This is a genomic window from Cellulomonas sp. GTC20042 (assembly GCF_055389595.1).
Map to the genome: position 1 here is coordinate 3753704 of NZ_AP043678.1, position 226409 is coordinate 3980112.

Below are 226409 nucleotides of genomic sequence, written 5' to 3' on the forward strand. Positions count from 1 at the left end.
GCACCGGCGGTGCGGGCGGAGATCCTGCGGATCCACGCCGGGCGACGCGGGGTGCTGCTCGACCCGGCCCTCGTGCCGGACGTCGTGCTCGCCACCGACGGGTTCTCCGGCGCCGAGATCGAGCAGGCGGTCGTCTCCGCCACCTACGCCGCGCACGACGGCGACCGGCCGCCCGGGCTGGTGGACGTGCTCGCGGAGGTCCGCGCGACCCGGCCGCTGTCGGCGGTGATGGCCGAGCCGGTCGCCCGGCTGCGCGCCTGGGCCTCGACCCGCACGGTCCCCGCGGACTGAGCGCTCAGTCCGCGCCCAACCGGACCAGCAGGCCGTCGCGGACGCGGGGCCACTCGTCGGCCAGCACCGAGAAGTACGCGGTGTCGCCCCGGCTGCCGTCGGGGGCGACCCGGTGGCTGCGCAGCACGCCCTCGGCGGTGGCACCCAGCCGCAGGATCGCGCCGATCGACCGGGTGTTGCGCGCGTCGGCCCGCAGCGCGACCCGCTGCATGCCCCACTCCTCGAAGGCGTGCCGCAGCAGCAGGTGCTTGCAGGCCGGGTTCACGTGCGTGCCCCACACCCGCCGGTCGGTGAACGTGAAGCCGATCTCGACGCGCTGCTGCCGGGGCTCGTGGTCGTAGAAGGACGTGCTGCCGACCACCGCGCCCTCGGCGTCCAGCACCGCGAAGGCGTACCGTCCCGGCGCGGCGTGCGCGGCGGCCACCACCTCGCGCATCCCCGCCTCGCCCTGCGGCGTCGGCTGGCTCATCCCCCGCCACAGCGCGTCGTCGGTGAAGGCCGCGAGCGCCGCCGCGTGCTCCTCCGCCAGCGGGACCAGCCGGACTCCGTGACCGCTCAGGGTGATGTCGTGCTGCACCCGCCGATGGTGGCACGTCGGCGTCGGTGGCGGGTGGCAGGCTGACCGGCATGAGCACCACACCCCCCGAGGACGCCCTGGACCGCTGGACCGGACGGCTGGAGCCCGAGGGCGACTACGACCGCCTGCTGCTCGACGGTCTGGACCTGACCGGCGACGACGCCGGGTCCGCGCGGCTGATCGAGTGCCTGCTGCGCGGCTGCGACCTGGACGGCACCGGCCTCGACCACGCGCACGTCGTGGACACCACCGTCGCCGACTGCCGCGCCGGGGTGCTGCGCGCCCGCTCCGCCCGCTGGCAGGACGTCACCCTGCGCGACGACCGGCTCGGCGCCGTCGAGGCCTACGGCTCCACCTGGGACCGCGTGACGATCGAGGGCGGCAAGATCGACTACCTCAACCTGCGCGACACCCGCCTGCACGAGGTCCGGATGATCGGCGTGACGATCGGCGACCTCGACCTCGCCGGCGCCCGGGCGGCGCGCGTCACGCTCACCGACTGCCGGGTCGGCCGCCTCGACGTCACCCGTGCCCAGCTGCGCGACGTCGACCTGCGCGGGGCGGACCTGCGCGGGATCGACGGCACCGCCGGGCTGAAGGGCGCCACGATCAGCGAGCAGCAGCTGCTGGACCTGGCCGGGGCGCTGGCCGAGCACCTGGGGCTGACCGTGCGGTGAGGCCGGTCAGGGCCGTGCCCGGTGCGGCCCGGGGTGGTCGGCACGCCGGATGCAGATCGCCAGGGCGCGGGGCAGCAGCACCTCGCACCGGGGGTCGGCGCGGGACAGCACGATCCCGCGGGCCTGCGCCCCCTCGGCCCGTTCGGTCCACGCGGCGGAGTCGAAGCCGCCGCCCCCGCGCGCCCGGTGCATCGCGGCGCGCAGGGCCCGGTCCGGGTCGGCGCCCTCCGGCCCCCAGCCGTGCTCCAGCGCGGCGGTGATCTCGTCCGAGGCGAGCAGGGCGGCGAGCGTCTCCTCGAGCAGGCCGGCGGCGACGGCGGCGCGCCGCATGCCCTCGGGGGCAGGCTCCGGTCGGTAGTCCCAGCCGTCGAGGCCGAGATCCTCGGCCAGCACCTCGAAGAACGCGAGGGCGTCCCACACCTGGGTCACCTGCTCCTCGGTGAGCAGGCCGGACCAGATCAGCGCGACCGCGGTGTCGTACACCTCGCCGTCCCGGCGCGGCCCGAGGCAGAGGACGGCGATGCTCGCCCCGGCCTCGTCGACGCGGTAGACCACCCGCTGCTCGCGCCGCAGCACCGCGAGGGTGTTCCAGCCGACCAGCGCGCGTGATCCCGACCGGGTGCCGAGCGCGTGCGTGCCCGCCGGCTCGGCGCAGAGCGCGACGGTCGCCGCCAGCACCTCGACCCGGTCCTGCTCCGGCAGCGCGGCGAGCTGCTCCACGAACACGTCGGAGTAGACGATCTCCGCCTGGTCACCGGGCAACCGGCCGCCTGCTCTCATGCGGCGGGCCCGTGCGACGCCCCGGCGGCGAGGGCCTCGGCACGCGCCCGCACCGCGTCCGGGTCGAGGCCGAGCCGGGCGCAGACGTCGGCGAGCGAGCGAGTCGGCCCGGCGACCAGCGCGGCGGTGGCGAAGCCGTCGATCACCTCACGCTCCATCTCGCGGAGCAGCCGCGCGGTCTCGTCGGTGCGCGCCGCAGAGTCCACCACGGCCACCGGGCGACCGAGGCTGGTGAGGACCACCCGGCGGTCGGCAGCTGCCGCCGCGACCGCAGACACCCCCTTGCGGGCGGCCACGGAGACGGGCATGCGGACGGTCTGCTCGATCACCATCCTGCAACACTACACACGGCTGTGCAGTGTTGCAGGACCGATCGGTCGGCCGATCGTCCCACCGCGCCCCGCCCCACCTGTGGCAGGGTGGCGAGCGAGCCGTGGCACCGCAGCCGGCGGCCGCACCCGAGGAGGTCAGGCCACCGTGAGCGACACCACCGGCACCGCGCCCGAGCAGATCCGGCGCACCCCGCGCCCGGGGGCACGGCAGGTCACCGCCGTCTGGCTGGTGCTCTCGGCGCTGCTGGTGGTCGTGGCGATCTCGCTGCTCGCCGAGCACGAGTCGGTGCCGGCGGCAGTGCTGTGCGCAGCCGCGAGCGTGGTCGGCTTCACGCTGGCGCGCCGGGCCTGGCGCTCCCGCTCCTGACCCGACCCGGCCGACGCACGCCCGGGCACGTGCGGGGTCAGTCCACCGCCGGCCCGCAGGCCGCCGCCGCGGTGGCCGCGATGGTGTCGATCCCGGCGACCGTCGGCAGCGGGCGGGTGTCGTCGGCCACCGCCCAGCAGCCGTCCACCACCTCGTAGCGCGCCCGGGGGCCGTCCGCGACGAAGGCGGTGAGGGCGTCGACCAGGCGGTCCACCTGCTCCGCGTCGGTGCCGACGCCGATCGAGGCGCGGACCGCCCCGCCGGTGACGCCGAGGTGCGCGAGCAGCGGGTGCGCGCAGAACCGGCCGTCCCGCACGCCGATGCCGTGCTCGGCGGACAGCACCGCGGCGACCAGGCCGGGGTCGTGCTCGCCGACGGTGAAGGAGACGACGCCCACCGGGTCCGCGGAGTCGGGCCACAGCCGCAGCACGCGCACACCGGGCACGGTCGCCAGGCCGTCGAGCAGCCGGTCGCGCAGGGTCTGCTCGTGGGCCTCCAGCGCTCCGGCGGGCAGGGCGGCCAGCGCGTCGCACGCCTCGGCGAGGGCGACGGCGCCGAGCACGTTCGGGGAGCCGGCCTCGTGGCGCGCGGGCGCGGGCTGCCAGAGCGTGCGGTCGGTGCGGACGTCGCGCACGGCGCCGCCACCGGCCAGGTACGGGGTGCCGGCGTCCAGCCAGTCCCGCCGGCCGACCAGGGCGCCCGCACCGAACGGGGCGTAGGCCTTGTGCCCGGAGAACGCGACGTAGTCGGCGTCGGTCGCCGCGAGCGAGAAGCCGCGGTGCGGGACCAGCTGCGCGCCGTCGACCAGCACCCGGCAGCCCGCGGCGTGCGCGATCCGCACCACGGCGTCGACCGGCAGCGCCTCACCGGTGACGTTGGAGGCGCCGGTGATCGCGAGCAGCGCGTACGGGGTGCGGGCGAGCTCGGTGCGCAGCGCGTCCAGGGTGCCGGCGACGGTCGGCGCGGCGGCGAGCACGGTGGCCCGGCGATCGGTGCCCTCGGTCGAGCGCACCCAGGGCAGCAGGTTGGCGTGGTGCTCGACGTCCAGCACCAGCACCCGTCCGCCCGCGGGCACGCAGCCGGCCAGCAGGTTCACCGCGTCGGTGGTGTTCCGGACGATCACGGCGACGTCGTCCTCACGGGCACCGACGAAGGCGGCCACCGTGCGGCGGGAGGCCTCGTAGAGCGCGGTGGACACCTGCGACAGGTACCCGGCGCCGCGGTGCACGGAGGCGTAGAGCGGCAGCACCTCGGTCACCCGGTCGGCCACCCGGCGCAGGGCGGGCGCGGAGGCGGCGACGTCGAGGTTGGCGTAGGTGCGGCTGCTGCCGTCGACCAGCGGCACGGTGGTGTCGGCGCCGACCACCGGCAGCAGGGCGACGGGACCGGCCGGGCGGGTGGCGGTGCGGACGGCGGCCTGCGGGACGCAGGCGGGGGCGAGCGTGGACATGATGGATCCCCTGTGCTGACAAGGGGTGCCCGATGGACCGGGCGACCCCGCGCTTGCCGGCCACCGAACGGCGGACGGCCAGGTCGTCACCCGGGGCACCCCGCCGCGGAGGGAGGGTTGCCGACCAGCAAGCCGGGGCTACGCGCTGGCACTCATGACCTGCCCCCACGATGCGACGACCCCGCGCGGGGTGTCAACACCCGTCCGCGAGCCGGGACGCCCGTCGATCCACCAGCGGGGATGTCGTAGCATCGCCGCACCATCCAGAGCGGCCGAGAGATCTGGCTCGTCGACGCCGCAGCAACCCGCGGGACCCGCGCTCCTCACCGAGCACGGCCCGGCGCCGGGTGCTTCCGCCAGATCCGATGGAGGAGAGGACGACATGACCAGCACCCCCACCGACGAGCGGCTGCGCTACCGGCTGCTCACCGGACCGGACGACCACGCCTTCTGCGCCCGCGTCAGCGCCGCGCTGGACGAGGGCTACGAGCTGTACGGCGGACCGGCGGCGACCTTCGACGGCGAGCGCGTGATCGTCGCGCAGGCCGTGGTCCTGCCCGCGTCCGCCACCGGCACCGTGAGGCCGCTGTGAGCGCCGGGTACGCGGGCGACCTGACCCCGCAGGAGGCGTGGGACCTGCTGGCCGAGGACCCGACCGCGCTGCTGGTCGACGTCCGGACCGAGGGCGAGTGGCAGACGATCGGCGTGCCGGACGCGGGTGACCTGCCCGGCGACGACCGTGCCGCGTTCGTGGAGTGGGTGGACGGCTTCGGCCGCCGCAACCCGGCCTTCCTGGACGCGCTCGCCGCGCTGGGCGCCGGCCCCGGCAGCGACCGGCCGGTGGTGTTCCTCTGCCGCTCGGGCGTGCGCTCGGTGGCGGCGGCGACCACGGCGACCGCCGCGGGGATCGGCCCCTCGTACAACGTGCTCACCGGTTTCGAGGGTGACGTCGGCCCGGACGGTCGACGTGGTCACGTGGGCTGGCGCGCGGACGGCCTGCCCTGGCGGGAGGCGTGAGCGGCGCGGACGCCCGGGTCGCCGGTCCGGCCGACTGGGACGACCACCGGCTGCCGGGCGGCCTGCGCCCGGACACCCTCGCCGTGCGCGGCGGGCAGGTCCGCACGCCGTTCCAGGAGACCTCCGAGGCGCTGTTCCTCACCCAGGGCTACGTCTACGACCACGCGGCGGAGGCCGAGGCGGCGTTCGCGGGCGAGGCCGACAGGTTCCTGTACTCCCGCTACGGGAACCCGACGGTGTCCACCTTCGAGGAGCGGCTCCGCCTGCTGGAGGGCGCCGAGGCCTGCTACGCCACCGCCTCCGGCATGTCCGCGGTGTTCACCGCCCTCGCCGCGCTGGTGGGTCAGGGCTCACGCGTGGTCGCGGCGCGGGCGCTGTTCGGCTCGTCGATCGTGATCTTCGACGAGATCCTCGCGCGCTGGGGCGTCCGCACCGACCACGTGGACGGCCATGTGCCGTCGCAGTGGGAGGAGGCCCTGTCGACCCCGGCCGACGTGGTCTTCTTCGAGACGCCGTCCAACCCCATGCAGGACCTGGTCGACATCGCCACGGTCAGCCGGCTCGCGCACGCCGCCGGGGCCGTCGTCGTGGTGGACAACGTCTTCGCGACCCCGGTGCTCTCCCGTCCGCTGGAGCACGGCGCCGACGTGGTCGTGTACTCCGCGACCAAGCACATCGACGGGCAGGGCCGTGTGCTCGGCGGGGCGATCCTCGGCACCGACGCCTTCGTGCACGGGCCGGTGCAGACCCTGATCCGCAACACCGGCCCCTCGCTGTCGGCGTTCAACGCCTGGGTGCTGCTCAAGGGCCTGGAGACGCTGTCGCTGCGCGTCCGGCACCAGACCGCCTCGGCGCTGGCCGTCGCGACCCGCCTCGAGCAGCACCCCGCGGTGGCGGCGGTCCGCTACCCGTACCTGCCCTCGCACCCGCAGCACGCGCTCGCGCTCGCGCAGCAGACCGGCGGCGGCACCGTCGTCACCCTCACGCTCGCCACGCCGGAGGGCTCCACCCCCGAGGAGGACAAGCGCCGCACGTTCGCCGTGCTCGACGCGCTGCGGGTGATCGACATCTCGAACAACCTCGGCGACGCGAAGTCCCTGGTCACGCACCCCGCCACCACCACGCACCGCAAGCTCGGGCCAGCCGGGCGCGCGGCGGTGGGGATCGCGGAGTCCACGGTGCGGCTGTCGGTCGGCCTGGAGGACCCGGCGGACCTGCTGGAGGACCTGGACCGGGCGTTCGCGGCGGGGGCCGCCGCGGCGGGCTGACGCGTCCGACCGGTGCGCGGCGCCCGTCCCCCGGCGGGCCGCCGCGCACCGGCAGCTCTCAGGCCACCAGCGCCCGCACCCGCGCGTCGGCCTCGTCCCCGCCGGCGAGCGGGTGCAGCACCACCCCGTCGACCCCGGTGCGCTCGGCGAGCTCGTGCACCTCCGCGGCCAGCCGGTCGGGGGTGGTGACCACCCGCGTCGCGGCCGGCGACCAGGACAGGCCCGCGAGGGCGTCCAGGTACTCGAGGTGCGAGCGCTTGCGGCGGGCGGTGCGCTCGTCGGCGGCGAGCACCACGTCCACGTCGAGCAGCACCCGCACCTCGGCGCGATCACGGCCGGCGGCGAGGATCTCCTCCTCGACCAGGGCGACCACGCGGGCCAGCGCGCCGACCGAGGGCACCACCACGGAGAAGCCCAGCCGGATCACGTCGGCGCGGGCGGCGGCGAGCGTGACGGCCGACTCGGAGCCGGGGCGGAACTCGACGGTGCGCACGCCGTAGTCGGGGGTGCGCACGTGGACGGTGGCGGTGCGGGCGACCGGCAGGTCGGCGGCGGGCACCGGACGCGCGGTGGACGGTGCGGACGGGGCCTCGGCGACCGGCGCGACCGGGCGCGGCACGGGGGCGGGGCGGACGACGGCAGCGCGCACGACGCGGTGCGGGGCGGCGGGGACGTGACGGGTGGCGACCGCGGGCACGCGGTCCAGCACGGGCTGAGCCATGGCAGGAGTTCCTCGGAGGTGGAGCGGGTGCGCGGCGAGGGCCGTCCGGCCGCAGGCGCGCGAGGTCGTCAGCTCAGCGACAACAGACCCGGCTCAGGAACACGCGAGCACCCTAGCCGCCGGCGCGCGGCCGCCACCAGCGACCGTCCACCAGGTGAGAGACACGCACCCCGGTACCCGGCGCACCAGGTCAGCGGTCCTCGGTGCGGACCACGCGGGCGGCGTGCCGGGGCAGGTCGTCGTGCCCCAGGTCGGTGACCCAGTGGCCCTCGACGCGCAGCCCGACCAGATCGAGGTGCAGCCGCACGATCTCGCCCAGCGGCGTGGGGAAGTCCGGCACGGTGACGTGCTCGCGCCCGAGGGCGGTGCCCTGGATGTCGGTCAGGGTGACCGCCCACATCGACGCCCGCTCGCCCGGTCCGGCGTCGGAGGGCGGCAGCTCGACGGTCCGCGGCGAGTGCATCACGACGATCCGCACCCGCGCCAGCGTGACCCCGTCGAGCGCGTTGATCCGCGGCAGATCCCCGTACGGCACTCTTCCTCCCCTCGTCCTGGGTGCCCGTGGTGCGGGCATCGGGGCGGGTTCGTCACCAGAGTGGCGCGCGGACGTCCCCCGCACGGGCGACTCGTGGGTGAAATCCGTCTCAGCGGACGGCGAGGTCCCGGCCGAGGTAGAGGCCCAGCGGGTCGCCGCGCCAGTCGCCGAAGGGCAGGACCGGGCGGTAGCCGAGGGACCGGTACAGGGCGACGGCGGCGGGCTGCCGGATGCCGGTCTCCAGCACGACGGTGTCCAGCCCGAGCGTGACGGCGTGGTCCTCCAACGCGCGGACCAGCGCGGACGCCACCCCCAGGCGGCGCACCTCGCCGGCGGCGTAGACGCGGCGCAGCTCGCCGGTGCGGGCCGGGTCGCCGGTGCTCAGCCCGTGCGGGCGGCCCAGGCTCGCGCAGCCCACCGCACGACCGTCGACCCGGGCGAGCGCCGTGGCGAGCATCCCCGGGCCGAGGGCCGCGTCCACCACCGCGAAGCCGCCACGGGTCTCGACGGCCGCGTGCACCTCGGGGTACAGGTCGAGCGCCTCGGTGTACATCCGGGTCCGCAGCGCGGCCGCCTCGGGATCGGCGAAGGGCACGAGGGCGATCTCGACCGGCCGCGGGTCACGCGCGGGCGCGGGCGCGGCGGGTGCCGGCGCCGTCACGAGGTCGAGCGCGAAGCAGCGGGAGTCGGTGACGCCCGCCCACTCGCCGTAGTTCGGCACCGAGGCGTAGCCGAGCGACAGGTACAGCCCGATCGCCTCCGGCTGCTGCAACCCGGTCTCCAGCACCAGCCGGCGCAGCCCTCGCGTGCGGGCGCCCTCGTGCAGGGCGTGCATGACCGTGCGCGCCAGGCCGGTGCCGCGGTGGCCGGGGGCGACGAACACCCGCTTGACCTCCGCGACGCCCGCGCCCTGCTCGGCGGCGACGTCCCGCAGCGACCCGCAGGCGACCGGAACGCCGTCCACCCGCACCAGCAGCGTGGTCAGCACCTGCGCGAGCGGCGGCTCGGGGGTGCCGTCGTCGCCGTAGCGGGCGCGCAGCTCGACCTGCTGGGCCTCGCGGAGCATCCGGGCGTCCGGGTGCTCCCACGCGACCTCGACGAGGTCGGCGGCGCCGGTCAGGACACCAGCGCGCGCATCACCGAGGTGAAGAAGCGCAGCCCGTCCGTGCCGGTCCGCGGGCCCTGCGCGCCGTCCGGGCCGAAGCCCGCCTCGACGGCGTGCTCGGGGTGCGGCATGAGGCCGACCACGTTGCCCGCGGCGTTGGTGATCCCGGCGATCCCGCGGCGCGAGCCGTTCGGGTTCCAGCCCTGGTAGCGGAAGACCACCCGGCCCTCGCCCTCCAGCTCGTCCAGCGTGCGCTCGTCGGCGACGTACTGGCCGTCCTGGTTCTTCAGCGGGATCGTGATGCTCTCGCCCACGGTGTAGTCGCGGGTCCAGGCGGTGCCGGCGTTCTCCACCCGCAGCTCCTGCTCGCGGCAGACGAAGTGCAGGTGGTCGTTCTTGATCATCGACCCGGGCAGCAGGTGCGCCTCGGTGAGGATCTGGAAGCCGTTGCAGATGCCGAGCACCGGCAGACCCTTGCCCGCGGCCTCGACGACCTCGCCCATCACGGGCGCGAACCGGCTGATCGCCCCGGCGCGCAGGTAGTCGCCGTAGGAGAAGCCGCCCGGCAGCACGACGGCGTCCACCCCGTGCAGGTCGGCGTCGGCGTGCCACAGCGCGACCGGCTCGGCACCGGCCAGGCGCACCGCGCGCGCGGCGTCCCGGTCGTCCAGCGTGCCGGGGAAGGTGACGACCCCGATGCGCGTCATCAGGCGGGGTCCGCGACGGCGGTGTCCTCGGCGACGCGCACGACGTCCTCGATCACCGGGTTCGAGAGCACCTGCACGGCGGCCTCGGCGGCGGCGGCCAGCACCTCGGCGGTCACCGGCCCGTCGACCTCGAGCTCGAAGCGCTTGCCCTGGCGGACGGAGGTGAACTGCCCGAACCCGAGACGGGGCAGCGCCCCGGCCACGGCCTTGCCCTGCGGATCGAGGATCTCCGGCTTGGGCATCACATCGACGACGACTCGTCCCACGGGGGTGCTCCCTGGTTCGCGGCGGTGGGGATGGGCTCAGCCTACCGACAAGTCCGGCCCCCTCCGACGCCCGGCCCGGACCGCTCTCAGGGGACCCGCACGATGCCGACGTGCGCCGACCGGCCGCTGGTGAGGTAGCCCTCGATCGTGGAGTTGTCCGCCTCCGCCAGGCGCGTCGAGTAGCCGACGACCACCATCGCCCAGCCCCGGGCGAGCAGCGCCGCGAGCCAGTGGTCGTCGTGCGGGGAGACCACCTCGGTCTCGTCCTCGACCCAGAGGGTCGCCCAGCCGCCGGCGGCGGTGACGGTGGCCCGGTAGGGCGCGACGTCGGTGAGGGTCGCAGCGGTGTGCTGCGCGAGCCCGAGGGCGGCGGTGAACCGGTCGAGGCGCGCGCGGGCGCCGGGACCGTGCGCGGTGGGGTGGACGATCCAGCACGCGACGGGGCGTCCGTCGCGGGGGTGGTAGCCGAGGGTGGTGTGCCCGGCGATGCCGCGCTCCACGCGGACGGCGAGGTCATCAGTCATAGATGACGGGACGGTACGAGCGTCAGGGCTGGTCGGGGGGTGTTCGCTGGGTGGTACCACCCAGGACCAGCCCGTGGACACCCGGACGGGTCGCGACCGCCGCCGCTCGGGCGCCTCCGGACGGGTGACCTGCACGTCCACCCCTCGGACACCGGTCAGCAGGGCGGGACCGCCAGTGTGGTCCCGGGCGCGGATCGGTCAGGGCCGCCAGGGTTCGCCGGGACGGGCACGGCTCACGAGGTCGGTGGTTCGTGCGCGTTCATGCGGCGCAGCACCACCGACCTCGTGCAGAACCACCGACCTCGCGGGGAAGGGGGAAGCGGGGAGGGAGGGAGGGGTCAGTTCTGGGGTCAGATGGTTCGGTGGGTCCAGCGGGCGGCGAGGAGGGTGGCGGCCACGGGCATCTCGCGCAGGGGGGCCGTGGTGGTGAGGGGGTCGGCGTCGAGGACGGCGAGGTCGGCGGGGGCGCCCACGGCGAGGGTGAGCGGCTGGCCGTCGGTGGAGGCGCGCAGGGCGGTGAGCAGGTCGAGGCGCTGCTCGGGGTGCCAGGCCTCGCGCCCGTCGCGCACGCGGGTCACGCCGGCGTCGATCGCCACCCAGGGGTCCAGCGGTGCCACCGGGGCGTCCGAGCCGAGCACCAGGCGCACCCCGGCGGCGGCCAGGGACGCGTAGGGGAAGGCGCGGTCGGTGCGGCCGGCCCAGTGCCGGTCGGCCACGTCGCGGTCGTCCATGGCGTGCTCGGGCTGCACGGAGGCGGTGACGCCGAGGGCGGCGAAGCGGGCGACGTCCTGGTCGGTGAGCAGCTGGGCGTGCTCGATGGTGCCCTGCGCGCCGCTGGCCTCGAAGGCGTCGAGCGCGAGGGTGTTGGCGTGGTCGCCGATCGCGTGGATCGCGCAGCGCAGGCCCTTGCGGTGGGCGTGGGTCATCAGCGGGACCAGGTGCTCCGGCGGTACGGAGAGCACGCCGTGCGCTCCGGAGCCGGTCATGCCGGGGTACGGGTCGTGGCAGTAGGCGGTGCGGGTGTTGAGCGAGCCGTCGGTCACCACCTTGAGCGGCCCCTGCTCCAGCAGCCCGTGCGTGCCGACCAGCACGTCGCCGGTGCGCAGGTCCTCGGCGAAGACCTTGTCCAGGTACGGCTCCCAGACCCCCGCGCGGATGCGCAGCGCGTCGAAGCCGGCGGCGATCCGGCGGCGCCACGGGGTGAGGTTCTCGGTGATCTCCAGGTCGAGCACGCCGACCACCCCGCGTGCGGCGGCGGCCTGCGCGGCCTCGGCGACCCACCCGTCGGCGACCTCGTCGGCCACGTGGTCCACCACGGCGGTCAGCGGCAGCCACTCGGCCTCGCGCAGCAGCCCGGTCGGGTGTGCGGGCACCCCGGCGTACCGCAGGCCGGCGGTGCTGAACCAGGCGCAGTGCAGGTCGCCGGACACCAGGATCACCGGGGTGTCGCCGACGGCGGCGTCCAGCAGGGCGGCGGTGGGCACGTCGGGCCACAGGCCGTCGCGGAATCCGTAGCCGACCAGGGCGGCACCGGGGGCGAGCGGGCGGGCGGCCAGCCGGTCGAGCACCAGGCGCACCGCCTCGGCGGCCGATCCCGCAGACGACACGTCGAGCCGCTGCCGGGCGAGCGCCCACTGCGTGAGGTGCACGTGCGCGTCCCACAGCCCGGGGATCACGGTGCGCCCCTCGAGGTCGACCTGCTCGACGCCGGCACCGGCGGTCCGCGCGACCCCCGGTCCCACCGCGTGCACCCGGCCGTCGCGCAGCAGCACGTCCACGGTGCGGGCGGCCCCGACCAGGCGGGCTCGGGTCAGGACGAGGGGCGCGGTGCGCACGGCGGCTCCGTTCATGAGGTGACGATGCAGGTCAGGGTGGCCCTCGCCCGGCCCGGGCGTCCAGACCCGGGCGCCGGTCAGGCCCAGTCGGGCCGACGGTCCAGCTCGGCGCGCATCTCGGCGGCGAGCGCGGGCTGGGCGTAGTGGGGGTCGTCGTCCAGCGCGCGGGCGACCCGCTCGGCGACCGCGCGGGGCTTGTCCTGGCTGAGCTTGGCCTTGCCCTGCCAGCGGTCCACCCGGAACCGCAGGCCGACCGCGCCGGGGGCGATCCGGCGGGCGTACCCGGCGACCTCGGGGTCGGGCATCCGCACCGGGTCGGGCATCGGCGCCTCGTAGTGGTCGACCGTGGCGGCCATCACCGCGTAGGACTCCTCGGGGTCCATCGCCTCGACGGTGCCGTACAGGTGCACGGCGACGTAGTTCCAGGTCGGCACGGCAGGCGCGTAGCCGTACCAGCCGGGCGAGACGTAGCCGTAGGGGCCCTCGACCACCAGCAGCGCCTCGCGGCCGGAGCCGATCTGGTGCAGCAGGTCGTCCGGGCGGCCCAGGTGGGTGAGCACCTCGAAGGGGGCGGCGGGGACGGTGAACCGGTCGGGCAGGCCGTGCCGGTCGCGCCGGGGCCGCGGCTCCCGATCCGTCGGCACCTCTTCCCCTGCGGTGGTCTCGTCGAGCAGGATCGGCACGTGCGAGACGACGGGACCGTCGTCGGTCACCGAGACGAGGGTGGCCCAGCCGTGCTCCCGCACCAGGGCGCGCACCCGTGACTCGTCGGTCAGCACGTAGTCGGTCGTGTGGATCACCGGCCCATCGAACCACCGGGCACCGTCGCCGCAGCACCCCGGACGTGTGACCGTCAGGTAAAAGATTCATTTCCTGCTGAACTTTCAGCAGTCAGGCTATTGACCTGGCCGGGCGCCGGGTCGTCCTATGGGTGCACGCCGGGCCGACCGGTCGCCGCTCCCCCGGGCGCCGACCTGCCGAGCACCGCACGCCCCGGGCACCACCCCCGCCCGCAGCCTGCCGAGCACACCCGTCGTCGCACCTCCCCCTTGCGCACCGTTGCGGCCCCGCCCGCGAGCCGCGGCCCGGCCACGACCGCGCCGTCCCGCCAGCGACACCCCGCCGTCGGCCCGTCCCGGCCCCGGCACGCCCGGCACTCCCGACCTGCACCACCCCCTGAGTGGAGGACCCATGACCTCGACGCGACTCCGGCTCGCCGCCGGCGCGCTCGTGCTGACCCTCGCCCTGTCCGCGTGCGGCAGCGGCGGCAGCGACGACGACGCGACCACCTCCGACGGCGGCGGCCTCGCCGCGATCAGCGTCGCGGTGACCGACCCGCAGATCCTGATCCCCGGCCGGCAGACCGTGGCCTACGACCTCAACATGGCCGTGTGGTCCTCCCTGACCTGGGTGGACGACGCCGGCGAGGTCACGATGCTCGCCGCCGAGTCGGTCGAGTCCGACGACGCGACCACCTGGACGATCACCCTCAAGGACGGCTGGACCTTCCAGGACGGCACCCCCGTGACCGCGCAGTCCTACGTGGACTCGTGGAACGCGGTGGCCTACGGCCCGAACGCCTTCGAGAACACCGGTCAGCTGGCGAACGTCGTCGGCTACGGCGACCTCAACCCCGCCGAGGGCGAGCCGACCACCACCGAGATGTCCGGCCTCGCCGTGGTCGACGACCTGACCTTCACGGTCGAGCTGTCCGGCCCCGACGGGCAGTTCCCGATGCAGCTCAGCCAGGGCCAGACGGCGATGTACCCGATGCCCGAGTCCGCCTTCGCCGACTTCGACGCCTACAACACGCACCCGATCGGCAACGGCGCGTTCCAGGTGGTCGGCGACTACGTCGAGAACGAGACCCTGGTGGTCGAGGCCTACCCGGACTACGCCGGCCCCGCGCCGACGGTGGACCAGATCAGCTTCGTGCCGTACACCGACCAGACCACCGCCTACACCGACGTGCAGGCCGGCAACATCGACATCGCCGGGGTGCCCGCCGCGCGTCTGCCGCAGGCCGCCACGGACTTCCCGGACACGCTGTACTCCTTCGAGGCGCCGGGCATCTCCTACCTCGGCCTGCCGCTGTCCGACCCGCGCTACCAGGACATCCGCGTCCGGCAGGCGATCTCGATGGCGATCGACCGGGAGACCATCTCCGACGTCGTCTACGGCGGCACCTACACCCCGGCCACGGCGCTGACCCCGGCGGTCGAGGCGGGCACGCCGGAGGGCATCTGCGGCGACCTGTGCGAGTACGACCCCACCGCCGCCAAGGCGCTGCTGGACGAGGCCGGCGGCTTCGACGGCACGATCGACATCTACTACCCCGGCGGCATCGGCCTGGACGAGCTGTACACGGCCATCGCCAACCAGCTGCGGCAGAACCTGGGTGTCGAGGCCGTCGCCACCCCGTCCGCCGACTGGTCGGAGTTCTACGAGACGCGTCTCGCCGGCGACGTCACCGGACCGTTCTTCTCCCGCTGGGGTGCGCTGTACCCGAGCCAGCAGAACACCCTGCGCGCGTTCTACGTGGACGGCGGCGGCTGCGCCAACTGCATCCCGTACTACGAGCCGGAGGTCGCCGCGCTGATCGCGACCGCCGACGCGCAGGTGGACTCCGACGACGCCGCTGCGGCCTACGCCGCGGTGCAGGAGCGGATCATGCAGGACTTCCCGGCCCCGCCGCTGTTCTTCGAGACCTACTCCTACGTCACCTCGTCCCGGATCGCCGATCTGCCCACCTCGGCTGTCGGCAACCCGACCTACGGCGCGGTCGTCCTGGCGGAGGGCGCGTGAGCCAGCAGCACCTCACCCCGACGGGTCCGGCCCTCGACGTCACCGACGTCCTGGACCGGGCCCGCCGGGTCCCCCCGGTGGACGGCTTCCCGACGGTCGACGAGCTGGTCGCCTGGTTCGACGATCTCGCCGCCGCCCACCCCGACCTGGTCCGCGCCCGACGGATCGGCACCTCCCGCCTGGGCGAGCCGATCGGCATGGTGTCGATCGGCGACGGCCCCCGGCAGCACCTGCTGTTCGCGGGCGTGCACCCCAACGAGCCGATCGGCTTCCGGACCCTCCAGCACCTGGCGAGCGAGCTGGTCCGGGACCCGGCGCTGCGCGCGGAGTCCAACGCCACCTGGCACCTGGTGCCGTGCATCGACCCCGACGGCACCCGGCTGAACGAGGACTGGTTCGCCGACCCCGCCGACCGGATCGCCTACGCCCGCCGGTTCTACCGCCCCGCCGGCATCGAGCAGGTGGAGTGGACCTTCCCCTTCGCGCACAAGGACGCCTACTTCGACGCGGTGATCCCGGAGACGCAGGCGCTGATGCGGGTGATCGACGAGGTGCAGCCCGATCTGATGGTCTCGCTGCACAACGCCGAGCTGGGCGGCGTCTACTACTACCTCTCCGAGGACGTGCCCGGGGCGGTCGAGGCGCTGCACGCGGTGCCGCCGGCCGTGGGCCTGCCGCTGGACACCGGCGAGCCGGAGGCCCCGCACCTGGTGCGCCTGGCGCCGGCGGTGTTCCGCGCCGGGTCCACCCGCGACGACTACGACTACCTGGACGGCCTGGGGCTGGACGCCGCGTCGATGGTCGGCGGCGAGGGCTCCGCGGAGTACGCCCGCCGGCACGGCACGGTGTCGCTGATCGCCGAGCTGCCGTACTGGTCGCACCCGGCCGCCGAGGACCAGTCGCCGTCGGGCACCCCCTACGCGCAGGTGGTCCGCGAGCGCGGCGCCGGGGTGATCGCGATGGCCGAGGCGCTGTCCGGCCTGCTGGACGAGGCCCGCCCGGACCTGACGATCCGCAGCCCGTTCCTGCGCGCCACCGAGGCCTTCGTGCCGTCGATGGCGGGCCACGGCGAGGCCGAGGTGCTGCGCGCCGGGCAGATCGCCGGCACCCCGGAGGGCGACCGGATCGCCACGGTGGCCGAGGTGTTCAGCAACCAGGACGTCGTGCGCTGCTTCCGGCTGCGCTACGGCGGGATGCTGCTGCGCGCGCTGGACGCCGAGGTCGTGGCCGGCATCGCCACCGCGCGGGTCCGCCGGGTGCACCGCCGGGCCGCCGCCCTCTACGCGGAGTGGGCCGCTGAGGCCCGCGCCGGCGCCGAGGGGCTCCAGGTGCTCGACGTGCACCGGCTGGTCGGCGTGCAGTATGGCGCGACGCTGGCGATGTCCCGGCTGATCGGCCTGCGCGACGGCACGCTGGGACCGGCGGTCGAGAGATGAGCCGCTACCTGATCCGCCGCGGCGCCGAGCTGGCGCTGGTCTTCGTCGGCGTCACGCTGATCATCTACCTGATGGTCTTCGCGCTGCCCGGCGACCCGATCGCGGCGCTCGGCGGCGACCGCCCGCTGCCCGCCAACGTGGTGGCCGAGCTGCGCTCGCGCTACCACCTGGACGAGCCGGTGATCCAGCAGTACCTGCGCTACCTGGGCGGGCTGTTCACCGGGGACCTCGGCAGCACGTTCCAGGGGCAGTCGGTGGCCGACCGGATGGCCTCGCGCTGGCCGATCACGATCACCCTGGCGCTCACCGCCTGGGGCATCGAGGTCGTGCTCGGCGTGCTGCTCGGCCTGTGGGCGGGTCTGCGCAGCGGGAAGGCCGCCGACAAGCTCGTGCTGGCGGGCACGATCCTCGCCACCAGCATCCCGGTGTTCGTGGTGGCCGTCTCCGCACAGCTCGTGCTCGGCGTGCGGCTCGGCTGGTTCCCGGTCGCCGGCACCACCGACGGCTGGCCCACCTCGTACCTGCTGCCCGCCACGGTGGTCGCGATCTTCGGCCTGGCCTCGGTGACCCGGCTGATGCGCGGCAGCGTGGTCGACACCCTGCGCTCCGACGCGGTCCGCGCCCTGCGCGCCAAGGGTCTGCGGGAGCGCCAGGTGGTCGGCGTGCACGTGCTGCGCAACTCGGCGATCCCGGTGCTGACCTTCCTCGCGATCGACCTGGGCTACCTGCTCGGCGGGACCGTCGTGGTCGAGGGCGTGTTCAACCTGCCCGGCGTCGGCCAGCTGCTGTTCCAGGCGATCCGCACCCACGAGGGCCCGACCGTGGTCGGCGTCTCCACGGCGCTGATCATCATCTTCCTGCTGAGCAACCTGCTGGTGGACCTGCTCTCGTCCGCGCTCGACCCGAGGATCCGCCATGAGTGAGACGATCGCCGCGACCCTGGTCGAGGACGCACCCGCCACCACCGGGGCGGCACCGCGCGGGGTGTGGCGCACGCTGCGCCGCCGGGCGCTGTTCTGGGTGTGCGCCGCCGTGCTGGCGCTGCTCGCGCTGATCGCCCTGGTGCCGTCCTGGTTCGCCGGCTGGTTCGGCCAGCCCGACCCGCGCGCCTGCGACCTGACCGCGAGCGCGCTGCCCCCGGGCGGGGACCACGTGTTCGGCACCGACGTGCAGGGCTGCGACGTCTACGCGAACGTCGTCTACGGCACCCGCGCCTCGCTGACCGTCGGCCTGCTGTGCACCGCCATCGCCCTGGTGGTGGCGCTGCTGCTCGGCACCATGGCCGGCTTCTACGGCGGCATCGCGGACCGGCTGATCGCCCGGCTGACCGACGTGTTCCTCGGCTTCCCGTTCCTGCTCGGCGCCGTGGTGGTGCTCACCTCGATCGGCACCCGCTCCGCCGTCACGGTGGCCCTGGTGCTGGCGCTGTTCTCCTGGCCGACCATGGCCCGGCTGGTGCGCGGGTCGGTGCGCGCGGTGCGCGACGCCCCCTACGTGGAGGCCGCCCGCTCGATGGGCCTGCGCGACCGGCGGATCATCGCGCGGTACGTGCTGCCGAACGCGATCGGCCCGGTGCTGGCGGTGGCGACGACGATGGTCGGCGGGGTGATCGTCTCGGAGTCCACGCTGACCTTCCTCGGCCTCGGGCTGCGGGCGCCGTCGATCTCGTGGGGCCTGCAGCTGTCCAGCGCGCAGACGTACTTCCAGACCAGCCCGCACATGCTGCTGTTCCCGAGCATCTTCCTCACCGTGACGGTGCTCGCCATGATCACCCTGGGCGACGTCCTGCGCGACGTGCTCGATCCGAAGTCCCGCTGAACCCGTTCGACCTGCGAGGAGCCCCGCTCGTGACCGACCGCACCACCGCCACCATCCGCTCGATCGCGCCGTACCTGGCGTCCTGGGTGGACTTCCAGGCCGCCCACCGCCGCGCCACCGGCGTGCAGGTGGCGATCCGCTCCGGCGACGAGGTGGTGCTCGACCACGCCTGGGGCACCGCCGACGTCACCACCGGCGAGCCGCTGCGCACCGATCACCTGTTCCGGATCGCCTCGCACTCCAAGACGTTCACGGCGACCGCGGTGCTCCAGCTGGTCGAGGCGGGACGGCTGCGGCTGGACGACCCGGTGGGCTCTTTCGTGCCGGAGATCGCGGACCACCCGCTGGCCTCACGGACGATCCGTGAGCTGCTGGGCCACCAGGCCGGCGTGATCCGCGACGGCGTGCACGCCGACTTCTGGCAGCTGGACGGCCCGTTCCCGGACCGGGAGGCGCTGCTGGCCGACGTGCTGCGCGACGGCGAGGTCTACGGGGCGAACGAGCACTTCAAGTACTCGAACGTCGGCTACTCGCTGCTCGGGCTGGTGATCGAGCAGGTCACCGGCACCTCCTACGCCGAGCACCTGCACGCCGCCGTGGTCGAGCCGCTGGGCCTGACCCGCACCGGCGCCGAGTACGTGCCCGCCCGGGCCGCCGAGTACGCGGCAGGGCACACCGGCCTGCTGGACGGCGAGGACCGCCGCGAGCGCATCGAGCACGTGGACACCGCCGCGATGGCCAGCGCCACCGGCTTCTTCTCCACCGCGCGCGAGATGACCACCTACGGCTCCGCGCACTTCCACGGCGACACCCGCCTGCTGTCCGACGCGTCCAAGCGGCTGATCCAGCGGCAGGAGTCGGTGGTCACCGCCTACGGCACCGAGATCGGCCGCTACGGCGTCGGCATGGACCTGCACACCTTCGGGGAGCGGGACGTGGTCGGCCACTCCGGCGGCTACCCGGGGCACATCACCCGCACCTACGTCGACCCGGTGGGCAAGCTGGTGGTCAGCGTGCTCACCAACGCGATCGACGGGCCGGCCGACCCGATCGCGGTGGGGCTGATCAAGCTGATCGACCTGGCGCTTCGTGCTCCGGAGGCCGCCGAGGCCCCCGCGGACGCGCTGCCGATCGACGCCTACACCGGGCGCTTCGCGAACCTGTGGGGCGTCACCGACCTGGTCGACCTCGGCGGCCGGCTCGTCATGCTGCGCCCCGCCGCGCCGGACCCGGTCGCCGCCTACGAGGAGCTGACCATCGCCGGACGCGACGCCCTCCAGGTGCACGCCGGGCCCGGCTTCGGCCCCTCCGGCGAGCTGATCCGGATCGCGCGCACCGCCGACGGGTCGATCCGCTCGATCGGTGCGCCGATGACCTCCTGGCCGATCGCCGAGTTCCGCCGCACCCGCTCGGCCCTGACCCGTCACCGCGCCGCCGGCGCCTCCCTAGGGTGAGCGCATGAGCGACGACGCCACCTCCCCCGCCCCCGACCTGAGCCCCGCCGCGGCCCAGTTCGTCGAGGAGTTCGCCCTCACCTGGGAGGCCTCGCACAGCCCCCGGATGGAAGGGCGGATCGTCGGGCTGCTGATGATCGTGGACCGGCCGTACCTGTCCTCCCAGCAGATCGCCGTGCTGCTCAAGGCGAGCGCCGGGGCGGTGTCCGGGGCGACCCGCCGGCTGGTCGAGGTCGGGTTCATCAAGCGGCACGTCGTGCCCGGCGACCGGAACCACTACTTCCGCGCCGAGGACGACGTGTGGGGGTCGTTCCTGGCCGGCGAGCGGTTCTACCTCTCGCGGCTGGGCCGGGTGATCGAGGACGGCGTCGCCGCCACCGCCCCGGACGCCACCGGGCCCCGCCGCCGCCTCGCCAATGCCCAGCACTACATGGAGTGGCTGTCCGGCTACCACCGCAAGATGCTCGCGGACTGGCAGGTCTACCGCGACGCCCACGACGCCGAGGCGCAGGCCGAGGCGCCCACCGACAGGAGTGACCCGTGACCTCTGCCCCCGCTCCGGTGCTGCGCGTCCGCGACCTGACCGTCACGTTCCAGGTCGATCGCGGACGGGCCCCCGACGTGCCCGCGGTGCGCGGGATCTCCTTCGACCTGCTGCCCGGCGAGGTGCTGGCCGTGGTCGGCGAGTCCGGCTCCGGCAAGAGCGTGTCCTCGCTGGCGGTCATGGGCCTGCTGCCCGGCAACGCCGGCGTCTCCGGCAGCGCCGTGCTGGCACCCCGACCGGGTGCCGCATCCGGCCCGGACGCCACCGCGACGGACCTGGTCGGCCTGTCCGACCGCGCGCTGTCCGACGTGCGCGGCCGCCGGGTCGCGATGATCTTCCAGGACCCCTCCGGCTCGCTCGACCCGGTGTTCACCATCGGCTACCAGCTGCGCGAGATGCTGCGCCGGCACCTGCCCGACCTGTCCCGCGCCGAGCGCCGCGAGCGGGCGGTCGAGCTGCTCCGGATGGTCGAGCTGCCCGACCCGGAGGAGCGCCTCGGCTTCTACCCGCACCAGCTGTCCGGCGGGCAGGCGCAGCGCGTGATGATCGCGATGGCGCTGGCGTGCGACCCCGAGGTGCTGATCGCCGACGAGCCCACCACCGCGCTGGACGTGACGGTGCAGCAGGAGGTGCTGGACGTGCTGCGGCGGCTGCGAGAGCGCACCCGGGCGTCGATCGTGCTGATCACGCACGACATGGGCGTGGTCGCCGACCTGGCCGACCGGGTGGTGGTCATGCGCGACGGCGTGGTGGTCGAGACCGCCGAGGTCTCCGCCCTGTTCGGCGCCCCCGAGGCCGACTACACCCGCACCCTGCTCGCCGCCGTGCCGCGGATCGGCGCCCCCGAGCGCCCCTCGGCCGCCGACGTCCGCGAGCGCCCCGCCCTGAACGTCGAGGACCTGGTGGTCGAGTACCGGGGCCGGCGCGGCCGCGTGGTGCGGGCCGTCGACGGCGTCACCCTGCGCGTGCAGCCGGGCGAGATGGTCGCGCTGGTCGGCGAGTCCGGCTCCGGCAAGTCGACGCTCGGCCGGTGCGCGCTCGGGCTGGCCCCGCTGACCTCCGGCACAGTCGAGGTGGTCGGCACCCGCCTCGGCACCGACACCCCGCGCGCCGTGCGGGCCGCCCGCACCCGGATCGGCGTCGTCTTCCAGAACCCCGCCGCCTCGCTCAACCCGCGCTACACGATCGGCGAGTCGGTGGCCGAGCCGCTGCGGGTGCACGCCGGGCTGCGCGGCGAGGCCCTGGCCCGACGCACCGCCGAGCTGCTGGACAGCGTCGAGCTGCCGGCCGCCTGGGCGTCCCGCTACCCGCACGAGCTGTCCGGCGGGCAGCGCCAGCGAGTGTCGATCGCCCGCGCGATCAGCCTGGACCCCGAGCTGCTGATCGCCGACGAGCCCACCTCCGCCCTCGACGTGTCCGTGCAGGCCACCGTGCTCGAGGTGTTCCGGGAGATCCAGCAGCGCCTGCGATTCGCCTGCCTGTTCATCAGCCACGATCTCGCCGTGGTGGACGAGCTCGCCGACCGGGTGGCCGTGATGCACCAGGGCCGGCTGGTCGAGCTCGGCGAGCGCTCGCAGGTGCTGTCCATGCCGACCGACGACTACACGCGGCGGCTGCTGGCGGCGGCCCCGGTGCCGGACCCGGCGGAGCAGGCGGCACGACGCGAGGCACGGCTGGCGTCCTGATCCGCGGGGTACGATCCGGGGCGAATCCGACCACGCGGACGGTTTTCACCCGGTTCCTGGGCCCTCGGGCGCAGGGTCGGCGCAGTTCTGCGTGGCATCGTCCGATGAGGACCGCACCACGCCGGCGCGACGGGCAGCGCACCGGCACCGCACCACCGCGGCGTCTGCCCCGCTCCCCCGAGCGACCGGCGGCACCGCGGTCCGAGGAGGTACCCGCCATGCCCACCCGCACCGCGCCCGTCCCCTGCGTCGCCCGCCCGAACGCCGGGCTCGTGCACCGCGACGGCCCGTGCCGCTGCTTCGTCGGCGGCCCCGCCCCCGAGCGTGAGCTCGACGCGCAGGTCGCACGCCTGGCGCAGGCCCGCACCCGCTGATCCCGCCGCCGGACCCATCCGGCCGCGCCCCCGCTCCGAACCTGCGGTGACAAGCTCACCGAGGCACCTGGAGCGATCATGCGACGCACCACCCGCACCTACGCCGTGGCCCTGATGGCCACGGGCCTGACCCTGAGCCTGACCCTGGCCGCGTGCAGCAGCAGCGACGACACCGCGACCTCCACCCCCTCGTCCTCGATGTCGATGGACCACGACATGGGCTCCGAGCCCGTCTCCGTGGCACCCGTCAGCACGGGCGACCCGTTCGCCGACGCGCGCACCGCCGCCGCTCACATGCCCGAGACCGCCCTCACGTTGGCCACCGGCCTGGCCGAGGCCACCGGCACCGCCGGCGAGGTCGACTCCCCCGCCGCCGACCTGCGCGCGACGCTGACCGCCCTGCTCCAGGAGCACGTGTACCTGGCCGGCATCGGCGTGGCCACCGCCTACGTCGCCGGCGCCGACTCCGCCGAGTTCACCGCCGCCGCCGCTCAGCTCGACGCCAACACCTCCGACCTGGCCGACGTGATCGGCTCGATCGCCGGCGACGAGCAGCGCACCGCGTTCGCCGCGCTGTGGAGCGCCCACATCGGCAACTTCGTCGACTACGCCGTGGCGGTCAAGGGCGGCGACACCGCCGGCGCCATGGCCGCGCAGGCGGCGCTGGCGCAGTACACGGTCGACGCCGGTGCGTTCTTCGAGCAGATCAGCGACGGCAACCTGCCCGCCGACGCGGTGACGCAGGCGCTCACCATGCACGTCAGCACGCTCTCCGCCGCGATCGACGCCCTGTCTGCCGGTGACCCCACCGCCTCCGACGCGCTGAAGACCGCCGCCGACCACGCGGGTGAGGACGCCGCCACCATCGCGGGCGGGCTCGCCACCGCCGCCGGCCTGGAGGGCGACCCGTCCGACGACGCGTCCACGCTGCGCTCCGGGCTGACCGCGCTGCTCCAGGAGCACGTCTACCTGGCCTCCTACGCGGTGTTCGCCGCGTACACCTCCGAGGGCGGTGTCGAGTCCCCGGCCTTCACCGCGGCGGCCGCCACCCTCGACGCCAACTCCGTCGGCCTGTCCGACGCGGTGGCCTCCCTGGCCGGTGCCGACAACGGTGCGGCCTTCCTCGACCTGTGGCGCGAGCACATCGGCTTCTTCGTCGACTACGCGGTGGCGGACGCCACCGGCGACGAGGCGGCCAAGGAGCAGGCGATCGTCGACCTCGACGGCTACTGCCCGCAGGCCGGTGCGTTCTTCGACGAGGTGAGCGGCGGCGCCCTGCCGGCCGACGACATCGCCGCCGGGCTCGCCATGCACATCTCCACCCTCGCCGGGGCGATCGACTCGCTCGCCGCGGCCCTCGTCCGCTGAGCGCTCCCCGGCGCCCAGCCACGCGCCGGTCCCGTCCCCCGCCGGGACCGGCGCCACCCTCTCGGCCGTCGTGCAGGCCCCTGCACGACGGCCGCAGGAGAGGCCGGGGGAGGTCGCCTGCGGCACACTGTCGCAGGTGACCTCCCCTGACCACCGCACGTCACCGGCCCTGCCGGCGGCCGACGACGCCCTCGCCCGTGTGGCGCAGGGCGACCAGGAGGCCTTCGCCGAGCTGTACGACGCGCTGTCCCCCGCCGTGCACGGCACGGCGCTCCGCGTGCTCCGCGACCCGGACCACGCAGCCGAGGTCACCCAGGAGGTCATGGTGGAGGTCTGGCGCACCGCACCCCAGTTCGACCCGCGCCGCGGCACCGCGCGCGCCTGGGTCGTCACCATGGCGCACCGCCGTGCGATCGACCGCGTCCGCGCCGTGCAGGCGCAGCGCGACCGCGACCAGCGCGTGCTGGACACCGACTTCGCCCGCCCGTTCGACGAGGTCGCCGAGCAGGTCGAGCAGACCCTCGAGGCCGAGCGCGTCCGGCACTGCCTGGACGGGCTCACCGACACCCAGCGCGAGTCCGTGACGCTCGCCTACTACGACGGCCGCTCTTACCGCGAGGTCGCCGACCACCTCGACGCCCCGCTGCCCACCGTCAAGAGCCGCATCCGCGACGGGCTGACCCGGCTGCGCGACTGCCTGGGGGTTGCGGCATGAGCCCGCGACCCGGCGAGCGGCACGCCGACGACGGCGCCACCCGCGAGCTGCTCGGCGCCTGGGCGCTGGACGCCGTGGACGACACCGAGCGCGCCGCCGTCGAGGACCTGATCGTCCGCGACCCCGACGCCGACCGCGAGGCCCGCGGGCTGCGCGAGACCGCCGGGCTGCTCGGCGCCGCGGTGGCGGTGGACGCGCCCGAGGAGGTGCGTGCCGCGACGCTGGCCGCCGTGGCGCGCACGGCGCAGGCCGACGCGGGTGCCGTGCCCGCGACCCCCGCGAGCACGCACGTCCCCCCGACCCGTCCCGCCGACCCCGGCACCACCCGCACCCGGCCGCCCGCCGGCCCGCGCTCCGCCACCGGCCCCGGCCGGTCCACCGGTGCCCGCCGCCCCGGACGCGCCCGCCTGGTGCTCACCGCCCTGGTCGCCGTCGTCGCCATCGCCCTGCCGTCCACGGTCGCCTGGCAGCAGGGCCGCCGCGCCGCCGAGGCCGAGGCCCGCACCGACCGCATCGCCACCCTGCTCGCCTCCCCGGGCGCGCAGGTCGCCACCGGCACCCTCACCAGCGGCGGCGAGGCCGTCGCCGTGGTCACCGCCGACGCCGGCCTGGTCACCGTCACCGGTGCCGCCGACCCCGGCGCGGACCGCGTCTACCAGCTCTGGGTCATGCGCGACGGCGAGCCGCTGGCCGGCCCCACCTCCGACGTCACCGGTGGGGTGGTGCAGATCAGCACCGACGAGTTCCGCACCGGCGACGCGCTGGCGCTGACCGTCGAGCCGGAGGGCGGGTCGGAGCAGCCGACGTCCGAGCCCGTGGTGGTGCTCGCGCCGGCGTGAGGCGGGGCGTCGTCGGGCCGTCTGATCAGGCCGCACGCGCGGGGAATACGAGCTATTCCACGAATATTCATGCTGTCGAGCGCGTGCCAACTATAGAATCGTCCGCCGATGATCCGTGGTGCATTCGTTCCCTTCGCGACATCCGCGCACGCAGCCCATCCAGATGAGTGGTCGCGACTTCGTCGCTCGAAACACGCTCAGCCTCCGCCATCGAAGACGGCGTGCCGAATCACTCGGCACAATTCCTCATAGTCAACATAAGGGAATCCTTCAAACGGTGAGTACATGCTGAGTGCGTCGATGAGATTCGCGTCGACCTCTTCGCTGGACTCAATGATGGCACCTTCAAGAACACCTGCGGCAGTCATGGACTGATCGCCGTCAAGGATTACCCTCGCGGCTCGCCTGATCCTATCCATGGCTACCGCACCACCATGGCCGTGACCACGTGCCCTCGGCTATTGGCGACCATCACGACAAGATCCTCGCTTGCCACATTTTGACTCCCCTTCGCGGCCTTACATGCGATTCCCGTTGGACGGTCCAGGATGTCTTCAACACGAGAGAGCGCCATGGGCGACCTCTCGGCGCACCAAAGACAACCCGACTGGCGACCCCGCACGCGGCACGAGCTCTACTCACCCGCGCTCGGGAAGTAGTTGACGAAGCGCAACAGCGCTTCGTCGGGCGCACCGACAGCAGCACCCTCCAGAGAAGACTGGGCTCTCCACATGACCGTCCACTGGTGGACATACCCGTTCTGGTGGACATAGTGGCCAACGGCAGGGCGCTGAAAGTTGACGTATCGACGCGACCCTCGACCCAACTCCCAGCCCAACGACGCGTGCCGGCGAATTATCGCCTCTCCGAGGAGCAGACCAAAATCCCATGCGAGAGATAGGGACGTCGGATCGAGCAGGATCGGTTCGGTGTTCAGCTCCGGCGGACCGGTGGTCGCCGCCGCGAGATCCACACTCTTGTCGAGGGTCACGACCCCAGAAAGCCATTCACGCATTTGTTCGATATCAGCATCATCATAGCCCAACTTCACACCGAACGCGCCAGCGTAGCTCGCGAGGACCGACAGCCGATGTTCTTTGGACTCCAAATCACCCGCAAAGGCCCGGCGCGCTCGCGCAGGAGTCAGACTATGGCGAACCAAACCAAACTCCGGCTCGTACATCTCGTACTCCGGAAAGTGCAGCCCGCCACTCACGCACTTCACCTCTTCTCACGGTTCACGCACTTCGAGCACTTCCACGCACGACGACGCCGATGCCACTACTCCGGAGCAGATTCTGCAGCGGTGCCGTCGGTCCAATCTTACCGGTCTGCGCACTGCGAAAGAAGACCCACGTCACCGACTGCACCTGACCGGTCCTGATAGAAAATGCGTCCTTCATGACTTGCTGCCTGATGCTCGAACTCAGCGAAATACGCCCGGTCTTGATCTCGAACGCCTGACCTGAGCGCATGATGTCGTAAAACCGGCCACCGAGCGAGGTGGCCTGGTATTGCTCGATTCGCCCGCCCATCATCGCGTGGGCACGATCCCGCGCAGCATTCCCTTGGACGCGGTTGTTCTGGATCGCCGATGGCGCCACCTGCTGAAGGTTCGTGGCCGCCGGGCGCGTCGCGTGCGCCACCGTGATCCGGTTGCCGATCGACCGCAGCCCCTGCGTGATGCCGAACCCGACGCCGCTGGTCGCACCCCCGGCGAGCGTTCCCCCCGCGACGCTGCGGTACCCGCCGTTCCACGAGTAGTGCCCCTGCCCGTCGTCGCCGGTGAAGGCGTAATTCGCCGCTGCCGCTCCGCCGCCCGCGACGGCACCGACGGTGACCGTGGTCAGCGCAGCCGACCCGCCCATCGCGGTCGCGAGTCCCGCAGCAGCGGCCCCGCACACGCCGGCTGTGGCCGCCGCGCACGCGACGACCCCCGCGACGACGACGACCGCAGCGGCGGCCCCGGCGACGGTGCGCCAGTTGTCCTTGGTCCAGTCGACGGCGTCATCCAGCCAGCCCGGCCAGTACCCGAGCACGTCGACGGTGCTCAGCGGGTCGGCGAGCACGTAGGCGTACGCGTTGAGAGTGCCGGGCCGGGTCAGCAGGCCGTCCCACGCGTCCTGGGTGGTGAAGACCCCGGTGGCCGGGTCGTAGGTGCGGGCGTGGAACAGCACCGCGCCGAGCCCGAGGTCGGTCGCCTGGGACGTGTAGCCGTGATCGGCGTCCCACCCGGCGGTGGCGACGTCGGCGACGCCCCAGGGGTCGTACGAGGCGACCTGGGTGATCGTGTCGCCCGAGGCCTGGGCGATCACGGAGCCCAGCGCGTCGGTGAGCTGCCAGACCGCGCCGGAGGTGACACCGCCCGGCAGCACCGTGGGGTCGTTGTTGCCGACCCCGCTCGTGGCTGCGATGGTCGCGGTGCGGGCGGAGGACTGCACAGCCACCGCACCGGTCGCGTCCCGGGCGTATGTCGTGGTCCCGAAGACGTCGTCGGAGGTCGCGACCTCGGTCAGGCCGTCCCAGGTGGCGGTCGCCGTGTGCGAGACGAACTGGGTCGTCGTGGTCGTGGTCGCGGTCCGACCGAGCCCGTCACGGGTGAGCGCGACGGTCCGCTCGGGGTCGGTGATCGTCGCCAGCCTGCCGTCGGCGCCGTAGGTGTACTCGCGCACGGTCGCCCCGGCACCGCTCGCCTGGGTGGTGCTCTGCGCGGTCCGGTTGCCGGCGTCGTCGTACCGGTACTCGGTCACCGTCCGGGTCGCACCCACCTCGCCGAGCCCGGGTACGGCGAGCGTCGAGGCGGCGATCCCGGTGTCGGTCGTCGTGCCCGCGGTGGTGCGGGTCAGCCGGTTCGCGGCGTCGAAGTCCGCGGTCGTGCTGCGCACCGTCCCGTCGGGCTCGGTGAGCGTCGCGGACGTGCGGCTGCCCGAGGCGTCGTACGTGTACGCGAGCCGCGAGAGCGGCTCATCGCGGTCGGCGTCGGCCGAGGCGGGAGCGGGCGCAGGCTCGGCGGACGTGCCGCCGGACAACCGTCCGAGCGGGTCGTAGGTGAACTCCTCGACCAGGCTCCGCCCGCCGGTGTCCGAGCGGGTGCGTGAGGCGACCTGCCCGGTCGGCGTGTACGTCTGGTCGATGGCGATGTCCCACACGCCCGACCCGTCGGTGCCTGCACCCGGCAGCGTCCGCCCGGCGAGGTAGTCCGCCCCCGGCAGGCAGGTGCCGCAGGTGAGCGCGACGTCACCCGCGACCGGCGCCGCGACCGCGGGGACCTCGGTGACCCGATGCCGGACCGCGGTGGTGCGCCCAGCGGGGTCGTACACGAGCTCGCTCAGCGGTCCGGGGGTGCCGTCGGCGTTCACCCGCGTGATCGCCGTGACCTGGTCTGCGTCGTCGTAGGAGTAGGTCATCACCCCGGCGTCGGTGCCCTGCTCCACGACGCGCCCGGCGGCATCGTAGGCCCAGGTGCTGACCGTCCGGTCCGCAGCGGTCTGGCCGGTCCGGCGTCCGGCCGCGCTGTACGCGGTGGTCAGGGTTCCGGCGACGGTGCGCTGCGCGGTCTGGCGCCCCTCGGCGTCGTAGGTCCAGCCCGTCGCCCCCGACGGGTCGGTCATCGTGATCAGGTTCCCGGTCGCGTCGTAGGTCAGCTCGATGGTCACCGGCTCGGCGGCGGGCTGGGCATAGCCGACCGTCTGCAGCCGCCCCGCGTCGTCGTAGGTGTACGACGTGGTCCGCGCATCGGGATCACGCTCGCCGGCGAGCCGACCGGCGTCGTCGTAGCCATACGTCCAGACGCTGCCCAGCGGGTCGGTCTCGGAGGCGACGCGCCCGCCGGCCGTGTACGTGTACTCGGTGACGGCACCGGTCGGTCCGGTGACCCGGGCCAGGTGCCCGACCGCCGTGTACTCGTACTCCGTCGCGACGTTCTCATCGACCCCGGCCGTCCCGGAGTCCGTGGCGTTCTGCACGACCCGGACCAGCTGACCCGCCGCGTCGTAGTCATACGCCGTGACCACCCCGATCGGGTCGGTCGCGGAGGTCTGCCGTCCCGCGGAGTCATACCCGAACCCGGTCACCGCGCCGGTCGGGTCGGTGATCTGCACGACGTGCCCGGCCGCGTCGTAGGCGTAGGTGGTCGCGCCGCCGATCCGGTCGGTCTCGGTCAGCACCCGTCCCGCGCCGTCGTAGGTGTATGCCCAGGCCGCGCCGCTCTCGACGCCGACGGCGGTGACCTGCCCGGCCGCGTCCACGGTCCAGGTCTCGCGCACGCCGTCGGCGTCGACCTGCGCGGTCTGGTTGCCGTCGACGTCGTACTCGAACGTCGTCGTCGCACCCGTGCGGTCGGTCTCGGAGACCAGCTGCCCCGCCGCGTCGTACTCCGCCGTGGTGGTGCCGCCGGCCTGGTCCGTGACCGTCACGATCCGCCCGAGCGCGTCGTACGCGTACCCCAGCGTCCCGCCCGGTCCGGCCTCGGTGCTGAGCCGGCCGGCGTCGTCGTAGGTGAACGTCGTGGTCCCACCCGCCGAGTCGCGGGTCTCGAGCAGGTGGCCGCCCGGTCCGTACGCGTACCCCGTCACCACGCCGTCCGGATCGGTCTCGGTGATCACCCGGCCCGCCTGGTCGTACTCCCAGGTGCTGACTCCGCCGGCAGGGTCGGTCTGGGCGACCACCCGGCCCTCGGCATCCAGCGTCCGCTGCCAGAGTCCGCCGTTCGGATCGGTGATCGCCGTGGTGCGGTGCGCGGCGTCCAGCGTGGACGTCGTGACGGCCCCGGTCGCGTCGGACTGGGAGACCTGGGCGTCCTCGCCGTTGTAGGCGTAGCGGGTGACCTCGCCGTTCGGATCCGTGACCGCGGTCAGGCGTCGAGCGGAGTCCCACTCCTGGCGGATCACCGCTCCGGTCGGATCGGTGATCGAGGTGAGATTGTCGTTCGCGTCGTAGGTCCACGAGGTCACCCCACCGTTCGGGTCCGTCTCCGAGACCAGACGCCCCGCGGTGTCGTAGTCGAATGTCGACGTCGCGCCGGACGGCCGGGTCCGGGACGTCAGGCGGTTGCCGGAGTCGTACGCGAACGCGGTGACCCGCCCGAGCGGATCCGTGGCCGAGACCTGATTGCCGTGCCCGTCGAACTCCGCGGTCCACCGCTCGCCCACGGCGTCGACGACCACCACCGGGTTACCGGCTGCGTCGTACTCGGTGACCTCCACGGCCCCGCCGGGTTGCTGTACCCGGGTCGGCCGGCCGGCGGCATCCCGCTCGACGCTCGTCGTCAGCGTGGTGCCGAAGCCGGCACCCGCCTCGACGACCTCCACGATCCGTCCGAGATCGTCCAGCACGAGGTCGGTCCGACCCCCGCCCGGAGCGTCGATCGACGTGGTGCGTCCACGGGCGTCGAGGGTGTACCCGGTGCGTGCCCCGCCGGCGGTGACCACGGCCGTCGGGGTGTCCAGCTCGTCGTACTCGGACCGGGTGACCTGCCCGAGCGGGTCGGTGACGGCGGTGACCCGGGACCGGGCGTCGACCTCGTAGGTCCACACCGACCCCGCGGCATCGGTGTAGTCCACCCCGCCGGTCCGGTAGGCGAACGTGCGCGTCCCCCCGACGCCGTCGCCCTGGGTCACGACCCGGCCGGCGTCGTCGTAGACGTTGGTCAGGAACACGGCCCCGGTTGCGTCGCGTGCGGTGGTGAGCCGGTGCGCGCCGTCGTAGTCGAAGGCCCGTACTCGTCCGTCGGGCAGGGTGAGCGTGCGCAGGTCGAGCGCTTCGTCGTACCCGAGGTGCCAGGTCCGGCCGTCGGGGGCGGTCAGCGCGGTGACGATCCCGCGCGCGTCGGAGGTGACGGCGATGCGCTGCTCACCAGGGAGCACGACGCCGATCAGAGGCCGGAACATCGGGTCGCCGTCGAGGGTCCCGTACTCGTACCGGGTGACCGCTCCGGTCGCGTCCACCCGCTCGATCACGTCACCGACGCCCTCGGGGTGCGAGGCGTCGAACCGCCAGCGGGTCCCGTCGTCCACCGTGACGAGCAGCTGCCCGCCGCCGGCCTCGGCCAGCGTGGCACCGGCACTGGCGTCGGCCGTGTACCCACCCACCCCGTCCGGCGCGAACGCGAACGAGGCGCCGTCACCCCGCACCACCATCACCGAGCCGTCGGCGAACCGCTGCGCCCGGGTGGTCAGATCCGAGGTCCACCCGGCACCGAACCGGCTCGCCCGACCGTCCTGCGAGTTGTAGACCAGCGCGACCTGCGTGTCCGAACCGCCCGGGCCGGTCACCTGGAACAGGTCCTCCAGCTCGACGAGGTTCCCGGTCGCGAGGTTCACCGGGTCGCCGCCGTAGGAGGCGTAGTTCCGGAACCCGAGCTGCATCCACGCGGCCACCTGTGCAGCCGACGGTGGGGACGGCCAGCCGCCACCACGGTCCGGGTCCGAGCAGTCGAAGCCCTGGGCCTCCAGCTGGAGCCCCAGCGAGGTGAAGACACCGTCGACGACGAAGGAGAACCCGTGGTCGATCACCGGGCGGTCGAAGTTGTGGTCCAGGAACAGCGTCTCGAGGTGGATCACCGCTCCCGGCAGGCCCGCGTACTCCGGGTAGGTCAGGTTCGCCCGTGACTTCGGGTTCGCCGGACGACCGGTGTACACGGGGAGGACGTCCAGCACGCCGGCGCGCGCCTGCTCGTCCAGCGCCCCGCCTCGGGAGTAGACCTCGGAGCCACCGTTGCCGATGTTCCCCCACGCGGCGCCGTCGTTGGCGTTGAATCCGAAGGTCACGGTGAGGTCCGGGGCGTGCGCGGACGCCATGCCCGCGCGGACATCCCGCCCGAGCTCCTGGATCGGGGTCGTCCGGGTGACGACGACATCGGCATTGCAGACCTGAGTGAGCCGGGCGGCGACCTGGTTCGCCAGGTCCACGTTGTAGCCGACCTCGGTGACCCGGGGGCCGGGGCTGTTCGCGAACGCGCGGTCGTTGTCCGGGTCCAGCACGACCCGGGGACGCGGATCGCCGGTGTCCTTGCCGCCGATCACCACGAACTGCGACAGGTGGTCCAGGACTCCGACCACCACCGAGCGGTCCGCATCCAGGTACGACGGGACGACCGACCAGGCATCGGCGTCCGTCTCCCGAGTCACCAACCGCACCGACCCCGCGCGGATCCCCTCCAGCGCGGCCGGGTCGACCTGGACCTCGATCCGCACGCCCGGGACCACCCCCACCTCCTCGTCTCCGGCCATCGACTCGCCGAGCTCGGCGTCGAGGTCAACGGCCTCGGGGTGGGCGGCCTGCCCGACCGGCAGGCCGCCGATCAGCATCGACCCGTCGTCCGCCTGCGCCACCTCGAGGTGCGAGGGATCGGCCGGTTCTGCCGCCGAGGTCTGACGACTCGGCTCGGGCCCCCCGGTGTCGTCCGGGAACGACGTCACCTTCTCCCCGTCGGCCGTGCGCGCGGAGACGTCGAAGCCCGGTGCCAGCACCACCGTGCTCTGCCCGTCGACCGCCGTCGCGGCAGAGCGCACCTCCAGGCCGGTCACGGTGACCTCGACCGGCTCGTCCAGGTCGTGTCCCGAGAACTCCACCGAGACGGCATCGCCGGACACGTGGCCACCCTGCTCCGGGGCGACGGCACCGGTGGCCCAGACCGGGGCCTCGACCTGCTCCTCCGCCTCAGCATCGGTCGACGCCGCAGGTGCGGGATCTGCGGGGTCCACGGCCGCCGCCGCGTTCGCCCGAGCCCACGCGAGCACCTGCGACGCGACGTCGGCCGGCTCGTGCGCCGACGACGGCTCCGCGGGAACGAGCATCACGGCCACCAGCGCGCTCGCCACACCTGCCGCGACCAGTCCACGACCCGCCCACCGCGAGACCGCCCACCTGGCCGCGCCGGACAGCACCCCACCACGACCCGCGTTCACGCCGCCGCTCCCGTCGCCGTCGCCACGCGCCCCGTGCGCAGAGCACGCCACCCGAGCAGCACCAGACCGGTCCCGCCGAGCGCGCAGGCTGCGACCAGCAGCCACCGCGACTCGGCACCGGTGGTCGCCAGTCGGCCCACGAGCCGCAGGCATTCCATGAGCGCGGCGACGTCCGCGATGCCATCGCCGTCCAGGTCCTCGCGCCCGGTCGCGTCCACGGCGTTCCCGACGATCAGCGCCTCGACCCAGTTCTCCACGCCGTCGCCGTCGACGTCCGCGCGCAGCGTCCCGCCCGGGCAGCCGTCGCCGCCGCACAGCAGCACGCCGACGAAGTCAGGGATCCGGTCGGCGTCGGCATCCCGGCGCGTGTCCACGCACCCGGCCTGACCGCAGACCAGGACGTCTGTCGCGTCGGGCACCCCGTCGCCATCGATGTCGGCCCAGGGGACCGCACAGGTCGCCGCCCCGCAGAGAGCCTCCTCGACCCGGTCGGCGATACCGTCGCCGTCCACGTCCGCCCACCCGCCGCGATCCACCAGACCGGTGCCCGCGAGCGACACGACCTGTCCGCCGGCCGCCGACGGGGTCCGGGCTCCTCCGGCCATCCGCGCGAGGGCACCCGCAGCACGATCCGCACCGGTGCCGCCGTCCGCGGGAGCCGCTGCCACCGTCCCCGCGGCGATGGTCAGCAGGACGACGCCCGCGCAGATCGCCGCCCGTGCTCGCGCCCGGCGAGCGGAGCGGGCAGACCGCGCGGGCGCGGCAGCCGTGGGTGTCAGCATCGGGGCACCTCGAGGGATCGTCAGGTCTCTCGATCAGCGCACGGTCGACGATTCGTCGTCACACGGACGGGCGAACGAGCGGGCAGACATCGAGGATCGATGCCGCCATTCGGGTGAACCAGGGCGAAGGTCCCTGGCCAGGTCCGCATCGGTGACGTTCACCGGGGACGACTCCCGGCGAACGCCCGACCTCAGTCCCCGTCGCTCCCGTGCCGCACGTGCGCCCCGCGCCGGGTCGGCACCACCATCGGCGTCCCGGTCTCCGGGTCGGGCACGACGCGGCAGGCCAGCCCGAACACCTCGCGCACCAGGTCGGCGGTGACCACCTCGGCCGGCGTGCCCTGGGCGACCACCCGCCCCTCGCGCATCGCGACCAGGTGGGTGCCGTAGCGGGCCGCCTGGTTGAGGTCGTGCAGCACGGCGACCAGGGTGCGGCCGTCCTCGTGCAGCCGGGCGCACAGGTCCATCACCTCGAACTGGTGGGCGATGTCGAGGAAGGTCGTCGGCTCGTCCAGCAGCAGCAGGTCGGTCTGCTGCGCCAGGGCCATCGCGAGCCAGACGCGCTGCCGCTGGCCGCCGGACAGCTCGGAGACGTAGCGGTCGCGCAGGTCGGCGACCTCGGTGGCGTCCATCGCCTCGGCGACGGCGCGGGCGTCGGCCGCGGTCCACTGCCGCAGCACGCCCTGGTGCGGGAAGCGTCCGCGGGCCACCAGGTCGCCGACGGTGATCGCCTCGGGCGTGATCGGGCTCTGCGGCAGCAGCGCGAGCCGGCGGGCGATGGCACGGGTGCGCAGCCGGTCCATCGGCTCGCCGTCCAGCAGCACACGACCCGCCCGGGGCTTGAGGGTGCGGGCCAGCGCGCGCAGCAGCGTCGACTTGCCGCAGCCGTTGGGCCCGATGATCACGGTGAACGACCCGCGCGGCACCGCGACGCTGAGGTCCTCGGCGACGACCAGGTGGTCGTAGGCCAGGGTCAGCCCCTCGGCCGCGAGCGGCGATCCGGTCATGCCTTCCTCCATTCGCGCAGCAGCAGCACCGCGAGGTAGACGCCTCCGAGAGCGGCGGTCAGCACGCCGACCGGGTACTGCACGCCCCAGGGCGCGTGCTGCGCCAGCAGGTCGGCGCCGACCAGCACCACCGCGCCGGTGCACGCGGCGGCGACCATCCCGGGGCCGGTGGACCGGGTGAGCCGGCGGGCGATCTGCGGGGCGGTCAACGCGACGAACGCCACCGGCCCGGCCACCGAGACCGCGGCGGCGGTGAGCGCGACGCCGACCAGGATCGCCCAGCGGCGGGTGGCGGCGGGGGCGACGCCGAGGCCGGTCGCCGCGTCGTCGCCCATCTCGACCACCTGCAGCCGCCCGGACAGCGCGAGCGCGGCGGGCAGCAGCACCAGCAGGGCCACCGCGATCGTCACGACGTCGCTCCATCGGCGGGACTGGAGGCTGCCGTTGATCCACACCGCGAGCTGCTGCGCCTCCTGCTCGTTGGTCTTCGTGAGCACCAGCTGCACCACGGCCAGCGCCATCGCGCCGACGGCGATGCCCACCACCACCATCCGGAACGGCGCCCGCGTGCCCCGCCCGGCGCCGAGCAGCACCGCCGAGACCGCGATCCCGCAGCCGATCAGCGCGCCGACCGGCACCGGCACGACCCCGGGCCACACCAGCGCGGCCAGGGCGGCACCGGCGGCGGCACCGCTGCCGAGACCGATCACGTCCGGGCTGCCCAGCGGGTTGCGGGTGACGCTCTGGAAGATCGATCCGGGGACCGCGAACGCCGCCCCCGCGCCGACCGCCACCAGCAGCCGGGGCAGCCGGTTGGTCATCAGGATCCACTCCTGCACCCGCGAGCCCTCGCCGGCGATCACGGCGGGCAGGTCGGCGAGCGGGATGCCGCCCTTGCCCGCGACGATCGTGAGCACGCCGAGCACCAGCACGGCCAGCAGCATGGCGACGCAGACCAGCACCGCCCGACGATTCACGTGGAACAACGACCCGGTCGGGGCGGCCACGGCCCGGGTCACGTCGGCGCTCACAGCCCCGCCCTCCCCCGCCGCACGGCCGCGATGAGGAACGGCGCCCCGACGAACGCGGTCACCACGCCGACCATCAGCTCGCCCGGTCGCGCGATCACCCGGCCGACCACGTCGGCGCCGAGCAGCAGCACCGGGCCGAGCACGGCGCAGTACGGCAGCAGCCAGCGGTGATCGGATCCGGTGAACGCCCGCACCACGTGCGGCACCGCCAGCCCGACGAAGGCCACCGGCCCCACCGCCGCCACGGCCGCCGCCGCCAGCAGCGTGGACGCGCCGATCCCGAGCACCCGCACCCGGCCCGAGCGCAGGCCGAGCGCCGTCGCGGTCTCCTCGCCGAGCGCCAGCGCGTTCAGGCTGCGGGCCAGCAGCAGCGCCACCAGCAGCCCGACCAGCACGAAGGGCCACACCCGCTCGACGGTGCCCTCGGGGCGACCGGCCAGCGAGCCGACCACCCAGAACCGGTAGGTGGTGAACACCTGCGGCTGCCCGAGCGCCACCGCCTGCACCAGCGCGGCCAGCACCGCGGACATCGCCGCCCCGGCGAGCACCAGGCGCACCGGCGTCGCCCGCCGGCCCGAGCCGCCGGCGCCGATCAGGTACACCGCCACCGCCGCCAGCAGCGCACCGGGCACCGCCGCCCACACCGAGCGCCCCGCACCGGCCCCGACCGTCGCCGTGATGATCACGACCGACGCCGACGCTCCGGCGTTCACGCCGAGCAGACCGGGATCGCCCAGCGGGTTGCGGGTCAGCCCCTGGATCACCGCGCCGGACACCGCGAGCGCCGAGCCCGCGAGCAGGCCGAGCCCGGTGCGCCCGAGCCGGGACTGCACCACGGCGGACACGTAGGAGTCGTCCGGGTGCAACCACGCCGACCAGACCTCGTCCAGCGGCACCGACTTCACGCCGATCGCCACGCTCAGCCCGCAGGCCAGCACCAGCAGCGCGAGGGCGACCAGCAGCCCGGCCGCCAGCAGCCAGGCGCGCGACCGCGAGCCCCGCAGGCCGGTGGGGGCGTGCGGGGCTCGCGGGTCGGTCACGGTGACGATGGTGCCGCCTGTCGTGCAGCGGGTCGAGCCGTCAGGAGACCTTGGCCACCACGTCGGCGATCTGCGGGACGTAGGCGTCCAGCGCCCACGGGATGCTCAGCGGGTCGGCGACGGTCACGGCCATGCCGAGCTGGCGGTCGATCATCGGCAGGTAGGCGCCCGACGCGAAGGCCGGCATCTGCTGCCACAGCGGCTGCGCCTCGGTGGCGGCCTGCTCGTCGGTGTCGTTGAACCAGGTGAACAGCACGTCCACGTCGTTCAGCTGGTCGGCGTTCTCCAGTCCGAGCGTGGTGAGGAACTGGCCGTCGTCCGGCTGCATCGAGGCGACCGAGGGCGCGAGCTCCAGGCCCAGGCCGGTCAGCAGCGCCACGCGGGTGTCGCCCGGCTGGTACACCGCGAGGGTGCCCGGCTCGGTGCCGCCGTACACGTAGGCGAAGGTGACGCCCGCGAACTCGGGGTGCTCGGCGGCGGCGGCGTCGATCGCGGCCTGCTGCTCGGTGATCAGCTCCTCGCCCTTGTCCGGCACGCCCAGCGCCTGCGCGGCGATGGTGATCTGGTCCTCGACCGAGGTGGCCCACGGCTGGCCCGGGTACGCCACGACCGGCGCGAACTCGGACAGCTGGTCGTAGACGTCCTGCTCCAGGCCGGACTGCGGCGCCAGGATCAGGTCGGGCTCCAGGGCGACGATCGCCTCGACGTCGAGCTCCGGGTACATGGTGATGACCTCGGGCAGCTCCTCGCCGGCGGCCTCGACGGCCTCGCGGAACCAGGGCTGGTAGCCGTCCTCGTCACCGGCCCAGGCGTCGGTCTCGATGCCGACCGGCGTGGTGCCGAGCGAGAACGCGATGTCCGAGGCGCCCCAGCCGAGCGTCACGACGCGCTCCGGCTTCGCCTCGATGGTCGCCTCGCCCAGCGCGGACTCGATCGTGACCGGGAAGGCCGCGTCGGCGGCGGTGGTCTCGTCGGTGCTGCCGGCATCGGCGGAGTCGTCACCGCTGCTGCTGCACGCGGCGAGCGGGAGGGCGACGGCGACCACGGCGGCGGCCGCGGTCAGCCGGCGCCGGGAGAGGGACGTGCGTGCGTGCACGGGTGCTCCGTTCGAGGGGATCCTGGGCGGCAGGCCGACAGGGGCGCCGCCTCGATGAGGCAAGGCTAACCTAGCCTCGCACCGCAGGATCACCCCGGAAGGTCACAGGTCGAGCACGGTTCCGGTCAGCCGCTGGTAGGCCTCCAGGTAGCGGGTGCGGGTGCGCTGCACGACCTCGTCCGGGAGCGCCGGCGGCGGGGCGTCGGACGCCCGGTCCCAGCCGGATCCCACCGAGGTCAGCCAGTCCCGCACGAACTGCTTGTCGAAGCTCGGCTGCGCCCGCCCCGGCTGCCACTGGTCCGCCGGCCAGAACCGCGAGGAGTCCGGCGTCAGCACCTCGTCGCCCAGGGTGACCGCGCCGGTCGTCGGGTCGACCCCGAACTCGAGCTTGGTGTCCGCGAGGATCACGCCCCGCTCCCGCGCGATCTGCTCGGCACGCGCGTAGACCGCCAGCGTCAGGTCGCGCAGCTCCTCGGCGCGCTCCCGGCCGAGCGTGGCCGCGACCACGTCGATGCTCACGTTCTCGTCGTGCTCGCCGACCTCCGCCTTGGTCGCGGGCGTGAAGATCGGCTCCGGCAGCCGCGATCCGTCCTCCAGCCCCGCTGGCAGCGGGATCCCGGTGACCTCGCCGCCGGCCCGGTACTCCGCCAGCCCCGAGCCGGTCAGGTATCCGCGCGCCACGCACTCCACCGGGAACATCTCGAGCCGCCGGCACACCATCGCGCGACCCAGCACCTGCGCCGGGACCTCCGGCGCCTCCGCGCTCACCACGTGGTTCGGCACCAGGTCGGCCAGCTGGTCGAACCACCACAGGCTCAGCCGGGTCAGCACCACGCCCTTGTCCGGGATCCCCGGGCTGAGCACGTGGTCGTAGGCCGACACCCGGTCGCTCGCCACCACCAGCACCACGTCGCCGTGCGCCCGGGTGACCGCCTCGCCCTCGGACGTCGTCGTGTCCGGCACGTACAGGTCGCGGACCTTGCCGGAGTAGGTGTGCGTCCAGCCGGTCAGCGCGGGGGCGTGCGTCATGGCGCCCATCCTGCCGCAGGTGGACGGGCGGCCGGTCCGGGCGTCCGGTCGCGGCGGCGCGCAGGGATCCGTGGGCACCGGCACCCTCGCGCGGGGCGCTCGGTGATACTGCTCGCCATGGAGCTCTCCCCCGCGATGTCCGTGCTGCTGCTGATCGCCGGTGTCTGGAACCTCGCCATCTGGCCGCCGTTCCTGCGTCGCATCGCCCGCGACCCCCGCGCGAAGGACGCCGACGGCCGGGCCACGCGGTTCCTCACCGTGCACATCGTGCTGGTCGCGGTCTCGATGACCCTCGGCCTCGCCGTCCTCCTGGTCGGCCTCAGCACCCTGCTCTGACCCACGCGCCCGCGCGCACCCGGACCCACTCGCCTCGCCGAGTTGTCATCTTTCGTCGCTTCACGAGCCTCGGATGCGACAAGAGATGACAACTCGGCGCAGGTCCCGCCCGTGCGCAGGGCGCGCGCGGCGCACGGGCTCAGCGGGCGGCGCGCGGGCTCAGCGGGCGGCGCGGGCGGCGATGTCGGTGCGGTGGTGGGACCCGGGCAGGTCGATCGCGGCCACCCCGGCGTAGGCGCGCTCGCGGGCGGCGGCCAGATCGACCCCGGTGCCGACCACGGACAGCACGCGGCCCCCGGCGGAGACCACCCCGCCGTCGGCGCCGGCCGCCGTGCCGGCGTGCAGCACGTGCACCCGGTCCAGCGCCCCCGCGGCGTCCAGCCCGGTGATCGCGTCGCCGGTGACCGGCTGCTCCGGGTACCCCGCGGACGCGATGACGACGGTCACCGCCGCCTCGTCGCGCCAGTCCAGCGGCGGCAGGTCGGCGATCCCGCCGGTGGCCGCCGCGAGCAGCACCCCGGCCAGCGGCGTCGCCAGCCGCGCCAGCACCACCTGCGTCTCCGGGTCGCCGAAGCGCGCGTTGAACTCGACGACGCGCAGCCCGGCGGAGGTCAGCGCGAGCCCGCAGTAGAGCACCCCGACGAAGGGCGTTCCCCGGCGGCGCATCTCGTCCACGGTGGGCTGCGCGACGCGCGCGACGACGTCCTCGACCAGCCCCTCCGGCGCCCAGGGCAGCGGCGTGTACGCGCCCATCCCGCCGGTGTTCGGGCCGGTGTCGTCGTCGCCGACCCGCTTGAAGTCCTGCGCGGGCACCAGCGGGACCACGTGCGTCCCGTCGCTCAGCACGAACAGCGAGACCTCGGGCCCGTCCAGGTAGTCCTCGACCACCACGCGTCCGCCGTCCTTGGCCAGGCAGCCCAGCGCGTGCGCGAGCGCGACGTCCCGGTCCTCGGTGACGACGACGCCCTTGCCGGCGGCGAGCCCGTCGTCCTTCACCACGTAGGGCGCGCCGAACGCGTCGAGCGCGGCACCGGCCTCGGCGGGGTCGGTGACCACGCGCGGCTCGGCGGTCGGCACGCCGGCGGCGGCCATCACCTCCTTGGCGAAGGCCTTCGACCCCTCCAGCCGGGCGGCCTCCGCGCTGGGCCCGAACACCGGGATCCCCACGGCGCGCACCGCGTCCGACACCCCGGCGACCAGCGGCGCCTCGGGGCCGACGACCACCAGGTCCGCGCCGAGGTCCTGCGCGAGGGCCGCGACCGCCGCGCCGTCGAGCTGGTCCACCGCGTGCAGCGTGGCCAGGGCGCCGATGCCGGGGTTGCCCGGTGCGGCGTGCAGCTCGGTGACGGCCGGGTCCTGGGAGAGGGCGAGGGTGAGGGCGTGCTCGCGGGCGCCGGTCCCGACGACGAGGATCTTCACGGGGCCGACCCTACCGAGCGTCCGGCGCCGCGTCCGGGGGCGCCGAGGCGTGGACCGGCGCGTCCGGCAGCGGCAGCACGTCCACGTACACCCGCACTGTCCGCCTCCCGTCGGTGCCCCCGCCCAGCCGACGCTCCTTGGCCCGGCCGAGGTGCTCGTGCACCAGGGTCTCCAACGCCTCGATCAGCTCGCGCGCCTCGTCCGGCGTCAGCTCCTCGGTGCCTCGCGAGATCGTGCTGGCGCGCCGCCAGGCGGGATCGGTGCCGGGGTTCTGCGACCACTCGGTGAGCACCCGGGCGCGATCGGCGAGCAGCCCCTGCACCACGGCGACCGCGGTGGCGGTGCCGTCCGGCCCGTCGAACATGTCCTCGGCCTCGAAGCGTACGGACACCGGCCGCCACCAGCGCTCGCGCCCTCCGGTGTGCGTGGGGTCGTCCTCGACGATCCCGTGCTTGGCGAGCTGGCGCAGGTGGTACGAGGTCTGGCCGCTGCTCTCGCCGAGGTGCCGTCCGACCTGGGTGGCCGTCGCCGACCCCTCGGCGGTCAGGTAGTCGTAGATCGCCATCCGCAGCGGGTGCGCGAAGGCCTTGAGGGCCGCCGGACCACGGGGCAGCGACGCGGGCTCGTTGACGTCATCCATGTGCAGAGATACCTTTGCAGAGTCTTCTTTGCATAACTTCCTCTTCAACCAGGACGAGGTTACCCGTGCCCGCCACCGCCACCACCGAGGACCCCGCCGCGCCCGCGCCCGACCAGCCGCGCGAGCCGCTCGGACCCCGCTTCCGCCACCTGCTCACCTCCACCACCCTCGCCAACCTCGCCGACGGCGTCGTGCAGGCCGCCGTGCCGCTCTACGCGCTCAGCCTCACCCGCTCCCCCGGCCAGATCTCGCTGCTGTCCGCCGCCGCCTGGCTGCCCTGCCTCGTGCTCGGCCTGGCCGCCGGGGTGCTGGTCGACCGCGCCGACCGGCGCCGCACCCAGATCGTCGCGCTCGCCGCCCGCGCCGTGCTGCTCGTCGGCGCCGCCGCGCTGGTGCTGACCGACCGGATGTCCATGACAACGCTGCTCGTGGTCGTGCTCGTCTACGGGGTGACCGACGTGATCGCCGACCTCGCCGAGAGCGCCCTGGTGCCCGACCTCGTCCCCCGCTCGCGCCTGCACACCGCCAACGGCCGGGTGATGGCCGCCCAGCACGTCGCGGGCTCCTTCCTCGGTGGCCCGATCGGCGGCGTGGTGGTCGGCATCGGCGCCGCCTGGGCGTTCGGGGTGCCCGCCGGGCTCGCGGTCGCGGCGGCGCTGGTGCTGGTCGTCGGCGTCCCCGGCCGCTACCGCCACGCCGCTGCCGTCGGCACCGCACCCGCCGACGCCCCGGCGGCCCCCGCGCGCACCGGGCTCCCGGCCGCCGCCGCCCACGAGGTCCGGCGCACGCTCGCCGAGGTGCGCGAGGGCGTGTCCTTCCTGGCCCGCAGCCCCGTGCTCCGCCCGCTGCTGATCACCGGCAGCGTGTCCAACATGTGCTTCACCGGCTACACCGCGGTCTTCGTGCTGTGGGCGGTGGGCGAGGGATCGGCGATCGGCCTCACGCCGACCCAGTACCCGCTGATCGGCGTGGCCATGGCCGTCGGCGCGGTGCTCGGCTCGGTGGTGGTGGAGCCGCTGCACCGGGTGGTCGGCGAGGTCCGGCTCATGCTCGGGTCCTGGCTGACGATGTCCGTGCTGCTGGTGGTGCCGGTGCTCTGGCCCACCGCCCTGGCCACCGGCATCGCGTTCTTCCTGGTCGGCCTGCTGACCACCCTGGGCAACGTGCTCTCCCAGTCCATGCGTCAGCGGCTGGTCGCGCCCGGGATGCTCGGACGGGTCGGCGGCGCAGGCCGCACCCTGTCGTACGGCCTCATGCCGGTCGGTGCGCTGCTCGCCGGCGTCGCCGCGGAGGCCTGGGGGCTGCGCGTCACGCTGTGGGGCGCGGCGGCGGTCGCGGTGGTCGCGATGATCTACCCGCTGCTCGTCGTCCGGCAGCGCCACGTCACCGCCGCCGAGGCGTCCGTACCCGGGTAGAGCCCCCCTCACCGCACCGAGGTTGCACGAAAGCCGCCTTCCCACGCCGGGAAGGCGGCTTTCGTGCAAGGTCGACGACCCGCGCGGGCTCAGCCCAGCAGGTCGTGCTTGACGACCGTGGCCTCGCGCCCGGGGCCGACGCCGATCGCGGAGATCTGCGTGCCGGACAGCTCCTCCAGGCGCTCGAGGTACCGCTGCGCGGCGACCGGCAGGTCGTCGAACTCGCGCGCACCGGAGATGTCCTCGGTCCAGCCGTCCAGGTACTCGTAGATCGGCTTCGCGTGGTGGAAGTCGCTCTGGTCGTCCGGCATCTCGTCGAAGCGCCGGCCGTCCACGTCGTAGGCCACCGCCACGGGGATCTTGTCGCGGCCGGTGAGCACGTCGAGCTTGGTCAGCACGATGTCGGTCAGCCCGTTGATCCGGGTCGAGTACCGCGCGACCACCGAGTCGTACCAGCCGGTGCGGCGCGGGCGTCCGGTCGTCGTGCCGAACTCGCCACCGGTCTGCCGCAGCCACTCGCCGTCGGCGTCGAACAGCTCGGTCGGGTACGGCCCCTCGCCGACGCGGGTGGTGTACGCCTTGGCGACGCCCACCACACGGTCGATCCGGGTCGGGCCGACGCCGGAGCCGGTGCACGCGCCGCCCGCGGTCGCCGAGGAGGAGGTGACGAACGGGTAGGTGCCGTGGTCGATGTCCAGCATGGTCGCCTGACCGGCCTCGAACACCAGGGTCTTGCCCTCGTCCAGCGCGCGGTTGAGCACCAGCGGGGTGTCCGCGACGTAGGGGCGCACCCGGTCGGCGAAGCCCAGCAGGTCCTCGATCGTCTCGTCGACCGTGATCGCGCGGCGGTTGTAGACCTTCACCAGCAGGTGGTTCTTCTGGTCGAGGGAGCCCTCGACCTTCTGCCGCAGGATCTTCTCGTCGAACAGGTCCTGGATCCGGATGCCGACCCGGTTGATCTTGTCGGCGTAGGCGGGGCCGATGCCGCGACCGGTGGTGCCGATCTTCCGCTTGCCGAGGAACCGCTCGGTGACCTTGTCGATCGTGCGGTGGTACGGGGCGATCACGTGGGCGGCGGAGGACACCAGCAGCCGCTCGGCGCTCAGCCCACGGGCCTCCAGCGCGTCGATCTCCTGGAACAGCACCTCGAGGTCGACGACCACGCCGTTGCCGATCACCGGGACCACGCCCGGCGACAGGATGCCCGAGGGCAGCAGGTGCAGCGCGTACTTCTCGCCGTTGATGACGACGGTGTGGCCCGCGTTGTTGCCGCCGTTGAACTTCACGACGTAGTCGATCCGCGACCCGAGCTGGTCGGTCGCCTTGCCCTTGCCCTCGTCGCCCCACTGGGTCCCGAGCACCACCACGGCCGGCATGTGATCACCACTTCCACCCTGCCGGCGGGCGACCTCCGCGGCAGCGGACAGGCACGTCGTGCACGTCCGCAGCGGGGTCGGATGCCGGCGGCAGGTCCTCCAGCACCTCCGGAAGGTTACCGGAGCCGCGCGATCACGCCCCTCCTCGGCCGCTCAGCGGAGCGCGGCGACCTGCACGGCCGAGGTGCCGGAGTCGACCAGGAACTGCGCGCAGCGCTCCGCCTCCTCGTCCTCCTCGATCGCCTCGGCGGCCTCCGCCAGCGCCAGCAGCGCGCGCAGGAAGCCCTGGTTCGGCCCGTGGTCCACCGGGATCGGGCCCCGCCCGCGCCAGCCCGCGCGGCGCAGCGCGTCCAGCCCACGGTGGTAGCCGGTCCGCGCGTAGGCGTAGGCGGCGACGGGGTCGCCCTCGTCCGCCAGCGCCCGCTCGGCCAGCAGCGCCCAGGCCAGCGAGGACGTCGGCACCTGACGGGCGGCGTCGCGCGGGTCGCCGCCCGCGTCCAGCACCGCGCGCGCGTCGGCGTCGGCCCCCTCGGGCAGCAGGGTCGGCTCGGGCTCCAGCAGGTTCGCTCCGGTCATGGGGACGAGTCTCGCACCGTCCCCCGACCGGCGGAGCCCCGCGCCGTTGCGCATGCGGGTCGGCGGAGCCGTGGTTACAGTCGGTCCGGCCGTGCCGCCGCATCCCCCCTCGTGCCGCCGGAGGACATCCATGATCGAGATCGCCACCTCTGCCGCCACCACCACGCTCGCGATCACCGGTGACCTCGACCTCGCCGAGCGCGACCAGTTCCCGGAGATCGCCGCCCGCGTGGTGGGTCTGCGGCGGCAGCTGCTGGTGATCGACATGTGCGGCGTGACGTTCATGGACTCCACCGGCGCGGCGTTCCTGATCTCGCTGGCCGATGCCAGCCGCAAGCGCGCCGGCGCGACAGTGCTGCGCGGCGCCGACCCCCGCGACCTGTTCGTGCTGGAGGTCTGCGGCGCGCTCGAGCTGTTCCGGATCGACACCGAGCACCGCTGCGCCGAGGACGAGATCTCCGCGATCGGCGCGGGCACCGCCGGCACCCCGGCCTGACGCGGGGCGCGGCCGGGCGCCCGCGATCAGGCCGGCGTCGCCCCGTCCTCCTCCGCGGGCCGCAGCCGCGCCCACACCACCTTGCCGGTGCGCGAGGGCCGCCAGCCCCAGTCGGCGAGCCGCTCCACGATCCGCATGCCGAAGCCGCCGATCCGCCCGGGGTGCCCCTCGGTGGCCACCGGCGGCGTGGGGTTGGAGTCCTCGACCTCGATCCGCAGCCCCTCGCCGGTGTCGTGCAGCCGCAGGGTCACCCGTCCCCAGCCGTGCAGCACCGCGTTCGCGACCAGCTCGGAGACCACCAGCTCGGCGTTCGCGGCGTCGTCCATCTCCCACGCGTGGCAGGTGCGCAGCACCGCGTGCCGGGCGCGACCGATCGACGCGGGCTCGCCCGGCAGCTGCCAGCGCCGGCTGCGCACCCCGCCGCCGTGGCCCGAGGTGTCCGCCTGGTCCGGCACACGGACCACCACCACCGCCACGTCGTCCTCCGGGCTGTCGGCCAGGCGCGCCAGCAGCTCCTCGCCGATCCCGGCGGCGTCCATCGCGCTCGCCGCCGCGGCGACCCGTTCCAGCGCGGCCGCCCCGTCCGGCAGCGCACGGTCCCGGCGCTCGATCAGGCCGTCGGTGTAGAACACCAGCACGTCACCGGGCTCCAGATCCTCGTGCGCGGTCTGCCGGTGCGCCGAGCCGAAGCCGATCAGCGCCCCGCCCGCGTCGTTCAGCAGCCGCACCACGCCGTCCCGCACCAGCAGCGCCGGCAGGTGGCCCGCCCGGGAGTACGCCAGCCGCCAGCGCGGCCCGTCCTCGCCGTGCTCCCGGGTCAGCGTCGTCAGCACCAGGCCCGCCGACCGGGGGATCCGCATCCCGCCGATCAGCTGGTCCACCCGTTCCAGCACCCGCCCGGGCTCGGTCACCTCGAAGGTGTAGGCGCGCACCACCGACCGCAGCTGCCCCATCGCCGCGGCGGCCTCCACGTCGTGACCGACCACGTCGCCGATCACCACGCCCACCACGTCCGGCGCGATCTGCACCACGTCGTACCAGTCCCCGCCGACCTGCGCGTAGACCACGTTCGGCGCGTAGTACGACCACACGTCCAGCCCGTCGACCTCCGCCTGCTCCGGCAGCATCGCCCGTTGCAGCGTCTCGGCCACCCGGTGCTCCCGCGCGTACAGCCGCACGTTCTCCATCGCGAGGCCCACCCGGCGCGCGGTCAGCTGGAGCACCGTGCGGGTCTCCTCGTCCAGTCCGGTCCGGGCGTCGCGCGGCACCACCACCAGCACCCCGAGCACCTGGTGCCGACCGGGCACCGGGAGCACCTGCACCTGGTCGACGCCCGGCAGCACCTCGCCGATCCGTTCCGCGACCTCGGCGGCCAGCCAGCCCGAGGCGGTGTGCACCGGCAGCCCGTCGTCCAGCGCGAGCCCCCGCGCACCGGTCGCCGCGCCGTCCAGCAGCTCGCGCACCGGGTCCGGCCGGTCGGGGTCGGGGCGGCGGGCGCGACGGCTGAGGAACACCGGCGGCACCGTCGACCCCGGGCGGCGGCTGCGCGGGCTGCGCGACCCGTCCACCCCGTCGGCGGCGTGCAGCCCGTCGTCCTCCACGTAGAACCCGGCCCAGGCGACCACCTCACGGCTCAACAGCTCGGAGATCGCCCGCAGCGTCGTGGGGTCGTCCAGGTCCATGATCAGGTCGGACACCGCGGCGATCAGCGCCAGCGCGGCGGACTTCCGGCGCACCACCTCCACCTCGGCGGCCCGCGCCGCGTCCTGGTGCACCTCCGCCGACACGTCCACCATCGCGCCGATCCAGTGCGTCACGTCGCCGTCGTCGGTCAGCAGCGGCACCACGATCGTCCGCGCCCAGAACCAGTCGTCGCCGGTCCGCCGCACCCGCAGCAGCGCCGAGGTGGCGCGCTGGGCCTCCACCGCGTCGCTGAGCAGCCGCAGACCGGAGGCGTCGTCGGAGGCCAGCGCGACCAGCCCCGCGGCGGGACCGACCACGTCCTCCGCCGTCAGACCCGTGACCTCGGTGAACGCCCGGTTCACCCACACGACGGGCCAGTCCGGGAGGCCGGCGTCCGCGATCACCACCGGCATCCCGCCCACATGGGCGGCCACCTGACGCACGACCTCCAGCGTCTCCTCGGCACGGTCGTCGGCCGGAGAGTTGACCACCACCACCTCCGATCGTCTAGCGTTCCCAGCAGGTCCGGCGAAGCCACCACCGGGACATGCCGATCACCCGGCGACGGTCATCAGCCGTCGGCGGACGGAAGGAGCATCGTGCGCGACGGTAACAGCACGCCGCCGGGCGGGCTCGCCGGGGGCGGGAACCCGCAGGACCCACCGGTGACGACCGTGCCCGCGCCCCTCGACGCGCCCGGCGAGCCGGGCTCGGTGCACGTGATCCTCTCCCCGGACCGGACCCGCATCGTCCTGTCCGGCGAGATCGACGCCGACCTGGGCGCGGACCTGGCCGAGGCCACCGCCGACGCCGAGCAGGCCGGCGCGCCGATCGAGGTCGACGTCCACCACGTCACCTTCATGGACTCCTCCGGCGTCGCGTTCCTCGCCCGCCTGGCGACCCGCACCCCGCACCGCGTCCGGCTGCTGCACGTGCCGCCGACCGTGCGGTTCCTGCTCGACGTCACCCGGATCGGCGAGCTGCTGGACGTCGTGGACGACGCTCCCGCCTGATCCCGATCGCCACGCAGACGCACGGAGGCCCGGCCACCCGCGAAGGGTGACCGGGCCTCCGTCGCTTCCGTGACCCTCAGGTCAGGAGAGCTTGTTGCCCGCCGAGCGCAGCTGCTGCGCGGCCTCGACAATGCGGGCGGCCATGCCGGCCTCGGCCAGCTTGCCCCAGGCGCGCGGGTCGTAGGCCTTCTTGTTGCCGACCTCGCCGTCGACCTTCAGGACGCCGTCGTAGTTGGCGAACATGTGGCCGACCACGGGACGCGTGAACGCGTACTGGGTGTCGGTGTCGATGTTCATCTTGATGACGCCGTTGTCGACCGCCTCGGCGATCTCGGCGGCGGTGGAGCCGGAGCCACCGTGGAAGACCAGGTCGAACGGGTCGGTCTTGCCGATCTCGGCGCCGACGGCCTTCTGGATCTCCGCGAGGATCGACGGACGCAGCTTGACCGCACCCGGCTTGTACACGCCGTGCACGTTGCCGAAGGTGAGGGCCGTCAGGTAGCGGCCCTTCTCGCCGGCGCCCAGGGCCTTGATGGTGGCCAGGCCGTCCTCGGCGGTGGTGTACAGCTTGTCGTTGATCGCGGCCTCGTGGCCGTCCTCCTCGCCACCGACGACGCCGACCTCGATCTCGAGGATCGTGCGGGCCGCCTGCGAGAGCTCCAGGAGCTCCGCCGCGATGACCAGGTTCTCGTCCAGCGGGATGTCCGAGCCGTCGAACATGTGCGACTGGAAGGTCGGGTTCTTGCCGGCCTTGACCTCCTCGGCCTCCAGGGCCAGGAGCGGACGGACCCAGGAGTCCAGGTTCTTCTTCACGCAGTGGTCGGTGTGCAGGGCCACGGTGATGCCGTAGCTCTTCGCGACCTCGGCGGCGTACGCGGCGAGGGCGCGGGTGCCGGCGACGCGGTCCTTGATCGTCGAGCCGGACGCGTACTCCGCGCCACCGACCGACACCTGGAGGATGCCGTCCGACTCCGCCTCGGCGAAGCCCTGCAGCGCGGCGGTGATGGTCTGGGAGGAGGTGATGTTCACGGCCGGGTAGGCGAACTTGCCCGCCTTCGCCCGGTCGATCATCTCGGCGTACACCTCGGGGGTCGCGATGGGCATCGCAGCAGCTCCTGTGTCAGAGGGGGGTTCGCTATCGCACCAAGTCTGGCACGTCGGCGGGAGTGGGTGGTCGGGACGTTCGTGCCCGGGAGTGCGGGACGGTGCCGGCGCGGGCGAGATCAGACGCCCGGCGTCGGCCCGTCCAGCACGTGCGGGTCGCCCTCGAACGGGCGCAGCGAGTCGGGCGCAGGGAACGGCAGCACCCAGCGCGGCGCCGTCGGGTCGACCGCACCGAGCCGGTCGGCGACCACGACCACGCGCTCCGCGCTCACCTCGGCGAACCGCACCCGGTGCACCGTCCCGTGCACGTCGGTGAGCTGCCACAGGTCCGCGAGCCAGCGCAGGCCGCGCTCCTCCAGCGCCTCCTCCGCCGCCGGCCAGTCCACCGGGCCGGTGACGTCCCGCCCCAGCCGGTCCACCGCGACGACCTCGTCGCCGTCGGGGCGGATCCAGCCCAACAGCTCGCGGTCCTCGGGCCGGCGGTGCTCGGTCCAGCCGGCGGGCGGCACGGTGGGGTCGCTCACCCGCGTGCGGCGGTCGACGTGGCGGCACGCGCGGCCCTGACCTCGCGGACCAGCGCCGCCAGCTCGGGCACGACACGGGCCTCCCGGTCGAGGGCCTCGTCGACCTGCTCGACCTCGCGGGCGCTGAGCAGCATGACGCGCTCCTCCATCAGCACGAGCCGCGCACGCTCCAGCGCCGCCCCGAGCACGAACGAGGTCACGTCCTGCTGCTGCGCGCGCGCTGCGGAACGGATGAGATCGAGCGCGTCGGGCGCGAGACGCATGTTGAGGCGCGCCGAGCGGTCTGCTGCTGCGGTCGCGGCGGTCTGGGCGGTCATGACATCCCCTCTGGGCGGCGGTGGGAGACGGTCCCCCACGCTTGTTTCGGACCGATCGTACGCACACCGTATGTACAGATCAAGCCGATTCGGCGGAGAACGTCGCCTGGAGGTCCTTGGTGGTGAGGAACAGCCGGAGGTCGTGGTGCGCGAACCGCCGGAACCCGTACTTGAGGTAGAAGCACGCCGCGTCCTCGTGCAACGCATCCACGACGACCACCTCGAACCCGATGTCACGCGACGCACGGTCGAACCGTTGCAGCGCATCCACCAGCAGCAGGCGTCCGAGCCCCTGGCCCTGGTATCGCCTGTCGACTGCCAGCCGAGCCAGCAGCACCGCGGGCACGGGATATCGATGCGCCCTCCCGTCGACGGCGACCGCCTCGTCCGGCTGCAGCTCGTAGGCCAGGCTCGTGAAGTAGCCGGCCACCCTGACCTCGGCCTCGTCGGCGGCGATCATGGTCCGGGCGTTGTTCCGCCGGTGCTGCTGGGACGCCTGCGAGGTGAGCCAGCCGTCGAGCAGCGGCTCGCCGCAGTCGAACTCGCTGTGCTTCACCAGCAGGCTGCTGAACTCCCGGACGATGATCACCGCACCACCCCCTCCGCGAGCAGCATCTCCCGCCCGGGGGAAGCCGCACCAACGGCTCTCAGCGGCCTCTCAGGTGGGCGGCGGGGCCCTCGCCCTCGGGGACGAGACCCGCGCGATCCGGCAAGAACCACCCGTTGGCGGGATGCATCCGGCTCAGGCCGACGCACCGGACGGCGCCGGAGATCGCACTGATCTCGCGGACGTCTCCACCGTGGCGCCGGCGCGGGAGCGGCCACGTCTCAGGACGAGAGGAACAGGCCGGCCGCGACACCGGCGAGGACCGCGTAGGCCCAGGCGAACCGGCCCGCTCGCCCGCCGCCGAGCGCCTCGACGGTCATCGCGACGACTGCCGCGATGACGATCGGGGCCAGGGCGCGCCAGTCGACGTCACCCAGGTTCCGCAGGAGGGACGTCACGGCGAAGACCCCGAGGACCAGCGCGAAGGCCGCCGGCCAGCGGTCCGTCGATCCCCCGCTCGATCCGCTGCCGACTGCACGCTCCGGCGCGGACTCGTCGCGTCGCCGCGCTCCCACGAGCCGCGCCAGCGGGGCTACGAGGGCGACGAAGCCGACCACGGAGAAGACGGCCCAGCCCGGCTCGCTCATGCGACGTCACCGCGGGTCGTCCGGGGCCAGGTGGGCATCTCTCGTCCTCTCGCAGTGATCTCGGGCGACGGCGGTCCAGCCGCGCACCGGATCATCGGCCCCGCTGGTCGCCTCGATCTGCCGTCGTGCGTGGTTCCACGCAGACGCGCGTGCGTACCAGCACGCAGGTCTCGGCCCCGACAGGTCGAGAGCCACCCTCAGCAGCAGGTCAGCCCGCGTGCTGCGTCATCCACGCGTGCATCGCGATCGCCGCCGCGGCCCCCGCGTTGATCGACCGGGTCGACCCGTGCTGGGTGATGTGCAGGACGACGTCCGACCCCGCCCGCGCCTCGTCGGACAGCCCCGCGGACTCCTGCCCGAACAGCAGCACGCAGGCGCGCGGCAGCGCCCGCCCCTCGATCGGCACCGAGCCGGGCACGTTGTCGATCCCGAGCACCGGCAGCCCCTCGGCGGCCGCCCAGGCGAGCAGGTGGTCGACGTCGGGGTGGTGGTGCACGTGCAGGTAGCGGTCGGTGACCATCGCCCCGCGGCGGTTCCACCGGCGGCGGCCGACCACGTGCACGCCGGCGGCGTTGAAGGCGTTGGCGGTGCGGACCACCGAGCCGATGTTGAGGTCGTGCGACCAGTTCTCGATCGCGACGTGGAACGGGTGCCGGTGGGTGTCGAGGTCGGCGACGATCGCCTCGACGGTCCAGTACCGGTAGGCGTCGACGACGTTGCGCCGGTCGCCGTGGGCGAGCAGGTCGGGGTCGTAGCGCGGATCGGTCGGCCAGGCGTCGGGGCCGCCGGGCCAGGGGCCGACGCCGACCTCCTCGGGGTCGCGCGGGTCGTCGGCGTCCACCAGGGGCCTCAGTCCAGCGTGACGGTCAGCGCGTCTGCGGCAGCACGCGCCCGGTCCAGGGCCTCGGCCACGTCGCCGCCGCGCGCCACGGTCACCGCGACCCGGCGCCGGCCGGCCACCGACGGCTTGCCGAACAGCCGGACCTGCGCGGTCGGCACCGCGAGCGCCGCGTCCACCCCGGCGAACCGCGGCACGCCGGTGCCCTCGGCGAGCACCGCCACCGACGCGGCGGGGCCGAGCACGGCGATCTCCGGCACCGGCAGCCCGAGGACGGCGCGGGCGTGCAGGGCGAACTCCGACAGGTCCTGCGAGGCCAGCGTGACCAGGCCGGTGTCGTGCGGGCGTGGGGAGACCTCGGAGAACAGCACGTGCTCCCCGACCACGAACAGCTCGACGCCGAACACGCCCCAGCCGCCGAGGGCCTCGGTGACGGTCGCGGCGACGTGCTGCGCCTCGGCGAGCGCGGCGGCGGGCAGGGCGGCGGGCTGCCAGGACTCGCGGTAGTCGCCGTCCACCTGCACGTGGCCGACGGGCTCGCAGAACGTGGTGCCGCCGGCGTGACGGACGGTCAGCAGCGTGATCTCGGAGTCGAACCGCACGAAGCCCTCGACGATCACCCGCACCGCGGCGCCGTCCTCGGCGGTGGCCCGTCCGCCGGTCTGCGCGGCCGTCCACGCCGTCTCGACGTCGGCGTCGGTCCGGATCACCGACTGCCCCTTGCCGGAGGAGGACATCACCGGCTTCACCACGCACGGCAGCCCGACCTCGACGATCGCGGCGCGCAGGTCGGCCAGCGAGTCGACGAAGCGGTACGGCGAGGTCGGCAGGCCCAGGTCCTCGGCGGCCAGCCGGCGGATCCCCTCGCGGTCCATCGTGAGCCGGGTCGCCCGCGCCGTCGGGACCACGCGCACCCCGGTCTCCTCCACGTCGGCCAGCACCTGCGTGGCGATCGCCTCGATCTCCGGCACCACCACGTGCGGCTGCTCGGCGTCCAGCACCGCGCGCAGCGCCACCGGGTCGAGCATGTCCACCACGTGCGAGCGGTGCGCCACCTGCATCGCCGGGGCGTCCGGGTACCGGTCCACCGCCACCACCTCGACGCCGAGGCGCTGGAGCTCGATCGCGACCTCCTTGCCGAGCTCGCCGGATCCGAGCAGCAGGGCGCGGGTGGCGCCGGGGGTCAGGGGCGTGCCGATCGTGCCGTCCGTCGTCTGGGTCACGGGGTTCATCCTGGCAGGCCGGAACTCGCACAGTGTCTGCACACCGGGCGGCACGGGCCGCCCCACCCGCCGCCGTACGCTGGGAACCATGCTTCTGTCGACCGCGTTGGCGGCCACCCTGCACGCCGCCGGTCCGATGCCCGCGCTCGGCCCCGACTGGCTCAACGCCGACCACCTGATCCAGTCCTTCGGCACGTACGCGCTGATCGGCATCGTGGTGGTCGTCTTCATCGAGACCGGTCTGCTGTTCCCGCTGCTGCCCGGCGACTCGCTGCTGTTCACCGCCGGTGCGCTGGTCGCGCAGCAGAAGCTGGACTTCCCGCTCTGGCTGCTGTGCGTGCTGATCTTCGCGGCGGCGTTCCTCGGCGACCAGCTGGCGTACCTGATCGGCGCCAAGGGCGGGCGCAAGCTGTTCGCGCGGCCGGACTCGCGGATCTTCAAGCAGAAGTACATCGACGAGACGTACAAGTACTTCGACAAGTACGGCGGCCGCACGATCATCATCGCCCGCTTCGTGCCGATCGTGCGCACCTACGCCCCGGTCGCCGCGGGCGTCGGCAAGATGAGCTACCGGCACTTCGTGTCCTTCAACGTGATCGGTGCCGCGCTCTGGGGCGTCGGCGTCACGCTGCTCGGTTACGCGCTGGGCAACATCTCCTTCGTCAAGGAGAACATCGAGGCGCTGCTGGTCCTGATCGTGCTGATCTCCGTGGTGCCGATGGCGATCGAGGTGCTGCGCGCCCGCCGCGACGCCAAGCGCGGGGTCGCGCCGGAGGAAGCCACCGAGCGCGCCGAGGTCGAGCGCAAGGCCTTCGAGCAGTGACCGCCCGACCGATCAGCTCCTGGCTGTCCGACATGGACGGCGTCCTGGTGCACGAGGGCGTGGCCGTGCCCGGCGCCCCCGAGTTCGTCCGGGCGCTGCGCGACGGCGGCCACCCGTTCCTGATCCTCACGAACAACTCGATCTTCACGCCGCGCGACCTGCGTGCCCGCCTCGCCGGCTCGGGGATCGACGTGGACGAGGCGTCCCTGTGGACGTCGGCGCTGGCCACCGCGCAGTTCCTCACCGACCAGGAGCCGAACGGCTCCGCCTACGTGATCGGCGAGGCCGGGCTGACCACCGCCCTGTACGAGGCCGGCTACACGCTGACCTCGGCGGACCCCGACTTCGTGGTGCTCGGCGAGACCCGCACGTACTCCTTCGAGGCGATCACCCGCGCGATCCGGCTGATCCAGGGCGGTGCGCGCTTCATCGCCACCAACCCCGACGTCACCGGCCCCAGCCAGGAGGGCGACCTGCCCGCCACCGGCGCCGTCGCCGCGATGATCACCGCCGCCACCGGCCGGCAGCCCTACTTCGTCGGCAAGCCCAACCCGATGATGATCCGCTCCGCGCTCAACCGGATCGACGCGCACTCCGAGACCACCGCCATGATCGGCGACCGGATGGACACCGACGTGGTCGCCGGCATCGAGGCGGGCCTGCGCACGTTCCTCGTGCTCACCGGCTCCACCCGGCCGGACGACATCGGGCGCTTCCCGTTCCGGCCCACGCACGTGGTGGACTCGGTGGCGGACCTGATCGAGCGCGTGGGGACTGCCGGGCCCGAGGCGGGCTGACTCAGCCGACGAGCCCGACCGTCCGGGCGACGGCAAGGGCCAGGAGGACCCAGCCGAGAACGACCAGCTCGACACGCTGACCTGCGGAGAAGCCGCGCGCTGTGGTGGTCGACGTCGACCCGTGCCGGTCGATCGACCCGACCCGGAGGGCTGCCTGGAGGTGTGCCGCGAGCGCAGCGATCGGCGTGGTGCTGACGCCGTGCACGGCCCGAGCCCGATCGTCCAGGAGGCGGAAGCGGAGGCGGGCACCCCCGCGCGTCGTGACGACGAGGTGTGTGACGGTGTGATCGAACGACTCGATCACCGACCACGGGATGTCGGTGCGCACGCGACCTCGCCGCAGGTGCACTCCGCTCGCGTCGGCACGGACCGAACGGTCGTCGGCGAACGCTGCGAGGTAGGTCCCCCACCACCCCACGGCGAGGACCCACACCAAGGGCACCTGGATCCGCGATGTCGGATAGCCGAGCACGACCAGGCTCTGCGTCGCGAGCATCCAGGTGCTCATGAGCATCCCCGACCAGAAGAACAGCCGCAGGACGAGGGCGGTCCGCAGGGTCGGGCGGCGGATCGGCAGACGACCTGGCGGCGACGCAGCAGCTCCCACGTCGCGCCCGGTCATCCGAGCAGCCCCGTCATCCCGGCGAGGACGACCCCGACGACCGGGAACCAGATCGCGCCGCCGACGCCGGCGGCGATCAACGGACCACGACGTCGGAACCACGGCGTCGGCGTCGAGGACGACAACCCCCGCTGCGCGACGACGCCGGGGGTCGGCCTCGGGATGTCCAGCAGCCGCATCCGTCGGATGCGCACCCGATTGACCAGCGGCAGCATCCAGATCGCGATCGCCCCGAACCCCCACCATCCCCAGGCCATCGTCCGGGCGTCCGCATCGGCACGCGCGACCTCGGCGCAGGATCGGCACATCCACCCACTGCAGGTACGGATCGTGAAGAAGACCAGGACGCTGGACATGCTCTGCATGTCGACCTGAGCGGCCGGCACGCAGCCGCAGAAGCGACACTCACCGGCGTCGGGTTCGCGTCCGAGCACACCGTCCCGAGGATCAGGAACGGGCTTCCACACCTTGGGGACCTGGCTGCTGGTCGAGCCGGAGAGGCCCCACCCGACGACCTGCTCGGGACGTGCCGGGTCGCGGTCCGCCATCGTGCATCTCCTTCGCCGACGAGAGCGCCGTGCTGCCGCGTGCGCGCGACCGGCTGCCCGCCGGTCACCAGGACCGACCCGGGCACGCTAAGGGCTCGGACGACCCGGCCGACGCGATCTGCGTGATTTCCGCACGGACCACCGGCCACCGCGCAGGTCCGACCCGCCAGGATGGGGGTCGTGACCCTCGACGCCCGCCCCGCCGCACGCCGTCGCCGGATCCCCCGGGGCTGGGTGCCGAACCAGCACGGCGCCTGGGCGATGGTCCTCGCGCCCACCGTCGTCGGTGCGCTCGTCGCCGGGCCGCAGCCGTGGCACCTGCTGCTCCTGCTCGCGTGGACCGCGGCGTACTGCACCTACTTCGCCACGACACAGTGGCTCCGCTCCGGCCGCAAGCCCCGCTACCGCCCGCCGGTGATCGGCCACGCCGTCGCCACCGCCGTGCTCGGGCTCCCGCTGCTGGCCACCCACCCCGCGCTGCTGCGCTGGGCCCCGGTCTTCGCCGTGCTGCTCGCGGTGAGCCTCCGGTACGCCGCCCGACGGCAGGACCGGTCCTGGGGCAACGACCTGGTGACGATCGCGGCGGCCTGCCTGATGACGGTGGTCGCCGCGGGCCTCACCGCACCGGCGCCCGCCGGGATCGTGCCGCCCGGCGCCGACGAGCCCGCCGCGTGGGCGGCGACCCTGGTGCTCGGCGCGTACCTGGTCGGCACGGTGCCCTACGTGAAGTCGATGATCCGCGAGCGCGGCGAGCGCCGGACGCTGGCGGTGTCCGTCGGGTACCACGCGGTGCTGCTGCTCGCGGCGGTGGCGGCAGCCGTGGGCGGGTGGGAGCGGCCGGTCGGCGGTGCCGTGCTCGTGGTCGTCGCGGCCGGGCTGCTCGCCCGGGCGGTGCTGCTGCCGAGGCGCGGGCGGGTGCGGCCGGCGGTGATCGGTGCCGGGGAGGTGGTGGCGACCGTGGCCGTCACCGTGGGGACGCTGCTGGCGGTCTGACCCGCCGCCCGCTCAGCTGCCGAAGTCGACCCGCGGCGCCGCGCGCACGGCCGGGTCCTCGGCCTCGAAGTACTCGGCGCGGGTGAAGCTGAACATCGACGCGATCACGTTGGCCGGGAACGACTCGACCTTGGTGTTCAGCTCGCGCACGTTCGCGTTGTAGAACCGGCGCCCGGCGGCGATCCGGTCCTCGGTGTTGGTGAGCTCGGCCTGGAGCTGCTGGAAGTTCTCCGAGGCACGCAGCGCCGGGTACGCCTCGGCGACGGCGAACAGCCGGCCGAGCGCCTGGGTGAGCACGTTCTCCTGCTCGGCCTGCTGCGCGGGGCCCGTGCTGGGTCCGGCTGCGGCGGAGCGGGCCGCGGTGACGGCCTCGAACACGCCACGCTCGTGCGCCGCGTAGCCCTTGACGGTCTCGATCAGGTTCGGGATCAGGTCGTGCCGGCGGTGCAGCTCGACGTCGATCTGCCGCCAGGACTCCTGCACCAGGTTCCGCAGCCGGACGAAGCCGTTGTACTGCGCCACCGCCCACAGCAGGACGATGACGACGACCGCCGCGACGACGATGACGGCGATGATCAATCCGCTCACAGCTGCTCCTCGGTCGGTCCGGCGGTCATCGGATCGTATCGGTCGGCGGGCACCGGCCGGCGGCTGATCGGGTCCCAGCCCTGGTCCTGCCAGACGTGACGCGGGATCCGTCGTGCCAGGTCGAGCACCGCGGCGACCCGCTGCGCGACCAGGTCGGGGTCGGTCGGCCCGGGCCACCACACCAGCAGCCAGTCGCCCTCGGTGCGCAGGTTCGCGCCGCGCAGGTCGTCCGCCATCAGCCGTTCCAGGGTGGCGGGGTGCAGCACGCCGTGCACCGCGCGCAGGTCCGATCCCTGCACCCGCCACTCCGCGTTGAACTCCGGCGACTCGGTGACGACGTCCTGCGCGCGCAGGTCGCGCGTCGCGTCCTCCGCGTGCGGGCGCAGCCGGAGGTCCGGCAGCCGTGCCGGGGTCTGGAGCGCGACCAGGTGCATGAAGGTCCGGGTCGGCCGGGTGACGCCCTCCAGGCTCCGACGCACGGTGCACGAGCAGGTCAGGCGCCCGTCGGCCTCGTGGGAGAGCACGTCGATCGCGCGGTACGCACCTCCGGCGTCGAACGGCGCCCCGTGCCAGCGGGTCGTCAGCGCCGGGTCCTGCCCCGCGTAGCGCCAGCCCTCGGCCTGCGCCCACGCCGTCAGCGCGCGGTACGTCCGGCTGCTGCGCCCCCGCTGACCCGTGCGCCGCGGCACGAGCAGCATCCCGGCGGCCAGCATGACCAGTCCGGCCAGGAGCACCGCGAGCACCCCGCAGAGCGCCCCGAGCACGAGCGACCCGTAACCGAGCACGATCAGCGCGACGCCGAGGACGCGCCGGACGCGCCGGCCCTCGCCCTCGTCGCCCGCCCGGGAACGTGTCCTCACCGGCTCTCCGCGGTCAGGGCCGTCAGCATCACCGCCAGCGGGAACACCTCCTGGCCGCGGGAGAACAGGGAGCCGACACCGACGGCGGAGAGCACGGCGGCGACCTTCCGCCAGCGAGGCACGGCACGCTCCACCCCAACCGTCTCGGCGTGCCCGCCCCAGCGGTCCCGGCGGCTCCGGGTCCGCAGCGGGGGCGCGCTGCTCACGACCGCACCCAGGCGGCGGTGTCCTGCTCCGGCCCCGGACGTCGGCCGTGGTCGGCGAGCACGTGCCCGGGGATCGATCCGGCCAGGGCCGTCAGGGCGTCGACGAGCGGGATCACCTGGTCGACATCGGTCGGTCCGGGGCTCCACGTGAGCACGGCGGAGCCCTCGATCCGCACCGGGCGGTCGCGGAGCGGGCCGGTGAGCAGCAGGTCCATGGTGCGCGGGCCGAGCACGGCGTGCGCGTAGCGGGGGTCGTCGGACACGATGCGGCGGGCCCGGTCGAAGGCGGCGGACTCGACCTGGAGGTCCCGCACGCCCACCGCGTCCGCCACGCCCGAGGCGGTCGTCTCCAGCAGCAGGCCGAGATCGGGCAGCGCCGCCGGCAGGTCGACCGCGACGACGTGGTGCAGCAGGGGCTGCGTGCCCGGGCCCTCCGCGGCGTAGACGAACGAGACCACCGCCCGCCCGTCGATGCGCCCGTGCAGCGCCTCCGTGACGTGCCGACGCCCGGCGAGGTCGAAGGGCGGTCCGTACCACCGGTTCTCCAGCCGTGGGTCGACCTGACGCAGTGTCCAGCCGTGCGCCATCGCCCAGGCCGCGAGCAGGTCGAGACGACGACGCCGGGCGGCCGCGACCCGTCGGTCATGCCGCACCAGCGCGACCATGGCCGCGACGAGGACCGCCCACGACGGCAGGGCGATCGGCCGCTCCCCCGCGATCGACGCCCCGATCGCGACCAGCAGGACCAGGCATGCGACCACCACGCCGAGGATCGTCAGCAGCTCCGGCCAGGTCGGTCGCTGCCACCGCCGGAGTCGCCGACCGGGCTCGGCGGGTCCCGTCGCCGTGTGCCGCCCCCTGCCCGCCTCGCTCACCGCACCACCGGCTCCTCGGGGTCCCAGCCGTGGTCCTGCCAGACGTGCCGCGGGATCGCGTCGACCACCGTGCACAGCACCGCCGCCCGCTCGATCACCTGCGTCAGGTCGGTGCGCCCGTAGGACCAGGAGAGCACCGACGCCCCGCCGACCCGCATCGACGTGCCGCGGGCGGGGTGGCGCATCAGCGCCTCCATCAGGCGGGGGTGCACGACGCCGTGGGCGAACCGCAGGTCGGTGGCCTCCACCCGCCACTCGGCGTTGAACTCCTCGTGCTCGAACCGGATGTCCTGGCCGCCGAAGAACCGGGCGACGGCGGTGCCGAGGTGCTCCGGGGTGAGCTGGAGCGTGGGCAGCGACGCCGGCAGGTCGAGCGCGACGACGTGCCGGGTGTGGGTGGTGCGGTTCTTGCCGGAGCCGGTGGTCCACCGGTAGGTGAAGGACGTGACGGGGTGACCGCGGAGAACCCCGCGCAGCACCTCGGTCGCGTTCCGGGAACGACCCTCCCCGAAGGGCTCGCCGTTCCAGCGGTGGGCGAGCGTGGCGTCGGCGGCCTGGTAGGTCCAGCCCTGCGATGCCGCCCAGGCACGGTTGCGCTCGTGCCGCCGACGGGTCGCGTACGTCTCCGCGACCAGGCCGCCGACCAGCAGCAGCGGGACGAGCACCCACGGCAGCAGCGAGCCGCCGCTGCCGTCCCCGCGGCCGCCGACCATGACGGCGCCGATCACGACGACGAGCACGACCCCGCCGCCCACCGCGAGCACGCCGGGGTTCAGCGGAGGACGCGGCGGACCGCCGGGGGTGGTCATCGGAGGCCGTCGGCGCTCAGGCGAGACCGAGGTCGGACAGGCCGAACAGGAAGTGGTACGGCACGCCGAGCGCCTCGATCCTCTCGCGGGCGCCGGTGTCGCGGTCCACGATCACGGCGACACCACGCACGTCGGCACCGGCCTCGCGGGCGGCCTGCACCGCCTGGATCGGCGAGCCGCCGGTGGTGGAGGTGTCCTCCAGCACGACGACCGGGCGACCGGCGATGTCCGGGCCCTCGATCCGGCGCTGCATGCCGTGCGCCTTCGCCTCCTTGCGGACCACGAACGCGTCGAGGTCCTGGCCGCGGGACGCGGCGGCGTGCAGCAGCGCGGTGGCGACCGGGTCGGCGCCGAGGGTGAGCCCGCCGACGGCCTCGATCTCGGCGGTGCCGAGCCCGACCTCCTCCAGCCGGTCCAGCAGCACGTGCCCGATCAGCGGGGCCGCGCGGTGGTGCAGGGTGACGCGGCGCAGGTCCACGTAGTAGTCGGCCTGCCGCCCGGAGGACAGCGTCACGGCGCCGCGGACCACGGCGAGCTCGACGATCAGGTCACGCAGCTGCTCGCGCGGGGTGGGGGACATCGGGGTGCTCATCACGCCAGCCAGGGTAGCGAGCGCGCCAGTGCCCCGGGCGTCAGTCGTCGAGCGAGGGGCGGCCGGTGGCACGGCTCGCCGCGATCCCCCGCACCGCCGCACGCGGCAGCACGCGCAGCAGACCGGAGGCCGCCTGGTAGCGCAGGCTCGGCGTGGACAGCACCGCCCCGCGCCGCACGTCCGCGAGCGCCTGCGCGACCACCCGGTCGGCGCTCAGCCAGACGATCTCGGGCAGGCCCTGCTCCCCGGTCAGGCCGGCGCGCTCGTGGAACTCGGTGTGGGTCAGCCCGGGGTTGAGGGCGGTCGCGGTGACGCCGGTGCCGTGCAGCTCGACCGCGAGCCCCTCGGTGAAGGACCGCACCCACGCCTTGTGCGCGGAGTAGGTGCCCGAGGCCATGAGCGCGGCCACCGAGGCGACGTTGAGGATCGCGCCGCGACCCCGCTCGACCATGGCGCCGGCGGCGGCGTGCGACAGCACGAGCACGGTGCGGACCATCAGGTCGAGGGCGGCCTCCTCGCGGGCCAGGTCGCCGCCGACGAAGCGCTGCCCGAGGCCGAGGCCGGCGTTGTTCACCAGCAGGCCCACCGGACGCCCGGTGGCGCGCAGCCGCTCGGCCACCCGCTCGGTGTCGGCGCGGTCGGTCAGGTCGGCGGCGATCACCTCGGCGTGCACGCCCGCGGCGGCGCGCAGCTGCGCGGCGAGGCGTTCCAGGCGCTCACCGTCCCGGGCGACCAGGACGACGTCGTGCCGTGCGGTGGCGAGCTGCCAGGCGAACTCCAGCCCCAGACCGGCGCTGGCCCCCGTGACGAGTGCGGTTCCCATGCCGCCACCCTACGGAGCCCGCCACACTCTGTCCCGCTCCCCCTGCGTCGAGGTCGGTGGTTCGTGCAGGACACGCCTGCACGACACGCCGCGCGGGCCGCAGAACCACCGACCTCGCGGGATGGAGGGGTGGGTGGGGAGGGGTGGGTGCGGACAGGTGCGGGGCGGGGAGGTGGGTGGGGGCGGGTAGCGTGCCGGGCATGCGCCTCGCCACGTGGAACGTCAACTCGATCCGGGCCCGCGTCGACCGGGTGGTCGACTTCCTCCAGCGGTCCGGCACCGACGTGCTCGCCATGCAGGAGACCAAGTGCAAGGACGAGCAGTTCCCGCGCGAGGCCTTCGAGGCGGCGGGCTACGAGGTCGTCACCAGCGGGTTCAGCCAGTGGAACGGGGTGGCCATCGCCTCGCGGGTGGGGATCACCGACGTCGAGCACGCGTTCGCCGGGCAGCCGGGGTGGGGCGAGGAGCCGGTGACCGAGGCCCGCGCGCTGGGCGCGTCCTGCGGCGGCGTGCGGGTCTGGAGCCTGTACGTGCCGAACGGCCGGGAGATCGGCGACCCGCACCTCGACTACAAGCTGCGCTGGCTGGAGGCGCTGCGCACCGAGGCGGCCGGCTGGATCGCGGACGGCACCGGCGACCCGGCGCTGCCGCTGGCGCTGGTCGGCGACTGGAACGTCGCGCCCCTGGACACCGACGTGTGGGACATCGACTTCTTCGCCGGGCGCACGCACGTGACCCCCGCCGAGCGGGACGCGTTCACCGCCTTCGCCGCCGCCGGGTACACCGAGGTCTCCCGCGCGCACCTGCCCGCCGAGCACACCTACACGTACTGGGACTACCAGCAGCTGCGCTTCCCGAAGAACCAGGGCATGCGGATCGACTTCACCTACGCCTCCCCCGCGCTGGCGGCCCGGGTGACCGGCGCGGCGATCGTGCGGGACGAGCGCAAGGGCAAGGGCGCCTCCGACCACGTGCCGGTGGTGCTGGAGATCGCGGACGCCGCCTGAGCACCACCCGACCGGAGGGACGACCGGCACGGCCACGCTGGGCTAGGTTCTGCGCATGAGCACGCCGATCTGGGGTCCCGGCCCCGGCCAGGACGACGACCGGCCCGACCCGTACGCCGCACCGAGCGGTGCCGACGCCCGGGGTGCCGACGGCCGGGGTGCCGGCGACCCGGGGACCGGCGAGCGGTTCGGCGGCAGCTGGGGCGCGGGCTCGGCGACCGGGTACCCGCAGGCGCCCGCGCCCTCCGGGTACGAGGCGCGCCCGTCCTGGGAGCAGGGCACGGCGGCGCCCGCCTCGGGATCGCCGTACGGTCCTCCGCCCGGCGGTGCCGCCCCGGCCACGCCGTTCGGCGCCACGCCCCCGTCGCCCTACGGCGCGCCGACCGAGGTCTCGCCCTCCGGCACGGCACCCGCCTCGCCCTACGGTGCACCCGTCGGCGCAGCGTCCACAGGCCTGCCGACCGCGAACCCCTACGGCGCCCCGCCGGCCACCCCCTACGGCGCTCCCCCGGTCGGCGCGGGCTACCCCGGCGGCGGCTACCCGGCAGGCGGCTACCCCGGCGCCCCCGCCTGCTACCCCGGCGCCCCGGCGGGCTACGGCGGCCCGTGGGGTCAGCAGCCGCCGCGCACCGAGCCGCTGGCCACCGCCTCGCTGGTCACCAGCCTCGCCTCCTTCCTGGTGACGCTGGCGGCGCCGGTGGGCCTCGGGCTGGGGATCGCGGCGCTGCGCCGGATCCGCCGCTCGGGCGACCAGGGTCGTGGCATGGCGATCGCCGGTGTCGTGGTCGGTGGCGTGATCACCGCGTTCATGGTGCTGATGGTGGTGTTCGCGGTGGTGATCCCGCTGTCGCTGAACGCGCAGGGGTCCCGCGACCAGGGCAGCACCAGCACCGAGACCTGGGCGCCGAGCGACGACACCGACGCCGCCGACGGCAGCACGTCGGACACCGTGCTCCCGCCCTACGCGCTGACGATCGCGCTGACTCCCGGCCAGTGCCTCGCGGACGTGCCGTGGGAGTACGACATGTCGGACGCCGAGGTGATCGACTGCGCCGCGACGCACGGCGCCGAGGTGCTGTCCACGGTCGAGCTGACCGCGCCGGTGTCCGTCGACCTGACCGTGACCGACCCGGCGTTCGACGCGGCGTACTACGCCTGCGAGGACCAGGCTGTCGCCCTGCTCGGCGGTCCGGTCGAGGAGACCGGCTACCTGACCGTGTTCACCCCGCACCCGGACCAGTGGGACGCCGGCGGGCGCACCGCGTACTGCCTGCTGGTGACGTCGGAGTGGGTCACCGGGTCGGTGGTCGGCGGGAACATGACCGTCGGCGCCGCGGTGGACATCTGAGGTGAGCGCCGCCGACCCGTACGGCTACCCGCAGGAGGCGTACTACGCGCCGGGGTGGCAGCCGCCGCGTCCGCGGGTGGAGCCGGTGGCGGTGGCCGCGCTGGTCACCGGGGTGGTGGGCCTCGGCCCGGTCGCGCTGGTGCTCGGGGTCGTCGCTCTGGTGCGGCTGCGCCGGTCGGACCGGCGGGGCCGAGGGCTGGCGATCGCGGGGACGGTGCTGGGCGTGCTCGGCACCCTGGCGTGGGCGGCCGTGGTGACGGTGCTGGTGGCGACCTCGATCGCGACGCGTCCGCTGCCGGCCGAGATCACCGACGCCCGGGACGCGCACGCCGTGCAGCTGGTCACCGGGTCGTGCGTGGCCGAGCTGCCCACGGGCGCCGAGGTGGACCGGGTGCGGGTGGTGCCCTGCGCGCAGGACCACCTGGCGCAGGTGATCACCGAGTACACCTTCGACGACCGCACCTGGCCGGGTGCCGAGGCGGCGCTGGACCGCACCTCGGCGGCGTGCTCGCTCACCGACCAGGAGCGCGCGGACGGCCTGCGGCTGGTCGCGTGGGCGCCGACCGAGAGGTCCTGGGCGGGCGGCGACCGCACGGGGCTCTGCCTGGCCGTCCACCCGGCGCCGGTCACGGGGTCGATGCTGGGCTGAGCGGCCCCTACAGGTCGACGGTGAGCTGCCCCTGCACGTGGGCCCGCAGCAGCGCGCCCATGTCGGTCGCGCCGTCCAGCAGCCACTGCACCTGCAAGCCGTCCATCACCGCGACCAGCTGCCGTCCGGCGGCGTCCGGGTCGACTCCCTCGCGGAGCTGCCCGTCCTGCTGCGCCTCGCGGTAGGCCTGCACGATCATGTCCACCGAGGTGCGGTAGCGCTCGACGAAGAAGTCGTGCGCGGGGTGGTCGGCGGCGGTGGCCTCCGCGGAGAGCACGGCGAACAGCTCGACGATCCCCCGGCGGTTGCTGTTGAGCACGCCGAGCTCCACCAGGCGGCGCAGGGCGGCGATCCCGTGGCTGTCGCTCAGCCCGAGCCAGGCGGTGTCGGCCTCGTCGCGCTGCGCCAGCACGGCCAGCAGCAGCGACTCCTTGGTCGGGAAGTGGTGCAGCAGTCCGGGGTGCGACAGCCCGCACCGGGCGGCGATCTCGCGCAGGGACGCCCCGCGGTAGCCGGCCTCGCCGAACATCGTCATGGCCTGGTCGATGATCTCCCGGCGCTTGGCCCGCCCCTTGGCGTACCCGCGCTCGACGTCGACGCTCATGTCGGCCTCCCCTTCTCGCCCTCGTCGGCGACTGGCGCACAGCGTCTCACAGCGCGCGCGTTCCCGGGCAGGAAAACCCGACCACATGGTCGGGATCAGGGTTATAGTCGGGTCCACCACAGATCCACCGCACGAGGAGGTGCCCCCATGTCCCACGTCTTCGACGTCGAGCGTGTCCTGGCCGAGCTCACCCTGGAGGAGAAGGCCGCCCTGACGTCCGGCTCCGACTTCTGGCACACCGAGCCGGTGGAGCGCCTCGGCGTGCCCGCCGTGATGGTGACCGACGGCCCGCACGGCCTGCGCAAGCAGGACACCAGCGCCGACCACCTCGGCCTGGGCGCCTCGGTGCCCGCCACCTGCTTCCCGCCCGCCGCCGCGCTGGCCTCCACCTGGGACGCCGACCTGCTGCACCGCGTGGGCGCGGCGCTCGGCCGGGAGACCCGCGGCAACGACGTCGCGGTGCTGCTCGGCCCCGGCGTGAACATGAAGCGCTCCCCGCTGTGCGGGCGCAACTTCGAGTACTTCTCCGAGGACCCGGCGCTGGCCGGCGACCTGGCGACCGCGCTGGTGCAGGGCATCCAGTCCGAGGGCGTCGGCACCTCGCTCAAGCACTACGCCGCGAACAACCAGGAGACCGACCGCATGCGCGTCTCCGCCGAGGTGGACGAGCGCACCCTGCGCGAGATCTACCTGCCGGCCTTCGAGCGCGTCGTCACGCGCGCGCAGCCGTGGACGGTCATGTGCTCGTACAACAAGATCAACGGCACCTACGCCTCGCAGGACCACTGGCTGCTGACCGAGGTGCTGCGCGACGAGTGGGGCTTCGAGGGCCTGGTCGTCTCCGACTGGGGCGCCGTGGTCGATCGCGTCTCCGCCGTCGCCGCCGGCCTGGACCTGGAGATGCCCGCCACCGGCGGTCGCACCGACGCGCTCGTGGTCGACGCCGTCAAGAACGGCGAGCTGGACGAGTCCCTGCTCGACATCGCGGTGCGCCGCGTGCTGCGGATGGTCGCGCAGGCGCTGCCGGGCCTGGCCGAGCCGGGCACGATCGACGTGGACGCCCACCACGCGCTGGCCCGCGAGGCCGCCGCCGACGGCTCGGTGCTGCTGAAGAACGACCCGGTCGACGGCGCCCCCCTGCTGCCGCTGACCGATGCCGCCTCGGCCGTGGTGATCGGCGAGTTCGCCCGCACCCCGCGCTACCAGGGCGCCGGCTCCTCGCAGGTGAACCCGACCCGCCTGGACGACGCCCTGACCGCGCTGCGCACCGCCACCGGCACCGACCTGCCGTTCGCCGCCGGCTTCTCGGTGGCCGGCGTCGAGGGCTCGCAGGACGCCGATGACGCCGCGCTGCTCGCGGAGGCCGTCGAGGTCGCCCGGGGCGCCGGGACCGTGCTGCTGTTCCTCGGCCTGCCCGCCCCCGACGAGTCCGAGGGCTACGACCGCACGCACCTCGACCTGCCCGCCAACCAGCGCGCGCTGATCGAGGCGGTCGCCGCGGTGAACCCCCGCGTCGTCGTCGTGCTCGCCAACGGCTCGGCCGTGTCGGTCGGCTGGCAGGACGCCACCCCGGCCGTGCTGGAGACCTGGCTCGGCGGTCAGGCCGGCGGCTCCGCGGTCGCGGACCTGCTGCTCGGCACCCGCAGCCCCTCCGGCCGCCTCGCCGAGACGATCCCGCACCGCGTGCAGGACACCCCGGCATTCGGCAACTTCCCCGGCGACAACGGCACCGTCCGCTACGGCGAGGGGGTGCTGATCGGCTACCGCTGGTACGACACCCGCCTGGTCGACGTCGCCTACCCCTTCGGCCACGGCCTGACCTACACGACCTTCGGCTACTCCGACGTCACCGCGACCGTCACCGGCGAGGGCCCGACCTCGGCGGTCGAGGTCACCGCGACGATCACCAACACCGGCGCCGTGCGCGGCGCCGAGGTGGTGCAGGTCTACGTGGGCGATCCGGAGGCCGCCGTGCTGCGCCCGGTGCACGAGCTCAAGGCGTTCGCGAAGGTCGACCTCGCGCCCGGCGAGCACCGCACGCTGACCTTCCGCCTCGACGCCCGCGACCTGTCCTACTGGCACCCCGGCCTGCGCCGGTGGGTGGTCGGCGGCGGCCGCACGGTGATCGAGGTCGGCGCGTCCTCCCGCGACATCCGGGGCACCGCCGAGGTCGCCGTCACCGGCGAGCCGCTGTGGGGCACGCTGTCGGCGGCCGACACCCTCACCGAGTGGCTGGCGCACCCGGTCGGCGCACCGATCGTGCAGGCCCGCCTGGACGGCGTCGAGCTCGACCCGATGATGGTGCCGATGATGGGCGAGATGCCGATGCGCGTGCTGGCCGGCTTCGGCATGGCCGGCTTCGACACCGCCGAGCTGGAGGCCATGGTGGCGCAGGCCGCCGCCTGATCCGTCCCGCAGACCGTTCGGCCCCGTCGCCCGCACCAGCGGTCGGCGGGGCCGAACGCATGACGGCGTGTCCGGGCTCACGTCCGCGCGGGCCGGTCGTCCCACCTGTGCGGGACGACCGGATGAGACCCTGGTGGCCACGGGCGCGAGGGGCGCGACCGGGCGTACGAGGAGGTCAGCACCATGGCAGCACCGCGGGTGGTCGTCGTCGGCGGCGGGTACGGCGGGTCCCGGGTGGCCTCCCTGCTCGACGACGTGGCCGAGGTCGTCCTGGTCGAGCCCAAGGACGCGTTCGTGCACGCCTCCGCCGCCCTGCGCGCGGCCGTGGACCCGGAGTGGGAGGACCGCGTCTTCTTCGGCTACGACCGGCTGCTGACGCACGGCTCCGTGGTGCGGCAGCGCGTCGAGCGCGCCACCTCCACCGGGGTCCGCCTGGACGACGGGCAGGCGCTGGACGCCGACTACCTGGTGCTCGCCACCGGCACCGCCTACCCGTTCCCCGCCAAGTTCATCGAGAGCGAGACCCACGTCGCCCGCGCCCGGCTGGCCCGGATGCGCGAGGGCCTGGCGCAGGCCGAGCGGGTGCTCGTCGTCGGCGCCGGGGCAGTCGGCCTCGAGCTGGTCGGCGAGCTGCTGGACGCCTACCCCGACCTGGCGATCACCCTGGTCGACCAGGAGGACGACGCGCTGTCCTCCGGCGACTACCTGCCCGAGCTGCGCAGCTCGATCCGCGAGCAGCTGGCCGACCGGAAGGTCGACTTCGTGCTCGGCTCACGGCTCGGCTACCTGCCGCCCTCCGACGTCGGCGTCTACGAACCCTTCGTGGTCGACACCGAGGCCGGCGTGCGCATCGAGGCGCAGATGTGGTTCCGCTGCTACGGCAACCTGCCCGCCGGCGACTACCTGGCCGGCGACCTCGCGGGGGTGCGCAACGGCCTGGGCGAGGTGCGGGTCGACCCCACGCTCGCCGTCACCGGCCACCCCGCGGTGTTCGCGGTGGGCGACCTCACCGACGTGCCCGAGTCCAAGCGCGCCTCGGCCGCCCGGGACCACGCCGACGTCGTCGCCGCGAACATCCGCGCGCTGATCGCCGGCGAGCCCGCCACCCGCACCTACGCCCCGGCGCCGGAGCGGATCGTGCTGCCGCTGGGTCGCACCGGCGGCGCCTCGCAGGTCGCCGACGAGCACGGGGAGCACCGGATCCTCGGGCCGGAGGAGACCAGCCGGATCAAGGGCGCCGACCTGTTCAGCACGGAGGTCGGCGCGCTGTTCGCGTGACGCCCGGCGGCGCGCCCGCGCCTCAGGCCGTGCGACGCCGACGGCGCAGGCGCGTCCAGACGAAGTGCACGACGACCACCACGATCGCCGCGTACACCGCGTAGTTCAGGTAGTCGGAGTAGTGCCCGACGTCCTCCCACTGCGCGCCGAGCACGTAGCCGGCGACCACCAGGGCGCTGTTCCAGACCGCGCTGCCGAGCGTCGTGTAGAGCAGGAAGCGCCCCATCGGCATGCGCTCGATGCCCGCCGGGATCGAGATCAGGCTGCGCACCACCGGCACGCAGCGCCCGATCAGCACCGCCGTGCCGCCGTGCCGGACGAACCACGCCTCGGCACGATCGAGGTCCTCGACCTCCATCAGCGGGATCTTCTCCAGCCACCGGCGGATCCGCTCGCGACCGAGGCCGGCACCGATCAGGTACAGCAGCCACGCGCCGAGCACCGCCCCCAGCGTCGCGCCCACGATCGCCCACGCCAGCGACATCCGGCCCTGGCTGGCGACGTAGCCGGCGACCGGCAGCACGACCTCGGAGGGGATCGGCGGGAACAGGTTCTCCAGCGCGACCAGCAGGCCGACGCCGATCGGGCCGAGGGCGTCCACGACGTCGACCACCCAGCCGGCGAGGCCGGTGAGCTCGGGGTCAGCGGACGCGGCGGCGGCCGGGGCGGTGAGGGCGAGGATCGTTCTCATCGCGATCGATCCTCGCACGCGCGCGTGCCGGCCACCTGCGCGCGGCCTGCGCCCGCCCGGACCCCCGCCCCACCTTCACCGAACCCGCACAGCAAGGTCGAGATCGCAGCAGATGTCGCTTCCCGGCGCGGGAAGGAGCATCTACTGCGATCTCGACGAGGGGCCGGCCCTCAGGCGCGGGTGAGCGTGAGGTGCTGGGCCTCGGGCTCGCGGTCGGCGCGGACGGTGTCGCCGTCGTGCACCTCGCCGGAGAGGATCATCCTGGCCAGGCGGTCACCGATCTCGCGCTGCACGAGCCGGCGCAGCGGGCGGGCGCCGTACGCCGGGTCGAAGCCCTCGATCGCCAGCCACTCGCGGGCGGCCGGGGTGACGTCCAGCGTGAGCCGGCGGTCGCGCACCCGGGCGGACAGCTGGCCGACCTGGATGTCGACGATCCGGGTGAGCTCATCCAGCGAGAGCGGGTCGAACAGCACCGTGTCGTCCAGCCGGTTGAGGAACTCCGGCTTGAACGCCTGCCTGACCTCGGACATCACGGCCTCACGCTTCGCAGCCTCGTCCAGCACCGGGTCCACCAGGAACTGCGAGCCGAGGTTCGAGGTGAGGATGAGGATGACGTTCCGGAAGTCGACCGTGCGGCCCTGCCCGTCGGTGAGCCGACCGTCGTCGAGCACCTGGAGCAGGATGTCGAAGACCTCGGGGTGGGCCTTCTCGACCTCGTCCAGCAGCAGCACGGAGTAGGGACGGCGGCGGACGGCCTCGGTGAGCTGGCCGCCCTCCTCGTAGCCGACGTAGCCGGGAGGGGCGCCGATCAGCCGCGCGACGGCGTGCCGCTCGGAGTACTCGGACATGTCGATCCGCACCATGGCGCGCTCGTCGTCGAACAGGAAGTCCGCGAGCGCCTTGGCGAGCTCGGTCTTGCCGACGCCGGTGGGGCCGAGGAACAGGAACGAGCCGGTGGGGCGGTCGGGGTCGGCGATCCCGGCGCGCGAGCGGCGCACGGCGTCGGACACGGTGGCGACGGCGGCGCGCTGGCCGATCAGCCGTTCGCCGATCACGTCCTCCATCCGCAGCAGCTTGGCGGTCTCGCCCTCCAGCAGCCGGCCGGCGGGGATGCCGGTCCACGCAGCGACCACCTCGGCGATCTCGTCCGGACCGACCTTGTCGGCGATCATCGGGGCCGCCGGGGTCACGACCTCCTCGGCCTGCTCGGCGGACTCGGCGGCCGCGATCTCCTTCTCGACCGCCGGGATCTCGCCGTACTGGAGGCGCGCGGCACCGGCGAGGTCGCCCTCGCGCAGCAGCCGGTCGGCGGTGGAGCGCAGCTCGTCCAGGCGCGCCTTGAGGTCACCGACCAGGTTGTGCCCGGCCTTCTCCTTCTCCCAGCGCGCGGTCAGCCCGGCCAGCTCCTCGCGGCGGTCGGCCAGGTCGGCGCGCAGCTTCTCCAGCCGCTCGGCGGAGGCGGGGTCGTCGGCCTCGGACAGCACGACCTCCTCCATCTCCAGCCGGGTCACGGCGCGCTGGAGCTCGTCGATCTCGATCGGGGAGGAGTCGAGCTCCATCCGCAGCCGGGAGGCCGCCTCGTCGACCAGGTCGATCGCCTTGTCGGGCAGCTGGCGGCCGGTGATGTACCGGTCGGAGAGCGCGGCGGCGGCGACCAGGGCCGCGTCGGCGATCGTCACCTTGTGGTGCGCCTCGTACCGCTCCTTGAGCCCGCGCAGGATCGCGACGGTGTCCTCGACCGAGGGCTCGCCGACGAAGACCTGCTGGAACCGGCGCTCCAGGGCGGGGTCCTTCTCGATCCGCTCCCGGTACTCGTCCAGCGTGGTGGCACCGACCAGGCGCAGCTCGCCGCGGGCCAGCATGGGCTTGAGCATGTTGCCCGCGTCCATCGCGCCCTCGCCGCCGGCGCCCGCGCCGACGACGGTGTGCAGCTCGTCGATGAAGGTGACGACCTCGCCGTCGGAGGAGGTGATCTCCGCCAGCACGGCCTTGAGGCGCTCCTCGAACTCGCCGCGGTACTTCGCCCCGGCGACCATGGCGGCCAGGTCGAGCGAGATCAGCCGCTTGCCGCGCAGGGACTCCGGCACGTCACCGGCCACGATGCGCTGGGCGAGGCCCTCGACGACGGCGGTCTTGCCGACGCCGGGCTCGCCGATCAGCACCGGGTTGTTCTTGGTGCGGCGGGACAGCACCTGGATCACGCGGCGGATCTCGGCGTCGCGGCCGATCACCGGGTCGAGGCGACCCTCGGCTGCGCGGCGGGTGAGGTCGACGCCGTACTGCTCCAGCGCCTTGTAGGTGCCCTCCGGGTTCGGGCTGGTGACGCGCGCGCTCCCGCGCACGGTCGGCAGGGCGGCGGCCAGCGCGTCCCGGGAGGCGCCCTGGGCGCGCAGGGCATCGGCGACACCGGTCTGACCTGCGGCGATCCCGAGCAGCAGGTGCTCGGTGGAGACGTAGTCGTCCCCGAGGGCGCGCGCCTCGGAGGAGGCCGCGTCGATGACGGTCGCGGTGGCCCGCGACGGGGTGGGCTGGCTGACGCTCGACCCGCTGGCGGTGGGCAGCCCCACCAGCACGGCACGCACCGCGCGCCCGAGGGCGACCCGGTCCGCGCCGACCGCATCGAGCAGGCCGTTCGCGACACCGCCCTCCTGGGCGAGCAGCGCGTTCAGCAGGTGCGCAGGCTCGAGCTGCGGGTTGCCGGCGGCCGTCGCCTGCTGGATGGCGTCGCCGATCGCGTCCTGCGACTTGGTGGTGAACTTCGCGTCCAACGTCCCCTCCGGTCGGTCGTGCACTCGTGGTCTCGGGACCGGTGGGATCCGCCACCGGCCTCTGGTCCAACCTCGACAGAGTTGAGCGTATTCCGCTCAAGTCTGTCCGTCGAGCGGGGGCGCGCGGTCGGCGCCCTCACCAGCGGTCGATGCGCCTGACGGGTCAAAGGTCATGACAGCCGGTCACAACGATGGAGCGCGTTCCAGTCACGGGTCGACGACCCCGCTGTCACAATCCGCGAACCCCTGCCGACACCCTCGCACGAGGCTCGGGCGCGACCGGTCTTCACCGCACCGACACGCGCCGGAAACCTCCCGGCTTGTCCGAACTGTGGACTTCTGATCAGCACAAACTCCCGCAAACCGGACAGGTCAAGAGTGAGGTAGGTCACAAAATCACCCGGAATCGGGGTCCGGGTTTGCGTCGTCGCCGACCGGTCCAACACTCTTGGGTCCACTCCCAGCGAGCACCGCACCGAGTCACAGCGATCGACCGATCAGACCGAGAGATCGCCCCTCCGAACGGGTGAACCCGACCCGCCACCGCAGCACCCCAGTCACAGCGATCGGCCACCACCGGCGACCCCGCCGGCGCGAACCCGCCGACCCGACCTCGACCCGGACCCCCCTCGGCGTCCGCACCCCCTGCACCCGCCGCGTCACCGTCGCCGCCGGCTCCGAACCCCGACCGCGCCGAGGTGAGCGATGTTCATCTTCATCCTGCAGATCCGGCACATGCTCGAGCACCAGGCCGAGCTCTACCTGTTCGCCGTCTTCTCCGCCCTCGTCTGGGCGCTCTGGATCCTCAAGGTCGTGCTGTCCCGGCGCTACCGCCCGTGGACCGCCGAGCACCACGAGACCACCAGCGTGATCGTCCCCGTGGTGGACGAGCCGCTCGACCTGTTCCGCGACGTGCTGACCCGCGTCACCGAGCAGCGGCCGGACGAGGTGATCGTGGTGATCAACGGCAAGCCGAACCCCGGCCTGGAGGCGGTCTGCGACGAGTTCGCCCCGCTGGTCCGCTGGGTGCACACCCCGATCCCCGGCAAGCGCAACGCGGTCAAGATCGGCACCGAGATGTCCCGCTACGACATCACCGTGCTGCTCGACTCCGACACCGTGTGGACGCCCGGCACGCTGCCCGAGCTGCTCAAGCCCTTCGCCGACTCCTCGATCGGCGGGGTCACCACCCGGCAGCGCATCCTCGAGCCGACCCGCTCCTGGATCACCCGCTGGGCCGACTGGCTGGAGAACTCCCGCTCGCTCTACTCGATGCCCGCGCAGTCGGTGCTCGGCCAGGTGGGCTGCCTGCCCGGCCGCACGATCGCCTTCCGCCGGCACATCCTGATCGACGTCATGGACGACTTCATGACCCAGCGGTTCATGGGGGTGTTCCTCGAGGTCTCCGACGACCGCACCCTGACCAACCTCACGCTCAAGCAGGGCTACCGGACCGTCTACCAGCACACGAGCCTGGTCTACACCGACGCCCCTCTGCAGGTGAAGAAGCTGTTCAAGCAGCAGCTCCGCTGGGCGCGCGGCAGCCAGTACAACACCCTGCGGATGCTGCCCTGGATGCTCGGGCACGCGCCGATCCTGGCGGTGTTCTTCCTGACCGACATCATCCTGCCGTTCCTTCTGGTCGGGACGATCGCCGGCTGGATCTACCGCTCGCTGAGCGGCACCGGCGTGAACCTCTACCAGGCGATGCTCGACTCCTACGGCGCGCAGGCCGGCTGGTTCTGGGTGATCGCACTGATGATCACCTCCTCGGTGCTCAGCATGGCGATCCGGCAGATCCGGCACCTGCAGGAGGTGCCCAGCGACTTCTTCCGGCTGCCGGTCTACATCATCGTCTCGACATTCTTCCTGATGCCGGTGCGGCTGCTCGGGTTCCTGCGGATGGCGCACGCCTCCGGCTGGGGCACCCGTGCCGGCGCCTACGCGGGCGGCGACCCGGGCACCGAGCCCGAGCAGCCGTCGAGCGGCGACCCCTCGCTGCTCACCGAGCTCGACCTGATGAGCCGGCCCGCGCCGGTGGACGTGGTGGACCGGGGCGACGGCGTCGGCTCGCTGCCGGTGCAGCGTGACCACGGGCCGGAGGGCGAGCCGGTGACGGTCGGCGCCCCCAGCACCACCGAGGTCGGCCCGGACGGCACGGTGCGCGTCACCGCCCCCGCCGCTGCTGCCGGGCTCGCCCCGGCGACCGCCACCGCCCCCGAGGGCCGACGAGCCGTCCGTGCCGCCGCCGCCCCTGCCCCCCGGTCCCGCCGCCGGCTCAACCCGCTCGCGGCCATCCCCTACGGGATCGCCGTGATCCTGTTCGCGCTGGAGGCGTTGCTCTATGTCTGACGCACCGATCAAGCTCACGTCCAGCACCGGCCGTGCCTGGTGGGCGCCGACCATGGGCCGGATGACCGTGAAGGCCCGGGTCGCCACCGTGTCGATCGTCGCGGCGCTGCTCGCGATCACCCTCGTGGTCTGGAACCTGCCCGGGGTGTCCTCGCTGGTCACCGGCGAGCCCGCCGGACCTACCGCCCGCGAGGCCGAGCTCGCCGCCGAGAACCAGCGGCTGGCCGAGCAGCTCCAGACCAGCCGCGCGCAGGCCGACTCGCTGCGCGACGTGCTCTCCGACGAGCAGGCCGCCCGGGAGAAGGGCGAGCAGGCCCGTGCCGAGGCGCAGGCCCAGCGCGAGGCCGAGGCCGCCGACGGCGGATCCGCCGCCGCCGGGTCGGGCTCCGGATCGTCCAGCCGGTCCGGGTCGTCGTCCTCCGGGTCGAAGAAGTCGTCCTCCGGGGACTCGCCGGCCAACGCGAGCCGGCCCGCCGCCGGTGCGGGTGCCGGGGCCGCCGCGCCCGCCGTGAAGCCGACCGCACCCGCCAAGGCGACGCTGCTCGACCCCGCGCAGCGGTACTTCGGGATGTACACCGAGCAGGCGCCGTTCAACTGGGCGACCTTCGACGCCGCGGCGTCCTCGGTGGGCCGCAGCCAGAGCATGGTCGGCTACTTCGGCGGCTGGGACGAGGACTTCCGCGCCAACGCCGTCACCCGGGCCTGGGAGCGCGGGCTGATGCCGATGCTGACCTGGGAGTCCCGGCCGATCGGCTCGGCCAACGACGTGGTGGACGAGCCGGAGTACTCGCTGCCGCGGATCATCGCGGGCGACTTCGACGCCTACCTGACGAAGTACGCGCAGGACGTCGTCGCCACCGGCCTGCCGCTGGCGATCCGCCTCGACCACGAGATGAACAGCATCTGGTACCCGTGGTCCGAGCAGACCGGGTCCGGCGCGTCGATCAACGGCAACAGCCCCGGCGACTACGTGAAGATGTGGCAGCACGTGCACGACATCTTCGAGGCGCAGGGCGCCAACCAGTACGTGATCTGGGTGTGGTCGCCGAACATCATCAACAACCTGCCCTCGGCGCTCCAGGGGATCGAGACCCTGCAGGGCCTGTACCCGGGCGACGCCTACGTCGACTGGGTGGGCGTCTCCGGCTACCAGCGCCCGCCGTACAAGACCGACAACAACAGCACGTTCTCGTACACCTACGACCGCACGCTGGACCAGCTCCGGGCGATCACCGACAAGAAGATCCTGCTGGCCGAGGTCGGCGCCTCCGAGACCGGCGGCACCAAGCCCGCGTGGATCACGTCGTTCTTCCAGGGCTTCGACCCCGGGGTCAACGACGACGTGATCGGCTTCGCCTGGTTCAACCTGGCCGTCTCCACCTACGTGTCCGGCGAGCTCGCCACGAACGACTGGCGCGTGACCTCCCGAGCGAACACCTTGGAGGCGTTCCGCCAGGGGATCGCCGACCCGGCGCGGAACTTCGGCGGCACCCCGAACGCCAACGCGCCGACGCTCGCCCCCTTCGCGGCGGCCACCGCGGCGCCGACCGCCACGGCCACCGCCACGGCCTCCCCGGAACCGACGGCCTCGCCGTCGCCCTCGGCCAGCCCGACCCCGACGCCCACCCCGAGCGCGTCGCCGTCCACGACCCCGACGCCCACGCCGACCCCGAGCCCGACGTCATGAGCCGGCGCCAGCGCCGACCCGGCGCCACCAGGCAGCACCCCGCACCCCGCCGCACACCCGAGGAGACCACGATGAACGACGCGTTCCTGTCCGCGGACGATCTCTCCGCCGCCGGACTCCCCCTCGACGAGACCGATCTCGACCTCGGCCCCGCACCCGTCGCCCCGATCCGGATCAGCGTCTTCGGCACCGGCTACCTCGGCGCCACCCACGCCGTCGCCATGGCCGAGCTCGGCTTCGAGGTGCTGGGCGCCGACACCGACCTCGGCAAGGTCGAGGCGCTGTCCGCCGGCAAGGTCCCGTTCTACGAGCCCGGGCTCGACCCGCTGCTCGAGAAGCACCTGGACACCGGCCGGCTGCGGTTCACCACCGATCTCGCCGCCGCGGCGGCCTGGGGCGACGTGCACTTCATCTGCGTCGGCACCCCGCAGATGAAGACCTCGCACGCCGCGAACCTCGCCTACGTGGAGTCCGCCGCGACCACGATCGCGCAGAACCTCACCAAGGACGCGCTGATCGTCGGCAAGTCCACCGTCCCGGTCGGCACCGCCGCGCGGCTGCGCACGCTGGTGGCCGAGCACGCCCCCGCCGGCGTGCGGGTCGAGCTGGTGTGGAACCCGGAGTTCCTGCGGGAGGGAAAGGCCGTGGAGGACACGCTGCACCCCGACCGCATCGTGATCGGTGGGACCAGCCCGCGGGCCGAGGCGACGCTGCGTGAGGTCTACGCGGGGCCGATCGCCGAGGGCACCCCGGTCGTCGTCACCGACCTGCCGACCGCCGAGCTGGTCAAGGTCAGCGCCAACGCGTTCCTCGCCACCAAGATCTCGTTCATCAACGCGATCGCCTCGGTGTGCGAGGCCGCCGACGCGGACGTCACCGTGCTCGCCGACGCCCTGGGCCACGACGCGCGGATCGGCCGGCAGTTCCTCGACGCCGGCCTCGGCTTCGGCGGCGGCTGCCTGCCCAAGGACATCCGCGCCCTGATGCACCGGGCGAACGAGCTCGGCGCCTACCGGGCGTCGGCGCTGCTCCAGCAGGTCGACGAGATCAACATGGGTCAGCGCGAGCGCGTGCTCGACATGACGGTCAAGGCCTGCGGCGGCTCGGTGCTCAACCACCGGATCGGCGTGCTGGGCGCGGCGTTCAAGCCGCACACCGACGACGTGCGGGACTCGCCGGCGCTGAACGTCGCGGCGGCCCTGCACCTGCGCGGCGCCCAGGTCACCGTCTACGACCCCGAGGCCGGCGACACCGCACGCCGCTCGTTCCCGACGCTGTCCTACGCCACCTCGGTGGACGAGGCGGTCGAGGGCACCGACGTGGTGCTGGTGCTCACCGAGTGGGACCAGTTCGTCACCGCCGACCCGGACCGGCTGGCCGGGCTGACCAACGCCCCGCGGGTGATCGACGCCCGGGGCAAGCTCGACCCGGGCCGCTGGCGCGACGCGGGGTGGGAGTTCGCCGGGCTCGGGCGCACCGCGGCCTGACGTCCACGAGGGCCGGGTGCCGGCCGGCGCGTCCCACGAGGGGGAGGACGCGGTGGCCGGCACCCGGGCGACGAGCGGCCCCGGCGGGGGTGGCGTGCGGAGGGCACGCCGGTCCTGCCGGGGCCGTGCTGCGTGCGGGGTCGCACCGGGCGGCGGCCGGGTCTGGTGGGTGTGGGTGCGCGGTGGTCTGATGGACGTCCACGGCAGCGTCGACGAGGGGGACCCCATGAGCGTGCACGAGACGACCTGGCCCGACGGCACGCCCGCCTGGGCCGACCTCGCCGTCCCCGACCTGGAGACCGCGCGACGGTTCTACCGATCGCTGCTCGGCTGGGAGTTCGACATCGGCCCCGCCGAGGCCGGGCACTACTCGACCGCGCTGGTCGGCGGGCGGGCGGTGGCCGCGATCGGCCCGGTGCCGCCGGGGGCCGAGGGCGCCCCGACCGCCTGGCTGACGCACCTCGCCACCTCCGACGCCGCCGCTGCCGCCGACCGGGCCGCCGCAGCGGGCGGGCAGGTGGTCGTCGCGCCGATGCCGGTGATGGACTTCGGCACGATGGCCGTGGTGCTCGACCCGACCGGTGCGGTGGTCGCGCTCTGGCAGGCCGGCAGCCACCACGGCGCCGCGCTGGTGAACGAGCCCGGCGCGATGATCTGGAACGAGCACCTGTCCCCCGCGTTCGGGCCCGCCAAGCAGTTCTACGGCGCCCTGTTCCCGTACACGATCAGCGACATGAGCGGCCCCGGCTTCGACTACGCCACCCTCGACCTCGACGGGCACCAGGTCGGCGGGATCGGCGGGTCCTCCGCTGCCGTGGGGGCGTGGGAGGTGTACTTCGCCGTGCGGGACACCGACGCCACCGCGGCCGAGGCGGAGCGGCTCGGCGGCACGGTCGCGCACCCCGCGCAGGACAGCCCCTACGGGCGGATGGCCGGGATCACCGGACCGTTCGGCGAGCGGTTCTGGCTGATGTCCACCGACGACCCGAGCAGCCCGCCGGTGTCCTGACCGGGACGTCCTCGGACATTTCCCCTAGCGTGGTCCGCATGACGCCGCTGTTCCGCCGCTCGCGCACGCGGGCCGACGACGCCACCGAGGTCCCGCTCGCGCCCTACCGGATGCTCGCCGAGCCCGCCCCGATCACCGCGCTCGACACCTGGCCGCGCCTGCACGAGCAGTACACCCACGTGGTCGGCTGGTCGCTGCTCGGTCACGGGTTCCTCGTGAACACCGAGACCGGTGAGCACGCCGTGCTGCACCCGCTGGCCGACGGGCTCAAGAGCTACGGCTCGTTCGCGTCCACCGCCGACTTCCGCGCGCAGGTGCTCGACGACGAGGGGTTCTGCGACTACGTGCTCCAGCCATGGCTCGTCGAGCGGGTGCGCGCCCGGATCGGCGACCCCGCGGAGAACCAGGTGTACATGCCGGTGCCCTACCCGTTCCTCGGCGGCTCCGGCGAGCCCGAGACCTACGACATGGGCGACGTGTGGGTGTTCTGGTCGATCGTCGGCGGGATGTTCCTCGGCGACTGAGGCCGGTCACCGGGAGCGGACGGGCGGGTCGGACGTGACCGTCCGGCGTGCGGCCGGGGCAGCGAGCCGGACCAGCGGTCGACGCCAGTAGGCTCGCCGGGTGCCCGCGCCCGACGACCCGCAGCCCGTGCCGACCGACCGGCCCGGCGACGCGTTCCGTCATCCCGCGCAGAGCGCCGGCGAACCGGTCCGCACCTTCCACCCGCGCCGGGCGACCCTCGGCGAGCGCCGCACCGACGCGCTGGCCCGCCTGTTCCCGCTGCTCGGCTTCTCCGTGCACGACCCGGACCTCGGGCTCGCCCCGGTCGACGCCACCGGCCACCTCGACGCGGTCCGGCTGTTCGGCCGCACCGCCCCGCTGGTGCTCGAGATCGGTTCCGGCATGGGGGACGCCACCGTCGCCATGGCCGCCGCCGACCCCGGTCGCGACTACCTCGCCGTCGAGGCGCACCTGCCCGGCATCGCCAACCTGCTCGCCCTGGTGGAGGACCACGGGCTGACCACCGTGCGGGTGGCCTACGGCGACGCCCTCGACCTGGTCCGCCGCACGATCGCCGAGGGATCGCTGGACGCGGTGCACGTGTACTTCCCCGACCCCTGGCCGAAGGCCCGCCACCACAAGCGCCGGATCGTCGCCGGCCCGCACGTCGCCCTGCTGCGCAGCCGGCTCGTCCTCGGCGGCACCCTGCACTGCGCGACCGACTGGGAGCCCTACGCCGAGCAGATGCTCGAGGTGGTCGCCGCCGACCCCGGTCTGACCAACCCCTCCGGAGGGTACGCCCCGCGCCCGGCGTCCCGCCCGGTCACCCGTTTCGAGCGCCGCGGGATCGACGCCGGCCGCACGATCCACGACGTGATCGCCGTCCGCACCTCCTGACCCGCGCCCCCACGCACACCTCCCGACGCCGAGCTTGCGCGAATGCCTGCTTCCCGCGCGCTGAAGCCTGCATTCGTGCAACCTCGGCGCGGCGCGGCGCGGGCGCGCGGGCACGGCGGGCGCGCGGGCACGCCGTCAGGAGCTGAGCGTGTCGATGCGGACGACCCGGTCGGCGGAGCGGACCGCGCCGGGGCGGTGCGCGATCACCAGCACGGTCCTGCCCCGGCAGACCTCGGCCAGCGCGCCCTGGATCTCGTGCTCGGTGGCGACGTCGAGCTGGCTGGTGGCCTCGTCGAGCACGAGCACCGGGGCGTCCAGCAGCAGCGCGCGGGCGATGGCGACGCGCTGGCGCTGCCCGCCGGACAGCCGCTCGCCCATCTCGCCGACGCGGGTCTGGTAGCCGTCGGGCATCGCCAGGATCGTGTCGTGCAGGGCGGCCCGGCGGCAGGCCTCCGCGAGCTGCTCGTCGGTGGCGTCGGGCGCGGCGAGCCGCAGGTTGGCGGCCAGGGTGTCGTTGAACAGGTACGTGCTCTGGCCGACCACGGCGACGGTGCGACGCAGGTCGGCGAGCGTGAGGTCCCGCACGTCGACCCCGCCGAGCAGCACCCGTCCGGAGTCGGGGTCCCAGGCGCGGGTCAGCAGGTTGACCAGCGTGGACTTGCCGGAGCCGGACGGTCCGACCACCGCCGTGGTGGTGCCGGCGGGCACGTGCAGGTGCGCCTCCACCAGCACCGGCCGGGCCTCGGCGGGCGTGCCCGCGCGATCAGCGCCCGGGTCCTCGACGTCGGGATCGATCTGCTCGACCGGGTAGCCGAAGGTGACGCCCTCGAACCGGATGTCCAGCGCACCGGCCGGCACGGGCACCGGCTGCGCGGGGTCGTTGGTGGCGGGCGGCGCGTCGGTGATCCGCCACACCCGACGCGCGGCGGCGAAGGCCTGCTCCAGGTCCGGCGCGACGTCCTCGACGGCGAGCACCGGCGTGAACACCGCGAGCGCGACCACGACGGCCACCGCGTAGGCGGACCAGTCGAGCGCGCCGGAGGCGACCCGGGCCGAGCCGACCAGCGCGACCGCGGCGACGGCGGCGACCATGAGCACGGCGTTCGCGGCGCGGCGGCGGGCGGTCCAGACGGCCAGCACGTCGAGGCCGGCACCGACCTCCTCGGCGGCGGCGCGGGCGGCGGCGCGGCGGCGTCCGGCAGCCCCGAAGGCCAGCACCTCGCGCACGCCCTGCAGGGACTCGGTGACGATCTGCGCGGTGCGACCCCGGGCCGCGCGCACCCGGGCGGCGGCACGGGCGCTGGGCTCGCGGCCCCACGCGGGCACGACCGCACCGGCCAGCACGAGGAACGGCAGCAGCACCAGCGCGAGCACCGGGTCCCCGGCGACGGCCAGAGTCGCCAGCACCACCACCGGCACGACGACGGCGCTCACCGCCGGCACCAGCGTGTGCGCGAAGAACACCTCGACCCGGTCGACGTCCTTGGTGGCGCGGGCGACCAGGTCGCCGGTGCGCCGGGACAGCACGCCGGCCGGCGCCTGCGGGGCGAGCCGGTCGTAGAAGTCGACGCGCAGCATCGCCAGCGCTCGGAACGCGACGGCGTGCCCGGTGAACTGCTCCAGGTAGCGCAGCACGCCCTTGACCAGCGACAGCACGACCAGGGTCCACACCACGGGGGCGATCGCGGCGTCGGGGTCCGTGGCGACACGGGTGATCCCCCACGCGGCGACCGCGAGCAGCGCGATGCCGAGCAGCTGACCGACCACCCGGCACACCAGCGAGGCGGCGAGCGGCGGCAGCACCGGGCGGCCGAAGCGCACCAGCCGGCGGGAGACCTCGGCGCGGGACAGCGCGGTGGGCGCGGCGGACGTCACCGCCGGGCTCGCGGTCGGGGCGGCGGTCACCGGGCGTCCTCCGTGGTCGGTGCGCCCACGCCGGACAGGTCCAGCGCGCGGGCGTAGTACGAGTCGATGCTGCCGAGCGCGTCCGGCGGTCCCTGCTCCACGATCCGCCCCTCGGCGAGCACCAGCACCTGGTCGGCGCCGCGCACGGTGCTGAGGCGGTGCGCGACGATCAGCACGGTCCGGCCCTCGCCGGCGCGGTCCAGGGCGTCGACCAGCGCGGCCTCGGAGGCGGCGTCGACCTGGCTGGTCGGCTCGTCGAGCACCAGGATCGGCGCGTCCTTGAGCAGCGCGCGTGCCACCGCGACCCGCTGCGCCTGCCCGCCGGACAGCGACAGCCCGCGCTCCCCCACGCGGGTGGCGAGCCGGTCCGGGAACCGGCGCACGTCGTCGGCGAGGTTGGCCTGCGCGAGCACGTCCCACAGCCGCTCGTCGTCGGCGTCCGGCGCGGCCAGCCGCAGGTTGTCGGCGAGGGTGCCGGTGAACAGGTAGGTGGTCTGCGCGACCACGGCGGTCTGCGCGCGCAGCCAGTCCACCGGCACGGTGGTGGCGTCGTGCCCGGCCACCCGCACGCTGCCCGAGGCCGGACGCAGGTGGGCCTGGACCAGGGCGGCGACCGTCGACTTGCCCGATCCGGACGGGCCGATCAGGGCGACCCGGCCCCCGCGCGGGACGGTGAACGACACCCCGTCGAGCACCGGCCGACCACCCGGGTAGGCGAAGGTGACGTCGGTCAGCGCCAGCGCCTCCTCGGACGCCGCGCCGGCAGCCGGCACCCGCACGCCCGGCGCATCGGCCACCGCGGCGGGCTGCGCGAGCACGGTGTCGATCTCCCGCACCGCGGCACGCCCGCCCATGCCGACGTAGAAGAACTGCCCGACCCGGTCCAGCGGCTCCAGCAGCACGGTCGAGACCAGCACCACCGTGATCGCCTGACCGGCGGTGATCGCCCCGTCGCCGAGCCGGACGGCCGCCAGCGCGGCGGCGGCGGTGACCATGGCCAGCGAGAACGACGAGTCGATCACCAGCAGCACCACCTGGTTGCGCGCGAGCAGGCTCATCACCATCCGGCGCAGGTGCTCGGCGCTGCGGGCCAGCTCGAGACCCTTGACCTGCGCCCGCCCGAAGGCGGTGGCGGTCGGCAGCCCCTGGATCGCGTCGAGGTACTGGGCGGCGAACCGGCGCGAGGTCATCCGGTACCGCCCCGACACGCCGCGGAACGCCCGCTGGAACCCGCCGACCAGCAGCGGGATCGCCGGGATCGCCAGCGCCAGCCAGCCGGCGACCACCCAGTCCACGGCCAGGCCGATGCCGAGCAGGGCGATCACCGGGACCGTCATCGACGCGAGGATCGGCCGGCGGAACGTCGCCTCGAAGCCCGCGGCACGCTCCACGCCGTCGGTGGCGGTGGAGACGAACCGTCCGGAGGACTCCTGCGTGCGGAACGCGACGCCGAGCCGGAACATCTGGTCGAGCAGCACGTCGCGGCGCACTCCCTCGCGCGGGGCGACCGCGCCGAGACTGGTGCGCGGTCCGGCGTAGGCGGCGGCGGCGAGGGCCAGCAGCGCGACCACCAGCACCACGATCGCGGTGGCGGACGGGCCGGTGCCGGTGCGGGCCCCGTCGATCACCGAGCCGAGGGTCAGGTACGCGGTGGTGCTCGCGGCCGCGACCACCCAGGTCAGCGCGGCGGGCTGCCAGTCCACCCGGCGCGGCAGCGGCGGGGTGGGGACGACGGGCGGGCCGACGGGGCCGGTGGGACGGCCGGGATGGCCCGCGCCCGGCCGACCGCCGGGGTGGCCGGCACCCTCACGCGCCGCGGCCTCCGCGGGTCGCTGCGCGGCCGCCCCTCCGGGTCGCTGCGCTCCGTGCCGATCAGTCATGCGGGCTGTCCTTCGTCCAGGTGCTGCGGGTCGTCCACGAGCACGATGCCATCTGCGGCGGTCCAGAGGCACGGTCGGGCAGCACGAGCAGCGCGCCGGTGCGCGGGTGGGTGAGCACCTCGACGGGGTGCCGGTAGACCGTCGACAGCAGCTCGGGGCGCAGCACCTCGGACGGGGTGCCGATCCCGGCCACCCGTCCGTCGGCGAGCACCAGCACCCGGTCCGCGCAGGCGGCGGCCAGGGTCAGGTCGTGCAGCACCGCCACCACGGCGTCGCCCGCACGTGCCCGGTCCTGCGCCCGGTCGAGCACGAGCTCCTGGTGCCGGATGTCCAGCGCGGCGGTCGGCTCGTCCAGCAGCAGCACGGCGGTGCGCTGGGCGCGCGCCCGGGCGAACGCGACGCGCGCCTTCTCCCCGCCGGACAGCGTCGGGAACCGGCGGGCGGCCAGGTGCCGCACCTCGGCCTCGGCCAACGCGTCGGCGACGACCGCCTCGTCCTCGTCCTCGGCGTCGGTCCCGCGCCAGGGCGCCCGCCCCATCCGCACCACGTCCACCGCCGGGAACGGGAAGCTCAGCCGGTGCTCCTGGAGCAGCACCGCGCGGGTGCGCGCCAGGTCGCCGGGCCGCTGCCGGTGCGCGTCGGCATCCGACCCGAGGTACCGCACGGACCCGGCGGTCGGTGCGAGGTCCCCGGCGAGCAGGCCGAGCAGCGTCGACTTGCCGGCACCGTTCGGCCCGACCACCGCCAGCAGCTCGCCGGCCCGCACGTCCAGGTCCACGCCGTCGAGCAGCGTCGCCCCGTCGATCGTGAAGCCGAGGCCCCGCGCGACCACCGCGGCGCTCACGCCCAGCCTCCCGCCGAGCGCCGGGTGCGCCGGATCAGCCAGAAGAAGAACGGCCCGCCGACCAGCGCGGTCAGCATGCCGATCGGCAGGTCTGCGTAGGCCACCGCGGTGCGCGCCACCAGGTCGGCGGCGAGCACCAGCACCGCCCCGCCGAGCGCGCTGAGCGGGACCAGCACCCGGTGGCCGGGGCCGAGGGCCATCCGCACCAGGTGCGGCACCACCAGCCCGACGAACGAGATGATCCCGCAGAACGCCACCGCCCCGGCGGTGAGCAGCGCGACCACCACCACCGCGACGATCCGCAGCCGCTCCACGTCCACGCCGACGTGCCGGGCGGCCCGCTCGCCGAGCGCCAGCAGGTCCAGCCGCCGGGCCAGCAGCACCGCACCGAGGATCCCGACCGCGACCAGCGGCGCCACCACGGCGACGTACTGCCAGCGGGTGCCGTTCAGGCTGCCGAGCTGCCAGAACACGATCTGCTCGCGCTCCTGGGTGTCGCCGAGGAAGGTGAGGAAGGCGATCCCGGCGCCGCACACCGCGTTCACCGCGACACCGGTCAGCACCAGCGTCACCACCTCGGTCCGCCCGTTCGACCGTGCCAGCAGGTACACCAGCAGCGTGGTCGCCAGCCCGCCGGCGAAGGCCAGGAAGGCGGTGGTGAACGCGCCGAAGAACGTCAGCCCGAGCACGATCCCGGTGCAGGCCGCCACCGCCGCCCCGGCGGAGACGCCGACCACGCCGGGCTCCGCGAGCGGGTTGCCGAACACGCCCTGCATCACGGCCCCGGCGGTGGCCAGCGCGGCGCCGACCAGCGCCGCCATCACCACCCGCGGGAACCGGATCGTCCACAGGGCCGCGTCGCCGTTCGGGTGGCTGGGCAGCGGGCCGACGTCCAGGCCGAGCCGGTGCAGCACCGATCCCAGCACCTCGGCCGGGGGCACGTGCAGCTGCCCGGTGCCGGCGGCCACCACGGCCAGCGTCAGCAGCGCGAGCACCAGGGCGATCGTCACCGGCACCACCCGCGACGGGCGCGCAGCGGGCAGCGCGGGGGCGTCGGCGGCGGTGTCGTCCGGGCGCGGGGCGTCCCGGACCGCCGTCGCCGTCACCCCTCCTCCGCGTAGAACGCCCGCGCCAGCGCGTCGAGGGTCTGCGCCGAGGTCGGCCCGAAGCTGAGGATCTGCGTGTCGGCCATGTCGACCACGCGGCGGTGCTCGCCGGCCGGGGTCTGCGCCACCGCGGGCAGCTGCTCCAGCAGCCCGTCGACGCCGCCCACCGACTCCAGGCCCTTGGTCATCACCAGCACCAGGTCGGGCTGCGCGGAGATCAGGCCCTCGTCGGTGATCGGCCGCATGCCCTCCCAGCCGATCTCGGTGGCGACGTCCACCCCGCCGAGCGCAGTGATCAGCGAGTCCGCGCCGGAGCCGGTGCCGAACATGTAGTAGACGCCGGACTGCCCGCGCAGGTAGAGGAACACCACCCGCAGCCGGTCGGCCGGGTCGGCGGGGGCGAGCGCGGCGATCTGCGCGGTGGTCGCGTCGATCTGCTCCTGGGTGCGCGCGGCCAGGGCGGCGCCCTGCTCCGGCAGCCCGACGGCGGCGGCGACCTGGTCGATCAGCGTGCCGACGCCCTCCAGCGTGCGGTGCGAGTCGACCACCACCACCGGGATCCCGGCGTCGCGCATCTGGAGCACGGTGTCCCACGGTCCGAGGGAGGTGTCGGTGATGATCAGCGTGGGCGCGAGCTCGAGGATCGCCTCGCCGTTGAGCTCGTGCCCGTTGGTGGTGACCAGCGGCTCGTCGGTGATCTCGGGGTAGTCGGAGGACACGTCGCGACCGACCACGGAGTCGCCGAGGCCGAGCTCGAAGACGATCCGGGAGGTCGACCCGTACAGGTCCAGCGCGAGGATGCGGCTGGTGTCGGTGACGGTGACCTCGGTGCCCTGCGCGTCGGTGACCGTGGCGGGCAGCGTGGGCGACGGGTCCTGCGCGATCGGCTCGACCGGGGTGGCGACCGAGACCGCGGTGCGCTCCCCGACCACGGCGCGCGGGTCGGCGGCGGTGGCGATCTCGTCGAGCGGCGGACGGTCGCCGGCGGCGGCGGGACCGGTGGTGCTCGCGCCGGCCAGACCGGTGCAGGCGGCGAGCAGGGCGACGAGAGCAGCGGCGACGAGGGCGCGGGCGGCTCCGACGACGCGGACGTGCGGCACGAAGAACTCCCTGGAACGAAGGAGTGCCTAACCTAAGTGAGGGAGTTCTGAGTGACAAGGTGGAACCGGCACGAAACCGGACAGGCCACCCGATCTGCTGAGCGGGACCGGCCCCGGTCAGCGCTCCGGGACCAGCGCCCGGACCTCGCGCGACACCGGGATCGCCCGCGCGCCGAGCACCACCTGGAGCTGGCCCGCCTGGGTCACCACCATGCCCACCCCGGGCAGCGCGCCCAGGCCCGGCTCGTCGGCCAGCGACCAGTCCCGCAGCACCAGCCGCAGGCGCGACCAGCACGCCGTGACCTCCAGGACGTTGCCCGCCCCGCCGACCAGCGGCAGCACCGCCCGCGCCAGCTCCGCGTCGTCGCTCATGCCATGGCCCCGGTCAGCCGGGCGACGTGCAGCGCGAGGTACAGCACCTCGTCACCGCCGACCCGGTAGCCGAACTGCTGCTCGAGCAGACCGGTGATCGACTGCGCGCTCGCGAACGCCCGCGGGTGCTGCACCCGCACCGCGTCGTGCAGCATGCCCTGCATGTCCGGCAGCGGGGCGTCCCGCTGCTGCCGCACCAGCAGGTAGCGCAGGTGGGTGACGAACCGGGCGACGTCGAGCGAGTCCTCGTCGATCTCGATCCCGTACTCCTCGCGCACCGCGCCGAGCACCGCCGCCAGCACCTCGGTCATCTCCATCGTGCGGCTCAGGTCGCCCGCGCCGAACTGCGCGTTCACGAAGTGCAGGGCCAGCGGCACCGCCTCCAGCGCGGGCAGCTCGACGCCGGTCTCCTGCGCGATCGTGCGCAGCGCCGTGCGGGCGAACGCGACCTCGCGCGGGTACAGGTGCTGCACCTCCCACTGGAGCGGGTAGGAGATCGTCAGCCCGTCCCGTGCCCGGCGCAGCGCGAACGAGATGTGGTCGGCCAGCGGCATCACCACGTGGCCGGAGACGTGCGGGCCGAGCTCGGCGCGCGCCGCGTCCACGATCCGCTGCGTCAGGTCGATCTCCGCGGTCGGGATCGCCTCGACCAGCGCCGCGATCCGCTCCGGCGTGGCCGACCCGCCCGCGACGAACCGCCGCTCGACGACCTCCTCGCGCACGGGGTCGCCCCGCTTGGCCTGGAACCCCAGCCCCTTGCCCATCAGGACCACGTCCTGGCCCTGCTCGTCCACCGCGAGGAGGACGTTGTTGTTGTAGACCTTGGCCACCCGCACGTGCGCTCCCTGGGTCGTCCGGGCTCCGGTGCCCGTGTGCGTCGGTGCTCCGGGGTGGTCCCGGAGCACCGACGCGTTCACTGCTGTCCCGTGGCGGAGGCGGCGCCGCCGCGGGACCTTCCTGTCTCCTTCAGATGATGGTGCGCCCTGCGCGGGCGGTCACGCCACGACCGAGATCACCACGTCGCCCGCGTCGACCGCACCCGGCGCGGCGGGCACCACCTGGTCGTGGCCCGCGCTCGTCACCAGCACGACCGTCGTCGGGTCGAAGCCGGCCGCGCGGACCTGGTCCAGGTCGACCGTCGCCAGGGGCGCACCGGCCACCACGCGGTCACCGACGGCCACCGCCGAGGTGAAGCCGGCGCCGTCCATCTTCACCGTGTCGATGCCGACGTGCACCAGCACCTCGACCCCGTCGTCCGTGCGCAGGCCGTAGGCGTGCGGCATGACCGTGGCGAGCACGCCGTCCACCGGCGAGACCACGGTGCCGCTGGTGGGGACGATGCCGACGCCGGAGCCGAGGGCGCCGGAGGAGAACACCGCGTCACCGACGCTCGACAGCGCGACCACCGAGCCGACCACCGGGGCGTGCACCTCGAGCACGCGGGTGGCGGTGAGCGTCGCGGTGCCGCCGGCGCCGGTCGAGAGCGCGGTGCCGTCCGTCCCGCCACCGGCCGCAGGAGCCGCGGCCTCGGGCGCCGGGGTGGCGGCGTCCTTCGCCTCGGCGGGCTGCTCCGGGATGTCCTGGAAGCCGAGCACCATCGTCAGCGTGAAGGCGATCGCCATCGCGAGGCCGACGCCGATCAGCTGCATCGTGAAGGAGCCGATGTTCATCGCGGCGGTCAGCGTGATCGCGCCGGGGAGCACGAAGCCCTCGGCGGCCGAGCCACCCGCGGCGGCGATGGCACCACCGACGGCACCACCGATGCAGGCGTAGATGAACGGCTTCTTCAGCCGCAGGGTCACGCCGTAGATCGCGGGCTCGGTCACGCCGGCGAGGAAGCCGGAGACGGCGGCCGGGCCGGCCACCTGCTTGAGCGCACGGTTGCGGGTCTTGAGCAGCACGGCGAAGGTCGCGGCGGCCTGGGCGAGCACCGCGGAGAACAGCGGGCCGTTGAGCAGCGAGTAGCCCTGCTCGGTGAGGTCCTGGAGCATGACCGGCACGAAACCCCAGTGCACGCCGAAGATCACGAAGACCTGCCAGAAGCCGCCCATCAGCGCACCGCCGACCACCGGGCTCAGGTTCCACACCCAGGTGACCGCGTCGGACAGGCCGGTGCCCACCAGGTCGGAGACCGGGCCGATCGCCAGCAGCGTCGCCGGGACGATCAGCGCGACGACCACCAGCGGGGTGAGGAAGTTGCGCAGCGCGTCCGGCAGGACCTTCGCCAGCACCCGCTCCAGATGACCCTGCACGTAGACCGCGAGGATCGTCGGGATCACCGCCGACAGGTAGCTGATCATCACGACCGGGATGCCGGCGAAGGTGACGTCGTTCCCGGCGTCCGCGAAGCCCTTGAGCGTGAGCTGCACGCCGTCGGCGCCCGCGATCACCGGCATCGTGGCGGTGTAGATCAGCGCGCAGGCGATGGCGACCGAGGTGTAGACGTTCGCGCGGAACTTCTTCGCCGAGGTGATCGCCAGCATGATCGGCAGGAACTGGATCACCGCGTCGGCGGCGGAGAACAGGATCGCGTAGGTGGAGGTCGCCGCGAAGTCGCCCTCGATCTTCACCACCACGGCCAGCAGCGCCTTGAGCAGGCCGGTGCCGGCGAGCACCCAGAGGAACGGGGTGAAGATGCTGGTGATCAGGTCGATCGCGCGGGCGAGGAAGCCGCCGGAGGACTTCTCGGAGCCGTCGCCGGCGCCCACGCCCTGCTCGGTCAGCGCCTCGTAGACGTTCGGCACGGTGTTGCCGATGACGACCTGGAACTGTCCGCCGGCCTCGACGACCGTGATGACACCGGCGGTGCCCTCGACGGCGGCCTTGTCGGCCTTGGCGCGGTCACGGAGCTGGAAGCGCAGACGGGTCGCGCAGTGCGTCACCGACGCGACGTTCTCCCGGCCGCCGACGCCCCGCAGGACGTCGTCGGCGATCGTCTGGTACTTGCTGGCGGATGCCACGATTCCTCCTCGAATCAGGGGTCCACGCGCCACCGGGACTGCATTCAGGCACAAAAAAACCCGAGACCACGACGCGCAGACCTCATGCAGGTCGACGAGTCGCATCTCGGGTTTTGCCTGACGGGCAGTAACAATCCCAGATCTGCGTGGGCCACCGCACCAGCGGCGACCGGCGCGACGCTAGAGCGGCCCTCGGCGACTTGTCAAGGCAGGGACCGCGCCGCCCGGATCCACCGTGATCACCGCACGAGGCCTGCGGCCGCGCTCCCACGGCGGCAGCCTGCAGGTCTGCCCGCACCGACCCCCGCGAACACCGACCACCCGGACGGCTTCGCCCACGGAAATCACCGACGCCGCCTTGACTCCGAGCGCCGACTGCACGTACAACAGTGCCGACTGAACGAGGATTGTTACTGATTCGATCAGGCATGACCTGTTGCAGCACGGCCCGACGGCTGTGCCCTGCACAGGTCTTTTTTGTTGCCCCGGGACCCCCGGGACGCGCACGAACGACGACGACGGAGTGTCAGCCAGTGCCCCTCTTCCAGCGCCACGTCACGATCGCCACCGCCTCGGGCCTGCACGCCCGCCCCGCCGGGCTGTTCGCCAAGTCGGCCGGTGCCACCGGCGTCCCGGTCACGATTGCCCGCGAGGACGGCCCCGCCGTCGACGCCGCGAGCGTCCTCATGGTCATGGGCCTCGGCCTCAAGCACGGCGAGACCGTCGTGCTGAGCTCCCCGGACGGCACCGTGCTGGACGACCTGGCCGCCGTGCTCGCCACCGACCTGGATGCACCCGCCGCGGTCTGACGCCTGCCCCGCACCACGCACCACCACCGCCAGGGCGCCGACCGACCCGGCCGTCGCCGTCAACGCTGACACCTGCCGACAGAGAGGCCACCCGCCGTGAGCACCAGCACCACCCCCTTCCCCCCGACGTTCCTCTGGGGCGGCGCCACCGCCGCGAACCAGTGCGAGGGCGCCTACGACCAGGGCGGCAAGGGCCTGTCGATCCAGGACGTCATGCCGCAGGGCATCTTCGGCCCGGTCACCGAGGAGCCGACCCCGGACAACCTCAAGCTCGCGGGCATCGACCACTACCACCGCTACGCCGAGGACATCGCGCTGTTCGGCGAGATGGGCTTCCGCACCTACCGGTTCTCGATCGCGTGGTCGCGGATCTTCCCGAACGGCGAGGACGCCGAGCCCAACGAGGAGGGCCTGGACTTCTACTCGCGCGTGATCGACGAGTGCGAGAAGCACGGCATCGAGCCGCTGGTGACGATCTCCCACTACGAGACCCCGCTGGCCCTGGCGAAGAAGTACGACGGCTGGGTCTCCCGCGAGATGATCGCGCTGTACGAGCGCTACGTCACCACCCTGGTCACCCGGTTCCGCGGCCGAGTGAAGTACTGGCTGACCTTCAACGAGATCAACTCGGTGCTGCACGCGCCCTTCATGTCCGGCGGCATCCTGACGCCCAAGGACCAGCTGTCGCAGTCCGACCTCTACCAGGCCGTGCACCACGAGATGGTCGCCAGCGCCTCGGCGACGAAGATCATCCACGAGATCGACCCCGCCGCCCAGGTCGGCTGCATGCTCATCGCGATCCCGACCTACCCGCTGACCCCGGCCCCCGCCGACGCGCTCGCCGTGCTGGCCTCCGACCACCTGAACCAGGCGTTCGGCGACCTCCACTGCCGCGGCGAGTACCCCGGCTACCTGCTGCGCCACCTGCGCGAGCAGGGCGTCACGCTGCACATCACCGACGCCGACCGCGAGACCCTGAAGAACACCGTCGACTTCGTCTCGTTCTCGTACTACATGAGCAGCTGCGAGACCGCCGACCCCGCCCTCAAGGTCGCCGGCAAGGGCAACATCATGGGCGGCGTGCCGAACCCGACGCTGGAGGCCTCCGAGTGGGGCTGGCAGATCGACCCGGTGGGCCTGCGGATCGTGATGAACCAGTTCTGGGACCGCTGGGGCAAGCCGCTGTTCATCGTGGAGAACGGCCTGGGCGCCAAGGACGTGCTGGTCGAGGTGGACGGCGAGAAGACCGTGCTCGACGACTACCGGATCGACTACCTCAACGACCACCTGGTGCAGGTCGGCGAGGCGCTGGAGGACGGTGTGCAGGTGCTCGGCTACACCACCTGGGGCTGCATCGACCTGGTGTCGGCGTCCACCGCACAGCTGAGCAAGCGCTACGGCTTCGTGTACGTCGACCGGAACGACGACGGCACGGGCACGCTGGCCCGGTACAAGAAGAAGTCCTTCGGCTGGTACGCCGACGTGATCCGCACCGACGGCGCGAACCTCGTGCGCCGCTGACGCGGCCCCTGCTGCGCAGAGCACAGGCCCCGTCCCTGACCGATCGCGGTCGGGGGCGGGGCCTGCGTCGTGCTGGGGGGTCAGCCCTGCTGGCGGGACCGCTCGGCGTCGCGCTCGCGCAGCCGCTGCTCCTCACGCTTCACCTCGGCCTGCGTCGCGCGCTCGCGGTGCAGCCACTCCGGGGCCTCGGCGATGATCGCGTCGATCTGCTCGGTGGTCAGCGGGTCGGTCAGCCCGGCGCGGGCCAGCCCCGAGGTCGAGATCCGCAGGCGCGCGGCGACCACCTGACGGGGGTGCGGGCCGTTCTTGCGCAGGTCGAGCAGCCAGGCCGGGGGCGTGCGCTGCATCTCGTCCAGCTGCTCGCGGGACACCGGTGCGGACTGGAACTCCTCCGGGGTCGCGGGCAGGTAGACGCCCAGCTTCGCCGCCGCGGTGGCGGGCTTCATCGTCTGGCTCTGCCGCTCACGGCGCGCCGGGGTCTCCGAGTTCACCGCCCCAGGATACGGACCCGCGCGGCCCCCTGCTCCCGCCTCCGCCCGCGCACCCGCGCCCTCGTGCACGGGCACACCCCCGCTCCACCCACCTCCGGTCCCGGGCCCTACGCGCGGGGGAGCCAGATGCGCATGGTGGAGGGGCCGCGCTCGGCCCAGCGGTGGTACGGGACCAGGCGCAGGTCGAGCGGGGTCGCGGGGTCCGCGGGGTCGGGGGTGGGCGCGTAGGGCAGACCGGCCGGGTCGGCGCCGGGGCGCACGGATCCGCGCAGCAGCACCGCGTCGGTCCCGGGCTCGTCGCGCGGCGGGACCGCGGGGTCGATCCGCACGTCCTCGATCGGTACGCCCGCCGGCAGGTCCGGCGACTCCAGGCAGAGGACGACCGGCCCGCGCTCCACGGCCACGCAGCCGCGCACCGCGTCGATCCGCGCGTCCGGCCAGGTCAGCCGGGGTGCGACCGGCAGCACCAGGTGCACCTCGTCACCGGGGCGGAACCGCCGGCGCAGCACCACGATCCCGGGATCGACCGCGCGCGGCCCGCCGTCGTCCGAGCCCGGCGTCCCGTCCGACCCGGCATCGTCCGGACCCGCCGCACCCGAGCCGTCGGCCGCGTCCGCACCGGCCCCGCCCGCCCCGGGCACGTCCAGCGTCGCGCCCGCCGCCCACGCGGGCACCCGCAGCGCGAGCCGCACCGGGCGCTCCGGCGCCGCGACCACCCGCACGGTCACCACCCCGTCGGACGGGTACGCGGTCTCCACGTCGAGGTCGAACCGCGCGCCGTCGGCCAGCCTCGCGCGCACGGCGAGCGGGGCGTGCTGGAGCAGGGTCACCCCGTCGTCCTCGACCACCGCGGCGTAGGACTGCCAGGTGGCGAGGGTGCGGGCGACGTTGGTCGGGCAGCACGAGACGTCGAACCAGGGGGCGCGCAGGCCGCCCTCGGCGCGGGCGTTGACCTCGTCCTCGACGGCGGCCGAGGCGGCGGCGCGCTGGTGCAGCGGGTTGGCGTAGAAGAACGCGCGCCCGTCCGACCGCGGGGAGGTCGCGACGACGTTGTAGAACGTGCGCTCCATCAGGTCGGCGTACCGGGGGTCCCCGGTGGCGAGGTACAGCCGCCAGGAGACCATGGTCGACGCGATCCCGGCGCAGGTCTCGCAGTAGGCGCGGTCCGGCGGCAGCGCCCAGTCGTCGCCGAAGCCCTCGTCCTGGTGCTGCGAGCCCATCCCGCCGGTGAGGTAGGTGCGCCGCGCGACCGTCGTCTCCCACTGCCCCTCCAGCGCGGTCAGCAGGTCGGCGTCGGGGGTGTCCACGGCGACGTCCACCGCGGCGGCGGCCAGGTAGAGCGCGCGGACGGCGTGCCCGTGCCAGACGGTGGTGTCCCGCACCGGCACGTCGTCCTGGAAGTAGCCGGCGCCGAACGGGTGCGGGCCGAGGCGTCCGTGCCCGCGCCGCTCGACGAACAGCGCGGCCTGCTCGAGGTAGCGCGGCTCGTCCAGCGCGCGCCCGAGCTCCGCGAGGCCGACCTCGATCTCCGGGTGCCCGCAGATCCCGTCCCGCCCGTCCGGGCCGAACTCGGCGCACACCTGGTCGGCGGCGCGCCGGGCGACCTGCACCAGCAGGTCCTCCCCCACGGTCCGCACCCGTGCGACGGCGGCCTGGAGCAGGTGGCCGACGCAGTACAGCTCGTGGCCCTCCTCCAGGTCGGACCAGCGGGGGCGCTGCGCGCCGTGGCCGAAGCAGGTGTTGAGGTAGCCGTCGTCGTCCTGGGCGGCGGCGACCCGGGCGGTGAGCCGGCGCAGGGCCGCGTCCGGCACGGGGTCGCCGGTGCGGCCGTGCTCCCAGGCCAGCGCCTCCATCAGCTTGTAGACCTCGGAGTCGGCGAACGGCCAGCCCGGGCGGTCCGGGCCGATCGTGCCGGCGGCGACCCGGTCGAAGGACGCGATCCAGCCGAGGCGTTCCATCCACTGCTCGCAGTGCGCGAGCGTGGCGGCCGCGTTGGTGTCCTGGAGGGTGCCCCAGAAGCCGCCGGTCAGCGCGATCTCGTGCAGGCCGAGCGGTCGACGCTCCGAGACCGCCGGGACGACGGGCCGCCCGCCGGTCGGGTCGGTGCCCACGGTCGTGGTCATGCGCGCACCCCCGCACCGGCCTCGGCGCCCACCGGCACCGTCGACCCCTCGCGCAGGAACACCGGGATCCGCTCGATCGGCGCCTCGGCCTCGATCGTGACCCCGCCCTCGTGCACCTCGCCGGTGGCGGCGTCCACCCAGCGCGCACCCGCGGGCAGGTACACCGGCCGCAAGCGCCGACCGGGCTCCGCCACCGGGGCGACCAGGATGTCCGGCCCGAACAGGAACTCGTCCTCGACCGCCCACGCGCCGGGGTCGTCGGGGTGGTCGACGAACAGCGGGCGCATCGGCGGCAGCCCGTCCCGCGCGGCCAGGCGCATCTGCTCGTGGATGTACGGCCGGATCCGCTCGCGCAGGTGCAGCAGGTCGGTGATGATCGCGGTCGCCTGGTCGCCGAAGGACCACACCTCGTTCGGCCCGCCGGTCTGTGCCGAGGACGTGGGCGTGCGCGGCTCGCGGTCGCCGTGCAGCCGGAACAGCGGGCAGAACACGCCGTACTGGAACCAGCGGATCATCAGCTCCTGGTACGCCGGGTCGCGGTGGTCGCCGCCGTGGAACCCGCCGATGTCGGTCGTCCACCACGGGATGCCGGAGATGGCGACGTTCAGGCCGGCGCGGATCTGCTGGCGCAGCGAGAGCCAGGTGGCGGGGATGTCGCCGGACCACACCGCGGCGCCGTACTTCTGCGCGCCGGCCCAGGCGGAGCGGCAGAGCAGCACGGTCGGCTCCTGCCCGGCGGCGGCCATGCCCTCGGCGTAGAGGCGGGCGTTGTCGCGGGGGTAGATGTTCGCGACCTCGGCGCCGGGGCCGGCCCAGAGGCTGAGGTTCGCGGGGGTGGCCGGGTTGAGCTCGGGCTCGGAGGCGTCCAGCCAGAAGACCTTGATGCCGAGGTCGAGGTAGTTCTGCTTCACCAGGTCCCACACGTACTGGCGGGTGCGCGGGTTGGTGGGGTCGTAGAACGCCACCGGCATGGGGGTCTCCATGCGCTTGTCCTGGATGGTCTGGTGGAACTCGACGCCCTGGTCGGAGCCGACCAGCAGCCCCTGGTCGCGGTAGTCGGCGAAGTTCTCCGACAGCGGGGACACGGTCGGCCAGATCGACACCATGAGCTCGATGCCCATCTCGTGCAGCTCGTCGACCATGGCCTGCGGGTCGGGCCACTCGGCGGCGTCGAAGCGGTAGTCGCCCATCGCGGACCAGTGGAAGTAGTCGGTGACGATGACGCTCATCGGCAGGCCGCGGCGCTTGTGCTCGCGCGCGACGCCCAGCAGCTCTTCTTGATCGAGGTAGCGCAGCTTGCACTGCCAGAACCCGGAGGCCCACTCCGGCAGGTCCGGGCTGTGACCGGTGGCGTCGGCGTAGCGGGCGAGGATCGCGGCGGGGGTCGGTGCGGCGGTGAACCAGTAGTCGATCTCCCGCGCCTGCCCGACCTGCCAGCGCGTGCCGTTCTCGCTCAGCTCCACGCGTCCCAGCGCCGGCACGTTCCACAGCAGGCCGTAGCCGCGGTCGGACAGCAGGAACGGGATGTTGACCTCGGCGTTGCGCTGCACCAGGTCGAGCGACAGCCCCTTGAGGTCCAGCCGCCCGTGGGTGCGCTGACCGAGGCCGTACAGCCGCTCGCCGGGGTAGGCGGCGAACTCCTGGTGGATTTCGTACGCGCCGGAGCGGTTGCCCTGGTAGTACCGCGCGGCGGGCATCCAGAAGTGCTCGCGCTGCTCGGCCAGCAGCTCGGCCCCCGTGGATGTCCGCCGGAAGGTCAGCAGCGGCTCCGGGTACGCGGCCCCCCGGTCGAACGCGACCTCGACGGTCACCTCGCCGTGCACCAGCGTGGCGTGGCTGTCGTCCTGCACGGTGATCGTCGGCACCGGGCCGGCCGGGGCGACCGGCTCCAGCGCGCCGACGCTCTCGGCCGGCAGCCGGTGCTGGGCCGCCCGCACGCGGACGCTGTCCGTGCCCCACGCCTCGACGCGCAGCACCTCGTGGCGGTGCCGCACCTCCAGCGCGGAGTCGGACGGGTGGAAGGTGACCATCGGGATCGCTCCAGGGTTGCGCGAGGACGGGGTCGCGCGCCGCGCGCCCCGCAGGGAGAGGAGAAGGGGATCAGTCCTTGACGGCACCGGCGGTGACACCGGCGGCGACGTACTTCTGCGCGACGACCAGCAGGATCGCGGCGGGGATCGAGGCCACCACGGCGGTCGCCATGATCGCGTTCCACTCGGTGGTGTTGTTGCCGATGTACCGGTAGATGCCCAGGGTGATCGGGATCAGGTCGCCGTTGCGGTTCAGCGTGGACGCGAAGATGAAGTCCGACCAGGACCACAGGAACGCGAACAGCGCGGACGTGATCAGCGAGTTGCGGCTCATCGGCAGCACGATCGAGGCGAAGGTGCGGATGGTCCCGGCGCCGTCCACCGTCGCGGCCTGGAGCAGTTCCTTGGGGATGCCCGCCATGAAGGTGGTCAGCAGCAGCACCGCGAAGGGCACCGCCACCGTGGAGTCGGCGACGATCAGCCCCCCGATCGTGTTCAGCCAGCCGAGCCGGATGTAGATCGCGTAGAAGCCCATCGCCATGATCACACCGGGGATCATCTGCGCGACCAGCAGCACGAAGTTCAGCACCCCGGACCCGCGCAGGTGCAGCTGCGCCAGCGCGTAGGCGGCGGGTGCGGCCACCACCAGGGTCAGCAGCACCGTGCCCAGGCCGATCAGCAGGCTGGTGCCGAGGTTCGGCAGCTGGTCGGAGAACACCCGCGCGTAGCCGTCGACGGTCGGAGACCAGGGGAACCAGTGCGGCGGGTCGGATCGCATGTCCCGGGTGCGGGTCAGCGAGACGTTGACCATCCAGTAGACCGGGAACAGCATCAACGCGGTCAGGACGACGCCGAGGGCGGTCTTCCACCAGGTGCGGCGCGTGGTCATGACTGCTCCTGTCGGCGCTGGAGGTGCAGGTAGGCGAAGCCGAACGCGAGCGCGATCAGGATGAGCAGGTTGCCCACCGCCGCGGCCGGCGAGAAGTCGGGCTGACCGGTGCCGAAGGCCTCGCGGTAGGACCAGATCGCCAGCGTCGTGGACGCGTCGCCGGGGCCACCGGTGGTCATCACCCAGATGATGTCGACGACCTTCAGCGTGTAGATCAGACCGAGCAGGATCGTGATCGCGGAGACCGGTCGCAGCAGCGGGAAGGTGATCCGGCGGAACTGCTGCCAGCCGGTCGCGCCGTCCAGCGAGGCCGCCTCGTACAGGTCGCCCGGGATGTTCTGCAGCCCCGAGTAGAGGATCACCAGGTTGAACGGGATGCCGAGCCAGATGTTCGCGATCGTCACCGACACCAGCGCCATGCCCGGCGAGGTCAGCCAGTTGATCTGCCCGATCCCGAAGGCCTGCAGGAACGCGTTGACGATGCCGTTGTCGCTGTTGAGCATCCACGACCAGGTGGAGGCCGAGACGATCAGCGGCAGCAGCCACGGCACCAGGAACAGCGCGCGCAGCACCCCCGACAGCCGGAAGCTCTGCCGGAAGAACACCGCCAGCGCCAGGCCGATCGTGTACTGGAAGACGATCGAGACCAGCACGAACATCACGGTGTTCCGCAGCGCGGGGACGAAGGTGTCCGAGGCGATGATGTCGGCGTAGTTCGCCAGGCCGACGAACTCGGCGTCGCCCTGCACGAAGGCCCGCAGGTTGTAGTCGTGCAGGCTGAGCTCGATGTTGCGGTAGAGCGGGAACGCGTAGAACGCGAGCAGGTACACCAGCAGCGGGGCGGCGAAGCCCACGGCCGCCCAGCGGGTCGATCGGGAGCGGGACACCTCCCGCCGGGGGCGCGGGGCGGCAGCCGTGGCCACCGTCCCACGCCCCGGGCGGACGCGACCGCGACCCGTGGAGGTCTGCGTGGTCATCTCAGGTCAGCCGATCTCCGCCTCGGCGGCCTTCTGGGCCTTGGCGAGCGCGTCGGCCGGGGTGGCCGCACCGGACAGCGCCTCCTGCACCGCGGTCCACAGCGGCTCGGAGATCAGCGGGTAGTCGGTGCCCAGGTCGTCGCTGGTCCGGCCCTTGGCGCTGTTCACCGCGGCGACCCACGGCGCGAGGTCGATGTCCGGGTTGTCGGCGACGATCTGCTCCTGGCCCTCCGCGGTCGGCGGGATGTAGTAGGCGAAGGTGTTGCCGGTCTCGACGAAGCCCTCGGTCGTCGTCATGCACTCGACGATCTTCTTCGTGGTGTCGTACCGGGCCTCGTCCTTCTGCACCGGCACGGTGAGGAACTCGCCACCGGTCGGGGTCGGGGCGACGCCGCCGTCCTCGCCGGGCACCTGGATCACGCCGGTCGGGAAGTCGGCCTCGGCGGCGCTGTTGATCTGCCACGTGCCGTTCAGGCCGAAGCCGAAGTCACCGGTGAGGAACTCCTCCCAGGTGGTGTTCTGCGAGTTGGAGATCACCGAGTTCGGCGCGTAGCCCTGCTGCACCCAGTCGGTCCACAGGGTCAGCGCGTCGACGGCCTCGTCCGAGTCGAGGTCGCGCAGGTCGGCGCCGGCGCCCCAGAACCAGGGCAGGAACTGGAAGGAGCCCTCCTCGGTGCCGATGCCGGCGAAGGTGATGCCCTTGTGGCCGGCTGCGGTGATCTTCGCCAGCGCGTCGGTGAGGCTCGCCCAGTCGGTGATCGAGGCCGGGTCGACGCCCGCCGCGTCCAGGACGTCCTGGTTGTACCAGAGGGCCAGGGTGTTGGCGCCGACCGGGATGCCGAAGGTGTCGTCGCCGATCTGGCCGGCGGCGAGCAGGTTCGCGTCGATCGCCGAGGTGTCGAGGCCGAGGTCCTCGGTGGTGGTGAGCATGCCGGTGTCGGCCAGCGTGGACACGGCCGGGTTGTCCAGCAGGATCACGTCGGGCGAGGTGCCCTCCTGCGCGGACAGCAGCGCCTGGTTGGTCAGCGCGGTCGTGTCGTACGCGGTGCGCTCGACGGTGACCCCGGCCTCCTCGCCGCAGGCCTCGACCCGCTGCGTCCAGTCGGACGAGGCGTCGTGCTGGGGGTACGGGTCCCACCAGGTGTACGTGCCGCCGCCGGAGCTCGCCTCGCCGGACGAGTCCCCGGACGAGCACGCGGTCAGGCCGGCGACGGCCAGCGCCGTCACGCCCGCCACCGCGAGGGTGCGCGTCGTGGTCTTCCGCATCACTGTGTTCCTCCTTGAATCGTGATGACGGCCGCGAGGGGGCGCGGCCGGTGTGCCTCGTGCCTCTTACCGGCCCGACGGGCGCGGTGGTGCGGTGCTCCCCCTGTCCACGAGCTCCGGCGAGACGAACCGGACCACGTGCGGATCTTCCCGGCCGTCGACGGACTCGATGCGCCGCACGAGCTGGCGCACCGCCATGCGTCCGAGGCGGTCGGGCGCGCTGTCGATCGAGGTGAACGGCAGCGAGAAGGTGGTGGCGAAGTCGTCCGAGTACCGGCCGATCACCGAGAGGTCCGCCGGGGCGCTCAGCCCCCGGGCGGCGAGGATCGAGGGCAGCGCGGCGGCGGCGGCCTCGTTGTTCAGCAGCACGGCGGTGGCCTGCGGGTGCGCGTCGAGCAGCGCGGTCAGCTCGCGCCCGATCGCGGGCTGGCGGGCGGAGCCGAAGGCGGTGTGCAGGCGGATCCCGCGCCGGGCGGCGTCGGCGGCGGCCGCGTCGCGCAGGCGCCAGACGTAGGCGCCGCCGCGCTCGACCACGTGCTCCGGCTGCGAGACCAGGATCGCCTCGCGGTGGCCGAGCCGCGCCAGGTGGTCGACCATCAGCCGGCCCGCCTCCGCGAAGTCGAGGTCGAAGACGTCCAGCCCGGAGCAGTCGGCGGGCAGGCCCACCAGCGCGCCGGGCTGCTCGGCCCCGCGCAGCACCGGCAGCCGGACGTCGTCGTGCGCCACGTTCAGCAGCACGACCCCGTCGACCATCCGCGAGTCGGTGATCCGACGCAGCGCGCGGGCGCCGTCGGCCTCGGTGACCAGCAGGATGTCGTAGCCGAGCCCGCGGGCGGTGTCCGAGACACCGGTCATGTACTGGAGCATCGCGGGGGCGAACTCGTCCTCCAGGAACTCGGCGAGCAAGCCGATCACCCGGGTCTGCGCGGTGGCCAGCGCCCGGGCGCCGGCGTTGGGCGTGTACCCGAGGCTGCGGACGGCGGCCTCGACGCGGGCGCGGACCTCCGGGGAGATCGGGCGCTTGCCGGACAGCGCGTAGGAGGCGGTGCTGCGCGAGACCCCCGCGCTGCGGGCGACGTCGCCGATCGTGGCCATCGCGCCCCTCCTGTTCCTCGTCGAACGTGCCGGTCATCGTCGAACCGGTTCGCACGCTAGCGCCCGTCGCGGGGTGCGCGCAAGCAGGTGCGTGCCGCTGGTTCGCGGGTGCACCTCCGCGAGCTGAAGGGTCGAGGACCTGGTTGATCGCTCTGACCTGTGGCGATGTGCGATCCGAGCCCGTCGCCACCGCACTCGATCTCGATCGCCCACCACCGATCTCTTGACGCCTCAGCGGCCTCACCCGAGGTTCACAGGTGCACTCACCGGCGAACCGATTCGCCTGGTCGGGGCGCGGGGGCGGTGCACGACGACGTGCCGACCCGGCGTCGCCGGCACGGCCGGCCCGTCGGTCTCCGGACCCCGCGGACGTGGGCCCGGGCTGTCGGCGCCCCGGCACCTCGGCCCCGAGCCCCGCTCCACGAGCGGCCCGACCGCCCGACGACCCGTCGACCCGACCCGCCCGCGCCCGGCCCGCGTCGCACCGCGCGGCGTCCCGCCGTGCTGCCCGCGCGCCCGCTCCCCTGCCGACACCCCGCGGAGCCTGCATCCGGCGCGTCGAATCGGTTCGAACGATCGGGGCACCCACCATGCAGGACCGAGAGCGAAGGAGCGACATCGCCTACTGGAACATCGACGGCAACCTGTCCGACTCCGCCGTGCAGGCCAACCGCGGCAACGGCCAGTGGGGGCTGTACAACGCCTACGGCTCGATGACCGGCCACACCGTCACCGTCGACCCGCCCTCCCCGGGCGAGTCGTACACGCTCCAGGGCGTCGCCACCCTCGACGAGGACCTGCGGCAGTCCCGGGTGATCCTCGGCGGCGCCGACGGCCCGGCCTGGGTGCAGGTGGACGACGTGCCCGCCGACGTCTTCGGCTCCACCGTGCACGCCACCGTGCGGGAGATCGCGTGGACCGGCCAGATCGGCGACTCCGCCGAGCCCGCCGTGGTCGCCGAGATCGTGCTGACCCCCGGCGGGCGCGGCACCGTCACCACCGCCACGCCGACCCTGTGGTCCGCCACCTACGAGGCCGAGGACGCCACCTACTCAGGTTCTGGGTACTCGAAGAACGGGCCGGAGGGCTCCCCCGCCGACGTCGCGAAGTTCTCCACCTCCGGCGGCTACGACGTCACCGGTGTCGGTGGGGAGCCCGGCGACGACAGCACCCTCACCTTCGACGTCACCGCGCCGAGGCCGGCACCTACGCGGTGGTGGTCCGCTACTCCAACCCGGAGCAGTCCCCCGCCACCCACGACAACCCGGACCCCCTGCCCCGGCACGCGGACATCAGCGTCAACGGCGGCGACCCCGTCCGCACGCTGTTCCCGCACACCTTCCACCAGAACGTGTTCTGGGAGCTGACCGTCCCGCTCACCCTGAAGAAGGGCCACAACACCGTGACCTTCTCGGCCGAGGAGCTGCCCTCCTTCGACGGCGAGACCCTGATCTCGGACACCTTCCCCGACGTGCTGCTGCGCTCGCAGCACGCGCCGGTGATCGATCGGATCGCCGTCAGTCCGATCGCCGACCGCGCGATGGGCTGACGCCCGGGTCCGGCACGCGGCCGGGTCGTCGGGGGTGCACGCCCCCGGCGGCCCGGCCGCGGCGCGTCAAGCGGCGGTGCGTGTCACCGCCCGCGCGGCGCCCCCGTGGACCCGCGGTCGACCAGCACCGGCGAGACGAAGCGCACCACGTGCGGCTCGTGCGCGTCGGGCTGCTCGATCCGGCGGACCAGCTGCCGGACCGCCATCCGGCCCAGCAGGTCCGGCGCGCTCTCGATCGAGGAGTACGGCAGCGAGAACGTGCGCGCGAACTCATCGGAGTACTGGCCGATCACGGACAGGTCCTCCGGCACGCGCACCCCGCGGGCGTGCAGCACGGAGGGCAGCGCGGCGGCGACCGCCTCGTTGTGCGCGAGCAGCGCGGTCGCGCCGGGGTACCGGTCGAGCAGGTCGTGCAGCAGCGCGCCGACCGCAGGCTGGCGGGACTCCCCGTAGACGGCGTGCAGGGTCAGCCCGCGCGCCCGGGCCTCGGCGAGGGCGGCGTCGCGCAGCCGCCACACGTAGGCCCCGCCGCGCTCCACCACGTGCTCCGGCTGCGAGACCAGGATCGCCTCGGTGTGCCCCCGGTGGACCAGGTGGTCGACCATCAGGCGCCCCGCCTCGGCGAAGTCGAGGTCGACCACGTCCAGGCCGGTGCCGTCGGCGGGCAGCCCGACCAGCGCCCCGGGCTGGGACGCCGCACGCAGCACGGGCAGCCGGTCGTCCTCGTCGGCCACGTTGAGCAGCACGACGCCGTCGACCATCCGCGAGTCGGTGATCCGCTTGAGGGCACGGGCCCCGTCGGCGTCCCCGACCATGAGGATGTCGTAGCCGGCCTCCCGCGCGACGTCCGCGACGCCGAGCATGTACTGGAGCATCGCCGGGGCGAACTCGTCCTCCAGGAACTGCACCAGCAGCCCGATCACGTGGGTCTGCGAGGTGGCCAGCGCCCGGGCGCCGGCGTTCGGGGTGTACCCGAGGTCCGCCACCGCCGCGTCGACCCGGCGCCGGACCTCCTCGGAGATCGACCGCTTGCCGGACAGCGCGTACGAGGCCGTGCTACGCGAGACGCCCGCGGCACGGGCCACGTCGCCGATCGTCACCATGCGTCCTCCTTGCGCCGGGTCGCATGCTATTCGCCCGGGAGCCCGCGCGGGCCCGGCCCGGTCGGGCGCGGATAGGCTGGCGCGATGCCCGAGCAGCCCGCGACCCCCGCCGAGACGTTCCGGCTGCTGGTGGTGCCGGGCGTGATCCCGGCGTCCTGGCTGCGCACCTGGGCGCAGCGGCTGCCCGACGTGCGGCTCGACCTGGTGCACGCCGAGGTGGCCGAGCAGCACGCCACGCTGGCCGAGGGCCGTGCCGATGCCGCGCTGCTCCGGCTGCCGGTCGATCGCGACGTGCTGTCCGCGATCCCGCTCTACGTCGAGACCTCCGTGGTGGTGCTCCCGAAGGACCACCTGCTCACCGCGCTGGACGAGATCGCACCCGGCGACCTGGCGGAGGAGACGCTGCTCGTGCCGGCGGACGACGTGCTGCCGTGGCCGGACCGCCCCGGCGAGGTGTCTGCCCTGCCGACGCCGGAGACCACCGCCGACGCGATCGAGCTGGTGGCTGCCGGGGTGGGGCTGCTGGTCGTGCCGCAGTCGCTGGCCCGGCTGCACCACCGTCGCGACCTCACCTACCGCCCGCTCACGGCGGCGCCCACCTCGCAGGTGGCGCTGGCCTGGCTGCGCGAGCACGACGGCGATCCGCTGGTCGAGGAGATGATCGGCATCGTGCGCGGGCGCACCGTGAACTCGTCACGGGGGACCGCCGGTGCCGCCCGCGGGACAGCCCCCGCCGAGGACGCGGGTCGCGCTGCACCGGCCCGTGGCTCCGCCGGACGCGGCGGGACCGAGCGCGGGGCCTCGGGCCGCCGGACGGCGCGCCCGCCGGGTGACCGCCGCGCGCAGGGATCCGGCGGGGGCTCCGGCCGGCGGTCCGGCGGAGGGCGTCGGCGCGGTCGCTGACCCGATCGGACCCGCCGCGAGACGGGTGCCAGAACCCTCCCCCCGCACGCCTGCGACCTGCCAGGATGCCCGTGAGGGGCAGGGGGCAACCAGGTGATCGCATTCGACGTGCCGCGCACGTTCGTCCAGCTCGTGTTCGTGCGCGAGGCATGGGGTCTGGACGTGCGGGACGACATCCCGCCTGCCGAGCCGCCCCCGGAGCCCGGCACCTCGATCCGCCCGGACGACCCCTCGCTGGTCTCGCTGTGGCGCGGGGTGTGGACGGAGGCCGCCGCCTCGCCCCGGCGCCCGGTGCTGGGCAGCCCCCGGCTGTGGACCGACGTCTACGGGACCACCGGCCTCGACATGGGGGCGCTGACCGCGTGGTCGACCCGGGTGCGGGACACGATCTCCGCGGAGATCGGCGCCGATCGCGGCGTGGCCGGGGCACGGGCGCTGGACCGCACCACCACCGGCGAGGGCGCCGGGCTGCTCCGGGTCGACGTGCTGCCGCTGGCGCTCGGCTTCTGCGAGCGCGTGGTGCCGCACCACCTGGTCGTGTCGCTGCCGACCTACCTGGACGACGCGCTCTGGGACGCGGCGCTGGCCGAGGGCTGAGGCAGCCCGGCGGGGTGCCCGCGCGCCGGTCGGGTGCCCGCGCTGATCAGCGCCCTGCGCGCCGGTCCCGCGCTCCGCGTGGCACAGATCACCCGTTCTTCCCCCGTGATCATCGCTGACCCTGGTGGTATGTTCCACGCGGAGTATTCGAGAAGGAGCATCTGATGGCCGCTGTGACACCGATGGGCGTCGCGATCCTCGCGCTGCTCGCCGAACGGTCGATGCACCCCTACGAGATGCTCCAGATCCTGATGCAGCGCGCCACCGACCGGCTGGTCAAGGTCCGGCCCGGCTCGCTGTACCACACCGTCGACCGCCTGGTCCGTGACGGGCTCGCCGAGCCCGCCGGGGTCGAGCGGTCCGGCAACCGTCCCGAGCGCACCACCTACGCCCTGACCCCCGCCGGGGCCGAGGCGCTGAGCACCGAGCTCGCCGCGATGATCTCCGCACCCGTCAACGAGTTCCCCCGCCTGCCGCTCGCGCTCGCCGAGGCCCACAACCTCCCCCGCGCGACGGTGATCGGCCTGCTCCGCGACCGCCTCGCTCGCCTGGACGACGAGCTCGCCGTCCTGCGCGACGGGGTCGCCGCCGTCGAGGCCAAGGACCTGCCGGTCCGCTACTGGGTGGACCTGACCTACCAGATCGCCGTGTACGAGACCGAGCAGCGCTGGATCACGACCTTCGTCGAGGGCATCGAGTCCGGCGACATCGCCTGGTGACCCCCGGCGCCCCGGCCCCGCCGCCGCGCCGCCCCGCACGCCCGTCCGTCCTTCCGAGAGAAGACACCCATGACCCCGCACCCCCGACCCTGGCCTGCCCTCTGGGCGCTGGTCGTCGGCTTCTTCATGATCCTGGTCGACACGACCATCGTGTCCGTCGCCAACCCCGCGATCATGCAGGGCCTGCACACCGACATCGACGCGGTCATCTGGGTGACCAGCGCCTACCTGCTCACCTACGCCGCCCCGCTGCTGGTCACCGGTCGGCTCGGTGACCGCTTCGGTCCCAAGCCGGTGTACCTGGCCGGACTCGCCCTGTTCACGATCGCGTCGGCCGCCTGCGGGCTGTCCGGGTCGATCGGCGCGCTGATCGCCGCCCGCGCGTTCCAGGGCCTCGGTGCCGCGCTGATGACCCCGCAGACCATGGCCGTGATCACCCGGATGTTCCCGCCGGACTCGCGCGGCAAGGCGATGAGCCTGTGGGGCGCGGTCGCCGGTGTCGCGACCCTGGTCGGCCCGATCCTCGGCGGCGTGCTGGTGGACGGCCTCGGCTGGGAGTGGATCTTCTTCGTCAACGTGCCGGTCGGCGTCGTGGCGTTCGTGCTCGCGGTGCGGCTGGTGCCGACGCTGCCCACCCACGCCCACCGGTTCGACGTGGTCGGCGTGGTGCTCAGCGCGCTCGGCATGTTCCTGCTGGTGTTCGGCATCCAGGAGGGGCAGGGCTACGACTGGGGCCTGATCGGCGGCTGGCTGCCGGTCTGGGGCGTGGTCGGCGCCGGCGTGGTGGTGCTGGTGCTGTTCGTCGTGCACCAGTCCCGCACCCGCGGGGAGCCGCTGCTGCCGCTCGGCCTGTTCCGTGACCGCAACTTCGCGCTGGCCAACGGGGCGATCAGCACGCTCGGCTTCGCGGTGACCTCGCTGTCGCTGCCGCTGGTGTTCTACTACCAGCTCGTGCTCGGGTTCTCGCCGACCCGTTCCGCGCTGATGCTGGTGCCGATGGCCGTGATGACCATGGCGCTGTCCCCGGTGATCGGCCGCCGTGTCGACACCGCGAACCCGCGCACCATCGCCCTGGCCGGCATGCTGCTGATGGCGCTCGCGCTGGTGTGGTTCTCGCTGTGGCTGGAGCCCGGCACCGACCGCTGGGCCCGCCTGCTGCTGCCGAGCGCGCTGCTCGGTGTCGCCAACGCCTGCCTGTGGTCGCCGATCTCGTCCACCGCCACCCGCAACCTGCCGCCGCAGCAGGCGGGCGCCGGCTCGGGCGTGTTCAACACCACCCGGCAGATCGGCTCCGTGCTGGGCAGCGCCGCCATCGCCGCGCTGATCCAGGCCCGGCTGACCGCCGAGCTCGGGGCCGGGGCCGCCGGCTCCACCGCCGCTGCCGAGGCCGCGGGCCGGCTGCCGGACGCGATCACCCCCGGGTTCTCGGACGCGATGGCGCAGGCCCTGCTGCTGCCGGCGGGCATCGCCCTGGTCGGCGCGGTGGTGGTCGCGTTCTTCCTGCCGCCGCGTCGCGGTGCGGCCGCCGGTGCGGACACCGGCGCCCCGGCGACCACGGTCACGGACGCGACCCGTCCCGCTGCCGACGCCAGCCCCGCTACCGGCGCCGGGACCGCCCCCGCGCCGACGGCCTGACCGCAGCATCCCCACCCGGGCGCACGCCCGGGCGCAGCGCCACGACGGGCGCCGCCCCTCCCGCACGGGGGGTCGGCGCCCGTCGTGGTCCGGACCGGCCGCGTCCGGGTCAGATCCCCCCGCGCAGCGCCGCGATCGGCTCGATCGACGCCGCCTTGAGCGCCGGGTAGATGCCGGCCAGCAGACCGATCAGCCCGCCGCCGACCGCCGCAGCGCCCACGACGGCCAGGTCGAGGATCGGCGTCCAGGACTGGGCGGCCGACACGATCACCACCACCGCCACCCCGAGCGCGGCGCCGATCATGCCGCCGAGCAGGCCGACCACCACCGACTCGAGCATGAACTGCGCGCCGATGTCCCGCCGCCGGGCCCCGAGCGCGCGGCGCAGGCCGATCTCGCCGACCCGTTCCATCACCGACAGCAGCGTCACGTTCGCGATGCCGAGGCCGCCGATCAGCAGGGCCACCCCGCCGAGCGCGAGGAAGATCGTGCTGATGTCGGCCTGCACGCTCTCCTGCACGGCGGACCGGCTGGGCGGCACCTGCACCCGGACCGTCTCCGGCGAGTTCGGCGACAGCGCCACCGGCACCTGCTCGGCGACCACCGGCCCCGCGCCGACGGCGATCCGCAGGTGCAGCTCCTCCGGCGCGGCCAGCCCGAAGTCGGCGCGGGCGGTGCCCATCGGCAGCACCACCGCGTCCAGCAGGTCGGAGCGGCGCTTCACCCCGTCGACGATCCCGATCACCGTGTACGAGCGCTCGCCGATGAAGATCGACGGCTGACGGTCCACCCGGCTGATGCCGAGCCGCTCGGCGGCGCGTGCTCCGAGCACCACCACCCGGTCGGCGCGCTCGTCGTGGCCGGAGTCGAAGAACCGGCCGGTGACCACCCGCCCGCGCACCGCGTCGAGCAGACCGCCGGTGCCGGCGAGCACCGGGGGCGAGACGGGGTCGGGCTGCGAGGGGTCGTTCACGCCGGCCGCGGTCACGGTGGCGCCGTCGACGTCCACCGTGGCGACCAGCCCGGCGTCCTCGACACCCGCGAGCCGGGCGGCACGCGCGTCGGCGTCCCAGGGCAGCGCCGCCGTCGCGCGCTGCTCGCCGCTGGCGGTCCGGGTGGTCGACGGGGAGGCGACCGCCTGCGTGGCGGCCACCGCGTCGAACTGCGCGGCGATCTGCCCGGCCGCGGTCTGCGCCAGGCCGACCGTCACCACCACGGAGGCGATGCCGAGCACCGTGCCGAGGATGGTGAGGAACAGCCGGCCCGGGCGGGCGCCGATGCCGAAGGTGGACTCGACGGCCAGGTCCCGCAGGCCGAAGCGGTCACCGCGCGGAGCGCGCTCGGCCCGCACACCTCGCTCGGCCCCATCGCCCCGCTCGCCCCGCCCGGCCCGCTGCGGGCGTTCCGTCCGGGTCGCGGCGCGCATCAGGCCACCTCGGTCAGCGTGCCGTCGGCGATCCGCACCCGCCGCTGCGCCCGCGCGGACACCGAGGCGTCGTGCGTGATCACGACCAGGGTCAGCCCCTCGGCGTGCAGCTCGTCGAACAGGTCCATCACCGCCGCGCTGCTCGTCGTGTCGAGGTTGCCGGTGGGCTCGTCGGCGAGCAGCACGTGCGGCTGGGTGACGACGGCCCGGGCCACCGCGACCCGCTGCCGCTCGCCGCCGGACAGCACCGTCGGCAGGAACCCGAGGCGGTGGCTCAGCCCCACCCGGTCCAGCGCCGCGAGCGCCCGCTGCCGTCGCTCCGCCCGGGGCACGCCGCTGTAGAGCGTCGCGAGCAGCACGTTGTCGAGCACCGTGCGGTGCGGCAGCAGGTGGAACGACTGGAACACGAAGCCGATCCGCCCGCCACGCAGCGCCGACCGCTCCGCCTCCGACGCCGTTCCCGTGGGCACCCCGTCGAGCAGGTACTCGCCGCCGGTGGGCCGGTCGAGCAGGCCGAGCAGGTGCAGCAGCGTCGACTTGCCCGAGCCGGACGGCCCGATGATCGACAGGTAGTCCCCGGCGGCCACCCGCAGGTCGCTCGGGTGCAGCGCGGTCACCGGCGGGTCACCGGGGAACGACCGGGTCAGCCCGCGCAGCTCGATGACCGGCGCCGCGTCCTCGACCGGCAGGAGCTCGGTGAGCAGGTCGGTCGCCGTCACGCGTCGTCCTCGGCGTCGGGCTCCGCGGTGGCCTCCGGGTCGTCGCCGCCGCTGGTGCCCACCACGACCAGGTCGTCCTCGTGCAGCTCGTGGTCCACGCCGGTGACCTCGACGTAGCCGCCCGCGGCCAGGCCGGTGGTGACCTCGACCAGCGTGCTGGTGCCGTCGGTCATCAGCTCGACCCGGGACTCGCCACCGGGCCCGGCGGTGATCGCCGCCAGCGGGACCGCGAGCACCGCGCCGCCGGTGCTGGACACCGGGACGGACACCCGGACGTTGGTGCCCTGGAGCGTCGCGATCTGCTCCGGGGTCAGCCCCTCGGGGCGGAAGGTGATCGTGGACCGGCCGCTGTCGCCGGACCCGCCGTCGCCCTCGCCGCCCGATCCCGACCCGGAGCCGGAGCCCGAGGAGCCCGCGGTGATCTCGGTGACGGTGACCGGGACCTCCACGTCGCCGACCGGGATCGTGCCGGTCGCCCCGACGGTCAGCAGCGCGGCGTCGGTGCGCGAGGCGCTCGCGACCACCTGGAGGGTCGCGCCGGAGACGCTCATCACCGACCCGTCCACGGTGCCGCCGCGCTTCACGCCCACCGAGTCCACCCGGCGCGGGACCGTGTCGAGGAAGACCACCTCGGACGCGGGCAGCGCGGTCATGGTCTCGGCCTGCGCGTCGGCCAGGTCGGCCTTCGCGTCCGTGAGCATCTGCTGGGCCGCGGTGAGCGAGGCACGCTCGCCGCTGGTGTCCGGGGCGCCGCCGATCTCACCTCGCTCGGCCTGGGCGAACGCCAGAGCGTCCTCGGCATCCGCCAGCGCGTTCTGCCGGTCCCGGTCACCGGCGGCCGAGCAGTCCGCATCGCCCGCGGTGCCCGCAGCGCACGCCGCGCGGGTCTCGTCGACCGTCTGCCGGGCGGCGTCCCGCGCGCGCACGGCCGCGTTCACCGCCTGGTCCGCCTTGAGGATCTGCGATCCAGCCGTCGTCCCGGACGCCGCACGGCTGAGCGCGGTCTGCGCGTCGGTCACCGCGGTCTGCGCGGACCGCACGTTCAGCTCCGCCGACCGCACCGCCTCCTCCTGCTCGTCGCTGGCCGTCGGCGCCGGGTAGCCCACGCGCTGGTAGAGCGCGCGCACCCCGGCGGCGGTCGCCGCGTCGTACACGTCGGAGGCCGGGTCCCCGGCGGCGATGCCGAGGGCACCGAGCGCCTGCTTGAGCTGGACGACGTCCGGCCCGGACACCCCGGAGCGCAGGGTGCGGTAGGTGGGCAGACCGCCGGGCAGCACGATCACCGGGCGTCCGGCGACCTCGAGCGCCACCGACCCGGCGTCCAGGGTGGCCCCGACCTCGGGCACCTGACCGGTGACCACGGCGCGCTGGCCGAGGTCGGAGGTCTCGATCCGCATGTCCACCGCGTCGTCGTAGACCACGTCGCCGCGGATCGTCACCGTGTTGCTCAGCTCACGGCTCTCCACCGGGACGGTGATCGGGCCGGCCTCCGGCGGGGCGGTGCGGGCGGCCGCCTCGGCGGGGTTCACCACGAACCGGCTGAGCACGAGGCCCACCACCAGCCCGACCACCGCGACCAGGGCGAGCACCACGATCGCGCGGTTGCCGGTCCGCCACGAGCTCACGGGCGCGACCGCTGCCGGCTCGAGCTCCTGCCCCGGCTCCTCCGTCGGCACGACGCTCACTCGCCGCGCGCCTCTGCGGCGGCGGTGGCCCAGGCCTCGAGCTCGTCGCGGTGCTGGTCCACGAACTCCTGCTGGCTGGCGTGGTCGATCTCGAGCGCCTTCTCCTGGTACTTCGTGGAGTCCTGGCAGCCCCGGTCGGCGACGGCCTGCTTGATCTCCTTGGCGGTGAACGCCGAGACGGCGGCCTGGTCCTTCTCCGGCTGCGCCGGGCCCTCGGGGTTCGCCTCCCAGTCCCAGCTCTCGATCAGCGCCTCGTACTCGGGGCCGTAGCCCTGGAGCTCGTTCCACTCCTCGTACAGCGCGTTCTGCACCTCGTTCACCGTGGTCACGTCGCTGAAGCCGGCGTCGGCCATGCAGCTCGCCCAGGCGGCGTCGAGCTCGGCGATCTTCGGGTCGGCGGCAGCCTGCTCCCAGCGGGCGTTGATCTCGTCCTCGAGGGCGGAGAACTCGTCCGGCGTGGAGGTCGCGCCCATGTCATAGACCTCGTGCTGCGCCTCGCCGTAGCAGCCGGCCGTGGTCCAGTCGTACTCGACGGCGACGTTCTCGTCCTCGGCGCCCGCGGGGTCCTCCTGCGGCGGGCCCCAGAGCGCGTCGGAGTAGGCCTGCTGCTCGCTCTCGGACATCGACTCCAGGTACTCCTGGTTCGGGTCGACGTACTCCTGGTCGGGCTCCGGCAGGTCCTCCATGCCCCAGGGGTCGGTGCTGATCCCGTAGCCGTACTGCTCGGCGAACTCCATGGAGCCCCACTCGACGTCGAGGTCGTCGCTCGAGAACACGGTGCCGCCGTTGCTGTCGTTGGGCGTGTAGTCGAAGCCCTGCTCACCCATGCAGGCCGCGACCAGCTCCTCGACCTCGCGGTTCTGCCGGTCGGACTCCGCCTGCGCGTCGTCCATGCTCTGCTCGTCCTGCTCGAGGGAGTAGCCGTAGATCCGCGCCAGGTACTCGTCCAGCGGGCCCGGCGTGTACTCGAACGCGGACCCGGAACCCTTGCCCTCCGACCCGCCCCCGCCGTCGTCGCCCGAGCACCCGGTGAGGGCCAGGGCGGCGGCACAGGCCAGCACGGCGGCCCGTCGGACGGTGGTGATCGCGGTCATGGTGAGCACTCCCCTGCGGTCGGTCGACGCGCCGTCGTCGGCGCTCTTCGCAGCGAAGGTACGGGAATCCCGCAGCTGTTCGGGCCGATTCGAGTGATTCCACTCACATGGATCTGTGCAGATCCTGTGCGCTGATCCGCCGGTCAGACGCGCTGCTGGGGTGCCCCGTCCACCGCCCGCCGGGGTGCCAGGGGGTCGACCTGGACCGCGTCGGCGAAGGCCGTCGGCCGACCGAACAGGTAGCCCTGCGCGTACCCGCACCCGAGCGCCCGCAGCTGCACGAACCGCATCTCGTCCTCGACACCCTCGGCGATCACGTGCGCGCCGAGCGACCGCCCGAGGGCCACGATCGCCTCGATCACGCCGGCGGCCCGGGGGCCGGACACGTCGGGGTCGCCGAGCCCCTGCACGAAGGACCGGTCGATCTTGAGCAGCGTCACCGGGTAGTCGTGCAGCCGGGACAGCGAGGAGTAGCCGGTGCCGAAGTCGTCGATCGCGACGCCGACGCCGAGCTCGTCGAGCGCGCGCAGCATCGGCACCGCGCGGGCGTCGTCGGCCAGGGCGCTCTCGGTGACCTCGATCCCGAGCCAGCGAGGGGGCGCGTCCATCCGGGCCAGCACGTCGACCACGGTGGTCACCAGGTCCGGCCGGTCGGACTGCCCGGCGAACTGCCGCGGCGAGACGTTCACCCAGACCCGCAGGTCGGAGCCGGTGAGCCGGTTGTGCGCGGTGATGTCGGCGACGGCGCGGTGCAACGCCCACGCCCCGAGAGCGGTGATCAGCCCGGTCTCCTCGGCGACCGGGATGAACTCCGCCGGCGACACCGGCCCCCGGCTGCGGCTCGCCCAGCGCATCAGCGCCTCGACGCCGACCACCCGTCCGCTGACCAGGTCGATCTCCGGCTGGTAGACCAGGTACATCTCGCCCTCGTCCACCGCGCGGCGCAGGTCGGCGGCCATGGTCAGCCGCTGCCGCGCCCGGTCCGCCTCGGTGTCCTCGTACCAGCGGTGCGCCCCGCCGCCGACGTCCTTGGCCCGGTACATCGCGACGTCGGCGCAGCGCAGCAGCTCGTCCCACGGCATCGACCCGGGCTCCGCGTGCACCACGCCGACGCTGCACCCGACGGCGAACTCCTCGGAGTTCACCGAGAACGGCTGCCCGAACGCCTCGACCAGCCGGGCCGCCACCCGCTCGGCCGCCGCGGGCCGCACGTCCGGCAGCAGCACCACGAACTCGTCGCCGCCGAGCCGGGCGGCGGTGGCCCGCTCGGGCAGGTCCGCGCCGACCCGGGTCGCCGCGAGCTGGAGCAGCTGGTCGCCGACGGCGTGCCCGTAGGAGTCGTTCACCAGCTTGAACCGGTCGAGGTCGAGCAGCAGCAGCGCGGTCCCGGCGCGCGAGGTGGTCAGCGCGGCGATCCCCCGCTCGCGGGCGACGTCGCGGTTGGCCAGGCCGGTGAGCGGGTCGTGGGTGGCGGCGTGGGTCAGCCGGTCCTGGGCGTCGCGGAACCGGGTGATGTCGCGGGCCACCACGAGCACCGACTCGGTGATGCGGTCCTCGTCCAGCTCGGCGACGGCGCGCACGTCGTACCAGTGGCCGTTGGACTGCGCGGACATCCGGATCAGCCGGCGCGGGTCGTTCTGCGGGTCGACGCCCGGCTCGGAGCCGATCGCGAGCATGTGGTTCGACAGCGCCCGCACGGCGTGCATCACCGGGGAGTAGGCGGACAGCTCGGTGGTGCGTCGGCCGATCGCGTCCTCCGGCAGGCCGGCCGCGCGGCGCAGCGCCTCGTTGGCGAAGGCCAGGCGCCCGTCGGCGTCGACGCGCGCGAGGGCGTCCGGGGTGTTCCGGGTGATCGACTCCAGCTCGCGGGAGCGGGTCGCGAGGTCGTGCGTGCGGTCCGAGGCCAGCTGGAGCGCGCGCACCTCGGCGATCGCCCGGGAGGCCAGCAGCCCGCCGACCAGCGCCGTCAGCACCAGGCCGGAGCCCAGCACCAGCCAGGGCAGGGGACCGGGGGCGTCGGAGCGCTCGACCGTCAGCGTCCAGGTGCGCCCGCCCACCGGCAGGTCGACCTGCTCGACCAGGCCCGTGCCGCTGGGCGTGACGCCGGTCGACCGGGACCCGACCACGGTGCCGAGCGACGCGCCGGAGTCCTGCACCAGCGTGGCGTCCGCGGGGGCGTCCACCCGGTCGAGCAGCGGCCCCACCCGGAACGTGGTCACCGCCCAGCCGATGATCCGGTCCCGCCGGGCGGCCACCGAGGTCGGGGAGATCGTGCTGTCGAACACCGGCACGACCACGGCCGCCTCGGGGCTGCTCGCGTCGTCGTCGCCGGGCACGTAGGGCGCGGACATCACCAGCGATCCGGCGTCCCGGGCCGTCGACAGGGCGTCGGCGAGCACCTCGGCTGCCTCGCCCCCGTCGTCCCCGGCGGCGAGCGCGTCGACCAGCGAGGGGTCGGCGTGCCGCACCACCGACTCGACGGTGGCGGTCGTGGGGTCGCCCGGCGCCCCGAGCACCACCGCGCCCCGGCGTGCCTCGGCGTCCTGCGCGGCGCGCACCCAGGAGACGGCGTAGCCCGCCCCGGCGCCGTCCCGCACGCCGAGCAGCTGCATGTGCGTCTGCCACATGGCCAGCGACTGCTCGGGTGCGACGCCGGGTGCCGGGGTGAGCATCACGGCGGAGAGCTGGGTGAGCTCGCCCTGCACGTCGAGCCGGGAGGACACCGCCTCCGCGGTGACCGCGAGCTGCCACCGGGTCGCGCTGACCAGGCGGTCGCGCTCGGAGTGGGCGGTGAGGGCGGCGGCGGCCACCGAGAGCACGAGACCGACCGGCACGGTGACCGCGACGATCCTGCGCACCCGTCGTCGGGCGCGCAGCCGTGCTTCCTGCGGCATGCCCTCTCCCCTCGGCTCACCCGGTGCGTGACCGACCGGGCGGCGACCCGCCCGTGCTCATCTCATCGACCGGACCGACCGCCTCCACGACCTCCGGGAGGAAGTTCACCCACCCGGGCACCGGACCGGGCCCAAGAGGGACAAATCGGGCGGCCCACGGCCGAGCGTGACACATCCGTCCGGGGGACGTCACCCCGGATCGGGGTCCGACCGCTCGGCCCGCGAGCCATTGCCCCCGAGGGGGCCCGGCCTCACCTACACTCCCCAGGGTGATCTTCAAGTCGGTGGGCGAGGGCAGGCCCTATCCCGATCACGGCCTCGTCACGCCCAAGCAGTGGGCCGAGGTGCCGCCGCGCCAGGTCCGCCTGGACGAGCTCGTCACCACCAAGCGCACGTTGAACCTGGACAACCTGCTGTCCGAGGACTCGACGTTCTACGGCGACCTGTTCGCCCACGTCGTGCAGTGGCACGGCGTGATGTACCTGGAGGACGGGCTGCACCGTGCCGTGCGCGCCGCCCTCCAGCAGCGCCCCGTCCTGCACGCCCGCGTCCTCGTGATCGAGTCCGATGTCCTCTGAGCGCCCCGCCCCCGACCTCGCCCGTCAGCGTCGCCGCCGGCACGTCCACGAGCGGCAGGCCGTGATCTTCGGCGTCCTGCTCGCCGGTCTCGGCGTGGCCGGCCTCGGTGCCGCCGCTGTGTACACCGGCAACCTCGAGCTGCCGTTCCTGGCCCGCGGCTTCTCCTCGCCGGCGCCGACCGGCCTGGCCGCCGCCGACTCCCCGTGCCCGCCGGAGGGTGCCACGCCGGTGCCCTACGGCCAGGTCGCGGTGAACGTGTACAACGGCACCACCCGGGTCGGGCTGGCCGGGGACACCGCCTCGGCGCTGGCGTCCCGCGGCTTCGCGATCAGCACCCAGGGCAACGCGACCGCGCAGGGCTACGCCCGGTACGAGGGCACCGCGCTGATCCAGTTCGGCACCCAGGGCGTCGCCGCGGCGTACACGCTGGCCGCGCAGCTCGACAGTCCCCTGCTGGTGCTCGACGACCGCGCCGACGCGAGCGTGGACCTGGTGGTCGGCGCCACCTACAACGCACTGGTCGCCGCGGCGGACGTCACCCTCGTCGCCGACCAGCCGTTCGCGGTGCCCGCGGGCTGCGTCCCGCTGGACCAGGTCACCCCGATCGCGATGCCCGTGCCGACCACCGCGCCGGCGACCACGGAGACCGAGGCGCCGCCGGCCGAGGGCGAGGCCGCCGAGGGCTGAGACCCTCCACGCAGCGATCGGGCCCGCCCTCCGTGCAGGAGGACGGGCCCGATGTGCGCCTGCGTGCCTCAGCGCTCCAGCTCGGTGCCGCCGGGCACCGAGGCGGGCGAGGCGGGCTCCTGGGTGGTGCCGCGCCAGCGGGCCACCGCGCGCATCAGGTGGTAGACGCCGATCGCCGCCGCCGAGCCGAGCGCGATGCCCTCGAAGGTGACGTCGCCGGCGGTCCAGGTGTAGTTCGCGATGCCGACCACCAGGGCCACCGCCGCGGTGGTGAGGTTCACCGGGTTCGAGAAGTCGACCTTGTTCTGCACCCAGATCCGGGCGCCGAGCACGCCGATCATCCCGTAGAGCACGGTGGTCGCCCCGCCGAGCACGCCGGCCGGGATCGTGTTGATCACCTCGCCGAACTTCGGGGACAGGCTGAGCACCAGGGCGGTCGCCGCCGCCACCCAGTACGCCGCGGTGGAGTAGACCTTGGTCGCCGCCATCACACCGATGTTCTCGGCGTAGGTGGTGGTGCCGGAGCCGCCGCCGACGCCCGCGAGGGTGGTCGCCAGGCCGTCGGCCAGCAGCGCGCGGCCGGTCAGGTGGTCCAGGTCCTTGCCGGTCATCGCCGCGACCGACTTCACGTGCCCGACGTTCTCGGCCACCAGCACGAACACCACCGGCAGGAACAGCCCGAGCAGCCGGGGCTCGAAGGTCGGGGTCACGAAGTCCGGCAGGCCGAACCAGGCGGCCTGCTCGACGGCGGTGAAGTCGACCTCGCCGCGGATCGTGGCGACCACGTAGCCGATCAGCACGCCGACCAGGATCGACAGCCGGCCGAGGATGCCGCGGAACAGCACCGCCACCAGCACGATCGCCAGCAGGGTCACGATCGCGGTCACCGGTGCGGCGCGGAAGCCGCTGCACGTGCCGTCCGGCTGGCAGGTGCCCCACGCGGTCGGCGCCAGGTTGAAGCCGATCAGCGCGACGATCGTGCCGGTGACCACCGGCGGCATCACCACGTCGATCCAGCGCGGGCCCGCCAGGTGCACCACCAGGCCGATCACCGCGAGCAGCACACCGGTGATCAGCACGCCGCCGACCGCCGCGGACTGCCCGCCCGACGCGGTGGCCGCCGAGATCGGCGCGATGAACGCGAAGGAGGAGCCGAGGTAGCTCGGCAGCTTGTTCCCGGTGACGATCAGGAACAGCACCGTGCCGATCGCGGAGAACAGCAGCGTCGTCGCCGGGGAGAACCCGGTCAGCAGCGGGACCAGGAAGGTCGCGCCGAACATCGCCACCACGTGCTGCATGCCGATGCCGATGGTGCGGGGCCAGCTCAGCCGCTCGTCCGGTGCGACCACCGCCCCCGGCTCCACCCGTCGGCCGTCGCCGTGCACCCGCCACCCGATCGCGCTCACGCGTCCCCGCTCTCCTCGCTCGCCGCCCGGGCGCCGCGCCCGGGACCGGGCCGCGCGACGTGCGTGCCGCGCCGACCCGCCCCGCAGGGTATCGGCCGGGGGCCGGGCGCCGTCGGGACCCCTCCGCGCACGGACTCGCCGCGTAGGGTGAGCCGCGCCCGCACCGACCCCGGAGGCCCGCCCTGGACACCGTTCGACTCATCCGGTCGCGCACGGCCCTCTGGGTGGCGTTCGCGCTGGTGCACGGCTGGATCGCCCTGGTGGGCACCGTGCTCATCCCCACCCAGGCGTTCTGGGACCTCGACCTGTACCGCTGGTGGATGTGGCAGGGCCTGCACCAGGGCGTGTGGCCGGTGCTCGACGGCGACTGGGTGTACCCCGCCGGGGCGGTGCTGCCGATGCTGCTGCCCGCGCTGGTCGACGCCGTCGGCACCCAGCCCTACGCGCTGGCGTGGACCGTGCTGATCGCCGGGCTGAACGCGGCGGCGATCGGCGTGCTGCTGCGCTCGGGCCGACGCGACGAGGGCGCCCGCACCGACCCGGCGGTCGGCGCCTGGTGGTGGCTGCTGTTCATCGCCCTGCTCGGGCCGATCGCGATCGGTCGGCTGGACGCCGTGGTGGCGCCGATCGTGGTGATCGCGCTGACGCTCGCGCTGCGCCGGCCCGCGGTGGCCTCCGCGCTGCTGACCGTCGGCGCGTGGATCAAGGTGGCACCGGGCGCGCTGCTGCTGCCGCTGGTGATGGTGGTCCGCCGGCCGTGGCGCGACCTGGTGCTGCCCGCCGCCGCGGTGTGCGTCGTGGTGGCCGGGGTGGTGACCGTGGGCGGCGGGGCGGAGCACCTGCTGAGCTTCCTGCTCGCGCAGGGCGACCGCGGTCTCCAGCTCGAGTCGGTCGGCGCGACGCCGTGGGTGCTGCGCGGGCTGGTCGACCCCGGGGTCACGATCACCCTGAACCAGGAGATCATCACCTGGGAGATCGCCGGGCCCGGCACCGCCACCGTCGCCTCGCTGCTCGGGCTGGCCCTGCCGGTCGCCCTCGCCGCCGCCACCGGTCTGCTGCTGCTGGTCCGGCACCGCGCGGGCGCCGACCTCGACGTGCCGGCGTTCCTCGCCCGCGGCGCGCTGCTGATGGCCGTGCTGCTGATCGTCACCAACAAGGTCGGCTCGCCGCAGTTCATCGGCTGGCTGGCCGGTCCGGTGGCCGTCGGCCTGGCCCGGCCGGGTGCCGGCGGGCTACGGCCCTGGCGGTGGACCGCCGTCCTGGTGCTGGTGATCGGCGGCCTGACCCAGGTGGTGTTCCCGATGACCTACTCGGCGATCACCGCCGGCGTGGTCGGCCCCTCGCTGGTGCTGGTGGCACGCAACGTGCTGCTGGTGGTGCTGCTGGTGGTCGTGGCCCGCGACCTGCTCCGCATGGCGCGCACGCAGCGGCCGCGGACCACGACGGAGATCAGCCCAGCTGCGGCATGACCTCGGAGGCCACCAGCTCCAGGTGGTCCAGGTCGTGCAGGTCGAGCACCTGGAGGTAGACGCGCTGGATGCCGAGCTCGGCGAGCGCGCCCAGCCGGTCCACGATCGCGGTCGGCGTGCCGGCGATGCCGACCTCGCGGACCTCCTTCGGGTCACGGCCGATCGCCGCGGCCCGACGGTCCACCTCGGCGTCGTCGCGGCCCGCGACCATCACCAGGGCGGTGGACAGGGTGAGCGTCTCGGGGTCGCGGCCGATGGTCCGGCAGGCCTCGCGCACCGTCTCCAGCTTCGGCCCGATCTCGGCCAGCGGCGGGAAGGACAGGTTGAACTCGGCGGCGAACCGGGCGGCCAGCGCGGGGGTGCGCCTCGGGCCGAGACCGCCGACGATCACCGGGACGCCCGCGCGGGACGGGTCCAGCGGGGACTGCTGCACCGGCTTGGGCAGGGCCGGGCTGTTCTCGAGCGTGTAGTGCTCGCCCGCGTAGGAGAAGCGCTCGCCCACCGGCGTGCCCCACAGACCGGTGACGACCTCGAGCTGCTCGGTGAGCAGGCCGAAGCGCTTGGCCGGGAACGGGATGCCGTAGGCGGCGTGCTCCTCGGCGAACCAGCCGGCACCCAGGCCGAGCTCGACCCGCCCGCCGGACATCTCGTCCACCTGCGCCACCTGGATCGCCAGCACGCCGGGGTGCCGGAACGTCGCCGACGTCACCAGGGTGCCCAGGCGGATCGTGCTGGTCTCGCGGGCGAGGCCGGCCAGCGTCGTCCAGGCGTCGGTGGGGCCGGGCAGGCCGTCGCCGCCCATCGTCAGGTAGTGGTCGGAGCGGAAGAAGGCGTCGAAGCCCAGGTCCTCGGACGCCTTGGCCACGGCGAGCAGGTCGGAGTACGTCGCGCCCATCTGCGGCTCGGTGAAGATCCTCAAGTCCATGCCGCCAGCCTTTCACGCCGGTCCGACAGGCCGCGCCCCGGCCGTTCGTCCACGCCGTCCTCCCGCCGGGCATGAGACGGTGGAGGCATGGTGACGCAGCTCGGTCAGGTCTTCGACGCGCTCGCGGTGGCCGACTGGCGGCGCCGCGTCGCCCAGGTGTACGCCGATGTCCGGCGGATCGCTGCCACCGACCCCGCCGCCGCGCACCGCGAGTGGGTGGACCGCCGCGACGAGCTGTTCGCCGGGCACGCGGCCTCCCCGCTGCGCCCGGCCGCCAAGGCCGTGTTCACCGGCCTCGACGTCGCCCCCTACGACCCTGCCTACCGCTTCGAGGTCCGGGTGCGCGCCACCTCCCCGCAGCGGCTCGAGGTCGCCACCGGCACCGACGGCCTGGTGCCCTTCGACCGGGTCGGCCGCCTGGAGCTCGACGACCTCGGCTCGCTCACCGTCTGGGCGCTGCGCACCTACGGCGGCGGGATCTTCGTGCCGGTCAAGGACGCCACCTCCGGGCGCTCGACCTACGGCGGCGGGCGCTACGTGCTCGACACGATCAAGGGCGCCGACCACGGGCGCGCGCCCGACGGCGGGCTGGTGGTCGACCTCAACTTCGCCTACAACCCGTCCTGCGCCTACGACCCGGCATGGGCCTGCCCGCTGGCCACCCGGGGCAACGTGCTCGACGCCGAGGTGCCGGTGGGCGAGCGGGTGCCGGACCCGTTGATCGTGGCGGACTTCGACCTCTGACCAGCAGCGCCGTCGCACACCGGCGCTGTCGGACCCCGGCGCTACGGTCGGGGGCATGAGACCCGTGGTGCAGGAGATCGTGCTGGACTGCGCCGACCCCGCCGCCCTCGCGCGGTTCTGGGCCGGCCTGCTGGAGTCGCGCTGGGCGCTGCTGCACCCCGGATGGGCGGTGGTGGACGCCGACCCGGTGCTGATCGCGTTCCAGCAGGTGCCCGAGCCCAAGTCCTCGCCGAAGAACCGCCTGCACCTCGACGTGCAGGTGGACGACGCCGCCGCGTGGACCGCGCGGGCGGTCGCGGCCGGCGCACTGCGGATCAGCGAGCCGGAGCTGGGCCCCGAGGGCGACGGCTACGTGGTGCTCGCCGACCCGGAGGGCAACGAGCTGTGCCTGGTGGTGGACAACGCCGGACGCTGGCGGGCGTCCGCGTGGGCGGCGCTGGACGCGGCGCCGGAGCCGGTGCCGCTGCCGCCCGCCTGACCGGCGCTCACACCTGGCAGACCGGGCACCAGTACAGCTTGCGCGTGGCCATCTCCTCCACGAGCACCGAGGTGCCGCACACCCGGCACGGCTCCCCCGCGCGCCCGTACACCCAGTGCCGCTCGGTCCGGTCGACCAGCGCGCGGGCGCGGCCCTCCGCGTCCAGGTCCTCCCGGGTCAGCATGACGCCGGTGCGGATGCCGTCCGCCAGCAGCACCGCCCAGTCGTCCCACAGCGCGCGGGCGACCTCGGCCGGCACCCGGCGGCCCGGGGTGTGCGGGTCGAGGCGGGCGCGGAACAACAGCTCGGCGCGGTAGATGTTGCCGATCCCGGCGACCACCTCCTGGTCCATCAGCAGCCGTCCCACCGGCGTCGCCCGCGAGGTGATCCGCTGCACCACCACGTCCGCGGCGCTCGGCGCGACGGCCGAGCCGGGTGCGCCGGCGTCGGCCGGGACGCCCCCGGCGACCAGCGCCCGCACGTCGTCCTCAGCCGCCGGGTCCGGCCCGAGCCGCGCCAGCACCGCCGCCGTCGCCGCCGGGTCCAGCACCTCGCAGGCCGTCGGCCCGCGCAGGTCCGCCACGGTGACCTCGGTGGCGAGCCGCACCCGCACCTGACCCACCGGCTCCGGCGGGAACACCGGCTCCGGCCCGTCGGCGGTCTCCCGCTCGTCCTCGCCCATCCGCACCGACCGGCGCACCCGGGGCGCGCCCATGCTGCCGACCGCCTCGCCGCCGTCGACCAGCGGCGACACCAGCCCGTGGAAGTCCCACGCACCGTAGAGCCCGAGGTGCACCCGCAGCACGTGGCCGCCCTCGAAGCCGAGGAACAGCTGCTTGCCGACAGCGGCGGAGGTCAGCAGCTCCCGCCCGTCGAGCAGCGCGGCCCCGGCGGCGAACCGCCCCTGCGGGGAGGAGACCGCCACCCGGCGGCCGACGTAGTCGCGGGCGAGCTGGCGGGCGATGCGGTGGACGGTGTGACCCTCGGGCATGCGCCCAGGCTAGGCGCGAGGTGCGACGTGCCGGCGCCGGCTCAGTGGTCCTGCACCATCGCGCGCATCTGCTCCGAGGTCGCGGCGACCTGCTCGGCCCCCTCGCCCACCGCGGCGGCGTCGTGCAGGGTCTGCTCGGCGGTGCGGGCGGCCTCGGCGACGCTGCGGCTGATCTCGTTGGTGGTGGCGGACTGCTGCTCGACGGCCCCGGCGATCGAGGTCTGCGCGTCGCTGATCCGCTGCACCAGGTCGGTGATCCCGGCGACGGCGTGCGAGGCGCGGTCGCTGTCCGACTGGAGCGCCGCGATCAGCTCGGTCACCCGCTGGGTGGCGGCGGCGGTCTCCCGGGCGAGCTCCTTGACCTCGCCGGCGACCACGGCGAAGCCCTTGCCGGCCTCCCCGGCACGGGCCGCCTCGATGGTCGCGTTCAGGGCGAGCAGGTTGGTCTGCTCCGCGATCGAGGTGATCAGGCGCACCACCCCGCCGATCTCCTGGCTGGACCCGCCGAGGGCGTCCAGCCGCTCGGTGGCGTCGCCGACCGCGGTGACGGCCCGGCCCGCGAGCCCGGCGGCGTTGCTGGCGTTGGTGGCGATCTCCTGCACGGAGGCGCTCATCTGCTCGGTGGCCGCGGCGGCGGTCTGCGCCTGCGTCGCGGTGGAGCGTGCCTGGTCGCCGAGGTCGGTGGTGACGCCGCGCAGCCGGGTGCTGGCCTCGCCGAGCTCGTCGGCCACGCGGCGTGCGGTCACCTCGATCTGCTGCTGGGCGCTGATGTCCTCCCACGCCACGCAGTAGCCCCGGATCGCCCCGTCGTCGCCGATGACGGCGTTGATGTTCGTCGCCAGGCTGACCTCCCCGAAGGCGAAGGTCGCCCGGTGCGGGAAGGAGCGCGGGTCGCGCAGGATCCGCTCGACGCGCGCCGGGTCCTTGTGGAAGCGGTGGATCGACCCGAGCAGCAGGTCCGCGACGCCGGTGCCGAAGGACGCCTTCAGCGCGGGCTCGATCGTCGCCGCCGTGGCGAGCGCGCGGCGGTTGGCGTAGACGAGCTGGAGGTCGAGATCGGACACGAAGACGTTGGCCTCGACGCTGTCGAGGATCGCGCGCAGCGACTCGACGGAGGCGAGCAGCGGCGCGCCGGCGCGGGGTGACGAGGGGCATGGCGAGGCCTTCCGCAGTGTCCCCCCCTGCTCCGGTGACAGTCGGCGGGTGCGGGGACGACGTGAGGGATCGGCGGGGTGAAGCGGGGCCCCGGGGGTGTCAGCACCCAGGCACCGGTACGGCGGGATCAGCCGTCGTGCAGCGCCCCGCGCACCAGGTCGAGCACCTGGTCGTCGGTGAGCCCGGCGGCGCGGGCGGTGCGCACGTAGGCGCGAGCCGCCATGCGCGGTCCGGCCTCGATCGCTCCCTGCCCGGTGACGACCGTGCCCAGCCGTCGACGGCTGCTGACGGCCCCGGCGGTCTCCAGCTCGCGGTAGGCGCGGGCGACCGTGCCGGGGGCGATCCCGAGGTCGACGGCGAGGGCGCGCACGGTCGGCAGCCGGTCGCCGGCGGCGAGCCGTCCGGCGGCGACGTGCGCGACGACCTGCGCGCGGATCTGCTCGTAGACCGGGACGCCGGAGGTGACGTCCACCTCGAGCAGGGCGGTCATGCGACCACCGGCGCCGTCGCGGGCACCGCGTCCGAGCGCAGGGTCAGCAGCACCCCGGCGCCGAGCGCGACCAGTCCGACCACGGCGGCGGCGACCCCGGCGACGGTGCCGAGCGTGGCCAGCCAGGGCACCTCGACCAGGCTGCCCCGGGCGCCGAGGCTGTGCAGCGCGCTCCCGGTGACCAGCAGCACCCCCGCCAGTGTGCCGAGCAGGGCGGTGTGCACCCCGGCGAGCACCCGGCTCGCCGAGGCCCGGCGCAGCGCGAGGTCGTGCTCCGTGCTCGCGCCGGAGACGACGGGGCGCCGGGCGATCAGCCGGAGCAGCACCTCACCGCCGCGCAGCACCACCAGGCAGCCGGTCAGCAGCGGCACGCCGAAGTACCAGCCGGGGTAGGGCCCCGAGGCGCCGGACATGTCGACCGCGTACCGGTAGGCGACCGAGCGGCCGTCGCCCGCGGCGGTGAGGCCGGTGGACAGCAGCAGCACCGCGAGCACGCCGTACACGATCCAGGCGCTGCGGCGGGCGGCGCGCGGGGCGACGTCGGCCGGCCCCCGGCGGGTCAGCGGGGCGCGGCGCACGTCGCCGCTGGGTCGCGGCCAGGTGACCTCGCCGATCGCCAGCACCAGCAGGAACGCGGCACCGGCGAGCGCCGGCACCAGCCCGACGACCACGCCCTGCGCGGGCCCGGCGAGGCGGATGCGGGGCAGCAGCAGCGCGGGGGCGACGACGAAGGCGCACCAGGCGAGCGCGATGCAGACGGCGGCGTGCCGGCGGGCCGCCTGCCACGGTCGACCCAGGATGTGCTCTTGTGTCATCACATTGACACAATGGCGCAGCGCGACCGCCCCGTCAAGGAGCTAGAGCGGGGATCAGTCGTCCCAGAACGCGATCCACGCGCCGGCGACCAGCGCGAGGAGCAGCAGCACCGCGCCCGGCAGCGCCAGCGCGGACCAGGTGAGGCCGTCGGTCAGCTGCGCCACCGCGTCCCGGCCGAACGCCAGCCGGGACACCAGCGACAGGGTCATCTCGACCAGCACGCCGACGAGGGACTCGACCAGCACCGTCACCACCCGCCCACGGCCGCGCGGCGGCCCGGGACGACGAAGTGGGAGGTCACGCCAGCATCCTGCCACGGTTCTCAGTCCACCCACAGGGACTTGCGCGCCGCTAACGTCGGCCCATGGCCATCCGCTGGACCACCGCGTTCCTCGACCTGCCGCCCGCCGTGCACGCCGTCGGCACCCGGTTCTGGTCGACCGCGACCGGCAGCACCCCGTCCGCGCCGCGGGGCGACCGCGAGCAGTTCGCCACGCTGCTGCCCGCCGACGGCGAGGCCTTCCTCCGGGTGCAGCGGCTGGACGAGGGGCCCCGGGTGCACCTGGACCTGCACGTCGACGACCTCGACGCCGAGGTCGGGCGCGCGGTGGCGCTCGGCGCCTCGCTCGTCTCGCAGGCCGGCCACGCGGTGCTCCGTTCGCCGGGCGGCCTGACGTTCTGCCTGGTGGTGGCCCGCACCCCCGACCCGGTGCGCCCGGCGCCGGTGACCGGCCCGCGCGGCGGGGTGTCGCTGGTCGACCAGGTCGCGATCGACGTGCCCGCCCCGCTGATCGGCGCCGAGCGCGCGTTCTGGACGACGCTCACCGGGTGGGCCGCCGGCGGCGGTGCCGTGCTCGACCCGCTCGTGCGACCGGACGGGATCCCGCTGCGGCTGCTGCTGCACCGGCTCGGCGCCGACGACCCCGGCGAGCGGGTACGCGCGCACCTCGACCTCGCGGCCGGGCCGCGGCGCGACCTGGTGGTGGCCGAGCACGAGGACGCCGGGGCGCGGGTGCTGCGCCGCCACGAGCGGTGGACCGTGCTCACCGACCCGGCCGGGCTGTCCTACTGCGTGACCGACCGTTCGCCCGTCACCGGCCTGCTGCCGTCAGTCGCCGACGGGGACGAGCTCGCGGTCTGACCCCACCGAGACCGCCAGGACCGCACCCCGACGGGTGCGCCGGGTGTGCGTCTCGATCGAGGCCAGCACCACCAGCAGGATCGCGACCACGACGACCGGCGCATGCGTGCCCAGCACCTCCGGCCGGCTGACCAGCGCGCCGAGGGCCGCCCCGGCGGTGAACGACAGCACGATCAGCGCCAGCCGCGCGGCCACCGTGCGCTGGCCGCGGTCGTAGCCGGACAGCCACTCGTAGGTCGCCGTGACCAGCGAGCGCAGGTTCCCGGTGGTCATCGTCGTGCTGTAGGACGTCTCGCGGACCAGCCGGAACGTCGTGACCTGGAGCGCGGCGACGAAGGCGACCGACAGCGTGGCCACCAGGTGCGGGGTGGCCGTCGGCACGGCGGCGACCGCGGCGAGCACCAAGATCTCCGCGACCAGCACCACGCGGGTCGGGTCGCTCAGCAGCCGGCGGTGCCGGTGCGCGGCGATCACCTCGGCGACCACCAGCCCGACCACGAAGGCCGCGATGATCGGCAGGTAGCGGACGGCGGCTGCCCAGCGCCCCTGCGCGAGGTCGATCGCGACGAACACCACGTTGCCGGTCTGCGCGTTGGCGAACACGCCCTGGTGCGCGACGTAGGTGTACGCGTCGAGGAAGCCACCGACCACCGCGAGCGCGGCACCGGTCGCCGGGTGCTCCGGACGGGTGCGGACCTTCACCATGCCGTCCATCATCCTCCGGTCGTCCCATGACTTCTGGGGACGAGGGCCCGGATCACCTGCCTGCTGCGTCACACCCGTGGATCACACCCGGTCGCCCAGCCACGGCTCCAGCACGTCCGCCCGCCCGAGCCACGGGTGCAGCCCGTCCGCGTACTCCGCCGCGGTCATCAGCACGCCCTCGAAGGCGTCGACCAGCTCGGCCCGCACGTCCTCCACCCCCGTGATCACCAGCCGCGTCCCGGGCGTGCGCGCACCCCACCGGCCGAGCGCCCCGATCGCGAGCTGACCGCCGGCACCGTCCCACACGCACACCGAGTCGGGTCGGCTCGGCACCCAGAAGTGCCCCCGGCTGCGCAGCCGCCCGTCGCCGAGCCGCGCGATCTCGGACACCAGCCGCTCCGGGTGCAGCGGCCGGTCGGAGGCCAGCACGAGCGTCCACACGCCGCTGCGCGTCGGGGCGTCCGGCACCGGGGCCGCGTGCAGCGGGTCCAGCCGACGGTCACCGGCGCGCAGGTCGTGCTCGGCGGCGAGCAGCGCCGGCAGGTCCAGCGCGTACAGCCCGTCCACCCGCAGCCCGTCGGCGGCGCGCACGTGGTCGATCAGGTCGGAGGCCACCCGGGCGTCGTGGTCGTCGGCGGGGCCGTCCGTGGCGACGAGCACCACGTCGGCGTGCCCGAGCTGGGCCGCGAGCGCCTCGCCGACCGAGCGCCGGTCGTCCTCGGTGAGCGCCAGCCCGCGCTCGGCGAGCAGGTCGTCGCCCAGCAGGTCGTCCTCGACCGTGTCCCGCTCCACCGCCGCGACCACCCCGGCCAGGCGCAGGCTGCGCAGGCTCCCGCCGCGCCGGGTGCCCCAGCCGAGCGCCCGCGTCACCGGCAGCGACTCCGCGGAGACCGGCAGGGCCAGCAGCACCGCGTCCCAGCGCGGGTCGCGCGCCAGCCGCTCCAGCGTGGGCACCGCGTCCTCGCGCACCGCGCAGCTCAGGCAGGCGTGCTCCAGCGGCACCAGCACGTCCTCCACCACGCCGGTCGCGTCCACCACGACGCGGCGGATGCCGCCGCCGTCCGGCCCGTCCACGATGTCGTGCCGCAGCACGACGGTGCGCGGATGGTCCACGACACCGGCGAAGACGACCGCGTCCCGGAGCACCGGGTCGACGGTCGCGAGCACGATCAGGGGCTTGCGCGGGCGCAGGGGTCGGGTCATGGCGTCACTGTAGCGTGTTGCTGATAGTCGTTCTCATTACTTATGGTGGGCGCCATGTCCGCTCACTGCCAGGTCCTCGGGACGTCGCCCGGCTTCGGCCACGCGATCTCCCACTCCCACCGGCGCACCAAGCGCCGCTTCGACCCCAACATCCAGAAGAAGCGCTACTGGGTGCCCTCGCTCGGCCGTCACGTCACGCTCACCGTCTCCGCCCGGGGCATCAAGACCATCGACAAGCTCGGCATCGAGGTCGTCGTCGCCCGGATCCTCGCCCGCGGGGAGAAGGTCTGATGGCCCGCGCCGTCGACGTCCGCCCGGTGATCAAGCTGCGCTCCACCGCCGGCACCGGGTTCACCTACGTCACCCGCAAGAACCGCCGCAACGACCCCGACCGGCTCGTGCTGAAGAAGTACGACCCCGTGGTCCGCCGCCACGTCGACTTCAAGGAGGAGCGCTGACATGGCCAAGAGGTCCGCGATCGCCAAGAACGAGCAGCGCACGGAGGTCGTCGCCCGGTACGCCGAGCGCCGCCTCGAGCTCAAGGCCGCCGCGGTGAACCCGCACGTGAGCGAGGCCGAGCGCGTCGCCGCCCGCACCGCTCTCCAGGCGCTCCCCCGCGACGCCTCCCCCACCCGCGTCCGCAACCGCGACGTCGCCGACGGCCGCCCCCGTGGCTACGTCGGCAAGTTCGGCCTGTCCCGCGTCCGGATGCGTCAGATGGCCCACCGCGGCGAGCTGCCCGGTGTCACGAAGTCGAGCTGGTGAGGAAACGACCATGAAGCAGGGCATCCACCCCGACTACCACCCCGTCGTGTTCCGCGACATCTCCGCCGACTTCGCCTTCCTGACCCGATCCACGGTCACGTCGGAGAAGACCATCGAGTGGACCGACGGCCGCACCTACCCGGTGATCGACGTCGACGTGTCCTCGGCCTCGCACCCGTTCTACACCGGCAGGTCCCGCGTGCTCGACACCGCCGGCCGCGTCGAGAAGTTCCGCCGGCGCTACGGCCTCGCCGAAGCAGCCACCCCCGAGGAGAACCGATGAAGGTCCGCGCCTCCCTGGCGTCCCTGAAGAAGAAGGACGGGTCGATCGTCGTGCGCCGCCACGGCACGACCTTCGTCATCAACAAGAAGAACCCGCGGTGGAAGGGCAGGCAGGGCTGATGGCCGTCCCCAAGCGGAAGATGTCGCGCTCGAACACCCGCGCACGGCGCTCGCGGTGGAAGGCCACGCCGGTCGACCTGGTGCCGGTGCGCACGCCGGACGGGCGCGTGGTCGAGGTGCCGCGGCGGCTGGCGCGGGCGGTGCAGCGCGGGGTGGTCACGATCGACTGATCTCGCGCCGGTCGGCGGCGGGACCCACGAGCCGGCGGGCGGCGGCGCGGTCGACCTTCCCGGACGGGGTCGCCGGGATCGCCGGCACCAGCACCAGTCGTCGGGGCAGCTTGTACCGCCCGATCGTCCGGGCGGCGTGCGCCCGCACGGCCTCGAGCGTCGGCCCCGCGCCGTCGGCGGGCACGACCAGTGCGGTGACGACCTCGCCCCAGGTCTCGTCGGGCAGACCGACCACGGCGCACTGCGCCACACCGGGGCAGCCGTCGACGGCGGCCTCGACCTCCGCGGGGTGCACCTTCTCCCCACCGGTGTTGATCACGTCGCCGATCCGCCCGCACACCTGGTAGCAGCCGTCGGCGTACCGCACGGCGACATCCCCGGTGCGCAGCCAGCCGGGCTCGGGGAACGCGAGGGCCGTGGCCTCGGGGTCGCGCCAGTAGCCGGCGGTGACCTGCGGTCCGGACACCCAGATCTCGCCCGGCTCGCCGGGCTCCGTGACGTCCGCGCCGGTGGCGACGTCGACCAGGCGCAGTGCGACGTGCGCGAGCGGGTGCCCGACGGTGCCTCCGCGTCCGGCGACCTGGGCGCGCGGCACGCAGGTGCCGGCCGGTGCGGTCTCGGTCATGCCCCAGGACTGCTGGAGCGGCACCCCACGGTCCAGGTACGTGCGCAGCATCCGCTCCCCGGACGGCGCCCCGGCCACCAGCGCGGTGCGCAGGCTGCTGAGGTCGGTCCGCGTGAACCTGGGCGAGCGGGCGAGCGCGGCATACATCGCCGGCACCCCGAACAGCGAGGTGATCCGCAGTCGCTCGATGTCCTCGAGCACCGCGTCCGGGTCGAAGGCCCGCCGGACCACGACGGTGCCTCCGGCCGCCAACGTCGGCAGGGCCAGCCCGTTGAGGCCGCCGATGTGCGACAGCGGCGCGACGGCCAGGGTCGTGGCGTCCCGCCCGGTGTCGAGAGCGGCGCTCGCGCCCGACGCGCTCCACCACAGGTTGGCGTGGCTGAGCACGACCCCCTTGGGCACGCCGGAGGACCCGGAGGTGAACAGGATGAGCGCGGGGTCGTCGGGGTACGCCCGCGCCGACGCCGGCAGCCCCGGACCGTGGGCGCCGTCGGCGAGCAGGGTCGACCAGGCCACCCAGCCCGCTGCCCCGACCGGCGGCCCCGCGAGCCGGTCGTCGTCCAGCTCGACGAGCAGCGCTGCGCCGGGGGCTGTCGGCCGCCAGGCCTCGACGGCCCGCACGTGCCCGGGCTCGGCGACGACGACGGCGGGCTCGGTGCGGCCGAGCAGCGCCGCGATCTCCGCGTCGGAGGCCCGGAAGCCGAGCGGCACGGCGACGGCGCGCAGCCGGCCGCAGGCCAGGACGGCCACCAGCACGGCGGTGCTGTTGCGCCCGAGGTGCACCACCCGGTCACCGGGCCGCACCCCCGCTGACGCGAGGGCGCCGGCGAGGGCCCCGACCTGTCCGACGAGGGTCGCGGCGCTGGTCACCGTGTCGCCGTAGACGAGGCTGGGTGCGGCGGGGTCCTGCCGCGCGGCCTGCGCGAGCACGGCGGCGGCACTCAGGTCCGGGAGGTACGGCGGCTGCATCGGTGGCTCCGGCGGTCGAGGGGCACCGACCGACCGGCCCCGGGAAGAGGGCCGGCCGGTCATGTGCTCAGCGTGCCTGGGCGGGTGCTGCGACCGCCACGGGGGCGGGGGCGGCAGCAGCGAGCCTGTCGAGATGCGCACGCTGCACGCGACGGAACACCGTCGCGAGACCGACGCCGACCAGCGCGAGCACGATCGCGATGACGAACGGCACGGTGAAGTCGCCGTCCGCGTCCGCCGCCATGCCCGACGCGAGCCGGGGGGCGAAGAACGCCGAGACCGAGTACGCGACGAACACCATGGCGTAGTTGATGCCCTGGTAGCGCGGCCCGAAGTTCGTCATCGTCAGGGCGGGGAACACGCCCATGACCCCGCCGAAGCACAGGCCGAGGCCGATGATCCCGATCGCGAAGCCGACGGTCGAGGACACCGTCACCAGCACCAGCAGGGCCAGGGCGACCACGCCGTAGATGATCGTCAGCGCCGTGGTGTAGCCCAGACGGTCGGACACCGCGCCCCAGAGCACCCGGCCCAGCGCGTTGCAGGCGGAGTACACGGACACCAGCACCGCGGCGGAGGCCGCCGTGAGACCGAACATGCTCTGGCCGATCGGCGAGGCGTTGGACGCGATCATCAGACCGGAGAACGCCCCGAAGGCCATCATCACGAAAATCATCCAGAACGCCGGGGTCGCCAGCGTGCCGCGCCAGGTCACCGCGATCGGCGGGCGCCCGGCCGGCGGAGTCCAGCCCGCGGGGACGTAGCCCACGGGGGCGGCGCGCAGGAAGAACGAGGCCAGCACGATCACGACGGCGTAGGCGCAGCCCATCCACACGAACGCGGAGCGCACGCCCGGGCCGGCGATGATCGCGTTGCCCAGCGGTGCGGCGATCACCGAGGCGGCACCCATGCCACCGGTGATCAGGCCGGCGGCCATGCCCCGGCGGTCCGGGAACAGCTTCATGGTGTTGCCCAGGCAGCCGGAGTACGCCAGGCCCTGGCCCAGCCCGGCGAGCAGGCCGTAGGACAGGTACAGCGCGGTCAGCGAGCTCGCGACGCCGGTCAGCGCGAAGCCGGCGGCGAACATCAGGCCGCCGACGAGCACGAGCCAGCGGGTCCAGCCGCGGTCGGTGAGGATGCCGCCGAGGATCATCGGGATCGGCCCGACGGCGGCGTTGATGGTGAAGGCCATCATCACCTGGGGCATGGTCCAGCCGTGCGCGGCGGACAGCGGCCCGGCGAGCACGGAGAACGCGTAGATGGCGCCCGTGCACATCAGCACGGCGACCGAGGACCAGAGCACGGCCCAGCGGTTGATCGGGGTCGACGACGTCGTCGAGGTCATGGCGGTGGTGCCTTTCCGGCGAGGGAGAGGAGCAGGGGGCAGAACCGTGGTGCGGGTGGTGCAGGAGGCGGTGCTCAGCCGACCAGCTCGGCCAGCCCGCCCCACTTCTCGGAGAACAGCCCGACGGGCATCGTCCGCAGGTCCTCGGCCACGTCGGGCACGAAGTCCATCTGGTCCAGCACGTCACGCTGCAGGTCGACGCCGGGGGCGATCTCGACGACGGTCATCCGGCCCTCGCGCAGCTCCAGCACGGCGCGCTCGGTCACGTAGAGCACGCGCTGCCCGGAGCGCGCGGCGAAGGAGCCGGCGTAGGTGATCTGCTCGACATCGGCCAGGAACTTGCGGGCGCGGCCCTCGGTGACGATCCGCAGCGCGCCGTCCACGATCTCGGTCTGCAGGCCGCCGGCGGTGAACGTGCCGGCGAAGACCAGCGTCTTGGCGGACTGGGAGATGTTGATGAACCCGCCGCAGCCGGCGACCCGCGAGCCGAACCGGGAGACGTTGACGTTGCCGTGCGCGTCGGTCTGCGCCAGGCCGAGCACGGCGACGTCGAGACCGCCGCCGTCGTAGAAGTCGAACTGGGCGTGGTGGTCCACCAGCGCCTCGGGGTTCCAGGCGTGACCGAAGTCCTTCAGCCCGGCCGGCACGCCGCCGACGGCGCCCGCCTCGGTGGTGCCGATGATCAGGTCGCTGACCCCTTCCTCGGCCGCGACCGTGCCGACGTCGCAGGGGATGCCGACGCCCAGGTTCAGCACGGCGCCGCGTCGCAGCTCCATGGCTGCGCGCCGGGCGATCACCTTGCGCTCACCGAGCGGGATCGACTCCACGCTGCCCAGCGGCGCCCGCAGCTGCCCCGAGAACGACGGGTTGTAGTGGGTGTTCTCGGTCTGGAAGTGGTTCTCCGGCTCGGACACCACGACGTAGTCCACCAGGAGGCCCGGCACCTTGACGTCGTTCGGGTCGAGGGAGCCGGCCTCGGCGACCTGCTCGACCTGCGCGATCACGATGCCGCCGGAGTTGCGCACCGCCTGCGCGATCGGGAGCACCTCCATCTTGAGGCCCTCCTTCGACAGCGTGAGGTTGCCGTGGGTGTCGGCGACGGTGCCGCGGATCAGGCCGACCTGGATCGGGAAGGCGGGGTAGAACAGCCACTCCTCGCCCGCGAGCTCGATCACCTGCACGTAGTCCTCGGTGGCGCTCGGCGACATCCGGGCACCCTCGACGCGCGGGTCCACGAACGTGCCGATCCCGACCTTGGTGATCACCCCGGGTCGGTGCGCGGCGATCTCGCGGTAGAGCTGGGTGATGACGCCCTGCGGCAGGTTGTAGGCCTCGACGGCGTCCTCGGAGATCAGCTGGGCGAACGCCGGAGAGGCGATCGCGATGCCGCCCATCCACCGCTTCACCAGCCCGCGGTGGCCCCAGTGGCTCATGCCCTTGTCCCGGCGGTTCCCGACCGCGCTGGCGTGCACGACGTGCAGCGCGGACGGCGCGCCGGTCTGGAGGAAGCGCGCCTCGACGGCACGCATCGTCTCCTCGTTCACGCAGGACAGACCGAAGCCGGACAGCGCGACGGTGGCACCGTCGGGGATCAGGGCGGCGGCTTCCTCGGCAGTGATGATCTGGGCCACGAGCAGACTCCTTCGTCGTCATCGGCAACGTGCAGAGCATTTCGGACTCTGAGAGTCGGTAATTGGGACCATCGTCCCCGGACGGCCGCCGCCGCCCGCCTCACGATGGGTGAGGCGCGGCACCTGAGCCCGCCCCGACCCCGACGCGACGACGCGCCGGCGCCACCACCTGGAGGGTGCAGCACCATGGACTTCGGCCTGACGGACGAGCAGGAGCTCCTGCTCTCGAGCCTCGACGACCTGCTCGCTCGCGAGTGCCCCGAGTCGTACATCGCGGAGCTCGACGCGACCCACCAGCCCCCGACGACCTTCCGTCGGGCGTTGCACGAGGCCGGCTTCGCCTCCCTCGGCTTCCCCGAGGAGTACGGCGGCACCCCGGTCGACGCGACCACCCTGGTGCTGCTCGCCGCCCGGGTGGCGCGGCAGGGCCTGAACAACGGCTACGGCCTCGAGCTGCTCCAGGCGATGGACATCCTCGAGTTCGGCTCCGAGGAGCAGAAGCAGGAGATCCTCGGCCTGCTGGCCTCCGGCGACGTGCCCTTCGCCCTCGGCTTCACCGAGCCGGGCGCCGGCTCCGACAACGCGGCGATGGCCTGCACCGCGGTGCACCACGACGGCCAGGTGACCTTCAACGGCACCAAGACGCTGATCACCAACGCCCTGCAGTCCCGGTACCTGCTGCTGATGGCGAAGGACCCCGCGGTGGAGAACCCGCGCGAGGCGATCTCGATGTACCTGGTCCCGATGGACGCGCCGGGCGTGACCACGAACCGCCTGGAGAAGATCGTCTGGCACATCTCGGACTCCTGCGAGATCTTCCTGGATGACGTCACGCTGCCGGAGTCCTGCCTGGTCGGCGTCAAGGGCGCCGGCTTCAAGCAGCTCATGCGCAACTTCGAGATGGAGCGCCTCGTCATCGCCTCCCAGTGCTGGGGCCTGGCCGAGTGCGCCTACGAGGACGCCGCCACCTATGCCGCGCAGCGCGTGCAGTTCGGCAAGCCGATCGGCCAGTTCCAGCTGATCCAGCAGAAGCTCACCGACATGGCGATCAAGGTCGAGAACATGCGCAACTTCGTGCTGCGGACCGCCTGGATGCTCGACCAGGGCGTGCCGCTCAAGAGCCAGGGCGCGCTGTGCAAGCGGTACTCCGCGATGGCCGCCTTCGAGGTCGCCGACGAGGCCATGCAGATCTTCGGCGGCGTCGGCGTGACGGTCGGCACCCGGGTCTCGCGGCTGTGGCGGGACATCCGCGGCCACCGGTTCGGCGGCGGCACCGACGAGATCATGGTGCACATCGCCGGCCGGCAGATCGTCAAGGACCACAGCTGAGCGCCCCGCGCCCCGCACCCGTCAGCATCCCCAGCCGGAGGAGTACCCCCATGAAGATCGTGGTCGCCTACAAGTGGGCGCCGAACCCCCAGGACGCCGAGGTCCGCCCCGACGGCACCGTCGACTGGAGCCGTGCCAAGGGCGCCGTCAGCGAGCACGACCCGGTGGCCTTCGAGGTCGCCCGGCGGCTCGCGGACGCCACCGGCGGCGAGGTCGTCGCCCTGTCCGTCGGCGCCGCCGCGTCCGACAGCCCGCTCGCCCGCAAGTCCGCGCTGTCGCGCGGCGCGGACCGGCTCGTGCTCGTCGCCGACGACGCGCTGGCCGGCCTGGGCTCCACCGGCACCGCTGCGGTCCTGGCCGCCGCGGTGCGCAGCCTCGGCGACGTCGACCTGGTCCTCGCCGGGCCGGAGTCCGTGGACAACGGCGACCGCCAGGTCCCGCTCACCCTGGCCGGGCACCTCGGCTGGCCCGGCATCGCCGGCGTCGCCGACGTGCAGGCCGGCGGCGCGGGCCTCGTGGTCGAGCGCACCACCGACCACGGCGTGCAGGTGCTGGACGTCACCGGTCCCGCGGTCCTCGCGGTCACCGCCGACGCCGCGGTCCCGCGCGTCCCGGGCATGAAGGACATCCTCGGCGCCGCCAAGAAGCCGACCGACGTCCTCGCGCTCGCCGACCTCGGCGTCCCCGCCACGGTCGTCACCTCCGAGGTCGTCGGCACCGCCCGCCCCGCGCCGAGCGCCCGCGGCCGGCACGTCATCACCACCGCCGACCCCACCGCGGCCGCCGCCGAGCTGGTCGACGCCCTGCGCGCCGCCGGCGCCGTCACCCGCCAGCGTTGAGAAGGAGCACGAACATGAACGAGAGCACCCTGGTGCTGGTGGACGGCGACGCCGCCGTCGCGGGGCCGGTCGCCCTCGCCCGGGCCGCCGCCGGCGAGGGGACGGTCACCGCCGTCGTCGTCGGTCCGCGGGCCGTCGCGGAGCAGGTCGCCACCTCCGGCGTGGACGAGGTCCGCTGGCTCGGCGAGCCCGCGGCCGACGTCCCCGTCGAGGCCTGGGCCGCCCCGGTCGCGGAGATCGTCGCCGCGGCAGCACCCCGGCTGGTCGTCGCGGCCACCCGGGACGGTGGACGGGCCCTCGCCGGCGCGGTCGCCGCCCGGTGCGGCGCCCCCGTGCTGGCCGGCGCCACGTCGGTCGCCCTCGAGGCGGATGCCGTGGTCGTCGGCCGTGACGTGCACGGCGGGATCGCGTCCCGCACCGAGCGCGTCACCGGCGGCCCGGCGGTCGTCACCGTCCCGGCCGGCGGCCAGGCCACGGTCGCGGCCCCGGTGGCCGTCACCGAGGCCCCGGCCGAGCCCTCCGCCGCCGTGCGGGTCCGCGAGGAGCGGCCCTCCGGCCGCGAGTCGGTCGACCTGGGCGGCGCCCGGGTCGTCGTCGGCATCGGTCGCGGCCTCAAGGCCCGCGAGGACCTGGCCCTGGTCGAGCGTCTCGCCGCGGCGCTCGGCGGCGAGGTCGCCTGCTCCCGGCCGCTGGCCGAGGGCCACGACTGGCTGACCAAGGACCGCTACATCGGCATCTCCGGCCAGCACGTCGCCCCGGACCTGTACGTCGCCGCCGGGATCTCCGGCCAGGTGCAGCACATGGTCGGCGTCGCCGGCGCCAAGGTGGTCGTGGCGATCAACTCCGACGCCGACGCGCCGATCTTCGCGCAGTGCGACCTCGGCGTCGTCGGTGACCTGTACGAGGTGCTGCCGGCCCTGGCCGCGGCGCTGGAGGCCTGATCCCGATGTCCGCCGAACCCTCCGAGCCGGATTTCGACGTCGTGGTGGTCGGTGCCGGGCCCGCGGGCTCCGTCACCGCCCACCGCCTCGCGAGCGCCGGGCTCTCGGTCGCGCTGATCGAGCGCGGCGAGGCGCCGGGCACGAAGAACCTGTCCGGCGGCGTCCTGTACGGGCGCGTCCTCGACCAGGTCTTCCCGGGGTTCGCCGACCAGGCCCCCGTCGAGCGCCGGATCACCCGGCACGTCACCACCTTCCTCACCCCCGACTCGGCGGTGTCGCTCGACTACACCTCGCAGCGGCTCGCCGCGCCGGAGGGGCCGGTGAACGCGGTCACGGTGCTGCGGGCCAAGTTCGACCCGTGGCTCGCGGAGCGCGCCGAGGAGGCCGGCGCGTACCTGATGCCCGGCGTCCGCGTCGACGCCCTGCTCACCGAGCCGGCACCGTCGGCGCCCGGCGGGATCCGGGTGGTCGGCGTCCGCGCCGGCGAGGACGAGCTGCGCGCCCGCGTGGTCGTCGCCGCAGACGGGGTCAACTCCTTCCTGGCGCGCGAGGCGGGTCTGCGGCCCGCCGAGCCGCTGAACCACCTCGCCGTCGGCGTGAAGGCGGTCGTGCGGCTGCCCCGCGGCGTCATCGAGGACCGGTTCGGCCTCACCGGCGACCAGGGGGCCGCGCACGCACTGGTCGGGGACTGCACCCGCGGCGTCGGCGGCGGGGCGTTCCTCTACACCAACACCGACTCGCTGTCCGTCGGCGTCGTGCTCCGGCTGGACGACCTCGTCGCCTCCGGGTACACCGCCACCGGGATCTTCGACCACCTGCTGGAGCACCCCGGCCTCGCGCCGCTGCTCCGGGACGGGGAGATCGTCGAGTACGGCTCGCACCTCGTCGCCGAGGGCGGGCTCGCCATGCTCGGCACCCTCGCCACCGACGGCCTGGTCGTCGTCGGTGACGCCGCCGGGCTGACGATCAACTCCGGGCTCACGGTGCGGGGCATGGACCTCGCCATCGGCTCGGGGATCGCCGCCGGCGACGCGATCGTGGAGGCCGTCGCCGCCGGCGACGTCACCGCGACCGGCCTCGCCGGCTACCGACGGCGGATCGACGAGGGCTTCGTCGGGCAGGACCTGCGCACCTACGCGCGGGCACCGAAGTTCCTCGAGCGCCCCCGCATGTACGGGGCGTACGGCGAGCTCGCCGCCGACCTGTTCCACGACGTGTTCAGTCTCGACACCACGCCGCGCAAGCACCTCGCGGCGGTCGCGCGGACGGCCCTCGGGCGGTCCGGGCTCGGGATCCGGCAGGTGCTCAGCGACGGATGGGCGGGGGTGCGCGCACTGTGAAGGCACCATCGGTCCCCGAGCGGCTCGGGGCGAACAGGTACGAGGTCGACGAGGAGGAGTCCCACATCGTCGTCGACCAGGAGCTCTGCCGCACCACCGGCACCGGTGCGCGGATCATCGCCGTGTGCCCCGCCGGGGTGTACTCCGAGCGCGACGGGCAGATCGACGTCGAGCACGCCGCCTGCCTGGAGTGCGGCACCTGCCTGGCGGTCGCGTCTCCGGGCGCGCTGACCTGGCGCTACCCGCGCGGCGGTTTCGGGGTGCAGTTCCGGGAGGGCTGAGACCCGTCCTGGTCGCAGGCGTCCGGTGCCCTGTGCATCGGGCGCCTGCGTCGTCCCCGCCCCCGGCAGGACGCGCTCAGGCCCCCGGTCGGGTCGCCGCCGCCAGCTGCTGGTCGACCATCCGCTCGATGTACTCCGGCAGCGTGCGCCGCACCCGGTCGATCAGGTGCGGGGGCGTCACCAGCACGTGCATCAGCACCGATCCCTCGATCGCGTCCAGCAGGTGCACCGCCGACGCCCCCGAGGGCAGCTCGCCGCGCTCCACCGCCCGCTCCACCCGGTGCCGCTCGCTCAGCACGAACCGGGTGATCGCCTCGTGCCGCACCTCCGCCAGCGGCTCCGGGAACGCCCGCGCCTCGACGTACAGCCGGAGCATCGCCAGCCCGTCGGGACCGAGGTAGAGGTCCGCACGGCGACGGGCGTGCTGGACGAGGAAGTCGCGCAGCGACAGCGCGGTGCTGGCCGTGCTCCCGGCGGCGTCACCCGGCACGGTCGCGTCCGCATCTGCGTCCTCGCCCGGGTCCGGGTCAGGGCCCTCCCCCGCGGGAGGCGCGACGTCCGGGAACAGCGACCCCGCCTGCACCCCGCGCAGCGCGTCCGCGAGCAGCGCCGCCTTGTCGGACCAGCGCAGGTAGATCGACGACTTCCCGATCCGGGCACGCGACGCGACCCCGGCGATCGTCAGACCCGTCCAGCCCTTCTCGCCGAACTCCTCCAGCGTGGCTCGCAGAGCCCGCTCCTCGACGTCCTGCGCCCGGGGGCGTCCGGCCTGACGGGAGTCCTCCGGGTGCAACTGATCCCCCGGTGACGTCACCGCAGGAGGGTATCCCGGGCGCGGGGGGCGGGGTAGTCGGGCACCGCCGTCGCCGTCGGACCACCTCGCCGCGCCTCGGCCCTGCCCTGGAAGACGACGAGACCCCCGCCGGATCACCGACGGGGGTCTCGCACACGCGGTAGCGGTGGGATTTGAACCCACGGTGGACTTTCACCCACACACGCTTTCGAGGCGTGCTCCTTAGGCCGCTCGGACACGCTACCTCGGCGTCAGACTCTACCGGATGGGGCGGCGTGCTCCGGACGCCCCGGCCGTCCCCCGATCAGGCGTCTGCGCTCCACGAGGCGCCCAGGCTTCACTAGGGTGACTCCCAGCAAGCAGCAGCGCAGGGGGACGGCAGGGGAACGAGGGCTGATGGCATCGGGTTTCGAGGTCGACACGGGCACGCTGGACCTGGTGCGCCAGCTCGCCGAACGGCAGGCCGACCACCTGCGAGCGATCCGTGACTACCTCGACGCCCACACCACGCTGAACGACGTCGGCGGGCTCGTGATGCTGTGCCTCAAGCCGAAGTACGACGAGGGCCGGAATGCCGCGATCCAGGGCTTCACCCAGGGTGTGACGATCAGCGACGCCGTCGCCGACCGCGCCGCCGAGACCCGCACCGCCTACCTGGACGCCGATCGCGCCGCCGTGGACCGGCTGCGGCGCAACGGTGCGGACCTGGGGATCGACCTGCCGGCGTTCTCCGAGCCGACCGCACCTCGGCTCGGCGCAGGAGCGACCGGCACCGGCGCGGGCTGGGAGCTGGACCCGGGTGTATCGCCGTGGTCGCGGCTCACCCCGGGCGACGCGCGCCCGGTCGTCGACGGCTCCCGGACCCTGGCGTCCAGGAGCGCGAACTGGATCAACAAGCCCCCGTCGACCGTGCTGAGCAGCTTCGCGCTCCGCTACCCCGCCGACCAGCTGCTGATGAAGCCCGGCATCGAGAAGGTCTGGGACTTCGTCGACCGGAAGTTCGGCACCCCGATGGCGACCGAGACGCTCCACGAGCGGTACGTGGCCAACCGGAAGAACGCCTACGAGTCGGCGTACGAGCACGGTCACCAGACCGGCTCCCGCACGACGAACGGCGGCGACGTCACGACGCCGAGCACCACGGTCCGCGCGGTGCAGAGCGGCACCCTGGTGTACTCCACCGTGACCCAGGTGCGCAGCGCCTGGAACGCCATCGAGGGGACGCAGGCAGCCACCACCCGGCTGGACGCGGTGACCGGCGTCGGCCGCGGCGAGGACAACACCGAGTCCTACGCATGGGCTCGGTGACCCCATGACGATCTCCGAGGTCTACGACCCGCAGGCGTCCCTGGTCGCCCCGACCGGTGCCGCAGAGAACTTCGCGGAGTCGCTCCGTTGGAAAGCCGGACCGCTGCTCGGCGGCCTGGACTGGCTGCTCGAGCAGGTCATCCACCGGTCGGCCATCGCCGAGCTGGTCGAGCCCCTGGCGGGCGACTGGACCGGGCTGGAGAAGGGCGCGCAGGCCTGGCACCACGCCGCCGACGCCAGCGCCGCGGTGGGCGCGAACTTCGGCGCGACAGCGCAGGACGTCCTCGCCGGCTGGACCGGCGAGGCTGCCGAGGCGTTCGCCGCCCGTGCCCGGGAGATCGGGGACACCTTCACGGACTACGCCGACGGGTGCAGCTCGATGGGCGAGGTGACCTCGGCGCTGCTCGACCTGTGCAAGGCCACGGCGGAGAGCATCGCGGGGATCCTCGGGTTCCTCGGCGACTACCTGACCCGGGCTCTGGTCGAGGCGTCCATCCCGATCGCCGGCTGGGTGGTGGGGGCGATCGACGGGGCGATCAGCGGGTCGATGCTGCTGGTCAAGTTCGAGCGCGGCTACCGGCTGATCCAGAAGGTGCTGGACGCGATCGAGAACTTCCGTGAGGTGGTGATCGCCATCGACCGGATGGCCTACGCGATCACGTTGATGATGAAGTCGGTGACGACGGTGAACAACCTGCGCACGGTGGATGCCGGAGACCGGGCCGCCTCGACCGCCTTCGGGGTGTCCTGATGCCCGCGCCGGAGATCCGCGCGCTGCTGGCCGAGATCCGCGAGGCCACCGCGTCCGCTCAGGCCGCGACCGCAGAGATCGAGGCGGAACGACTGGCGATGGGCCGCGAGCGCGAGGACGAGGAGCGACGTCGGGCGACCGCCGCGAGACGCGGTGAGCTCGGTGCCGACTGGCAGGTGCTCCAGCAGCGGATCGACGCACGCCGCACGTCGCTGGCCGCGATCATGACCGGCGCGGACGAGTCGCCGGAGGCCCGGCGGGTGATGGACACCGCGCTCGAACGCATGTCACGGCTGAGCGACGAGGTCGACCGGGCCGTGCTGGACGGCGACCCGATCGATCCGCGGAGCGCCGCCAGCGCTTTCCGACGCACGCAGGAGGCGGCGGACCAGATCCGCGCGACGCTGGCCCGGCTCCGTGCGACGGACGGTCCTCCCGGGGGCGACGCCCGGCCCTGATCGGCCGGTCAGGGGCCTTCGGTCCGGAACGCGTCCAGACCGAGGAAGTCCTTCGGCGCGCGACGACGGTGCCGCCGACCGGTGAGCACCCGCTGCTCGTGGTCGATCTGGGCCAGCCGCCGCTGCAGGCCGAGGCCGATCAGCCCGTTCGAGACCCGCAGCATCCCGATCGCGGCCCCGACCCAGAGCAGGCCCATCACGGAGATCGCGGGCGTGGCGTCCTGGGTCGTGGAACGTGCGCGGGATCCGTCGGGGTGCGGCACGACGACGATCTGCTCCCCCGGCTCCAGCCGGTTCCGCCCCTCGGGCAGGGTGATCTCCCGACCGTCGTCCAGCCGGACGGTCGGGATCATGGCGACACCGACCTCGAGACCGATCCGGTCGAGCGCCCCGCCCTCGTCCACGACCTCGACCGACGTCACCGTCGCCCGCTGCGCCGGCTCCTCCCAGGGCCAGACGACGCGCTGCGCGGCGAGCTGCCCGAAGCCCGAGAAGGTCGCCAGGCCGACCAGGAGCACGCCCACCAGCGTGCTGGCGAGGCCGTCCAACAGTGCGTCGTACTGGACGCCGGCGAGCGCCCGGGGCGTGCGCCACCAGGTCCGCAGCACCGGAGGTTCGTCGGCGGTGCTCACCGCGGTGCGCCCGAAGACCACCCGCTGCCCGACCCGCGGCCCGGTCCCGAGCTCGACCAGGTCCTCGGTCGGCCTCGGCTGCACCCAGCGCGTGGTGCCGAGCAACTCCAGGCAGCCGTCGACCAGACGGCGTGGGGTGACGAGCACGGCGACCTGCACGGCCACCCAGGACAGCGCCCACCACACCACGACCACCGGTGTGAAAACCACGGACGGGAACAGCACCATCCGGTCACGCGCCGACATCGGACCCCGTCGGACCGCCGTGGTGCAGTAGCGCAGCGTCGAGCCCCACGCGGCGTGCATCGCGGCGACGGTGGGCAGCCAGACCGAGATCAGGTCGTCGCCCCACCGCCGGTCGTGCTGCACCGCATCGACCAGCGCCCCGGGGTCGGCGAGGTGTCGCGGCGCGGCCAGCACGAAGGACCACCGCAGCCCGCGCAACGCCAAGGGCCGGGACAGCTCGGCACGGGCGACGACGATCGTCGGCATCCGGACCCCGGCCCGCTGCGCCTCGCGGTGCACCGCGAGCACCGCATCGTCCGTCGGTGCGACCAGCCGCTCGACCAGTCGGGTGGTCGCGGCCCGGACCGCACCGACCGAGCGCACGAGCACCGCCGCCGGGACCAGCGCGACGAGCATGCCGGCGACCTCGTAGCCCGGCTGCACGAAGGCCAGCACGATCGGCAGCGGTCCGACCATCCCGAGGGTGAAGAACAGCGCCAGGGGCAGACCCCGCACGAGCAGACGCGACCACCTGATCAACAGCACTCCCGCAGGCTAGCGGCCCATCCGACCCGCCCACCGGCGAACGGCGGCTACGCCCTGCGCGTACCCACCCCACCTCGCACGCCGAGCCGGACGTACCGTGGCCAGGTGACCGCCCTGCCCCGCACCCCCTCCCCGATCCGCCCGAACCCCGGCACCCTGGACGAGGTGGTGGACCTGCTGCGCGGCCGGCGGGTGGCGGTGCTGACCGGCGCGGGGCTGTCGACGGACTCGGGGATCCCGGACTACCGGGGGCCGGACTCGCCGCCGCGCACGCCGATGACCTACCAGCAGTTCGTGGGCGACGAGGCGTTCCGCCGGCACTACTGGGCGCGCAACCACGTGGGCTGGCGGTACGTGCACCGCACGGAGCCGAACGCGGGGCACCGGGCGCTGGCGTCGCTGGAGGCGCACGGTGTGGTGGTCGGGCTGATCACGCAGAACGTGGACCTGCTGCACGAGCAGGCGGGCTCGCGCCGGGTGATCGACCTGCACGGGCGGTACGACCGGGTGATCTGCCTGCGCTGCGGCGTGGTGGTGTCCCGGCAGGAGCTCGCCGACCGGCTGGAGGCGCTGAACCCCGGCTTCGTCGAGTCCGTCGGGGCGGTGGGCGACGTGGAGATCGCGCCGGACGCGGACGCGGTGATCGAGCAGACGTCGCACTTCGTGGTGGCGGACTGCTGGCAGCCGGACCCGGACGGCGGCGACGGCCCGTGCGGCGGGATGCTCAAGCCGGAGATCGTCTACTTCGGCGAGACGGTGCCCGCGCCCCGCGTCGCCGAGGCGTACGCGCTGGTGGACGAGGCGGAGGCACTGCTGGTGGCGGGATCGTCGCTGACCGTGCAGTCGGGGCTGCGGTTCGTGCGGCACGCGTCGGCGGCGGGCATGCCGATCGTGATCGTGAACCGCGGCGCCACCCGGGGCGACCCGCTGGCGACGCTGACCCTGGACGCGGGCACCACCGAGACGCTGACCGCGCTGGCCGAGCGGCTGTAGCCGGAGCCGCGCGCCCTCAGCCCCGGTGCTGGGCGAAGAACTCCCGCAGCACGGTCGCGCACTCGTCCTCGCGCACGCCGCCGACCACCTCGACCCGGTGGTTGAGCCGCGAGTCGCGCACCACGTCCCACTGCGAGCCGCAGGCGCCCGCCTTGGGGTCCCACGCGCCCAGCACCAGCCGGGGGATCCGGGCGAGCACGGTCGCGCCCGCGCACATCAGGCATGGTTCCAGGGTGACGACCAGCGTGCAGTCGTCCAGCCGCCACCGGCCGAGCGCCACCGAGGCGGCCCGCAGCGCGAGCACCTCGGCATGCGCGGTGGGATCGGCGTCGGCCTCCCGCCGGTTGCGACCCGCGCCGACGACGGCCCCGTCCGGGCCGAGCACCACCGCGCCGACCGGCACGTCCCCGGTCACGGCGCAGCCCGCCGCCTCGGTCAGGGCCAGGCCCATGGCGGTCAGGTCGTCGGGACGCGCGAACACCCCGCCATCCTCCCGCACCTGCGCCGGTTCGATCAGAACGTGAAGGCGCGCACCCGGGTCCGCAGATCGGTGGAGACCGCCGACAGGTCGTGCACCTGCACGTCCACCTGACCGGCGACCTCGCTGGCGGCCACCGTGGTCGCGGCGAGCGAGGCGAGGTGCGCGGCGATCTCCCCCGACCCGGCGGCGGCCTCGGACACACCCCGGCTCATCTCGGTGGTGGTCGCGGTCTGCTCCTCGACGGCCGAGGCGATGGCCATCTGGTAGTCGTTGATGCTGGCGATGATGTGGGCGATCTCCCCGATCGCGGACACCGCCTGCTCGCTGTCCTGCTGGATCGCCTCGACGCGCCGGGCGATGTCCTCGGTGGCCTTGGCGGTCTCCTGCGCCAGCTCCTTGACCTCGCCCGCGACCACGGCGAACCCCTTGCCGGCGTCCCCGGCCCGCGCCGCCTCGATCGTCGCGTTGAGGGCCAGCAGGTTGGTCTGCTCGGCGATCGTGGTGATCACCTTGATCACGTTGCCGATCTCGGTGCTGCTGGTGCCGAGCTGCGCGACGGTGTCGTTGGCGGACCCGGCGACCTCGGTGGCCTGCGCGGCGACCTTGGCGGCCTCGTTGGCGTTCTGCGCGATCTCCCGGATGCTCGCACCCATCTGCTCGGCGCCCGCCGCGACCGCCTGCACGTTGCGCGAGACCTGCTCGGCAGCGGCCGCCGCGACGCCCGCCTGGCTGCTGCTCTCCTCCGAGGACGAGCCGACCTGCGCCGACGCCCCGGCGAGCAGCTGCACCGACGAGGTCACCGAGTCCGAGGATCCGACCACGCCGGACAGCGTCTCGCGCACCGCCTGCTGCGCGACGTCGAGGGAGGCCCCGAGCCGGACCAGCTCGTCGGACCCGCGCAGCGCGGCGGACCGGGTCAGGTCGCGCGCCGCGATGGCGTCCACGACCTCGCCGACCGCCGCGAGCCGGCGCCGGACCCTCCGCCCCAGCGTGAGGCCCAGGCCGAGCGACACCACCGCGCCGAGGGCGAGCAGCACGACGATCACGACGGTGGTGCGGGTCGCGGTGGTCGACGCGTCGGCGATGTCCGCGTCGATCGTGGCGTAGGAGTCGGTCAGCAGGGAGTCCAGAGCCGCGGTCAGCGCGACGTTCGCCTCCTTGTACCGGTCGGTGATCGCGGCGATCTCGCTCACCGGCGTGGTGGACAGGTCGCTCTGCACGATCTCCCGGACCACGTCCCACTGGGTCGCGACCTCGTCGACGACCGGCTGCTGCGCGTCGGACAGGTCGAGCCCCTGGATCTCGGCCAGCGCCGCGTCGGCGGCGGCGATCTCGGCGTCCCGGTCCTGCGCGGCGGTCGGGTTGACCTCCGGCCCGAGGGTGAGCGCGGTGTTGTACATGACCGCGCCCTTGATCCCGGACTGGAGCTCGCCGGCACCCTGCACCAGACGGACCTGGGTGTCGCGCAGCTCGGTCAGCGACGCCCCGGAGGCGGACACCGCCTGCACGCCGACGACGCCGGCGGCGCTGCCGGCGACCACGGCGATCGCGACGGCGCCGACCATCTTGGTCGCGAGCGAGCTGCGCAGGGGGGTGGAGGCGGGACGATCCACGGTGAGGCCTTCCTCAAGAGGGGGTACTCAGGAAGGTTCGACCGGTCCGACGACGAACTGAGAGGTTCGTGTGGATGATTTCGCAGGTCAGAGGCTGTTTCTGTGGCCGCGGGGTCATCAGCGGGGGCCCTCGGGCCGCCTCCGTGCGACGCACCCGGCGAGGGGTGGGCATGGAGGCGGCGACGGCGCGGCCAGGGGGGCTCGCGGCGCCGTCGCCGCACCTGCACATCGTGCTTCCGGGCGGCGGCAGGGGCCTGGGACGAACGGCCCAACCACGCGGGCGGGGGTGGGTGGAAGCACCCGGACGGCCCAGCGAGGGCCGCGCGCACGGTAGGTTGAGCCCATGCGCCTGCACGTCGCCGACCACCCGCTCGTCGCCCACAAGCTGACGGTCCTCCGCAACAAGGACACCTCGTCGCCGACGTTCCGCAAGCTGGTCGACGAGCTCGTCACCCTGCTCGCCTACGAGGCGACCCGTGACGTGCGCACCGAGCCGGTCGACATCCAGACCCCGGTCGCGCCGACCACCGGCGTGAAGATCGCCGAGCCGCTGCCGCTGGTGGTGCCGATCCTGCGCGCCGGCCTCGGCATGCTCGACGGCATGACCCGCCTGATGCCGACCGCCGAGGTCGGGTTCCTGGGCATGCAGCGCGACGAGGAGACCCTCGAGGCGATCACCTACGCCAACCGCCTGCCCGAGGACCTCACCGGTCGGCAGTGCTTCCTGGTCGACCCGATGCTCGCCACCGGCGGCACCCTGGTCGCGGCGATCGACTACCTGTTCGCCCGCGGCGCGCGCGACGTCACCGCCGTGTGCCTGCTCGCCGCCCCCGAGGGCCTCAAGGTCGTCGAGGACGCCGTCGGCGACCGTGGCGACGTCACGATCGTGGTGGCCGCGGTGGACGAGCGCCTGAACGAGAAGGCGTACATCGTGCCGGGCCTCGGCGACGCCGGCGACCGCCTCTACGGCGTGGTCTGAGCCGAGCGGCAGCACGCCGGGGGCGACCTCGGCGCGTCTCAGCCCGTGGGACCGGGCGGGCAAACTCTTGGAGCCCGCCGCCGCGGGCTGTCACCATCGACCCGTGATCACCCGTCGACGAATGCGCAGCGCCGTACCGGCGCCCGTCGTCGACCGCGCGTATCCCCGGCATCTGTGGCGTTGTTGGTCCTGACGGCTCCTGCCCGTCCGCGCTGAGCGCCCCGCGCTCGCCCCGTGCACCAACGCACGCGCCCACCCCCGCCGACCCCGTCGTCCTCCTCGGCCCCACCCCCGTGGTGCAAGGCCACCCCACGCATCGGAGCCTCCCGTGGCACCTCGTCGCCGTCTCACCGCAGCCCTCCCGCCCGCACCCGCGCGGCCCGCACCCGGCGGTCCCGGGCGCGCCGGCTTCGTGCTGTACGTCGGGCTGAACGGGGACGACGCCACCGGGCAGGTCGCCGAGCTGGCCGAGGTCGCCGAGTCCCTGCGCGACCTCGCCCGCGACCTGCTGCCCACCGCCGAGACGTACACGGCGCTCTCGCTGGTGCCCGGCACCGGCACCGACGACGTCCGCGACCTCCGCGACCGGCTTTCCCACCTCGCCCCGCTCGAGGCCGGCGCGCCCGCGCCCGCTGCCGACCCGACCGAGCCCCCGACCGCCCAGACCGCCTGACCCGCGCGCGCGTCTGCGCCCGCGGGCGTGCGCCCTTTCCTGCACTCGCGCGCGTCTGCGCCCGCGTGCGTGCGCCCTTTCCTGCACTCGCGCGCGTCTGCGCCCGTCCGCGCACCTTGCCTCGTCCGCGCACCCTGCGTGTCCCTCCACGCCCGCCGAGTTGTCATCTCTTGTCGCTTCGCGCCGCCGGGAAGCGACAAGAGATGACAACTCGGCGATGGTTCGGCACGGGTGGCGCAGGGGAAGGCGCGCGTAGCGAGCGTGCGGTGCGGACGGGCACGGGCACGGGGGCACGCGGGGGGGCAGGTGCGGGCGGGGCGGCTTACGGTGGGTGGATGCGGATCGTCATCGCCGGTGGGCACGGCCAGATCGCCCGACGTCTGAGCAGGCTGCTGCACGCGCGGGGCGACGTGCCCGTCGCGGTGGTGCGGAACCCGGACCACGTGGCCGACGTCGAGGCGGACGGCGCGCAGGCGGTGGTGCTCGACCTGGAGGCGGCCGATCCTGCCGACCTCGCGGCGCACCTGGCCGACGCGGACGCCGTGGTGTTCGCGGCCGGCGCGGGCCCGGGCAGCGGCAGCGCCCGCAAGGACACCGTCGACCGCGGCGCCGCCGTGCTGCTCGCCGACGCCGCCGAGCGCGCGGGGGTCCGGCGCTACCTGCTGGTGTCGTCGATCGGCGCGGGTGCGGAGCCGCCGGCGGGCACCGACCCGGTGTTCGCCGACTACCTGCGCGCGAAGACCGCCGCCGAGGACGACCTGCGACCGCGCGACCTGGACTGGACGATCCTGCGACCCGGCGGGCTCACCGACGACGCCGGCACAGGCCACGTGCGGCTCGGCCCCGACGTCCCGCACGGCCGGGTCACCCGCGACGACGTGGCGACGGTGCTGCTCGCGCTGATCGACGAGCCCGGCACGGCGGGGCTCACGCTGACCCTCGCCGAGGGGCCGGTGCCGGTGGCCGCCGCGGTCGCCGCCGCCACCGAGCGCGCCGACTGAGCGCGGGCTCGCGCGCGCCGCCCGACCCGCCCCACGACATGCTCGGCACGACGCGCCCCTCCGGCGCGCCCGCGCGACCTGACCCCACCGCTACCGTCGAGCCATGCCGCACCTCTTCGTCCTCGACCTGCACTACACCGCCGATCTTGCGCAGGTCGACGCCCTGCTGCCCGCGCACCGCGACTGGCTCGCGCAGCACTACGCCGCCGGCACGTTCCTGGCGTCGGGGCGCAAGGAGCCGCGCACCGGCGGGGTCGTGCTGGCGCAGGGCGAGCGGTCGGCGATCGACGCGATCCTCGCCGAGGACCCGCTGATGATCGGCGGCGTGGTCACGTACTCGGTCACGGAGTTCGTGCCGACGACGACCGGCTCCGCGCTGGACCACCTGCGCGTCGACGCCTGAGGGGTCGACGACGCGACGACGGCCCCCGCCCCCGGGCGAGGGGGACGGGGGCCGTCGTGAGGAGCGGGTGCGCGGCCGCGGCAGCGTGGGGGGCTCTGCGGCCGACGCGGACCCTCAGGCCTTGGCGTAGGTGAGGCAGTCCGCCAGGTCGTGACCGGCACCGATGCGGACCGTCTCGGCGCCGCAGGTCAGGTGCTCGTTGTGGGAGCAGTCCGCGCGCTGGCAGGCGCCGACGTGCGAGACGACCTTGTCCAGGCCGCCCTTGACGCTGAGCGGGATGAACGTCGCGCACTGGGCGTCGCCGCTGACGCCACCGATGGTGATCGCCGCCGCGCCGCAGGCGTGCTCGTGGTTGTAGGAGCAGCCGGCCACCGAACACTCGGAGACGGCGGGCAGCTCTGCGAGGGTGCTCATGGGGTCCTCCTGCGGGGTCGATCGAGGGGCGTCGGTCGTGCTGTTCGTCCGACGGTAGGACCGCCTCGACGGGGCTGTATAGAAAGGAAGGCCTGGCTCACTCACGTCCCCGCAGGTCAGCGGTCGGACGAGCTTTCGCCCTCGGCGCGTCGCCGTCAGCGACCGACCGGCAGTGGCTCCGGTTCGGCCACCTCGTCCAGATCGGCGCCGTAGCGCTCGACCTCGATCTCCTTGAGGCTGCGGCCGGCGGTGTCCGGCGCCCAGATCACACCCACCAGCAGCGACCCGGCCAGGCAGACGATCATGATCACGCCGACGAACGGCACGCCCCGATCGGCCAGCAGCGTCGGGAACAGGTAGCTGAGCAGGCCGACCGCGATCCGGGCGGTGAAGAACAGCAGACCCTGCGCGGAGGCCCGGTAGGCGGTGGCGAACAGCTCGGCGGTCCACAGCGCGTAGAACGCCTGCGCCCCGATGCCGGCGCTCACGCCCCAGAGCACCGCGAAGGCGATCAGCAGCGGCATCGTCACGTGCGGCACGAACGCGAGGATCATCCAGGCCGCGACGCCGAGGGCCGCACCGATCCCGTACAGCACCCGCCGGGACACCCGGTCGCCGTACCGCATGAAGCCCCAGAACGTCGCGGCGGCGGTCAGACCCCACACCAGCACCTGCAACAGGTTCTGCCCGACGGCGCTCTCGACGCCCGCGGTCTCGTAGACGCGCGGCATGAAGATGCCCGCCTGCCCGGCGACCAGGTTCCACAGCGTGTAGACGCCGACCAGGAACAGCAGCGCCCGCACGTTCTGCCGGAGCGAGAGCAGCTCGCGGAACCCGCGCCGCCGGCTCCCGAGCTGGCGCTGCTTGGCGTTCGACTCCTTCCACACGTCCGACTCCCCCAGCCCACGGCGCACCCACCAGGTGATGAAGGCGATCACGAACAGGTGCGCGAACACGATCCGGCTGCCCAGCAGGCCCAGCGGCACCAGCGCCGTGGACAGCGCGAAGCCGATGAACGGGCCGAGCGACCAGGCGAGCTGGCCGGTGCCGACATGCCGGGCGCGCTGGTCGTCGGGGGCCTCCTCGGCGATGTAGGTCCATGCCACCGGCACGCCCGCGCCGACGGCGATGCCGGTGAGCACGATCCCGGTGAACAGCATCCAGGTCTGCCCGGCGACCACCACGAACGCGGTGCCGACCATGTAGAGCACCAGGTCGTAGGTGTAGATGAACTTGCGCCCGTAGCGGTCGCCGAGCGGTCCGCCGATCATGGCGCCGACCGCCGCCCCGAAGGCGTTCGCGCTCAGCGCCGCCGCCAGGCCGATCGCCAGGTTGCTCAGCCCGAACCGGTCCTGCCAGAGGGACAGGCTGGTCGCCAGGGCGATGATCGATCCGGCCTCGATGTAGTTGGACATGGCGACCGCGACGGTGGCGCGGTAGCCGTGCAGGCCGGTGCGGGTGGGTTCGGACATCGGCGTCCCTCTCGGGTGGTGGGTGGCGTGGCTGACAGGCGGGGGGATCAGGCGCGGCGCGCGGGCAGGCCGGCGGCGAGGAGCTGGTGCTCCAGACGGAAGATCTCGGGGAGGTAGGCGAAGCCCTCGTCCGGGGCGCCGTCGCCGGCGAACAGGGCGGCCATCTCGGCCTGCCAGCGGGCGTTCACCGCGGTCGCGGCCATCCGCGCCTGCGCGAGGTCCTTGTCGTCGGCCTCGAACACCCCGACCAGCAGCCCGGTCTCGGACAGGAACAGCGAGTACTCCCGCCAGCCGGCGTCACGCAGCGCGGCGAGCATCTCCGGCCACACGGCGGCGTGCCGCTCGCGGTAGCGGCCGAGGTGCGCAGGGTCGACCTGCGAGACGAAGCAGTAGCGCGGCATCGGTGCCTCTCGGTGTGCTCGGTTCGACGTTGAATCGATTCACGCACCGTAGCGAGCCACCCGATCGGGTGTCAATCATTCGGGTGGACGCGTCCTGATCATCGGCCCGGGCACGACGACGCCCCGCCCGGCGGGTGCCGGACGGGGCGTCGTGGAGCGTGGATCAGGTCGGGATCAGAAGTCCCAGTCCTCGTCCTCGGTGTTGACGGCCTTGCCGATGACGTACGAGGAGCCCGACCCGGAGAAGAAGTCGTGGTTCTCGTCGGCGTTCGGCGAGAGCGCGGCGAGGATCGCGGCGTTCACGTCGGTCTCGTCCTTGGGGAACAGCGCCTCGTAGCCCAGGTTCATCAGGGCCTTGTTGGCGTTGTAGCGCAGGAACTTCTTGACGTCCTCGGTCAGGCCCAGGGGGTCGTAGAGGTCCTGGGTGTACTCCACCTCGTTGTCGTACAGCTCGAAGAGCAGCTCGAAGGTGTAGTCCTTGAGGTCCTGACGCTCGGCCTCGGTGAGCTTCTCCAGCCCCTTCTGGAACTTGTAGCCGATGTAGTACCCGTGCACGGCCTCGTCGCGGATGATGAGGCGGATCAGGTCGGCCGTGTTCGTGAGCTTCGCCCGCGAGGACCAGTACATCGGCGCGTAGAAGCCCGAGTAGAACAGGAACGACTCGAGCATGGTCGAGGCGACCTTGCGCTTGAGCGGGTCGTCGCCCCGGTAGTAGTTGAGGACGATCTCGGCCTTGCGCTGGAGGTTGGGGTTCTCCTCCGACCAGCGGAACGCCTCGTCGATCTCCCGGCTGGAGATCAGCGTCGAGAAGATCGACGAGTAGGAGCGGGCGTGCACCGACTCCATGAAGGCGATGTTGGTGTACACCGCCTCCTCGTGCGCGGTGATCGAGTCCGGGATCAGGCTCACGGCACCGACGGTGCCCTGGATGGTGTCGAGCAGCGTGAGGCCGGTGAACACCCGGGTGGTCATCTGCTTCTCGGTCTCGGTGAGCGTCGCCCACGACTGGATGTCGTTGGACAGCGGCACCTTCTCCGGCAGCCAGAAGTTGCCCGTGAGCCGGTCCCAGACCTCGAGGTCCTTCTCGTCCTCGAGCCTGTTCCAGTTGATCGCCTGGACGCGGTCGATCAGCTTCAGCTTCTCCGCCATCTCTGCTTCCTCATTCGTCGTCGAGCCCTACCGTGCCCTGCCGTGCGTCTGGTCCCATCCTGCCCGGGTCAGAGCATGCAGGACACGCAGCCCTCGACCTCGGTGCCCTCGAGCGCCATCTGCCGCAGGCGGATGTAGTAGAGCGTCTTGATGCCCTTGCGCCAGGCGTAGATCTGGGCCTTGTTGATGTCGCGCGTGGTGGCGGTGTCCTTGAAGAACAGCGTCAGCGACAGGCCCTGGTCCACGTGCTGCGTGGCCTCGGCGTAGGTGTCGACGATCTTCTCGTAGCCGATCTCGTACGCGTCCTGGTAGTACTCCAGGTTGTCGTTCGTCATGAAGGGCGCCGGGTAGTACACGCGACCGAGCTTGCCCTCCTTGCGGATCTCGATCTTCGACACGATCGGGTGGATCGAGGACGTCGAGTTGTTGATGTACGAGATCGAGCCCGTCGGCGGGACGGCCTGGAGGTTCTGGTTGTAGAGCCCGTGCTCGCGCACCGACTCGGCCAGCGCCTTCCAGTCCTCCTGCGTCGGGATGTGCACGCCGGCCTCGGCGAACAGCGCGGCGACGCGGGCGGTCTTCGGCTCCCACACCTGCGAGACGTACTTCTCGAAGTACGCGCCCGACGCGTAGGTGGAGTCCTCGAAGCCGAGGAACGCCTGGCCGCGCTCCTTCGCCAGCAGGTTCGACGCACGGATCGCGTGGAACGCCACCGTGTAGAAGTAGATGTTGGTGAAGTCCAGGCCCTCCTCGGACCCGTAGAAGATCCGCTCGCGCGCCAGGTACCCGTGCAGGTTCATCTGCCCGAGGCCGATCGCGTGACCGCCACGGTTGGCCTTCTTCACCGACGGGACGGACTCGATGTCGGTCTGGTCGGAGACGGCGGTCAGCGCGCGGATCGCGGTCTCGACCGACTGGCCGAAGTCCGGCGAGTCCATCGCCAGCGCGATGTTCATCGAGCCGAGGTTGCACGAGATGTCGCGACCGACCTCGGCGTAGGAGAGGTCCTCGTTGAAGGTCGACGGGGTCGACACCTGGAGGATCTCCGAGCAGAGGTTCGAGTGCGTGATCTTGCCCTTGATCGGGTTGGCCTTGTTGGCCGTGTCCTCGAACAGGATGTACGGGTAGCCGGACTCGAACTGCAGCTCGGCGAGCGTCTGGAAGAAGTCGCGGGCGTTGATCTTCTTCTTGCGGATCTCGCCGTTGTCGACCATCTCGCGGTACTTCTCCGACACGTTGATGTCGGCGAAGGGCACGCCGTAGACGCGCTCGACGTCGTACGGGGAGAACAGGTACATCTCCTCGTTGTTCTTGGCGAGCTCGAAGGTGATGTCCGGGATCACGACGCCGAGCGAGAGGGTCTTGATGCGGATCTTCTCGTCCGCGTTCTCCCGCTTGGTGTCGAGGAACCGCATGATGTCCGGGTGGTGCGCGTGCAGGTAGACCGCACCCGCGCCCTGACGGGCACCGAGCTGGTTGGCGTAGGAGAAGGAGTCCTCGAGCAGCTTCATCACGGGGATGACCCCGGAGGACTGGTTCTCGATGTGCTTGATCGGCGCGCCGTGCTCGCGGATGTTCGAGAGCAGCAGGGCCACGCCGCCGCCGCGCTTGGACAGCTGGAGGGCGGAGTTGATGCCGCGCGCGATCGACTCCATGTTGTCCTCGATGCGCAGCAGGAAGCAGGACACGGGCTCGCCGCGCTGCGCCTTGCCGAGGTTGAGGAACGTCGGGGTCGCCGGCTGGAAGCGGCCGGAGATGATCTCGTCCACCAGCGCCAGCGCGAAGTCCTCGTCGCCGGCGGCCAGCGCCAGGGAGACCATCGCGACGCGGTCCTCGAAGCGCTCGAGGTAGCGCTTCCCGTCGAAGGTCTTCAGCGTGTACGAGGTGTAGTACTTGAACGCGCCGAGGAAGGTCTGGAAGCGGAACTTCTTCGAGTAGGCGTGCTGGTAGAGCCGCTTGATGAACGCGCGGTCGTACTGCGCCAGCACCTCGGGCTCGTAGTAGTGGTTCTCGACCAGGTAGTCGAGCTTCTCGTCCAGGTCGTGGAAGAAGACCGTGTTCTGGTTGACGTGCTGCAGGAAGTACTGCCGTGCCGCCTCCCGGTCCTTGTCGAACTGGATCTCGCCGTTCGCGCCGTAGAGGTTCAGCATCGCGTTGAGCGAGTGGTAGTCCATCTCCGGCGTGATGGTGACGACCTCGGTCGCGTCCGTCAGGCCGGCGTCGGTGAGTGTCGCTGCCAAAATCGTCCCCATCCCTCTCGGACGCGTTCCACGTCCTCGGTCGTTCCCATGAGCTCGAAGGCGTACAGGTACGGGACCTTGCACTTCGCGGCGACGATGTCACCGGCGATGCAGTACGCGCTGCCGAAGTTGGTGTTCCCCGCCGCGATCACGCCGCGGACCAGGGAACGGTTGCCCTCGTCGTTGAGGAACTTGACGACCTGCCGGGGCACCGCGCCGCCCTCGTTGCCGCCTCCGTACGTGGGGACCACCAAGACGTAGGGGTCCTGCACGTGGAGGAACGGCTCCGAGGGGCGGAGCGGGATCCGGGAGGCCTCGATCCCGAGCTTCTCGACGAAGCGACGGGTGTTCTCCGAGACGCTGGAGAAGTAGACCAGTGAGCTCATCGCTCGATCCCCCCTCGCCCCGGTGGATCGTGTGCGTGCGTGGTGCCTGCGTGCCGACCCCGGTCAGGGGCGGGGGTCGCAGGTGTCAGGCGACGGTGACCGCGGCGCGGTCGACGATCGCCTTGATCTGGTCCGGGCGGTAGCCCGACCAGTGCTGGCCGTCCGCCACGACGACGGGGGCCTGGAGGTGGCCGAGCGACATCACGTAGTCACGCGCGTCGGCGTCCTCGGTGATGTCCACGACCTCGTACTGCAGGCCGGCCTTGTCCAGCGCCCGGTAGGTGGCGGTGCACTGGACGCACGACGGCTTGCTGTAGACGGTGATGGTCATCGTGTCTCCCCGGTCTCTGCTCGCTGGTACGTGCACTGACGCCCGCCCCGCACTGCTGTGGCTGTGTCGCTGATCGGCTGCCCGTCCGACGTTCCTGCGGGTTCCGCGGGCCCCCTTCCGAGGGCCTGGGAAGCTCCGCCGAGCAACGAGTCAGAACACTACACCTGGGGTCCGACATCGCCACCGACCACAACCCCTGGTGTTACACCCCTGTTGTTTCCACACCCTGTGGACGACTGTCGATGTCGCAATTCGTCCACAGGCTACGACCGACCACCGACACACACCCCGAGCGCTGGGGACGCGCCGGTCAGGCCTGCGACGTGCACCGTCGTCCACAGGTCGTCCCCAGGTCAGCGGTCGTGACCCCCACCGTCGTCCACAGGTGGACAACTCGCGAGGTCACCCGAGAGGGGGTGACCTAGGTCCTACAAGTCCCGGCGTGTCGCATCCGTTCGGCGTGTCGCGCCGGGTCGATCGGACGGGCGGGCCCCGACCTTCGGCCTATCCAGACCCGGCCCGTGCGGCCTCCGCGCACCGAGAAGGGAGCTCCCGGCGGTCGATGTCCGGTCGAGGCGACGGGGAGCTTCCCGCTCGGCGTGCCACGCGGGCGCGGGGGCCGGCATGCCATCGCGCCCTTCGGACGACGCAAGCAGTCGCGCGCCACGCGGGCGCGGGGGCCGGGCGCGGGCTTGCGCGCGGGTAGATCCGCATACTTGCGTAGGCACGCAGGTGTGCAGCATGCTCGTCGGGTGCTCCGTGCTCTCGCCCACCCCGTGTACCGCCGGTTGTTCCTCGCGCAGGTCGTCGCTCTCGCGGGCACCGGCCTCGCCACCGTCGCCCTCGGCCTGCTCGCATACGACCTGGCCGGCCCCGACGCGGGCGGGGTGCTCGGCACCGCGCTCGCCGTGAAGATGGTCGCCTACGTGGTGGTCGCGCCGCTGGCCGCCGCCGCGGTGGCCCGGCTGCCCCGCCGGGCGGTGATGGTCGGCGCCGACGTGCTGCGCCTGGTCGTCGCGCTCGGCCTGCCGTTCGCCGGCGAGGTGTGGCAGGTGTACGTGCTGGTCTTCGTGCTCCAGGCGGCGTCGGCCACGTTCACGCCGACCTTCCAGTCGGTGATCCCGGACGCGCTGCCCGACGAGGACGACTACACCGCCGCTCTCTCGCTGTCCCGGCTCGCCTACGACCTGGAGGCGGTGCTCTCGCCCGTGCTCGCCGCCGCGCTGCTGCTGGTGATCCCCTCGTCGGCGCTGTTCCTGGGGACCGCGATCGGCTTCGCCGGGTCGGCGGCGCTGGTCCTCACCACGGTGCTGCCCCCGCGTGGGGACGACGGGGAGGCCCCGACCACCGCGTTCGGGGAGCGCGCCCGGCACGGGGTGCTGCTGATGGTCCGCACCCGGTCGCTGCGACCGGTGCTCGCGCTCAACCTCACGGTGGCCGCCGCCGGGGCGTTCGTGCTGGTGCAGACGGTGGTGATCGTGCGGGACGCCTTCGACCGGGGCGACGGCACGGTGGCGCTGCTGCTCGCCGCGAACGGTGCGGGGTCGATGACGGCGGCGCTGCTGCTCCCCCGGCTGCTGCGCCGGGCGCCGGAGCGGCGGCTGATGCTCGGCGGCGCCGTGCTGCTGGTGGTGGCGACCGCGCTGGTGCCGCTGGCGCTGCGGGTGACCTGCACCGCGGGGCTGCTCGCGCTCGGGGCGCTGTGGGTGGTCGTGGGCCTGGGGTGGTCGGCGGTGGAGACGCCGGTGGGACGGATCGTGCGGCGCAGCGTGCCGCATCCGGACCTGGCGGCGGTGTTCGCGGCGCAGTTCTCGCTGTCGCACGCGTGCTGGCTGATCACCTACCCGCTGGCGGGGTGGCTCGGCGCGTCCGGCGCGCTGGGGCTGTCCGGCACGGCGGTCACGCTGGCCGGGGTGGCCGCGGCGGCCGGCGTGACGGCGGCGGTGCTGTGGCCGCGCGGGGAGGACGGCGCCGTGGCCGGTCGGCGCGACGCCCTGGGGACGACCGCGGGCACCGCCGCCGTCCCCAGCGCGGCCGTCCCCAGCGCCGCCGCCCCCAACGCGACGGCGGAGGACGCCGGGTGATCCCGGTGCTGTGCCACGCGGCGCCCGAGCGCCCCGACCGCGCCGGGGATGGGATCATGGCGATCGTGGCCACCACGCAGCGCACCACGCCCCCCGACGCCGACCTGGACCATGCCGTCGAGGTGCTGCGCCTGCTCGCGGACCGCACGCGCCTGGCGATCCTCGCGATGCTCGACGGCACCGAGATGTCGGTGACCGCCATCGCCGAGGCGGTGGACCGGCCCGGCCCGGCGGTGTCGCAGCACCTCGCGAAGCTGCGCGCGGGGCGACTCGTCAGCACCCGCCGCGAGGGGACCACCGTCTACTACGGGCAGCCGGACGAGCACCTCGCCGCCCTGGTCACGAACGTGCTCCAGCACAGCGAGCACGTGCTGTACGAGGTCCCCCCGCACCACCGCTGAGCGGCACCACCGCTGACCTGCGGCTCGCGCACCGCGCGCGCTCTCCCACGCCCGTCCGCACGCACGCACGCACGCCGAGACTGCACGACACGCCGCGTGCCTCGCGGACGAGACGGCATGTCGTGCAGTCTCGGCGAGAGCGGGAGGGCCGCGAGAGAGCCCGCCCGCGCGGTCAGCGGCTCAGCGGCCGCCAGAGCACCAGCGCGCCGGCGCGGCGGTCGGCCTCGTCCACCGGCACGCGGCGGCGCTGGCTGCGACCGGTCGACCCCATGGCGACCACGTCGCCGGAGGGGTGCGCGGTGAACACCCGGCGACCGGGCTCCACGAACGCGCGCAGGTACTCGACCTGGCGGGTCAGCCGGTCGACCTCGGCCTCCAGGTCGAGGATCCGCTTGATGCCGGCGAGGTTGATCCCCTCCTCGTGGGAGAGGCGCTGCACCTCGCGCAGCGTGGCGATGTCCCGCAGCGAGTAGCGGCGGCCGCGACCACGGGCCCGGCCCGGGGACACCAGGCCGAGCCGGTCGTACTGCCGCAGGGTCTGCGGGTGCATGCCGGCGAGATCGGCAGCGACCGAGATCACGTAGATCTGCGCGTCCTCCTGCGCCATGCGAGGCCACCTCCTCCTGCCCGGGCGGACCGTGCCGCCCCTCGACCCGAACCCTCGTGCACCCGGCGGGTGCGCGTCACTCCTTCGCGCGGGCCAGCAGGTCGGCGCGCGGGTCCTCGCCGGACGTCGCGATGCCGAAGGCCTGCACGGCCTCCTTCGCCGCCGGGCTGAGCCGCTGCGGGACGACCACCTGCACGGTCACCAGCAGGTCGCCGGTGCCGGTGGGGGTGGTGATGCCCCGGCCCTTGACCCGCATGGTGCGGCCCGAGGGCGTGCCCGCCGGGATCTTGAGCCGGACGGTCGAGCCGTCCAGCGTCGGCACCTGCACCTCGGCACCCAGGGCGGCCTCGTCGAAGGCCACCGGCAGGGTCAGGCGCAGGTTGTTGCCGTCCAGCGTGAACACCGGGTGCGGGGTGACGCGGACGGTCACCTCGAGGTCGCCGGCGGCGCCACCGCCCTCGCCGGGACGGCCCTTGCCGCGCAGCCGGATCTTCTGGCCGTCGCGCACACCCGCGGGGATGCGGGCCTTGACGGTCCGCCCCTCGACGCCGAGCGCCACGGTCGAGCCCTCGACGGCCTGCCGGAACGGCAGCGTGGTCACCGCCGACAGGTCGGCGCCCCGCCGGCCGCGCGACTGGCCGAAACCGCCACCGCCGCCACCGCCGAACAGCCCGCCGAGCAGGTCCTCGAACCCGCCGCCGCCACCGCCACCGGTCGGCGCACCGGCGCCGCCGCCCTGGGGGAAGCGCACCCGGCCCGCGCCCTGCTGACCGGCGAACATGCCGCCGAACAGGTCCTCGAAGCCGGCGCCGCCGTTGCCCGCGGGGCTGCCGCTGCCTGCGCGGAAGCGCGCACCGCCGGCCATCGCGCGCAGCTGGTCGTACTGCGCCCGTTGCTCGGGGTCGGAGAGCACCGCGTAGGCCTCGCCGACCTCCTTGAACTTCGCCTCGGCGGCCGCGTCGCCCGGGTTGTGGTCCGGGTGCATGGTGCGGGCGAGCTTGCGGTACGACTTCTTGATCGCGGTGGCGTCGGCGTCCTTGGAGACGCCGAGCACGGCGTAGAAGTCCTTCTCCAGCCAGTCCTGTCCGCTCATCAACGCCTCCTTCCGTCCTGGATCGGTCGCGGCCCGGCCGCGCTGAGCGCTGCGGCCGGGCCGACCGGGATCATCCTCGTGGTCACGCCTGCGGGTCGACGACCGCCACCCGGGCGGCGCGGATGATGCGCTCGCCCATCCGGTAGCCGGGCTGCAGCACCTGCTGCACCGTCGGCTCGGTCACGTCGGCCGAGTGCCCGTGCATCAGCGCCTCGTGCACGGTGGGGTCGAAGACCTCACCCGCCGCGCCGTAGGACTCGATGCCGAACCGCCCGAGGCTGCTCTCCAGCTTCTCGGCGATCGACGCGAACGGGCCGACCAGGTCGCCGTGCTGGCGGGCCAGGGCGATGTCGTCGAGCACGCTGATCAGCGCCTCGGCGACCGCCGCGACCCCCTGGTCACGGGCGGCCAGGGCCTCGGTCTTGGACCGCTTCACGTAGGCGGAGTACTGCTGCTCGAGGTTGTAGTAGTCGGCGTTCCGGCGCTGGAGCTCGTCCAGCCGCTCGGCCGCCAGCTTCTGCGCCTCGACCAGCCCCTCCAGCACCACGGCCTCCTCGGCGGCACCGGCCACCTGCTCGGCCTCGGCGAGGATCTGCTCCTCGGGCGTCGGCTCCCGGAGCCGGCCGGTCTCCGGGTCGATCCGCCGCTTGTCGGTCACGCGGGGACCCTCCTCGGGGTCGGGCTGACCCGACCCCGAGGACGGCGTGCGGTCGTCCGTCACTTCGTGTCACCCTCGTCGTCGACGATCTCCGCGTCGACCACGTCGTCATCGGCAGCCGAGGTGTCGCCGGCCGGCGCGCCCTCGGGAGCCTGCTCCGCCGCCTGGTTCGCCGAGTACAGCGCCTCGCCGATCTTCTGGCCGACAGTGACCAGGGCGGTCTGCTTGGCGGTGACCTCCGCGAGGTCCTCGCCCTCCAGCGCCTTCTTCAGGTCGTCGACGGCCGAGCGGACCTCGGTCTTGACGTCCTCGGGCAGCTTGTCGTCGTTGTCGGTCAGCTGCTTCTCCATGGAGTAGACGAGCTGCTCGGCCCCGTTACGGGTCTCCGCCTCCTCACGACGCTTCTTGTCCTCGGCGGCGTGCGACTCGGCCTCCTTGACCATGCGGTCGATCTCGTCCTTCGGCAGGCCGGAGCCGCCGGAGATCGTCATCGACTGCTCCTTGCCGGTGCCGCGGTCCTTGGCGGACACGTGCACGATGCCGTTCGCGTCGATGTCGAAGGTGACCTCGATCTGCGGGACGCCGCGCGGCGCCGGCGCGATGCCGGTCAGCTCGAAGGTGCCCAGCGGCTTGTTGTCGCGGGCGAACTCGCGCTCGCCCTGGAACACCTGGATCAGCACCGACGGCTGGTTGTCCTCGGCGGTGGAGAAGATCTCCGAGCGCTTGGTCGGGATGGCCGTGTTGCGCTCGATGAGCTTGGTCATCACCCCGCCCTTGGTCTCGATGCCGAGGCTCAGCGGGGTCACGTCGATCAGCAGGACGTCCTTGCGGTCGCCCTTGATCACGCCGGCCTGGAGCGCGGCACCCACGGCCACGACCTCGTCCGGGTTCACGCCCTTGTTGGGCTCGCGGCCGCCGGTGAGCTCCTTGACGACCTCGGTCACCGCGGGCATGCGGGTCGAGCCGCCGACCAGCACGATGTGGTCGATGTCCGACACCGAGATGCCGGCGTCGCGGATCACGGCCTGGAACGGCGCCTTGGTGCGCTCGAGCAGGTCCGCGGTCATCTGCTGGAACTGCGCGCGGGTCAACTTCTCGTCCAGGTGGATCGGGCCGTTCTCGCTCATCGAGAGGTACTGCAGCGAGATGTTGGTGCTGGTCGCGGAGGACAGCTCCTTCTTGGCCTGCTCCGCCGCCTCGCGCAGACGCTGCACGGCGATCTTGTCCTTGGACAGGTCGACGCCGGTGGAGTTCTTCACCTGGCCGACCAGCCACTCGACGATCCGGTTGTCCCAGTCGTCGCCGCCGAGGCGGTTGTCGCCGGAGGTCGCGCGGACCTCGATCGTGGAGAAGTCGTCGTCCTTGCCCACCTCGAGCAGGGAGACGTCGAACGTGCCGCCACCGAGGTCGAAGACGAGGATCAGCTCGTCCTCCTTGCCCTTCTCCAGGCCGTAGGCCAGGGCCGCCGCGGTGGGCTCGTTGACGATGCGCAGGACGTTGAGGCCGGCGATCTGGCCGGCGTCCTTGGTCGCCTGGCGCTCGGCGTCGTTGAAGTACGCCGGGACCGTGATCACCGCGTCGGTGACCGGCTCGCCCAGGTACTCCTCGGCGTCACGCTTGAGCTTGCCGAGCACCCGCGCGGAGATCTCCTGCGCGGTGTACTTCTTGTCGTCGATCTCGGTGGTCCAGTCCGTGCCCATGTGGCGCTTGACCGAGGCGATGGTGCGGTCGACGTTCGTGACCGCCTGGCGCTTGGCCACCTCGCCGACCAGGACCTCACCGGTCTTGGAGAACGCGACGACCGAGGGGGTCGTCCGCGAGCCCTCCGCGTTGGCGATGACCGTGGGCTCGCCGCCCTCGAGGACCGCGACCACCGAGTTGGTGGTGCCCAGGTCGATGCCGACTGCTCGTGCCATGTCCGTTCCCTCTTCCTTCGTGGTGCTGCTGCGTCCGTGGGGCGCCTCCGCCGGGGGCGGCGGGTCAGCGCCTTGAGCCTGCTGCGCTCAAGTCTGCGACGGTCGATCGGCGTTGGCAACTTCGCGACGCCAGACTTGAGTCTGCCTGGCTCAACTCTCGAGAGAGGGGGATTGTTCCCGGGACGCGACCATGCGGGCCGGCCCGCGCCGGGCGCCGTCGACCGGCCTCAGCCGGCCGTGCTGCCCCAGGGCTGGAACGACCAGCCGTTCGCGTCGGTCACGACCCGGGGACCGGTGAACCGGCCGCCGACCTCACCCTGCGCGTCCAGGGTCTCCACCAGCAGCGCTGCGGTGGAGCCGGCCGACACCGTGACCGTGAGCTGGAACAGCGGACCCTCGCCCTCCTGGAGCGCGGGCTCCACGACCATGCCCGGCGTGTCCCCCGAGAAGCGCAGCGTCGGACCGCCCGAGTTGTTCAGGCACAGCGTCACCGGCACCGCCTCGTCGAAGCCGTGGTGCTCCTCGTCGTAGTCGAAGCCGGCGCCGAGGGCGGGCTCGGAGTCCGTCCGGCCCGGGTGGTTGCACGCCGCAGTCGACGCGGAGGGCGTGTGCGGCGGCACCACGGGCGCGTCGCCGCACGCGGCGAGCGCGGCCAGGGCGATCACGGCCGAAGCCACCACGACGAGAGGCCGACGGGAGAGCACGCGGCAACGATGGCACGCGCGCCGTGCACCCACCCGGCGATCCGGGCGGTTCGCTCGAACGGTGTACCCGGACCACCCCGGAGACCGCCGTTCGGATGGCATGGCTCCGAAGTGCGCACGCGCCGGCGCGCGGACTCCTACGTTGCGTCTGCCCAGACGACGGACAAGGGGAACCGCCATGAGGATCGCGCACCACGCCAGCAGAGCGGTCGCCGTCCTGGCGGCCGGAACGCTCCTGGCGGTCGGGCTGACGGCACCAGCCACCGCAGCGTCCGCCGGGACCGGCGCGACGAACCCGGCGACGCCTCAGACCGCCACGTCCGACCCCGCCTCGGAGGTGCCCGACACCTCGGAGCCGCGACGGACGGAGGACGAGGCCCTGCGGATCACCTCCGAGTACCTGCCGGACACGGCGGTGTTCACGCTCACCGGCCCTCCGAGCGCGGAGTACGACGTCGCACTGATGGGCCAGGGCGAGGTCGCGCCCGGCACCCCGGGGTTGTCGGTGACGACCGACGCGAGCGGGGTCGCCGAGGTCGCGGTGCCCCTGCTCGTCGGCGACGAGCCGTCCGGCGCGGTCTCCCTGACCGCCACCCGCCAGGACGACGGCACGACCGCGTCACGGTCGGCGTCGCTGTGGTTGGCGCCCACCGACGACGGTCTGGTCAGCGGAGGGACGTCGATCGCCGCGCAGGCGAACGCGATCGAGGCCGACAACGCCACCGCGTCGACACGTGACGCGGCGCTCGATGAGCTGTTCGTCGCGCCGGCCTCCGCCGTCACCGAGTCCGTCGCAGCGGCCGCCTCGGGCGACGCCGTGCTGCGCGGTCGCGTCCGGTGGACGGACTGGAACGGCGGCGTGCACCCTGCCCGACACATCACGGTCGAGGTCACCGAGCCGTTCTTCGGCGTCACGACCACGACGACCGACGACGACGGCAACTACGAGGTGCACTTCGACCACGCGGTGACGGACACGCTGGTGGTCGACTTCGTGGCATCGAGCGACGCCGGGCACGTCGGCTTCGACCCGGGGTTCTGGTCGGGGTTCCGCGACTACGAGCAGTCCGTGCGGGTCGATGCCGGGATCGGCGCAGGATCCAGCCGGACCGTCAACCTCACGATCGGGCACAACGGGGTCGACGAGACCGCCTTCGCGATCCACGACGCGCTGTGGAGCGCGTACCTCTACGGGGAGCAGGCCGGGGGCGACGTGCCCGCCGTGCGGGTCGAGTACCCGATCGACGAGGACAGCCGCGCGTACCAGAACGACGACGGCCTTCACCTGGGCGAGTGGGAGTGGAGCGCCTGGGACGTCGTCAACCACGAGTACGGGCACTGGTTCGACAACCACCACGACCTGACGGCCCTTCCGGGCGGCAAGCACTGCTTCGGCGACAACCTCGCCTCGGCGGTCTGCCGCGACGAGCCCGGGCTGGGCAAGGACACCGGCGGACAGCTCGCGCTCTCGGAGGGCTACGGCGACTACTTCGCGATCAGTGCCGGGAAGTACGCGGCACACCCGATGATCTCCGGTGTCGGGAACGGCTCCTACGACGACGTCAAGCGAACCTCGACCGGGGCGGTCGCGAGCGACGCCGACGGCAACGACCCGAGCTTCTCGTCGTTCCTCGACGGCACGAGCGGGCGAGGTGAGGACAACGAGTCCGCCGTCGCCGCAGTGCTGTTCAACCTCCAGCGCGACGGCGACTCCGGCTTCGCCTATCAGGACTCGGTCGCTCTCGGCCCGCTGCGCATCACGCAGCTGCTGGAGGCGTCCGACGCGGAACGGCTCAGCGACTTCCTGCAGACCGCGCGGGCCCGTCTCACGAAGAGCCAGTCCAACGAGCTCGGCTGCCTCCAGGCCGCCGCCGAGATCGCCCCGTACAACGTGACGGTCCCGGCCGCAGACGTCTCCCACCCTCCGACGGTGACCTGGTCGGCCGGCAACAAGGGCAGCTTCGCGAACGACCGGTTCACCGTGGAGTTCTCTGAAGGGCCGTCCGCCGAGCCGTTCTTCACGTCCGCGACGGTCACCGGCACGTCCTGGAGCCCGACCGGCAGGCAGTGGCAGGACATCGCGCTCGGCCACGGAAGCATCGTGTACGTGCGGATCGTCGGCACCCAGTCCGACGGTCCCGCGACAGGTCCGTTCTGGGGGTGCGCGACCGCGTACACCTTCGCGTCGAGCGCGCTGGTGACGGCGGAGGGTTGCACCGCCGTGACGCTGCCGGCGAACGACGACGGGTCGAGCGGTGCGGTCGACCTGCCGTTCCCGGTCAACTACTTCGGCACGACCTACACGTACCTGTACGTCAACAACAACGGCAACGTGACGTTCCGCAGCCCGATGAGCACCTACACGCCGTTCCAGATCACGGCGAGCACACCACCGATCATCGCGCCGTTCCTCGCGGACATCGACACGCGTGGCTCGGGCTCAGCACCGGTCACCTACAGCTACGGAACGACGACCTTCAACGGACGTCAGGCGTTCTGCGTCAACTGGATCAACGTCGGCTACTTCTCCTCGCACTACGACAAGCTCTCGTCGGCGCAGCTCCTCCTCGTCGACCGTTCGGACCTCGGTGCCGGGGACTTCGACATCGTCTTCAACTACGGCTCGGTGCAGTGGGAGACCGGCGACGCGTCCGGTGGCACCGGTGGCTTCGGGGGCACCCCCGTCGCGGCCGGCTACTCTGCCGGCACCGGTGACGCGCAGGCGTTCTTCCAGCTCCCGGGCTCTCTCGATTCACGTGCGCTCACCGACGGCGGTGCGCACGCGCTCGTCTCCCACTCGAACGTCGGTCTGGCGACTCCGGGACGCTACGTGTTCCCCGTCCGCAACGGGGACGCGGGCAGCTCGTCGACGGGTGTGGTCGGCGAGGTGACGAGCGTCGGCCGGATCGCGGCGGGCGCTCCGGTCCAGGTGTGCCCGCACGACGGTGGCCGCTGCGTGTTCCAGACGAGGTCCGGGAGCGACGGGTCGTTCGCCGCGCTCGGCATCCCCGCGGGCACGTACGACGTCACCGCCTACCCGCCGGCGGGCGTCTCCGGACGAGCGCGCACGATGCAGGTCACGGTTCCCGACGGCGAGCAGGTCGACGTCACGATCGAGCTCTCGACGCTCGTGCCCGTCCCGAACGGCGTGACGGTCTCCCCGGTCGTCGGCAGCGGCGACATGCCGATGCTCAACTGGCGCGAGGAGGTCACCGTGAGCTTCACGGGCTGCCCTGACGGCTCCGGCACGTTCGAGGTCGTCGGCGAGAGCGGGACCGTCCTGGCTTCCGGACCGGTACGCGGGGTGGGCACCGCACGGTTCGAGGCCACGATCCCGGCGCTGTACCCGCACCTGGGGTCGGCGCAGGTCCGGATCACGCTCGAATGCGCCTCGGGCGCGACGCGCGACATCGTCTTCGACGTCTACATCGATCCGTCCGGACGTGTGATCGACGAGGCGGGCCGACCTGTCGAGGGGGCGACGGTGACGCTCGAGCGGAGCGACGATCCCGAGGGCGAGTTCACCGTCGTGCCGGACGGCAGCGACCTGATGTCCCCGGCGAACCGCAGCAACCCGATGACGACGGGCGCTGACGGCCGGTACGGCTGGGACGTCGTGGCCGGTTTCTACCGCCTGACGGCGCAGAAGGACGGCTGCACCGACCCCAGCGGCGAACCCCTGGCGACCAGCGCGGTCCTCACCATCCCGCCGCCGGTCACCGATCTCGACCTCGTGCTGCACTGCGGAGGTACGGACACCACTCCCCCCGTCGTGACGACGGTGCCGGCGCACCTCGAGGGCAACACGCCCGGCGGGTGGAGCGGGGTGCTGCCCGGCGTCACCGCCCAGGACGAGACGGCGGGCGACGTGACACTCGTGTCGGACGCCCCGGTGGTCCTGCCGCTCGGGACCACGACCGTCACCTGGACGGCCACCGATGCTGCGGGGAACGCGACGTCGGCCACCCAGGAGGTGACGATCATCGACACGACCGCACCCGTGCTGACCTGCCCGGCCGACGTGACGGCAGTCTTCACGCCGGTCCCCGATCTGGGCACGGGGGTGGGCACCGACGTCGTCGACAGCGCACCGGTCGTGCGGAACGACGCACCCGCGACCTTCGCGCTCGGGCGGACCACCGTCACGTGGACCGCTGTCGACGGATCCGGGAACACTGCCACGTGCGCGCAGCAGGTGGACCTGAGGCTCGCCGTCACGACCGCGGTCGCAGCGGGTGACTCGCACACGCTCTCGCTCCAGGAGGACGGCACGGTCCAGACCTGGGGCGGCGGCGGGAACGGCCAGCTCGGGACCGGGGGCACGACCTCGTCGTCGACGCCGGTGACCGTGCCCGGCCTCACCGACGTGAGGGCGGTCGCCGCCGGCGGGATGTTCTCGCTCGCTCTGCGGGCGGACGGGTCGGTCTGGGCCTGGGGCGACAACTCCCAGGGTCAGCTCGGCGACGGCACGACCCGGGCACGGACCACGCCGGCACAGATCAGCGGGCTGCCGCCGGTGACGGCGATCGCCGCAGGCCGGTTCCACTCGCTGGCGGTCGCGGTCGACGGGTCGGTCTGGGCCTGGGGCGACAACACGTTCGGGCAGGCCGGCAGCACCTCGACGGCCCGAGTCGTCGCACCCGCGCAGGTCGAGGGCACGACGCAGGTCGTCGCGGTCGCCGGCGGGCTCTACCACTCGGTCGCGCTGCGCCACGACGGCACCGTGCTCACCTGGGGCGCCGGGTACTCGGGACAGCTCGGCGACGGGCAGCGCACGAACAGCCGGGCGAACGCGCAGGTCGTCCCCGGGTTGTCGGACGTCGTCACCATCGCGGCCGCCGGTGTGCACACCCTCGTGGTCGACTCGGCCGGCGATGTGCTCGGCTGGGGCGACAACTACGCCGGGCAGCTCGGCGACGGCACGAGCACCCAGCGCCCCACCCCGGTCCGCACCGGTGTGACCGGCGCGGCTGCGGTCGCCGCCGGGAGCGACTTCTCGGTGATCCTGCTGCGCGACGGAACCGTCTGGGCGACGGGCAGCAACGCACGCGGCCAGCTCGGCGACGGCACGGCGACGAACCGCCTTCAGGCCGTGCGCGTCGCGGGCGTGACCGGGGCCGACGCGGTCGCGGCCGGCGCGATGCACTCGGCGGCGTCGGGTGGTGTCGTGGCTGCGTGGGGTGAGAACAGCAGCGGTCAGATCGGCGACGGCACGCTCGTCAATCGCACGAGCGCGGTGCTGGCGACGGGGATCACGACAGCGGCCCGGCCGGGCTGACCCCCGACCGGACGCGACAGGCCGCGCCCCGGACGCTCCCGGCACGGAGCACCGGGGCGCGGTCGCGTCGCGCTTCGCCCTGCCGGGCGACCCGCACTTCTCGTCCACCACGTACCCCACCGAGCCGGGCAGCCCGAGCGCCGACGGCCCGGCGCTGCTCGCGCCCGTCGCCGCCGGATGACTCCGGGGTGTACTCGCAGGCTCTCCCTGCCGGACGCACGCCGACCTACCCTGCCGGCCATGGACAACCGAGCGGACGTGCGCGAGTTCCTCATGACGCGTCGCGCCAAGGTCAGCCCGGAGGCGGCCGGCGTGATCGGCGGGGGCAACCGGCGCGTGCCCGGGCTGCGCCGCAGCGAGGTCGCCGCGCTGGCCGGCGTGAGCGTCGAGTACTACGCCAAGCTCGAGCGCGGGGCGATCGGCGGGGCCTCTGCGGCCGTGCTGGACGCGGTGGCACGGGCGCTGCGGCTCGACGACACCGAGCACGCCCACCTGCTCGACCTCGCCCGTGCCGCCGACGGGGTGCCGACCTCCGGACGCGCCCGCCGCCGGGTCGCTCGGCCCGCCGCCCCGCGACCCAGCCTGGAGTGGGCGCTGGCCGCGATCACCGACGGGGTGGCCTTCGTGCGCGACCAGCGGCAGGACATGCTGGCGACGAACACGCTCGGGCGCGCGTTCTACTCGCCGCTGCTCGGCGACGGCGGCCGTACGCCGAACCTCGCGCGGTTCCAGTTCCTCGACCCGGCCTCCCGCGAGTTCTACCCGGACTGGGACCTGTTCGCCGAGATGTGCGTCGCGATCATGCGCGCCGAGGCCGGTCGCGACCCGCACGACACCGGCTTGCAGTCGCTGGTGGGCGAGCTGTCTACCCGCAGCGAGGTGTTCCGTCGGCTGTGGGGCGCGCACGACGTGCGGCAGCACGGGGCCGGCACCAAGCGGTTCCACCACCCCGTCGCGGGTGAGCTCGTGCTGGCCTACGAGGAGCTGGCGATCACCGCGGAGCCCGGGCAGGTGCTGATGGTCTACACGGCGGAACCGGGCTCGGAGTCGGCAGAACGGCTGCGGCTGCTCGCCTCCTGGGCGGCCGAGACCGCGGTGCAGGCATGAGCGCGCTCGACGCCTTCCTCGCCCACGTGGCGCAGGGCCGCACGATCGAGGCCGGGTCCGCGCAGCACGCCGTGATGCACGAGGCGGCGCAGGACGCGCTGCGGGTGCTCGCCGACCTCAACACCGGCTACCGCGAGCCCGCCGAGGTGCGCGCGCTGCTCTCGCGCCTGACCGGCCGCCCGGTGGACGGGACCGTGGCCCTGTTCCCGCCGTTCCACTGCGAGTTCGGCAAGAACCTGCACCTGGGACGGGGCGTGTTCGTGAACATGGGCTGCCGGTTCCAGGACGCCGGCGGGCTGACGATCGGGGACCGCACCCTGATCGGCCACGGCTGCACGATCGTCACGCTGAACCACGCCGAGGACCCGGCACGACGCGGCGACATGGTCCCCGCACCGGTGACCATCGGTCAGGACGTGTGGCTCGGGGCGGCGGTCACGGTGGTGCCGGGCGTGACGATCGGCGACGGGGCGATCGTGGGCGCCGGCGCCGTGGTGACCCGGGACGTGCCGGCGCGGACGATCGTCGCGGGTGTGCCCGCCCGACCGATCCGAGCCGTCACCGCGGGCTGACGATCAGGCCGCCGGGTCCCACCGCGAGGGCATCAGCTCGGCCAGCAGCGTGCGGTGCGCCCAGCGCGTCCACGCCAGCCCGCTCCAGCCGCCCCGCCGCACCAGCGCGTCCCACGCCTCCGGCCCGAGCGTGAGCGCGGCGACGTCCACGGCCTGCTCGACGTCCCGGTGCCCGCCGTCCTCGGGGTACGACGCGATCAGGGCGCGGTGCGCGGCACGTCGACGGTCCTCCTGCTCCTGCCAGGCCGCCTGCACCAGCGGCTCCCCGGCAGCCACCACGCGCACGACGTCGAGCAGGGGTCCGGCGCGACCCATCAGGTCGGCGGCGCCGCGCACGTGCAGGAACAGCCGGCGCGCCGGGTCCTCGGCGGCGAGCGCGGTCTGCACCCAGGGCTGCTCCGTCGGGTCGGGGCGGGCGCCGTCTCGGGCGTCGGCGCCGTCGATCGCGTGCTCGATCGCACCGACCAGGATCTCGGCCTTGGACGCGTAGGAGTAGTAGACGGTCTGCACGCCGACCCCCGCGGCCCGGGCGACGGCGGCGATCGTGGTGGTGGCGTAGCCCTGCTCGACGAACAGCGTGGTCGCGGCGGCGGCGATCTTGGCGCGGGTGGCGACGGCGCGGCGGGTGCGACCGTCGGTGGCGGGGCGGCGGCGGACCTGCGCGGCGGTGGCGCGGGGCGCGTCGGGCGAGGGCGCGATCACGGGCTCGAGGGCACTGGTCACGGGGTTGACCGTAGCAGCGCTCCGAAAACCATTCCAGAGCCCGACTCTGGATTCTGCCCCTCCACACACGCCCGATCGCCGCCGAGCGTCCAGAGCTTCGCGGCGATCACGCCCCGAAGCCACCAGCTTCTGGACCTCGGCGAGGCGCGAGCACCCGGGGCGGTGCGTGGAGTGTGGGCGAGCCGGCTCGGGCGGGGAGCCCAGGCGCGCGCAGACCCCGCCGAGCGCGAGCCTTTTCGTACCGCGACTACGACTACCCGAAGCCAGCCCGGGCAGCATGCTGCGCGACCCGCGATCCCCCACCCGCTCACCGAGAGGGCAGCAGTTGTCGCTTCCCGGCGTGCTGAAGCGACAGCTACGGCCCCCTCGGCATCTCACGCCGCAGGTTTCCGTAACGGGACTACGGAATCACGCGCCGGCGGCCAGCAGCACCAGCAGGGCGAGGTTGAGCGCGACCACGAGGGCCACGACCACCACGAGCACCGCGTGCAGCCGCGGGCCGTTGGCGAAGCGGCCCATCAGCCGGCGGTCCCGGTTGAGCCGCACCAGCGGGATCACCGCGAACGGGATGCCGAAGCTCAGCACCACCTGGCTCACCACCAGGGTCCACGTCGGGTCGGCGCCCACGGCCAGCAGCGCGAGCGCGGGGACGAGGGTGATCGCCCGCCGCAGCAGCAGCGGGATGCGACGGTGGATCAGCCCCTCCATCACGGCGGCACCGGCGTAGCAGCCGACGGAGGTCGAGGCGAGGCCCGAGGCGAGCAGGCCGATCGCGAACACCAGGCCGACACCGGTGCCCAGCGCGGTGGAGATCGCGGCGTGCGCGCCCTCGATGGTGTCGGTGCCCTCGACCCCGCGCAGGTTCGCGGCGGCGAGCAGCAGCAGGCCGATGTTCACCGCGCCGGCCAGGGCGAGGGCGGCACCCACGTCCCACCGGGTGGCCCGCAGCAGGCGGCCGCGCAGGCCGTCGTCCAGGTCGCGGCCGAAGCGGTCCCGGCTCAGCGCGGAGTGCACGTAGATCGCGTGCGGCATCACGGTCGCACCGAGCATGGAGGCGGCGAGCAGCACCGAGTCGGTGCCGGCGAACCGCGGGGCCAGACCGGCGAGCATCTCGCCGGGATCGGGCGGACCGAGCACCAGACCGGCGAGGAAGCCGACCACGATCACCAGCAGCAGGGCGGTGACCACGGCTTCGAACCGGCGCTGGCCGTAGCGGTTCTGGGTGGCGAGCAGCAGCATCGAGACGACGCCGACGATGGCACCGCCCACCACGAGCGGCAGGCCGAACAGCAGGTGCAGGGCGATGGCACCGCCGACCACCTCGGCGATGTCGGTGGCGGCGGCGACGATCTCGGCCTGCGCCCAGTACGCCAGCCGGGGTCCGCGCCGCAGCCGCTGACCGAGCACACCGGGCAGGGAGTCGCCGGTGACGATGCCGAGCTTGGCGGACTGGTACTGCACCAGCACGGCCATCACGTTGGCCGCCACCAGCACCCAGAGCAGCAGGTACCCGTACCGCGCACCGGCGGTCAGGTTCGCGGCGACGTTGCCGGGGTCCACGTAGGCGATGGCGGCGACGAACGCCGGTCCCATCAGCGGGAGCACCCGCCGTCCCGCACGGGCGGTCGGCCTGTGCTGCTGCTTTGTGGTGGTCACCACACCTCCAAGTTCGGCTGTCCGAACTCAGTCTAGGCACGGCGATCGACGGATGTCAGGGGGTGTGGCGCGGATCGCATCGGTCGCCGCCGGGCGGGCGACACATCCGCAGGTCGATCGGCATTCCCGGATCGACGCTACGAAAAGATCAGGCGGCGGGCTCCAGGGCACGACGCCACCGGCCGTCGACCTCGGCGAAGCCGACCCGCGCCAGGTAGTCGTGCGACTCCCGCGCGTCGGCGGCGACGACGAGCGCGCTGAGCCCGGTGCCGGCGAGCGCCCCGCTGCGCCGGTACACGAACTCGCCGGGCGTGAAGTCGCGGAACCGCGGGGTCACGTAGTCGAGCTCGACCTCGCCGACACCCGCACCCTCGTCGCGCACCTGCACCACACCGACGGTCTCGTCCCCGCGCAGCACCAGGAACGCCCAGCGATCACCGGCCGGGGCCCCGCCGCCCGCACCGAACGACGGGTAGTACCGCGCGATGTCGGAGGCGTGCACACCGAGCACGTGCCGCAGGTAGTGGTCGTCGGCGCCGACCTCGACCACCTCGTACGCCTGCTCGTCGTGCCGCTCGCGCAGCAGCCGCCACAGCCAGTAGATGTCGATGATCGCGATCACGCCGTTCATCACCGCGAACGGCCAGATGCCGACCCAGGCGTTGTACCCGGTGGCGATCAGCGAGCCCACCAGGTTGAGCACCCGGAACCGCAGCACGCGTGCCTGCATCAGGGACACGACGACGAGGGCGGACCCGATCCATCCGATGATCTCCAGCAGCATGGAGCAGACCGTACCGGGGCGGCACCCAAAACCCGTCGCCCAGGGCGCCGCCGAGCCGCCAGCATGGTCGGCATGTCCTTCGTGATCGTCCCGATGCCCGTGCCCGACTCCCTCGGCGCACCGGACGCCTGGCTGCTGCACGGCCTGTGCGACGCCGCGAACGCGGTGCTGCTCGACGGCTGGGGCGTGCTCGACGAGAGCCGGAACCCGGTCGAGCTGCTGGCCGGCCTGCGGCACCAGACCTACGACCTCAAGCTGCGCTGGGTGGCCCTGGACGCCCCGGTCGAGGACGGCCCGGCGGACCCGGACCGGGTGCTGGGGTACCTGGCGGTCAACCTGCCCCGGCAGGACAACACCCACACCGGCCTGATCCAGCTCGACGTCCGCCCGGAGCACCGGGGCCGGGGGATCGGCTCCGCGCTGCACGAGATCGCGGTCGAGCAGGCACGGGAGCACGGGCGCTCGATGCTGAACACATACACGGTGCAGCGCGTCGAGCCGCCGGAGGGCGCCAGCACGCTGGTGCCGTCCACCGGGTCCGGCCGAGTGGCCCGCGACGACGCCGGTGTGCGCTTCGCGGTCGAGCGCGGCTGGGACCTGGAGCAGGTGGCCCGCCGGTCGGTGCTGGACGTGCCGATGGATCCCGCCGTGCTGGCCGGGCACCGCGAGCGCGCGCAGGCCGCCGCCGGCCCGGACTACCGGCTGCTGACCTGGGTGGGCACCTGCCCGGAGGACCTGGTCGACCAGTTCGCGCTGCTGCAGACCCGGATGAGCACCGACGCGCCCTCCGGCGGGCTCGACCTGCGCGAGGACGTGTGGGACGCGGAGCGCATCCGTGCCGCGGAGCGGACCTTCGTCGAGCGCGGGATGACCTACCGGGTGGTGGCGGCGCAGCACGTGCCGACCGGCACCCTGGCGGCGTTCACCGCACTGGTCAGTCGCTCGGACACCGAGGAGTTCGTGCACCAGGACGACACCCTCGTGCTGAAGGAGCACCGCGGTCACCGGCTCGGCATGCTGGTGAAGACGGCCAACCTCGCCGAGCTGGCCGCCGTGCAGCCCGGCGCGCGCCGGATCGGCACCTGGAACGCCGAGGAGAACGCGCCGATGCTGGCGATCAACGTCGAGCTCGGCTTCCACCCGGCGGGCGGCTCCGGGGAGTGGCAGCTGCGGCTCTGACACGGTCCGCCGCCGCGATCAGCCGATCGTCGCGACCGCGCCCTCGTCGGCGACCAGCCGCACCCGCTCCCCCGGCTCCGGCAGCGGGTCGGCCGCCGACGAGGGCGCCAGCGCGGCGGTGACGGTGCCGCCGACGGCGGGATCGGTCGGCACCGGGTCGTGACCGACCACCAGGTCCAGGTCGGCGACGACCTCCATCCGTCCGCGCCGGGTGCGCCGGGCGATCACCTCGGCCTCGCGCACCACGCCCCCCTCGGGCGCGCGCTCCCCCGGCGCCAGCACCCGCCAGCCGCCGGGGGCGACGCCGAGCAGCGCGCCGGAGCGCGGGCCGATCGCGCGCAGGAAGGTCCGGTAGCCGAGGAACTCCGCGACGTCCCGGTCGGCCGGCCGCCGCCACAGGGTCTCCGGGTCGGCCACCTGGAGCAGGCGCCCGGCGTCCATCACCGCCACCCGGTCGGCGACGGTGAACGCCTCGTCCTGGTCGTGCGTGACCAGCAGCGCGGTCGTGCCGGTGGCGACGAGGACGCTGCGCAGGTCGTCGGCCAGCCGCTCGCGCAGCGACCGGTCCAGCGCGGACAGCGGCTCGTCCAGCAGCAGCAGCCGGGGGCGCGGCGCCAGCGAGCGGGCCAGGGCGACGCGCTGCCGCTCGCCGCCGGACAGGGTCGCGACCTCGCGGTGCTGGTACCCGGGCAGGCCCACCAGGTCCAGCAGCTCGGCCACCCGGGCGTCCCGCACGGCGCGTCCGGCACCCGGCAGCCCGTAGCCGACGTTCCCGGCGACGTCCCGGTGCGGGAACAGCTGACCGTCCTGGAACACCAGCCCGAAGCCGCGCCGGTGCACCGGCAGCCCGCGCAGGTCGGTGCCGTCCCAGCGCACCGATCCGGCGGTGGGCGGCTCCAGCCCCGCGACCGCGCGCAGCAGCGAGGACTTGCCGCAGCCGGAGGGGCCGAGCAGCGCCAGCACCTGACCGGCGGGGACGTCGAGATCCACCCGGTCGACGGCGGTGACGGGAGCGACGTCGCGCGCGCCCGGGTAGCGGACCACCAGGTCACGCACCGTCAGCCCGGCGGCGGGTCCGACGATCGTCCCGGCGGCGGGCACGGCGCCCACGTCCTCGACCGGGCTGGCCCCGGGTCGCGGCACGCCGTCGACCGTCGCACGCGTCCGTCCGTTCACAGCTCTCCTCCTGACGTGCCGGCACGCAGCCGTTCCGCGAGCGCCATCACCCCGGCCGACAGGGTGGCCAGCACGACGCCCGCGGCGAGCGCCATGCCGTAGTTGTCCGGCCCGGGCAGCCCGATCAGCCGGTAGATCACCACGGGCAGCGTCGGCATGTCCGGCCGGGCCAGGAACGCGGTGGCGCCGAACTCGCCGAGCGACACCGCGAAGGCGAAGCCGGTGGCCAGCCCGACCGCGCGGGCGGCGAGCGGCAGGTCGACGGTGGCGAGCACCCGGCCGGGTCCCGCGCCGAGGGTGCCGGCGGCCTCGCGCAGCCGGGGGTCGACCGCCCGCAGCACCGGCAGCAGGGTCCGCACCACCAGCGGCACCGCGACGACGGCCTGCGCGATCGGCACCAGCACGCCGCTGCTGCGCAGATCGGTCCGGATGCCGAACGGGTGGCCCATGGTGAGCAGGAAGCCGAAGCCGACGGTCACCGCCGAGACGCCCAGCGGCAGCATGAACACGGCGTCCAGCGCCCCGACCGCGCGCCGGGCCACCGGTCGCCGGGGCCGACGGGACACCACCAGCGACACGAGCACTCCGACCACCAGCGCGAGGATCGTGGCGTCCACCGCGATCCGCAGCGAGTTGCCCAGCGCCTCCCACACCGTGACGGTCAGCGCGTTGCGGCCGCCGGTGGTGCCGAGCGCCCGGTAGTGGTCCAGCCCCCAGCCGTCGCCGACGCGCAGCGATCCGACCACGAGCGTGCCGAGCGGCAGGGCGATCAGCAGCAGCGTGACCGCGGTGACAAGAGCGGGCAGCGGGTGCGGGCGGCGCGTCGGGGCGGCGGCGGGGCCGGCGAGCGACAGCGCCCGTTCCCGGCGGCTGCGCGCGCGGGCGGCGACGGTGAGCGCCGCGACCACCACGACCACCTGCACCACCGACAGCACCGCGGCGGCGCGCAGGTCGAGGAACTGGGTGGTCTGGATCCAGATCTCGGTCTCGACGGTGCCGAAGCGCATCCCGCCGAGCACCAGCACGGTGCCGAAGGCGGTCGCGCAGAACAGGAAGACCAGCGAGGCCGCCGAGGCGATCGCCGGGGCCAGCGCGGGCAGCGTGACGGTGCGGAACGCGCGGGCGGGCGAGGCGCCGAGGGACCGGGCGGCCTGCTCGGGGCGGGGGTCGAGCCGCTCCCACACGGCGCCCACGGTGCGCACCACCACGGAGTAGTTGAAGAACACCAGCGCGGCGACGATCGCGGTGAAGGTGCCGTCCAGGTGCAGGAGGCCCAGCGGCCCGTTGTCGCGCAGCAGCGCCCGGAACGCCACGCCCACCACCACGGTCGGCAGCACGAACGGCACGGCCACGAACGCCCGCAGCGCCGCACGCCCGGGGAACCGGCAGCGGTAGAGCACGTAGGCGCCCGGCACGCCCAGCAGCACCGACAGCACCGTGCCGATCGACGCCTGCGCGAGGGTGAGCCCGATGATCCGCCAGGTGCGCGGCCGGGCGAACACCTCCCCGAAGCCGGACAGGTCCAGCGCGCCGTCCGCGACGAACCCGCGGGCGACCAGCGTGAGCACCGGCCAGACGAAGAACACCCCGAGGAACACCAGCGGCACGGCGACCGCGACGGTCCACAGGCCGGCGTGCACGACCGATCCCGACCGGCGGCGAGTGCCGGTCGGGATCGGTCGCACGAGGGTGGTCATGATCGGATCAGGACGTGACCAGGTCGGTCCAGGCGCGGACCCACTCGTCGCGGTGCTCGTCGATGTCCGCCGAGGGCACGGTGAACGGCTCGGTGGCCAGCGGCGCCCACTGCGCCCACGCCTCCGGCAGGTCGACCGTGGTGCTCACCGGGTACATGTACATCGAGCCCGGGATGTCGGCCTGCACCGCGTCGGACAGCAGGAAGTCGATCAGCTGCTGCGCGCCCTGCGGGTTGGCGGTCCCGGCGATCACCCCGGCGTACTCGACCTGACGGAAGCAGGTGTTGAGCAGCGCGCCGGTGGTCGGCTCGGTGCCGCCCTCGGGGATCGTCTCCGGCGGGGAGGAGGCGTAGGACAGCGCGATCGGGCGCGAGCCGCCGCCACCGCCGCCGGAGAAGTCCGTGTAGTACGCGTCCGACCAGCCCTCGACGACCTTGAGCCCGTTGGCCTGCAACGCCGTCCAGTAGTCCTGCCAGCCGTCCTCGCCGAAGGCGCCGACCGTCGCCAGCAGGAACGCCAGCCCCGGGGAGGAGGTCGCGGCGTTCGTGACCACGGTGAGGTCGCGGTACGCCGGCTGGGTCAGGTCCTCCAGGGAGGTCGGCTCCGGCACGCCGTTCGCGGTGAACCAGGCGTGGTCCACGTTGAGGCAGACGTCGCCCAGGTCGATCGCGGTCAGCGAGCCCGAGTCGTCCACCGCGTACTGCTCGGCGTCCGCGGCCGCCGGCACCGTCGAGGTGTACGGCTCCAGCACGCCCTCGCTGATCGCGCGGGAGGCGAAGGTGTTGTCGATCCCGTAAACCACGTCGCCCAGCGGGGTGTCCTTGGTGAGCACCAGCTGGTTGACCAGCGCGCCGCCGTCGCCGGGCGCCACCTGCTGCACGGTCAGCCCGGTCTCCTGCTCGAACTGCTCGAGCAGCCCGTCGCCCAGGTGGAACGAGTCGTGCGTGACCAGCGTGATCGTGCCGCCGCTGCCCGTGCTGCCGTCGCCGGACGCGGCGTCGTCGTCGCCCGAGCCGGTGACCGAGCAGGCGGTCAGGGCCAGGACGGTCGCGACCAGCGCCGCGCCGGCGGTCGTGCGGGTGCTGCGGTTCGCGCGTGAGCGCGTCATGTGTCCTCCTCAGGTGCAGGAGGGGGCCACCACGCGGGGCCGGCGGCCGTCACGCGGCACGTCGACGACCGCGAGGATGGCTGAGATTCCCGACTCCCTACGCCGGTGCTAGCCGGATCAGGTTCGAGGGTCTGCGGTCCGTCCGCACTCTCAGCGCCGGTCGGGACCCGCACCCACGAGGGGTGAGGAGACCCGGGACGCTCCCCTGTCGTTCACCGGCGAGCGTACACCGGGCCGGTGGCGGGGCCGCGCGCCCGTCCGGACGGCGCTAGCGTGGGACGCAGCAGGCCGGACGCCCGGCACCCGCACCCGTACCAGGAGGTCCCGTGACCGACGACGAGCAGACCCAGTCCACCCTCGCCAAGGTCACCGGCCTGATCGTGGCCGGCGCCGTCGCCTGGGCCGCGCAGAAGGCCGTCGGCGCCGCGTGGAAGGCGGCCGTCGGCCACCAGCCGCCGAAGCCGGAGGACGACGAGGACTCGCGTCTGGGCGAGGTCGTGCTGGCCGCCGCGATCACCGGTGCGGTCGTCGCGCTGTCCCGCGTGCTCGCCACCCGGGGCACCGCGAAGTTCGCCAAGCGGGTCAACGACGGCAGGGCGCTCCCGCCGCGCTGATCACCCGATCGGGGCCGGCCGCCAGGGCCTGACGACCCCCGTCCGGAAGGGGTCCGCCGATAGGATGGAGACCACATCCGCGACGGACGAAAGCGCAGGTCAGCGCAGTGATCTCCCCCTCCGGCACGGGTCGTTCCGTGCACACCGTCGATGACGTCCTGGACCTCCTCGACACCCTGTTCGACGAGCGGATGGACCGCTGGTCCGAGCGCGGCGGCGCCGACTTCTGGGACGCGTTCTACACCGACCGCGACCGCCCGATCCCGTTCTTCCGCTGGGCCCCCGACGAGAGCCTCGCGCAGTGGGTCGCCGACGGCACGCTGCCGCTCGGACCCGGCGCACGGGTGCTCGAGCTCGGCTGCGGCCCGGGCCGGAACGCCGTCTGGCTCGCCCAGCAGGGCGCCCACGTCGACGCCCTCGACCTCTCGGAGACCGCGGTGACCTGGGGGCGCGAGCGCGCCGCCGCAGCCGGGGTCGACGTCACCTTCATCCGCACCGACATCTTCGCCTGGGAACCGTCGGCCGAGCCCTACGACCTGGTCTACGACAGCGGCTGCTTCCACCACCTGCCCCCGCACCGGCGGATCTCCTACCGCCGGCTGCTGGAACGCACCCTGCGCCCCGGCGGACGCTTCGGGATCGCGTGCTTCGCGGCCGACGGCGGCGAGATGAGCGGCAGCGACGCCCCGGACCTCGACCTGTACCGGCAGGGGCACCTCGGCGGCGGGATCGCGTACACCGACGACGACCTGCGCCGGTCGTTCGACTGGCTGACCGAGGTCGCGCTGCGGCGGATGCGGCCGGGGACGGCGGGTGCGGGTGCGTCGGCAGGGGCCGACGACGAGGGTGCGGCCGGCGGGGTGTTCGGGGAGGACTTCCTCTGGGCGGGGCTGTTCCGCCGCTGAGCAGGACGTGGGGGACTCGCACCCAGCGTGGCTTCTAGTGCGATAATCGCACACATGGCAGAGACCGACGTGCGGGCGCTGGGTGAGCGCATCAAGGCGACACGGCTGCGTGCGGGCCTGAGTCAAGAGGAGCTCGGCCGGGCCATCGGGCTCGAGCGCACCCCGATCAACAAGATCGAATCCGGGGCGCGCAAGGTCTCGGCCCTGGAGCTCGCCGACATCGCCGACGTGCTGGGCGTTCGCATGTCGACGTTCTTTCACGATCCTGTCCCGGCAATCGTCTCGCACCGGTCGAGCGAAGGGCTCGACACCGCTGAGTCGCAGATCGACGCACTCCTCGCGCACCTCGCCGGCGAGGTCGAACTGGTCGAGTCGCTGACCGCGATCCGATCCGGGGACCTCACCCCCGAAGATCACGAGTTCTTCGCCTCGCTCGCGAACGCCTCCGACGCAGAGCCTTTCGCGGCTCGGGCGCGTTCACTGATGGAGGTCAGCGCAACGGATCCGATCACCGTGCTCTCCGAGGCCGTCACCGCGGTCGGACTGCTCACGTTTTCGCGGGACATCGGCAAGGACACTGCGGACGCAGGAACGGTCCTGCTCCGTCGCGGCGGGGTGAGCCTGGTCAACAGCCATATGAAGGTCGGGCGACGGCGCCTCGCCCTGGCGCACGAACTCGGTCACTACCTGTCGGCGGACGAGTACTCCGTCGACTGGCGCGTCGCCGGTCGAGCAAACGATGTCGGACCGGTCGAGTCGAGTCTCGATCGCTTCGCTCGCGCGCTGCTGCTCCCCAGCACCGCACTGATCCATCGGTGGCGACACGACGTCGAGCGCATCGGCGACCGGAGCGCGGCGATCCGGCTCGCCAGCGAATACCGAGTGGACATGGCGACCTTGGCCACCCGATTGCGCGAACTCAATCTCATCGACGGCGCGCAGTCGTCCGAGATTCGAGGATGGATCACGAAGCAGGCAGACATCGTGGATCTCGATCTGCTGGTGCCGCTCGAAGAGATGCAGGGCACGACGGTGCCCCGGGAGTTCGCCCGTGCCGTGCTGCGCCTTGTGGAGGGCCACCGGATCAGCCGGGAACGAGCGCTGGATCTGCTCCAAGGGACATTCGAGGACGACGACCTTCCCACCGTGCACCGGCGCCACCCGGACGAGATCTGGGAGTTCGTCTCATGAGCGTGCCGCACAACGCGCTAGTGTTCGACACCGGCCCGCTGCGTCACTTCGCCGCGAGCGGGTGGCTGAGCGTTCTCAAGTTCCTTGCCGGACCGAGGCGGTTTACATACCGGATTCTGTACGACGGGAACTCGAGGTGGCCGTGTCCTACGAGCCGGCGATCGCGCTGGCACTCGATCAGGACTGGATCACGGTGCACACGTCGAGTGACCTGGAGTACGTCCAGCAGTTCGCTGAGTACGAAAACCTCCTCGTAGCTGGGGGCAGGAATATTGGCGAATGCGGCGTCCTGGCCATGGGAAAGGTCTACGGATGCCAGCTCGTGCTCGACGACGGTGGCGCCCGAAAGATCGCCAAACAAGATCGTCTCGACGTCACGGCAACACTGCCCTTGCTCTGTGAGGCCATCCGAGCCGGTCGACTCACGTTCGAGATGGTCGAGTCAGTGGCGGATGATCTCCTGGCGACCGAGTACTTCTTCGACTTCGAGAAGGGTGGCTTCAGGCAGCACGTCCTCGAAGCGGGACTGCTGGAGTACGACGAGGTGGCACCCTTCGACCCCGCCCGGTAGGCCCGCTCACCGCCGATCCGGCGTCCCACCCTCGTCGTCCCCTTCAGCAGCAGCCCCACCACCGGTGCGCTGCTCCGCCCGCTCCTGCGCCTCGGTCAGCTCGTCCACCACCAGCAGGTCGCGCCGGACCTTGCCGGTGCGGTAGCCGGCGCGGCCGACCAGGTGCGCGGCGACCGGCGCGGTGAGCATCTGGAACAGGGCGACCAGCACCAGCGCCCACACGGCGGAGCCGGAGCGCAGCCGCAGCGAGAGGCCGATCAGCACGAGGATCAGGCCGAGCACCTGCGGCTTGGTGCCGGCGTGCATGCGCGACAGCAGGTCGGGGAAGCGCAGCACGCCCACCCCGGCGGCGAAGGCGAGCAGCGCGCCGCCGATCAGGCAGACCGCGGCCACGACGTCCGCGACGGCGTCCCAGTCCCAGCTCATCGGGTGCCTCCCTCGGTGTCGGTGGTCCGGCCGACCGGCGTGGTGTCCGGCGTGGGGGTCTCGGCCTCGCGGGCGCGGCGGGCGCGACGCTCGGCCTCGGCCTCCTCCTCGGCGCGGATGCGCTCGGCCTCCTCCTCGGCGATCTCCTCGCGGGTGCGCACCCGGCCCTCGCCCTCGGGCTCGACGGAGGCGAAGCGGGCGATCGTCACCGAGCCGACGAAGCCGACCAGCGACAGCACGACGAGGATCGGCACCACGTCGGTGCGGCGCTCGACGGAGGCGTAGAGGGCGACGGCGGCGACCACGACGGTCACCACGATGTCCAGGGCGATGGTGCGGTCGAGCATGGACGGGCCGCGCTCGGCACGGATCAGGGCGAGCGCACCGGCGACGGCCAGCAGCACGGCGCAGACGATCACGACGACGGTCATGCGGCCACCTCCTTCTCCGGGCGGCGCGGGTGCACGGCGAGCCCGGCCTCGCGCAGCTCGGCGTCCGAGGCGAAGGCGCGCAGCACCCGCTCCTCCTGGTCGAGCACCGCCTGGCGCGCGCTCTCCACGCCGCCGGACTGATCGACGTCCAGCACGTGCAGGTAGAGCATGCCGGTCAGCCGGTGCGCCTCGACCACCAGCGACCCGGGGACCAGGGAGCACAGCTCGGCGGTCATGGTGAGGTACAGGTCGGAGTGGTTGCGCAGCTGGACGCCGATCACGGCGCCGTGCGGGGTGTGCCGGGGGCGCAGCGCCACCCAGGACACCTCGACCGAGGCGCGCACCAGGTCCCAGGCGAACCGGGTGACCAGGACGATCAGCCCCCAGGGGCGCAGCCGGCCGTGGAAGTCGATCGGGGTCATCCGCAGCGCGCCGGTGACGGCCACGGCGACGACGATGCCGGCGAGCAGGTTGCCGACGGTGAAGTCGCCCCAGAGCAGCACCCAGACGACGACCAGCCACAGCATCGTCGGCCACTGGACGGCCAGGGACCGTCGGCGCGGGTGGAGGCTCACGGCGCGCTCCCCTCGGTGGTGGTCGGTTCGTCGGTGACCGCGACGGCGGTCGGCACGGCGGTGGGCACGGCGGTCGCCGCCTGGCTCGCCGCCGCGTCCGCGGCCTCCTCGGCCTCCGCCTCGCGGGCGGCGTCCACGGAGTCGCCCTCACCGCGACCGTCGCGCGGCAGCACCGCGTCGATGTACGGCGTGCGCTCGGTCAGCGCGGCGGCGGCCCGCTCGGCGTAGGAGTACAGCGGACCGGCGCCGAGGGTCAGCGCGACACCCAGCACCACCAGCGCGGCGGCGGGCACGGTCATCCCGGCGGGCAGCTTCGTGTCCGGCAGCGGCACCGGCGGGGTCTGCCAGAACGCCTTGTTCCACGCCTTGATCAGCGCGTACAGGGTGAGCAGCGAGGTCACGACGCCACCGATCACCAGCGTGAGCGCCAGCGGGGTCCCGGCGGCGACACCGGCCTGCATCAGCCCGACCTTGCCGAGGAACCCGGACAGCGGTGGGATGCCCGCGAGGTTCATCGCGGGGATGAAGAACAGCACGGCCAGCACCGGCGCGATCTTCGCCAGACCGCCGAGGGAGTCCAACGACGTGCTGCCGCCCCGGCGTTCGATCAGCCCCGCCACCAGGAACAGCGCGGTCTGCACGGTGATGTGGTGCGCCACGTAGTAGATCGACGCGGCCCACCCCGCCTGGGAGGCGAGCGCGATGCCGAAGATCATGTAACCGATGTGGCTGACCAGTGTGAAGGACAGCAGACGTTTCAGGTCGTCCTGCGCGACGGCGCCGAGGATGCCGACCAGCATGGTCGCCAGGGCCGCCCACATCAGCACGTCGTCCACCCGGCCCTCGGGGAACAGCAGCGACTGGGTGCGGATGATCGCGTAGACGCCGACCTTGGTGAGCAGCCCGGCGAACACCGCCGTGACCGGCGCGGGCGCGGTCGGGTACGAGTCGGGCAGCCAGGCGGACAGCGGGAAGATCGCCGCCTTGATCCCGAACGCCAGCAGCAGCATCACCTGGAGCAGCAGCCGCACGTCGGGGTCGATCTCCGGCAGCCGCTCGGCGAGCTGCGCCAGGTTCACCGTGCCGGTGGCCGCGTAGACCATGGCGATGGCGATCAGGAACAGCACGGAGGACAGCAGCGCCACGACCACGTAGATGCTGCCGGCCCGGATGCGCTCGCCGGTGCCGCCGAGGGTCAGCAGCACGTAGGAGGCGGCCAGCAGGATCTCGAAGCCGACGTAGATGTTGAACAGGTCGCCGGACAGGAACGCGTTCGCGACGCCGGCGGCCAGGATCAGGTAGGTCGGGTGGTAGATCGACACCGGCGCGGACTCGTCGCCGTCGGCCTCGCCCTGCGCCAGCGAGTAGAGCTGCACGCACAGGGTGACCGCCGCCGACACGGTGAGCATCAGCGCGGACAGCCGGTCGGCCACCAGGTCGATGCCCACCGGCGCCGCCCAGTTGCCGACGTCGACCACCAGCGGGCCGTCGTCCGCCTGCACCAGCAGGGTCGCGGCCACGATCAGCACGATCGACAGCGCGATCACGCTGACCCAGCGCTGCACCTTCGGCTTGCGGTACATCGCCAGCGCCAGACCGGCGCCGAACAGCGGCACCACCACGGGCAGCGGGACCAGCCAGGAGTAGTCGGTCATCGGCTCTCCTCCTGGCCGGGGGTCGCGGCCTCGGCCACGGCGGCCTCGCCCTCGTCGGTCTCGTCGCGGGTCTCCGCGGCCTCCTCGTCGAGGGTGGTGTCGCTGTCCTCGGTGTCGTCGTCCTCGGTGGCGCGCTCGTCGCGGGCGGCGAGGCGGGCGATGCGGCGGTCCTCGACGTCGTCCTGCACCTCGTCGTGCCGGTGCAGCTGCCAGGACCGGTAGGCCATCGCGAGCAGGAACGCGGTCATGCCGAGGGTGATCACGATCGCGGTGAGCACCATGGCCTGCGGCAGCGGGTCGCTCATCGGCCCCTCGGGCTCCAGCCCGACGATCGGGGGCCGCCCGGCCGCTCCCCCGGCGACCAGGAACAGCAGGTTGGCGCCGTTGCCGATCAGGATCACCCCGAGAAGCACGCGGGACAGGCTGCGCTCCAGCAGCAGGTACACCCCGGCGGTCACCAGGACGACGATCACGCCGACCAGCACCAGGTTCGGGCTCATGTCGATCACGGGCGGCCCTCCTCGGCGCGCGGTGCGGCGGTCGGCGCGGCGTGCGCGGCGGCGTCGGGCAGGTGGCCCGCGGCGGCGGGGTGCATGCGGATCTCCTCGCCGGGGTCGGCGTCACCGCCCACCGCCTCGGACAGACCGGTGGGATCGCCGTCCTGCTCGGCCTGCCGGTCGATCTCGGCACCGAGGGTGCGCAGGATGTCCAGCACCAGGCCGACCACCACCAGGTAGACGCCCACGTCGAAGAACAGGGACGTCACGAGCTTGATGTCGCCGAGCAGCGGCAGGCTGAACTTGATGATCCAGGACTGGAGCACCGAACCGCCGGCGAGCAGCGCGCCCAGGCCGACGCCCGCGGACAGGAACAGGCCGCTGCCGAGCAGCAGACCGGGCTGCACCGGGGCCGCCTCGCCGAGCTCGTACCGCCCGCCGGCCAGGTAGCGCACGATCAGCGCGATCCCGGTGACCAGGCCGGCCGCGAAGCCGCCGCCGGGGGCGTTGTGCCCGCTGAACAGCAGGAACAGCGAGTAGACGATCAGGGTGTGGAACAGCAGGCGCACCACGACCTCGAACACCACCGAGCGGCGTTGGGGAGCCAGGGTGCGCCCCGCCCGCAGCCACTCACGGGCGGTGTAGGTGGCGCGCTCGGTGACCGGCCGGCGGATCGCCGCCATCGGGTCCGCCTCCGTGCCGCCCCACACCTGCCGGTCCGCGGGGGCCTCGCCGGCGCGGAAGATCGCCCCGGAGCGCTTGCGCAGGAAGACCAGCGAGGCGACGCCGGTGGCCGCGACCAGCAGCACCGAGATCTCGCCCATGGTGTCCCAGGCGCGGATGTCCACCAGCGTGACGTTGACGATGTTGTGGCCGCCGCCGAAGTTCACCGCCTCGGAGGCGAAGTCGACCGACACCGGCTCGTGGATGCGCGCACCCGGCACCACCAGCGCCAGCCCGCCGACGGTCAGGCCGACCGCGAGGCCGATCCCGAGCCGCACCCAGCGCGAGCCGACCAGCGGGCGGTCCGAGAAGTACGGGGGCAGCCGGCGCATCACCAGCACGAAGACCACCAGGGTCACCGTCTCGACCAGCACCTGGGTCAGCGCGAGGTCCGGAGCGCCGTGCAGCAGGAACAGCGCGGCGACGCCGTAGCCGGACACGCCGAGCAGGATCACGGCCTTGAGCCGGCGGCGCGCGCGGGCGACCAGGATCGCGGCGACCGCGATGAACACCGCGACGACCAGCTGGGCCGGGTGGTCCCAGGCACGGGTGCGCTCGGGCAGCGAGGTCAGGGTGAGCAGCGGCAGCCCGACGCTCAGCACGAACGTCACCAGGATCCCGCCCAGGTAGAACGGCAGCGATCCACGCTGGGTCAGCGCGGTGACGTCGGCGGCGAGGTCGTCCAGCTTGCGCATGAGCTTGCGGTAGAGCCGGTCGGCCTCCGGCGGGTGCGGCAGCGCGGCCTGCACCTGCTCGACGACCCCCCGGGCGGCGAACAGCAGCGCGCCGGACGCGAGCACGGCGACGGTGATCGCCAGCGTCGGCGTGAACCCGCCCCACAGCAGCAGGTGGCCGGCGTCGCCCAGCGGGTAGGTGTCGGCGTGCGGCGCGAGCAGCTGCTCGCCGAGGTGCGGCACCAGCGCCACCGCGAGGCCGAGCACCGCGAGCAGCAGCGCGGGCCAGACCAGCAGCAGCGAGGGCCTGCCGATCGGCGCCGGGATCGCGCGCTCGTCGTCCTCGCAGGTGGCGGGGTCTTTCGGCGCGGCGTGCGCCTCCTCCTTGGGGTCCTTCACGCTCAGCGCGCGGACGGCGGCGGGCGACAGCACCGGCTTGGTGCCGAACGCGCCCCACCACAGCCGCAGCCCGTAGGCCACGGTGAGCGCCGAGCCGACGGCCACCGAGACCAGCACCACGGTCCCCAGCCAGCCGCCCTCGTGGCCGAAGGCCTCCAGCGCCGCCTCCTTGGCGACGTAGCCCGCGAACGGCGGCACGCCGATCATCGACAGCGTCGCGAGCCCGCCGGCCAGCGCGGTCAGCGGCAGCGCGCGGCCCACGCCGGACAGCCGCCGCAGGTCACGGGTGCCGGTCGCGGCGTCCACCACGCCGACCACCAGGAACAGCGCGGCTTTGAACATCGCGTGCGCCCCGAGCATCGCCAGGCCCGCGAGCGCCGCCGACCGGGTGCCGAAGCCGACCAGCAGCACGATCAGCCCGAGCTGGCTCACCGTGCCGAAGGCGAGGATCAGCTTGAGGTCGTGCTGGCGCAGCGCGCGGTACCCGCCGAGCAGCAGCGTGCCGCAGCCGAGCACCACGACGATCGCCCGCCAGGCGGTGAGGTCGGAGTACGCCGGGGCGAACCGCGCGACCAGGTACACGCCGGCCTTCACCATCGCCGCGGCGTGCAGGTAGGCGCTCACCGGGGTCGGCGCGGCCATCGCGGCCGGCAGCCAGAAGTGCATCGGGATCAGCGCGGACTTGCTCGCGGCACCGATCAGCAGGCAGACCACCGCGGCGGTGACGGCGGTGCCGTGCGGGGGGTTCGCGAGCGTCTCGGACAGCCGGTAGGTGCCGGCGGCCTCGCCGAGCAGGATCACCCCGACCAGCATGGTCAGTCCGCCGGCGGTGGTGACCACGATCGCCTGCATGGCGGCACGACGGCTCGCCTTGCGCTCGTGGTAGTGGCCGATCAGCAGGTAGGAGAAGACCGTCGTCAGCTCCCAGAACACGAACAGCAGCAGCGTGTCGTCCGCGGTGACCAGGCCGAGCATCGTGCCCGCGAAGGCGGTCAGCACGCCGGAGAACCGGCCGAGGCCGCTGGCGTTCGCCTTGAAGTACGCCGAGCAGTAGAGCAGCACGACCGTGCCCACCCCGCCGACCAGCAGCGTCATCAGCCAGGACAGCGTGTCCAGCCGGAAGGTCAGGTCGAGGCCGAGGGCCGGGATCCAGGAGACGTGCTGCGTGGGACCGTCCCCGCGCATCACCTCACCGGTGAGGGTGAGCGCCCACACCGTCGCCGAGGCGGGGGCGAGGGCGAGCACCCAGAACGCCTTGCGGCCGATCCGTGCGACGAGGGCAGGGGCGACCAGGGCGGCGGCCAGGTGGACCGCAAGAAGCTGCAGCACGTCCGCTCCGTCCTGTCGTGGGCGGGTGGTCGGTCGGTCGGGTCGCGCCCACGGTCCCACGGCGGCGACCTGCGGGCACGACGTGCGCGACGGTCGCCGAGGCACAGGGCTGTCGGCGGGTCTGGTGTTGTCAGGGGGTACGACGACGCACGGCAGACGTCGGACGTCCACCACGGTCGAGGGATTGCCACGAGTCTATCAAGCGATGTCCACAGCGGGCCGTGACACCGGCCACGTCCCACCCGATCGAGGGGCGGCCCGCACCGGTCCCGCCGCGCGGGCGGCTAGCGTTGAGGAGTGGATGCGCTGCGGGTGACCTGCCTCGTCGTGGTCGCGGTGGCGACCGTGGTCGGCGTCGCCGTCTTCACCCGCGGCGCGCTGCGTCTCACCCGCACGATCCGGATGGGCCGCCCCGCCCCCGGCCGCTCCCGTCCCGTCGTCCGGCGCACCCTGCTCGTGCTGCGGGAGATGGTCGGCCACGGCCGGTTCCAGCACAAGCCGGTGGTGAAGATCGCGCACTGGACGGTGATGGTCTCGTTCCCGATCCTGTTCTTCACGCTGGTCGGCGGCTACGTGCAGGTGGCCGACCCTCGCTTCTCGCTGCCGCTGATCGGGCACCTGGTGCCGTGGGAGTGGATCACCGAGTCGATCGCCTGGCTGTCGCTCGCCGGGATCCTCGCGCTGATCGTGGTGCGCGCCCAGACCACCCCGCGCCGCTCGGCGCCCGAGGGCGAGCGCCGCCGGTCCCGCTTCTTCGGGTCGAGCACCGGGCAGGCCGTCGTCGTCGAGGCGACCGTGCTGCTGGTCGTGCTGGCCGTGCTGCTGCTGCGCGGGCTGGAGCACCAGCTGGCCGTGCGGGACGGGGCCTCGATCGCGACGCTCTGGCACTTCCCGCTCACCGCCTGGATCGGCGGGCTGTGGTCCGGCGCCTCGGTGGCGACGCTGGAGGCCGCGATCACGGTGTGCGCCACGGTCAAGATCGTCGTGTCGATGTCCTGGTTCGTGGTCGTCGGCCTGCAGCCCACCATGGGCATCGCCTGGCACCGGTTCCTCGCCGTGGTCAACGTCTACGCCCAGCGCTCCCCCGACGGCGAGATCGCCCTGGGGCCGTTGCAGCCCGTGCGGGTGGGCGACCGGGACCTCGACGTCGCCGCCCTGGAGGACCTGCCGGACGACGCGCGCCTCGGCGTGAAGGCGGTCGAGGACCTCACCTGGAAGCAGCTGCTCGACGTCACCACCTGCACCGAGTGCGGGCGCTGCCAGGAGCAGTGCCCCGCCTGGGCCACCGGCAAGCCGCTGTCGCCGAAGCTGCTGACCCTCGCGCTGCGCGACCACGCCGCCGCCACCGCGCCGTACCTGACCGCGGGAGCCGCGGGCGGATCGGGCCACGTCGACGTCGACCTGGTCGCCTCCGGGATCATCGACGCCGACGCCCTGTGGGCGTGCACCACCTGCGGCGCCTGCGTGCAGCAGTGCCCGGTCGACATCGAGCACGTCGACACCATCGTGGACATCCGCCGGTACCAGACCCTGATGGAGTCGGCCTTCCCCGCCGAGCTCGGCGGCACCTTCACCAAGCTCGAGCGGCGCGGCAACCCGTGGGGCATGCCTGCCCGCCAGCGCCTCGACTGGGCCAAGGACCTCGACTTCGACGTCCCCGTGCTCGGCGCCGACGTCGAGGACGCCACCGAGGTCGACTACCTGTTCTGGGTCGGCTGCGCCGGCGCCTACGAGGAGCGCGCCAGGCGCACCACCCGGGCCGTCGCCGAGCTGCTGCACACCGCGGGCGTCACCTTCGCCGTCCTCGGCGACGGCGAGGGCTGCACCGGCGACCCCGCGCGCCGCGCCGGCAACGAGGTGCTGTTCCAGATGCTCGCCTCCGCCAACGTCGAGACCCTGAACGCCGTCCGCGCGCAGCGGATCGTCGTCACCTGCGCCCACTGCTTCACCACGATCGGCCGCGAATACCCGCAGCTCGGCGGGCGGTACGACGTCGTGCACCACACCGAGCTGCTCGACCGCCTGGTCGCCGACGGCCGCCTGGTGCCCGCCGAGCCCGAGGCCGCCGAGGACGCCGCCGGCACCGTCACCTACCACGACCCCTGCTACCTCGGCCGGCACAACGAGGTCTACACCCCGCCCCGCGAGCTGCTCGGCGCGATCCCCGGCGTCACCCTGGTCGAGATGCCCCGCACCCGCGAGCGCTCGTTCTGCTGCGGCGCCGGCGGTGCCCGCATGTGGATGGAGGAGTCGATCGGCGAGCGGATCGGCACCGCCCGCGCCCAGGAGGCCATCGGCACCGGCGCCGACGTGATCGCCACCGCCTGCCCGTACTGCACGGTCATGCTCACCGACGGGGTGGCGGCGGCCGCGGCGGAGCCCGGGTTCGCGCGGGAGCGGGTCGGCGTGCCCGAGGTGGCGGACATCGCGGTGCTGCTGCTGGACCGGGTGCGCGCGGGACGCTGATCGGGGGTCGCGCGTCAGCCGGCGACGATCGCGCGGACCAGGTCCGGGCCTGCGCGGGTGCCGAGGATCGACGTCTCGGTGCTCCGCACGAGGTGCACCAGCACCTGCGCCGTCAGCCCGGCGTCGAGCGCCGAGAACGACGTGGGGACGGCGATGTATCCGGGAGCCTCCATGCCCGGGAGCAGCCGCGACCGACCCCGGACCTGCACGCCCGACTCGTGCCGCGACATCAGGTGGACCAGCGGGAAGAGCGCGAAGGTGCCCGGAGCGATCAGCCCCACGTCGGACCACCGCACCCGCCGGGTCTGCCCCCAGCCCTGGACCACCACCTCGTTCTCCGTGAGCCACACCCCCGCCTGCCGCGCCCAGCGGACTCGACGCCTGGCCGCGAGGAAGAACGCGGTGCCGAGCAGAGCCAGCGCGAGCCGCTGGCCGATGGCCAGGTCGCTCCACGCCAGCAACGGCAGCAGGAACAACGACCCGACGTACGCGAGGCCCACCGCCGAGTGCACCGCGAAGGCGGGATGCTCGCGCAGCACCGTCGCAGGGATCCCGTCCAGCGAGGCGGCCTCGATCCGGCCGCGTGGTCCCTGGCCCGACTCTCCGCGAGCACGCAGACGACGTCCTCGGACGGCGAGCACGACGAGCCCGGCGATCCAGCAGCCGAAGACGACCGCACCCATGATCCGCGCCGTCGTCCCGGCGACGACGAGCGCAGCCGCCAACACGCCGAGGGCGACGCACGCGGGGACCTCGCGGCGCCGCCGTCGACGCACCGCGATGTCTAGCTCGGTGTCGGACGGCTCGACCTCCTCGGAGGGGGACGAGGGTTCATCGGTCATCCGAAGATCGACCTCCAGGCGTCCACCGGGGCGCTGATCACGCTCTTCGCGACATCACGCTCGAATTCGAGCCACTGCACCTCGAGGTCCCAGATCGCTGCACCGGTGTCCATCAGGTCGTCCCAGCCGTTCCGGAACGCCTCACCGAGGTCGCCGCCGCTCTCCCACCATCCGTCGATCATGCCCGAGGTGCAGATGCCGATCGCTCCACCGACCGCCGCGCCGACGACACCACCGATGACGTTCCCCGGCCCGGGGACGACCGTGCCGATGACGAAGCCCACGCCCGCGCCGGCAGCAACGGAGGCGGCGAACCCGCCGGCGTTCGACGCCAGCGCCTGACCGGTGGACTCTCCGTCCTGGACGTCCTGGTAGATCGACACCCCCGTCAGCGCGCCGCCGACGACCCATCCGCCCGCCCTTCCCGCGCGTGCGAGGCGCGCTGCGTCCTCGCTCACCCCGGCGGCCTGCGCCTTCGCCGCACCGGCCCGGTCGAGGTCGTCGTAGAACTGCCCGGGGAAGCCCGCCGCACCAGGCGTCTCGGTCCGGCCGACTGCCCGCTGCGCATCCTCGATCAGACGATCCGCACGGCCACGCATCGCCTCGACGGCCCGGTCGAACGTCGTCCCGATGCCCGCCCCGGTGACGAAGTCGAGCGCCGGCACCGGGAGCGTGTGCACCGATGCGGTCACCCGGTCCAGGTCGATCTCCGCCGCGTCCAGGTCCGCTCTGACCGACTGCATGTCAGCCACCGCCCGGTCGAACGCGGAGCACCGGTTCACGGCCAGCGCGCGCGCCGCGATCGCCTGTCGCTGGGCGGCGACCTGGGCAGGGGCGGCGAACGGCGCGACCTGCGGCACGGGCGGGCCCGCCGCGGCCGGCCGCAGCACAGCGGAGGCCGTGATCATCAGCCCGCCTGCCGCGGCGTCCGCCCGGAGGGCACCGACCCGGGACCGGAGGCAGTCGAGGGTGTCCGCGAAGCGATCCAGACCCGCCGCGGCATCGGCCAGCGCGTCGGCGGAGTCGTACGCGGTGGCGAGAACCGACCGCATGCGATCACGGAACGCCGACGCGGCCTCGCCGGACCAGTCGCCGTCGTCCTCGCGCGCACGGGCGACCGCGTGCGCCGTCGCGGCGACGCTGTCACCCGCTCCGTCGCGCAACCAGGAGGCGAGCGCCCGGATCCCCGCGACGTCCGCGTCGAGCGTGGTGTCGAGATCGCTCATCGGGGCGCCATGAGCCCGGTCCCGCGCGATCGGGACCGCTCGTCCACCGCCTCGTAGGCGGCGCGGGTGTCGTCGAGCGCCTCGGAGGCCGACGCGATCGTGCGGGTCAGATGCGCGATCTGCGTCTCGAGATGCTCCGTGATCGTCGCCGCCTGGCGAGCACCCGCACCCGAGGCGGGGACGACGGGAGCGCGCCTGCTCCACGCACCGAGATCAGCCGCTGAGGTCGCGAAACGGGTCGCGATGTCGCTGATCCCCGCGTAGGTGACCTCCAGGTGGGTGCTCATCCGATCACCTCGCGCTGCTCGTCGGGGATCCGGAGGTCCTGGTAGATCACGTCGTACGGGGACTCGCCCTTCACGTGCTCGAGATCAGCGAGCGTGAGCAGCGCCCACGGCACGTCGCCCGCGCCCGCGCGCAACCGGTCGAGAGCCGAGTAGACGAGCAGCGCGATCCGGCCGTCGGCCGTCCGTCGCAGCACCAGCCGCGTCCGTCCCCGCTCGTCCGTCAGGCACGGGACGTAGTAGGCGGGCTGGATCTCGTGCATCGGCAGGCTCCTCGCCGGGCGTCCTCGACGGCTGTCCACATCGACGTTAGCCGCGCGCCGGCCGCGTCCAGGACAAGCCTGCGCTCGCAGTCGCGCGCCCCGAACCCCGCGTCTGCGACGTGGTGGGGCACGCCGGGTGCCGGGATCGAGACCGCCTGCGAAAAGCGCAGGTCAGCGACGGCAGCAGGGTCCCGCGCTGGTAGGACGGTTCCCTGCGTCGTGCAACGGGCACGACGCCTTCGTGAGAGGACCCCATGATCCAGATCCTGACCGCACTCCTCGGCTCCGGCCCCGTCGCGCTCGAGCCGTTCGGGTGCAGCTCCTGGCTGGTGCTCCGCTGACGACGGGTCCGTCGCTCCCGTCGGGCCAGCGGTATGTGCACCGCACCCCGACCCGGCGGGAGCGCGCCGTGGACACCGTCCGCACGATGGTGGCGTGTGCCGCACTGATGGCGCTCGGTGTCGGTGTGGTTCGCCTTCTGCCGGTTCTCGGCGATGCAGCTCCGGGGAGCGGATGGCGTGCTCTGATCCTGCTCCTGACCTACCCGGTGGTGCACGGGCTCGATCTCGCGGCGCACGTCATGACGCCGCACTGGCCGGAGCGTGCCCGGTCGTCGCTGCACGCGGCGCTGACGCTGATCGTGCTGACCGCGGGTCTGCGGCTGTACCTGGCGGACATCACCGGTGCTGCCCTCGCCGCCGGGGTGACGATGCTGACGCTGTGGGCGCTGGTCCGTTCCACGCCGCAGACCCTGCTCTGACGACGCACCACCGCACCCCCGGACCCCGCCTCTGCAACGCTGTGCCCGCACCGGGCATAGGAGGGGCATGGAGCACGCACAGAGCGACGCCGACCTGCTGGCCCGCGCCCGGACCCATCCCGAGATCCTCGGGACCCTGTACGAGAGACATGCCGTCGCGGTCCACCGGTACCTGAGCCGGCGGGTCGGCACGGGGCCGGCGGACGACCTGCTGGGCGACGTGTTCGTCGCGGCGGTGGAGGCGCGCCTGCGGGTGCAGCCGCACCCGAGCGGGTCGGCGCTGCCCTGGCTGTACGGCATCGCCGCCAACGTGGTCCGGTCGTTCCTGCGCCGCCGGGCGGCGGGCCTGCCGTCGGTGGACGTGGGCGAGCGCGCCGACGACATCGACTGGGACGCCGTGGACGACCGGGTCGACGCGGTGGCTCGTCGCGGGGAGTTGCGCGCCGCCCTCGGGTCGCTGAGCGCGGAGGACCGGCAGATGGTCCTGCTCGTCGCCTGGGACGGGCTCACCCCCACCGAGGCCGCCGAGGTGCTGGGCATCAGCGCCGTCGCGGCCCGTAGCCGCCTGCACCGTGCGCGGAGCCGCGCGCAGGCCGCACTCGCCTCACTCGCACCGACCGGGCAGGAGATCCCCCGATGAGCCTCGACATGCTGCTGACCGACACCGCCCGCACCACCGACCCGGACCCCCGCGTGCTGGACGCCGGACGCCGGCTGCTCGACGAGCGGGTGGGCTCCGCGCAGACCGTGGTGCTGCTGCACCGCAGGCGTGCCCGCCGGCGCCGGGTGGGCCTGTCGCTGGTGGGCGCGGCGGCGACGGTGGCGCTGGCCGTGACGCTGGTGCCGTGGTCGGGCACCCCCTCGGCGCAGGCCGCGGAGGTGCTGGTGGACGCCGGGGTGGCCGCGGGCGCGCAGCCGGACACGACGACGGGGACGGCACCGTACTGGCACAGCGTCTCGCTGTACGCGCAGGAGGGCGGTGGGCTGGACGGCACCGAGCACCGACGCGAGTCGTGGGCGGCGCGGACCGCTCCCGGCCTGATCCTGGACGAGGGCGTCTCGGCGGACCCGGTCGGGGTCGGCGCGGCGCTGTTCTCGCTCGGCGACTCCACCGTGGACTGGGCGGGCCTGGACGCGCTGCCCACCGATCCGACGGCGCTGCGCGAGCGGCTGCTCGCCACGCCGTCGGACACCTCGCGTACCGAGGACGACGTGCTGTTCGGCACCGTGACCGACCTGCTGGTGGAGAGCCCGGCGTCGCCCGCGCTGCGCCAGGCGCTGTGGCAGGTCGCGTCGCAGATCGAGGACGTGCGGCTGGTCGGCGAGGTCACCGACGCCACCGGGCGGCCGGGCACGGCGATCGAGCAGCGGATCACCTACCCGGGCGGCGAGGTCGAGACCCGGCGGCTGGTGGTGGACACCACGGACGGCACGCTGCTGGAGCGGGAGATCGTGACCGACGACGTCACGTACCGCTCGACGTTCCTCGAGCAGGGGCCGGCGGACGTGCTGCCGGTGCAGCCGCAGCTGCTGCCGGGCTGCACTTCGTGGGACCGCTGCTGATCGTGCGCACGACGACGCCCGGGGCCGGCACGATGCCGGTCCCGGGCGTCACGGCCGCAGCGTCCGCGTCAGAGCGCCGTCGCGCGCCGCAGGGTGACGAAGGAGACCACCGCGGCGCCGATCGCGACCACCACGCCCACGGCGGCGGCGTGCTGCATGCCGGCGTCGAAGGCGAGCCGCGCGGACTCGAGCAGGGCGTCACCGCCGACGTCCACGGCCCCGCCGAGTGTCTCCCCCGCCGCGTGCGCCTGGTCGGCGGTCAGGCCGTCGGGCAGCACCACGCGGGCGCGGTAGGTCGCGTTGAGCACGCTGCCGAGCAGGGCGACGCCGATCGTGGTGCCGAGCTCGTAGGCGGTCTCGGAGATCGCCGAGGCGGCACCGGCCTTCTCCGGCGGGACGGCGGTGGTGATCTGGTCGTTGGTCAGGGTCTCGGCCAGGCCGGAGCCGACGGACATCACCGCGAACGCCACGGCGATCCCGGCGGCGGTGGGCACGTCGCCGACGAAGGCGGCCAGCGCGTACCCGGCGGCGGACAGCAGGAAGCTGGTGCCGATCAGGATGCCGGGCCGGACGAACCGCACCAGGCGCACCGCCAGCAGCCCGGCGAGCACCGAGGCGACCAGCCCCGGCAGCAGGATCAGGCCGGCGTCCATCGGGCTCAGCCCGGCGACGAGCTGGAGGAACTGCGACACGATCACCAGCAGGCCGGAGAAGCCGAGCACCGACAGCAGGTTGGCGCTCACCGCGCCGGAGAACGTGGCGCGGCGGAACAGCGCGACGTCGAGCATCGGGACGGCGAGGCGGCGCTGCCGGCGCACGAACGCCCAGCCCGCCACCAGGCCGACCAGCACCCCGGCGAGCGTCGTCGGCGTGATCCCGTGCTCGCCGATCGAGATGATCGCGTGCACCAGCGGCAGCATCGTGGCCAGGGACAGCACGATGCTCGGCACGTCGACCGGGCCGGGCGCCGGGTCCTTCGACTCGGGGACGAGCAGCAGGGCGAGCGGCAGCAGCAGGAGCAGCACCGGCACGTTGAGCAGGAACACCGACCCCCACCAGAAGTGGGTGAGCAGGATCCCGCCGACGATCGGGCCCAGCGCGGCACCGCCGGCGAAGGCGGACGCCCAGATCGCGATGGCGAGGCGGCGCTGCGCGCGGTCGAGGAAGACGTTGCGGATCAGCGAGAGCGTGGACGGCATGAGCGTCGCGCCGAAGAACCCGAGCAGGGCGCGGGCGGCGATCAGCATGCTCGGCGTGGTGGCCCAGGCGGCGAGCAGCGAGACGGCGGCGAAGCCGGTGGCGCCGATCAGCAGCAGCCGGCGGCGGCCGAGGCGGTCGCCCAGGGCACCCATGGGGACGAGCAGGCCGGCCAGCACCAGCGGGTAGGCGTCGACGATCCACAGCAGCTGCGAGCCGGTGGGGCCGAGCGCTGTGCTCACCGCGGGCAGCGCGAAGCTGAGCACGGTGTTGTCCACCGAGATCAGCAGCACCGGCAGCATCAGGACGGCGAGCACCGCCCACGGGCGGACCGGTCGGCCGCGGAGCAGCAGCGGGGCGGTGGGGGCGGGACGGACGGCGCGCGGCTGCGCGTCGAGGGACGACATGGCGGGACCTCGTTCGACGGGATGATCGACGGCTACTGTACCGTCTGGACGGTATAGCGCCGACGCCGGTACGGTCATTCCCATGTCCGAGACCCGAGACCGGATCCTCGACGCCTTCGAGGGTCTGCTGATCGCGCACGGGCCCCGCGCCGCCACCCTCGACGCCGTGGCGGCCGCCGCCGAGGTGTCCAAGGGCGGGCTGCTCTACCACTTCCCGAGCAAGGCGGCGCTGGTCGAGGGCCAGCGGGCACGGCTGGCCGCCTACGGGGTCGCGGACGTCGCCGCGATGCGCTCGGCGCCCGAGGGGGCCAGCGAGTTCTACCTGAAGGGCTCGGAGAACTCCGGCGGCCCGCTGGACCGCGCCCTGGTGGCGGCGGCACGCCTGTCGGACGAGAGCGAGGCGGCCTCGGCGGTGCTCGACGAGCTGCGCGCCGGCTGGTACGCGGCGCTGCTGGAGGAGCTGGGCGACCCGGCGCTCGCGCACGTGGTGCAGCTGGTCGGCGACGGGATGTACTACAACGCGGTCACCGGGGTCGAGGACCCGACGGCGCTGGACGACGCGCGGACGGTGCTGGCGCGGCTGCGGACCGTGCGGGACTGAGCCGGGCCGGTCGGCGCGGGATCGGCCCCGGGACACGTGCCGGCAGGCCCGCCGGTCAGTGCACCGCCAGTCCGAGCGGATCCCGCAGGCACGCGGTAGCCACGGGTGTCCCCCACCCGGGCACCGTCTCGGTGTCGAAGGCGGCCTCGAGATCGGCCGCCGTGAAACCCGGTTCGGCCAGACCCTCCGCGACCATGCAGCTCGCGGCGAGCACCATCGGGTCCTCGTTCCGCGGGTTGAGCCGGATCTGGTCGTGGAGCGCCACGACGCCGCCGTCGGCGAACGCGCAGACGTTCATCACGCCGAGCTCGTCGTCGCCTCCGTCCAGGCTCGTCACGGTCTCGTAGCCGTACACGTCGTACTCGACCGCGTAGCCGAGGTTCGCGTAGCACGCGTCGATCAGCGCCCGACCCTCCTGCACCTCGGCATCGGTCAGCCTGCTGTCGGCGAAGGCGGCGTGACCGAACTCCACGTCGGTGAGCGCGTCGTACTCGGCGAAGACGGTTGCCCAGGGGCCGACGAACTCTCCCGGCGGGGTTCTCGCGTCGTCCGCGGGCGTGCAGCCGACCAGGAGCCCCAGCGCGCCGAGGATGGCGAGGACGCCTCGACCCCCGAGGCTCCGACGGTGGCGCACTCAGCCCCACTTCATCGTCGGGAACGCGTGGCACACGCCGCTGGTGTTCTTCGACCAGTTGCCCTTGGTCGCCCATGCTCCCTGTCGGGTGCCCCCGGCGCTCGCGACGCCTGGCTGGCTGTTCGCCCGACTGAGCGACGCGTACGCGCCCCGGGCGCAGCTGACGTTCTTGACCTTGGTCGAGGTCAGGTCGCTGTACCGGCACGAGACGACCGCGTTCGCCTCGGGTGCCGCACCGGCCTGAGCGGCTCCGACACCTCCAGCCGGCATCACGGCGACTGCGACGCGGACGAAGACAGCGGATCGGGTGGAATTCATCGTTGAGCTCCTCACACTGGTCGCTGCGTGCCCCGGGTCCGAGGGTGGGCCCGGGCCGGTCGATCAGCCCCGGGCGGGGCGCCCTGTCCGGACCAGCGCCACGACGCCGACGACGGCGAGGCCGAGCGAGAGCACCAGGAGCACGGTCAGGACGGACATGGGGGCCTCCGAGGGACGGGGCCGACGGCGCGCTGATCGCGTGCGTCGGCCGGTCCATCAGAAGCCGCCCGGGCGGTACCTAGACGCCCGCACCCGTGGATCTGTGGGGTGCGCACCGTGGAAATGCGTAGTCGATGCCCGCACTTCGTGAGATCTAGGTAGTCGCGCCCTAGGTACTCAGTGAGTAGGCGCGGGCTCCGCGACCAGCGTGCCGGAGTGCATCTGGAGCACCCGGTCGGCGCGGGCGGCGATCAGCGGGTCGTGCGTGGTGACGACGGCGGCCACGCCGCGCTCGTGCACCAGCGCCGCCAGCAGCTCGAGCATGGCCATCGCGTTCTCGCTGTCGAGCTGGCCGGTGGGCTCGTCCGCGAGCAGCACCGCGGGCTCGGCGACCAGCGCGCGGGCGATGGCGACGCGCTGCTGCTGCCCGCCGGACAGCTCGCCGGGACGCTGCCGGGCGTGCTGGGTCAGCCCGACGGCGGCCAGCGCGGTCGCGACGCGCTCGTCGCGCTCCGCCGGGTCCACCCGCAGCAGGCGCAGCGGCACCTCGACGTTCTCGGCCGCCGACAGCACCGGCACCAGCCCGAAGGACTGGAACACGTAGGCGATCCGCTCGCGCCGCAGCCGGAGCAGGGCGTCCTCGTCCAGACCGGTGAGCTCCAGGTCGCCCAGGTGCACGGTGCCGGCGGTGGGTCGCTCCAGGCCGCCGAGGGCGTGCAGCAGCGTCGACTTGCCGGAGCCGGACCGGCCGCGCACGACGACCAGCTCGCCGGGGCGGACCTCCAGGTCGATCCCGCGCAGCGCGCGCACGGCGGTGGCCCCGGAGCCGTAGGTGTGCGCGAGCCCGGCGGCCCGCAGGGTGTCGGTCATGCCGGGTCCTCCTCGGTCGGCGTCGCGGCGCGGTCGGAGCCCGGCCACACGCTCACGTGGTCCGGCTCCAGCCCGAGGCGCACCCGGTCGCGCAGGTCGAGGCGCTCCACGAACTCGCGGGGCAGCTGCAGCCGTCCCACACGGTCGATCACGGCGAACTCCTCGGCCAGCAGGTGCTCGCGGCCGTGCTCGTCCACGGCGGTGCGGCGCAGGGTCTCGGTGGAGGTGCGGCCGTCACGGATCTGCACGGTGCGCCGCACGTGCTCGGAGACCAGCGGGTCGTGCGTGACGATCAGGGTGGTGACGCCCAGGGTCTCGTTGACGTGGCGCATGGCCTCCAGCACGTCGGAGGAGGTCGCCTCGTCCAGCTCGCCGGTGGGCTCGTCGGCCAGCAGCACCCGGGGGCCGCCGGCGACGGCGGTGGCGATGGCGACGCGCTGCTGCTCGCCGCCGGACATCTGCCGGGGCAGGCGGTCGGCGCAGTCGGCGACGCCCATGACGTCCAGCAGCTCGCGGGCGCGGGCGGTGCGCCCGGCGCGGGCGGGCCGGCCGGCGACGACCATCGGCAGGGCGACGTTCTCCTCGGCGGTCAGGTACGGCAGCAGGTTGCGCCCGGTCTGCTGCCAGACGAAGCCGACGACGTCCCGCCGGTAGACCCGCCGCTCGCGCGGGCTCATGGTGAGCAGGTCGGACCCGGCCACCCGCGCGGAGCCGGCCGTCGGACGGTCCAGCCCGGACAGGATGGTCAGCAGCGTGGACTTGCCGGAGCCGGACGCACCGACCACCGCCACCAGGTCGCCCTGCTCGACGCGCAGGCTGAGCCCCTGCAGCGCCTGCACCTCCACCCCCTCGGTGGTGAAGATGCGCACCAGGTCCTCGCACCAGATGTCGGGCTCGCTCATGCTCCCTCTCCCTCCCGCAGCACACCGGTCGGATCGACCCGCCGGGCGGCCCGCACCGCGAGCGCCACCCCGGCGAGCACCACCAGCAGACCCACCACCAGCATCCCCGCTGCGAGCGCCGGGTCCAGGGTGACGGCCGGGTCGGCCGCCGCCCCCGTGAACAACCGCAGATCCGTGGCGCCGAGCACCAGCGCCGGCAGCGCCGACCCGGCGAGCAGCCCGCCGACGCCCGCGGCGAGCAGCGGGGCGGCGGCCTCGCCGAGCACCAGCAGACGCCGCACGCCCCGGGGCGCACCGAGCGTGACCAGCAGCGCCGTCATCCGTCCGCGCGCCGGGGCGCCGGCGAGCAGCAGCAGGCCGAGCACCGCGGCGCACAGCAGCACGCTCAGCCCGGCGACCGCGACGACCAGCGTGCGCATCCCGGCGACCAGCGTGGCCTCGGTGACCTCCGCCTGCTCCGCGACGAGGGTGGTGGCCCGCACCCCGGAGACGACGTCCTCCAGGGCGTCGGCGACGGACGCGGCGTCGGCACCGGGGGTGAGCCGGACCAGCAGGCGGTCGACGTCGGGGGTGAGCCCGCTCGCCCGCTGCCAGGCGTCCCGGTCCACCAGGATCCACGACTGGCCGGTGGCGACGCCGGGCACCCGGTCCAGCGCGGCGACGGGGTCCAGCGGGACCTCGGTCAGGTCCGCGCCGACCTTGGCGACCAGCGGCAGGTCGAGATCGAGGTCCAACCCGTCGGACACCACGACGGCGGGCTCGCCGTCATCGCCCGCGAGCGCGTCCGGCAGCGCGGCGACGCCGTCCAGGCCGTCCTGGACCTCGCGCAGCGCGGCCGCGTCGACCACCACCACCTCGGCGCCGTCGCTGGTGCGCCCGGAGGCGTAGGCGCGACGTCCGCCGTCACCGACCGCCGCGACGGCAGCGACCCCGTCGACCTGCCGGGCGGCGTCGATCTCCTCGTCGGTGATCCCGACGCCGGCCGTGGTGGAGGCGGCGACCCGGTCCAGGCTGAGATCCGCACCGATCGCGCGTACCGCCCCCTGCACGGCGGCGTCGTGCAGGGTGGAGATCGTCGCGCCGGACAGGATCACGCTGGCCACGCCCATCACCAGCGCGACCACCGGCACCATGCCGGCGGCCGGCGCCCGCGCGGCCTGCGCCACGCCGAGGAACACGCCGAGCCCGCGCCGGCGCCGGGCGGCGAGCACGGCCGCGCGCAGCGGCCACGGGTAGGCCCGGAGCACCAGCACGCCGACGGCCAGTCCGAGCAGCACCGGCAGGGCGACCACCAGCGGGTCGCCGACGGATCCGGTGGTGCCGCGCCGGGCCAGGGTCACCACGGACAGCGCGGCGGCGGCGAGAACCAGCACCTCGACCACCCAGCGCCAGGGGCCGAGCACGCTGCGGGCCTCCCGGCGCCCCGCCGGGGCGGTGCCACCGGGGGCGAGCGCGAGCAGCAGCGCGGGCAGCAGCGTCGCGGCGACCGGCAGCAGCAGGTCGCCCGGGTCCACCCGCCCGGGGACCAGCAGCACGCCGAGCACGGTGCCCAGCACGCCGGCGGGCAGCGCGGACGCCAGACCCTGCACGGCGAGCAGACCGCGCACCCGCACCTCCGAGGCGCCACGCGCCCGCAGCAGCACCAGCGCGGAGCGGCGGCGGGCGACGGCCATGCCGGCGGCCAGCCACAGCACGCCCACGGCGGTCCCGGCCGCACCGACGGCGAGCACGCCGCCGACGGTGCCGATCGTGGACTCGCGGGTGGCGGTGTCGCGCACGATGTCGGTGGTGCCGCTGCGCGCGCCGTCCAGGGTGCGCATCCGCTCCAGGTCGGCGGCCAGCGCAGCGCGATCCGCCCGGCCCACCGCCGCGGCGTCCACCGGGAACCAGAGGCGGAGCTGCACGCCCATCGGCGCGGCCAGCGCGGGCAGCGTGCCGAGGTCGGCGTAGGCGACGCCGTGCACGGTCCAGCCCCGGTTGTCGTCGGTCTCGACCCACGGCTGCAGGGTGGACGGCAGGTGGCCCCAGTAGCCGTCCTGCGCGTCGACGCCCTCGAAGGTGCCGACCAGCACGAAGTCCGCCTCCAGCGAGGCCTCCCGCGCCGAGCGGCTCTCGCCGATCTGCCAGCCCATCTCCTCGGCGGTGTCGACCGAGAGCATGATCTCGATGGTGGCCGGCATCGCGATCGACCGGTCCGGCGCGAGCAGCTCCTCCCGGTCCACCGGCGCCGGCGCCCGGCCCTCGACCACTCGCACGCGGTCGTCGATGTCGGCGGCGACCAGCACGGTCAGGCCCATGGCGGTGATGTCCGGCCGGCGCTCACCGGTGGGCACCGGCAGCTCGGAGCGGATCGCGACCTGCTGGCCCGCACCCATCACCCCGCGCAGCGTCGGACCGGCGATCTCGGTCCGCGACGTCTCCAACGTCTCCGCATAGAAGTCCCAGGCGGACGGGCCGTCCTCCTGGAGGGCGTCGGGAAACCAGGTGAAGTCCCGCGGGTAGGTCACGTCGCGCGCGACGTCGCTCTGCGCGGCCACCCGGTCGGTCAGGTCGTCGCCGACCATCCGGTCCACCGCGCGCGGCCAGATCGTCAGCGCCACGGTCACCAGCAGCGTCGTCAGCGCGATCACCAGCAGGCTGCCGCGCTCGGAGCGGAGCTGGCGACGCAGCAGCAGACCCCAGCCGACGCGCGCGCTCACTGCTCCGCCTCCTGCCGCACCCGGGCCGTCGCCGCCTCGCGCCGCACCCGCCGCGCCGCGTCCAGCACCACGAGCGTGAGCAGCACGGCGGTGCCGCCGAGCAGCAGCACGATCCCGACCGGGTGCACCGCCAACGGTCCGGCCACGCTCACCCCGTCCACCGACCCGGCCGTGGCGCGCACCAGTGTGCGGGCACCGACCACGGCGACCAGCACCCCGCCGAGGACACCCGTGACCGCGGCGACCAGCAGCGTGCGCCGCAGCTCCGCGGCGCGCAGCCGGGCCTGCTCGCCTGCGCCGACGCCGAGCCCGCGCAGCACCCCGGCCTCGCCCTCGCGCTCGCGCCCGAGGGCCCGTGCCGCGGCGGCCGTCCCACCGACGGCCAGCACGAGCGTGCTCACCGCGACGATCCAGAACACCACGACGGCGGGTGCGGACAGCGGCGCGGGCACCGGCTCGGCGGTGGTGACCTCGGCGTCCGTGCCGCCCTCGGCCAGCGCACGGGCGACCGCCCGACCGGCCTGCGCGCGGTCACCGGTGGTGCTCGCCCAGATCTCGGCCGGGCCGATCGCGGCGGCGGTGGTCTCGTCCACCCGGGACAGGTCGACCAGCAGGGCAGAGGGATCGGCGGCTCCGGGCACCACCGGCACGCTCCCGGCGATCGTCACCCGCAGGTCCTGCCCGCCGGTGCGCAGCGTGGCCTCGTCGCCGACCACCAGGCCGGCGTCGGCGAGCAGCCGCTCGGTGGCCAGCGCGGGCAGGCGGCCGGAGCTCGCCTCGTCGCCGATCACCGCGGGCGCGTCGGCGCTCTGCCCCGCGGGGACGAGCAGCAGGTCGGCGAGGCCGTCGGCGGGCAGCGCGACCAGCGTGCCGTCGGTGCCGCCGAGGGCGAGAGTGCCGGTGCGGCCGATCACGGCCTGCCGGACGCCGGGCGCCCCCGCCACGAGCGTCAGCGGGTCGGCCGTCCCGGTGCCGAGGTCCACCCGCAGGTCCGCGCCGACCACGGCCTCCCGGGTGGCGGCGACCTGCGCCTGCCAGGACCCGGCGTACCCGGCGACCAGCACGGAGGTGCCGACGGTGAGCGCGCACAGCACGGCGGTCGCGGCGAAGGCCGCCGGTCGACGCACGATCTGCCGGGTGACCAGCGCGGCCCCCAGCCCGGGCCGGCGCGCGGCACGGGACTCCCCGGCGCGGACCACCGGGCCGAGCAGCACGGCCGCGAGCAGCGCGACCAGCACCAGCGCCAGCGGCACCGCGAGCACGGCCAGCAGGTCCGTCGTGGAGCGGCCGTCGGCACCGGTGACCACCGGGGAGCCGAGGTCGCGCAGCCGCCACACCGCCACCGCTGTGACCGCGACGACCAGCACCAGACCGCCGAGCACCCCCGACCGGCGCAGGTCCGGCCGGCCCACCCGCAGCGCACGGTTCGCGCGGAGCGCCGCCAGGGCCGTGAGCAGCAGCGTGCCGCCGAGGGCGGTCGCCAGCACGCAGCCGAGCAGCGTCGACCACGGGACGACGCCGACCACCCGCAGCCCCGCACCGGCGAGCGCCCCGCCGACCACGGCACCGGCGCCGAGCACCACCAGCCCCTCGACCGCGGACCACCGGGCCAGCCGCGCGGTGGTCAGACCGCGCGAGCGCAGCAGCACCGTCTCCGGACCGCGCACCTCGACCAGCAGCCGGGCGAGCTGGGCCAGCACCACCAGCCCGACCAGCACCGCGAGCGCGGCGGCCGCCGCCGAGACCCCGCGCACCGCCGCCAGCACGCCGTCCACCCGCGCGGCCGTCGCGGCGAGGTCGCCGGACACCTCCACGCCCTGCCGGTCCACCGCGTCGTCGTCCAGCAGCCGACGACCCAGACCGTCCAGCCCGGCGCGCAGCCCCGCCAGGTCTCCGGGAGTCATGCGCTCCGGGTCGGGCACCAGCGTCCAGCGGACCAGCACCAGGCCGGGCACCGCGGCGAGCTCGTCGGTGGGCAGGATCAGCGGGCCGGCGACGGTGCCGTCGGTCCCGGCGGCGACCAGCGGATCGGCGAACCAGCGCGGGTCGTCGGCGTCCGTGGCCCGCCACAGCGCGGCCACCTGCACGGTCAGCGGCTCCGCCCGGCTGTCGTCCGAGGTCAGCACCAGCCGGTCGCCGACCGCGAGGCCCAGCACGTCCGCGGCGTCGGCCTGCACCGCCACCGGGACGCCGTCCGCGGTCGACCCCGTCGCCGGCCAGGTGCCGTCGGTGATCTCGGCGTGCTCGGCCAGGGTGTCGTCCGCACCGACCTGCACCGCACCGACGGTCCCCCCGTCGTCGGGGGCCGTCGCGGCCAGCGTCAGCGAGCGCGCGCTGTGCAGCACCGCCACCGGCAGCGCTCCCACGGAGTCGCCGATCACCTCGGCGGCGGCGTCCTGCTGCGCCTGCGGGTCCTCGGAGAGACGGGTGTGCACCTGCACGGCCGCGGAGCGCGGTCCGGCGTCCCGCAGCGCGGCGGTCACCCCGTCCTGCGCCGCCAGGCCCGCGTAGCCGAGCGCCACCACCAGCGTGGCGGTGACCAGGGCCGCGAGCAGGGCCACCAGCGCGAGGAGCCCGGTCTGGGAGCGCGCACGGCGCAGCACCAGCCGGCTCGATCTCACGCGCCCCGTCCCCCTGCCCCGTCGACCCGCCTCACCTGCGACCTGGGCAGCCTGCCAGCCCGGTCGCCGTCAGGGAAGGGACCTCCGGGTGGTTGACCTGCGCCGTCGTGCTCGGTACCCGCGCCCGCACGACGCGCCGGGCACAGGTCGGGGCCGGCACGGACGTCCCGTGCCGGCCCCGTACCCGCTGCTCAGATGCGGACCCGCCGTGGGTTGCTCACGGTGGTCCAGGTGACGGCCTCGCGGTCCGTCTCGGTCGACTCCTGGTCGTAGGTACCCATCTCCATGACTCGCCCCCCATCGATCGTTCCGGACAGCCAGTCTGTGCAGTTCCCCCGATCGGCGCACCCCCGGCGGGTGAACTCCACGTAAAACCTCGGCGCAGGCCGTCACCCGCGCCGCGCGGCCATGCCGACCTACGCTGGCCCGGTGACCAACCTCGACGTCCGGCCGATCGAGCAGGAGTGCGCCGCGGGCCGTGCCGGTGCCGCGGACGACGGCGTGGAGCTGATCGCGCCCCGGGACGTCCCGCTCGGCGGGCTGCGCGCGATGACCGTGCGCCGCACGATCCCCTCGACGCAGCGCTCGATGATCGGCCCGTTCTGCTTCGCCGACCACTACGGACCGGACGACGTCGCGGTCTCCGGCGGGATGGACGTGCCCCCGCACCCGCACACCGGGCTGCAGACGGTGACCTGGCTGTTCCGCGGGCGGGTGCTGCACCAGGACGCGCTGGGCTCGGTGGCGGACGTCGGCCCCGGCGACCTGAGCCTGATGACCGCCGGCCGCGGGATCAGCCACTCCGAGGAGGGCACGCCCCGCCGGTTCGCCGACCAGAGCGTGCTGCACGGCGTGCAGCTGTGGACCGCGCTGCCCGAGGACCGTCGGCACGGCCCCCGCGACTACGAGCACGTCACGGACCTGCCGGTGGTCGAGGTGGACGGCGCGCGGGTGCAGGTGTTCCTCGGCGGGCTGGCGGGCGCGGTCTCCCCGGCGCGGGCGTACTCGCCGCTGGTCGGTGCGCAGATCGACCTGCCGGCGGGCGGCGTGCTGCGGCTGCCGGTGGACCCGGCGTTCGAGCACGGCGTGCTGGTCGACGCGGGCGAGGCGACGGTCGCGGGCAGGCCGGTGCCGCCGGCCTGGCTCGGGTACCTGGCGCCGGGCCGCGACGTGCTGGAGATCCGCGCCGGGGACGCACCGGTGCGGGCGGTGCTGATCGGCGGGGCACCGTTCGGCGAGCGGATCCTCATGTGGTGGAACTTCGTCGCGCGCACGCACGAGGAGGTGGTCGAGGCGCGTGACCTGTGGCAGCGCTCGCTCACCGGAGACCCGGCGGGGGTGGCAAGGCTCGGGCAGGTCGAGGGGTACCCGGGGCCCGCGCTGCCGGCACCGGTGCTGCCGCACGTGCGGCTCAAGCAGCGCGGGCGGTAGCGGGGGCGGGCACCCGGGCGGCGCGGACCCGGGCAGAACCGTGCAGCCTGGCGCGCCCCTCGCCCGGCACGTGCCCGCCGCCCGCTCAGCCGACGGGCACCGGCTCCGCCCAGCCCGCGGCCACCGCCAGCCGCCGCGCGAGCAGCCCCACCCCCGACTCGGTCTGCGACGCCCCCGGGTTGCCGGCCACCATCGCCACCACCGCGCCGCCGGGGTAGGCGCGCGCCTGGCACTGCGCACCGACGCCCCAGCCCTGGGTGAGCACCCCGTCGGCGGGGTCGTCGCCGAGCAGGAACAGCCCGAGCCCGACGCCCTGCTCCCCGCCGTCGACCATCGCCCGGCCCTCGGCGGGGGCGAGCAGCACCGACCCCGGCTCGCCGCGCAGCGCGGGACCGAGGTCGGCCATCAGCAGCGCGAGATCACCGGCGGTGGTCCACAGGCAGGAGCCGGTGCGACCGGGGTAGTGCGCGCGCCCGGCGGGCAGCACCGCGCCGTCGGTGCCGTGGCTCTGCACCGCTGCCGCCCCGATCCGATCGAGCACCTCCGCGAGCGCCCGGGGCGTGCCGGGCCGGTCCACCCCGTCCCACAGCGCCAGCGCGCGCAGCCCGAGCGGCTCGGCCACCTGCGCGTGCACCACCGCGGCGACATCGAGCCCGGTCACCTGCTCCAGCACCGCCTCGACCACCGCGTAGCCGGCGTCGGAGTAGTCGAACGCCCCACCGGGCGGCAGGGCCACGGTGACCGGTCCGCGGTGCGCCGGGGTGGTGCCGGCCAGGATCGCTGCGGCGCTCGGCGGGTCACCGGCGCCGAGGGGTGCGAAGGAGCCCGCGGGGTCCCGCACGCCCGCGCGGTGCGCAAGCAGCAGCCGGAGGGTCACCGGCGCGTCACCGGCACGCGGCCCGCGCGGCAGGTCGATCCCCCAGGTCCGCACGTCGGCGTCCAGGTCGAGCACGCCCTGCGCGGCCAGGCGCAGCACCGCCACCGCGGTCACCGTCTTCGCCGCCGAGCAGCCCGCGAGCACCGCGTCCTCGCGCAGCCCCTGCCCGGTCGAGGCGTCGGCGGTCCCGGCGGTCGCGACCACCGGTGCTCCCCCGGTCGGGGCCACGGCGACCGCACCCCCGGGCAGGCGGGTGCCGTCCAGCGCGGCGCGCAGCAGCGCGGAGACGTCGGAGGGGTCGAGGACGGGGACGGCGATGTCGCTGGTCATGGCGGTGAGGCTAGGACCGACCACCGACATCCCTGCCGGGTCCGGGCGATCGGCACCGGTCATGCCCGCAGGTCCCTCGATCCGGCGTCCGGCGCGTGTGAGGATGCTGCTGAAGCCGATCAGTCAGGTGGTGACATGACGACCTCGCCCGCACCCGCATCTCCCGCGGTCCCCGATACCGGCGCCGAGGGGACACCCGCCTTCCACGCGCTCGCGCCCGACGCCGTCCTCGACCGGCTCGGCGTCGACGGCACCGGCCTGGACGCGACCGCCGCGACGGCCCGGCTCGCCGAGCACGGTCCCAACCGGCTGCCGACCCCGCCCCGCCCGAGCGCGCTGCGCCGCCTGCTCGGGCACTTCGACGACATCCTGATCTACATCCTGCTCGCCTCCGCCGTGCTCAAGGCGATCCTGGGCGACTGGGTCGACTTCACGGTGATCCTTGCGGTGGCGGTGATCAACGCCGCGGTCGGGTTCCTGCAGGAGGGGCAGGCCGAGCGCGCGCTGGACGGGATCCGCACGATGCTCTCGCTGGACGCGCAGGTGCGCCGGGATGGCGAGTGGCAGGTGGTCGACGCCGAGACCCTGGTGCCGGGCGACGTGGTGCGGGTGCGCTCCGGTGATCGCGTGCCGGCCGACCTGCGGCTGATCGAGTCCACCAACCTCCAGGTCGAGGAGGCCGCGCTCACCGGCGAGTCCGTCGCCGCCAGCAAGCAGGTCGACGCCGTCGCCGCCGACGCGGGGATCGGCGACCGCACGTCGATGCTCTACTCCGGCACCCTGGTCGCGGTCGGCACGGGCGTCGGCGTGGTCACCGCCACCGGCGCGGGCACCGAGATCGGCCGGATCCAGACGATGATCGCCGAGGTCGACCACCTGGACACGCCGCTGTCCCGGCAGCTCGCCGCCTTCGGCAAGGCGCTGTCGCTGGGCATCCTCGGCATGGCCGCGCTGATGCTGGTGATCGGCCGGGTCATCCACGACTTCGCCCTGCCGGACCTGGTGTCCGCCGCGATCGGCTTCGCGGTGGCCGCCGTGCCCGAGGGCCTGCCCGCGCTGGTCACGGTCACGCTGGCGCTGGGCGTGCAGCAGATGGCCCGGCGCAACGCGATCACCCGCAAGCTCACCGCCGTCGAGGCGCTGGGCTCGGTCACCACGATCTGCTCGGACAAGACCGGCACGCTCACCAAGAACGAGATGACCGCCCGCACGGTCGTCACCTCGCGCGGCCGCTACGGCGTGGAGGGTCTGGGCTACGCCCCCGAGGGCCGGGTGGTCACCCGCGACGAGGCCGAGGCGCCGCTGGTGGCGCACCCCGACCTGGACGCCTTCGTCCGCGCCGCCGCCGCGTGCAACGACGCGCGGATCGTGCAGGACGAGGCCGGGCACTGGAAGGTCGTCGGCCAGCCCACCGAGGGCGCGGTCGCCACGCTCGCGCTCAAGGCCGGCGTCGACACCGACGACGTCGAGCGGATCGCGGTGCTGCCCTTCGAGTCCGCCACCAAGTACATGGCGACGCTGGACCGGCTGGTCTCCGGCGAGCGGCGGGTGCGCGCGGTGGGCGCCCCGGACCGGCTGCTGAACCGCTGCACCACCCAGCACGGCCCCGACGGCACCCTCGTGCCGCTGGACCGCGACCTGTGGGAGGGCGTGATCGACGAGCTCGGCGGGCAGGGGCTGCGCACGCTGGCCGCCGCCGAGCGCCCCGCCGACGACGACGCCGACACCCTCACCGACGAGGACGTGGCCGACGGGCTGACCTTCCTCGGGATCGTCGGCATCGTGGACCCGCCGCGACCGGAGGCCGTGCAGGCCATCGCGGACTGCCACCGCGCGGGCATCCGGGTCAAGATGATCACCGGCGACCACGCCGGCACCGCCACCGCCATCGCTCGCGAGCTCGGCATCGCCCCGAAGGAGGGCGAGGTGCAGGCGCTCACCGGGGCCGACCTGGAGGCGATGACCCAGGAGCAGCTGAAGACCCGCGTGCGCGAGGTGGACGTCTACGCGCGCACCAGCCCCGAGCACAAGATCCGGATCGTCCGCGCGCTCCAGTCGCACGGCGAGGTCGTCGCGATGACCGGCGACGGCGTGAACGACGCCCCGGCGCTCACCCGCGCCGACGTCGGCATCGCCATGGGGATCAAGGGCACCGAGGCCACCAAGGAGGCCGCCGAGATCGTCCTCGCCGACGACAACTTCGCCTCGATCGAGCGCGCGGTCGAGGAAGGGCGGCGGATCTACGACAACATCCGCAAGTCCGTCGTGTTCCTGCTGCCGACCAACGGCGCGCAGTCGCTGGTGGTGCTGGTCGCGGTGCTCGCCGGCCTGACCCTGCCGCTGGCGCCGGTGCAGATCCTCTGGGTCAACCTGGTCACCGCCGTCACGCTGTCGCTCGCGCTCGCCTACGAGCCCGCCGAGGCCGGGGTGATGTCACGGCCGCCGCGCAGGACCGGTGGCTCGGTGATCTCACGGGAATCCCTGCTGCACGTGGTCGTCGCGTCCCTGCTGATCGGTGGTGCGACCCTGCTGGTGTTCCAGATCGAGCGCTCGCGCGGCACCGCCACCGACGTCGCCCAGACCACCGCGGTCACGATGCTGGCCCTCGGGCAGCTCGCCTACCTGTTCAACTGCCGGTTCCTCGGCGAGTCCAGCCTGACACCCCGCGTGCTGCGCGGGAACCGCGTGGTGTGGATCGCGGCGCTGGCCCTGATCGCGCTCCAGCTCGTGTTCACCTACGTCCCCTTCATGCACGACTGGTTCGACTCCGCCCCCATCGGCCTGCGCGAGTGGTCCCTCACCCTCGGCCTGGCGATCGTGGTCTTCCTCCTGGTCGAAGCCATGAAGGCCCTCACCCGAGCCCGCACCCGCACCCCCCAGTAGCCCCACCCGCGCACCCCCACGAGGTCGGTGGTTCGGCACGAGGTCGGTGGTTCCGCACCGCATGAACGCGCCGGAACCACCGACCTCGTGAGCGGGCGGGCGAGCAGGAGGGGTCCCGGGCGCACGCGCACCCCGCGCTCAGAGCTGCGCGGGGTCCACCAGGAAGCCCGCGGCGTCGGCCACCTCGCCGCCCACCTCCGCCTGGATCGCACGCGCGATCCCGCGCACCACCCGCGCGGCACGCCCCCGCGCCACCCGGTGCGGCAGCGACGGGCGCTCGGTCTCCAGCTGCTCGACGTCGGGGGCCTCCCAGCGCACCTGGTAGCCGACCACCTCACCCTGCGTCCACGGCAGGCCGGCGAGCACCGTCGGCACCTCGTGCTCGACGGCGACCTCCACGGTGACGATCCCGTCCAGGCCCAGGTCGACCAGCACCCCGAAGGACTCGGCGGCCGGCGGGTGCGCGCGCATGTGCGCGTCGAAGGCGTCGGCCTCGGCGTGCAGCCGGCGGCGCTCCTCGGCGTCCTGCACCCCGATCCCGGGAACCGGGCGCGCGGCCAGGGCCTCCCCGGTGCGCTCCGACGGATGCACCGCCGCGTCGCCCGGTCCGTCGATCCGTGCGTGCGGGGCCGCCCGGCGTGCGGCGGTCAGCACGGTCACCGGCTCGGCCCAGCGGTCGGTGAGCACCGCGAGGTCCAGCGCGGCGTCCATCTCGGGCTCCAGCACGACGCCGCCGTCGGTGCGCACCGCCCCACCGAGCCGACGTGCCGCGGCGACCAGCCACTGCACCACCCGGCCCTCCTCGCGCACCGGGTCGGCGTCGGGGAACGCGCGACGCAGGCCTTCCCGGTCGCCGCCGAACCGGGGCACCACGGCACGCTCGCGCGGGCAGTCGACGGCGAACGCCACGGTCGACCCGGCGGGCAGGCCGAGCCGCGCGGCGCGGGCGGGGTCCAGCGCGTAGGGGCCGGTCAGCGTGGACAGCCGACCGATCCGCAGCACCCCCGCCGAGGCGACCGGCGCCGATCCGCGCGCGGCACCGGTGGCCCGCCGTCCGGTGGGCACGCGCGACGGCTGCTCCCAGCGGGTCGACGGGAACCGGCTGAGCGCCAGCACCTCGACCTCGTCCGGCCCGATCCCGTCCGGGAGCACCAGCAGGTGGCGACCGGCGGCCTCGGGCAGCGGCGGCAGCAGCACGGCGCGGGTCAGACCTGGGTGCGGTGGAAGTTCTGCCAGGAGCGCGACGCCGTCGGGCCGCGCTGGCCCTGGTACCGCGAGCCGGTGGCACCGGAGCCGTAGGGGTGCATCGCCGGCGAGGACAGCCGGAAGAAGCACATCTGGCCGATCTTCATCCCCGGCCACAGCGTGATCGGCAGCGTGGCCACGTTGGACAGCTCCAGCGTGACGTGCCCGTTGAACCCGGGGTCGATGAACCCGGCGGTGGAGTGCGTCAGCAGGCCGAGCCGGCCGAGGGAGGACTTGCCCTCCAGGCGGGCCGCGACGTCGTCCGGCAGCGTGACGTTCTCGAAGGTCGAGCCGAGCACGAACTCGCCGGGGTGCAGCACGAAGGGCTCGTCCGGCTCCACCTCGACCAGGCGGGTGAGGTCCGGCTGCTCGGTGGAGGGGTCGATCACCGCGTACCGGTGGTTGTCGAACAGCCGGAAGAACCGGTCCAGCCGCACGTCGATGCTGGACGGCTGGAGCATCTGCGGGTCGTACGGGTCGAGGACGACACGTCCCTGCTCGAGCTCGGCGGAGATGTCACGGTCGGAGAGCAGCACGGAGCCACGGTAGTGCCTGTCCGGCGCCGTTCCGAGCCCGGTGCGTGGTGGGCGCGTGGCGATCGGCGTGCGGCTCTGCGCCCGCGCGCCCGACCGGCCCGAGGGGCGACGCCGGTGCCGGACGGTTCAGGGTCGTCCGGCACCGGCGCGCCGGCTCAGGGGCGCGCGTCCCGCCGACGACGGGTGACGGTGACCAGCACCGCGCCGAGCAGCATCAGGAGTCCGGCACCAGCGGTCGGCACCGCGGCGTCGGAGCCGGTGGCGGCGAGGGCCGGGGACGCCGCGGGGGCAGCGGGCGTGGCGGCGGCGACCGCGGCGGCCACGGTCACCGGCACGCGCAGCACCTCGACCCCGCCGCGCAGCACCACCAGGTTGTGCGCCCCGGCGGGCACGCCGGCCGGCAGCGCGACGTCCAGCACGGCGGTGCCGTCGGCGGCGGGGACCACGGTGCCGAGCGCGACCGGGTCGGAGTGCAGCTCGACCTCGTGCTCGACGCCCGGGACCAGCCCGTGCAGGGTCACCCGCAGCCGGCCGCCCTGGGTGGTCTCCACCTGCGTGCTGCCGTCGGTCGGCGTGCCCCACGGCAGCACCACCGTGCGGGTGGGCGCGGAACCGATCACGTACGACTGGTACCCGGCGGCGTGCGCGGTGACCTCGACGTAGAACCAGGAGCCCGCGTCGGCGGCGGTCGGTGCGTAGGTGGCGGCGGTGGCGCCCGGCACGGCCGTGCCGAGGGTGGTCGCACCGCTGGAGCGGTACCACTGGTAGGTGAAGGAGGTCGCGGTGGGCGCCCAGTCGGCGGCGTGCACGTCCACCCCGAGCAGGGTGCCGAGCAGGCCGAGGCCGCTCACCGTCGGCGTCGGCGTGCTGGTGAAGGATCGCAGCGCGACCGCGCCGGTCATCGTGGACTGCACCTGGAACGGCTCGGTCGCGGCGCCGGTGGTGCTGAGCACCACGTAGAGCTGGCTGCCCGCATCGGCGACCGTGGGCGTGTAGGTGGTGCCGGTGGCCCCGGGGATCGCGGTGCCCGGCGTGCGGTACCACTGGTAGGAGATCGCGTCCGGCGCGGGGGTGAAGGTCGGCGTGGTCACGGAGAGCGGGGTGCCGATCCGGGCGCTCGACGGCAGCGTGGGCATCTGGTCGACGGCGACCTCGGCGCGGGCGACCAGACCCGGCACGTTCGACTGCGCGTCGAGGTCCTCGTAGCCGGCGAGGTGCGCGGTGGCGACCAGGTAGGGCGTCGTGCCGACGTGCTCGGGGCCGGGGGTGAACGTCGCGGTGGTCGCGCCGGTGATCGGGGTGCCGTCGCCGAGGTGCCACTGGTAGGTGACGCTGTCCGGCGTCGGGGTGAACGTCGGGGCGGTCGCGGTGGTGGGGACGCCGACGCGCAGCCCGCCGATCGTGGGGGTCTGGTCGATCGTGAGCAGGCCGGGGCCGACGGCGCCGAACCAGGCGGAGGCGACGGCGTTCGACGCGTAGCCGGCGCGGGTGGCGGTGGCCTCGGCGTACAGCACCCGACCCTGGTCGGCGGCGGTGAGCGTGTAGGTGGAGCCGGTGCCGAGAGGCGCGCCGCCGTTCACGTCGTACCAGGCGACGCTCACGGCGGTGGCGGCGGGGGTCCAGAACGACGTGCCGGCGTCCACCGTGAGGGTCTGACCGACGCGTGCGGTGCCGGAGGCGGGGATCGTGCCGGCGGACGCGGTCAGGGTGCCCGCGTCCACACGGATCTGCCCGGAGACGACGTACTTCTCGCCACCCGCCCCGACCACGGCGAGCTGGGGGAACAGGTAGATCCCGCCGTCGCTGTCCGAGAGGTCGATCTCGACGTACCCGGTCTGGGTGGCCTGGCTGACCGAGAAGGTCATGCTGCCGCTGCGGGTGGTGATCGCGCCGCCGGCCACCGGCTGCTGGTGCACCACGTGGAGGGCGCCGTCCAGACCGACCACGGCCGGCGACAGCCCGGAGAAGTCGACCTCCATGCGCGCCGTCGCCGACCCGTGCGGGACGGAGCCCGCGCTGGTGATCACCGCCGTCCCGGTGAACTCGGCGGCCTGCGCGGGCGCGGCGATCCCGACCGTGGCGAGCAGCACGGCGAGGGCGGTCAGGGCGGCACGCAGACGTGACTTCACCCCTGTCCTGTCGGCGCGCGACCCTCCCCACCTGAGCCGGGACCTAGGTCCCACCTGTGATCCGCCCCGGTTTTCACCCGGATGACACGCCTCCAGGACCGCGCACGTCCCCGACCAGCACCTCCGCGCACCCGGGACCCCTGCCTGGCGGAAGCGCTTCGATCGACCGCTATGCTTTCCCCCGGCAGGCGTGGGAGCGCTCCCGCGCCCGTTCCACCCGAGACCTGAGAGGCGCAACGATGCGGTACGGCCACTTCGACGACGAGGCACGCGAGTACGTCATCACGACGCCGCACACGCCCTACCCGTGGATCAACTACCTCGGCTCCGAGGAGTTCTTCTCGCTGATCTCGCACACCGCGGGCGGGTACTCCTTCTACCGGGACGCCAAGATGCGGCGCCTGACCCGGTACCGCTACAACAACATCCCCACCGACGACGGCGGCCGCTACTTCTACGTCAACGACGGCGGCGACGTCTGGACCCCGGGCTGGCTGCCGGTCAAGGCCGACCTCGACCACTTCGAGGCGCGTCACGGCCTCGGCTACTCCCGGATCACCGGCGAGCGCGGCGGCCTCAAGGTCGACACCCTGTTCTTCGTGCCGCTCGGCGAGACCGCCGAGGTGCAGCACGTCACGCTGACGAACACCAGCGCCGCCGCCAAGACGGTCAGCCTGTTCTCCTTCGTCGAGTTCTGCCTGTGGAACGCCCAGGACGACCAGACCAACTACCAGCGCAACCTCTCGCTGGCCGAGGTCGAGGTCGAGCAGGACGGCCCGCACGGCTCCGCGATCTACCACAAGACCGAGTACCGCGAGCGCCGCGACCACTACGCCGTCTACGGCGTGAACACCCGCGCCGCCGGCTTCGACACCGACCGCGACACCTTCGTCGGACCGTGGAACAGCCTGGGCGAGGCCGCCGTGCCGCGCACCGGCAAGGCCACCGGCTCGATCGCGTCGGGCTGGTACCCGATCGGCTCGCACCAGGTCGAGATCACGCTGGCGCCGGGCGAGAGCACCGCGCTGACCTACGTGCTCGGCTACGTGGAGAACGAGCACGACACCAAGTGGGCCCCGGCCGCCGACGGCGAGCTGCCGATGCAGAAGGTCAACCGCGAGAAGGCCCATGCCCTGCTGTCGCGCTTCGCCACCACCGAGCAGACCCTCGCCGCCTTCGAGGCGCTGCGGGCGCACTGGACCGGACTGCTGTCGACCTACTCGGTCACCAGCACCGACCCGAAGCTCGACCGGATGGTCAACATCTGGAACCAGTACCAGTGCATGGTCACGTTCAACATGTCCCGCTCGGCCTCGTACTTCGAGACCGGCATCGGGCGCGGCATGGGCTTCCGCGACTCCAACCAGGACCTGCTCGGCTTCGTGCACCTGGTGCCGGAGCGGGCGCGCGAGCGCATCATCGACATCGCCTCGACGCAGTTCCCCGACGGCTCGGCCTACCACCAGTACCAGCCGCTGACGAAGCGCGGGAACAACGACATCGGCTCCGGCTTCAACGACGACCCGCTGTGGCTGATCCTCGGCGTGGCCGCCTACCTCAAGGAGACCGGCGACTGGTCGATCCTCGACGAGCCGGTGCCCTTCGACAACGAGCCCGGCTCCGAGGTCCCGCTGTTCGAGCACCTGACCCGGTCCTTCGACTTCACCGTGAACAACCAGGGCCCGCACGGCCTGCCCCTGATCGGTCGCGCCGACTGGAACGACTGCCTCAACCTCAACTGCTTCTCCACCGAGCCCGGCGAGTCCTTCCAGACCACCGAGAACCAGGCCGGCGGCGTCGCGGAGTCGGTGTTCATCGCCGCGATGTTCGTGTTCATCGGCCCCGAGTACGTCGAGCTGGCCGAGCGCCGCGGGCTGACCGAGGTCGCCGCGAACGCCCGTGCCGCGATCGAGCAGATGCGCGCCACCGTGCTCGAGCACGGCTGGGACGGCGAGTGGTTCCTGCGGGCGTACGACTTCTACGGCAACCCGGTCGGCACCGACGCCAAGCCCGAGGGCAAGATCTGGATCGAGCCGCAGGGCTTCGCCGTCATGGCGGGCATCGGCGTCGACGAGCAGGACCCGGCCAACCCCGCCTCGGTCGCGGTGCGCGCGCTGGACTCCACCCGCGAGCACCTCGCCACCCCGCACGGCATGGTGCTCCAGTCCCCGGCGTACACCAGCTACCAGATCGAGCTCGGCGAGGTCTCCACGTATCCCCCGGGCTACAAGGAGAACGGCGGCATCTTCTGCCACAACAACCCGTGGGTGATCATCGCCGAGACCGTCGTCGGCCGCGGTGAGCGCGCGTTCGACTACTACAAGCGGATCACCCCGGCGTACCGCGAGGAGATCTCCGACGTGCACCGGCTCGAGCCGTACGTGTACGCGCAGATGATCGCGGGCAAGGAGGCCGTCCGGCACGGCGAGGCCAAGAACTCCTGGCTGACCGGCACCGCCGCGTGGAACTTCGTGGCCGTCTCGCAGTACCTGCTCGGCGTGCGCCCCGGCTACGACGGCCTGGTCGTCGACCCGCAGATCGGCCCGGACGTCCCGTCGTTCTCGGTCACCCGCACCGCGCGCGGCGCCCGTTACGAGATCACCGTGACCCGCACCGGCGACGCCGGCGCCCGCGCGTCCCTCGTGGTCGACGGCACCCCGGTCGAGGGCACGACGGTGCCCTACGCCCCCGCCGGCAGCACCGTGCGCGTCGAGGTGACGGTCTGAGCACCGACCGCATGACGATCCCGAGCCCGCACCGGCGCCCCACCACGGGGTCCGCCGGTGCGGGCGAGGTCGTCACCCTGCGCTCGGACGCCTGGCAGCTCGACGTGCTGCCCGGCACCGGCGCCTCGATCGCTGCCGGGCGGATCCGCACCTCGGCCGGCTGGGTGGACCTGCTCCGCCCCACCCGCCCCGACCTGCGCACCTCGTGGGCGCACTGCGCGTCCTTCCCGCTGGTCCCCTGGTCCAACCGGGTCCGCGACGGCGTGCTGCCGTTCCGCGGCCGCACCTGGCAGCTCGCCCGGACCGCCGAGGACGGCACCGCGATCCACGGCGCCGGCGCGCTGTACCCGTGGCGGATCACCGACCACGGCGTCGACCGCGTCGCGCTCGACCTGGACTCCGCCGCGCTGGTCGGCGTCAACTTCCCGTGGCGGTTCCGCTCCCGGGTCGAGTACACGCTGGACGGCCCCGCCCTGCACGTGCGGACCACCGTCGAGAACGCCGACCACGAGCCGTTCCCCGCGGGCTTCGGCCACCACCCGTACTTCCGCCGGTTCCTGGCCGCCCCCACCAGCGAGGAGGGCCCGCTGCTGCACGTCCCCGCCGCCCGCGGCTACGCCCTCGACCGGGCCATCGCCACCGGCCCCGCCGGCGACGTGCCCGCCCGCGCCGACTACCGCACCGCGCGCCCGGTCGGCACCGCCTTCGTCGACGACGTCCTCACCGACCTGGACCCCGAGCTGCTGGCGCGGATCACCTATCCCGAGGCCACCGTCACGATCACCGCCGACCCGGTGTACTCGCACGCCGTCGTCTACGCCCCGCGCCGCCGGCCCTACCTCGCCGTCGAGCCGGTGACGCACGTCAACGGCGGATTCGCGCTGCACGAGGCGGGGGTGCCCGGGACCGGTGTGCTGGTGCTCGAACCCGGCGAGTCCACGTCCGGGACGTTCACGGTGCGCGTGGAGGCCTGATCTGGCGGACACCGCGGCGGGAGCCGGTATACTGGACGGGCGTCACTGACCGACGGTCGGTGCCTGCGGGTGTCATCGGCCCCTGGTCGATGCGTGCGGATGTAGTTCAATGGTAGAACTTCAGCTTCCCAAGCTGATAGCGCGGGTTCGATTCCCGTCATCCGCTCCAGCACGAGGCCCTGGTCCCCACGGACCGGGGCCTTCGTCGTGCGTGGGGGCGATCGGGGCGCTGTTCAGTCTCGCCCCGTGTTCAGAAAACGTGAACGCCGCCCGAGATTGAACACCGGGCGCACCGCCGACCCGCCGACAGGGCTATCCCTCGGCATGAGTGGTTTCCCCTACGCGGCCCCGCACCGACCCGTCCGCCGGTCTAGCGTCCGAAGCCCAGGGACGCGACGCCCCTGGTCACGGGCTCATCGCCCCGTGGACGAGGGGGACGGAGGACGAGGTGCACCGGCACATCACCCGCGTGGACGTGACGCTGCCCGAGGACTGGCTGCCGTGGGCACCCGGCGGCGGGCCGGAGGCGATCGCCCGGCTGCTGACCGCGATCGGGGCCACCGGGTCGGACCACGCACGCGGCGAGCGCGAGCTGCACGACGTCGAGCGGTCGCTGCTGCCCGGGGTCCAGTACGCCGCCGTCGGCGCGTGGGCCCCCGGTCGGTCCGGCACCGGTCGTGCCGTGCTGGCGACGGTGGTCGTGGAGCACCTCGCCGGGACGCAGCCGACGACCGACCCGGTCGGCGACCACCTGCAGCGGACCCGGCGCGCGGTCGCCTACGGCGCGGGCCGGGGCCACATCCGCTACCACGGCACCTCGATCGCGGTGATGGCCGGGCTGCCCGCGGTGCGCACCCGACGGACGCTGCCCGCCGGCAGGCCCGCCGGACCGACCGGGCTGCCGACCGCCGCCACGCTGCTCGGGCCCGCGCGCGAGGAGGTGCTGTACACGGTGTTCCCCGACGACTCCCTGGACGCCGTGGAGCTGCGGATCGGGTCCACGGACGAGGCGGGCCTCGACCTCGCCGAGGCGTGCGCGGACGCGCTGGTCGCGGGGATCGTGGTGCGGCTCGACGCACGCTGAGCGGTCACGCCACGCCACGCCGACGCCACGCCCCTCCGCCTCGGACGCGCTGCCTGCGACACTGGTCCGGCGCCGGCGGCCCCGCCGCGCTCGACCGGTCCCGCTGCGGAGGGCTGCGCATGACGGACGTGCTGTCCACCGGTGGCGTCGGGCTGGTCACCGGCGACGGCCCCGAACACGTCGCGCGCCTGGCCGCGGTGCGCGAGGCCGCCGAGCGGCTGCTGGCCGACCACGGCGTCACCTACGGCTCCCCCGAGGACGACGAGGAGGCCGGACCGGACGCGTGGCGGCTCGACCCGGTGCCGGTGGTGCTGGACGAGACCGACTGGGCCCCGCTGGAGGCCGCCGTCGCCCAGCGCGCCGAGCTGCTCGACGCCGTGCTGCGGGATCTCTACGGCCCGCGCCGGCTGCTGCGGGACGACGTGCTGCCGCCGGAGATCGTGCTCGGCCACCCCGGGTTCCTGCGCGCCGTGGACGCGGTGCGCCTGCCGGGCGGGCACGACCTGCTGCTCACCGCCACGGACCTGTGCCGCAGGCCCGACGGGACCTGGGCTGCGGTCTCCGACCGGACGCAGGCGCCCTCCGGCGCGGGCTACGCGATGGAGGACCGCCGCGTCGTCGCGCAGGTGCTCGCCGAGGTGTACCGCCAGACGCCGATCCAGCGGATCGGCCCGTTCTTCCACGCGCTGCGCCAGGCCCTGCACCGGGCGGCACCGGGGCCCTCCCCCGCGACGGTCCCCGAGGAGGACGGCGGGCCGCAGGTCGTGCTGCTCACCTCCGGCGCGTTCTCCGAGACCGCCTTCGACCAGGCCTACCTCGCATCCGTGCTCGGCCTGCCGCTGGTCGAGGGCAGCGACCTGGTGGTCCGCGAGGGCCGGGTGTGGCTGCGCGGGCTCGGTGCACTGACGCCGGTGGACGTGATCCTGCGCCGGATCGACGCCGAGTGGTGCGACCCGCTCGACCTGCGCGCGGACAGCCGGCTCGGCGTGCCGGGCCTGGTGCGCGCCGTGCAGGCCGGGACGGTCAGCGTGGTGAACCCCCTGGGCTCCGCCGTGCTGGAGAACGCCGCGCTGCTGGCCCACCTGCCGGCGCTGGCGCGGACCGTGCTCGGCACCGATCTGCTGCTCCCCCAGGCGCCGACCACCTGGTGCGGCCGACCTGCCGGGCTGGCGCACGTGCTCGCGCACCTGGACCGGCTGGTGCTCAAGCCCGTCGTGCGTCGGCGCGACGTGGGACCGGTGCTCGGGTGGACCCTGACCGCCGAGCAGCGCGCCGACCTGGCCGCCCGGATCACCGCCAACCCCGCAGGATGGGTCGGCCAGGAGCCGGTGGGCGGGTTCGCCGAGGGCGCCGACCGTTCACGGTCCGCCGTGCTGCGGACCTTCGCGGTCGCGGCGCCGGACGGGTACCGCGTGATGGCCGGCGGTCTCGCGCGGCTGGTGCCCGAGGGCGACACCGTGGTCTCCAGCGCCGCCGGGGCGGTCGCGCGCGACGTCTGGGTGCTCGCCGGCGAGGTCGACCCGGCCGCCGCGGAGGACACGGGCGCACCCGCGGCGGCCGTGCGGGCCGGCGGCCACCGGCGGGCGCACGCGGGCGTGTCCGGCCTGTCGCCGCGATCCGCCGAGAGCCTGTTCTGGATGGGCCGCTACGCCGAGCGCGCCGACGGCACCGTGCGGGCGCTGCGCGCGCTCGCCGATCGCTGGGACGACCACCACCGCCGCCCCGCGAGCCCGGGCGGCCGGGCGCTCGCCGTGCTGCTGGACGCGGCCGGGGCACGACGGCCGGACGGATCCGTGATCACCCCCGAGGGCACCGACGAGCGGCCCGACCTGCGCGACCTGCTGGTGGACCGCCGACGCCCCGGCTCGGTCGCGTGGGCGGTGCGGCACCTCGCCGAGGCGCAGGCCGCCGTCCGTGACCAGATGTCCGCCGACGTCTGGCTGCCGCTGGCGAGCATGGCGCGCACCCTCGCCGCGCAGCGCCGGGCCCCCGCCGCACGCTCCACCGACCTGCGCGCCGCCCTCGACCGGATGCTGGAGGCGCTGCTCGCGGTCGCCGGGATCGAGGCCGAGAGCCTGGTGCGGGACGCCGGCTGGCGGCTGCTCGACGCCGGGCGCCGGCTGGAGCGGGCGCAGGCCCTGGTCACCACGATCGCCGCGACCACGGCCGAGCAGCAGCCCGCGCCGGTGGAGTCGCTGGTGCTGGAGTCCGTGCTGCTCATGCACGAGTCCGCCGTCACCCACCGGCGCCGGTACCGCACCGACCCCGCCGTGCCCGACGTCCTCGACCTGCTGCTGCTCGACGGCACCAACCCCCGCTCGCTCACGTACCAGGTCGACCGGCTGCGCGAGGACCTGGCGCAGGTGCCGACCCCCGCCGGATCCACCGATCAGCGCGACCGGCTGCTCGCCGACGTCGACGACCTGCTCGACGAGCTCGACCCGGTGGCGGTGTCGGCCGCGAGTCCCGACGGGCAGCGCCTGCGGCTCGCCGAGGTGCTGGACTCCCTCGGCTGGCGGCTGCGCGCGGTGGCCGACGAGATCGCCCGCGTGCACCTCGCGCACCCGGCACCCGCCCGGCAGGTGGACGAGGAGTGGGGCGTCGGCGTCTCGCCGCAGACCGCCGACGGAGGTGCCGCATGAGCCCGCGCCGGTACGAGCTGGTGCACCGCACCACCTACGACTATCCCGAGCCGGTCACCACCTCCTACGGGCGGGCCGTGCTGCTCCCCCGCGACCTGCCCGACCAGCGGCTCGAGCGCGCCGAGGTCGTGATCGACCCGACCCCCGCCGACCACGCCCGGCACACCGACTACTTCGGCAGCACCTCCACCTACTTCGCCGTCACCACCCCGCACACCCGGCTCACCGTCACCGCGTCCTCCACGCTCACGATCACCCGCGAGCAGGCAGCACCGGAGCGGCTGCCTGCGCTCGCCTGGGAGGCCGTCGCGCAGATGGTCCGCGACGGGGCCACCGGCACCGACGGTGTGAGCGCCCTCGACGCCCGCGAGGTCGTGCTGCCCTCGCGGCACGTGGTGCCCTCCGACGCCGTCCGTGCCTGGGCGGCGCCCTCGTTCACGCCGGGCCGGCCGATCGGCGTCGTGCTCGCCGACCTCGCGCACCGCATCCGTACCGAGATGACCTACCGGTCCGGGTCCACCACGATCAGCACCACCCAGGCCGAGCTGCTGGACGCCCGCACCGGGGTCTGCCAGGACTTCGCGCACCTGATGATCGCCGCGCTGCGCGCCCACGGGCTGCCCGCGCGGTACGCCAGCGGGTACCTGGAGACGCTGCCGCCGCCCGGACGACCCAAGATCCGCGGGGCCGACGCCTCGCACGCGTGGGTGTCCGCCTGGGTGCCCGGTGCCGGCTGGGTCGAGGTCGACCCGACCAACGACGCGTTCGTGGGCGACCGGTACGTGGTGCTCGGCTGGGGGCGGGACTACGGCGACGTGCCGCCGCTGCGCGGGGTGATCTTCACCGAGGGCGGCGGGGCGCGGCCGGAGGTGTCGGTGGACCTGCACCCGATCGACGCGTAACGGCGGGCGGGTCCCGGGGGGGGTGTCGATGGACGTGCACCCGATCGACGCATAACGGCGGGCGAGACCCGGGGGGTGTCGATGGACGTGCACCCGATCGACGCATAACGGCGGGCGAGACCCGGGGGGTGTCGATGGACGTGCACCCGATCGACGCATAACGGCGGGCGGGACCCGGGGCGTCGATGGACCCGCGCCCGGTGGATGCGTCGGGCAGGGCGCGACCGGCGGTGGCCGTCGAGGTGCGTCCGTGCGGCGCCGCGGCGGTGGATGTGCGGCTCGGGGTCGCCGGTCGATCCGGCGCCGATCGATGCCGAGGCCACGTGCCGGCACCTGGGGACCATCCGATCAGCGCGCTTGTCCACGTCCCCGTGCACACGTCGTCCACAGGTGATCACGGTGCGCGCCGCACGGCGGTGACCAGCACCCACAGGGTGTGGAGAACTTCTGTGGAAACAACCGGACATATCACCCAAAAGGGTGGGGACGGTGGCGCGCTGCGTCCACAGGGGTGATCGCACAGCGCTCTGCGCGGCCGGAGGGGGCGGGACGCGAGCGGGAAGACGTCCACCGGTCGCCGACCTCGATGCGCACAGCGGCCGACCTGATGCGCCAGTGTGGACGATGTCGCCCGCCGCGGGCACGAGCCGATGATGCCCCGCCTGCACGGGTGTGCCAGCCGCACGCGCGCGGGCCGGCAGCCGCAGCCCGCGCGGAGGCGTCCCGCGCACAGGACGCAGCGAGCCGGACGGTCCCGACGGTGCAGCCAGCAGCCGGCGGCCCGGACGCCTGCGGGAGCGGAGGACCGCGCGGGCACCCGGAGCCCGGAGCCCCGGACCACCATCGACGGGGACGCGCGACCCTGCACCGTGCCGCGACGCGGAGAAGGCCCCTCGGAGTAAGCGTCCGAGGGGCCTTCCCGTGATCGTCGTCCCTGGTCAGGAGCGTGAGCCCCTGCCGGACACCGCGCTGACGGTGC

The 226409-nt window shown here is 73.9% G+C and carries 210 protein-coding genes, 2 tRNA genes and 2 riboswitches (1 of these 214 cut by a window edge); of the genes, 91 read left to right on the forward strand and 121 right to left on the reverse strand.

Translation table 11 applies throughout. From position 1 onward, the window contains the following. A protein-coding gene (locus ACZ5HG_RS17350; protein ID WP_464178630.1) for an AAA family ATPase crosses the window boundary here: on the forward strand, nt 1-291 show its end. 1230 nt of this gene lie to the left of the window's left edge; 291 of the gene's 1521 nt are visible here — the last part of the coding sequence; its start codon lies beyond the left edge, outside the window; it ends in the stop codon at nt 289-291. A 4-nt stretch (nt 292-295) separates the two neighbouring features. Here the strand turns inward: ACZ5HG_RS17350 and ACZ5HG_RS17355 are convergent, their stop codons facing one another. Further along, on the reverse strand, nt 296-868 hold the full coding sequence (locus tag ACZ5HG_RS17355) for a GNAT family N-acetyltransferase (protein WP_464178632.1): 573 nt from the start codon (nt 866-868) through the stop codon (nt 296-298). Nucleotides 869-918: 50 nt separating this feature from the next. Here ACZ5HG_RS17355 and ACZ5HG_RS17360 point away from each other — a divergent pair, with 50 nt between their 5' ends. After that, the gene (locus ACZ5HG_RS17360) at nt 919-1545 is read left to right on the forward strand and encodes a pentapeptide repeat-containing protein (RefSeq protein ID WP_464178634.1); all 627 of its coding nucleotides are present in this window, start codon (nt 919-921) and stop codon (nt 1543-1545) included. A 6-nt stretch (nt 1546-1551) separates the two neighbouring features. Here ACZ5HG_RS17360 and ACZ5HG_RS17365 read toward each other — a convergent pair whose 3' ends face one another. Then, on the reverse strand, nt 1552-2325 hold the full coding sequence (locus tag ACZ5HG_RS17365) for a type II toxin-antitoxin system RelE family toxin (RefSeq protein WP_464178637.1): 774 nt from the start codon (nt 2323-2325) through the stop codon (nt 1552-1554). Continuing rightward, nucleotides 2322-2657 carry a hypothetical protein gene (locus ACZ5HG_RS17370; RefSeq protein WP_464178639.1) on the reverse strand — a complete coding sequence of 112 codons (336 nt, stop codon included), beginning with the start codon at nt 2655-2657 and terminating at the stop codon, nt 2322-2324. Before ACZ5HG_RS17370 ends, ACZ5HG_RS17365 begins: the two co-directional genes overlap by 4 nt. 145 nt (nt 2658-2802) lie before the next feature. Between ACZ5HG_RS17370 and ACZ5HG_RS17375 the strand changes: the two genes are divergently transcribed. Then, complete coding sequence (locus ACZ5HG_RS17375) at nt 2803-3024, forward strand: hypothetical protein (protein ID WP_464178641.1); 222 nt, start codon at nt 2803-2805, stop codon at nt 3022-3024. A 37-nt stretch (nt 3025-3061) separates the two neighbouring features. Here ACZ5HG_RS17375 and ACZ5HG_RS17380 read toward each other — a convergent pair whose 3' ends face one another. Then, entirely contained in the window at nt 3062-4474 is a 1413-nt protein-coding gene (locus tag ACZ5HG_RS17380; protein WP_464178643.1) for an aminotransferase class V-fold PLP-dependent enzyme, read from the reverse strand. A 44-nt stretch (nt 4475-4518) separates the two neighbouring features. Beyond that, a riboswitch (SAM riboswitch) is annotated at nt 4519-4634 on the reverse strand. A gap of 222 nt (nt 4635-4856) precedes the next feature. Here ACZ5HG_RS17380 and ACZ5HG_RS17385 point away from each other — a divergent pair. The 3 genes from ACZ5HG_RS17385 to ACZ5HG_RS17395 are packed head-to-tail and all read left to right on the forward strand — an operon-like array spanning nt 4857 to nt 6759. Continuing rightward, nucleotides 4857-5066 carry a DUF1737 domain-containing protein gene (locus ACZ5HG_RS17385; RefSeq protein WP_464178645.1) on the forward strand — a complete coding sequence of 70 codons (210 nt, stop codon included), beginning with the start codon at nt 4857-4859 and terminating at the stop codon, nt 5064-5066. Continuing rightward, complete coding sequence (locus ACZ5HG_RS17390) at nt 5063-5491, forward strand: rhodanese-like domain-containing protein (RefSeq protein WP_464178647.1); 429 nt, start codon at nt 5063-5065, stop codon at nt 5489-5491. The genes ACZ5HG_RS17385 and ACZ5HG_RS17390 overlap by 4 nt, the downstream gene beginning before the upstream one ends. Beyond that, nucleotides 5488-6759, forward strand: a complete 1272-nt coding sequence (locus tag ACZ5HG_RS17395) for an O-succinylhomoserine sulfhydrylase (protein WP_464178649.1) — start codon at nt 5488-5490, stop codon at nt 6757-6759. The genes ACZ5HG_RS17390 and ACZ5HG_RS17395 overlap by 4 nt, the downstream gene beginning before the upstream one ends. Before the next feature lie 58 nt (nt 6760-6817). Here the strand turns inward: ACZ5HG_RS17395 and ACZ5HG_RS17400 are convergent, their stop codons facing one another. The 8 genes from ACZ5HG_RS17400 to ACZ5HG_RS17435 form a co-directional block, all read right to left on the reverse strand. Beyond that, nucleotides 6818-7480: a hypothetical protein gene (locus tag ACZ5HG_RS17400; RefSeq protein ID WP_464178651.1), complete on the reverse strand. Its 663-nt coding sequence runs from the start codon at nt 7478-7480 to the stop codon at nt 6818-6820. A gap of 190 nt (nt 7481-7670) precedes the next feature. Then, nucleotides 7671-8015 (reverse strand): hypothetical protein, encoded by a 345-nt coding sequence (locus ACZ5HG_RS17405; RefSeq protein ID WP_464178654.1) that lies wholly within the window; start codon nt 8013-8015, stop codon nt 7671-7673. Nucleotides 8016-8124: 109 nt separating this feature from the next. Then, nucleotides 8125-9081 (reverse strand): GNAT family N-acetyltransferase, encoded by a 957-nt coding sequence (locus ACZ5HG_RS17410; protein WP_464178656.1) that lies wholly within the window; start codon nt 9079-9081, stop codon nt 8125-8127. A gap of 50 nt (nt 9082-9131) precedes the next feature. Next, nucleotides 9132-9827 carry a phosphoribosylformylglycinamidine synthase subunit PurQ gene (purQ, locus tag ACZ5HG_RS17415; RefSeq protein WP_464178658.1) on the reverse strand — a complete coding sequence of 232 codons (696 nt, stop codon included), beginning with the start codon at nt 9825-9827 and terminating at the stop codon, nt 9132-9134. Beyond that, complete coding sequence (purS, locus tag ACZ5HG_RS17420) at nt 9827-10093, reverse strand: phosphoribosylformylglycinamidine synthase subunit PurS (protein WP_464178660.1); 267 nt, start codon at nt 10091-10093, stop codon at nt 9827-9829. Before purS ends, purQ begins: the two co-directional genes overlap by 1 nt. A gap of 86 nt (nt 10094-10179) precedes the next feature. Further along, nucleotides 10180-10617, reverse strand: a complete 438-nt coding sequence (locus tag ACZ5HG_RS17425) for a hypothetical protein (protein ID WP_464178662.1) — start codon at nt 10615-10617, stop codon at nt 10180-10182. A gap of 350 nt (nt 10618-10967) precedes the next feature. After that, on the reverse strand, nt 10968-12467 hold the full coding sequence (locus ACZ5HG_RS17430) for an amidohydrolase (RefSeq protein WP_464178664.1): 1500 nt from the start codon (nt 12465-12467) through the stop codon (nt 10968-10970). Nucleotides 12468-12529: 62 nt separating this feature from the next. After that, nucleotides 12530-13252, reverse strand: coding sequence for an FMN-binding negative transcriptional regulator (locus ACZ5HG_RS17435; RefSeq protein ID WP_464178666.1), 723 nt, complete (start codon nt 13250-13252; stop codon nt 12530-12532). A 391-nt stretch (nt 13253-13643) separates the two neighbouring features. On the opposite strand from ACZ5HG_RS17435, the gene ACZ5HG_RS17440 reads away from it, so the two are divergent. The 11 genes from ACZ5HG_RS17440 to ACZ5HG_RS17490 all read left to right on the forward strand — a co-directional run bounded on the left by ACZ5HG_RS17440 (nt 13644) and on the right by ACZ5HG_RS17490 (nt 25490). Next, the gene (locus tag ACZ5HG_RS17440; protein WP_464178668.1) at nt 13644-15257 is read left to right on the forward strand and encodes a peptide ABC transporter substrate-binding protein; all 1614 of its coding nucleotides are present in this window, start codon (nt 13644-13646) and stop codon (nt 15255-15257) included. Next, nucleotides 15254-16693: a M14 family zinc carboxypeptidase gene (locus ACZ5HG_RS17445; protein WP_464178670.1), complete on the forward strand. Its 1440-nt coding sequence runs from the start codon at nt 15254-15256 to the stop codon at nt 16691-16693. The genes ACZ5HG_RS17440 and ACZ5HG_RS17445 overlap by 4 nt, the downstream gene beginning before the upstream one ends. Further along, complete coding sequence (locus tag ACZ5HG_RS17450) at nt 16690-17616, forward strand: ABC transporter permease (RefSeq protein ID WP_464178672.1); 927 nt, start codon at nt 16690-16692, stop codon at nt 17614-17616. The genes ACZ5HG_RS17445 and ACZ5HG_RS17450 overlap by 4 nt, the downstream gene beginning before the upstream one ends. Then, nucleotides 17609-18511 carry an ABC transporter permease gene (locus ACZ5HG_RS17455; RefSeq protein WP_464178675.1) on the forward strand — a complete coding sequence of 301 codons (903 nt, stop codon included), beginning with the start codon at nt 17609-17611 and terminating at the stop codon, nt 18509-18511. The genes ACZ5HG_RS17450 and ACZ5HG_RS17455 overlap by 8 nt, the downstream gene beginning before the upstream one ends. 29 nt (nt 18512-18540) lie before the next feature. Further along, nucleotides 18541-19965, forward strand: a complete 1425-nt coding sequence (locus tag ACZ5HG_RS17460) for a serine hydrolase domain-containing protein (RefSeq protein WP_464178677.1) — start codon at nt 18541-18543, stop codon at nt 19963-19965. A gap of 4 nt (nt 19966-19969) precedes the next feature. Then, on the forward strand, nt 19970-20509 hold the full coding sequence (locus tag ACZ5HG_RS17465) for a GbsR/MarR family transcriptional regulator (RefSeq protein WP_464178679.1): 540 nt from the start codon (nt 19970-19972) through the stop codon (nt 20507-20509). Further along, nucleotides 20506-22194, forward strand: a complete 1689-nt coding sequence (locus tag ACZ5HG_RS17470; RefSeq protein ID WP_464178682.1) for a dipeptide ABC transporter ATP-binding protein — start codon at nt 20506-20508, stop codon at nt 22192-22194. The genes ACZ5HG_RS17465 and ACZ5HG_RS17470 overlap by 4 nt, the downstream gene beginning before the upstream one ends. 218 nt (nt 22195-22412) lie before the next feature. Further along, complete coding sequence (locus ACZ5HG_RS17475) at nt 22413-22568, forward strand: hypothetical protein (protein ID WP_464178684.1); 156 nt, start codon at nt 22413-22415, stop codon at nt 22566-22568. Nucleotides 22569-22646: 78 nt separating this feature from the next. Beyond that, nucleotides 22647-23936, forward strand: a complete 1290-nt coding sequence (locus tag ACZ5HG_RS17480) for a hypothetical protein (RefSeq protein WP_464178686.1) — start codon at nt 22647-22649, stop codon at nt 23934-23936. A gap of 136 nt (nt 23937-24072) precedes the next feature. Beyond that, the gene (gene sigK / locus ACZ5HG_RS17485) at nt 24073-24651 is read left to right on the forward strand and encodes an ECF RNA polymerase sigma factor SigK (RefSeq protein ID WP_464178688.1); all 579 of its coding nucleotides are present in this window, start codon (nt 24073-24075) and stop codon (nt 24649-24651) included. Next, nucleotides 24648-25490, forward strand: a complete 843-nt coding sequence (locus ACZ5HG_RS17490) for an anti-sigma factor (protein ID WP_464178690.1) — start codon at nt 24648-24650, stop codon at nt 25488-25490. Before sigK ends, ACZ5HG_RS17490 begins: the two co-directional genes overlap by 4 nt. Nucleotides 25491-26124: 634 nt before the next feature. Here ACZ5HG_RS17490 and ACZ5HG_RS17495 read toward each other — a convergent pair. The 8 genes from ACZ5HG_RS17495 to ACZ5HG_RS17530 form a co-directional block, all read right to left on the reverse strand. Then, a complete protein-coding gene (locus ACZ5HG_RS17495; protein ID WP_464178692.1) occupies nt 26125-26706 on the reverse strand; it encodes a hypothetical protein in 582 nt (193 codons plus the stop codon). A 22-nt stretch (nt 26707-26728) separates the two neighbouring features. Continuing rightward, on the reverse strand, nt 26729-33397 hold the full coding sequence (locus ACZ5HG_RS17500; RefSeq protein WP_464178694.1) for a DUF6531 domain-containing protein: 6669 nt from the start codon (nt 33395-33397) through the stop codon (nt 26729-26731). Beyond that, nucleotides 33394-34179, reverse strand: a complete 786-nt coding sequence (locus ACZ5HG_RS17505; protein WP_464178696.1) for a hypothetical protein — start codon at nt 34177-34179, stop codon at nt 33394-33396. Before ACZ5HG_RS17505 ends, ACZ5HG_RS17500 begins: the two co-directional genes overlap by 4 nt. A gap of 191 nt (nt 34180-34370) precedes the next feature. Then, a complete protein-coding gene (locus ACZ5HG_RS17510; protein ID WP_464178698.1) occupies nt 34371-35186 on the reverse strand; it encodes an ABC transporter ATP-binding protein in 816 nt (271 codons plus the stop codon). Further along, a complete protein-coding gene (locus tag ACZ5HG_RS17515; RefSeq protein WP_464178700.1) occupies nt 35183-36217 on the reverse strand; it encodes a FecCD family ABC transporter permease in 1035 nt (344 codons plus the stop codon). The genes ACZ5HG_RS17510 and ACZ5HG_RS17515 overlap by 4 nt, the downstream gene beginning before the upstream one ends. After that, nucleotides 36214-37257, reverse strand: coding sequence for a FecCD family ABC transporter permease (locus ACZ5HG_RS17520; protein ID WP_464178702.1), 1044 nt, complete (start codon nt 37255-37257; stop codon nt 36214-36216). The genes ACZ5HG_RS17515 and ACZ5HG_RS17520 overlap by 4 nt, the downstream gene beginning before the upstream one ends. Nucleotides 37258-37297: 40 nt before the next feature. Continuing rightward, nucleotides 37298-38353: an iron-siderophore ABC transporter substrate-binding protein gene (locus ACZ5HG_RS17525; RefSeq protein WP_464178704.1), complete on the reverse strand. Its 1056-nt coding sequence runs from the start codon at nt 38351-38353 to the stop codon at nt 37298-37300. Nucleotides 38354-38455: 102 nt separating this feature from the next. Then, nucleotides 38456-39382 carry a phosphoribosylaminoimidazolesuccinocarboxamide synthase gene (locus ACZ5HG_RS17530; protein ID WP_464178707.1) on the reverse strand — a complete coding sequence of 309 codons (927 nt, stop codon included), beginning with the start codon at nt 39380-39382 and terminating at the stop codon, nt 38456-38458. A gap of 117 nt (nt 39383-39499) precedes the next feature. Between ACZ5HG_RS17530 and ACZ5HG_RS17535 the strand changes: the two genes are divergently transcribed. Further along, nucleotides 39500-39718, forward strand: coding sequence for an SCO4848 family membrane protein (locus ACZ5HG_RS17535; RefSeq protein WP_464178709.1), 219 nt, complete (start codon nt 39500-39502; stop codon nt 39716-39718). A gap of 159 nt (nt 39719-39877) precedes the next feature. Here ACZ5HG_RS17535 and purD read toward each other — a convergent pair whose 3' ends face one another. Further along, complete coding sequence (gene purD / locus ACZ5HG_RS17540; RefSeq protein WP_464178711.1) at nt 39878-41137, reverse strand: phosphoribosylamine--glycine ligase; 1260 nt, start codon at nt 41135-41137, stop codon at nt 39878-39880. Between the two features lie 10 nt (nt 41138-41147). Next, entirely contained in the window at nt 41148-41777 is a 630-nt protein-coding gene (locus tag ACZ5HG_RS17545; RefSeq protein WP_464178713.1) for a helix-turn-helix domain-containing protein, read from the reverse strand. A 65-nt stretch (nt 41778-41842) separates the two neighbouring features. On the opposite strand from ACZ5HG_RS17545, the gene ACZ5HG_RS17550 reads away from it, so the two are divergent. Next, nucleotides 41843-43192: an MFS transporter gene (locus ACZ5HG_RS17550; RefSeq protein WP_464178715.1), complete on the forward strand. Its 1350-nt coding sequence runs from the start codon at nt 41843-41845 to the stop codon at nt 43190-43192. An 89-nt stretch (nt 43193-43281) separates the two neighbouring features. Here ACZ5HG_RS17550 and ACZ5HG_RS17555 read toward each other — a convergent pair whose 3' ends face one another. Then, entirely contained in the window at nt 43282-44568 is a 1287-nt protein-coding gene (locus tag ACZ5HG_RS17555) for an adenylosuccinate synthase (RefSeq protein WP_464178717.1), read from the reverse strand. Between the two features lie 153 nt (nt 44569-44721). Beyond that, nucleotides 44722-45144: a DUF3151 domain-containing protein gene (locus ACZ5HG_RS17560; protein WP_464178719.1), complete on the reverse strand. Its 423-nt coding sequence runs from the start codon at nt 45142-45144 to the stop codon at nt 44722-44724. A 130-nt stretch (nt 45145-45274) separates the two neighbouring features. On the opposite strand from ACZ5HG_RS17560, the gene ACZ5HG_RS17565 reads away from it, so the two are divergent. Continuing rightward, nucleotides 45275-45640, forward strand: coding sequence for an STAS domain-containing protein (locus tag ACZ5HG_RS17565; protein WP_464178721.1), 366 nt, complete (start codon nt 45275-45277; stop codon nt 45638-45640). Nucleotides 45641-45666: 26 nt separating this feature from the next. Here the strand turns inward: ACZ5HG_RS17565 and ACZ5HG_RS17570 are convergent, their stop codons facing one another. Beyond that, the gene (locus ACZ5HG_RS17570) at nt 45667-47814 is read right to left on the reverse strand and encodes a SpoIIE family protein phosphatase (RefSeq protein ID WP_464178723.1); all 2148 of its coding nucleotides are present in this window, start codon (nt 47812-47814) and stop codon (nt 45667-45669) included. A 174-nt stretch (nt 47815-47988) separates the two neighbouring features. Between ACZ5HG_RS17570 and ACZ5HG_RS17575 the strand changes: the two genes are divergently transcribed. After that, a complete protein-coding gene (locus ACZ5HG_RS17575; RefSeq protein WP_464178725.1) occupies nt 47989-48336 on the forward strand; it encodes an STAS domain-containing protein in 348 nt (115 codons plus the stop codon). A gap of 81 nt (nt 48337-48417) precedes the next feature. Here ACZ5HG_RS17575 and fbaA read toward each other — a convergent pair whose 3' ends face one another. From fbaA to purT, 7 genes are all read right to left on the reverse strand, one after another. Further along, nucleotides 48418-49440, reverse strand: coding sequence for a class II fructose-bisphosphate aldolase (fbaA, locus tag ACZ5HG_RS17580; protein WP_464178728.1), 1023 nt, complete (start codon nt 49438-49440; stop codon nt 48418-48420). Nucleotides 49441-49559: 119 nt separating this feature from the next. Then, nucleotides 49560-49964: a hypothetical protein gene (locus ACZ5HG_RS17585; RefSeq protein WP_464178730.1), complete on the reverse strand. Its 405-nt coding sequence runs from the start codon at nt 49962-49964 to the stop codon at nt 49560-49562. Then, nucleotides 49961-50281, reverse strand: a complete 321-nt coding sequence (locus ACZ5HG_RS17590; RefSeq protein ID WP_464178732.1) for a type II toxin-antitoxin system TacA family antitoxin — start codon at nt 50279-50281, stop codon at nt 49961-49963. Before ACZ5HG_RS17590 ends, ACZ5HG_RS17585 begins: the two co-directional genes overlap by 4 nt. A 79-nt stretch (nt 50282-50360) precedes the next feature. Next, on the reverse strand, nt 50361-50870 hold the full coding sequence (locus ACZ5HG_RS17595) for a GNAT family N-acetyltransferase (RefSeq protein WP_464178734.1): 510 nt from the start codon (nt 50868-50870) through the stop codon (nt 50361-50363). 239 nt (nt 50871-51109) lie between these two features. Then, nucleotides 51110-51475, reverse strand: a complete 366-nt coding sequence (locus ACZ5HG_RS17600; protein WP_464178736.1) for a hypothetical protein — start codon at nt 51473-51475, stop codon at nt 51110-51112. A gap of 208 nt (nt 51476-51683) precedes the next feature. Further along, nucleotides 51684-52316, reverse strand: a complete 633-nt coding sequence (locus ACZ5HG_RS17605; RefSeq protein ID WP_464178738.1) for a TrmH family RNA methyltransferase — start codon at nt 52314-52316, stop codon at nt 51684-51686. A gap of 8 nt (nt 52317-52324) precedes the next feature. Further along, nucleotides 52325-53536 (reverse strand): formate-dependent phosphoribosylglycinamide formyltransferase, encoded by a 1212-nt coding sequence (gene purT, locus ACZ5HG_RS17610; RefSeq protein ID WP_464178740.1) that lies wholly within the window; start codon nt 53534-53536, stop codon nt 52325-52327. Between the two features lie 88 nt (nt 53537-53624). Between purT and ACZ5HG_RS17615 the strand changes: the two genes are divergently transcribed. Then, nucleotides 53625-54359 carry a VTT domain-containing protein gene (locus tag ACZ5HG_RS17615; RefSeq protein ID WP_464178742.1) on the forward strand — a complete coding sequence of 245 codons (735 nt, stop codon included), beginning with the start codon at nt 53625-53627 and terminating at the stop codon, nt 54357-54359. A 32-nt stretch (nt 54360-54391) separates the two neighbouring features. Next, complete coding sequence (locus ACZ5HG_RS17620) at nt 54392-55156, forward strand: HAD-IIA family hydrolase (RefSeq protein ID WP_464182203.1); 765 nt, start codon at nt 54392-54394, stop codon at nt 55154-55156. 1 nt (nt 55157) lies between these two features. Here the strand turns inward: ACZ5HG_RS17620 and ACZ5HG_RS17625 are convergent, their stop codons facing one another. Further along, a complete protein-coding gene (locus tag ACZ5HG_RS17625; protein WP_464178744.1) occupies nt 55158-55778 on the reverse strand; it encodes a hypothetical protein in 621 nt (206 codons plus the stop codon). After that, nucleotides 55775-56326 (reverse strand): hypothetical protein, encoded by a 552-nt coding sequence (locus ACZ5HG_RS17630; protein ID WP_464178746.1) that lies wholly within the window; start codon nt 56324-56326, stop codon nt 55775-55777. The genes ACZ5HG_RS17625 and ACZ5HG_RS17630 overlap by 4 nt, the downstream gene beginning before the upstream one ends. Nucleotides 56327-56506: 180 nt before the next feature. Between ACZ5HG_RS17630 and ACZ5HG_RS17635 the strand changes: the two genes are divergently transcribed. Then, complete coding sequence (locus ACZ5HG_RS17635; RefSeq protein WP_464178748.1) at nt 56507-57319, forward strand: YwiC-like family protein; 813 nt, start codon at nt 56507-56509, stop codon at nt 57317-57319. A gap of 12 nt (nt 57320-57331) precedes the next feature. Here the strand turns inward: ACZ5HG_RS17635 and ACZ5HG_RS17640 are convergent, their stop codons facing one another. The 7 genes from ACZ5HG_RS17640 to ACZ5HG_RS17670 form a co-directional block, all read right to left on the reverse strand. Beyond that, the gene (locus ACZ5HG_RS17640; protein ID WP_464178751.1) at nt 57332-57907 is read right to left on the reverse strand and encodes a LemA family protein; all 576 of its coding nucleotides are present in this window, start codon (nt 57905-57907) and stop codon (nt 57332-57334) included. Further along, nucleotides 57904-58767, reverse strand: a complete 864-nt coding sequence (locus ACZ5HG_RS17645) for a type III secretion system chaperone family protein (RefSeq protein WP_464178753.1) — start codon at nt 58765-58767, stop codon at nt 57904-57906. Before ACZ5HG_RS17645 ends, ACZ5HG_RS17640 begins: the two co-directional genes overlap by 4 nt. Then, nucleotides 58764-58889 (reverse strand): hypothetical protein, encoded by a 126-nt coding sequence (locus ACZ5HG_RS17650; protein ID WP_464178755.1) that lies wholly within the window; start codon nt 58887-58889, stop codon nt 58764-58766. The genes ACZ5HG_RS17645 and ACZ5HG_RS17650 overlap by 4 nt, the downstream gene beginning before the upstream one ends. A gap of 80 nt (nt 58890-58969) precedes the next feature. Further along, on the reverse strand, nt 58970-59848 hold the full coding sequence (locus ACZ5HG_RS17655; RefSeq protein ID WP_464178757.1) for a hypothetical protein: 879 nt from the start codon (nt 59846-59848) through the stop codon (nt 58970-58972). Continuing rightward, entirely contained in the window at nt 59845-60657 is an 813-nt protein-coding gene (locus ACZ5HG_RS17660; protein ID WP_464178759.1) for a hypothetical protein, read from the reverse strand. The genes ACZ5HG_RS17655 and ACZ5HG_RS17660 overlap by 4 nt, the downstream gene beginning before the upstream one ends. A 16-nt stretch (nt 60658-60673) precedes the next feature. Then, nucleotides 60674-61249, reverse strand: coding sequence for an orotate phosphoribosyltransferase (gene pyrE, locus ACZ5HG_RS17665; protein WP_464178761.1), 576 nt, complete (start codon nt 61247-61249; stop codon nt 60674-60676). 40 nt (nt 61250-61289) lie between these two features. After that, nucleotides 61290-62072, reverse strand: a complete 783-nt coding sequence (locus ACZ5HG_RS17670; protein ID WP_464178764.1) for an SDR family NAD(P)-dependent oxidoreductase — start codon at nt 62070-62072, stop codon at nt 61290-61292. A gap of 200 nt (nt 62073-62272) precedes the next feature. Between ACZ5HG_RS17670 and ACZ5HG_RS17675 the strand changes: the two genes are divergently transcribed. The 3 genes from ACZ5HG_RS17675 to ACZ5HG_RS17685 are packed head-to-tail and all read left to right on the forward strand — an operon-like array spanning nt 62273 to nt 65076. Then, entirely contained in the window at nt 62273-63079 is an 807-nt protein-coding gene (locus tag ACZ5HG_RS17675) for an exodeoxyribonuclease III (RefSeq protein WP_464178767.1), read from the forward strand. A 55-nt stretch (nt 63080-63134) separates the two neighbouring features. Further along, nucleotides 63135-64427 carry a DUF4190 domain-containing protein gene (locus ACZ5HG_RS17680; RefSeq protein WP_464178769.1) on the forward strand — a complete coding sequence of 431 codons (1293 nt, stop codon included), beginning with the start codon at nt 63135-63137 and terminating at the stop codon, nt 64425-64427. A gap of 1 nt (nt 64428) precedes the next feature. Further along, nucleotides 64429-65076 (forward strand): DUF4190 domain-containing protein, encoded by a 648-nt coding sequence (locus tag ACZ5HG_RS17685; protein ID WP_464178772.1) that lies wholly within the window; start codon nt 64429-64431, stop codon nt 65074-65076. 7 nt (nt 65077-65083) lie between these two features. Here ACZ5HG_RS17685 and ACZ5HG_RS17690 read toward each other — a convergent pair whose 3' ends face one another. Further along, complete coding sequence (locus ACZ5HG_RS17690; RefSeq protein ID WP_464178774.1) at nt 65084-65680, reverse strand: TetR/AcrR family transcriptional regulator; 597 nt, start codon at nt 65678-65680, stop codon at nt 65084-65086. Between the two features lie 147 nt (nt 65681-65827). On the opposite strand from ACZ5HG_RS17690, the gene ACZ5HG_RS17695 reads away from it, so the two are divergent. Both ACZ5HG_RS17695 and ACZ5HG_RS17700 read left to right on the forward strand, forming a co-directional pair. Further along, nucleotides 65828-68086 (forward strand): aryl-beta-d-glycosidase, encoded by a 2259-nt coding sequence (locus ACZ5HG_RS17695; protein WP_464178776.1) that lies wholly within the window; start codon nt 65828-65830, stop codon nt 68084-68086. Nucleotides 68087-68269: 183 nt separating this feature from the next. Next, a complete protein-coding gene (locus ACZ5HG_RS17700) occupies nt 68270-69364 on the forward strand; it encodes an FAD-dependent oxidoreductase (protein WP_464178779.1) in 1095 nt (364 codons plus the stop codon). A 22-nt stretch (nt 69365-69386) separates the two neighbouring features. Here the strand turns inward: ACZ5HG_RS17700 and ACZ5HG_RS17705 are convergent, their stop codons facing one another. Next, nucleotides 69387-70055 carry a DedA family protein gene (locus ACZ5HG_RS17705; RefSeq protein ID WP_464178781.1) on the reverse strand — a complete coding sequence of 223 codons (669 nt, stop codon included), beginning with the start codon at nt 70053-70055 and terminating at the stop codon, nt 69387-69389. 170 nt (nt 70056-70225) lie between these two features. Next, nucleotides 70226-72823: an ATP-dependent chaperone ClpB gene (clpB, locus tag ACZ5HG_RS17710; protein ID WP_464178783.1), complete on the reverse strand. Its 2598-nt coding sequence runs from the start codon at nt 72821-72823 to the stop codon at nt 70226-70228. 705 nt (nt 72824-73528) lie between these two features. Here clpB and ACZ5HG_RS17715 point away from each other — a divergent pair. The 6 genes from ACZ5HG_RS17715 (at nt 73529) to trmB (ending at nt 80759) form a co-directional block, all read left to right on the forward strand. Next, a complete protein-coding gene (locus ACZ5HG_RS17715; RefSeq protein ID WP_464178785.1) occupies nt 73529-75175 on the forward strand; it encodes a glycosyltransferase family 2 protein in 1647 nt (548 codons plus the stop codon). Continuing rightward, a complete protein-coding gene (locus tag ACZ5HG_RS17720; RefSeq protein WP_464178787.1) occupies nt 75168-76862 on the forward strand; it encodes a glycoside hydrolase family 26 protein in 1695 nt (564 codons plus the stop codon). The genes ACZ5HG_RS17715 and ACZ5HG_RS17720 overlap by 8 nt, the downstream gene beginning before the upstream one ends. A gap of 71 nt (nt 76863-76933) precedes the next feature. After that, nucleotides 76934-78349: a UDP-glucose dehydrogenase family protein gene (locus ACZ5HG_RS17725; protein ID WP_464178789.1), complete on the forward strand. Its 1416-nt coding sequence runs from the start codon at nt 76934-76936 to the stop codon at nt 78347-78349. 226 nt (nt 78350-78575) lie between these two features. Then, complete coding sequence (locus ACZ5HG_RS17730; protein ID WP_464178791.1) at nt 78576-79358, forward strand: VOC family protein; 783 nt, start codon at nt 78576-78578, stop codon at nt 79356-79358. Nucleotides 79359-79396: 38 nt separating this feature from the next. After that, entirely contained in the window at nt 79397-79882 is a 486-nt protein-coding gene (locus ACZ5HG_RS17735) for a T6SS immunity protein Tdi1 domain-containing protein (protein WP_464178793.1), read from the forward strand. A gap of 100 nt (nt 79883-79982) precedes the next feature. Next, nucleotides 79983-80759: a tRNA (guanosine(46)-N7)-methyltransferase TrmB gene (gene trmB, locus ACZ5HG_RS17740; protein WP_464178795.1), complete on the forward strand. Its 777-nt coding sequence runs from the start codon at nt 79983-79985 to the stop codon at nt 80757-80759. Between the two features lie 135 nt (nt 80760-80894). Here trmB and cydC read toward each other — a convergent pair whose 3' ends face one another. The 8 genes from cydC to ACZ5HG_RS17780 form a co-directional block, all read right to left on the reverse strand. Next, entirely contained in the window at nt 80895-82664 is a 1770-nt protein-coding gene (gene cydC / locus ACZ5HG_RS17745) for a thiol reductant ABC exporter subunit CydC (protein ID WP_464178797.1), read from the reverse strand. Further along, a complete protein-coding gene (locus ACZ5HG_RS17750; protein ID WP_464178799.1) occupies nt 82661-84544 on the reverse strand; it encodes an ABC transporter ATP-binding protein/permease in 1884 nt (627 codons plus the stop codon). The genes cydC and ACZ5HG_RS17750 overlap by 4 nt, the downstream gene beginning before the upstream one ends. Continuing rightward, nucleotides 84537-85388 (reverse strand): heme ABC transporter ATP-binding protein, encoded by an 852-nt coding sequence (locus ACZ5HG_RS17755; RefSeq protein WP_464178801.1) that lies wholly within the window; start codon nt 85386-85388, stop codon nt 84537-84539. The genes ACZ5HG_RS17750 and ACZ5HG_RS17755 overlap by 8 nt, the downstream gene beginning before the upstream one ends. Further along, on the reverse strand, nt 85385-86431 hold the full coding sequence (locus ACZ5HG_RS17760) for a FecCD family ABC transporter permease (RefSeq protein WP_464182205.1): 1047 nt from the start codon (nt 86429-86431) through the stop codon (nt 85385-85387). Before ACZ5HG_RS17760 ends, ACZ5HG_RS17755 begins: the two co-directional genes overlap by 4 nt. A gap of 59 nt (nt 86432-86490) precedes the next feature. After that, on the reverse strand, nt 86491-87594 hold the full coding sequence (locus ACZ5HG_RS17765; RefSeq protein ID WP_464178803.1) for a heme/hemin ABC transporter substrate-binding protein: 1104 nt from the start codon (nt 87592-87594) through the stop codon (nt 86491-86493). A gap of 117 nt (nt 87595-87711) precedes the next feature. Next, complete coding sequence (locus tag ACZ5HG_RS17770; protein ID WP_464178805.1) at nt 87712-87966, reverse strand: PTS glucose/sucrose transporter subunit IIB; 255 nt, start codon at nt 87964-87966, stop codon at nt 87712-87714. Further along, a complete protein-coding gene (locus tag ACZ5HG_RS17775) occupies nt 87963-88802 on the reverse strand; it encodes a PRD domain-containing protein (protein WP_464178807.1) in 840 nt (279 codons plus the stop codon). Before ACZ5HG_RS17775 ends, ACZ5HG_RS17770 begins: the two co-directional genes overlap by 4 nt. Before the next feature lie 159 nt (nt 88803-88961). Continuing rightward, nucleotides 88962-90926: a beta-glucoside-specific PTS transporter subunit IIABC gene (locus ACZ5HG_RS17780; RefSeq protein ID WP_464178809.1), complete on the reverse strand. Its 1965-nt coding sequence runs from the start codon at nt 90924-90926 to the stop codon at nt 88962-88964. Between the two features lie 533 nt (nt 90927-91459). Between ACZ5HG_RS17780 and ACZ5HG_RS17785 the strand changes: the two genes are divergently transcribed. Continuing rightward, nucleotides 91460-91735, forward strand: a complete 276-nt coding sequence (locus tag ACZ5HG_RS17785) for an HPr family phosphocarrier protein (protein ID WP_464178812.1) — start codon at nt 91460-91462, stop codon at nt 91733-91735. Between the two features lie 96 nt (nt 91736-91831). After that, nucleotides 91832-93256, forward strand: a complete 1425-nt coding sequence (locus ACZ5HG_RS17790; RefSeq protein WP_464178814.1) for a glycoside hydrolase family 1 protein — start codon at nt 91832-91834, stop codon at nt 93254-93256. A gap of 80 nt (nt 93257-93336) precedes the next feature. On the opposite strand, the gene ACZ5HG_RS17795 is transcribed toward ACZ5HG_RS17790, so the two are convergent. The 7 genes from ACZ5HG_RS17795 to ACZ5HG_RS17825 all read right to left on the reverse strand — a co-directional run bounded on the left by ACZ5HG_RS17795 (nt 93337) and on the right by ACZ5HG_RS17825 (nt 102127). After that, nucleotides 93337-93702, reverse strand: coding sequence for a DUF5997 family protein (locus ACZ5HG_RS17795; RefSeq protein ID WP_464182207.1), 366 nt, complete (start codon nt 93700-93702; stop codon nt 93337-93339). Nucleotides 93703-93854: 152 nt separating this feature from the next. Further along, a complete protein-coding gene (locus ACZ5HG_RS17800) occupies nt 93855-95870 on the reverse strand; it encodes a glycoside hydrolase family 127 protein (RefSeq protein WP_464178816.1) in 2016 nt (671 codons plus the stop codon). Then, nucleotides 95867-97900, reverse strand: a complete 2034-nt coding sequence (locus ACZ5HG_RS17805) for a glycoside hydrolase family 31 protein (protein ID WP_464178818.1) — start codon at nt 97898-97900, stop codon at nt 95867-95869. Before ACZ5HG_RS17805 ends, ACZ5HG_RS17800 begins: the two co-directional genes overlap by 4 nt. A gap of 70 nt (nt 97901-97970) precedes the next feature. After that, nucleotides 97971-98789: a carbohydrate ABC transporter permease gene (locus ACZ5HG_RS17810; RefSeq protein ID WP_464178821.1), complete on the reverse strand. Its 819-nt coding sequence runs from the start codon at nt 98787-98789 to the stop codon at nt 97971-97973. Then, complete coding sequence (locus tag ACZ5HG_RS17815; protein WP_464178823.1) at nt 98786-99766, reverse strand: carbohydrate ABC transporter permease; 981 nt, start codon at nt 99764-99766, stop codon at nt 98786-98788. Before ACZ5HG_RS17815 ends, ACZ5HG_RS17810 begins: the two co-directional genes overlap by 4 nt. Before the next feature lie 6 nt (nt 99767-99772). Next, nucleotides 99773-101032 (reverse strand): sugar ABC transporter substrate-binding protein, encoded by a 1260-nt coding sequence (locus ACZ5HG_RS17820; RefSeq protein WP_464178825.1) that lies wholly within the window; start codon nt 101030-101032, stop codon nt 99773-99775. Between the two features lie 66 nt (nt 101033-101098). Then, nucleotides 101099-102127 (reverse strand): LacI family DNA-binding transcriptional regulator, encoded by a 1029-nt coding sequence (locus ACZ5HG_RS17825; protein ID WP_464178827.1) that lies wholly within the window; start codon nt 102125-102127, stop codon nt 101099-101101. A gap of 590 nt (nt 102128-102717) precedes the next feature. On the opposite strand from ACZ5HG_RS17825, the gene ACZ5HG_RS17830 reads away from it, so the two are divergent. Together ACZ5HG_RS17830 and ACZ5HG_RS17835 are read left to right on the forward strand one after the other, a co-directional pair. Beyond that, a complete protein-coding gene (locus ACZ5HG_RS17830) occupies nt 102718-103494 on the forward strand; it encodes a hypothetical protein (RefSeq protein WP_464178829.1) in 777 nt (258 codons plus the stop codon). Continuing rightward, entirely contained in the window at nt 103479-103676 is a 198-nt protein-coding gene (locus ACZ5HG_RS17835) for a hypothetical protein (protein WP_464178831.1), read from the forward strand. Before ACZ5HG_RS17830 ends, ACZ5HG_RS17835 begins: the two co-directional genes overlap by 16 nt. Before the next feature lie 83 nt (nt 103677-103759). Here ACZ5HG_RS17835 and ACZ5HG_RS17840 read toward each other — a convergent pair whose 3' ends face one another. Next, a complete protein-coding gene (locus ACZ5HG_RS17840) occupies nt 103760-104779 on the reverse strand; it encodes a LacI family DNA-binding transcriptional regulator (protein WP_464178833.1) in 1020 nt (339 codons plus the stop codon). A gap of 84 nt (nt 104780-104863) precedes the next feature. Here ACZ5HG_RS17840 and ACZ5HG_RS17845 point away from each other — a divergent pair, with 84 nt between their 5' ends. The 4 genes from ACZ5HG_RS17845 (at nt 104864) to ACZ5HG_RS17860 (ending at nt 108633) form a co-directional block, all read left to right on the forward strand. Beyond that, the gene (locus ACZ5HG_RS17845) at nt 104864-105682 is read left to right on the forward strand and encodes a LysR family substrate-binding domain-containing protein (protein ID WP_464178835.1); all 819 of its coding nucleotides are present in this window, start codon (nt 104864-104866) and stop codon (nt 105680-105682) included. A 93-nt stretch (nt 105683-105775) separates the two neighbouring features. Beyond that, nucleotides 105776-106279 carry a hypothetical protein gene (locus ACZ5HG_RS17850; protein WP_464178837.1) on the forward strand — a complete coding sequence of 168 codons (504 nt, stop codon included), beginning with the start codon at nt 105776-105778 and terminating at the stop codon, nt 106277-106279. A gap of 164 nt (nt 106280-106443) precedes the next feature. After that, nucleotides 106444-106998, forward strand: a complete 555-nt coding sequence (locus tag ACZ5HG_RS17855; RefSeq protein WP_464178839.1) for a PadR family transcriptional regulator — start codon at nt 106444-106446, stop codon at nt 106996-106998. A 69-nt stretch (nt 106999-107067) separates the two neighbouring features. Next, nucleotides 107068-108633, forward strand: a complete 1566-nt coding sequence (locus ACZ5HG_RS17860; RefSeq protein WP_464178841.1) for an MFS transporter — start codon at nt 107068-107070, stop codon at nt 108631-108633. A gap of 109 nt (nt 108634-108742) precedes the next feature. Here ACZ5HG_RS17860 and ACZ5HG_RS17865 read toward each other — a convergent pair whose 3' ends face one another. The 5 genes from ACZ5HG_RS17865 to ACZ5HG_RS17885 form a co-directional block, all read right to left on the reverse strand. Then, entirely contained in the window at nt 108743-110059 is a 1317-nt protein-coding gene (locus ACZ5HG_RS17865) for an ABC transporter permease (protein ID WP_464178843.1), read from the reverse strand. Beyond that, nucleotides 110059-110778, reverse strand: coding sequence for an ABC transporter ATP-binding protein (locus tag ACZ5HG_RS17870; RefSeq protein ID WP_464178845.1), 720 nt, complete (start codon nt 110776-110778; stop codon nt 110059-110061). The genes ACZ5HG_RS17865 and ACZ5HG_RS17870 overlap by 1 nt, the downstream gene beginning before the upstream one ends. Further along, nucleotides 110775-112403 (reverse strand): hypothetical protein, encoded by a 1629-nt coding sequence (locus tag ACZ5HG_RS17875; RefSeq protein ID WP_464178847.1) that lies wholly within the window; start codon nt 112401-112403, stop codon nt 110775-110777. The genes ACZ5HG_RS17870 and ACZ5HG_RS17875 overlap by 4 nt, the downstream gene beginning before the upstream one ends. Nucleotides 112404-112459: 56 nt before the next feature. Beyond that, nucleotides 112460-113557: a hypothetical protein gene (locus ACZ5HG_RS17880; RefSeq protein WP_464178849.1), complete on the reverse strand. Its 1098-nt coding sequence runs from the start codon at nt 113555-113557 to the stop codon at nt 112460-112462. A gap of 143 nt (nt 113558-113700) precedes the next feature. Then, nucleotides 113701-116451, reverse strand: coding sequence for a bifunctional diguanylate cyclase/phosphodiesterase (locus tag ACZ5HG_RS17885; protein ID WP_464178851.1), 2751 nt, complete (start codon nt 116449-116451; stop codon nt 113701-113703). Between the two features lie 269 nt (nt 116452-116720). On the opposite strand from ACZ5HG_RS17885, the gene ACZ5HG_RS17890 reads away from it, so the two are divergent. Both ACZ5HG_RS17890 and ACZ5HG_RS17895 read left to right on the forward strand, forming a co-directional pair. Continuing rightward, entirely contained in the window at nt 116721-117029 is a 309-nt protein-coding gene (locus ACZ5HG_RS17890; protein WP_464178853.1) for a type II toxin-antitoxin system VapB family antitoxin, read from the forward strand. Then, nucleotides 117019-117717, forward strand: coding sequence for a LytR C-terminal domain-containing protein (locus ACZ5HG_RS17895; protein WP_464178855.1), 699 nt, complete (start codon nt 117019-117021; stop codon nt 117715-117717). The genes ACZ5HG_RS17890 and ACZ5HG_RS17895 overlap by 11 nt, the downstream gene beginning before the upstream one ends. Nucleotides 117718-117785: 68 nt before the next feature. Here the strand turns inward: ACZ5HG_RS17895 and ACZ5HG_RS17900 are convergent, their stop codons facing one another. Continuing rightward, a complete protein-coding gene (locus ACZ5HG_RS17900) occupies nt 117786-119123 on the reverse strand; it encodes a uracil-xanthine permease family protein (protein WP_464178857.1) in 1338 nt (445 codons plus the stop codon). Between the two features lie 224 nt (nt 119124-119347). Here ACZ5HG_RS17900 and ACZ5HG_RS17905 point away from each other — a divergent pair, with 224 nt between their 5' ends. After that, nucleotides 119348-120592, forward strand: coding sequence for a glycosyltransferase 87 family protein (locus ACZ5HG_RS17905; RefSeq protein ID WP_464178859.1), 1245 nt, complete (start codon nt 119348-119350; stop codon nt 120590-120592). Here ACZ5HG_RS17905 and ACZ5HG_RS17910 read toward each other — a convergent pair. Continuing rightward, the gene (locus tag ACZ5HG_RS17910; protein ID WP_464178861.1) at nt 120573-121517 is read right to left on the reverse strand and encodes an LLM class F420-dependent oxidoreductase; all 945 of its coding nucleotides are present in this window, start codon (nt 121515-121517) and stop codon (nt 120573-120575) included. The two genes, ACZ5HG_RS17905 and ACZ5HG_RS17910, sit on opposite strands and share 20 nt — an antisense overlap. Nucleotides 121518-121604: 87 nt before the next feature. On the opposite strand from ACZ5HG_RS17910, the gene ACZ5HG_RS17915 reads away from it, so the two are divergent. Continuing rightward, entirely contained in the window at nt 121605-122261 is a 657-nt protein-coding gene (locus ACZ5HG_RS17915) for a DUF1684 domain-containing protein (RefSeq protein ID WP_464178863.1), read from the forward strand. 55 nt (nt 122262-122316) lie between these two features. Continuing rightward, nucleotides 122317-122739: a VOC family protein gene (locus ACZ5HG_RS17920; protein ID WP_464178865.1), complete on the forward strand. Its 423-nt coding sequence runs from the start codon at nt 122317-122319 to the stop codon at nt 122737-122739. Between the two features lie 7 nt (nt 122740-122746). On the opposite strand, the gene ACZ5HG_RS17925 is transcribed toward ACZ5HG_RS17920, so the two are convergent. The 5 genes from ACZ5HG_RS17925 to ACZ5HG_RS17945 form a co-directional block, all read right to left on the reverse strand. Then, the gene (locus ACZ5HG_RS17925) at nt 122747-123730 is read right to left on the reverse strand and encodes an Fpg/Nei family DNA glycosylase (RefSeq protein WP_464178867.1); all 984 of its coding nucleotides are present in this window, start codon (nt 123728-123730) and stop codon (nt 122747-122749) included. 41 nt (nt 123731-123771) lie between these two features. Continuing rightward, complete coding sequence (locus tag ACZ5HG_RS17930) at nt 123772-124794, reverse strand: methyl-accepting chemotaxis protein (protein ID WP_464178869.1); 1023 nt, start codon at nt 124792-124794, stop codon at nt 123772-123774. Nucleotides 124795-125012: 218 nt separating this feature from the next. After that, nucleotides 125013-125375 (reverse strand): GntR family transcriptional regulator, encoded by a 363-nt coding sequence (locus tag ACZ5HG_RS17935; RefSeq protein ID WP_464178871.1) that lies wholly within the window; start codon nt 125373-125375, stop codon nt 125013-125015. After that, complete coding sequence (locus tag ACZ5HG_RS17940) at nt 125372-126190, reverse strand: hypothetical protein (RefSeq protein WP_464178873.1); 819 nt, start codon at nt 126188-126190, stop codon at nt 125372-125374. The genes ACZ5HG_RS17935 and ACZ5HG_RS17940 overlap by 4 nt, the downstream gene beginning before the upstream one ends. Nucleotides 126191-126244: 54 nt before the next feature. Beyond that, a complete protein-coding gene (locus ACZ5HG_RS17945; protein WP_464178875.1) occupies nt 126245-126436 on the reverse strand; it encodes a hypothetical protein in 192 nt (63 codons plus the stop codon). Between the two features lie 119 nt (nt 126437-126555). On the opposite strand from ACZ5HG_RS17945, the gene ACZ5HG_RS17950 reads away from it, so the two are divergent. Then, the gene (locus ACZ5HG_RS17950; protein ID WP_464178877.1) at nt 126556-127332 is read left to right on the forward strand and encodes a VOC family protein; all 777 of its coding nucleotides are present in this window, start codon (nt 126556-126558) and stop codon (nt 127330-127332) included. On the opposite strand, the gene ACZ5HG_RS17955 is transcribed toward ACZ5HG_RS17950, so the two are convergent. Then, the gene (locus ACZ5HG_RS17955; RefSeq protein WP_464178879.1) at nt 127300-128037 is read right to left on the reverse strand and encodes a YoaK family protein; all 738 of its coding nucleotides are present in this window, start codon (nt 128035-128037) and stop codon (nt 127300-127302) included. The genes ACZ5HG_RS17950 and ACZ5HG_RS17955 overlap by 33 nt on opposite strands. An 81-nt stretch (nt 128038-128118) precedes the next feature. Continuing rightward, nucleotides 128119-129240, reverse strand: coding sequence for a CobW family GTP-binding protein (locus tag ACZ5HG_RS17960; protein ID WP_464178881.1), 1122 nt, complete (start codon nt 129238-129240; stop codon nt 128119-128121). Nucleotides 129241-129294: 54 nt separating this feature from the next. On the opposite strand from ACZ5HG_RS17960, the gene rpmB reads away from it, so the two are divergent. From rpmB to rpmF, 6 genes are read left to right on the forward strand one after another with little or no spacing between them, the layout of a single operon-like run. Beyond that, nucleotides 129295-129531, forward strand: coding sequence for a 50S ribosomal protein L28 (gene rpmB / locus ACZ5HG_RS17965; RefSeq protein WP_464178883.1), 237 nt, complete (start codon nt 129295-129297; stop codon nt 129529-129531). After that, complete coding sequence (gene rpmG, locus ACZ5HG_RS17970; protein WP_464178885.1) at nt 129531-129698, forward strand: 50S ribosomal protein L33; 168 nt, start codon at nt 129531-129533, stop codon at nt 129696-129698. Before rpmB ends, rpmG begins: the two co-directional genes overlap by 1 nt. A gap of 1 nt (nt 129699) precedes the next feature. Continuing rightward, nucleotides 129700-130005, forward strand: coding sequence for a 30S ribosomal protein S14 (gene rpsN / locus ACZ5HG_RS17975; protein ID WP_464178887.1), 306 nt, complete (start codon nt 129700-129702; stop codon nt 130003-130005). Between the two features lie 10 nt (nt 130006-130015). Beyond that, a complete protein-coding gene (locus tag ACZ5HG_RS17980) occupies nt 130016-130288 on the forward strand; it encodes a type B 50S ribosomal protein L31 (protein ID WP_464178889.1) in 273 nt (90 codons plus the stop codon). Then, complete coding sequence (locus ACZ5HG_RS17985) at nt 130285-130407, forward strand: ribosomal protein bL36 (protein WP_464178891.1); 123 nt, start codon at nt 130285-130287, stop codon at nt 130405-130407. The genes ACZ5HG_RS17980 and ACZ5HG_RS17985 overlap by 4 nt, the downstream gene beginning before the upstream one ends. Beyond that, nucleotides 130407-130577, forward strand: a complete 171-nt coding sequence (rpmF, locus tag ACZ5HG_RS17990; RefSeq protein ID WP_464182209.1) for a 50S ribosomal protein L32 — start codon at nt 130407-130409, stop codon at nt 130575-130577. The genes ACZ5HG_RS17985 and rpmF overlap by 1 nt, the downstream gene beginning before the upstream one ends. Here rpmF and ACZ5HG_RS17995 read toward each other — a convergent pair. From ACZ5HG_RS17995 to ACZ5HG_RS18005, 3 genes are all read right to left on the reverse strand, one after another. Then, nucleotides 130564-132171, reverse strand: coding sequence for an AMP-binding protein (locus ACZ5HG_RS17995; RefSeq protein ID WP_464178893.1), 1608 nt, complete (start codon nt 132169-132171; stop codon nt 130564-130566). The genes rpmF and ACZ5HG_RS17995 overlap by 14 nt on opposite strands. A gap of 67 nt (nt 132172-132238) precedes the next feature. Further along, nucleotides 132239-133516: an L-lactate MFS transporter gene (locus ACZ5HG_RS18000; RefSeq protein ID WP_464178895.1), complete on the reverse strand. Its 1278-nt coding sequence runs from the start codon at nt 133514-133516 to the stop codon at nt 132239-132241. A 74-nt stretch (nt 133517-133590) separates the two neighbouring features. After that, a complete protein-coding gene (locus ACZ5HG_RS18005) occupies nt 133591-135147 on the reverse strand; it encodes an acyl CoA:acetate/3-ketoacid CoA transferase (protein ID WP_464178897.1) in 1557 nt (518 codons plus the stop codon). A gap of 186 nt (nt 135148-135333) precedes the next feature. On the opposite strand from ACZ5HG_RS18005, the gene ACZ5HG_RS18010 reads away from it, so the two are divergent. From ACZ5HG_RS18010 to ACZ5HG_RS18030, 5 genes are read left to right on the forward strand one after another with little or no spacing between them, the layout of a single operon-like run. Further along, complete coding sequence (locus ACZ5HG_RS18010) at nt 135334-136476, forward strand: acyl-CoA dehydrogenase family protein (protein WP_464178899.1); 1143 nt, start codon at nt 135334-135336, stop codon at nt 136474-136476. A gap of 50 nt (nt 136477-136526) precedes the next feature. Beyond that, nucleotides 136527-137315, forward strand: coding sequence for an electron transfer flavoprotein subunit beta/FixA family protein (locus ACZ5HG_RS18015; protein ID WP_464178901.1), 789 nt, complete (start codon nt 136527-136529; stop codon nt 137313-137315). Between the two features lie 14 nt (nt 137316-137329). Then, nucleotides 137330-138256 carry an electron transfer flavoprotein subunit alpha/FixB family protein gene (locus ACZ5HG_RS18020; protein ID WP_464178903.1) on the forward strand — a complete coding sequence of 309 codons (927 nt, stop codon included), beginning with the start codon at nt 137330-137332 and terminating at the stop codon, nt 138254-138256. 5 nt (nt 138257-138261) lie between these two features. Then, entirely contained in the window at nt 138262-139596 is a 1335-nt protein-coding gene (locus ACZ5HG_RS18025; RefSeq protein ID WP_464178905.1) for an FAD-dependent oxidoreductase, read from the forward strand. Beyond that, the gene (locus ACZ5HG_RS18030; protein ID WP_464178907.1) at nt 139593-139877 is read left to right on the forward strand and encodes a ferredoxin family protein; all 285 of its coding nucleotides are present in this window, start codon (nt 139593-139595) and stop codon (nt 139875-139877) included. Before ACZ5HG_RS18025 ends, ACZ5HG_RS18030 begins: the two co-directional genes overlap by 4 nt. 76 nt (nt 139878-139953) lie before the next feature. Here the strand turns inward: ACZ5HG_RS18030 and ACZ5HG_RS18035 are convergent, their stop codons facing one another. Beyond that, a complete protein-coding gene (locus ACZ5HG_RS18035; protein ID WP_464178909.1) occupies nt 139954-140691 on the reverse strand; it encodes a TetR/AcrR family transcriptional regulator in 738 nt (245 codons plus the stop codon). A gap of 137 nt (nt 140692-140828) precedes the next feature. Next, nucleotides 140829-140915, reverse strand: a tRNA-Ser gene (locus ACZ5HG_RS18040). A 151-nt stretch (nt 140916-141066) separates the two neighbouring features. Between ACZ5HG_RS18040 and ACZ5HG_RS18045 the strand changes: the two genes are divergently transcribed. Genes ACZ5HG_RS18045 through ACZ5HG_RS18055 form a run of 3 tightly spaced genes read left to right on the forward strand, consistent with a single transcriptional unit; the run spans nt 141067 to nt 143187 of the window. Continuing rightward, nucleotides 141067-141978 (forward strand): hypothetical protein, encoded by a 912-nt coding sequence (locus ACZ5HG_RS18045; RefSeq protein ID WP_464178911.1) that lies wholly within the window; start codon nt 141067-141069, stop codon nt 141976-141978. Nucleotides 141979-141982: 4 nt separating this feature from the next. Beyond that, nucleotides 141983-142729: a hypothetical protein gene (locus ACZ5HG_RS18050; protein WP_464178913.1), complete on the forward strand. Its 747-nt coding sequence runs from the start codon at nt 141983-141985 to the stop codon at nt 142727-142729. Further along, a complete protein-coding gene (locus ACZ5HG_RS18055) occupies nt 142729-143187 on the forward strand; it encodes a hypothetical protein (protein ID WP_464178915.1) in 459 nt (152 codons plus the stop codon). The genes ACZ5HG_RS18050 and ACZ5HG_RS18055 overlap by 1 nt, the downstream gene beginning before the upstream one ends. 8 nt (nt 143188-143195) lie before the next feature. Here the strand turns inward: ACZ5HG_RS18055 and ACZ5HG_RS18060 are convergent, their stop codons facing one another. Further along, a complete protein-coding gene (locus ACZ5HG_RS18060) occupies nt 143196-144560 on the reverse strand; it encodes a hypothetical protein (protein ID WP_464178917.1) in 1365 nt (454 codons plus the stop codon). 135 nt (nt 144561-144695) lie between these two features. Here ACZ5HG_RS18060 and ACZ5HG_RS18065 point away from each other — a divergent pair, with 135 nt between their 5' ends. Then, the gene (locus tag ACZ5HG_RS18065) at nt 144696-145583 is read left to right on the forward strand and encodes a Sir2 family NAD-dependent protein deacetylase (protein ID WP_464178919.1); all 888 of its coding nucleotides are present in this window, start codon (nt 144696-144698) and stop codon (nt 145581-145583) included. A 16-nt stretch (nt 145584-145599) separates the two neighbouring features. On the opposite strand, the gene ACZ5HG_RS18070 is transcribed toward ACZ5HG_RS18065, so the two are convergent. Then, nucleotides 145600-146034, reverse strand: coding sequence for a nucleoside deaminase (locus ACZ5HG_RS18070; RefSeq protein ID WP_464182210.1), 435 nt, complete (start codon nt 146032-146034; stop codon nt 145600-145602). 62 nt (nt 146035-146096) lie between these two features. After that, on the reverse strand, nt 146097-147677 hold the full coding sequence (locus ACZ5HG_RS18075; protein WP_464178921.1) for a methyl-accepting chemotaxis protein: 1581 nt from the start codon (nt 147675-147677) through the stop codon (nt 146097-146099). 343 nt (nt 147678-148020) lie between these two features. On the opposite strand from ACZ5HG_RS18075, the gene upp reads away from it, so the two are divergent. The 4 genes from upp (at nt 148021) to ACZ5HG_RS18095 (ending at nt 150733) form a co-directional block, all read left to right on the forward strand. After that, nucleotides 148021-148656 (forward strand): uracil phosphoribosyltransferase, encoded by a 636-nt coding sequence (gene upp / locus ACZ5HG_RS18080; protein ID WP_464178923.1) that lies wholly within the window; start codon nt 148021-148023, stop codon nt 148654-148656. Nucleotides 148657-148984: 328 nt separating this feature from the next. Next, entirely contained in the window at nt 148985-149329 is a 345-nt protein-coding gene (locus tag ACZ5HG_RS18085) for a hypothetical protein (protein WP_464178925.1), read from the forward strand. Nucleotides 149330-149664: 335 nt separating this feature from the next. Next, complete coding sequence (locus ACZ5HG_RS18090; protein WP_464178927.1) at nt 149665-150330, forward strand: SDR family oxidoreductase; 666 nt, start codon at nt 149665-149667, stop codon at nt 150328-150330. A gap of 103 nt (nt 150331-150433) precedes the next feature. Further along, nucleotides 150434-150733 carry a YciI family protein gene (locus ACZ5HG_RS18095; protein ID WP_464178929.1) on the forward strand — a complete coding sequence of 100 codons (300 nt, stop codon included), beginning with the start codon at nt 150434-150436 and terminating at the stop codon, nt 150731-150733. Nucleotides 150734-150847: 114 nt separating this feature from the next. Here the strand turns inward: ACZ5HG_RS18095 and ACZ5HG_RS18100 are convergent, their stop codons facing one another. The 7 genes from ACZ5HG_RS18100 to nrdH form a co-directional block, all read right to left on the reverse strand. After that, nucleotides 150848-151147, reverse strand: coding sequence for a DUF1540 domain-containing protein (locus ACZ5HG_RS18100; protein WP_464178931.1), 300 nt, complete (start codon nt 151145-151147; stop codon nt 150848-150850). 155 nt (nt 151148-151302) lie between these two features. Further along, entirely contained in the window at nt 151303-152619 is a 1317-nt protein-coding gene (locus tag ACZ5HG_RS18105; protein WP_464178933.1) for an MFS transporter, read from the reverse strand. Nucleotides 152620-152666: 47 nt separating this feature from the next. After that, the gene (locus ACZ5HG_RS18110) at nt 152667-153020 is read right to left on the reverse strand and encodes an L-rhamnose mutarotase (protein ID WP_464178935.1); all 354 of its coding nucleotides are present in this window, start codon (nt 153018-153020) and stop codon (nt 152667-152669) included. Nucleotides 153021-153194: 174 nt separating this feature from the next. Next, a complete protein-coding gene (nrdF, locus tag ACZ5HG_RS18115) occupies nt 153195-154169 on the reverse strand; it encodes a class 1b ribonucleoside-diphosphate reductase subunit beta (RefSeq protein ID WP_464178937.1) in 975 nt (324 codons plus the stop codon). A gap of 68 nt (nt 154170-154237) precedes the next feature. After that, a complete protein-coding gene (gene nrdE, locus ACZ5HG_RS18120; RefSeq protein ID WP_464182211.1) occupies nt 154238-156343 on the reverse strand; it encodes a class 1b ribonucleoside-diphosphate reductase subunit alpha in 2106 nt (701 codons plus the stop codon). 35 nt (nt 156344-156378) lie between these two features. Next, entirely contained in the window at nt 156379-156795 is a 417-nt protein-coding gene (gene nrdI / locus ACZ5HG_RS18125) for a class Ib ribonucleoside-diphosphate reductase assembly flavoprotein NrdI (RefSeq protein ID WP_464178939.1), read from the reverse strand. 85 nt (nt 156796-156880) lie between these two features. Continuing rightward, on the reverse strand, nt 156881-157126 hold the full coding sequence (gene nrdH, locus ACZ5HG_RS18130; RefSeq protein WP_464178942.1) for a glutaredoxin-like protein NrdH: 246 nt from the start codon (nt 157124-157126) through the stop codon (nt 156881-156883). A gap of 752 nt (nt 157127-157878) precedes the next feature. On the opposite strand from nrdH, the gene ACZ5HG_RS18135 reads away from it, so the two are divergent. Further along, nucleotides 157879-159210: an MFS transporter gene (locus tag ACZ5HG_RS18135; protein ID WP_464178944.1), complete on the forward strand. Its 1332-nt coding sequence runs from the start codon at nt 157879-157881 to the stop codon at nt 159208-159210. A 56-nt stretch (nt 159211-159266) separates the two neighbouring features. Next, nucleotides 159267-159611 carry an ArsR/SmtB family transcription factor gene (locus ACZ5HG_RS18140; RefSeq protein WP_464178946.1) on the forward strand — a complete coding sequence of 115 codons (345 nt, stop codon included), beginning with the start codon at nt 159267-159269 and terminating at the stop codon, nt 159609-159611. 172 nt (nt 159612-159783) lie between these two features. Here the strand turns inward: ACZ5HG_RS18140 and ACZ5HG_RS18145 are convergent, their stop codons facing one another. From ACZ5HG_RS18145 to ACZ5HG_RS18165, 5 genes are all read right to left on the reverse strand, one after another. Beyond that, nucleotides 159784-160218, reverse strand: a complete 435-nt coding sequence (locus ACZ5HG_RS18145) for a heat shock protein transcriptional repressor HspR (RefSeq protein WP_464178948.1) — start codon at nt 160216-160218, stop codon at nt 159784-159786. A gap of 76 nt (nt 160219-160294) precedes the next feature. Further along, nucleotides 160295-161311 carry a DnaJ C-terminal domain-containing protein gene (locus ACZ5HG_RS18150; protein ID WP_464178950.1) on the reverse strand — a complete coding sequence of 339 codons (1017 nt, stop codon included), beginning with the start codon at nt 161309-161311 and terminating at the stop codon, nt 160295-160297. An 82-nt stretch (nt 161312-161393) separates the two neighbouring features. Continuing rightward, a complete protein-coding gene (grpE, locus tag ACZ5HG_RS18155; RefSeq protein ID WP_464178953.1) occupies nt 161394-161969 on the reverse strand; it encodes a nucleotide exchange factor GrpE in 576 nt (191 codons plus the stop codon). 59 nt (nt 161970-162028) lie between these two features. Next, nucleotides 162029-163885, reverse strand: coding sequence for a molecular chaperone DnaK (dnaK, locus tag ACZ5HG_RS18160; protein ID WP_464178955.1), 1857 nt, complete (start codon nt 163883-163885; stop codon nt 162029-162031). Nucleotides 163886-164112: 227 nt separating this feature from the next. Beyond that, entirely contained in the window at nt 164113-164589 is a 477-nt protein-coding gene (locus ACZ5HG_RS18165) for a hypothetical protein (protein WP_464178957.1), read from the reverse strand. 142 nt (nt 164590-164731) lie between these two features. On the opposite strand from ACZ5HG_RS18165, the gene ACZ5HG_RS18170 reads away from it, so the two are divergent. The 3 genes from ACZ5HG_RS18170 to ACZ5HG_RS18180 all read left to right on the forward strand — a co-directional run bounded on the left by ACZ5HG_RS18170 (nt 164732) and on the right by ACZ5HG_RS18180 (nt 171546). After that, nucleotides 164732-169867, forward strand: a complete 5136-nt coding sequence (locus tag ACZ5HG_RS18170) for an RCC1 domain-containing protein (protein WP_464178959.1) — start codon at nt 164732-164734, stop codon at nt 169865-169867. A 240-nt stretch (nt 169868-170107) separates the two neighbouring features. After that, nucleotides 170108-170974 (forward strand): helix-turn-helix transcriptional regulator, encoded by an 867-nt coding sequence (locus tag ACZ5HG_RS18175; protein WP_464178961.1) that lies wholly within the window; start codon nt 170108-170110, stop codon nt 170972-170974. Further along, entirely contained in the window at nt 170971-171546 is a 576-nt protein-coding gene (locus tag ACZ5HG_RS18180; RefSeq protein ID WP_464178964.1) for a sugar O-acetyltransferase, read from the forward strand. Before ACZ5HG_RS18175 ends, ACZ5HG_RS18180 begins: the two co-directional genes overlap by 4 nt. 3 nt (nt 171547-171549) lie before the next feature. Here ACZ5HG_RS18180 and ACZ5HG_RS18185 read toward each other — a convergent pair whose 3' ends face one another. From ACZ5HG_RS18185 to ACZ5HG_RS18195, 3 genes are all read right to left on the reverse strand, one after another. After that, complete coding sequence (locus ACZ5HG_RS18185; RefSeq protein WP_464178966.1) at nt 171550-172269, reverse strand: TetR/AcrR family transcriptional regulator; 720 nt, start codon at nt 172267-172269, stop codon at nt 171550-171552. Nucleotides 172270-172677: 408 nt separating this feature from the next. Further along, on the reverse strand, nt 172678-173925 hold the full coding sequence (locus tag ACZ5HG_RS18190) for an Nramp family divalent metal transporter (RefSeq protein WP_464178968.1): 1248 nt from the start codon (nt 173923-173925) through the stop codon (nt 172678-172680). Between the two features lie 148 nt (nt 173926-174073). Beyond that, on the reverse strand, nt 174074-174709 hold the full coding sequence (locus ACZ5HG_RS18195) for a hypothetical protein (protein ID WP_464178970.1): 636 nt from the start codon (nt 174707-174709) through the stop codon (nt 174074-174076). Nucleotides 174710-174781: 72 nt separating this feature from the next. Here ACZ5HG_RS18195 and ACZ5HG_RS18200 point away from each other — a divergent pair, with 72 nt between their 5' ends. Next, a complete protein-coding gene (locus tag ACZ5HG_RS18200; RefSeq protein ID WP_464178972.1) occupies nt 174782-175888 on the forward strand; it encodes a GNAT family N-acetyltransferase in 1107 nt (368 codons plus the stop codon). Between the two features lie 18 nt (nt 175889-175906). Here the strand turns inward: ACZ5HG_RS18200 and ACZ5HG_RS18205 are convergent, their stop codons facing one another. The 3 genes from ACZ5HG_RS18205 to ACZ5HG_RS18215 form a co-directional block, all read right to left on the reverse strand. Further along, the gene (locus ACZ5HG_RS18205; RefSeq protein WP_464182212.1) at nt 175907-176989 is read right to left on the reverse strand and encodes an ABC transporter ATP-binding protein; all 1083 of its coding nucleotides are present in this window, start codon (nt 176987-176989) and stop codon (nt 175907-175909) included. 71 nt (nt 176990-177060) lie between these two features. Further along, nucleotides 177061-178761 (reverse strand): ABC transporter permease, encoded by a 1701-nt coding sequence (locus ACZ5HG_RS18210; protein WP_464178974.1) that lies wholly within the window; start codon nt 178759-178761, stop codon nt 177061-177063. 7 nt (nt 178762-178768) lie between these two features. After that, on the reverse strand, nt 178769-179869 hold the full coding sequence (locus ACZ5HG_RS18215) for a thiamine ABC transporter substrate-binding protein (protein ID WP_464178976.1): 1101 nt from the start codon (nt 179867-179869) through the stop codon (nt 178769-178771). Nucleotides 179870-179946: 77 nt separating this feature from the next. Further along, nucleotides 179947-180086, reverse strand: a riboswitch (TPP riboswitch). Between the two features lie 109 nt (nt 180087-180195). Between ACZ5HG_RS18215 and ACZ5HG_RS18220 the strand changes: the two genes are divergently transcribed. The 4 genes from ACZ5HG_RS18220 (at nt 180196) to ACZ5HG_RS18235 (ending at nt 183150) form a co-directional block, all read left to right on the forward strand. Further along, nucleotides 180196-180483, forward strand: a complete 288-nt coding sequence (locus ACZ5HG_RS18220; protein WP_464178978.1) for a DUF4235 domain-containing protein — start codon at nt 180196-180198, stop codon at nt 180481-180483. Nucleotides 180484-180620: 137 nt separating this feature from the next. Continuing rightward, nucleotides 180621-181388, forward strand: coding sequence for a class I SAM-dependent methyltransferase (locus tag ACZ5HG_RS18225; protein WP_464178980.1), 768 nt, complete (start codon nt 180621-180623; stop codon nt 181386-181388). A 54-nt stretch (nt 181389-181442) separates the two neighbouring features. Continuing rightward, entirely contained in the window at nt 181443-182579 is a 1137-nt protein-coding gene (locus ACZ5HG_RS18230; protein ID WP_464178982.1) for a helix-turn-helix domain-containing protein, read from the forward strand. A 136-nt stretch (nt 182580-182715) separates the two neighbouring features. Continuing rightward, nucleotides 182716-183150 carry a PIN domain-containing protein gene (locus ACZ5HG_RS18235; protein ID WP_464178984.1) on the forward strand — a complete coding sequence of 145 codons (435 nt, stop codon included), beginning with the start codon at nt 182716-182718 and terminating at the stop codon, nt 183148-183150. Between the two features lie 6 nt (nt 183151-183156). Here the strand turns inward: ACZ5HG_RS18235 and mnhG are convergent, their stop codons facing one another. The 6 genes from mnhG to ACZ5HG_RS18265 are packed head-to-tail and all read right to left on the reverse strand — an operon-like array spanning nt 183157 to nt 189859. Then, nucleotides 183157-183576 (reverse strand): monovalent cation/H(+) antiporter subunit G, encoded by a 420-nt coding sequence (gene mnhG / locus ACZ5HG_RS18240; RefSeq protein WP_464178987.1) that lies wholly within the window; start codon nt 183574-183576, stop codon nt 183157-183159. Beyond that, on the reverse strand, nt 183573-184007 hold the full coding sequence (locus ACZ5HG_RS18245) for an MrpF/PhaF family protein (RefSeq protein WP_464178989.1): 435 nt from the start codon (nt 184005-184007) through the stop codon (nt 183573-183575). The genes mnhG and ACZ5HG_RS18245 overlap by 4 nt, the downstream gene beginning before the upstream one ends. Then, the gene (locus ACZ5HG_RS18250) at nt 184004-184582 is read right to left on the reverse strand and encodes a Na+/H+ antiporter subunit E (protein WP_464178991.1); all 579 of its coding nucleotides are present in this window, start codon (nt 184580-184582) and stop codon (nt 184004-184006) included. Before ACZ5HG_RS18250 ends, ACZ5HG_RS18245 begins: the two co-directional genes overlap by 4 nt. After that, entirely contained in the window at nt 184579-186237 is a 1659-nt protein-coding gene (locus tag ACZ5HG_RS18255; protein WP_464178993.1) for a Na+/H+ antiporter subunit D, read from the reverse strand. Before ACZ5HG_RS18255 ends, ACZ5HG_RS18250 begins: the two co-directional genes overlap by 4 nt. Beyond that, complete coding sequence (locus ACZ5HG_RS18260; protein ID WP_464182214.1) at nt 186234-186737, reverse strand: Na(+)/H(+) antiporter subunit C; 504 nt, start codon at nt 186735-186737, stop codon at nt 186234-186236. Before ACZ5HG_RS18260 ends, ACZ5HG_RS18255 begins: the two co-directional genes overlap by 4 nt. Before the next feature lie 5 nt (nt 186738-186742). Further along, the gene (locus ACZ5HG_RS18265; RefSeq protein WP_464178995.1) at nt 186743-189859 is read right to left on the reverse strand and encodes a Na+/H+ antiporter subunit A; all 3117 of its coding nucleotides are present in this window, start codon (nt 189857-189859) and stop codon (nt 186743-186745) included. A 297-nt stretch (nt 189860-190156) separates the two neighbouring features. Here ACZ5HG_RS18265 and ACZ5HG_RS18270 point away from each other — a divergent pair, with 297 nt between their 5' ends. Continuing rightward, nucleotides 190157-192325, forward strand: coding sequence for a (Fe-S)-binding protein (locus tag ACZ5HG_RS18270; RefSeq protein ID WP_464178997.1), 2169 nt, complete (start codon nt 190157-190159; stop codon nt 192323-192325). Nucleotides 192326-192339: 14 nt separating this feature from the next. Here the strand turns inward: ACZ5HG_RS18270 and ACZ5HG_RS18275 are convergent, their stop codons facing one another. Genes ACZ5HG_RS18275 through ACZ5HG_RS18290 form a run of 4 tightly spaced genes read right to left on the reverse strand, consistent with a single transcriptional unit; the run spans nt 192340 to nt 194940 of the window. Continuing rightward, entirely contained in the window at nt 192340-193167 is an 828-nt protein-coding gene (locus ACZ5HG_RS18275) for a hypothetical protein (RefSeq protein ID WP_464179000.1), read from the reverse strand. Then, a complete protein-coding gene (locus tag ACZ5HG_RS18280) occupies nt 193164-194393 on the reverse strand; it encodes a hypothetical protein (protein ID WP_464179002.1) in 1230 nt (409 codons plus the stop codon). Before ACZ5HG_RS18280 ends, ACZ5HG_RS18275 begins: the two co-directional genes overlap by 4 nt. Further along, nucleotides 194390-194680, reverse strand: a complete 291-nt coding sequence (locus tag ACZ5HG_RS18285; protein WP_464179004.1) for a hypothetical protein — start codon at nt 194678-194680, stop codon at nt 194390-194392. The genes ACZ5HG_RS18280 and ACZ5HG_RS18285 overlap by 4 nt, the downstream gene beginning before the upstream one ends. Further along, nucleotides 194677-194940 (reverse strand): SAV_915 family protein, encoded by a 264-nt coding sequence (locus tag ACZ5HG_RS18290; RefSeq protein ID WP_464179006.1) that lies wholly within the window; start codon nt 194938-194940, stop codon nt 194677-194679. The genes ACZ5HG_RS18285 and ACZ5HG_RS18290 overlap by 4 nt, the downstream gene beginning before the upstream one ends. Nucleotides 194941-195349: 409 nt before the next feature. Here ACZ5HG_RS18290 and ACZ5HG_RS18295 point away from each other — a divergent pair, with 409 nt between their 5' ends. The 3 genes from ACZ5HG_RS18295 (at nt 195350) to ACZ5HG_RS18305 (ending at nt 197263) form a co-directional block, all read left to right on the forward strand. Beyond that, nucleotides 195350-195700 (forward strand): hypothetical protein, encoded by a 351-nt coding sequence (locus ACZ5HG_RS18295; protein WP_464179009.1) that lies wholly within the window; start codon nt 195350-195352, stop codon nt 195698-195700. A gap of 67 nt (nt 195701-195767) precedes the next feature. Beyond that, nucleotides 195768-196340, forward strand: a complete 573-nt coding sequence (locus ACZ5HG_RS18300; RefSeq protein ID WP_464179011.1) for an RNA polymerase sigma factor — start codon at nt 195768-195770, stop codon at nt 196338-196340. Further along, entirely contained in the window at nt 196337-197263 is a 927-nt protein-coding gene (locus ACZ5HG_RS18305) for a CU044_5270 family protein (protein ID WP_464179013.1), read from the forward strand. Before ACZ5HG_RS18300 ends, ACZ5HG_RS18305 begins: the two co-directional genes overlap by 4 nt. 68 nt (nt 197264-197331) lie before the next feature. On the opposite strand, the gene ACZ5HG_RS18310 is transcribed toward ACZ5HG_RS18305, so the two are convergent. Next, on the reverse strand, nt 197332-198867 hold the full coding sequence (locus ACZ5HG_RS18310) for an MFS transporter (RefSeq protein WP_464179015.1): 1536 nt from the start codon (nt 198865-198867) through the stop codon (nt 197332-197334). 82 nt (nt 198868-198949) lie between these two features. Between ACZ5HG_RS18310 and ACZ5HG_RS18315 the strand changes: the two genes are divergently transcribed. Beyond that, nucleotides 198950-199468, forward strand: a complete 519-nt coding sequence (locus ACZ5HG_RS18315) for a TetR/AcrR family transcriptional regulator (protein WP_464179017.1) — start codon at nt 198950-198952, stop codon at nt 199466-199468. A 55-nt stretch (nt 199469-199523) separates the two neighbouring features. Here ACZ5HG_RS18315 and ACZ5HG_RS18320 read toward each other — a convergent pair whose 3' ends face one another. The 6 genes from ACZ5HG_RS18320 to ACZ5HG_RS18345 form a co-directional block, all read right to left on the reverse strand. Next, on the reverse strand, nt 199524-200102 hold the full coding sequence (locus tag ACZ5HG_RS18320; RefSeq protein WP_464179020.1) for a hypothetical protein: 579 nt from the start codon (nt 200100-200102) through the stop codon (nt 199524-199526). Beyond that, complete coding sequence (locus ACZ5HG_RS18325) at nt 200103-200420, reverse strand: hypothetical protein (protein WP_464179022.1); 318 nt, start codon at nt 200418-200420, stop codon at nt 200103-200105. A gap of 336 nt (nt 200421-200756) precedes the next feature. Next, nucleotides 200757-201449: an ABC transporter ATP-binding protein gene (locus ACZ5HG_RS18330; protein ID WP_464179024.1), complete on the reverse strand. Its 693-nt coding sequence runs from the start codon at nt 201447-201449 to the stop codon at nt 200757-200759. Further along, the gene (locus ACZ5HG_RS18335) at nt 201446-202351 is read right to left on the reverse strand and encodes an ABC transporter ATP-binding protein (RefSeq protein ID WP_464179027.1); all 906 of its coding nucleotides are present in this window, start codon (nt 202349-202351) and stop codon (nt 201446-201448) included. The genes ACZ5HG_RS18330 and ACZ5HG_RS18335 overlap by 4 nt, the downstream gene beginning before the upstream one ends. Next, nucleotides 202348-205050 (reverse strand): FtsX-like permease family protein, encoded by a 2703-nt coding sequence (locus tag ACZ5HG_RS18340; RefSeq protein WP_464179029.1) that lies wholly within the window; start codon nt 205048-205050, stop codon nt 202348-202350. The genes ACZ5HG_RS18335 and ACZ5HG_RS18340 overlap by 4 nt, the downstream gene beginning before the upstream one ends. Next, on the reverse strand, nt 205047-207671 hold the full coding sequence (locus tag ACZ5HG_RS18345; protein ID WP_464179032.1) for a thioesterase domain-containing protein: 2625 nt from the start codon (nt 207669-207671) through the stop codon (nt 205047-205049). The genes ACZ5HG_RS18340 and ACZ5HG_RS18345 overlap by 4 nt, the downstream gene beginning before the upstream one ends. 429 nt (nt 207672-208100) lie before the next feature. Here ACZ5HG_RS18345 and ACZ5HG_RS18350 point away from each other — a divergent pair, with 429 nt between their 5' ends. After that, complete coding sequence (locus ACZ5HG_RS18350) at nt 208101-209102, forward strand: pirin family protein (protein WP_464179034.1); 1002 nt, start codon at nt 208101-208103, stop codon at nt 209100-209102. An 85-nt stretch (nt 209103-209187) separates the two neighbouring features. Here the strand turns inward: ACZ5HG_RS18350 and ACZ5HG_RS18355 are convergent, their stop codons facing one another. Next, entirely contained in the window at nt 209188-210309 is a 1122-nt protein-coding gene (locus tag ACZ5HG_RS18355; protein ID WP_464179036.1) for a serine hydrolase domain-containing protein, read from the reverse strand. A 135-nt stretch (nt 210310-210444) separates the two neighbouring features. On the opposite strand from ACZ5HG_RS18355, the gene ACZ5HG_RS18360 reads away from it, so the two are divergent. Beyond that, complete coding sequence (locus ACZ5HG_RS18360; protein WP_464179038.1) at nt 210445-213192, forward strand: cation-translocating P-type ATPase; 2748 nt, start codon at nt 210445-210447, stop codon at nt 213190-213192. A gap of 138 nt (nt 213193-213330) precedes the next feature. On the opposite strand, the gene ACZ5HG_RS18365 is transcribed toward ACZ5HG_RS18360, so the two are convergent. The 3 genes from ACZ5HG_RS18365 to ACZ5HG_RS18375 all read right to left on the reverse strand — a co-directional run bounded on the left by ACZ5HG_RS18365 (nt 213331) and on the right by ACZ5HG_RS18375 (nt 217102). Then, the gene (locus ACZ5HG_RS18365) at nt 213331-214389 is read right to left on the reverse strand and encodes a hypothetical protein (protein ID WP_464179040.1); all 1059 of its coding nucleotides are present in this window, start codon (nt 214387-214389) and stop codon (nt 213331-213333) included. Between the two features lie 8 nt (nt 214390-214397). Further along, nucleotides 214398-214973 carry a dCTP deaminase gene (gene dcd, locus ACZ5HG_RS18370; protein ID WP_464179042.1) on the reverse strand — a complete coding sequence of 192 codons (576 nt, stop codon included), beginning with the start codon at nt 214971-214973 and terminating at the stop codon, nt 214398-214400. Between the two features lie 155 nt (nt 214974-215128). Next, on the reverse strand, nt 215129-217102 hold the full coding sequence (locus ACZ5HG_RS18375) for a hypothetical protein (protein ID WP_464179044.1): 1974 nt from the start codon (nt 217100-217102) through the stop codon (nt 215129-215131). A gap of 239 nt (nt 217103-217341) precedes the next feature. Here ACZ5HG_RS18375 and ACZ5HG_RS18380 point away from each other — a divergent pair, with 239 nt between their 5' ends. The 6 genes from ACZ5HG_RS18380 (at nt 217342) to ACZ5HG_RS18405 (ending at nt 225430) form a co-directional block, all read left to right on the forward strand. Next, nucleotides 217342-219828, forward strand: a complete 2487-nt coding sequence (locus ACZ5HG_RS18380) for a glycoside hydrolase family 94 protein (RefSeq protein ID WP_464179046.1) — start codon at nt 217342-217344, stop codon at nt 219826-219828. 11 nt (nt 219829-219839) lie between these two features. Beyond that, the gene (locus ACZ5HG_RS18385; RefSeq protein WP_464179048.1) at nt 219840-220802 is read left to right on the forward strand and encodes an aldose epimerase family protein; all 963 of its coding nucleotides are present in this window, start codon (nt 219840-219842) and stop codon (nt 220800-220802) included. 95 nt (nt 220803-220897) lie between these two features. Then, nucleotides 220898-220971 (forward strand) — tRNA-Gly (locus tag ACZ5HG_RS18390). Between the two features lie 279 nt (nt 220972-221250). After that, complete coding sequence (locus ACZ5HG_RS18395; RefSeq protein ID WP_464179050.1) at nt 221251-221886, forward strand: hypothetical protein; 636 nt, start codon at nt 221251-221253, stop codon at nt 221884-221886. A gap of 119 nt (nt 221887-222005) precedes the next feature. Continuing rightward, complete coding sequence (locus tag ACZ5HG_RS18400) at nt 222006-224528, forward strand: circularly permuted type 2 ATP-grasp protein (RefSeq protein WP_464179052.1); 2523 nt, start codon at nt 222006-222008, stop codon at nt 224526-224528. Continuing rightward, nucleotides 224525-225430 (forward strand): transglutaminase family protein, encoded by a 906-nt coding sequence (locus tag ACZ5HG_RS18405; protein WP_464179054.1) that lies wholly within the window; start codon nt 224525-224527, stop codon nt 225428-225430. Before ACZ5HG_RS18400 ends, ACZ5HG_RS18405 begins: the two co-directional genes overlap by 4 nt. Nucleotides 225431-226409: the final 979 nt, after the last annotated feature.

What these genes read in the sequence shown, in the direction of transcription:
- ACZ5HG_RS17360 (WP_464178634.1), top strand. Translation starts at nt 919, where the DNA reads ATGAGCACCACACCCCCCGAGGACGCCCTGGACCGCTGGACCGGACGG.
- ACZ5HG_RS17365 (WP_464178637.1), bottom strand. Translation starts at nt 2,325, where the DNA reads ATGAGAGCAGGCGGCCGGTTGCCCGGTGACCAGGCGGAGATCGTCTAC.
- ACZ5HG_RS17370 (WP_464178639.1), bottom strand. Translation starts at nt 2,657, where the DNA reads ATGGTGATCGAGCAGACCGTCCGCATGCCCGTCTCCGTGGCCGCCCGC.
- ACZ5HG_RS17380 (WP_464178643.1), bottom strand. Translation starts at nt 4,474, where the DNA reads ATGTCCACGCTCGCCCCCGCCTGCGTCCCGCAGGCCGCCGTCCGCACC.
- ACZ5HG_RS17385 (WP_464178645.1), top strand. Translation starts at nt 4,857, where the DNA reads ATGACCAGCACCCCCACCGACGAGCGGCTGCGCTACCGGCTGCTCACC.
- ACZ5HG_RS17400 (WP_464178651.1), bottom strand. Translation starts at nt 7,480, where the DNA reads ATGGCTCAGCCCGTGCTGGACCGCGTGCCCGCGGTCGCCACCCGTCAC.
- ACZ5HG_RS17410 (WP_464178656.1), bottom strand. Translation starts at nt 9,081, where the DNA reads ATGCTCCGCGAGGCCCAGCAGGTCGAGCTGCGCGCCCGCTACGGCGAC.
- purQ (WP_464178658.1), bottom strand. Translation starts at nt 9,827, where the DNA reads ATGACGCGCATCGGGGTCGTCACCTTCCCCGGCACGCTGGACGACCGG.
- ACZ5HG_RS17425 (WP_464178662.1), bottom strand. Translation starts at nt 10,617, where the DNA reads ATGACTGATGACCTCGCCGTCCGCGTGGAGCGCGGCATCGCCGGGCAC.
- ACZ5HG_RS17430 (WP_464178664.1), bottom strand. Translation starts at nt 12,467, where the DNA reads ATGAACGGAGCCGCCGTGCGCACCGCGCCCCTCGTCCTGACCCGAGCC.
- ACZ5HG_RS17440 (WP_464178668.1), top strand. Translation starts at nt 13,644, where the DNA reads ATGACCTCGACGCGACTCCGGCTCGCCGCCGGCGCGCTCGTGCTGACC.
- ACZ5HG_RS17450 (WP_464178672.1), top strand. Translation starts at nt 16,690, where the DNA reads ATGAGCCGCTACCTGATCCGCCGCGGCGCCGAGCTGGCGCTGGTCTTC.
- ACZ5HG_RS17455 (WP_464178675.1), top strand. Translation starts at nt 17,609, where the DNA reads ATGAGTGAGACGATCGCCGCGACCCTGGTCGAGGACGCACCCGCCACC.
- ACZ5HG_RS17465 (WP_464178679.1), top strand. Translation starts at nt 19,970, where the DNA reads ATGAGCGACGACGCCACCTCCCCCGCCCCCGACCTGAGCCCCGCCGCG.
- ACZ5HG_RS17475 (WP_464178684.1), top strand. Translation starts at nt 22,413, where the DNA reads ATGCCCACCCGCACCGCGCCCGTCCCCTGCGTCGCCCGCCCGAACGCC.
- ACZ5HG_RS17480 (WP_464178686.1), top strand. Translation starts at nt 22,647, where the DNA reads ATGCGACGCACCACCCGCACCTACGCCGTGGCCCTGATGGCCACGGGC.
- ACZ5HG_RS17490 (WP_464178690.1), top strand. Translation starts at nt 24,648, where the DNA reads ATGAGCCCGCGACCCGGCGAGCGGCACGCCGACGACGGCGCCACCCGC.
- ACZ5HG_RS17505 (WP_464178696.1), bottom strand. Translation starts at nt 34,179, where the DNA reads ATGCTGACACCCACGGCTGCCGCGCCCGCGCGGTCTGCCCGCTCCGCT.
- ACZ5HG_RS17510 (WP_464178698.1), bottom strand. Translation starts at nt 35,186, where the DNA reads ATGACCGGATCGCCGCTCGCGGCCGAGGGGCTGACCCTGGCCTACGAC.
- ACZ5HG_RS17530 (WP_464178707.1), bottom strand. Translation starts at nt 39,382, where the DNA reads ATGACGCACGCCCCCGCGCTGACCGGCTGGACGCACACCTACTCCGGC.
- ACZ5HG_RS17535 (WP_464178709.1), top strand. Translation starts at nt 39,500, where the DNA reads ATGGAGCTCTCCCCCGCGATGTCCGTGCTGCTGCTGATCGCCGGTGTC.
- ACZ5HG_RS17545 (WP_464178713.1), bottom strand. Translation starts at nt 41,777, where the DNA reads ATGGATGACGTCAACGAGCCCGCGTCGCTGCCCCGTGGTCCGGCGGCC.
- ACZ5HG_RS17555 (WP_464178717.1), bottom strand. Translation starts at nt 44,568, where the DNA reads ATGCCGGCCGTGGTGGTGCTCGGGACCCAGTGGGGCGACGAGGGCAAG.
- ACZ5HG_RS17560 (WP_464178719.1), bottom strand. Translation starts at nt 45,144, where the DNA reads ATGACCGGAGCGAACCTGCTGGAGCCCGAGCCGACCCTGCTGCCCGAG.
- ACZ5HG_RS17565 (WP_464178721.1), top strand. Translation starts at nt 45,275, where the DNA reads ATGATCGAGATCGCCACCTCTGCCGCCACCACCACGCTCGCGATCACC.
- fbaA (WP_464178728.1), bottom strand. Translation starts at nt 49,440, where the DNA reads ATGCCCATCGCGACCCCCGAGGTGTACGCCGAGATGATCGACCGGGCG.
- ACZ5HG_RS17590 (WP_464178732.1), bottom strand. Translation starts at nt 50,281, where the DNA reads ATGACCGCCCAGACCGCCGCGACCGCAGCAGCAGACCGCTCGGCGCGC.
- ACZ5HG_RS17600 (WP_464178736.1), bottom strand. Translation starts at nt 51,475, where the DNA reads ATGAGCGAGCCGGGCTGGGCCGTCTTCTCCGTGGTCGGCTTCGTCGCC.
- ACZ5HG_RS17615 (WP_464178742.1), top strand. Translation starts at nt 53,625, where the DNA reads ATGCTTCTGTCGACCGCGTTGGCGGCCACCCTGCACGCCGCCGGTCCG.
- ACZ5HG_RS17620 (WP_464182203.1), top strand. Translation starts at nt 54,392, where the DNA reads ATGGACGGCGTCCTGGTGCACGAGGGCGTGGCCGTGCCCGGCGCCCCC.
- ACZ5HG_RS17625 (WP_464178744.1), bottom strand. Translation starts at nt 55,778, where the DNA reads ATGACCGGGCGCGACGTGGGAGCTGCTGCGTCGCCGCCAGGTCGTCTG.
- ACZ5HG_RS17630 (WP_464178746.1), bottom strand. Translation starts at nt 56,326, where the DNA reads ATGGCGGACCGCGACCCGGCACGTCCCGAGCAGGTCGTCGGGTGGGGC.
- ACZ5HG_RS17660 (WP_464178759.1), bottom strand. Translation starts at nt 60,657, where the DNA reads ATGACCACCCCCGGCGGTCCGCCGCGTCCTCCGCTGAACCCCGGCGTG.
- pyrE (WP_464178761.1), bottom strand. Translation starts at nt 61,249, where the DNA reads ATGAGCACCCCGATGTCCCCCACCCCGCGCGAGCAGCTGCGTGACCTG.
- ACZ5HG_RS17670 (WP_464178764.1), bottom strand. Translation starts at nt 62,072, where the DNA reads ATGGGAACCGCACTCGTCACGGGGGCCAGCGCCGGTCTGGGGCTGGAG.
- ACZ5HG_RS17675 (WP_464178767.1), top strand. Translation starts at nt 62,273, where the DNA reads ATGCGCCTCGCCACGTGGAACGTCAACTCGATCCGGGCCCGCGTCGAC.
- ACZ5HG_RS17680 (WP_464178769.1), top strand. Translation starts at nt 63,135, where the DNA reads ATGAGCACGCCGATCTGGGGTCCCGGCCCCGGCCAGGACGACGACCGG.
- ACZ5HG_RS17690 (WP_464178774.1), bottom strand. Translation starts at nt 65,680, where the DNA reads ATGAGCGTCGACGTCGAGCGCGGGTACGCCAAGGGGCGGGCCAAGCGC.
- ACZ5HG_RS17695 (WP_464178776.1), top strand. Translation starts at nt 65,828, where the DNA reads ATGTCCCACGTCTTCGACGTCGAGCGTGTCCTGGCCGAGCTCACCCTG.
- ACZ5HG_RS17700 (WP_464178779.1), top strand. Translation starts at nt 68,270, where the DNA reads ATGGCAGCACCGCGGGTGGTCGTCGTCGGCGGCGGGTACGGCGGGTCC.
- ACZ5HG_RS17705 (WP_464178781.1), bottom strand. Translation starts at nt 70,055, where the DNA reads ATGAGAACGATCCTCGCCCTCACCGCCCCGGCCGCCGCCGCGTCCGCT.
- ACZ5HG_RS17715 (WP_464178785.1), top strand. Translation starts at nt 73,529, where the DNA reads ATGTTCATCTTCATCCTGCAGATCCGGCACATGCTCGAGCACCAGGCC.
- ACZ5HG_RS17720 (WP_464178787.1), top strand. Translation starts at nt 75,168, where the DNA reads ATGTCTGACGCACCGATCAAGCTCACGTCCAGCACCGGCCGTGCCTGG.
- ACZ5HG_RS17725 (WP_464178789.1), top strand. Translation starts at nt 76,934, where the DNA reads ATGAACGACGCGTTCCTGTCCGCGGACGATCTCTCCGCCGCCGGACTC.
- ACZ5HG_RS17730 (WP_464178791.1), top strand. Translation starts at nt 78,576, where the DNA reads ATGAGCGTGCACGAGACGACCTGGCCCGACGGCACGCCCGCCTGGGCC.
- ACZ5HG_RS17735 (WP_464178793.1), top strand. Translation starts at nt 79,397, where the DNA reads ATGACGCCGCTGTTCCGCCGCTCGCGCACGCGGGCCGACGACGCCACC.
- ACZ5HG_RS17750 (WP_464178799.1), bottom strand. Translation starts at nt 84,544, where the DNA reads ATGACTGATCGGCACGGAGCGCAGCGACCCGGAGGGGCGGCCGCGCAG.
- ACZ5HG_RS17770 (WP_464178805.1), bottom strand. Translation starts at nt 87,966, where the DNA reads ATGAGCGACGACGCGGAGCTGGCGCGGGCGGTGCTGCCGCTGGTCGGC.
- ACZ5HG_RS17795 (WP_464182207.1), bottom strand. Translation starts at nt 93,702, where the DNA reads ATGAAGCCCGCCACCGCGGCGGCGAAGCTGGGCGTCTACCTGCCCGCG.
- ACZ5HG_RS17800 (WP_464178816.1), bottom strand. Translation starts at nt 95,870, where the DNA reads ATGACCACGACCGTGGGCACCGACCCGACCGGCGGGCGGCCCGTCGTC.
- ACZ5HG_RS17805 (WP_464178818.1), bottom strand. Translation starts at nt 97,900, where the DNA reads ATGGTCACCTTCCACCCGTCCGACTCCGCGCTGGAGGTGCGGCACCGC.
- ACZ5HG_RS17810 (WP_464178821.1), bottom strand. Translation starts at nt 98,789, where the DNA reads ATGACCACGCGCCGCACCTGGTGGAAGACCGCCCTCGGCGTCGTCCTG.
- ACZ5HG_RS17815 (WP_464178823.1), bottom strand. Translation starts at nt 99,766, where the DNA reads ATGACCACGCAGACCTCCACGGGTCGCGGTCGCGTCCGCCCGGGGCGT.
- ACZ5HG_RS17820 (WP_464178825.1), bottom strand. Translation starts at nt 101,032, where the DNA reads ATGCGGAAGACCACGACGCGCACCCTCGCGGTGGCGGGCGTGACGGCG.
- ACZ5HG_RS17825 (WP_464178827.1), bottom strand. Translation starts at nt 102,127, where the DNA reads ATGGCCACGATCGGCGACGTCGCCCGCAGCGCGGGGGTCTCGCGCAGC.
- ACZ5HG_RS17830 (WP_464178829.1), top strand. Translation starts at nt 102,718, where the DNA reads ATGCAGGACCGAGAGCGAAGGAGCGACATCGCCTACTGGAACATCGAC.
- ACZ5HG_RS17840 (WP_464178833.1), bottom strand. Translation starts at nt 104,779, where the DNA reads ATGGTGACGATCGGCGACGTGGCCCGTGCCGCGGGCGTCTCGCGTAGC.
- ACZ5HG_RS17845 (WP_464178835.1), top strand. Translation starts at nt 104,864, where the DNA reads ATGCCCGAGCAGCCCGCGACCCCCGCCGAGACGTTCCGGCTGCTGGTG.
- ACZ5HG_RS17855 (WP_464178839.1), top strand. Translation starts at nt 106,444, where the DNA reads ATGGCCGCTGTGACACCGATGGGCGTCGCGATCCTCGCGCTGCTCGCC.
- ACZ5HG_RS17860 (WP_464178841.1), top strand. Translation starts at nt 107,068, where the DNA reads ATGACCCCGCACCCCCGACCCTGGCCTGCCCTCTGGGCGCTGGTCGTC.
- ACZ5HG_RS17865 (WP_464178843.1), bottom strand. Translation starts at nt 110,059, where the DNA reads ATGCGCGCCGCGACCCGGACGGAACGCCCGCAGCGGGCCGGGCGGGGC.
- ACZ5HG_RS17880 (WP_464178849.1), bottom strand. Translation starts at nt 113,557, where the DNA reads ATGACCGCGATCACCACCGTCCGACGGGCCGCCGTGCTGGCCTGTGCC.
- ACZ5HG_RS17885 (WP_464178851.1), bottom strand. Translation starts at nt 116,451, where the DNA reads ATGCCGCAGGAAGCACGGCTGCGCGCCCGACGACGGGTGCGCAGGATC.
- ACZ5HG_RS17895 (WP_464178855.1), top strand. Translation starts at nt 117,019, where the DNA reads ATGTCCTCTGAGCGCCCCGCCCCCGACCTCGCCCGTCAGCGTCGCCGC.
- ACZ5HG_RS17910 (WP_464178861.1), bottom strand. Translation starts at nt 121,517, where the DNA reads ATGGACTTGAGGATCTTCACCGAGCCGCAGATGGGCGCGACGTACTCC.
- ACZ5HG_RS17915 (WP_464178863.1), top strand. Translation starts at nt 121,605, where the DNA reads ATGGTGACGCAGCTCGGTCAGGTCTTCGACGCGCTCGCGGTGGCCGAC.
- ACZ5HG_RS17920 (WP_464178865.1), top strand. Translation starts at nt 122,317, where the DNA reads ATGAGACCCGTGGTGCAGGAGATCGTGCTGGACTGCGCCGACCCCGCC.
- ACZ5HG_RS17925 (WP_464178867.1), bottom strand. Translation starts at nt 123,730, where the DNA reads ATGCCCGAGGGTCACACCGTCCACCGCATCGCCCGCCAGCTCGCCCGC.
- ACZ5HG_RS17935 (WP_464178871.1), bottom strand. Translation starts at nt 125,375, where the DNA reads ATGACCGCCCTGCTCGAGGTGGACGTCACCTCCGGCGTCCCGGTCTAC.
- ACZ5HG_RS17940 (WP_464178873.1), bottom strand. Translation starts at nt 126,190, where the DNA reads ATGACACAAGAGCACATCCTGGGTCGACCGTGGCAGGCGGCCCGCCGG.
- ACZ5HG_RS17950 (WP_464178877.1), top strand. Translation starts at nt 126,556, where the DNA reads ATGGCCATCCGCTGGACCACCGCGTTCCTCGACCTGCCGCCCGCCGTG.
- ACZ5HG_RS17955 (WP_464178879.1), bottom strand. Translation starts at nt 128,037, where the DNA reads ATGGTGAAGGTCCGCACCCGTCCGGAGCACCCGGCGACCGGTGCCGCG.
- ACZ5HG_RS17960 (WP_464178881.1), bottom strand. Translation starts at nt 129,240, where the DNA reads ATGACCCGACCCCTGCGCCCGCGCAAGCCCCTGATCGTGCTCGCGACC.
- rpmB (WP_464178883.1), top strand. Translation starts at nt 129,295, where the DNA reads ATGTCCGCTCACTGCCAGGTCCTCGGGACGTCGCCCGGCTTCGGCCAC.
- rpmG (WP_464178885.1), top strand. Translation starts at nt 129,531, where the DNA reads ATGGCCCGCGCCGTCGACGTCCGCCCGGTGATCAAGCTGCGCTCCACC.
- rpsN (WP_464178887.1), top strand. Translation starts at nt 129,700, where the DNA reads ATGGCCAAGAGGTCCGCGATCGCCAAGAACGAGCAGCGCACGGAGGTC.
- ACZ5HG_RS17980 (WP_464178889.1), top strand. Translation starts at nt 130,016, where the DNA reads ATGAAGCAGGGCATCCACCCCGACTACCACCCCGTCGTGTTCCGCGAC.
- ACZ5HG_RS17985 (WP_464178891.1), top strand. Translation starts at nt 130,285, where the DNA reads ATGAAGGTCCGCGCCTCCCTGGCGTCCCTGAAGAAGAAGGACGGGTCG.
- rpmF (WP_464182209.1), top strand. Translation starts at nt 130,407, where the DNA reads ATGGCCGTCCCCAAGCGGAAGATGTCGCGCTCGAACACCCGCGCACGG.
- ACZ5HG_RS17995 (WP_464178893.1), bottom strand. Translation starts at nt 132,171, where the DNA reads ATGCAGCCGCCGTACCTCCCGGACCTGAGTGCCGCCGCCGTGCTCGCG.
- ACZ5HG_RS18000 (WP_464178895.1), bottom strand. Translation starts at nt 133,516, where the DNA reads ATGACCTCGACGACGTCGTCGACCCCGATCAACCGCTGGGCCGTGCTC.
- ACZ5HG_RS18010 (WP_464178899.1), top strand. Translation starts at nt 135,334, where the DNA reads ATGGACTTCGGCCTGACGGACGAGCAGGAGCTCCTGCTCTCGAGCCTC.
- ACZ5HG_RS18015 (WP_464178901.1), top strand. Translation starts at nt 136,527, where the DNA reads ATGAAGATCGTGGTCGCCTACAAGTGGGCGCCGAACCCCCAGGACGCC.
- ACZ5HG_RS18020 (WP_464178903.1), top strand. Translation starts at nt 137,330, where the DNA reads ATGAACGAGAGCACCCTGGTGCTGGTGGACGGCGACGCCGCCGTCGCG.
- ACZ5HG_RS18025 (WP_464178905.1), top strand. Translation starts at nt 138,262, where the DNA reads ATGTCCGCCGAACCCTCCGAGCCGGATTTCGACGTCGTGGTGGTCGGT.
- ACZ5HG_RS18045 (WP_464178911.1), top strand. Translation starts at nt 141,067, where the DNA reads ATGGCATCGGGTTTCGAGGTCGACACGGGCACGCTGGACCTGGTGCGC.
- ACZ5HG_RS18050 (WP_464178913.1), top strand. Translation starts at nt 141,983, where the DNA reads ATGACGATCTCCGAGGTCTACGACCCGCAGGCGTCCCTGGTCGCCCCG.
- ACZ5HG_RS18055 (WP_464178915.1), top strand. Translation starts at nt 142,729, where the DNA reads ATGCCCGCGCCGGAGATCCGCGCGCTGCTGGCCGAGATCCGCGAGGCC.
- ACZ5HG_RS18070 (WP_464182210.1), bottom strand. Translation starts at nt 146,034, where the DNA reads ATGGGCCTGGCCCTGACCGAGGCGGCGGGCTGCGCCGTGACCGGGGAC.
- upp (WP_464178923.1), top strand. Translation starts at nt 148,021, where the DNA reads ATGCGCCTGCACGTCGCCGACCACCCGCTCGTCGCCCACAAGCTGACG.
- ACZ5HG_RS18090 (WP_464178927.1), top strand. Translation starts at nt 149,665, where the DNA reads ATGCGGATCGTCATCGCCGGTGGGCACGGCCAGATCGCCCGACGTCTG.
- ACZ5HG_RS18095 (WP_464178929.1), top strand. Translation starts at nt 150,434, where the DNA reads ATGCCGCACCTCTTCGTCCTCGACCTGCACTACACCGCCGATCTTGCG.
- ACZ5HG_RS18100 (WP_464178931.1), bottom strand. Translation starts at nt 151,147, where the DNA reads ATGAGCACCCTCGCAGAGCTGCCCGCCGTCTCCGAGTGTTCGGTGGCC.
- ACZ5HG_RS18105 (WP_464178933.1), bottom strand. Translation starts at nt 152,619, where the DNA reads ATGTCCGAACCCACCCGCACCGGCCTGCACGGCTACCGCGCCACCGTC.
- ACZ5HG_RS18110 (WP_464178935.1), bottom strand. Translation starts at nt 153,020, where the DNA reads ATGCCGCGCTACTGCTTCGTCTCGCAGGTCGACCCTGCGCACCTCGGC.
- nrdF (WP_464178937.1), bottom strand. Translation starts at nt 154,169, where the DNA reads ATGGCGGAGAAGCTGAAGCTGATCGACCGCGTCCAGGCGATCAACTGG.
- nrdE (WP_464182211.1), bottom strand. Translation starts at nt 156,343, where the DNA reads ATGGACTACCACTCGCTCAACGCGATGCTGAACCTCTACGGCGCGAAC.
- nrdI (WP_464178939.1), bottom strand. Translation starts at nt 156,795, where the DNA reads ATGAGCTCACTGGTCTACTTCTCCAGCGTCTCGGAGAACACCCGTCGC.
- nrdH (WP_464178942.1), bottom strand. Translation starts at nt 157,126, where the DNA reads ATGACCATCACCGTCTACAGCAAGCCGTCGTGCGTCCAGTGCACCGCC.
- ACZ5HG_RS18140 (WP_464178946.1), top strand. Translation starts at nt 159,267, where the DNA reads ATGGCGATCGTGGCCACCACGCAGCGCACCACGCCCCCCGACGCCGAC.
- ACZ5HG_RS18145 (WP_464178948.1), bottom strand. Translation starts at nt 160,218, where the DNA reads ATGGCGCAGGAGGACGCGCAGATCTACGTGATCTCGGTCGCTGCCGAT.
- ACZ5HG_RS18150 (WP_464178950.1), bottom strand. Translation starts at nt 161,311, where the DNA reads ATGAGCGGACAGGACTGGCTGGAGAAGGACTTCTACGCCGTGCTCGGC.
- dnaK (WP_464178955.1), bottom strand. Translation starts at nt 163,885, where the DNA reads ATGGCACGAGCAGTCGGCATCGACCTGGGCACCACCAACTCGGTGGTC.
- ACZ5HG_RS18175 (WP_464178961.1), top strand. Translation starts at nt 170,108, where the DNA reads ATGGACAACCGAGCGGACGTGCGCGAGTTCCTCATGACGCGTCGCGCC.
- ACZ5HG_RS18180 (WP_464178964.1), top strand. Translation starts at nt 170,971, where the DNA reads ATGAGCGCGCTCGACGCCTTCCTCGCCCACGTGGCGCAGGGCCGCACG.
- ACZ5HG_RS18195 (WP_464178970.1), bottom strand. Translation starts at nt 174,709, where the DNA reads ATGCTGCTGGAGATCATCGGATGGATCGGGTCCGCCCTCGTCGTCGTG.
- ACZ5HG_RS18200 (WP_464178972.1), top strand. Translation starts at nt 174,782, where the DNA reads ATGTCCTTCGTGATCGTCCCGATGCCCGTGCCCGACTCCCTCGGCGCA.
- ACZ5HG_RS18210 (WP_464178974.1), bottom strand. Translation starts at nt 178,761, where the DNA reads ATGACCACCCTCGTGCGACCGATCCCGACCGGCACTCGCCGCCGGTCG.
- ACZ5HG_RS18215 (WP_464178976.1), bottom strand. Translation starts at nt 179,869, where the DNA reads ATGACGCGCTCACGCGCGAACCGCAGCACCCGCACGACCGCCGGCGCG.
- ACZ5HG_RS18230 (WP_464178982.1), top strand. Translation starts at nt 181,443, where the DNA reads ATGGCAGAGACCGACGTGCGGGCGCTGGGTGAGCGCATCAAGGCGACA.
- mnhG (WP_464178987.1), bottom strand. Translation starts at nt 183,576, where the DNA reads ATGAGCTGGGACTGGGACGCCGTCGCGGACGTCGTGGCCGCGGTCTGC.
- ACZ5HG_RS18245 (WP_464178989.1), bottom strand. Translation starts at nt 184,007, where the DNA reads ATGACCGTCGTCGTGATCGTCTGCGCCGTGCTGCTGGCCGTCGCCGGT.
- ACZ5HG_RS18255 (WP_464178993.1), bottom strand. Translation starts at nt 186,237, where the DNA reads ATGACCGACTACTCCTGGCTGGTCCCGCTGCCCGTGGTGGTGCCGCTG.
- ACZ5HG_RS18260 (WP_464182214.1), bottom strand. Translation starts at nt 186,737, where the DNA reads ATGAGCCCGAACCTGGTGCTGGTCGGCGTGATCGTCGTCCTGGTGACC.
- ACZ5HG_RS18275 (WP_464179000.1), bottom strand. Translation starts at nt 193,167, where the DNA reads ATGACCGATGAACCCTCGTCCCCCTCCGAGGAGGTCGAGCCGTCCGAC.
- ACZ5HG_RS18280 (WP_464179002.1), bottom strand. Translation starts at nt 194,393, where the DNA reads ATGAGCGATCTCGACACCACGCTCGACGCGGACGTCGCGGGGATCCGG.
- ACZ5HG_RS18285 (WP_464179004.1), bottom strand. Translation starts at nt 194,680, where the DNA reads ATGAGCACCCACCTGGAGGTCACCTACGCGGGGATCAGCGACATCGCG.
- ACZ5HG_RS18290 (WP_464179006.1), bottom strand. Translation starts at nt 194,940, where the DNA reads ATGCACGAGATCCAGCCCGCCTACTACGTCCCGTGCCTGACGGACGAG.
- ACZ5HG_RS18300 (WP_464179011.1), top strand. Translation starts at nt 195,768, where the DNA reads ATGGAGCACGCACAGAGCGACGCCGACCTGCTGGCCCGCGCCCGGACC.
- ACZ5HG_RS18305 (WP_464179013.1), top strand. Translation starts at nt 196,337, where the DNA reads ATGAGCCTCGACATGCTGCTGACCGACACCGCCCGCACCACCGACCCG.
- ACZ5HG_RS18310 (WP_464179015.1), bottom strand. Translation starts at nt 198,867, where the DNA reads ATGTCGTCCCTCGACGCGCAGCCGCGCGCCGTCCGTCCCGCCCCCACC.
- ACZ5HG_RS18315 (WP_464179017.1), top strand. Translation starts at nt 198,950, where the DNA reads ATGTCCGAGACCCGAGACCGGATCCTCGACGCCTTCGAGGGTCTGCTG.
- ACZ5HG_RS18325 (WP_464179022.1), bottom strand. Translation starts at nt 200,420, where the DNA reads ATGAATTCCACCCGATCCGCTGTCTTCGTCCGCGTCGCAGTCGCCGTG.
- ACZ5HG_RS18330 (WP_464179024.1), bottom strand. Translation starts at nt 201,449, where the DNA reads ATGACCGACACCCTGCGGGCCGCCGGGCTCGCGCACACCTACGGCTCC.
- ACZ5HG_RS18335 (WP_464179027.1), bottom strand. Translation starts at nt 202,351, where the DNA reads ATGAGCGAGCCCGACATCTGGTGCGAGGACCTGGTGCGCATCTTCACC.
- ACZ5HG_RS18355 (WP_464179036.1), bottom strand. Translation starts at nt 210,309, where the DNA reads ATGACCAGCGACATCGCCGTCCCCGTCCTCGACCCCTCCGACGTCTCC.
- ACZ5HG_RS18360 (WP_464179038.1), top strand. Translation starts at nt 210,445, where the DNA reads ATGACGACCTCGCCCGCACCCGCATCTCCCGCGGTCCCCGATACCGGC.
- ACZ5HG_RS18380 (WP_464179046.1), top strand. Translation starts at nt 217,342, where the DNA reads ATGCGGTACGGCCACTTCGACGACGAGGCACGCGAGTACGTCATCACG.
- ACZ5HG_RS18385 (WP_464179048.1), top strand. Translation starts at nt 219,840, where the DNA reads ATGACGATCCCGAGCCCGCACCGGCGCCCCACCACGGGGTCCGCCGGT.
- ACZ5HG_RS18400 (WP_464179052.1), top strand. Translation starts at nt 222,006, where the DNA reads ATGACGGACGTGCTGTCCACCGGTGGCGTCGGGCTGGTCACCGGCGAC.
- ACZ5HG_RS18405 (WP_464179054.1), top strand. Translation starts at nt 224,525, where the DNA reads ATGAGCCCGCGCCGGTACGAGCTGGTGCACCGCACCACCTACGACTAT.